Genomic DNA, 230686 nt, shown 5'->3' on the forward strand with positions numbered 1-230686 from the left:
CATGCACACTTATTCCTTCCTTTCCTCGCGGTTCTATCCGGTATATCTACATTTTCGCGAAACAACTTCCATTTCCTGCAAAAGAAGAAAAAATAAATCTGCCGGACCTTCAGCATAAAAAAATAAAAAACGACGCTTAGTCAACCCTCCAAAAGAGCGGACTAAACGCCGTTATAAAATCACTTGTTAATCGCTAGTTTTAATGAACTGATGGGAAAAGATTTATGATCTCATCCTTTTTCTCCACAGCTACAATCTGTTTGCCTGTAGAACGACGCTCGCCCAGCGGCGCTGATTCAGAGGAGAACGTATGGTGGGCATTCTCACGAGTAACAGCATTCAGTTCTAATGGCTCCTTGCAATAGAAAGCCCCTGCTAACCTGCTGCCATTTGGACGTATTCGTTTGCCTTCCTTGAATTCGAAGGTTGGCATTCCTTTGCCACCACGGCTTTGTGATGGATAATCCACAAGTAATGAACGTTTCGCATAACCAATATCAGAAATAGCAAGGATTTCGCCTTCATCTTCGCTGACCCAGAAGCAGGAAATCACCTCGTCGCCCTCGCGCAGCTGAATTCCTCTTACACCAGATGCAACGCGACCCATAGGGTTAACCTCATTCTCATGGAATCGGATACTCATTCCCTCACGGGTAACCAGCACAATGTCCTTGTCATTCGTACTGGAAGCCACTGTAATGATCTCATCACCCTCGGCTACCTTACAGGCCGCTACAGCTCCAGAACGGCTTGTAGAGTATTCCTTGAGCTCTGTACGCTTCACCTGACCCCGACGGGTGACGAACACAAGACTTTGCTGCGGATCATCTAGATTATTAACCGGAATCACACTAACGATTCCATCTCCTTTAGACAATCCAATGACATTCACAATCGCTGTACCAGGCTCTTTCCATTTAAACTCCGGAATCTGGTGCACAGGAAGCAAGAAGTATTGCCCCTTGCGGGTAAATACCAGCAGACTGTCACGGGTATTCACATCCAGCAGCCTGACGATATGGTCACCTTCTTTGACGCCTGAGGTATGACGCTCCCCACCTGAACGGGTGAAGGAAAGCATACCAGTCCGCTTAATATAACCATCTGCTGAAAGAGCAACTAGCACATCCTCCGCGTTGACCAGAGCTTCAAGGCTAACCTTGAGCTCCTCTACTTCGCCTTGGATCTGAGAACGGCGATCAATGCCGTATTTGTCGCGAATCTCCAGCAGTTCCTTACGGATTACAGAAACTAGCTTTTTGTCGCTTTCCAAAATGCCGCGCAGATGTGTAATCTTTGCCATCATTTCATCTAACTCTTTCTGGAGTGAAGTGATCTCCAGATTGGTCAGACGATACAATTGCAAAGTAAGGATCGAATCGGCTTGGCGTTCACTGAAGCCGAACATCCATACGAGATTGTTCTGAGCATCCTGACGGTTTTTCGACGCTTTGATCGCAGCGATAACCTCATCCAGAATGTTCAGTGCTTTAACTAAGCCCTCTAAGACATGAGCACGGTCTTCTGCGCGTTCCAGATCGAACTGGGTGCGATGAGTCACAACTTCACGCTGATGCGCGATATAAGCTTCCAGGATGGCTTTTAGACCAAGCTGCTGAGGCGCTTTGTTAACAATAGCAACCATATTGAAGTTATAGGTAATTTGAAGATCGGTTTTTTTGAGCAGATAGGCCAACACGCCTTGAGCATCAGCCTCTTTTTTGAGTTCGACTACAATCCGCAATCCCTCACGGCCGCTCTCATCACGAACCTCGGCAATGCCATCGATCTTTTTCTCCAGCCGAATATTCTCCATGGAAGTAACCAGCCGTGATTTTACAATCTGGAATGGAACTTCCGTAATCACGATTTGCTGCTTGCCGCCCCGCATATTCTCAATCTCTGTCTTGGAGCGCAGGTAAATACGGCCTTTACCTGTGCGGTAAGCATCCATGATGCCGTCTCCGCCCATGATCGTGCCGCCTGTAGGGAAATCCGGACCTTTCATAAAGGTCATAATTTCTTCCAGCTCGATATTTGGCTTCTGCATCACTGCGATACAAGCGTCAATTACTTCACGCAGATTATGTGGCGGAATTTCAGTAGCAAAACCCGCAGAAATCCCACTCGTGCCATTTACGAGCAGATTCGGATACCGGGAAGGAACCACAACAGGCTCTTTGGCGGTATTGTCAAAGTTATCTTTAAACAAGACGGTCCGCTTCTCGATATCACGCATCATCTCCATTGCAATGGGAGACAGCCGTGCTTCTGTATAACGCATTGCCGCAGCTGGGTCATCGTCCATGGAGCCCCAGTTGCCGTGACCGTCAACTAGCACATGCCCCATCTTCCAAGGCTGTGCCATACGTACCATACCATCGTAAATAGAGGAGTCACCATGTGGATGGTAATTACCCATTACATCTCCGACGGTTTTGGCTGACTTGCGGTATGGCTTGTCAGGTGTGTTGCCGGAGTCGTACATCGCGTAAAGAATCCGGCGCTGCACGGGTTTAAGTCCATCACGGACATCGGGGATTGCCCGGTCCTGAATAATATATTTGGAATACCGACCAAAGCGGTCACCGACGACCTCTTCCAGAAATGCCGGCAAAAATTGTTCTGATAAACTACTCACTTTGCTCACCTTCTGTTCCTCAAACTGCCCGTTTTAAAATAGTGTGGTGATTCTCGGGTACTTCAGGGATTTTTGGAATTCCGGGCACTATCGCTCCTACAGTTCCAAAAATCCCCTAGGTCCCATAAATCACCAAACTCTTAGAAAATCGGGATTATCGTCACTTGCAGCACTGACATTACTCTACAATTTCGGTGAAATCGACATTTTCAACAATCCAGCGTTTACGTGGATCGACTTTGTCACCCATAAGTGTTGAAACACGGCGCTCCGCCTTAGCGGCATCCTCAATCTGTACCTGAAGCAGCGTACGCGACTCTGGATTCATCGTTGTCTCCCACAGCTGATCAGGGTTCATCTCACCCAACCCTTTATAACGCTGAAGCTCGAAGTTTTTGCCGAATTCCTTTAAGTAATTTTGCAGCTCTTCATCACTCCATGCATACCTTACGGTCTCCAGCTTACCCGTTTTGCGGGTCAACTTATAAAGTGGAGGCTGAGCGATAAAGACCTTGCCTGCATCTAATAAAGGCTTCATATAACGATAGAAAAATGTCAGCAGCAACACCTGAATATGCGCTCCATCGGTATCGGCATCGGTCATAATGATAATTTTGGAATAATTGCTGTCTTCGACAGTGAAATCCGGACCAATTCCAGCACCTATCGTAGAAATAATTGCTTTATACTCGTCGTTCTTCAGGATGTCCAGCAGCTTAGCCTTCTCCGGATTCATCGGTTTACCTTTTAGCGGCAATATCGCTTGAATCTTAGAGTCACGGCCTTGCTTAGCCGAACCACCCGCGGAATCACCTTCCACGATGAACAGCTCCGTACGTGTAACGTCCTTTGATTGTGCAGGAGACAGCTTACCGCCAAGATTCGAGCTTTCGCTGCGTTTCTTGCCTGTGCGGATCTCATCGCGGGCTTTACGTGCCGCTTCCCGGGCTTTCGACGCTTGAATCGATTTCTTCAGCAGGCTCTGCGCAACTTGTGGATTTTCTTCCAAGAAACGCGCCATATTTTCAGAAACAATATAATCTACTGCACTACGGGCGGAAGCACTGCCAAGCTGATCCTTCGTCTGTCCAACAAATTCAACCTCGGACATTTTTACACTGATGACAGCCATCATGCCTTCCCGCAGATCATTACCTTCCAGGTTTTTATCCTTTTCTTTAAGCAATTGCGTGCGGCGGGCATATTCATTTAATACACGAGTGTACGCAGTTTTAAAGCCGGTCTCATGTGTGCCCCCGCTGCGAGTTGGAATGGAGTTTACGAAGGAAGCCAAGGTTTCTGTGTAGCCTCCGTTGTATTGAAGAGCTACTTCTACCTCGATATCATCCTTTTCTGCACTGAAATGAATAACATCATGGAGAACATCCTTACCTTCGTTGAGGAACTGCACAAATTGACTGGCTCCACCTTCATAAAAGAACTCATCCTGACGGTTGCTCCGCTCATCTTGCAGTGTAATACGCAGACCGGAATTCAGAAAAGCAATCTCCTGAACCCGCTCTGCCAGCGTGTCATAATTCAGAGCAATTCCATTTGGGAAGACACGAATATCTGGCTTGAAAGTAATTTTCGAACCAGTTTTATTGGTGTTACCCAAGATTTCAAGACCAGTTACAGGTTCGCCGACATGCTCTTTGCCCTTCTTGTCCACCCAGTACTCAAACCGCTGACGATGGATTTTGCCCTCACGATAAATTTCTACTTCGAGCCATTCAGACAAAGCGTTTGTGACAGAAGCCCCTACGCCATGCAAACCGCCTGATTTTTTATAACCCGATCCACCGAACTTACCGCCCGCATGCAAAATTGTAAATACAACTTGCGGTGTAGGTACCCCTGTCTTATGCATTCCAGTCGGGATCCCCCGTCCATTATCGCTAACGGTTACCGAGCCATCCTTGCGAAGCAGTATGTCAATCTTTGTACAATACTTGGCTAAATGCTCATCTACGGCATTATCTACGATTTCCCATACTAAATGATGTAGTCCTGAAGAACTCGTACTGCCGATATACATGCCAGGTCGTTTGCGTACTGCAACCAGACCCTCGAGCACTTGAATGTCGTCAGCATCGTATCCAGTACGGCCATTCTCGCCGTTATTAGAAACTTCAGCAAACATATCGATCTGTTCGAGCATTCATGCTCCTCCTTCTTTTCTCTATACTAAGAAGAAACGGCTTGGCCGTCCTTTTTGTTAAGAACGGTATCCGTTACTGCCAAAAACCTAAGGATAGAATATAACGTGAAATTATACTTTCCTATATTTCTAAGAAATGCAAACAAACGTTTTGGTCACTTTGTTCATTCTAATTCAAAATATCCCTTTTCGTAAAGACGGCGAATGAAATGATCACCGAAGCGGCTCCCCATACAGCCAGCACAGCCATGGAAAATGACAAGGACATCCCTTCAATGGGGGCGGGAGTACCAGACAAATAGCTGGTCAGTCCAAGATTTACCATAAATAAATATTTCGCTGTTGTCCAGGCAGAGGCCATATTGGTCAGTATACTACCTGCAATCAGCGCGGCCATCATAACTACTATACTCGCGGCAGTACTGCGAACAAGCACCGAGATCATGAATGCGAGCAGTGCAACCACTACGCTGACGAACCAAATCAAACCACCTTGCATAAGCATATATTTCCACTGAGGCACTGCATGTACAGTAGACATATCTAGCGAATCACCACTTATTTTAAAGCCTGTGAAAACAGGAATGTTAAAGCCTTTAAAACCAAAGGCGAGACCAGAGATAAAGTAGCTGATTGCAAATGTGGAAAGTACGATAAGCGAGACAAACATTAGCAGTGCTGTCATTTTGCTAAAAAGCACCTTCCAGCGCTTGACCGGCCTAGTCAACAGCATTTTGATAGTTCCAGTTGTCCTTTCGGCCGAGACCAAATCTGAGGCCACCGCCATAATAAGCAACGGAATAAATAATGTAACCGAATTATCCATAAATTCACGGGTAAAGGTAACCCCGCTAGGTTCATTCGGATTAACGTCATGGTGAAGATAATACTGAAGCTGTTGTACAAATATTCGCCGATAAGTCTTCCATTCCTCTGGAATCCGGTCACTTCCCAGTGAATTTTGATTATCGATAATCTGCTGCTGAATCTCAAGCCGCCAATCGGAATTAAACTTCTCCCGGCTCCGTTCGGCTGAACGCATCTGTGCATAGGTGAACATAGGCACCAGTACAATCAGAATCAGCAGTATAACATAAAACCGTTTCTTTTTTATAATCTTCAAGCACTCATTACGGATTAGCGGAAGCAAGTTACTCAACATTCTCACCCTCCGTTAGTTTCAAGAATAGCTGTTCCAGTGTCGGATTAATTTTATGCACAGCCCTCACCTCGATTTCAGCAGTAACCATTACGGCCACAATCTCGGGGATCAGATCCTGATCCATGATCGTTATTAAAGAATTGGGGCCCATCCCTGCAATAATTGAGTCATCTAATGTGACGTCTTCCAGTTTTTGAATCTGAATATCTGAACGATCAGCCAGCATTTCCCGAGCCTCAGCAAAAGGCTCCAGCTCCCAAAGTACATACGGCGAATTACGAGCGATCAGCTCATCTACCGCACCAACAGCCAATACACGCCCTTTACTAATTATCGCTACACGGTCGCAAAGAAGTTGAATTTCGCTTAGCAAATGGCTCGATACGAACACCGCCAGCCCTTCATCCGCCAGCTTGCGAATGAATTCTCGCAGCTCCTTAATACCTTTAGGGTCAAGTCCATTCGTCGGCTCGTCCAAAATAAGCAGCCGTGGACGTCCCAACAGTGCCTGCGCAATGCCTAATCGTTGTCTCATCCCAAGCGAGTATGTACTTACCTTATCATGTATCCGCTGATCTAATCGAACAATATCTACCACTTCGCTAATACGTTCATTGTCTACACCAGGCTGCATCCGGGCAAAATGCTGCAAATTCTCCCACCCGGTCAAATAGGTATATACCTCAGGATTCTCAACGATAGAGCCTACATATTGCAATGCTTTTTCCGGATTTCGGTTCACATTGTACCCACATACTGTAATCTTGCCCTCAGTAGGACGAATCAAATCCACAAGCATGCGGATCGTGGTCGTCTTCCCAGCGCCGTTAGGGCCGAGAAAGCCGAAAATCTCCCCTTTTCTCACATCGAAAGTAACATCATCTATTATCCATTTCCGTCCTATTTTTTTACGTACCCCGTCCACAGACAAGACGACTGTGCCGGAGTCTTCACTATTCGCTTTTGTCATATTTAATTTAGCTCCTTGTGACTGTCATTTTCTCGGTTTGTACTTGCTCAAAGGGCATTTACCTACATGATCTTACTGCAAAATTTAACACTCACCTATATACTACTGCACAGCCTGTATGAACCGTTCTCCGATTCGCTGATAGCCATCACCATTAGGATGAAAATGATCGGTGGATAGATACTTGTCCAAATGTCTGTTAAACAAGTCAAACGTAGGAACCAAGGTCATGTTGCTATGCTTATTAATAATATCCATTGCCGTATTATTCCACTTCGTTACCGCTTGATTGCCTGGTACCAGTAATTCTGGAATATCGCCAAAGGGATTATACAGCCCCATATAGTAAACTTGCGCATTCGGATTGATCTGTGAGATTTTATCGAGAATCTTCTCCAGTCTAGCTGCTGCTTCTGGCAGAGCGGCTAATAAAGACTCTGGAGTCAGCTCCTGCTCCGAGGTTGATGAAGTTGTGTTTCCTTGCTGCGCCCCATTATTCTCAAGAATATCCGAATCCTTAAACAGATCATTTCCTCCGACGGATAGCAAAACAACATTCGACATGCGCAAGGCATACTCCACACCATCTTCGTTCAGTTTGCTTAACAGCCCCGCAGTAGTCAACCCGTTAATCCCCATATTACCTAAAAAGTCTACGGTGACACCTTTTGCAGATAAACCAGTAACCGCACGCTTAACAAACCCTTCTCCGGTGTTATCACCAGTCCCCTTGGTAAGCGAATCCCCGAGCGCAACAATTTTGAGGAGCTTGACAGTCTCCGTCACAGGTGCGGCTGTTTGCTGAGGCAAGCTGCTCTCTGTAACCTCTCCGACCGGATAGATAATATCTTTAACCGCATAAACTAAACCAACCATCAAAACTATAGTTGTTACTATGGAAATCAAGCTGACGCTGCGCCATGTCCATTTCGAATCCTTCAAAGCTATCCCTCCGTATGCCGTTCTATTATGTATTGTTCCACAATTTACAAAGATCTTAACTATGTTACATAAACATAATTCTTCCATGCAAGTTTTGCAAATGTCTAGCAGAGAAAAAAATCCTGCTGTTACAGTGTTTTTGCCGAGTAACGAGTGTGGACTTTTTTGAAAATAAAAAAATACTGGCCTTTTAATTAATGCCATTATATAATATTTACCGTTGACTCTTTAGACATTACGGGTTATTAGCTTAGCTGGTAGAGCAGCCGACTCTTAATCGGCAGGTCGCAGGTTCGACCCCTGCATAACCCATAGAGCTAGACAGAAGAAGTAAGGACAAGTTCCTTGCTTCTTTTTTTGTTGCATTTTTGATCTTCACCACACAAAAAAAACCGCTCCCCGACTTACATCGGAGAACGATTTCTTCCTGAAGCATCTACTAGTATTATTTACCAATAAACTCTTGAACCCAGTAATTATTATCATAACCTACACCAATATAATTGAAGTTAGCATTCAAAATATTAGCGCGGTGACCTGGACTATTCATCCATGCCTTCATAACTTCTTCTGGTGTTTTTTGTCCCATTGCGATGTTCTCGCCTGCGGCTTTATAAGTGATGCCAAAGGATTTCATCATATCAAATGGTGAACCATACGTAGGTGAAGTATGTGAAAAATAGTTGTTCGAACGCATATCCGTAGCTTTTGTAGCGGCAACTTTGTGCAGGCTGTCCAATCCAGCTACAGGTGACAATCCAGCTGCTGCACGTTCTTTGTTTACCAGCGTTACGATTTGCTGAACATAGGTTCCTTTATTGCTCACAGCACCTGTTGTAGTTGTATTATCTGTCGGCTTAGTTACAGTAGTTGTGTCTGCTGGCTTTGTAACCGGTTTTGTAGTTGTAGTTGTGGTCGTGTTGTCTTTGTTTGGTACTGTTCCAGTTTGCGGCTTAGTCACCACGATTGTGCTATTCGAAAAAGGGAATCCCTCAAGATTAGCTTGTTTAAAATATTGTAATATTTGCTCATAACTTGTGCCTTTTATTGTTACTGTCGATTCATTCGATGCCGCATTTGCTTCCAATGGAAGAGAAATACTAAGTGCCATAACAGCTGCCACACTACCACCGATGATTGCTTTTAATGTCTTGTTCTTCAATCTGCCATCTCCTTTTTTCTTGCGTGTAATATATGCTTGTGCCTAGAGTGACCATCTACAAATGTTACAAAGTTGTAATTTGTTCCTCAGTCATTGTAGCATAAATCTCTCAAATGTGCGCTTCTAATTTTTTACATATAATAGTCTTGACTGTAAGATTTCTGATTCCTAGATACATTCGCTTTCTTTCGCTGTTTTCCTGCCTAAAAATACCAATTCATCTATTATTCGCGAAAGAAAGCACAAAAAAAGTCGCCCTCCCCGAAAGGACGGCAACTTCAGCAAACCTATGGATAGCTGTCAATTAATGAAACGACTGCCAGAACTCGCCCTCCGTAGAGATCAATCCCATGATCTCCGCATAAGGAATCCGGAAGGTTGGAAAACCTGCAGAATACGGAGCGATCTCATAAGGTGCGAAATACAGATACAACGCTTCATTATCCACAAAGAAGGGTTGATCCGAGGTAATTCCTTTATACGTATCCGGAAAAACATATGAATATTGTGGATCGTTCTCGATCTGTTTGCCCACAATTTTACTGAGCTTCTCCACATATCTGCTGCCCGGCTTGAACAAATCTCCCAGCTTATAGAACCTGCCGCTGCGCAAATTAATATGCGGATAGATTTTGGTAGGCATTCCATGTGCTGCTCCAAAAGGAAAACGATATCCGGTCAGCTCCAGCACCAGCAGGTTTTTACGGAAGAAAGAGACTGAAAAATCACCATTATAACTAAAGTCCTGGGAAACCCCTCCACTCCCAACGTCTTCAGCAAGGGATAGCTTGCGCAGCTTATCGTTAACCTCTCGCGAAACTTCCGCACTGGCAATCCCTTCAACGACCGGATAATACACCAGATAATCCCTGTTCGGTTTGTATTTCTTCTCCACTACGGAATAGGGAGGTCTCAGCGGAATGACTCCATTTTGGCGCCAAACCTGCTTTCCCTGCCGATCATAATAAGATGTGCGCTGATCTACAACTGCTCTTATCAAACGTCCGCTAAGGGTGAGTGTTCCTGCACCTGGAATAACTGGAGGCTGGGCTGCCTTTTTTCCACTTCTATCGATAAAATAGGTATCTTTAGCATCAAATACAGACGCCAATCCTTCCTGATAATTGTTCACGCCAAGCAGGGTGTGATTGCTCAGGACCGCTCCCGTTTCCGCATCTGCAATTACATAACGTGATCCGCGATAAGGCTGGCTGGGGAATACAGGCGTTCCTATGGCTACTCTGCCTTCACCTAGCTGCAATACTTCATAATATTTTGCCGGGATGATCATTTTCCCTTGTTTATCAATCAGCCCGTAGGCGTTGCCATAATTCTCAGCGGTATTCACCACCGCACGTCCCTCTGAAAAAGGTAAAGCAGAGGTGAATTGCGGCTGAATAGCTACAGAACCATCCGTATTTAAATAGCCATATTTACCGTTTTCAGTCGCTTGATAGGCGAGTAAACCTTCTCCCGGACTTCCTACAAAAGGATGGTTATAAGTATGCAGGATGTTCCCAGCCGGATCGATGAGCGCATACTCTCCTTCTTTGATTTTAACCAAAGCCACGCCGTTCATAAAATCATTGGCATCCACATAAATCGCGGGCAGCACCTCTTTACCTTGCGCGTCCACATATCCATATAGCGATTGGCCACCGGTTGTATTTTGTTTTGAAAATAGTGCACGCCCCTCATGTAATGAGTTCAGATAATCATACCGGGCGGACGTCACTTCTTTGCCTTTTTCATCAATAAAAGTGTACCCCTTGGCATCCGACACTACCGCGCGCTCTTCCGAAAAAGGCGCAATAAAAGAATAGATCGGCTTCACTCGTTCTCTTCCAGTGCTGTCAATGAGCCCGCTGCTATTTTTTCGCTGAACTACGGCAAGACCGTTCTTTTGAAAATCTTCAGCATATTCGTACCGAGGTTCAATCTGAACACGGCCTTCGTCATTAATATATCCCCAAAGTGTGCCCTCTTTGAGATTAAACGGCGCCGGATGCAGACCCGTGGTCCGCAGATCGTCCCCCACCCACTCCGGCAATAAGTATGGCGCCTCAAAAGGCTTATTAGAGTAATCTACACGATATAATCCCGCTTCTGCCGGAATCGTGACAAATAACTCCTCTTCCGTGCGTATGAAATCCTCATCCTGCTGAGTAATATATTCGTTCCAGCCAATGCCATCCCATTTCCATACATCCGCCTGTATCAGTCCATTGTCATTCCCTTTCCCCAGCTCATTCAACCTAATCCTTAACATCCAGTCGCTCCCCTTTAACAAAGGCATTTGCCTATAGAATATGGGAGAACGTTGGTTTATGTGCTTTTTGATCTTTGGGGCTGGGGAGAGAGGAGCTTTGGTGGGGAATCCGCAGAGGGGGTAGGCGTATTCTAGGACATTTTCGCCTCTCTTTCGTCCTCTGTATATCATTTCAGCTAATTCTGCGGGATTTTTACCTTTCATTCGCCTCACGTAGCTCGTTTCAGCCAATTCTACGGGATTTTTACCGTTCATTCGCCATACATAGCTCGTTTCAGCCAATTCTGCGGGATTTTTACCGTTCATTCGCCTCACATAGCTCGTTTCAGCCCATTCTGCGGGATTTTTACCGTTCATTCGCCTCACATAGCTCGTTTCAGCCAATTCTACGGGATTTTTACCGTTCATTCGCCACACGTAGCTCGTTTCAGCCAATTCTACGGGATTTATACCGTTCATTCGCCACACGTAGCTCGTTTCAGCCAATTCTACGGGATTTATACCGTTCATTCGCCTCACATAGCTCGTTTCAGTCAATTCTGCGGGATTTATACCGTTCTTTCGTCCCACATAGCTCGGTTCAGCCAATTCTACGGGATTTATACCGTTCTTTCGCCCCACGTAGCTCGTTTCAGCCAATTCTACGGGATTTTTACCGTTCTATCGTCCCACATAGCTCATTTCAGCCAATCCTACGGGATTTATACCGTTCTTTAGCCTCATGGTGCTTCTGTTCTGTTACTAATATTAGTTTGTTGATATTGTTGGGGAGCTATGATGAATATGATGTGTTTTCGTGGTGCTCCTGATGGCGATGGTCGTGTTATTGCTGCTGATATTGATTTGTGGGCGTGATTGCTGTGTTCATGCTGATAATATTGAGTGGAGTGTGATAGCCGTATTTGTGTTGATGACATTAATTGGTGATGGTAATGATGCTGTAGATGTTCCGTGGCGGTGAAGGTGCAACTATTGGGTCGAGTAAATCCTATTGGTGGAATATTAGATTTGATGGAGCAAGGGTGGCAATGTTGATTGAAGTTTGTGGTGGTAAATAATGTTGATGTTGATGTTGATGTTGATGTTAGTGTTGCTGGCGCTGTTTAGTTGTGGTTACATTTTCGCGGGTAGTTTTTGTGGTGTGTTTGTTTCATGTTGGTAGTAGCCATTGTTGATCTGTGTGTTGGTGGTGACGACGCTATTTGGTCGTGGTCGCATCTTAGTGGGTAGTTTTGGTGTTGTGTGTAGTTGGTAGTACTGTAGTTAGTGGTGTTTTGGTTGACAGTGCTGTGGTTGGCAGTACCGTAGTTAGTAGTACTTTAGTTAGCAGCGCTGTAGTTAGCAGTGCTGCTAGTGGCATTATTGGTGTAGTTGGCATTATTGGTGTAATTGATATTATTGGCGTAGTTGATGGTGGTGCCAATGGTACTAGTGGGAGCGGAAGTGGTTTATCCCCAACTAATTAAACCAGTTTTTGTGGGTAGTTTTTCATACATAGTTATGGTGGGTAGTTTTCGTGCTCGTGCGTAGTTTTTCTATGCGAGGAGCAAGGGGGCGACGTTAAGTACTTGTGAATTGGTACTTGTGAATTGGTACTTGTGAATTGGTACTTGTGAAATTGTACTTTTAAATTGCTTTTTATGAATCGGTACTTTTAAATTACATCTTATGAATTGGTACTTTAAATTGGTTCATATGAATTGCATCTTATGAATTGCTTCTTATGAATTGCTTCTTATGAATTGCTTAATCTCAGCAAGCGAAATGGACAAACCAAAAAGCGTTTGCCATAAATAGCAAACGCTATGATCACCATACATCCAACACGCAACTATTTCTTCGAAGAATACTTCCGCATATCAAACGCGACGGCGGCAATGATGATTAGACCTTTGATAATCAACTGATAGTAAGGGCTGATGCCAATGAAGGTCAGGCCGTAGTTGATTAAGGTAAAGATAATAACACCGACCAGGACACCTGGCACCGTTCCGATACCACCGGTTGTAGACACCCCGCCCACTACACAAGCAGCAATCGCATCAAGCTCATACATGTTCCCGTAGTTATTGGTTGCGCCACCTGTTCTTGCAGCCTCTAGCACACCCGCCAGACCATAAAGGGCTCCAGCAATGGCATAGATATAGATCAAGTTCTTGGAAACATCGATGCCAGATACTTTAGCTGCCTGTATGTTACCGCCGATAGCGTACATGTTCTTACCCAGCTTGGTTTTATTGAACACCACCCATACGATGGCGGCGACACCCAAGGCTATCAGCACAATATACGGGATTGAATATTGCCCCTTGCCAATAAACCCGGAACCGATTGTAGTGAAATCTGGACGCAGACCGCCAATCGGCTGCGATTGGTTCGGATCCATGTCAAAGTACAAGGAATTCAAGCCGTAGACGATAACCATCGTACCCAGTGTTGCGATAAACGGCGGGACATTCAGCTTGGAGACGACAATACCATTGACGAGTCCGCAGAGAAGACCAGCGATGATAGCTATAAGGATCGGAAGCCACACTTGCACCTGCGGCAGATCAGGAAAAAACCGCCGGGAATAATCCGGAATTTGCAGCATCGAAGCAGAGATTACCGCCGTAAAACCAACCACACGTCCAGCAGACAAGTCCGTCCCAGCTGTGATAAGGATGAAGGCAACACCAAGCGCGATGATAATCCGTGTTGACGATTGAATAAGAATGTCCCGTAAAGTATTTACAGAGATAAAGGCCGGCTCATATAAGGCAATACCCATAATCAGAATTACCAAGACAATATAAATGGCATTTTGAGTAATAAAAGATTGGGCTCTTTTAGCGTTCATTAGTAGTGTTCCTCCTTAAAGTTACGCGAAGAGTAATTCTCTTCGTAAACCAATCTAGTTTCGCCCAGCAAAACTATCATTGAAATCCTATCCTAATGCTGTGCAGCGAGCCGCATAACTTCGGTTTCCGTAGCTTGCCCGCCTTCTAGTATTCCGGTAAGCTTACCTTCCGACATGACCATTACACGGTCAGACATTCCGAGCAGCTCCGGCATTTCTGAGGAGATCATAATGATGCTTTTCCCTTGCTGCGCCAAGTCGGCAATAATCGAATAAATCTCGAATTTAGCCCCTACGTCGATACCGCGAGTCGGCTCGTCCAGAAGCAGGATTTCGGGCTCGGTTAGAAGCCATCTGGCGAGCAGCACCTTTTGCTGATTACCACCAGAAAGATTCATGATCAGCGTTTTGGTTGTTGGAGTTTTGGTCCGTAATTTTTCAATCATTTTATCGACTTCTTCTTTTTTCTTTTTTCCATCTAGTAAAAGTAGTAGTTTCTGGTATCGATGCAGATTAGCGATTGCGCCATTTTCATGAACAGACAAGACTGGAAAAATACCAGTGACACGCCGTTCCTCGGTAAGCAAGGCCATTCCGTGTTTCTTAGCATCCTTGGGAGATTGGATATGAATGCGCTTACCATCGATAGAAATCGTCCCCGATTTAATAGCCCGCAGGCCGAATAATGCTTCAATAACCTCTGTTCTCTGAGCGCCTACCAGACCACCAATCCCTAAAACCTCACCTCGTCTTAATTCAAAAGAAACATCTTTAAACGATCTTTCCTCAGGGGAGGTTAATCCTTCCACTTTCATATATACTTCGCCAGGCACGTTAAAGCGTTCTGGGAATCGATTGGTCAAGTCGCGGCCGACCATTTTGGAAATGATAAGATCTGTAGTCAATTCCGCCGCTGGCCAGGTTCCGATTTTTTTACCGTCCCGCATAATGGTAACCTCGTCAGAAATTTCGAGAATCTCTTCCATTTTGTGAGATATATAAATAATAGCTACGCCTCTACTCCTAAGATCCCGTATGATCCGAAATAAATGCTCCACCTCCACACTGGTCAGGGAGGAAGTAGGTTCATCCATTACAATAACGCGGGAGTGAAAAGAGACAGCCTTCGCAATTTCAATGGATTGGATTTTGGATACAGACAGCTTACCCACTAATGTCTCGGGATTCAGATCGATATCCAGATCTTTAAACAAATTCTCCGTGTCAGTGTACATTTTCTTATGGTCAATAAACTGAAAAGGTCCAATCCCTTTGGTTGGGAAACGTCCTAACCAGATATTCTCCATCACACTTCGGAACGGCACGGGATGCAGCTCCTGGTGAATCATGGATATCCCATTTTTCAAAGCGTCATTTGAGCTTCCGATAGAGGTCTTCTCACCCTCCAAAAAAATCTCACCGGCATCCGGTGAATAAATACCAAAGAGACATTTCATTAAAGTGGACTTACCCGCACCATTCTCGCCCATAAGGGCATGCACCGAACCTGGTCTGACCTTTAAACTAACTGCATCCAGCGCTTTGACGCCGGGGAATTCTTTAGTAATGTCATTCATTTCTAGCAAAAACTCAGCTTTTTCCATGTTGTTACGCCCCCTACGCTTTTTTCTTTTTTCATGAGAGGCACAGCGGTTTCATCCTGTTCCCTGCCTGAAAGAAATCCGAGGAGCGAATATCCGCTCCCCGTTGCTGCTATATGATCATGAATTCCATCTAGATTAGAGCGTTATTATTTGGCGTCATCGATATTATCTTTGGTGATCTTTTTATAGGAAATCCACACGTATTGGTTGTCTGTGATATCAAAGCCTACGTTATCTTTTGTAGGTGTTTCTCCTTTAGCAAGCAGAGCAGCAACTGTGATCGCAGCTTTACCTTGGTTGTTCGCATCATTCAGCACGGTACCAAGCATCGTTCCATCTTGCAGCGCTTGAATCGCAGGAGCAGTAGCATCTACACCTACTACCGGCATAAATTTATCACCCGTGAAGTAACCTGAAGCTTTCAGAGCTTCGATTGAACCGAGAGCCATATCGTCGTTGTTCGCAAGCACAGCTTCAATTTTGTCGCCATGGGAGCCAAGGAAGGCTGCCATTTTTTCTTGCCCTTTTACGCGGTCCCACATCGCAGTATCTTCAGCCAGCTTTTCTACCTTGATGCCGGCATCTTCAATTGCTTGGATGGAGTACGTAGTACGAAGCTCAGCGTCTTGGTGCCCCGGTTCGCCTTTTAGCATTACGTATTGGAGGACACCGTCGCCGTTTTTATCCGCTTCAGGATGTGCCTTCCAGTAGTCCACGATCAGTTGACCGGACATAGTTCCGGATTCTTCCGCTTTAGCGCCTACATAATAAACCTTATCCCATTTCTTCATATCTTCTGGCAGCGGCTCGCGGTTCAGGAAGACCACCGGAATATTTGCCGCTTTTGCTTTTTCGATAATAACGCCAGCCGCAGTACGGTCAACCGGATTGATCAGCATGCCTTTATATTTTTTGGTGATGAACAAGTCAACTTTGTCATTTTGTGTGGGTTGAGAATTTTGGCTATCTACGATATCTACAGTAGCAATGCCTTTGGCAGCAGTGTCGATTGCGTTACGAACACCCGTCATGAAGGTATCGTCAAATTTGTAAATGGCTACCCCTACTTTTGGCGTTTCAGTGGAAGAACCCGCATTTTCAGTTTTTGGAGCATTGGTAGCTTTACCACTGTCTGCATTATTGTTGCTATTGCCACAGCCTGCCAGAGCTGCACCCAGTATTGCGCTTGCTAAAAGAACGGAAGTGATTTTTTTCATTATTCATTGACCTCCTGTTTATACTTCTTTTTTTTGGTTTAACCCCGAATTCTCTCGGGCACATCCATATTATGCCTTAGGTGAAAACGGTTTCGAATATAAAATCCTACTCACTTTTATAAAAATTCTACTGAACCCAAAAAACGAATACCTCCCATTTTAAGGATGGCATTCGTCTTTTCAAAAATAACCCGTCCACTATCTGACGAAGGGAAATAACAATTTTTGATTCTCAGGCCACAGCATATTGTCCAAATCAATGAGTTTAGTGCCCGTATCGACACGTTCAGGAACATCCATTCCTTCGATTACCTCAACGGCATGTTTTACGGCTAAATACCCGTTACTAAAAGGATTTTGGATTACGGTCGCTTGAACCGTCCCCTCCTGCAGCAACTCCATCATTGACGGGGAGCTGTCGAACGCAACCATTTTAATATTATGCAGCCCTCGGCTCTGGATAGCTTTTGCCGCCCCTTGTGAAGCTGTCTCATTCAAGCTGGCGATCCCGCGAAGATTTGGATGTTTCAGCAGCATTAACCGTGTCAGCTCTTCAGCATCACTAATACTCGAAGTGGTATAAGAAATCTCTACTACCTGTATGTTCGGATATCGGGCAGCGTAATTTAAAAATCCCTTTTCCCGTTCCTCTGCATCTCTTGCACCATATTCAATGCCGTTTGAAGACTCCTGCTCCGCCCCCAAAGATGAATTTGTGAAGTTAATGATGCCGACCTCCCCGTATCCATTTAGCAGTTGAATGAGTCTTTCTGCAGACTTTTGTCCCGCTTCATAGCCGTTTGAACCCACATAGGCTCTTACTCTGGCCGAACCGACTTCTGCATCCACAGACAATACGGGAATCTTGGAATATGCCGCCCGATCGACCACTTGTGCAAGTCCCATGTAGCTGCTGGCAGCTAAAATAATAACGTCCGCTTTTTCTTTAATGGAGTCCTCAACCATTCTGACCTGTTCCGCAATATCACTCTCCGCATTCGGAGCTTTGAACGTTAATTTCACATTAAATTCCTGTGCCGCGGCTTCTGCACCCAATCTAACTGTATTCCAATAGTCGCCTTTGTTCATTTTCACAATAAGATGAATATTGCGGGTTTTGTTCGTATTGATATAATTAGGTGCCGAATTAAAACAAGACGTGATCGTGGTCCATAACACCACACATACCAGCAGGGTTAGCCAAAAACGAACGATTTTCATACCGATGTCTCATCCTCCTCATGTCCAGGATTGCCCTCGCCTGCTGCGAGTGCCGGGAAGATAAGAGTAACCGTAGTGCCTTCTTCAATTTCACTTTCAAAAGAAAGACCATAATCACGCCCATAATACAGCTCAATACGCTCGTTAACATTTCTAACGCCTACCCCGGAGCCATGCATACTCTTACTGCCGCCAGTTAAAAGAACCTTCATAGTCTCCTCGGACATACCCAGTCCATTATCACGAATGCGGATGATGACAAGATCATCCTTCAGCTCCGCTTGGATCGAAATAAAACCTTCATCAGGCATCATTTCAATCCCGTGATACAGGGCATTCTCCACAATAGGTTGTAAAATTAGCTTAATAGTCTGACACTGCAGCACTTCATCCTGAGCCTCGATCTCGTAGCGGAACTTATTTTTGAACCGAAAGCTCTGAATCACAAGGTAATGACGAACATGATCAAGCTCTTCCTGCACGGTAATCATATTATTCCCTTTACTAAGGCTAATCCGGAAAAACTTCGATAAGGACTGAATCATCGTGACTACCTCCTCAGTCTTGCCGCGTTCAGCGAGCCGGATCACAGAATTCAGGGTATTGTACAGAAAGTGCGGATTGATCTGGGATTGCAGCACTTCAAGCTCACCTTTACGTTTGGTTTCCTGTTCATAAATAATCTGATCCATCAGTTGGCGGATACGTTGCAGCATAAGGTTAAACCGTTTGGACAGCTGTTCCACCTCATACGCCCCGCTGACATCTATTCGAGTGTTGAGATCCCCTTCGCCCACCTGCTGAAGCGTCCGTTCCAGCTTGCGGATAGGGCGGGCAATACGTGCAGACAAAAAGACGGATACAATAATTACGCATAAAATGACTACCGCTAAAAACCAGGATAAAAAAGTGTTTAGATCACGTTTGGTGGTTACAATCTCATCGTAATAAGCCACGCCCACGATCTTCCAGCCTGTCTGTTCCAGTGTCCTTACGGTGATAAAACGTTTTTCACCCGTAGACTCATCCAAATAGCTACGAAAAGCATATTCCAGTACTGGCTCCACATTCTCATATTTTAAACCAGCGTAAATCAGCTGCTGCTGGGGATGGTACACAATATTTCCTAGCTGATCGAGGATGTAAGCGTATCCTCTTTTGCCAAGCTTAACCTGCTTGCTCAGCTCATCAATGGTTCGAAAGTTAAAATCCATCAGCAGGATGCCGGTTTTTAAGACTCCGTTCTCCTTATATTGAATTAATTTGCTGATAGACACGACCCAGATATATTGACCTTTGAATAAATTCTGAATATGAGGTGCGGAATAGGAGAGCTCTGATGTTCTTTGCGCCGTCGTAAACCAGCTCTGAGTCTCCAGCTGTGTGTTGCTGCGCAGCTTCTGACCGGGTGTACCCACGACATATTTCCCCTGTGGTGTAAAAACAGCCGCCGAGACCAGATCCTCTCTGCTCCCCATTAACATAGCCATTCTTTCCGTCAATAAAGCGGAATCCACGGAAGGGCTATTCGTAATCTGCTCCTCCGCTGTCTCAAAAATATTGCGCATTCCCTTAACATAAAGACCCAGATTGTAATTCACTTGCTCAATGATCTGCTGCATATTCATATTGGCATTCTCTTCTGCGGTCTTGGCAAACTTGTTGTACAGCATAAGGCTGACAACGACAGCTACCAGCACGGCAACAGATGTAAAAGTGAGTGTAATCGTAACTTGAATGCTTCGGAGCTTGGAGGACAACCGACGTTTTCCGCCTTTGGGATGCTGCGGTCTTAGATGAAAGGAATAAGGTTTATCCTTCAGCATCTTTACCCTCCTCTGGAGCTGTTTTTATACTCTTTAGGAGATTGGCCATATTTTTTGCGGAAACAAAAGCTGAAATAGTTAGGATCGGCAAAACCTATTTTTTCTGCGATTTCAAAAGCTTTCAGCTCCGTGGACCGCAAAAGTTCCTTGGCTGCTTCTAACCTAATTTGCAAAAGATAACTAACGAACGTCATTTTCATTTCCTTCTTAAAAATACTGCTAAAATAACCGGTACTTATATGTAAATGCTGACAAACCTTGCCGATGGAAATATCAGATTCAACATAGTGGCTGCGTATATATTCTTTAGCTTCATCAATAAGCAGCTTATAGGAAGATTGACGTTCTAATGCAATCGTATCCATTAAACCGCTACAGACTGCAATAATCCATTGCTTGGCTTCGGCCATACTATTAAATTTATTGATGGCAGTTAGCGACGAAATGCCAGAACCAATATACTTTGCAGCCTCACTGCCGGATTCTTTAGCCACTCGCAGGATAGATGTAAAAATCTCCAGCAAAAAAATCTGATAATCCTGTGTAGACACCTGCTCTGCGTCAAGACCAGCAAATAACTCCTCAACAACCTCTTTAAGTTCTTGCACCGTACCTAGTTTAATCGTCCGGATTAAGGATTGCTGGGTTAGTTCATCATAGGTTAGCAGTGTGCTGGAACGTGACTCAACGTCCTCAATCCAGATCACCCGGTTATTGCCGAGAATAAGCCGATAATCTAATGCCTGCATGGCATCCCCAAATGAATTAAATAACAAAGCAGGCGATGAACAGACCGTTCCGGAGCCTGCCGTTACCGTCAGCTTCAGAAAACGCTGTACGTTCTGGCGGATTTCTTCAAGAAGCTCAAAAGTCTTTCCAGTGATATCAGTTTCTTCCCCTTCTTCATGGATTGTGAGCAATACGACCTCATCACGATGAATAAACACCCTTCCAAAACCATGCTTCGAGCATATTTCTTCAGCAATATTCAGCACAGCGAATAGCTGCAAATTCTTTTCACCAGTGTCTCGTAAAGAAATTTGCCTGCCTGCTGCACCCCCAGCCGATTCCCGCTCAGGACGAATATAATCCACACTAATTACCGAAGCCTGAAACCACCGTCCCGTTAATTTTATGCCATATTCAGAGCTCTTCTCAGCAATTTCATCCGTACGCAGTCTACGCGAAATAAGGGACGATAAAAATTGCTCCCTTAACACAGGCAGACTTTTCCGGTAATGCTCACTGAGTACAAATACATTTTCCTTTTCTGCAATTTCAGCCTCAATAGTGACCCTAACCTTAAGCAGTACATCAATTAATTCCTGCGAAGAGAACGGTTTCAAAATATACTCGTCAATTTGCAATTTTATCGCCTTCTGAGCATATTCAAATTCATCATACCCAGTCAAAATGATAATCTTAGTGTTAGGATGATGACTACGAATCCATTCAGCCAGCTGAAGTCCATTCATAAAAGGCATTTGGATATCGGTAACTACCACATCCGGCAGCAAACGGTCTATGGCATCCGCAGCTTCCCGTCCATTCTCCGCCTGCTCAACAATCTCAAATCCGTAACGCTCCCAGTCAATCTGCCCGATAACGCCTTCCCTAACGTCTTCTTCATCTTCAGCAAGAACTAGCTTATACATGTCTCATCCCTCTTTGGAAACGTTTTAGATGTCATAAATTTTATTGTATATGATTCAAACCAATCCATCTATGGTTAAGTTATTTAAATAGTTTTAGGTATTAATATATTAAATACATATAAAAAAAGAGTTCCAGAGCAAAAAAAAACCATCCCGCCGTAGCTGGGATGGGGATGATCGGTAACCTATAAGTATTATAGCAACGCTTTGTTAAAGCGATAGCCTGCTGTCTTTTCGAAACCGATATGACGATAAAAAGCATGTGCCGGTGCGCGTTCTACGCGGTTGCCACTTCTAAGGAAAAGCTGACAGCAACCTTGCTCACGTGCCCATTCTTCTGCTGCGGCCACAAGTCTTTTACCGAGTCCGTTTCCTCTGAGTTCTTCTGATACGATAAGTGCAGTAATCTCAGTGATACAATCTGTCTGTTTGTAATACGAGCTTACCTGTCTAAGGCCGATCATACCCACAACTTCATTGTTCAGCTCTGCTACAAGTGTGCATTGGAGATTGCTGTTCTCCATGCTTTCCAGTCTCTCTTTCATCACGCTTAGCGTTGTTGGATAGCCGAATTCCCGCAGAAGCGCTGTAACTCTCTCCAGATCATTCAAGCCGCATTTGCGAATTTCCAGTACAGGTGCCATGGTACTACTGTTCATCCTCATATACCTCCACTTTTAGCATAGACGCCGCCTGCTTGGCTATCGTCCGCGCGATTTCCACATCTTCCGCCGCACTTAACGCTACTGCCATCCGCCGGCCAGGACGAACTTCCGGTTTACCAAATACGCGAACCTGAGTCCTGGGCAGTTCCAAAGCTCCTCCAATTCCGGTCACAGCAAAGGCTCGTCCTTCTCCATCAGCCTTCAGCGTAGCTGAGGCACCAGGTGTCAGCAATTGTACTGACTGGACAGGAAAACCAAGAATAGCTCTGACATGCACTGCAAATTGAGATAAATCCTGCGTCGCCATCGTGACCATCCCCGTATCATGGGGTCTAGGTGACACTTCACTGAACAATACGCCTCGATCTGTCAAAAAAAGTTCCACTCCAAAAATACCGAAACCTCCGAGCTGATCCGTTACTGCTTTTGCAATAGATTGCGCTTCTTCAAGCAGCTCTGGCTTCATAAAGTGAGGCTGCCAGGATTCCACGTAATCTCCATCCTTCTGAATATGTCCAATAGGCGGACAAAATACCGTTCCAGACACAGAACGCACCGTCAAAAGAGTAATCTCGCTCTCAAAAGTAACAAAAGCCTCCACGATAACCCGTGTTCCTTTAGCTCTCGCTCCATCCAAAGCAGTGTTCCAGCAGTTTTCTGCATCCTCAGGGCTTTTGCATACGCTCTGACCCTTGCCAGAAGAACTCATAATCGGCTTAATGACACAAGGAGTGCCTAGCTCGGCTATAGCTTGTTGCAGCTCTTCCAGACTATCCGCAAAACGGTAATCAGCGGTTGGCAGTCCAAGGTCTTCAGCCGCAAGACGACGAATCCCTTCTCTGTCCATGGTCAGCCGAGCCGCCCGCGCCGTCGGAACAACGAAAAAGCCTTCTTCTTCAAGCTCTTGAAGAGCATGAGTGGCAATTGCCTCAATCTCCGGAACAATGACATCCGGTTTCTCAGAGCGAATCAGCGCTTTCAGCGCCTCTGCATCCAGCATATCAATTACATGTGAACGATGAGCTACACCCATCGCCGGTGCATCGGTATAACGGTCTACAGCTACGGTCTCTACGCCAAGGCGTTGAGCTTCAATTATGACTTCCTTACCCAGTTCCCCGCTGCCCAGCAGCAACAGCTTGCGGCTTTGAGCTGAAAAAGGAGCTCCCCACATTGTCGATTCCAACCTCTTTCGGCAAATTGACTGTCTCGTTTTTATGAATTTCAGAAAACGTAACAGTTTCATTGTATATTTTCAGGCTTCTTTATTTTCATCCATCATACGCCAGATTGCAAGTGTTCTTCGACATTTTCCTACAAACTTCACAGAACTTTGTCGACTTTATCAACGAAAGTTTGTTCTAGACGTGATAATTGGTGGCTTATTTGGCCCCAATGATCTGCAGTCTCACCCCCTTTAAGGAGATCTAACATCGCTTTCTCTTGCTCCGCAAGCCCTTCTTGCAGGCTTTCGGCAGCAGATTTTAATTCTCTGCTGATATTCTCGACGTAATGAGCAATTAATTTTCCCTTCTGCACTGCCGCTGCAAGATTAACCGCTTCTTTCAAAAGCGGCTCTGCCGCACCTTTGACCAATTCCCGCCCAGTTCCCTCAAAGAAATAACGCGGGGATTTGAAATGGCCCCATAAAGCGGACCACTGCACAGGCTGAAGCTGGCATTCCAGATCCTTAGGAGATGGCCAAGCCTGCTCCTCATTCTCCATAAGATGAAATTCCTCCGTGGAAAAGAGTAGCTCTGTAGCTGCCGCTTCAGCAGCTTCATGAACAAGCCTGCGTCCCGTGCTCTCTAGCCGCAGCGTTGTTGCCCATAGCTCTTGCTCAAGCTCGCGCTGAGTAGTACGCATTAGTTCGGCACCACAGGCAGAGAAAATGGCTTTTAAATTCCCTGCATCCTCACGCAGTAAGGAGGGATGAAAAGATTCCTGAAAATTTCTATTGAAGGAGAAGCTAATCCGCTGGCACACATGATAGATCAGTTCTTCACTTTCGTGAATAAGATCTCTGCTAGGACGTTCCTCAGTCTCCAAAAGAGACAACCGCTTCATGGCGAACTGACGCCGTTCCTGCAGTTCTTTTAACCCGGCTTCACGCTCGCCCGCCGCCTTGGAAGCCAGATTCTGCCATTCCTCAGCCCGGCGCCGAACCGATGCGATACTCTCAGCAGCTGCGTTAAGTGAAAGCTGAGGAAGCTCATCACCAGCAAAGCTGGATAATGCTTGCTCAAATTCATTGAAGCGGGAGGTTCCATAAAGATCGTGATTATGTTGAGTTTTAGCTTCTAGAGCAAGCAAGCTGGACAAAGCATAGATTCTCGGAGACCGCAAACCTCCGGCACGCAGATTTTGAACGACATGTGCTTTAACCTCATCTAGTTCTTCTTCGCTTGAAGCGAGATCGGAGGCATTAATAATAAAGAACATTTTATCGAGAGCAAAGCTGTCTTTAATGCGGCCCAGCTGGGCCAAGAGGCCGCGATCCGACTTCGAAAAAGCGTGGTTATAATAGGTCACAAAACAGATCGCATCCGCATTTTTCATGTAACTAAAGGTTACGCCAGTGTGGCGTGCATGCAGTGAATCTGCTCCTGGTGTATCTACGAGCACAATCCCGCTCTCCGTCAAAGGACAGGCATAATAGAGGTCAATCCCCTGCACAAAGCAAGCTCGGGTCTCTTCCGCAACTAGGTTTCGATATTCTTCCAAATCAACGGTCCGCACCGTTCCTAGCAACGGCTCCGCTTCAGCCCAACCGGATGCTGCGGCTCTTAGAAATCCTGCATGCGGCAGCGCAGAGGGGTGGATTCCCCGTGTTGGCAGGCTCGCAAGTACTGCTGTCCACGTATCCTGTTGCGGCTCTCCAAGCTGCAGCACGCTAAAGGAATGGCAGATGTCATCCCAGAAATCGGCCATGCTCTTCATCGTTACAACCGCGCTGGCATGGCGGAAGTCTCCTTCCGGCGCCAATATGCGGTTAACTGCGGCCGTGGCAGGGTGTGGCGACACGGGCAGCACTTCTTCGCCGAGTAAAGCGTTGGCGAAGGAAGATTTGCCTGCGCTGAACGCACCGAACAGCGCAAGGGTAATGCGGCCGCCGGCGAGATCCTCCGCCCGTGCGGCCAGACTGCGCGCCGCCGATGCCATCGCTGGCTCGCGGCGCAGCAGCTCTGCCGCAGCCGCCAGCGCGTCAGCGGCTGCCGAGAGCCGGCGGCGTCCGCCCGCCGGCGAAGCCGTTCCCGCCGCCCAGCTTGCGGCAGCGGCACTTCCAGCCGCGGCGCGTTCGCGCGGCTGGATCTCCCGCGGTGCGGCGCTCTGCGCAGCCGCACGCAGGGTGACCTTCACCTCCGGCAGGATGCCGGGGGTGAGGGTCCGGCGCGGCGGCAGCAGCGCCGCTAGCTCGTGCGCGCGGGCGTCAGCCGCGCGGTCCAGGGCGGCTAGCGCGCGGGCAGCGCTCGCCTGCCGCGTAAGGGCCTGTTCGCGGCGCTGGAGTTCCGCGCGCTGCTCCTCAATAAGCGATGGCAGCTTCGCCAGCAGCTCATCGCCAACTAAAAGCGCAGCGCGGCGGAATTGACTCTTCAGATCTGCCGCAAGTGTGCGGCAGAAATTGAGCAGCGCCTCGCCGCTATTCCCCGTTCCCGGCTTAACTGCAGCCGCCAGCCATTCCTGGCTCACCGCCGGGAACCCTTGCTTCAGAGTCGTCTCTGCCTCCTCTGCCCACAGTCCGAGATTCTCCGCCCATTGACGTACCAGCTGAATCAGATGCCATTCCAGCTGAGCGGAAACCTCTCGGACCAGTAATCCTTGCCAGGCATCCAGTCGTTTGCCTTGTTCCTTCTCCCGCCGTCCGGCTGTAGAGAACAAACCTAAGCGGAAGCCTGGGCTGACACTCTCCACATAGCTCCCTGCCGCCTCTCTAACATCCGCAGGCATTAAGTTAGCATTATTGAGTAAGGCATCAAGATCACTTCGCAGGCTAGCTCGTGATTGCTGAGGCAGCTCCTCAAGCAGTGCCTTCTCTTCTTCCAGCGATTTCAGCTCTTCCATCACAACTGTAACCTCTGCACCCTCTAGCTCAGCTAAAAGAGTTTCCCGTTCCTCCTGCTGGTCTTCACGGAACGCGGTCAGCGAAGAATCTGCTGTATGATGAATGGAACGTGACAAGCTATATTGAAGCAATTGTTCCCTGTGCTCCAACAGCTCTGTTATAAGGTTCAGCAGATTATCCCAATGATTCAATGGGTGCTCTTTCATTTTGAGTGAGGTAAACAGAATCCCCGCACAATGAATCCCCCACTGCTCAAAAGCATTTTCAAGCTGGCGTTTATATTCTTCAATGGAAATTTCTTGTTCTCTGTGCTTGTCTATCTGATTAACAATAAGATAGAGCGGTTTGCCCCAGTCACTAAGATTTTTGGCAAATGCCAAATTATTCTCTGACTGTACATGGTTATAATCCATAACATAAAAGACGACATCAGCTAAATGCAGCGCGGAACGAGTGGCCGCCTGGTGGCCATCATCCGTCGAATCCACGCCAGGTGTATCCAATAGAACACCATGCTTCCCTAGAAGAGGAATCTCATTCCAGACTTCAATAGCGGAATATTCTCCGCCATTTCGACAATATTCCTGTAATCTTTCTGGTGTTGTCTCTACAGGGGCAGATTCATTTTCACTTCCCTCAACCCTTGGATAGATAAGCACTCGTGGAGCCCCGCTGCGGATTGAAACAATATTGGCACTAGTCGGCACAGGTCCGGAGGGCAACACTGAGCTGCCGCATAAAAGATTAATCATGCTGGATTTCCCTGCCGAAAAATGCCCACAAAAAGCAAGGGTCAGTTCATTCCCACCCTCTTTATTTTGTAAATCTTCATATATTCGTTCAGCACTCTCATCGCGCCAGTGGCGCATTAAATCTTTCAGTTGGGAAAGCAGCGATGCTGTTTCACTTAATGTCTCTCTCTGAATTCTAACCCGTTCCGCTCCCACAGACATTCCACCTCCACAGTTACCTTCTAATCATGCACTGATCTTAATCCATTCATGAATACTGATTTAAGCTCTTTTTTATGCAAAACTTATATAGGTGCAATTTCTGAACTTTAGCGCGGAACATTTTTATAAATAATAATTACAGTTTATCACCAGTTTGACACAAATTAAATACACACTACTTACAAAATAACCTATCATCTCCTACGAAATGATACCAAAAAAAGAAGCGACGTTGTCGTCCTGTAAAGCCAACAGTCGTTTCTCGTAGAAATATAAGGATATTCAATAAAAAAAGGAGCCAGCCCCAAGGGCTGACTCCATTTCAGGTCACTTCTCAATTATGCAGTTTCCAAAACAGGCAACAGAATTTCGAATACTTTTCCGTGCTGCAGAATAGTCAATCCACGAGATTTGTCTCTCATTACGACAACCTCTGGTTTTACAGACATACGCTCCAGATAGTGCTCAGGCACATCACCGGAATGACTGATCGTAATGCCCTCTACTTCTTGCTCTTCATTTTCTTCCAGCGGGCTTTCCACTACGCGGTCAAAAATATCCGAGAATACCTCAAAATTATCTGTGTATACAGAAATGCATTTCATCTCTATCCCATCCTCTTCTTCAACTCTAACTTTTAACTTTTTGGCGTATGATCTTTAGCTTTCCTGACGACAGCCGTTTTCATACGTTTTTTGCCCTCTCGACATACATCAAGGAGCGGACAAACCTGACATTTTGGATTCTGAGCCTTACAGTGATATCGTCCAAAAAAGATTAGCCGGTGATGCGTGAGCGTCCATTCATCACGTGGCACAGCCTTCATCAGCTTTTTCTCCACTTCCAGCACAGAATCTTTCCAGCCTGCCAATGCAAGTCGTTTAGCAACCCGCTCCACATGAGTGTCCACAGCAATGGCAGGAACTCCAAATGCGTTGGACACTACTACGTTAGCGGTTTTACGACCTACTCCTGGCAACGTTACAAGTAAGTCATGTGCCTCAGGCACTTCTCCGCCATACTGTTCTATGAGTATAGAGCACAGGCTTTGGATATGCTTAGCTTTGTTACGATATAAGCCGATGCGCCGGATATCCCCCTCCAATTCCTCCAGCGGCACAGAAATATAATCGATGGGGGCTTTGTACTTTTGGAACAGGTCCTCGGTCACTTTGTTCACCGTTGCATCCGTACATTGGGCTGACAGCAGCACCGCTATTGTTAATTCAAAAGCGTTACTGTGATTTAGCTCGCAATGTGCATCCGGAAACAAATCTCCAATCGTATCCAAAATGTGGCGGACGTCTGCAGCTTTCATAGTGTCCCCTCCACGGAGCAAAAACGCTCAGAAAATTCTAACGAGCGTCTCACCTCAAATGTTAGAAATATAAGCAAAGTACGTATTATAACGTATGGATTCATACATTTCAACACATACGATACTGGCATTATATTTCAAGTATTAACGCCTTGAATGTCCTTATAAGAACAGTAAGCGTTTAAGCGAGAAATATAAGACATACAGTATAGGAGCAATACTTATACTTTCTTATATTTCAAAAAAAACGTCTTGACGCAGGTAAAGCCCCCTGTGTCAAGACGGTGATTCACTCAGAAATCCACCATTGCAACTATTGTTTCACAATTTCAACCAAAATATCATTATTGAAATACATTATAATATTATCATTTTCTTTCAAAGATTGCACGGATAAAGTCGAATCTCCCTGATGAATATAAACATTAGCAGGAACAAAGAATTGATATTTATCGTTCAAATTAGGTCTCTTCGTCACCAATGAGTTTGTTGCACTCTCATAACGTGAGAATGTTCTACTGAGCTGAGACATAATACGAATCGTTGTAGATCCATCCGGATCCTTGCGAATCTCTACTCTGTCCCCTGCTGTCAAGTTGCTAAGAGCAGTCGTTGTCGAACCATCACGAATGATTTTGACTCCTCCACTTACCGCTAAGGTCTGTGCTGCTCCAGCATAATCCTTCACAACTACACTATTCCCCGCGGCATCTACAGAACTTACCTGACCTGTTGTAAGCTTAACTGCTTGAATAGCCAGCGGTGAGCTACCATCAAAAGTCACATTAAGATAATCTCCCGCTTTTAAATCCGTTAGCTTAATGCTCTCACCAGCTTCATTGGTCAACGGGATTGCCAAAGTATTAATATCACTGGTTCCCCCATTCCATTTGATGCCCAAACGGTTGGTTCCAGAATTCACGGTTGCCGCTTCAACTTGCAGCACAGTCTTCACTTTCAATACCGCTATCAGATCCTGACCTGTAGTCAGTGAAGCCGTTACATTGCTTCCAATAGGAATATCACTTAGGGAAGGACTAGTCTTACCAAAGAGATCAACAAGTTGCGGATAAGGCATCGTTAAACTTTGTCCATCATTAAGCTTCAAAACAAGAGTTTTCGACGTAGAATTAACAGCTGTTAAAGTTCCTTCGTACTTTGTGACAATTTCCAAAGACAAAGCCCGCTGTCCTATTGCCTTCAGATTAACTTTGCGGTTCTCGATAAGTTTCGCACCCATATTAGTTAAGTTAGGCAATGCACCTTCATAAATCAGCTTTGTTTTCTCATCCAACTGAACCACATGGGCTTTTTTGCTGCTATCCATAACTGTAAGGAGCTGTGTTTTGCTATTATAATCCACAATTGTTGCTCCACTATACTGCTCAATTTGGCGGCTTAACACTTCAATTTTGGTGACTTGATCGCTGCTGTTTAAGGTAACCTGAATCTTGTCCCCACCTACTGCATCAGCAATAAGATCATCAGCTACTGCTCCACTCATGTTCGGAATAACAATCGTCGGTTTAGTGCCAAGCAGTTTAACCTCACGATTTCCGTCTGCTTTTTTGTAAACAACTGTGGAACTAGTCAGCTCGGTAAGTACCCCGTCAACTGTCCGTTCAACACCTTCTGTCACTTCTACAGTGCGGATCACATTATCTTGAATCGTATATTTGACCGCATTACCTGTCTTCAAATCTGCAGGTTTCAGCACTGATGCTTGAGAGCTGAATAATGAAGTCCCATCTTCCCATTTAAAAGTTTCTACAGTACCCGCAGTATTTTTGAAAGTAATGCTTTTACCAGTAAGATCTACACTTTGAATAGTGCCTGTTGTTGTTTTGTTAACAACCCCTGAAGTCACTTGAACCTTTACTACTTTATGTGAACCACTATACGTTTCACGTTGCAGTGAAACTACACTATCTGTTACCAGCGAAGCAGGTTCAATTCCAGCTCCATTTACATCCACAAAGGAAGTAGTCTCATCGTAGTAGTATTCTGTGAACCCTGTTGGTGACTTTAACCAAAGCTTATTACCTGGAGCTACCATGGCGAAGTTTCCTGACAGAGTCTCTACTTGTTGTGTAGGGTCAGTCACTTCAACATAAGCCGCGTTATATGTCGCGCCAATTACAGTAACCTTAGTGTAGGGTTGGACATCACTTAGATTGATTCTGCTTTCAGAAGCACTTGTGTAATAAGCAGTGCTTGCTCCCAGGGTATATGTAGAAGTCTTTCCGTTGTTATAGACGGATAGTTTCCCATCTGCTAATTGACTGATCGTTCCTGATACCGTGTTGTCGTATTCAACCGTATTGTGAGCTTCAGCGCGACTGAAAAAAGTCGCCAATTGCGCACGTGTTACAGCGCCTTGCGGATCAAAACGATTGCCATCAAGTCCATTGGCTAGGCCTAAATCAACGGCAACGTTGATGTAACCACGTTTGTTGGCAGACACTTTGGTATCATCTGCAAAGCCAGTTGGCTCACTAGCAGCCCCTGCTGCATCTGCGCTTTTTCCAAGGGAGCGGATTAACAGCTCCGCAATCCATTCCCGGGATGCTTTACGCTCTCCCCAAGAAGTCTTCAGATTATCTGGAGCCATTTCGGTTGCTTTATCGAGTAATCCTTGTTGAAAAGCCAACACAACATAATCCTTGTAATAATTCGTAACCTTAAAATCGGTAGGCAATGCTACCGCAGAAGAAGCATCCACTTTATCCTGCAACTTCATAAACCGCAGGGCCATAAGCACTGCTTCCTGTTGAGTTACAGAATCTCCAGGACGGAACAATCCATTATTCCCAACCACAATTCCTTGTGAAGCGAGTTTGTAAATATGTTTTTCAGCCCAGAAGCCTGTCTTCACATCGCTAAAAATCCCTACAGATTGAGTAGTGGTTGATGTCGGTGTAGTGGCAGCTGTGTCTGCAAACACTGCACTTGCACCACCAAAAACCATAACACCAGCCATAACAGCCGACACTGCTTTATTAGAATAAGCCTTCAATGGACGTTTTGACCTTTTTTGCGCGGACAATAGATTATTCCCCTCTCTATGACTCAAATAAATAGTATGTTTAAAAATTCGTCAGCTAGATGCCTAATTCCTTTGTTGCATGACCAATTAAGAATTATCTCTAGTCATAGGATGCAATAGGTCCACATGGCCCATCAGACTTTCTACCTTTTCACCATCAACTAAAACTTCGATACTCTTTACTTCCGCAAATTGAAAATAAGTTTTGGCAAGTGAAGTAATGGCAAAGGATTCTCCACCCGCACCAAGCTGAGCTTCATCTGGTTTATGAATATCCATTACGATTTGACCCTCTACGAATTTCAATGATTTCAGCTCAATTTTACCCCATAAAGGTACAAGATCTGTATTCTCATTACTTTGCAGTGCTTTGAACGTCTCTGTATATTTCTCAACATCGTCAGAGTAGTTAATCGTAGTCTTAGCAGGCACTAAATCCATAATTTGCGAATCTGTGTAATAAACTTCAATACTCTGGCTTTGCTTTTGTGTCTCATTTTCTACCGGCTTCGATGACGGCTGTGTTTCTGCATTAGTATTATCTGCTGTCGGTTGCGGAGTGCTAGCCACTTCGCTTTCCTGATCATCAGACGGAGCTGGGGTACTTTCTCCCGCACCACTTACAACGTTTGTAGTATCTTGCTCCACTCCATTAGCAGGAGCTGCAGTAGGCTTATCTCCACAGCCAGCAATCACTAGTAGAAGCAGCGCAGCAACCCCAACCATAGTCCATTTTTGTTTAAACATTAATAAACGCCTCCTCTAGATGAATACGGGCAGACAGGTACCGCAAAACCACTTCTTGCCTTTTTATAGATAAAAGCAGAAAGCTGACTTTGCGGCGCTCGTCTGCCACTGGTCTGTTATTTTATACCCAAATATTCCTTGATTCCACTCACTATTGAAGCAGCAACTTTGTTTTGTAATGCTTCCGTAAATAGCAATGTCTCATCCTTCTTATTGCTAAGGTATCCTACTTCAAGTAGAACAGCAGGCATTTTCGTTTCACGAATGACATGGAAATTCCCGTATCGTACACCGCGATCACTAAGCCCTGTAGCCTCAACTAGATACTTATGCATCACTTTCGCTAAGGCCTTACTGGCTTCCCGCTGATAATACGTTTCTGTCCCGCTTGCCGCAGAAGATGCGGAACTGTTGGCATGTACAGAAATGAATAGATCTGCTTTTAAATTATTAGCCATAGCCGCCCTATCCTTGAGCTCCAAGAATGTATCGTCACTGCGTGTCAGTACGACGTCGATATTACTTTCTTTTTTCAGCAATGCTGCTGTCTTAAGTACTATAGCTAAATTAAAATTCTTTTCGTATTTTCCTGTTACTCCTACTGCACCAGAATCTTTAGCTCCGTGCCCTGCATCCAGTACTACGAGCTTCTTGCCATCATTACCTGGCTGTGTTGAAGTATCATCCGTACTTTCTGCATTCAGGTCAATGATGACCAACTTAGAATCAGTTCCAGATACGCTGATGTTATAATTCTTAGGATAATTCAAATCAATTACAAAACGTACAGTATAAGGGTTGGAGCTATAAAGCGAATACCGTACGCCTGATACATCAGGATAATCCTTCACTTCCAGTTTGCCATTCAGATCAGGATCAAGAACTTGTCCCGTACCAAACAGATCTGAGAAAGTGGCATTAGGAAAATCAATAACTAACCGATCCGGCCCTGTCATTACACTTACTTTTGGCGCTGAATTACCTTCCATCGCAATGCTCAAACGATTCTCACTAAAGCTCAAACCATTTATCATGGTTAAATTCTTAGTAGGATCTACCGGCGGAACAACCTCAGATCCACCATTTCCAGAGTTTCCATCTGAACTTCCGTTTTCATTTGAGGATCCTGGGGTAATAAGGTACACGATCTTCTTTGCATTATCCCAAGTGACGGTGAGACCAAACTGCTCACTTATGAACCGTATAGGTACAAGTGTCGTATCACTCCGCAGGACAGGTGCAGTGGTAAGCTGTACTGTTTTGTCATCAACCGAAGCTGTCTTTTGATTAACAATAAGTTTGATGACCTTACCTTGCTGTTCAATCGTCACCGTTTTGCTTTTTTGATCCCAGCCCACGGTATAACCAAGACTCTCGGAGATCAATCTCAACGGTACCATGATAGTATCATTCACATTTTCAACCGGTACTTTTTGCCCTGCAGTAATCTCTTTGCCGTCCAGATAAATCTTGCTATTCGCGGCAGCAGCATGTCCATGCTCAGGCAAAACCAACACAAAGAGCAACAAAAACAACATCAAACTGAATTTCTTCATTCTTCACCTCTAAGAATCTAGTATTCGCCTGTGAATGGCGATCGTGGTGCCCTGTCTCCGTCAACCTCAGACCTCTATTAGACGCTGGTAATCTATAAAGGTTGCGAATATATTCCATAAAAATTGAGAAATCTCACCAACCTCAAGTCTTAAAGCCCCAGATATTCCTTAATCCCGGCAACAATTTCTCTCGCTAATTTCTCTTGAAGCTGCTCACTATACATCGCCGACTCATTCCCTGAATTTGTAAGATATCCTACCTCCAGCAAGACTGCCGGCATAGTAGTTTCTCGTGTAACATGTAGGCTTTTCGTACGAATCCCGTTGTCTTTAAAACCAGTAGCGGCTAATAAATGCTTATGCATAATCTGAGCAAGAGGCAGACTATCACTGCGAGAATAATAGGTTTCACTGCCATTTATTTTATCTCTATTTGGATATCCAACATCTAGCGAATTCGCGTGCACTGAAATAAAGAGATTCGCTTTAGCAGCCTCCGCAATTTTCACGCGATCCTGAAGCCCCAAGGTAGCATCATCCGTTCGAGTAAAGACCACGTCAACTAATGCTTCCTGCGTTAATAGCGTTTGTACTTTGCGGATGACGGCCAGATTGAAGTCTTTTTCCAGCTTGCCTGTGAGACTGACAGCTCCAGATTGAGTTCCGCCATGCCCCGCATCTAGAACTACAATGGGTTTACCTAACGTTCCATTAGCCCCTGGGGTGTTGCCTCCGCTGCTAGTTACATTCAAATCAATCGTAACCAGCCCGGTGCTTTCATCCGTACTAAGCTGGTACGGTTGATTTCCAACCGTTTGAATTACGAATCTGACAGTGGACGGACTCACACTGAACAGTGCATAACGGATCTCAGAAACGAGCGGGTAGCCGGCAACGTCCAGCTTACCTTGTGGACCGCCAGTGGTGGTAACACCCGTAAGACTTCCAATGAAATCCGGATCGAACGCAGCACCCGGAAAATCTACGACGATTCGATCAGGGTTGCTCATTTTTGTAACGTTTGGCTTAGTAGCCCCCGACACAGCGATAATAAGCCGATTCTCAGTGAATACTGCCCCGTTTACTAGAGGGCCTGTTGGAATTCCTGCTGTGCTTCCTGGTGCCGTAGTTGTTTGTGGAACTGGTGTCGGGCTGGGTAAAGTTACTACACTGCCAGCAGTTGTCCCGTTATCACTTCCCGGCGTAGCACTTGGAGTTGGGACAGGTGTATTAGTTGCTGTTGGATTGGTAGTATTCCCCTCAGGTGTCATTGCAGAATTGCTAACTTGTCCACCTGTCAAGTAGACAGTTTTATCAACATTATCCCAGCCCACCTTTAAGCCGAACTGTTCGCTTACGAAACGAATTGGAACGAGTACTGTGCCGCCACTCTGCTTAGGAGCTGCATTTAAATCAAACGTCACCCCATCTGCATCAGCTGTTTTCCGTCCTACCGCCAGCTCAATGCTTTTACCATCCTGGTGAACGGTTACTTTCCGGGTCTGCTGCTCCCATAACACCTCGAATCCAAGATTCTCTACTACCACTCTGACCGGAATCATAACGCTACCATTTACGTTTTCGAGCTTAATTCCTTTTGGCAAAGCAAGTTCCTGATTGTCCATAATAATTCTGCCTGCGCTGCTACCAGCTGCGGCAGCTTCTTGTCCGGTGGATGATAATAATAATAATGGCAGTAACAAAAGCAGCAATATACGAAGCCCAGCTCTTCTCATTCTCATTTTCCGCTCCTTCTGCAAGTAATAGATCCTAGATAAGTATTTAGACGACAGAAATCACCAAATGTTTCCTTAATGACCAATGAATATATCGATTATAGCAAAAAAACTTCTATTTCCGACACCCGGAAATAGAAGTTTTGCGTATTTTTTGTAAAGTTTAAGAATCAGACCAGTTATATCCTCTTTTTAAGAGAATAGCTTGGCAGCATGACGCTCTTCATAAGCAGCAATTTCATCCGCATGTTGAAGGGTCAAACCGATATCATCCAAGCCTTGCAGCAGGAATTGACGACGGTGCTCATCCAGATCAAAGTTGATGCTCAGTCCGAATTCATCTTGTAAAGCGTTGTTCTCAAGATCAACTGTCAGCTTGTAGTCCTCATGCTCAGCTGTCCGTTTGAACAATTCATCCACTTGCTCTTCCGAAAGCTTAATCGGCAGAATGCCGTTCTTAAAGCAGTTATTGTAGAAGATATCCGCATAAGAAGGTGCAATTACAACTCTGAACCCGTAATCCATAATCGCCCATGGTGCATGCTCCCGAGAGGATCCACAACCAAAGTTAGCGCGTGAGATCAGAACAGAAGCCCCTTGATAACGTGGTTTATTCATTTCGAAGGCTGGATTATCGTTACCTTCTTCATCAAAACGCCATTCATAGAACAAAAACTGTCCAAATCCCGTCCGTTCAATCCGTTTCAAAAACTGTTTCGGAATAATCGCATCCGTATCTACATTCACCCGGTCAACTGGTGCAACAATTCCTGTTAATTTTTTAAAAGCATCCATAGTTTTATCCTCCCGTGTTCTCTCTAGTTCTATGAGCTGACGGCTTCCGTCTTATAATTCCAATCACGTACATCAGTGAAACGACCTTTGATCGCAGCTGCGGCTGCCATAGCTGGAGATACCAGATGTGTACGTCCTCCGCGTCCTTGGCGTCCTTCAAAGTTACGGTTCGAGGTAGATGCACAGCGTTGTCCAGGCTGCAGAACATCCGGGTTCATGGCCAAGCACATGCTGCATCCCGCTTCACGCCATTCAAAGCCAGCTTCAGTAAAGACTTTATCAAGTCCTTCTTTCTCAGCCTGCATCTTAACACGGCCCGATCCTGGAACAACAATGGCAGTAACCTTTTCAGACACCTTATGACCTTTAGCTACCACTGCTGCAGCTCTCAAATCTTCGATCCGTCCGTTAGTGCAGGAACCAATAAATACATAATCAATCGGAATTTCAGAAATAGGTGTTCCAGGAGTCAAATCCATATATTCAAGCGCTTTTTCAGCAGCTTTACGTTCATTTTCAGTGGTGAAGTCAGCGGGATTCGGTACGCTGGAGTTGATGTCAGTACCCATGCCCGGGCTAGTACCCCAGGTCACTTGTGGAATCAATGTTTCCACATCAAATTCAACAACCGTATCGTACTGAGCGCCCTCGTCGCTTACAAGACTCTTCCATGCTTCTACAGCAGCATCATAAGCCTCACCTTGCGGTACGTATTGACGTCCACGCAGATAATTAAAAGTAGTTTCATCAGGGGCGATCAAGCCAGCTCTTGCTCCGCCTTCGATCGACATATTGCAGACAGTCATACGTTCTTCCATCGACAATTCACGAATAGCTTCGCCTGTGTACTCAATTACATAACCTGTAGCAAAATCAGTACCGTACTTAGCAATAACACCTAGGATCATATCCTTTGCTGTTACGCCAGGGTTCCGTTTGCCTGTAAAGCGTACTTCCATAGTCTTAGCTTTGGATTGCTGCAAACATTGCGTAGCCATTACATGCTCAACTTCACTAGTTCCGATACCGAATGCCAGCGCGCCGAATGCACCATGCGTGGAGGTATGGCTGTCGCCGCAAACGATAGTTTTTCCAGGATGTGTCAAGCCGATTTCAGGACCCATTACGTGTACAACGCCTTGATCAATATCATTCAGATCGAACAGTCTTACACCAAAATCAGCACAGTTCTTAGAAAGGGTATCAATTTGTTGCTTGGAGATTGGATCTTTAATGTTAAAACGATCTTTAGTTGGTACGTTATGATCCATCGTTGCGAAGGTCAGCTCAGGACGGCGAACCTTCCGGTTGCTGAGACGAAGCCCTTCAAAAGCCTGTGGAGAAGTTACTTCATGAACCAAATGCAGATCAATATAAATAATGCTAGGTTTACCTTCCTCTTGATGAATAACGTGATTCTCCCAAATCTTCTCAAACATTGTCTTGTTGCTCATAATTTCACCTCATTAATAGAATCGTTCATTGGAAGAGAGCGTGGAGTCTCTCTTGAATGATCTAAATATAACACCCCTGTCTTTATAATTCCAAGATATGATATCTATAAAAGTGATAGCCTGAACCTATAAGCTAAGTTAGGGTATGTCGAGGCGCAATATGTAGGAGCGATGAGCAAGCGGGGTGTGTAGCAGCGTTGCACAAGCGGGATGTGTAGCAGCGTTGCGCAAGCGCAGTGTGTAGAAGCGTTGCGCAAGCGCAGTGTGTAGAAGCGATTCGCAAGTGTGATGTGTAGGTGCGATGCACAAACGGGATGTGTAGCAGCGTTGCGCAAGTGTGATGTGTAGGTGCGATGCACAAACGGGATGTGTAGCAGCGTTGCGCAAGTGTGATGTGTAGGTGCGATTCGCAAGCGTAGTGTGTAGAAGCGATGCGCAAGCGCTATATGTTGGAGAGATGTGCAAGTGTGATGTGTAGGTGCGATTCGCAAGCGCAGTGTGTAGAAGCGATGCGCAAGTGTGATGTGTAGGTGCGATGCACAAACGGGATGTGTAGCAGCGTTGCGCAAGTGTGATGTGTAGGTGCGATGCGCAAGCGTAGTGTGTAGGTGCGTTTAGTTGTATTTTGTACAGCTATATTCCTGTGAATCATTCGTTAATGAATATAGCTGCATTTTGTACAGCTATTTTCATGATTTATCGCCTTATAGCTGGGAACTCTAGTTTTTAGTTGTATAGAATACACTTAAAACCAAAATGATCCCTTTTGCATACGAAATAGCTGTACAAAATACAGTTATTTCATAGATACTCTCAAGATCCGGCGCTAAAAATATACTGTTAGAGGATATCGGATACTTCGGTCAGTGTTGGAGGGTTAATCTCTTGAAATCAGGCCCGCAAATCCTGAGGAGCGATGAAGTGAAAGCTCTTTCGGGTTGCCTATACAAAACTATAATCCAATAGGATATACTTATAAGTAAATCATTTTCCTAAGGAGTTCATACATGGAACTGAGACAACTGCAGTATGTGCTGCAAATCGCAGCCGAAAAAAACTTCTCACGTGCAGCGGACAAGCTGCATATTGCCCAGCCCTCGCTCAGCCAGCAGCTTTCCAAACTGGAAAAAGAGCTCGGCGTAATGCTGTTTCAGCGTAATACCAGCTCAGTTGAGCTGACCTACGCAGGTTCTAAATTCGTTGAACAAGCCCAGATTATCATTGACGCAGTGGAGCTGCTGCGGCAAGAAATGTCCGACATATCAGAACTGCGCACTGGACGTGTAGTTGTGGGCAGTATGCCAATTACAGGTGCACATCTTCTGCCGCATGTGCTTCCAGTTTTCAAACAAAATTATCCTGAGGTAGAAATTACGCTGCTCGAAGACTCGTCGATGAACCTAGAGAAACTCACGGCAAGTGGCCAGACCGATTTAAGCCTGCTCTCCTTACCCCTCGAAATTCCTGCTTTAGCTTATGAAGAGCTTGGAGAGGAAAGAATTGATCTTGCCGTCCCTCCTGAACATCCGCTGGCTAAACGAATCCTAGATGGAACACGGACCTCACTTAAAGAGCTTAAGGACGAACCTTTTATCGTACTTAAGGAAGGTCAGGGCTTCCGCAAAATGACTGTGGAACTATGCCGGAAAGCCGGATTCGAACCACGAATCGTTTTTGAGAGCAATAATATGGAAACCGTTCAATCCCTAGTGGCAACAGGCATGGGCGTGACTCTTGTTCCTCGTTTTATCGCTCGTGCACCGCGGAGTGAATTTGTTCCAGTCTACTTACCGCTCGCTGATCCAGTGCCTAGTCGTACGCTAGTTGTAGCATATCGACGCGGACGATATTTATCCAAGGCCGCAAAGGCTTTTGTAGAAACATTCAAATCAACAGTGTCTGAATTAACGGAAGAATAGAATATATACAAATAAAGTGCCCCAGTAACCATTCGCGTGGTTATCGGGGCACTTTTTCAGGTAAACCTCTTTTAACTGTACTAGATTATTTACGCAAATTACGCTGTGTAATCAGGCGGTTCTGATCATCCGACACATGTGCTTTACTTGAATCAGCCAATCCCTTATCAACTGGAGCCCCGGTGTGCTCTTCCACAAATTCACGAGTCACACTATTCTGAAGCTCTGCTACTTCGTTTGAATCTTGATTCTGTCCCTGCTCGGCATTGTTGTCTTTAGTCAATTTAATCCACCTCCTGGTAACAGATTATAAGTTCTTTACCCCTTCTCTTTGAGGTTAAACATAATATATAGAGCTTTCTGCATGAAGAAATATATCCTACGTTTTCCCTTTGCAATGCAACCAGCTCCATGGTATTCTATTGAAAATAAGTGAAACGTGCAGACGGGACCAGTAAGAATGAGTCTAACCGCGCCTAGAGAGTAGATTCCGACAGGCTGAAAGAATTTACCGCGGTTTTCGTTCCGAATCCTACCCCCGAGCGGCCTGTGTCTAACAGGACGGATCCTCCCGTTATGAGAATGAAGTCGGATGATCCCTCATCAATGAAGGTGGTACCGCGGAAGTTTATAAGCTTTCGTCCTTTGCTAAGTCTAAGGATGGGGGCTTTTTGTTGTTTTCAGGACTTAATAAACGAAGAGGATGTGGACAGAAATGACGACGCGAATCGTGGTCAAAATAGGCAGCAGCTCGCTGACCGGACCCGAGGGCGGTTTGAATCGTGAAGCAGTCTCCTTTTTTGCCTCAGAGATTGCCGATTTGAAGAGAAACGGCTGTGAGGTGTTGTTAGTAACCTCTGGTGCGGTAGCCGCCGGCTTCCGCAGTATCGGTTATCCAGCACGTCCGAAGCTGCTGCATGAGAAGCAGGCCGCTGCGGCTGTGGGTCAGGTACTGCTGATGCAAGCCTATCAGGAAGCTTTTGCCCAGCATGGAATTACTACCGCGCAAATATTGCTGACTCGCACCGATTTCTGCAGCCGCAGAGCCATGAATAACGCTATGATGACTGTAGAAGAGCTACTTCGCCAAGGAGCGGTGCCCGTATTTAACGAAAATGACACTGTCTCCGTAGATGAACTGAAATTTGGCGATAACGATACCCTCTCTGCGCTAGTAGCCAACCTGTTAAAAGCCTCTAGACTACTTGTCTTAACCGACATGGATGGTTTATACAGTGGAGATCCCCGCAAGCATCCGGATGCTGTCCGCTATCAGTTCGTAGATGACATTACACCGGAGATATATGCTATTGCTGGTGGAGCTGGCTCTAGTGTTGGAACAGGCGGTATGCGATCAAAAATCGATGCGGCCAAGATCGCTACTCGGGGTGGTGTTCCTGTCTTTGTCGGAAGAGCCACCGAACCTGGAGATTTACAGCTTGCTGCAACAGGAGAAGGCAGGGGCACTTATTTTGCAACGAAGCTATCCTCTCTCCCCGTCAAAAAGCAATGGCTTGGCTTTATGTCTACCCCTCTCGGCTCCCTATACGTGGACGAAGGGGCTGTAGAAGCTTTGCTTCATGGCGGTCACAGCCTGTTGCCTGTAGGCGTCAAACAGACAGAGGGTAGCTTTCACGCAGGAGATGTTGTAGAAGTACTTGGACCCGACTCCAAATTGCTTGGACGTGGGATTGTAAATTACGATGATGCTCAGCTGCGCAGCATTCAAGGTCTGCCAAGCCGTGAGATTGTACCAAAGCTGGGAGAAGTACACCGGCTTGAGGTCATTCACCGTGACGAATGGATTACACTGAGATAAACATTTTTTTCAATTCAAATATAGGGAGGAATCGTCATGAGTGAAGTAATTAATAAGAGTAAATTAGCCAAGGAGACTACAGGAGTTCTAGCAAGCTTAACAACTGGCCAGAAGAATGAAGCACTGCTGGTCATGGCCGATGCGCTTCGCCGCGAAGCTCCCGCCATTATCGCCGCCAACGCGGAGGATTTGGAACGAGGAAGACTTAATGGAACTCCGGAATCCATGCTCGACCGGTTGGCGTTAGATGTGGGCCGGATTAACAGCATTGCCGAAGGCCTGCAACAAATCGCTGTATTACCGGATCCTATCGGTGACACGCTAGAAAGCATTGAACGTCCTAACGGCCTCAACATCCAGAAGCTGCGTGTTCCGCTTGGTGTGATCGGCATCATCTACGAGGCACGTCCCAATGTAACTGTTGATGCTGCAGGTCTATGTCTCAAAACCGGCAACGCTGTTGTGTTGCGCGGGGGCTCCTCTGCCCTGTCCTCCAACCGTAAAATTGTCGAGGTTCTGCACAATGCTCTTGCTCAAACCTCAATGCCGCCTAACGCGCTTCAGCTGATTGAAGATCCTAATCGTTCTTCAGTAGATGAAATGCTAAAGCTGAACGGACTTTTAGATGTGATTATCCCGCGCGGAGGCAGCTCTCTTATTCAAAATGTAGTCCTTAACGCAACCGTTCCTGTAATTGAAACTGGAGCAGGCATCTGCCATACTTATCTCGACACAACTGCCTTGCCAGAAATGGCACGGGACATTAGTTTAAATGCCAAAGCTCAGCGCCCTTCGGTATGTAACTCTATGGAAACACTACTCGTTCATCAGGATTACGCGAGCAAATATCTGTTATCCTTAGCCGAAGCATTTCGTGAGGTTCATGTAGAACTTCGTGGCTGTCAACAAACCATCTCTCTTGTCCCATGGGTATTACCTGCAACCGTAGAAGACTATGCTACAGAATACAACGATTATATCCTTAATATTAGAATCGTCAGTGATTTGGAAGAAGCTATGCAGCATATCGCGCAGTATGGTACGAAACATTCGGAATGTATCGTAACAGAAGATCAGGAGAACGCCACACGCTTTTTACAAGAAGTGGATGCTGCCGCTGTTTATCACAATGCCTCAACCCGCTTCACGGATGGCTTTGAATTTGGATTCGGTGCAGAGATTGGTATCAGTACCCAGAAACTCCACGCTCGTGGCCCGATGGGTCTGCCTGCACTAACTTCAACCAAATATAAGATCTACGGAACGGGACAAATTCGGGGTTAGTATGCACGTTTAAGTATTCTATCACACAACTTTTAGGAGGATTTTAGCCATGTGTCAGCAACCTTCAGTTCCACTCATGAATCATAATATTGTTTTTTATGGCGCAGGCTCCATGGCAGAAGCCATCGTTCGCGGGATGATTAGCCGCAATATCGTGAAGTCCGATAATGTCATCATGCTCAATCGCAGCAGCAGTGAACGTCTGGCAGAACTAAAAAGCCGTTATGGTGTAATAGGCACAAATGATCCCGAACAAAAAATAGAATACTTACGGAACGCACCAGTAATAGTACTGGCAATGAAACCTAAAGATGCCGCAGAATCCTTACGCGGACTAGGTCCAATTCTTTCTCCGGATCAGATCGTAGTTTCTGTCATTGCAGGTCTATCTATTCGCACCATGCAAGGTCTACTTGGCAAAGCCCAGCCTATTGTTCGCACAATGCCTAACACTTCCAGTTCCATCGGTCTGGGTGCCACTGGTCTAGCCTTCTCCAAAGAAGTAGACGAAAGAGGCCGTCGCCTTGCTCTTAATATCTTTGAGGCTGTCGGGCTTACAACAGTCATTGATGAGGAACGTATGGAAACCTTGACCGGAATTTCAGGCAGCGGGCCTGCGTATATCTATTACATGATGGAAGCCATGATCGCCGCTGGTATCCGTGGTGGGCTGCCACTTGATCAAAGCACCGAATTAACTGTTCAAACAGTGCTGGGTGCTGCCCGAATGGTACAACAGACGGGAGAAGAACCCGCAGCACTCCGTAAGAAGGTTACTTCCCCTAACGGTTCAACACAAGCAGCTATAGAAGTGCTTGAACGAGGGGAATTCTTTGAAACTGTGATTGCTGCAGTTAACCGATGTGCCGAGCGCTCACGTGAAATGGGTGCTGCCCTAGAGAAAGAGCTTCGTTCTTAACCAAAAAAGATCGCAGCCCATCCCCTCATCGGGTGGGAAGCGATCTTTTTTTTATCTTGTTACAACATTTCCATAATTATCTCTTACGATTACCTTTAGATTTACAGGAGCCGCAATGGTCACGTTCAATGCATTCCTGGAGTTATCGAATACTAAATGTCTAGGTATGTCTCCTAAGATGACGTAAAATGTGTCTCCAACTTGTTTAGTTTGCAACAGCCGCTTCTCTTGCTCTTGCTTGAGTTGCCCTTCAGCCGTGGAATAACTCCCAAATACATTCAACTCGTTCCCAGCCGTTCGATCAACCATAATTCCATAAGGTTCGGCAGCCTGGATTATAAGTGTGCCTACACCCTGTGGAACATTCCCCTTCCATTCCGGCAAGGAATAATTCTCCTCCGTAGATGAGATCACATGTCTAAGTTCTTGTGTTAATCCTAAAGAGCTGACTCCTGCGAATACTAAACAGCACACTGCCAGAAATCCGACGAACAGAACACTTAGCACATCATAGTACATTTTCCCTTTACCACGGAACCATAAGGTGTAAATTACAATTTCTAAACCAAGTAAGATAAAAATGAGCGGCCACCAAGCAAGTGTTGTCTCGAACACATCCGCTCCTTTCCACTGAGAGACCATTATTAATGCCCCGAGAAATAAAAGGCTCAGTCCCATCGACAACGTACCTACACGCCAACTTCTAGATTTCCCTTCGTTCACTGGAAACTCGCTAGTTACCATGACTCCCGGCTCTACTTCTACTGGATTATTCAAGATTGACCCCCCGCCCCTTTTCTACTCTTATTATTCTTACTTCCAGTCATCAGCTTCACCCCACCACCAATCAATAACACGGAGACGACAATGGTCTTAAAATATTCATTTACGCGATATTCCAGCCGCCATTCTGGAAATCTGATATCGATGGCAGGAACTGCGACATTCACAACAATAAAGTATAATCCGAGACACATCAGGACTGCACCGAGCCAACCTTGATGATTTAAGAAACCTTCGATAACCGGCTTATCCTGCAAAGGTTCACGTCCATATCGGCTAACTAACTGTAAGCCATCGAATAAGCTATAGAACCAAATGACCGGGATGAGGAAAAACAGCAATGTTAACCGCAAAAGATCCATGACATAGATACTTCCTAAGAAAAGAAGCATGAGCTGGAGCCCTCTTTTTTGCAGTCCCAGATACATCTGTCCAGCACCAGGAAATGCGGATAGTAATGTCGCTAATACTTTGCTGCGTCGTCCTTCCTCACGTCCAGCCTCCATCTCTTCGAATAATGTGCGGTCAACAAGCATTTCTCCTGCTTGTTTACGATGGATCAACTGAACTGCATCAAACATGCAATACAGCCAAATTACTGGCAATACTCCAAACAGCAGCAAAAATGCATCACTCGAAGTAATTCCGGCCAAGAACAACATAACGGTCATGAATCCGAAAAAAGAAATCAGAAAGGATAGTCCACGCTGCATCAGCCCCATATGAAAATGACCCAATCCAGGAATGAAAGACAATAAGATGACATGCACACGTTCATTATCCTCCGTCTTTACGGGCATAGTAGAACTAAAATCCAGCATTGATCCATCAGGCGCTACAATTGGAGTGGGCATTTGCAGTAATTTAATTACCAGATGAATCATCGAAAGGATCCATAGAAGTAAGAATCCGATCACTCCCAATGCCAGAATTCCCTCATCCCCTTCAGCCATAGCGATTAAGAATGACATAAATAACACACCAAAGCTTAGCAAAAAATAAACAATCCCTTGTGGGCGTCTTCCCATATAATAATGACCTGCTCCAGGAATCATATTAAGAAAAAGACCCTTAATTTTATTACGCTGCTGTTGCATTGTTCATTTCTCCTCTCATTTCTGTCTTCCGTCCATAATCCGGCTCAACCATCCGCTGGTGGCTTGCATGAATTGTTCGCTATAAGATGGCGAATTATCTTTCTTAGGGACAATAAGCTCCATTTCACCCGTGAGTAACTTATCAAACATCCCGGAAGACATAATCAACAGCGTTAACGAAGCAGCAACGGCATAATGAAAGATTGTTTTTTCATACCAGCGATAACGCCGTGATCCTTCTTCTTTCCCCGCTACTTCTTCTATGACTACTGAAGATCTCACCGTAGCAACCCAATCTCCCATAACTCTCTCTGTAAAAGCAGACGAATTCTCCAATGAAGGCAGATCCTCCTTTAGCTCATCCAGCATCTCCATGTATGAAACAAATGTATCTTCATCCTTGAGCAGCATTAGTTCCCATTCTTCTCGCTCTATACTATCTTCTTGCCCTTCAAGATAAGCTTTTGCCTGCTCGCGGCGAATTAGGTTTTCTCCACTCTTCATCATAGCCATTCGTCCTCCTTCCAATGTTTTCGCATCCATTGTCTCGCCCTATATAGTCTGGACTCCACCGTCTTCAGAGTAATTTCATTTTCAGCAGCAATTTGCTCATATTTTTTATTTTCCAGATAATAAGCCACCATAATTTCCCGATGACCCTCCGGTAAATTGTTGATCTCACCCGACAGACGATTCATCCGGTCACGACGGACAACAGTGGCTAGTACATCCTCCTCATTAGAAGGTGTCTGGCTCAGCACAAGCTCATAGTCAACAGGTAACTCTCGTAGCCGATCACGTTTACGTTTGGCATCAATAGCCTTATTTAAGGCGATCCGCGTAATCCATGATTTTAAGCCTTGATAACGGTAGTCAGGGAGAGATTTATACATCTGGAGAAAAGCTTCCTGAGCAGCGTCTTCAGCCCCTTTGACTTCACGTAATACAGAATAGGTGATTTTGTATATATGCTGACTGTATGTATTTACAAACTGGCGAAACGCATCTTCGTCTCCTTGGCAAATCCGCTTGATTAATAGCTCTTCCTCAATGACTCTCCCCTCCTTCCCACAGCAATAGACGCTGAGTTCTTCGCCCACCCCTGCACTTATCTAAAAAAATAAAAAAAGAACCGTACAGACTCTAGCAATAGCTAAAGCAATACGGTTCTCTCCTAAACGATCTATCTTCCACCATTGCGGAATTTTTGTGTATACGTCTTTACATCCTGAGCGTTCTTGACCCGGTTACGGGCCCATTCCAGCAATATCCGGTCGATATAACGAAAATGAACCTTCCCCGCAAATACGGATTCCTTGAGCGCTAACAGAATCAGCTCCTCAGGATATCGGTCTTGATCCACCCAGCTGGAAATCGTCTCACATTCCATTGGAGACAGCGGGCGCCCGAATTCCTTCTCGAAAATACTGAATAGATTCCGGCTCTCCTCTTTATCTCCAAGTGAAGAAGGAGATGTGGGGGGAGTTCCGAATCCTCCACCTGACGCAGCAGCCCGGGGAGCTGATGTTCCATATGCTCCCTTGTCCTTATCTTGCTCATTTTCTTGTACAGCTGTCGCAAGATAAGCACCTAGCTTTCCATATAGCCCTGAGAAATTGTAGCGTTCATAATGGATATCTCTTAGCTCATCGTTGTCTCCATCGATGCTAATGAAACCTTCCTTCATGAGCTTCTGCAATTCTCCGGCGAGAACGGAAATGCTACGACCAGTTACAACCTGAAGCTCCTCCAGAGAAGGGAACTCAATCCCTTCTACTTGCCTGAAGGAGAGCAGATGAATCAGCAGCATGGCTTCACTTCCGCTTAAATTCAGCTTCCGGTAATACTTCAGTAAAGCGTAAGGTATGACGGCCATTCCGTTCTCCAGACCGAAGGAGACGCCTTCGCTCCAGGTACTCCATGTCTTGCCGTCCATGTGCTTCCCCCTTTGTTCAAATCCTAAGAACTTATGGGTAGAGGCGGTACAGTGTACGTGGGAATGGAATAGTCTCACGTACATGGTCAAGACCACAGATCCAAGCTACAGTACGCTCAAGCCCAAGTCCAAAACCGGAGTGAGGTACAGATCCGTAAGTACGCAGATCCATGTACCATTTATAAGAATCCATCGAAAGATTGTGCTCTTTATAACGCTCTTCAAGCAGCGCAGGATCATCGATCCGCTGTGAACCCCCAATAATCTCTCCATAACCTTCAGGAGCGATCATATCAGCACACAGTACGACTTCAGGACGATTTGGATCCGGCTTCATGTAGAACGCTTTGAATGAAGCAGGATAATGAGTAATAAATACAGGTTTATCGTATGCTTCAGCGATTGCTGTTTCATGAGGTGCACCGAAATCATCACCCCAAGCAATATCTTCAAAGCCTTTATCATTCAAGAACTTGATCGCATCGTCATAAGTAATGCGTGGGAATGGTGCTTTGATATTCTCCAGCTTGGAAATATCGCGGCCTACCGCTTCCAACTCCGCACGGCAATTCTTCAATACGGATTGCACTACGAAGCTAATAAACTCTTCCTGAACCTTCAAGCTTTCTTCATGATCTGTGAAGGCCATTTCCGGCTCGATCATCCAGAACTCGATCAAGTGGCGACGAGTCTTAGATTTCTCCGCACGGAAGGTTGGTCCAAAGGAATATACACGGCCCAGTGCCATAGCTGCAGCTTCCATGTATAACTGTCCGCTTTGGGTCAGGTAAGCATCCTCATCGAAGTATTTCGTGTGGAACAAGTTAGTAGTTCCCTCTGCTGACGTTGGCGTCAGAATCGGAGGATCCACCTTTGTAAATCCGCTCTCGTTGAAGAACTGTTGAATTGCCCGGATAATCTCCGCACGAATAACCAGAACAGCCCGCTGCTTCGAGGCACGGAGCCAGAGGTGACGGTGATCCATCAAGAAATCAACGCCATGCTCTTTCGGAGTAATTGGATAATTCTCTGTAAGGTGCAGAACTTCAATTCCGGTAACAGTCATTTCAAAACCGGATTGACTGCGAGGCTCCTCACGAATAATACCAGTCACATACAATGAGCTTTCCTGCGTGAGGCTCTTAGCTGCGTCCCATACCTCTTCAGGCACTTCTGATTTCACTACAACTCCCTGAATATAACCTGTACCATCGCGAAGCTGCAGGAACTGAATTTTACCACTGGAGCGCTTGTTGTTTACCCAACAACCGATAACAACACTTTCTCCAACATGTTCATTCACGTTCTTGATTACACTCTTGTTAGCCATGCCTTCAATCTCTCCTCTAATTTAGCCGTTAATTCCTTGCACAATACGGTTTGTATCACGTGCGATGACAAGTTCTTCGTTAGTCGGAACTACAAGCACTTGCACTTTGGAATCTACCGTAGAGATACGACGCGGGTCGCCGGAGCGAACTTTATTAGCTTCAACATCCAACTCAATACCCAGGAACGTAAGGTTATTTAGCAGTTTCTCACGTAGCAATGAAGCATTTTCACCAACACCAGCAGTGAATACGATAGCATCTACACCGTTCATAGCAGCCGCATAAGAACCGATATACTTGCGCAAGCGGTACTCATACATTTCAAAAGCTAGCGTGGAATTAGGCTCACCTTTTTCCATACCCTCAATAATATCACGCATATCACTGCTTACGCCCGAAATTGCTAGGAGTCCACTATGTTTGTTCAACATGGAGTTAACTTCTCCTACGGACAATTCTTCCTTGTTCATCACGTAAGGAACAATTGCTGGATCAAGATCACCACTGCGAGTACCCATCATCAAACCTTCCAGAGGAGTCATACCCATGGAAGTATCCACAGACACTCCATCTTGAACTGCAGTTACGCTACCTCCGTTACCGATATGACAAGTAATGATCTTCAGATCTTCCAACGGACGCTCCAAGTACTCCGCAGCAGCTTTGCTTACGAAGTCGTGTGATGTACCGTGTGCGCCATACCGACGAACTTTATATTTATTGTACAGTACTCTAGGAATCGCGTACATATAAGCTTTTTCAGGCATTGTTTGGTGGAATGCAGTATCGAATACAACAACCTGCGGTACACCCGGCATATTTACTTCAGAAGCCGTAATCCCCATCATTGCTGCTGGGTTATGCAGTGGTGCAAGGTCAAACAATTGACGAATTTTAGTCTTGGCATCAGCGTCCACAAGTGCGGAAGCTTTGAAGAATTCACCACCATGTACTACACGGTGACCCACAGCATTGATTTCTTTAATGGATTCAATAACGCCATGCTCTTTATCCGTTAGGCAAGCTAGAACTTTACGAATCGCTGTGTTATGCTCCAAAATTTCACTTACTTCTGTTACTTCAGCTTTACCAGTAGGTTTATGGTTCAGAATGGAGGAATCCATCCCGATACGTTCCACCAAACCTTTAGCCAAAACGGATTCATCAGCCATATTGTACAATTGATATTTTAAAGAAGAACTACCGGAGTTAATTACTAGAATATTCATATACGGTCACCATCCTTGTCGTACTGGAAGAAGCCTTCGCCTGATTTCATACCCAATTGTCCTGCACGCACCATCTTCTTAAGGATCGTGGAAGGACGATATTTCAGCTCACCATATTCACGGAACATATTTTCAAGTGCAGCAAGAACCGAATCCAGACCGAATCTGTCAGCCATTTCAAGCGGTCCATATTGGAATTGATAACCAATACGCATAGCATCGTCAATATCCTGTGCGGAGGCAACGCCTTCTTGCAGCACGTGCATAGCTTCATTGATAAACAAGCAAATGAGGCGTGATGTTACAAATCCTGGGGATTCATAAATCATTACACCTTTTTTCTCAACAATTTCATCAACAAAGGATTTTGTATCTTCAAAAGTAGCATCTGAAGTTTTCAGACCGCGTACAATTTCAACAAGATCCACTTTAGCTACAGGGTATATGAAATGCATTCCGATCACGCGTTCCGGATACATTGTAGAACTTGCAAGTTCAGTCAAGCTAAGTGTTGACGTATTGCTGGCAAGAATAATGTGGTTTGGACATACTTGATCCAGTTGATTTAATATTTTTTTCTTTTCTTCTAAATCCTCAACGATTGTTTCGATAACCATGTCACAAGAGCTCAGCTCTGCGAAATGTGTCACTTTTTGAATGCGGCTAAGAATCAGCTTCTTCTCAGCTTGAGTGATCGCCCATTTCTCCAGTTGCTTATCTAGACTTGTCTCGATCATTTCGTAGGAGTAGTCCAGTTTCTCAGGGGTTTTCTCCACCAGCAATACATCCAGGCCCTTGGCTGCCAGCATTTCGGCAATCCCTTGTCCCATTGTGCCACCGCCGATGACACCAATTTTCTTGAAATTCATAAAAAAGTCTCCATCCTTTCAGGTATCTATACTTTTGTATTGTACCTTGTCTGTCGCAAAAATTTATAAAGCCCGACATATAATGATATCTTAGCATGCCTGAAAAGTAAAAAAAAATAACCAGCATAAATATTTATGCTGGTAAACGCACGCTGTCACGAAATTGACATCGAAATTGCTCTCCAGAGAGCACTTCTTCCTTCATTAAAATGTCAAGGGAGTAATCAAATACATTTCGTTGCTTTTCAAGGTGGTCGTGAGTACGAACCATCAGTTCATCCAAAATTTTACTGTTTTCCTTCATAAGCTCTTCAGTGGTAACCATTTCCAGCTTGGCGATACCCAACGAAGTCAATCCGGATTTCATCATGGTTTCGACAATATTCAGGGCCTGATCAAAATCGCCACGCGAACCTGTGCTTCGTCCGCCATAATACATTTCTTCTGCAGCCGCTCCACCAAGTGCGATCATAATCTGATCTTCGAGATAATCTTTGGTGTACAAATACTGCTCTTGCTGAGGATTGTGACGTACATAACCAAGGGCTTGCCCCCGCGGAGTCAGCGTAACCTGACTAACACTTCCCGGACGCAGCAGCTCTGCCATAATGGCATGTCCCAATTCGTGGATCGCCACCCGTTTTTTCTCTTCGTGGTTAGTTTCTCTGTCCGTTTTTTCCCCCATCATAACCTTGTCAATCGCCATCGACAGATGCCGCTGCTCAACCTCTGTCAATTCCTCACGCATCATATAAATTGCTGCCTCATTCATAACACTTTCGAGCTGAGCACCGGAAAAACCATAGGCTTCTTCGGAAATTTTGTCGAGATTCACATTTACATGAAGCGGCTTATTTTTGGCATGCAATTCGAGAATCGATTTACGGCCTTTTTTATCAGGCATGTCGACTTGAATATGACGGTCAAACCGTCCAGGACGCAGCAATGCTGAATCAAGCATTTCTTTACGGTTAGTGGCTGCTACCAGCAGAATGCGCGGCGTTTCGTTGTTATAGATCCCGTCCATCTCGGTCAACAGCTGATTCAAGGTCTGATCATATTCTCGCTGCTGTCCGCCTTCACGCTTACCGCCAATTACATCAATTTCATCTATGAAAATAATAGCGCTTTGCTTGTTTTCCTTAAGGGCGCGGGTACGGGCATCCTTAAACAAATCGCGGATACGGCCGGCACCGACACCTACGTACATTTCTACAAACTCACTGCCTGATGCTGCCACAAATACAGAGTTCGTATAATGTGCTGCTGCTCTAGCCATAAGGGTCTTACCTGTTCCTGGAGGGCCTGTAAGCAGAATCCCTTTCAAAGGCCGAATCCCGAATTTGCTGATTTCCTCATGCCGGATCAGAAAATCCAACGCTTCACGAAGCTCCTGCTTTGCATTGTCTTGCCCGCCAATTTCTTCAAAAGTAAGCTTTGAAGGTCCATCCTTCTTCCGTTTCTTCCCGGCACCTGCATTCACCGCAAGTCCGCCTCTTAAATGAGCAATGATAAGTAAAGCCGTGAGCATCCCAGCAGCAATAACGATCGGGAATATATTAATGCCTAGAAAAGCCATAAAAATAAACAAGACAGGAACAAATCCGATTAGAATTTCTTTAAGGTATTTAGGCATTATTCCATACCCCCAATGTCGCAGGTTTGCGCGGCAAAATAATAAATTTGCTTTCTTTTCCATTACTCAAGCTTACATAGACATTATTGTCGTCAATTTCTGTTGAGGCTATCACATTTTTATATTGCGGATATTGCGCTTTGAGTCCATCAAGTTCTGTGGGTATAAGTGTATATTTACGGCTCTCCATGGCTTCAGCTACAGAGAACATCGCTTTATCCCAGTATTCATCCAGCAGTTCACTGGAGTTCTGTTCTACATCAAGTTTCAGTGTACGTCCATCAATCATCGATTTTCCTTCTTTGGAGACGTACTGAACCAGTTCACGTAATTTCGTGCCTGGCTGGAGATCAAGTTTCAAAGTGACCTCATTGCGGTTAATACTGATATGAGAATCATTGACGCCCTCATATTGAGATACAATCTTCTGAAGTGGTTCCTGCATTGCAAACTGACGATACAAAAAGAAGCCACCAAACAATAGAGTAGCCGACAGTAGAGACGTTATCAGCACAGGTACAAGACGTAATTTCAAGAAACGTCCTCCTCTCAAAGATGACAAAATATAAAGCTCAGTATAATAATTTATAGCTACTTGAGAGCTCATCAGAGAGACTGAAGTCTCTTATTGCTGTTCTAATTACAAGTAGTAGTATATCACAGGTGTATATACTAATTTCAAAATAAATGTGAATATATTTAAAATTTAATTTTTTAAATATTCCCATCAATACCAAATATATTCCTCGTTTTCGACAAAACCGGCCTTAATTTTTAATCAATCGGCCTATTTTCGTGTGTGAATTTAAGAGAATATCCGGTGATAACCACCCATTCAGTATATCACTTAGTATATCACTTTTGTACATCAAATAAATGTAAACAAGCGAACTTATAATAAGTTCGCTTGTTTACTATGCCACCCTTAATTTCCTTATGTTCGGCTTAACTTTTAGGTAAACTGTAACCTTCGCCCATTCGGGACCCATCCGAAAACCGATAAAATTGATAATAATACCGACCGCTCTGTTTATAAAAAAGCTGCCAAGCATACTCTCCGTTATATACTCCCGGCAGCAAGCGTTCAATCGTTATGTCCGGAAGATCAGCTTTGATAATGCCGCGTATTTGGGCTTCTGAGGTTCCTTTACTTAGTTCCTCAGCAAACACTGCGTCGTCGCCTTCAGCAAATTTTCCATCTACCGTAAAGCGGACCCAGACCATAAGAGCAGTCCCGGCTTCATTTTTTCCTGTTAAAACCCAGTACACTGCATTTTCATCCCAAACCGATTTTTGTGCTTTGGTTACCTCTGTTAGACCCGCTCTGGTTTTGGCAACATCCTTGGCGATATCCCGCTCGTTCCATTGATCTTTCATAATATAGGCATAGAACTGGATAAATCCAAACCCCAGGAGCAGAATCAGAACTGACCCCAGGAGGATCCATTTTTTCCTTTTCTTCAAGGTACAGCTCCCTTTCTAGTAATATATCTTTTTTGATTATATAACACACCCGCGTGTTTATCCAAAATTTCATAATTTTCTAGCTTTCCCAGCCTTTAAAATGTACAAAAGGCCGCAACTTTTGCTAAAAGCAAAAAGTCGCAGCCTATTATTTATTCGTTATTATCCAGACTTAACGCTTCAATAAACCTTCGAAGGCTTCTTGCGCTTTACGCCGGATAGCTTCCTCATCCAGGGTTAAGCATTGCCCATGCTTGATGACCTGTTTACCATTCACCCACACATGCTCAACATCCTTAGCGCTAGCAGAGTAAACTGCATGAGACAACAGATCTGTGTGTGGCAGCAAATGCGGCTGATCTATATCAATTGCAATGAAATCAGCTTTCATCCCAACAGCAAGTCTGCCTACATTATTTAAAAAGATGGACTGGGCGCCATATTCTGTAGCCATACGTAGAGCTTCTGGAGCTGGAACAGCCGTTGGATCACCGCTGACACCCTTATGAATGAGAGCTGCAAGCCGCATCTCTTCAAACATATCCAAGTTATTGTTGCTTGCCGCGCCATCCGTGCCAAGAGACACCTTCACACCAGCTTTTAGAAGATCAGTAACCCGAGCCACTCCGCTAGCCAGCTTCAAATTACTGCCCGGATTATGAGAGACACCCACATTATGGCGAGCCAAGATCTCAATCTCTTCATCATTTAAATGAACACCATGTGCAACTATCGAGGGACGTGTGAACATTCCAAGCTTCTCTAAGTGAGCTACAGGACGAAACCCGTAATCCGCCACATTTTGTTCCACTTCACGTTTCGTTTCGGACATATGCGTATGCATCGGTAAATCCAGATCATGCGCTGCCTGCACGAACTTAACCAGGAAGTCCGGAGGGCAAGTATAAGGGGCGTGCGGTGAGATCATAGTAGTAATTCTACCGTCAGCCTTTCCATGCCAGTTACGGGCAAAAGAAATCGCTTCCGCAAGCTTGTGATTCTGTACATCCTCTGGACATAACCCGATCACACCACGCATCAATACGGAACGGATACCTGATAACTCAGCTACCTCAGCTACTCGGTCCATGTGATCATACATATCGAGGAAGGTCGTAGTTCCACCCTTCAGCATTTCCAATACAGATAAGGAGGTTCCCCAATATACATCATCACCGGTGAACTTTTCCTCCATCGGCCACATTTTCTCCTGAAGCCACACTTGTAGCGCTAAATCATCTCCATATCCACGCAGCAAAGACATCGCCGCATGACCATGTGTGTTTACAAGTCCAGGCATGAACAGCAGACGACTGCCATCAACCACTTGCACTCCAGCTTCCATCTGAGGCTCTTCTTTTCCTATGTAAGTGATTAAATCATCTTCAATAGTCATATATCCACTCAGAACCGGCTCATCCGTTCCCGGAGTCAGAAAATACCCGTCCTTAATTATCGTTTTATTGCTGTTCATGTTCGCTTTCTTCCTTTCCATCCCGCAAGTAATAAGCAAGACTTTGCAGATCAGTTGTAAAATCAGCTGCATGCACCCGGATATTCGGTGGTGTCTTCAGAATCACAGGGGCAAAGTTCAAAATCGCTTCAATCCCAGAAGAAATGAGAATATCTGCTACATTTTGAGCTTCTGAATCAGGTACGGTAATAATGGCAATGCGAATACCTTGCTCACGAATCGTGCTGCCTAGTTCATCCATTGGTTGCACAGTAAGGGAGTTGATCTTACGTCCAACCTTAGGAGCGTACGAATCAAATATAGCGGTGATTTTCATTGTATCTTTAAGATATGCATTGTAATTAGACAAGGCATGTCCGAGATTACCTGCCCCTACTAAAGCTACATTAAGCTGTTGATCCAGCTTCAGAATATGACGGATTTTCTCAATAAGATACGTTACATCATAGCCGATACCTTTTCTGCCGAAGTCACCAAAATACGCTAAATCCTTACGAATCTGTGCGGGATTAAGATCAAGCTTTTGTCCAAGTTCCTGAGAGGAAACTGTTAATATTTCGCGATTCTGGAGATCATTCAAAAAACGCAAATACACAGGTAGTCTGCGAACAACGGCTTCTGATATTTTATCCGATTTCATATTTTTCCTCCTAAAAATAGTAATGTTCTTGTGAAAATCCATATTCAAACGTATACCTCTCCTTATTAAGGGCGGTACTGTAACTTACCGCCCTTAAGGATAAGGAGGAGCTAAACTGAAGACGAGCATTTTAAGAAGCGCCGCCATCCTCTAGCCATTCCGCTATGCGGGGGACCATTTGATCAGTCAGCATATGCTCCATTTTGGGACCAGGCAATGAATAAAGGAAATACTTCCCGTAATGAGATTCAATAACCCTTGTATCATAAACAATAACTATTCCGCGATCCTGCGCCGTGCGAACCAGTCTTCCGAATCCCTGCTTAAAACGAATAACCGCTTGAGGAACAGATAATTTCATGAACGGATTCTTCTTCTGGGCCTGCAATAACTCCGACTTCGCTTCCGCCAACGGGTGATTCGGCGGTTGAAACGGAAGTCTCACGATGGCCAGGCAAGTCAGTGCTTCACCTGGAATATCTACACCTTCCCAGAAGCTGCTCGTCCCCAGCAGAACGGATGCTGCACTGTCCTGAAAGCGGCGGATCAGCTTGCTCCGGCTGCCACCTTCCACGCCTTGACCAAGCACCGTAATCTCTTGTGAGGCCAAAGCCTCTTTAAGCGGATCATATACCTGACGCAGCATTTTATAAGAAGTAAACAGAACCAGCATCCGCCCACGTGTTGTTTTGGCAGCTTCTGCTAACGACTGTACGAGTGTATCGACAAATCGAGCATCGCCCACACTGCCCTTCACACTAGGAAAATCACGCGGTATAACTAGCAGCGCCTGCTCGCGATACTTAAAGGGAGATGGAAGGAGTGAGGTCATTAGACGTCCCTCTTCCGCAGCTTCGTTAAGTCCGAGATTATCAATCATAAACTGAAAAGATTTATCTACAGACAGCGTCGCCGAGGTAAGCACGATGCTCTTTTTCTTATCGAAGAACAACTCTTTAAGCTGGCTGCTAACATCCACAGGGACGGCATACATCTGCAGTGATTTGCTGCGGTAATTTCCATTTGCCTCCAGCCAATATACTACATTATCGTCATTCAGCCCCATAAAGAATCTTACTTGCTCACGTATGGAAGCCAAATCCTTAAATAAACCGCTAATATCAGTAACAAGACTGTCTGCTGAGGATTGGCTTTCCTGGTCACGCATCTCATTAAGCATTTTATCACCCTTACGGATGATGTCGCTTAACGTCAGATTCATAGTGTTCTCAAGCGCAACTAATTCATCCCAATCCTTCGGCTTACGGGCGGGAAGCAAACGCATAACCAGTTGTCCCGCTTCCCCTGCTGCTGCATCACTGCGTTCCGGCAAAAGGCTGAACAGCTTGTCGCTGAGTGCATCCCAGGTTTCTTTGACAGTAAGCAGATCCGGGTAGATCCGATCGATGACTCCGCTCCATTCTGAAGCCTCTTCACTGCCTGACGACTGTAAGATCTGGCGCAGAGCAGGAAGCTGTCCGTTTCGGCTATCTTTATACAGTCGCGATAACGTGTGTGCCACAGTGAAATGCTTCATATGCATGCCAAGATGTTTACCAGCCACATCTTCTAAATGATGTGCTTCATCAATTACAAGATGCTCGTAAGCCGGAAGCAGCTGGTGCCCAGCTTTAACATCTGCGAATAGCTTGGAATGGTTCGTAATAACCACGTCAGCAATCCCAGCTTCATGCTTGGCCCTATGATAATAGCATTTGCGGAACCACGGGCAGGAACGGCCCAGACAGGAATCGGTATCGCTTGCCACCGTCTCCCAGAAATCACCGCCCCGGCCGCTTAAATTCAGCTCTTCATCATCCCCTGATTCACTTTGAGTGAGCCATACGATCATCTGAGCTGCAGTAAGCGCATCTTCCCTTGGGCTTATAAAGTCCTTTTTATTAATTTTATGCTCAAACTTACGCAGACACAAATAATGTCCTCTTCCCTTAAAAATAGCAGCTTTAAACGGAAAAGGAACTACCTGCGTTAACAAAGGGATATCCCGCTCGCGCAATTGATCCTGCAGATTAATGGTATGAGTGCTGACCATGACTTTTTCATTGGTGCGAACGCTTTGATAAATGGCAGGCAACAAATAACCGAGCGATTTACCGGTTCCTGTGCCCGCTTCGATCAGTAGGTGTTTGTCTTCGGCAAGTGCCGTCATCACCTCATTGATCATAATATCCTGAGCTTCCCGGCTTTCATACTGCGGTAATGTGTCTTTAAGTCGTTTGGTTACTTCGTCCATATAATCAGTAAAAGATAAATTCGCTAGCGGATTCTCAGCATGCTCATCTCTAGGTGGCGCTAACTCCGTCCAGTCTCCTACTGCAAGCGCTAATTGACGATAGAAAGTCAGATCACCTTCGGGCTGTAACGTCTCCGCTTCCCGCTCTCGCAGCAGACCATCAAAGTACCAGCCCAGATCACTATCCTCTTCGGTAAACAGCTCACAGAGTCTCTGGATCGTAAGCAGCGGCAGCTCGTAGAGCTCCTCCAGACATTTCAACAGCACTAAAGCAGTCGCAAGTGCATCACTATCTGCCTGATGCGGACGATCATGTGTCACTCCAAAATGAGCACTGACAGAGCCTAGCTGATAAGATGTGAGCGAAGGAAAGCAAATTTTCAGAAAATCAATCGTATCCAAAATCCGCCCTTGAAATGGCAAATAACCACAACGATCTAAAGCATTTTGTAAAAAATGGAAGTCGAAAGCGACATTATGCCCTACAAGCACAACATCATCCAAGAGCGGAACAAGCTCCATCATCATCTCATCCAGCTCAGGCGCATCCTTCACATCATCATCGGTAATCCCCGTCAGACCTGTTATAAAAGGAGGAATCGGCGTTCCGGGCTTGACATAGGAACCATATACCCGGGAGATGGACCGGTCTTCTTCTATAATTGCAAGGCCAACCTGGATAATTTCACCCACGGATTGGGTTCCTGTTGTTTCAAAATCAAGCACGGCAAATTTCATTATAATTCTATTCCCTTTCAATTGAGACTCTTAATCAGCATAACAGAAGTTGCGAAAAAAGGCGATGCACACCACTGGTTCAGGGGATGCATCGCTTGAATAGAAATTTCCAAAACCGTTATTTTTTTACAAAAGGGAAACCAGCTGATTTCCAAAATGCAGCTTCCCTCCACGACGGCGGCATACCTCTAAGTTAACGTTTGGCTCCGGAAGCGCCGGGTCATGCTGCAAGGCAAGGTCAAACAATTCCTGCGCTTCATTAAAACGTTCCTGTGAGGCTCGTATGCAGCCTAAAGCATTATATACCATGGCTTTCAGCTTGGTCTCCCGTATCAAGCCCAGCATATGGTCCAGATGACTCCAAGCGGCTTCACCGTCACCTTCCTGCAGATAAGAGATGGCTAAATATAATCGAGCAGCCAAGCTATCCGGGTATTGCGCAATAACTTCTTTAAACTGATCAATACACTTTCCATACATCAGCAGCTTATAATATCCCTGACCTCTTACAAAGGAATCCATACACAGCTCTGGTGCTTCCTGTTCCGGCACTTCCTCTTCGACCACTGCTGTAAAATCCGCACTTTCGCGAAAGTGACTTAGCTTCTCAGCAAAAGCGAGCCATTCATCCATCACTTTATCGCTCAGTCTATGCAGCATATTATAATTGCATAAAAGCTCGTTCCGGCGGGCACCCTCCGCTGTAGGGTAATCTGTTACGATCTCCTGAAGCACCTTGTTCATTTCAGCAAACAAATGTTGAAACATGGGCTATCCCCCCTTACTGAAGATGAAATCAGTTCAGCTTGCCTGACTTCATTTTCTGCGAGATCGGGGTCTTTCATCCCTGCCATTCATTACATGGCGTAAGTCCATACATTAAGCGATTGTAGCATGCAATTCATGATCAGCCAGCTTCACTGGTTTGTTATTCTCATCCACGAATACCACCGTTGGCTTATGTGACTCCAGTTCTTCCGAGGACAACATCGCATACGAAATGATAATTACTGTATCGCCCGGCTGAACAAGACGAGCTGCGGCACCATTGAGACAGATCACTCCGCTTCCACGCGGTCCAGGAATTACATAGGTCTCCAGTCGCGAACCATTGTTGTTATCCACAATTTGAACTTTTTCATTCTCAAGAATGTCCGCGGCTTCCATCAAGCTCTCATCAATGGTAATACTGCCCACATAGTTCAAATTCGCTTCCGTTACTGTTGCGCGGTGAATTTTGGATTTCATCATATGTCTAAACAAGTGCAGCAACCTCCTTTGGAATAAATACATTATTATCAATCAAGCGTGTTCTGCCAAACTTCACGGCAAGCGCTATAATAATTTCCCCATCCACTTCTGATAAAAGAGCTTCATCCTCTAATCCTTCAAGATCAGGGAATGTTAGGATCTCCGCATAATCAATCACCGCTAGAGGTGAGCTGGAAATAACCGATGTCAACAATTCCCGCACTTCAGCAACGGTTGTTACTTTTCCTTCTTCAATAGACTGACGTGCTTCACGTAAGGAACGAGATAACACCAATGCCTGACTACGCTCCTCAGGAGACAAGAATACGTTACGTGAGCTGAGTGCAAGTCCATCCCCTTCACGAACGATCGGACAAGGAATAATTTCGACATTCATATTAAGATCGGACACCATTCGGCGAAGGACAGCAACTTGTTGAGCATCCTTCAGCCCAAAGAAAGCATAATCCGGCTGTACAATATTGAAGAATTTATTAACCACTGTGGTTACACCATCAAAATGCCCAGGGCGGGAAGCCCCACAAAGCCGGGTAGTAAGCTCCGATACCGAGACAGTAGTCCGAGTAGGCTGCGGATACATTTCTTCCACACTGGGGATAAATACAATATCTACTCCCTCACGTTCAGCGAGTTCCAAATCACGACGCTCGTCACGCGGATAGGAATCATAATCCTCGTTTGGCCCGAATTGCAAAGGATTCACAAAAATGCTCATTACCACTGTGTTGCTCATTTCTCCAGCCCGGCGAAGCAGACTGGCATGTCCGTCATGCAAGTATCCCATCGTAGGAACGAACCCAATCGGGGCGTGCCCGCCTTGTCTCATATACTCCAAAGCTTCGCGCAGCTGCTCAATGCTTCTGACGACTCTCATTTATTTCCCTTCCTTTCTGGCAGCGCCATATAAAGATTCCAAGACTGTTTCATCTGCATTAAAAACGTGGCCTTCATCTGGGAAGGAACGTTCCTTCACTTCCTTCACATACTGGCTGATGCCCTCACGGATCACATTACCCACATCCGCATAGGTTTTGACAAAACGTTTCTCACGATAAGGTGAGGCATAACGCAGCAAATCATGGAAAACCAATACCTGTCCATCACAGTAACGGCCTGCACCAATCCCAATGGTTGGGATGCTAAGCGCTTCAGAAATTGCCTGTGCTACTTCTTCCGTTACCAGCTCCAAAACGATTGCAAAAGCACCTGCTGCCTCAAGCGCCTTAGCTTCATCCATCAGGCGTTGGGCATCCTTGGCGTCTTTGCCTTGAATCCGGTAGCCACCAATCATATTCACGGATTGAGGAGTAAGCCCGATGTGTCCCAGCACAGGGACTCCCGCAGCCACAACCGTAGCTACAGTCTCACAAATCTCAAGTCCACCTTCCATTTTGACGGCATGAGCCCGCCCTTCCTGCATCAATCTGCGCACACCCCGCAGGGTTTCATCTATACTCCCGTGATACGTCATAAATGGCATATCAGCCACGATAAATGTACTTTGTGCTCCTCGAGTTACCGAGCGGGTATGGTACACCATATCTTCAATCGTTACCGGTAAAGTTGTATTGTATCCAAGGACTACATTCCCAAGAGAGTCACCAACCAAAATAAGGTCGATACCTGCTTCTTCTGCAAGAACTGCAGATGGATAATCATAAGCGGTCAGCATGCTCAGTGGCACACCTTCTGCTTTCATTTTTTTCATTTTTACAATATTTAGTGCTTGTTTGTTTGCCATTTCTCTTTTCGTCCTCCTTTTTTAAGTAACCTGCCCGTAAAAATCGCAACAAAAAAACCTTTTAGCAATCATTTGCTAAAAAGGTCCGAAGGGCAAAAAAGAGTCACTTGCGATCGTCCCTTCTGTCTCGGTCCTTACGGCTCAGAGCAGAATCCAACGTAACCGTCAAACGCAGTTATGAAGGTACTTTCAGTAATAAAAAATATAAAAAAGTTCTACAATTCAAGAGTACAGTTCGATAAACGATACCGCCTCCGACCCATAGTATATCAAAAAGAGCGCGGAATTACACGAAAAAAATATGACAAGGGATGATACCCCTGTCATATAAATAAATCTTATAAAAGTTCAATTTCACCTGAGCATACGTTAGAAATCTCTCCTGAGCTGTTTTTAAGCAGTAGACCACCTATTTCATCCAAACCCACTACCACACCTTCAGAACGCCCCTGAGGGCTGTTCAGTGCGATCTGGCGCCCCAAAGTCACAGACATGGACTCCCAAAGCTCCTTTATAGGTTTAAAACCTTGCTTCATGTACAGATTGTAGTGCATATCCAGTTCGTCCAAAACCGCCCTTACCAGCTCAGAACGGTCAACTGGAGCCCCCCCCCGCTCAATCCGAAGTGAAGTGGCGACCTCCTGCAGATGATCGGGATAATCTTCCTCTGTCATGTTCGCGGAAATGCCAATTCCAGCAATGCAATAATGAAGCTCCCCTTCTCTTAGAGAAGATTCGAGTAAAATCCCACAAATCTTACGACCGCCTGCGAGCAGATCATTCGGCCATTTGATGCCGGCATCTACACCGGTCACCCGTCGAATTGCCTTGCAGACGGCAACTCCAGCCAGCAATGTCAGCTGCGGAGTCTCCGACAAGGGTAATTGGGGCCGTAACACAATACTCATCCAAATGCCCTTGCCACGGGGAGAGAACCACTTTCTTCCCATTCGGCCTCGGGCACCCGTCTGTTCTTCTGCGATGACGGTTGTTCCTTCCGGCGCGCCGTTTTCCGCTAAAAACTTAGCTTCTTCTTGTGTGGACACCACAGATTCCAGCAACTGAACGTTGCCTATCCAATTCGAAGCGGAGGTCTCTCGCTTCAGCTCAGTTAGCGACAGCGCTTTATCATCGCTCATGTCCATCCATCCTTTTTGCTTCAAGCAGCAATAATTGTTTATCATTAGGTAAATCACCTGAAGCGACCGCTTGCAGAAGTCCATTTAACATTTTGCCGAGCCATGGTCCCGGACGTTTGTCCAAAGACTCCAGCAGCTCATTGCCTGTAATCTCAAGCTCCGAAAGGCTGGTTAGCGGCATTTGCGCGATCCATTCTCTTGCCGCTTGTACATTTACAGCGGCAGGTGAGGTTGCAGCCTCTGGCGATTCCACGATGGAAAAGGCAGAAGAGGCCGCAGTGGGAAGAGTAGGTGCGGCTGCTGGCAGTATCGCCAGCAGCGAGAGCCACCCTTCGGCGGCTTCCACGTCGAAGGCCAGCACGGCGGCGATCCATTGCCGCCGCAGACCTTCCATGCCGCCCATATCCGGCGGCATGCCCTCTAGCGCAGCGGTCCAAGCTTCGCGGACCCGCAGCACCTGGACGACGCCGCTCCGCGTCGTCCCCGAGAACGTCCATGCCCGCAGCAGCACATCGGCCTCTTGGGCCGACTGCTTCAGGGCATGGAGGAGAAGCGCCCACCGCAGGCGGGCGCTCTCCAGTTCCCCGATCCCGGCCGTTAAGGCGGCAGCAGCCGCCATATCGGTTCCGGTCCAGGGGAACGGGGCTTTGCCGCGCGCCAGCAGCTCGCAGCGCGCTAGCATGCCTAGGCCGCGCAGAGGATGCGGCCCCTCGACGATGCGGTCCAGCTCCGCGCGGACACGCTCCACAGCAATATGCGCCAGCTTATCCCGCTGGCGCATCAGGCCCCTCCACGTGTTCTTCGCGATGGAGAAATCCAGCACCGATGCAAAACGAATGCAGCGAAGCATGCGAAGCGCATCTTCGTCAAACCGCTCCTCCGCATCGCCTACACAGCGAATCACCTGTAGCTGTAGATCCTTCTCACCTGCGAATGGATCAATAAGTTCCCCATTTAATCCACAGCAAATCGCGTTGATCGTGAAATCACGACGACGAAGATCCTCCTTCACATCGTTCACGAAAAAAACATGTTCAGGACGACGATGGTCTACATAACCACTTTCTGTCCGGTATGTCGTCACTTCAAACCCGCAACCATCCTGTATCACGGTGACCGTACCATGAGCTAATCCTGTTGGCACACTGCGCGCAAAGATAGCTATCACTTCCTCCGGCAGTGCTGAGGTTGTAATATCCATATCATGCACTGGCCTACCTAATAGCTCATCGCGAATACATCCTCCAACCCAATAAGCCTCGTGGCCATTTTGGGTTAACTCGGAAATTACAATCTCCGCTGCAATTGCCATCGCAGAAGGTGCCATTGTCCATTCCATATGTGACTCCTTACCCCCGAACTGGGTCCAGTCCAAGTACCTTGCGCCCCAGCACCCGGTAATAAATATCTTCATATTGTTTCGTTATCGAATCCTTACAGAAATCTTTGCAGGCTGTTTGTAAACAAGCTTCTCTGAACTGTTGCACCATACGTTCATCCGACAGGAGCTTAACTGCATATTTAGCCATAGCCGTTGTATCGCCAATCGGTGCAAGGAATCCAGTCTTTCCATGCTCTATAAGCTCAGGAATGCCTCCGGTTTGCGAGCCAATCGTCGGTACGCCGCAAGCCATTGCTTCCAGAGCAACCAGACCAAAGCTTTCCTTCTCGGAAGGAAGCAGAAGCAGATCAGCTAAAGAGATCACCTGAGCGATTTCATCCTGCCTTCCCAGAAAACGAACTTTATCTTCCAGACCCATTTCGCTAATTTTGGCTTGAATTTTGGGAAGATCCGGACCTTCCCCTACAAGCAGCAGGCGGGAAGGCAGTTCACGATTCACTTTGGCAAAAACGTCAACAACATCGCTGACTCTTTTTACAGGACGGAAGTTACTGATGTGCATCAGAATCTTCTCATCAGGCGCTGCGAAATCTCCCCGCAGATCCGTTACATCACGCGGATAATAGACCCGGTGATCCACAAAGTTATAAGTGAGATCAATATCACGGGTAATATCGAGGACGTCCCTTGTTTCTCTAATAAGATCCTGAGAGACCGCCGTAACGGCATCACTTTCATTAATCCCCAGGCGAATCAAATCTTTAAGCGATTCATCCTGACCAAGCACCGTTATATCCGTGCCATGCAAAGTCGTTACAACCTTCATATCGTTCCCAAGCATTTGCTTTGCAAGGAAAGCACACACTGCGTGTGGCACTGCATAGTGAACATGGAGAAGATCCAGATTTTGCATTTTGGCAACCTGAGCCATCTTGGTAGCAAGCGCTAGATCGTACGGGGGATAGCGGAATACATAATAATCGTTTACTTCTACCTCATGGTAAAAAATATTTTTCTGAAACGTTCCCAACCGGAACGGGATACTATGTGTAATAAAATGAACTTCATGACCCTTCTCGGCCAAGAGTTTACCTAATTCAGTCGCAACTACGCCTGAACCGCCAAGAGACGGATAACAGGTAATTCCTATTTTCAGCATACGATCCATCTTCCTGTCTCCTTCTTCTCCAGTATTGATTCGTGTAATGAATCATCTATTGTTTGTCGGCCGCTTTCAAAAAAGCGAAGCGAACACCGTTTCTTTCAAAATCACAGGACTTCATTTCTCTAAGCTGTTCAAAAAAAGCTCTCAGGAGCGCAATGGCGTATTAATTCCAAGCACTCCTGGATCAATCATAATCAGCTTATTATATTATCATACAAACTTCGTTATATCCGTTCCTTAAGAAACAATTCCACCGTATGAGGTACCTTGGTTGCAAACCCTTCTGCATAAGGAATCAGCCTGCGCTGGCCAAGCAGCATATCTCTCGAACGGACTCGTTCAATGTAGCCTTCCGTTAACGGTGTGGATACAGCATCCTCACCCGGAGGTTTGGTGAACTGGGAGCGATAGCAGGACAACGCCTGCTCCTTCAAGCCATATTGCTCAGTAACATCAACAATAAGATCGGTACGTCCTAAATCATTGATAAAATAGAAGTACAGCTGTGGAGCAGGAATTGCCGGCTTGTCCGGCATATATTTACGTAGCTTGGCATTAAAAACAGCCTCTTCCACCAGCTTGCTACAGGCGATATGATCGGGATGACGATCCTCCCAATAAGGAGCAAAAACTATCGTAGGAGAAAAGCGGCGAATTTCAGCAGTCACAGCCGCAACATGCTCTGCTGTAATAAAAAGCCCTCTATCTGGCAGACCCAGGTTTGTCCGCACGGATGCTCCGAGAAGGTCTGCAGCTTGCTGCGCTTCTTGCTTGCGAAGTTCTACTGTACCGTTCGATGACATTTCCGCGGCTGTTAAATCGCAAAGTCCCACCTTAAGTCCCGCAGCGGTATGTTTTGCAATTGTTCCTGCCATACCGATCTCCGCATCATCTGCATGCGCACCAAATACAAGAATGTCCAGCTTCATTCATCAACACCTGGTTTGTATTTATGAACCAGTGCACGCCAAGCAAAATCACCACGATCAATCGCCTTCACAAGAACCTCCGCTGTGGCAATATTCGTAGCTACCGGTATCCCGTATACGTCACATAGACGAAGTAGAGCTGAAATATCAGGTTCATGTGGCTGCGCCATTAATGGATCACGCATGAAAATAATAAGATCCAGTTCATCCTGTGCTACCATTGCACCGATTTGCTGATCTCCACCTAATGGACCAGACATGTAACGATGAATTTTTAAGTTAGTTACATCCATAATCCGTTGGCCAGTAGTCCCTGTAGAAAAAAGTTCATGACCTTCAAATACATGTTCATAAGCTAATACAAAATTTACGATTTCATCTTTTTTACGATCGTGGGCAATAAATGCGATCTTTAACATGGTGTTCTCTCCTGTCTATTCTATAAAGTGCTCGAATCCATAGATCAAGCCTGTATATCCCATTACCTTTTCAATACCCATCTTAACGCCTGGCATATATCCCGCACGCTCATAAGAATCATGGCGGATCTTCAAGGATTGTCCGAATCCGCCAAAAATCACTTCTTCTTGAGCAAACACACCAGGAAGACGGACACTATGTATCCGGAATCCGTTATAGTAACCACCACGGGCACCTTCAATGGTTTCTTCCTCTTTAGGATTACCTTGACGAAGTTCCTCACGAACTTCCGAAATCATCTCTGCGGTTTTGACCGCAGTTCCAGATGGAGCATCCAGTTTCTGGTCACCATGATACTCTATAATTTCCAGATGCGGGAAGTACTTTGAAGCTTGCGCCGCAAATTTCATCAATAGAATAGCCCCAATGGAGAAATTCGGAGCAATAAGTCCGCCTATCCCCTGTTCTTGACACTGCTTGTCCAGTTCCACCATCTGCTCCGGTGTGAATCCGGTTGTACCGATAACCGGACGCACTCCGTACTTAATAGCTAGCGCTGTATTCGTATACGCTGACTGTGGTGTAGTGAAATCCACAAGGACATCTCCGTTGCTTCCCGCGAGGGCGGCCTCAAGATCAGAAGTTACAATAACGCCTGAGTCTTCCAGACCTACCAGACGCCCTGCATCAATATCGCCCGAAGAACGATCTACTGCTGCTGCTAACTCCAGCTCTTCGTCCTGCAATACAAGTTTAACAACCTCTTTACCCATTCTTCCGCCTGCGCCGGATACAACGACCCTGATCTTGTTATTCATATTTTTTCCATCCTCGCTCTCACTAGTTATATAGTTATTGCATATACGATTGTATGGATTTCTGAAGGTCTCTCATCAATTCCCGCAAGCCAGAATCATCCGGATGTAACGAAATCACTTCTTTTAAGGCAGTCATAGCCTGTAAATGTTCATTCACTCGACTATGCGCGATAGCAAGCCATACATAAGCATCCCCATATAATGGATCAAGGGTAATCGCCTCTTTGAGCAGTGTAATCGGATGATAAGGGTTGCGAGTTTTGTTGTCTTCATCTTCTATCAACCGTTTGGCTTCCTGTACATGCATCATAGCCTGCAAATGCTGCAGATGCAGACTATACTCAGGTTTGCTGGTGTCCAGCTTTACAGCAGCCTGAGCATGAACTAAAGCTTTATCTAGCATACCACTGCGGGCATACGTTATGGAACAACGATATCTAACCTCGGCATCAGCAGGGCTTGCCGCAATTGCAGACTCGAAGCAAACAATAGCTTCGGCAAAGTCACTGCGCAATATCGAGCGGTAGGCCTCTCTTACATAATCCTTATGATCCATATACACACCATCCTCACGGCTAAATCCCGTTCGTTTGGTACAGCATATGTTATAGAGGCCTAATCGGTGTCTTTCGGTGTCCAACGTCCCGCATCACGGGTATTAAATTTATGCATTACCTTATTATGCGCTTCCGTCAGGTCTATCCCGAGAGAATTTGCAAAACAAACGGTAATAAACAGAATATCTCCCAGTTCAAGTTCAATGGAATTCTCAGCTTCATCAGACTTCTTAGGCTTCTCACCGAACTCATGATTGACCTCTCTAGCCAGTTCTCCGACTTCCTCGGACATGCGGGCCAGCATAGAGAGTGGACTGAAGTACCCTTCCTTAAACTGCGATATATAAGCGTCTACTTCACGCTGTATGTCACCAAGACTTTTGTCCATAAAATGTAACTTCTCCCCCTCTGTATATCTTGCCTTCTGTTTGCCCCTATGTTATCGTAAAGACGTTTTGAAGACAATCTTTTTTGAATATTTTAACACACGCAAGAAAAGGTATACTTATTATAGGAAAAGAAAAACTGCCTACAAAAGGCCTAACGAGGGATTTCATGAATTCAAAAAAGGTAATTACAATCAGCAAGACAGTCGCTCCCATCTTGCTCGGAGCCGCAGTATATGCCTTCGGGCTACTGTATTTCATCATTCCAAATCAGTTGATGGAAGGCGGCGTAACCGGGATCACACTTCTCCTTAATTATGCCTTTAGTATTCCCATCTTTTTATCCACACTGCTGATCAACCTTCCTTTGTTTCTGCTGGGCTGGAAAGTCCTAGGCGGGCGGCAAATTGTGTATACAGGTGTAGGGATCGGGGCGTTGACCTTTTTCCTGTGGGTTTTCGAACGAATGATTACTGCGGGATGGATTATCCCCTTCAGTACCGAACACGACTTTATTCTTGCGGCACTTTACGCAGGAGTAACGCTTGGAACGGGGCTTGGGCTAGTATTCCGTTTTGGGGGTACAACAGGTGGTGTTGATATTGTCGCAAGAATTCTGGGACGGAATTTTGGCTGGAGCATGGGGCAGATTATTTTGGCCATCGACATTATTATTATTGGCTCTTCCATCCTCTACATTCCTAAAGAAAAAATACTTTACACACTTGTCGCAGTTTTCATCTCATCACGAGTTATAGATTTTATCCAAGAAGGTGCCTATGCTGCCAAGGCATTTACAATTATCAGTGATGATGCACCGCAAATTGCCGATCTGATTACAGCGGAAATGGATCGTGGTGTAACCCTCATCCCTGCCATTGGTGCTTATTCCAAGCAAGCTAAATATATGGTGTACTGTGTAGTCTCAAGGCAAGAAATTCGCCGGCTAAGTCTGCTGGTCAAATCCGTTGATCCACGCGCCTTCGTAATTATTAGCGATGTACACGACGTACATGGAGAAGGCTTTCGAGAAACCTAAATAAAAAGGAGTGTAGGCCATTTCAAGCCCACACTCCTTTTTGCTGTTTATAATTTCACCCTACGGAATCGGCTTCCAATTCTGATTCTGACCACGGTACTTGCGATAAGCTACATAGGCTAACGCAGCTATAATGAAGCTTGCTGCTAACCCTCCCCAAATCCCAAATTCTTGCGATGTCAGCGGCAAGGACAATGCGGGTTCATCCTTCTCTTTTCCGAACATCACTCTTACCGCATCCTGACCATAAGATACAATTTCAAGCAGGCGGGCACGTTCAACTTTTTGTGAGGACGAAGGAATGCCGGCCGCATATGAGAGCCAAGAATCAAAAGCACTCACAACTTCAGGCTGGCGGGAGACAATCACTGCCGGACGGATGTTATCATACCTGCCCTGCAGTCTTTCCAGAGCTGTTTTCCAGCCCGCCAAATCATTTGCAACCGCACTTTGCTCCATCGCATTTAGATCCTCACGAATCAGCTTGTAGTACTGAAGCCAGATAGGCTGACGCGGATGATTAAGACTGTTGGCAGCTAGACGTAGCTTGGCGGCTGCCGCTTCCCATTGCTGTGGATTTATTTTCGCGCCTGCCACTGTAGCCTTCAGGTCCATAATGGCCCCTGACAACGCATTAATCCCCTCCACAGAGGTCATTCCCTCAAAGGATGTGGACACAAAGATCTTGGAGATCGCTTCGGTCTCCTGTCGGACCTTCATTACATCCCCTTCCAAAACATACCCATACAACGCCTCAGCGGCTTGTTCCAGCTGCTGTGCTCCAGTCTTTCCGCTCATTACTGCCAAACCGTTACCCGAACTAACGTCGGCGCTTTGCTTCGAAGCATTGCCAGACCCTTCGCCAGCATCCCCTAGCGCTGCTGAAGCCTTTACAACATCCATACTGGTCAGTAGCCAGCAGAATACTAGCACAACCACTACATAATATCTCCCGCGGAGCATGAAACTCCCCTCCTACCCAAGAAGAAACGACGTTGTCGTCTTTTAAAGACGATATTCGTTTCTCGTAAAATTATAAGGATAAAGTATAGTATAAAACTTATACTTCTTATAATTCTAAATGTATGGCAGGGGGACAAGGGATAGAACTGCTTACTAACGTCTATTCTTGAACTGATAGATTGACTCTACCGGTCTTTGTCTTCTACTAAACAACCAAGCAGCTGCAACACTAAGCAGCGTAAGCGCCATAGTAAAGTACTGTACCTGAATTACATAATCGTTCAAAACAGAAGGTAACCACGGATAGATTCCGTAAGAATAATCCAGCATATCGTTGGCGAGTGTCCATAGTAAGGCTAATGGAATCATTTTGCGGAAAGAAAAAAACCTTGCATAAATCAACGCTTCAACTGCCATCCCCGTATGGGAGATTACCAGCATCCAATCTTTCCAAACCAAAACATCACCGTGATAACCCCCGGCAAAAATAATGCTCACTGCCCATATCCCGTACTTCACTGACGTAACGACCGCTAAAGCCTCAATAAGTTCCCTTACATTGTTTCCTGTGTAGCTTTTTGGAGGGAAGAGCATCAGCAACAGAGCTAAGGTAAAAAACAAACTTGCGGTTGGGCTATCCGGAACAAATGGAAGCAGCCAGTGTGGATAATTAGCCGCAGTGAACTCCAGTTGATTGCCATACCATATGTAGCCATAAATTGTGCCCAGGAAATTTACGATAAATAACAACCAAATAATTCCCCGGTTCTTAAACAGTTTGTTAAACCAATGAACTGGCATACAGATTATTAACCTCCCCAAGTAGTGGCACTTTACATTTAGACATACAAAAACCTGACCGCATGCACGATCAGGTTGCGTTATCATTATTTTACTGTTCGCTTTTTTGTTTGGCAAGCCAGCCGGCCAAGGTATCGATATCCGCTTCTGACAGACCTGCTCCCAACGCGGTATCGTACATTTTTGGCATCTGCCCTTGACCCTCTTTTATAATAGTAAGGATTGCTTCTTTGTCATGAGTGTCCCCAACTCCGCGAAGCGAAGGTCCGCCTGCCCCTTTCAAATCCGCTGCGTGACAGGTGATACAAGTGGCTTGTTTGTAGAGCCCCATAGCTGGATCATCCTTGTCCACAATCGCTACTTCTTTTGCCTTAACGGCGCTGGAGGTTGGAAGACCTTTTGCCCTGTTCTCCGCCGCCTTTTCTTCCCGTTGAACATCTTCAGGAATCTGACCCGTTTCAGCCATTTCATGTTTATATTCAGTCCAGGCTGTATTGGTCAAATAAACAATTGCTGCTAGGGACAAGAACATCAAAGATGAAGCAATCGGCCTACGGTAAAAGCGACGCTCTCTACCCGTATCCAAAAAAGGAGCCAACAGAAGTGAACCAAAAGCCACACCAGTAACTCCTAGTGTACCCAGAACGATATAATCGCCCGAAGCATAAGGGAGCTTCAAATACTGATAGAGAAACAAGAAATACCAGTCAGGAATCGGGATAACCGTAGCACTAGCATTTGCTGGAAACCCTAGCGGAGCTGGCTCTGAAATAGTAAGTACTAATATTCCTACAAGTACAACGACTCCGACCATCCATTCCTTCAATAGAAAGTTAGGGATAAAGGCTTCCGATTTGCCGGGGTAAGCCGTGTAGTCCGGAGGTGTGATAAATCCGTTCCCTTTGCGAACTCTGGAATCACCGACATATACAACCTTTTCCTTAGAATTGTTTCCATGCGCCATCCGTATTCCTCCTCTCTCAGATTAACTTACAACGGTCCGGAAATCCCTTGTCTGCGGATCATAATAAAGTGTCCTACGAGCAGACTAAGAAGCACCGCTGGGAGGAAGAATACATGTAGTGCGAAAAACCGAGTTAAGGTTTCGGCGCCAACAATCGTTCCGCCTTGCATCAGTTCCTTCAGCACCGGCCCCATTACTGGAACAGAATTGGCTATTTCGAGAGTTACTTTTGTTGCGAAATAAGCTTTATTATCCCAAGGCAACAAGTAACCTGTTAAACCAAGTCCCAACATTACGAAGAAAATCAGCATTCCAACTACCCAGTTCATCTCACGCGGCGCTTTGTAAGAGCCTGTAAAGAAGACGCGCATCGTATGAAGGAACATCATAACAATTACTAGACTTGCACCCCAGTGATGCATCCCGCGGACAATCTGTCCAAATGCAACACTTGTCTGTAAATACTCAACACTAGCATAAGCATTAATAATGTCCGGAACATAATACATCGTTAAGAACATACCTGATAAAATCTGAATGACTGTAATAAAAAAGGTCAGTCCGCCAAAGCAATACACGAACGCAGAGAAATGATGGGCCGGATTAACATGCTCAGGAACCTCGTGATCGGCCACGTCTCTCCAAATTGGCGTAACATCCAGACGTTCGTCAATCCAGTTATAGACATTTTTAAACATCAGAACTACGCCTCCTCACGAGCTACTGTATTTGGCACAATGTCTCCCAAAAGCACCCACCCGTTATCGAATTTCGTTTTATACTGATCAAGCGGCTTAGGAGCAACCTCGAGATTTTTGCCAAGCTTTGTATAACGTGCACCATGGCAAGGGCAGTGATATTCGTCCGGATGAGCTTTATTGTTGTTCCACCCGACCGTACATCCCAAATGTTTACAAATCGGTGAAAGCGCATAAATATCACCCTTCGCGTCTTTCCGGATCCACGCAGTAAGTGTCGCTGTACTGTCGTACCATCCGTCCTTCTGTTTCAATTCAAAAGTAAATTCCTGGGGCTCTTCGGTGATTTTGCTTATCTCAGCAACCTTGATAAAATCTCCAGCACCCTTCTTATGTAATATCGGATCTACGACAAAACGGACCATTGGAAGAATTGTACCCGCCCCCATAAAAGCAGTGGCGCCACCAAGCGTGTAGGTCAAAAATTGCCTGCGCGACATCTCTTTACGGCTGGGTGGTTGTTCAGGCCATGTCTCCTGTTGTTCATTATGGCTGCTCATACTGTTATATAACCCCCTTCTCAAGATATAAGAAAGTATCTGTGGTGTCCGATCAGAGATGTCTCAATATAAATAATCCGTTTTCAAATCTTTTCAATGAAATACATCACATACCATTTGGATTCAACCTAATAATAGCTTAGGCTCCAAAACCCGTCAAGAATATTGTCTAATTTGTGACAGGCTAAAAAGCGGTTTCAACCTGTAATTGTTGATTTTCTGTCACATTTATAAGGAGTTCATCTCCGCCACATCTCTTGAATTTTGATACTAATTCCACTGTTATTCTTCCCTTCTGGAGAAGCCTCAATGATAGGCAGAGAGAGAACTAAATCGCTTTCATAGATTTGGCTTTCTTGGAGAGGTACATCCGCTGTCAACACCACAACATGCTGGAAACCACTGGATTTGACTTTTTGGCAAATCTCATTAATTAAATTCACATAACCCTCTCCAGCATACTGAATGGCTGGGTAAGTCACGATCCGCCCCTTGAACGGTATTTCCACCATATCCATGAAATTACGTAATCTTTCGAGTGCCTGAACGGTCTCAGGAGGACTCTCAAGTCCAGTTAATCCTGTAAAAGGTATGAGACATGTATCATAGAATTTTCGATTTTCTTCCCAAGTGTCCACTTCAAAATCGCTGAATTTCATTTCCATTCATCTCCCTATGTATAATTGTTAATCTTTTTGATCTTTCGCAGATCTTCCTGAAGTTATAGAACCCATTATATTGAAGGAGGAGGATGAACGTCCAGATTTAGATTTTTTATTTTCGTTCGTTTAAGCAAAGTGAGTAGATTATAAGCAAAAAAAGAAATGCGCTAAGCGCATTTCTTTATGCCAAACTTTTAAGTTCCTCAGTAAGATTTCGGAAAGCCATCTCATCTCCGGTAGCCAGCGCCGTGTCAATCTCACGGTGCAAGATGTCGGAGCGACGCTTTCGCAGCGCTTCATCCCACACCATTTCTGCCGCAAGTCCTAGCATCACTTCATACGTAGCCTTCATTTTGTCCATTCGATACACCTCCGCTGTTTAAGAGATCCTTTTTTCTTGTTATTTGATATTTTGATATCCATCAAGATGATTATGTTTTCGGTTTCAAGAGAAGCGGCACCTACTAAAGCATATTCATCAATCCTGTCTTCGTTCTACATATTTGCCCATTACGCTCAATACTTCTTCTATTGTACCCATCAGCAGCATTAACGGATTCCTACATCTGCGTATGTAATCCCCATAAGCCTTTTCGCATGCGCACCTCTACCGAAGATACTTAGGTACGGCTGTCTCTATCCCCCATGGCGTCATCATCACAGCGAGTCCACCAGAAGTCTCGCCCAATTTAAGCATCCCTAGGTGCACCATCATCCGTATTATTCGTTGCTCTAGAATAGAAGCAGCACTGTCATAATAAAACGGTTTAATTAGCCACCCTACACCATCCACTAAAGAAGGTACTGTCACCCAATTACTGGCGCTGATGCTTATCCAATACACAAGTGAAGGTAGATTTGGCACAGCCCCTTTATATAGTCTTAACCAAAAAGAGAATATCTGCATCAACGAATCACATTTTCCATCGTTTAACACAGCCTCACCGGTCGCAGTAAGCCTTAGCCGGAAGCCTTCCTCAGAGATCCAGCGGCGGTGACGAATATAGTCATACAAAAGCGCAAATCTTGGAGGATAATGCTCACAAGCTCTCCCATAACCAAATCTCCAACCGCCTTTGCTAAGAAGCTCCTCCGGAATATGAAGCGCGTTCATCACACCTTGCTGGTACCGCCTATACATTGCCCCTTCCTGATTCAGTTCTGGCTCATTGTCCTTAATATATCTCAGCAGCATTACCAGATCACTGATCATTAATTCTCCTTCACTGCGATACATAACAGGTTCAGGGCTAGTTGCGATGCTCTCTTTGATATGTGCACTCATCGTCTCCCGAAAACGTTCTTTTAAATCCTTGGGTACCTGGTACAAATATCTGGTCTGCTGTGAGGAACCACTAAAAAGCCAGCCTCCACTTTTGAAACGAGAGACCATCTCCCGGAAACCTCCAGTTTTCCCTTCAGGTGCATCAAAGGACGCTTGCCTTGCCACAGCCAACAAATCCTCAAGACTAAAGTATGTGCGTTCATCAAAAAGCAATGTATTCAAAAACCGTAAATCCTCCGGAGCGCATTCCCGGATATGAGACTCCATAAAACTTCTGCTTCCAAGCATAATCAAAATACTTTGGATCAAGTCGTGTTTGGAATTCTGTTTGCATTCACACCGGTAGCGGCCCGCTATGGCGGTCAGCTGTCCAATATCTGCATAAGTAAGCATATCCGCCAGATTCATGTTTTATCGCCTCACCGTTTTACTACCATTATGGGGAATACTGCCTATTTTATTCCCTTTATTGCAAAAAAAATAACCCGAAGCCCGGGTTAATGCTGATTTTGCAGGATATGGCGAGTACAATTATATAAAATAGGATTCCATTCCCGCTCTTTCTTCTCCAGAATCGTCAAGGATAGATTGCCAATTCGTTCAGAATACTTATCCTTGTAAAGAGCAGTATACAGCTGAGCAAGAAATCCTCCATGGGATATGACGAGTATATTCCGATTGGGATGCAGTGCAGAAATATCTTCCATAAAAGCAAGAGCCCGAGCCTGAAGCTGTTCGTCGGTTTCTTGACCGAGGGAGAGCTGGCTCCATTCCTTACCCCACTTCTCTTCACGTTCTGCGGCAGTAAGCCCTTCTACCTGCCCATAAGCACGTTCCCGGATACGCTGATCAGGTTCTAATAGCGGAATTCCTAACTTGTCAGCAATAATCTTACCGGTCTCAGCAGCGCGGGAAAGATTACTAGTAACGCAGTAGTCCCAGCTGTACGGTTCCTGTAATAAGCGGTCAGCAAGCATTGCAGCTTGCATCCGTCCTTCATCATTAAGTGGAATATCACTTTGTCCCTGTATTTTCCCTATCGCGTTCCAGTCCGTCAATCCATGGCGTATCAAGCCGATTAGCATGTTGCCTCCCCCTTTTCAGCAAAGTATTTGTCTCTTAATGTAACATGGATGAAATAAAAAGTCTTCTTTTTATGAGTTTTACAATGCAAAAAGCCCCTCATTACATTAAGTAAAGGGACTCCTTCAATGTTCTGAATATTATAAACAACGGAAGCAAAGACATACGTCTAATAACCCTCTATGATCGGCGATAACGATTCAGCCTAGTTAATGAAAATACTGCAAAGCCTACACCTAACATCGATAACATCATCCAGTATTGAGGATGAGTGGGTCCCATACTTACAACAAGGGGTTCAATGATCCCACCTTCAGAGCCCAAGATTGGATACGTTGATTGCCATTCCATCGAGGATCCAGCGACACCTGTCTCCACAATTCCACTCTGAGCAACAACTGCATCACCTGGAGTTCTGAACATCGTAAAATAAAGAACGCTGGACAGAAATATTGCCAGAAAGCATGCGATCCATAAGCTAAGCCGATGGCGAACAATAGCAGAGGTCCCAGCAGATTTCCCGTCACCGGGCATCAACCATGGACTCTCTAAATAAATCCGCTCCATGACTTTAACATTTATGGCTTCAGCACGCTCTTCACTGATCTCTTCCCTCAAATCTTGCATAAGCAGGCTGCTCTCTTGCCATAGAGCCCATTCTGCAGCGCAGTAAGGACAAGTTTCAATATGTCTTTCAAGTAAAATCCGCCTAGGATGTGTGGGGGGAGCGTCCCACAAGAGCGGAATACATTCTTGCGCTTCCCTGCAATTCATTCGCCTTACACCCTCTCAACCTGCTCTTCAACTTCAGGCTCATTGAAATAGGATTCGAGTTGAAGCTTCACACTACTCCTGGCACGAAACAATAATGATTTCACTGAGCTTACACTCTGATCTAAAATTTCTGCGATTTCTTGATAGTCCATTTGATCATATTCACGTAGGATAAGTGCAGAGCGTTGTTTTTCGGGAAGATTATTTATCGCCTCACGGACCAAATTCATCCGTTCATTGCGCAATGCAGCCTGCTCGGGTGCAACTTCAAACGGTGCTACTGGTGTATATCCACTCTCTTCCAGAGATACATTACCGGCACGGTTCTTGCGAAGCTCACTTAGCACAGTGTTCCGGGCGATAGTGTACAGCCATGTTGAGAATGAAGCATCTACCTCTCGAAAGGAATGCAAGCTACGAAATGCCTTGTAGAAGGTCTCCGAACAAAGGTCCTCTGCGATAAGCTCCATATGTGAATTTCTAAGCATATGATATACAAATGCTAGTATTTTACGTTGATAACGACGCATTAATTCTGAATATAATTCTGTGTTTCCTTGTTTGATTTGCTGGATCAACTGGGAATCCGTCATGGTGAGATTGGCCCTCCTCGCCCTTGCACGTCTTTTCCCATCCGGTCCGTACTTATTATACCGGTTTGGGCTTTAAAAGTTGCGGTGTTACTGCAAATTTTTAGTTTTTTTATGAAATACACCTATGTATATTCAACTACCCGATAATTAAGGCATGATGTATATGAAGAAGACAAAAAGAAATAAGGCATACTTCTAATTTTACATAAATATAGAAACGAATCTAGAAACATACCTGCTCTATTGTACCACATATTCTCATAGGATGACATTAATAGACTTAAGATAGGTCCTCTCGCCAACAAGACCCGACATTGGATTTCTGACATAGATTCCGGCTTTAAAAATAACACATTTATCAATTTTTAAAAACTGTTGACAAAATGTAAACGTATACATATAATAAAAGTACAGTATGGTTTCTCTCCACTCCTATCCAATACTTAACGGTTCCAATTTATTGTGAACTGTAGCCGCTTACTTTGTAAGCGGTCTTTTTTTGTCCTGAAAGCGCTCTACCTTTTTTAGATGATCAATATCAGATTATTTTACTATAGCGAGCGAATTAGCTTCCACAAATCCCCACAATCATCTATTACCCCGTCTGCGTCCACTTGAAGAGGTATATGCTCATTACGTTTCCAAATGCCTTGCAGCCCTGCGTTACGGCTCGCTTGTACGTCATTCATTGGATGATCACCTACAAATATAGCCTCCTCTGCGCTCACCCCATTGGTATCCTTCCTTTTGCAAAAATAAAGGATTAAACCGGGGACGGTGATAAGCTTACGGGCAGGTTCGTTACAAAGACGTCAGATTTTGCATAGCTGCGTGTGTTATCCACCCTCTAATCCTAATCGTATGGAAAAGAGTCAAAATAAACAATATACTAGCTATAAAGTTATTTATTGAGGTGAATTTGAAATGGATGAAATCGATGAATCAAAACAACTGGTACTACAAATCGGCGGTGCCTTGAAAAAGTACAGAAAAGAAAAAAACATGAGCTTAGATGACTTAGCGGAATTAACAGGCGTAAGCAAACTTACTCTGGGGAATATCGAACGTGGCGAGACAAATCCAACTTTGGCGATAATATGGAAAATTTCAAAAGGCATATCTTTGCCCCTATTAGCTTTGTTCAAATCTGAAGACCCTGTTAGTCTGTATCGAGCAGGTGAAGGTCTCCGGTTTTCTAATGATCAAAAGAATTGGATCATTGAACCCGTCTTTAAAAACGTAAGCAACGATATTGAAATGTGTCGGGCTTACTTACAGCCAAATAGTTCGTATCACCCTGAAGGTCATCATGTGAATACAACTGAAATTGCGACAGTAATGACTGGTTCCATTGAAATTCGAGTCGATGGAGAAATGTACACATTGAATCAATATGATACGATCAGTTTTCGTGCAGACCGCCCTCACTCTTATACCAATCATACAAATAGGGAAACAGTGCTCCATATCTCCTTAAAATATGGTTTCTAAAAGTCGAAAATTTCACCTATAAAATGCAACTCAGTATTCCATTCTATATGGATACTCTGAGTTGTATTTTTTTTAACTAATATAAGCATTTCAAGTTATAGAACTACCTCAACAAAAGTAAACTTTGAAATACTTATTGTTAAATTAAATATATTATACTATACTTTCATTGTCCGCGCGGATATTAGTACGCATTAATTCTGGGAGGGAAAATGAAGAATGCCGAATAAAAAATTTGTACCATCATCTTTAGGGCTGCTACTACTCGGCATTATTATTATTGCCGCAAATTTACGTGCTCCCTTAACCTCGGTCGGTCCTTTAGTGGGTCTCATAAGGGGTGACGTTCATATTTCCAATACTTTAGCAGGCCTGATAACAACGGTACCTTTACTTACCTTTGCTTTAATATCGCCTCTAGTACCAAAACTAGGACGTAGGTATGGAGTAGAACTTTTAATTTTGTTTGCCCTGATCTTTTTGACTGTTGGTATTGTAATACGTTCTTTATCTGGGGCTGCAAATCTGTATATTGGAACTGCAATTCTTGGATTTGCAATTGCCGTTTGTAATGTATTAATGCCAAGTTTAATCAAACGCGATTTCCCTAATAAAATCGGTGCCATGACTGGTGTATTTGCAATTTCAATGAGTTTATCTGGAGCGATCGCCTCGGGAATCAGTGTACCGCTAGCTGCAAACGCAGGTTTAAAATGGCAGGGTGCATTGGGAATTTGGGGGATCCTAAGCTTTGTATCGATCCTTTGCTGGTTGCCTCAATTAAGGAAGCATACGAAGCAAACAGCCTCGACAAGTCAACAGATGGCCGGCAATGATGTGAATGTTTGGCGTTCCCCTCTTGCCTGGCAAGTAACCTTGTTTATGGGGATGCAGTCTATGATTTTCTATGTGCTGATCGCATGGTTGCCTGAAATTTTAAAACAGCAAGGCATTGACTCAAGCCAATCAGGATGGTACCTCTCAATAATGCAGTTAGCGCTGCTTCCATTTACCTTTATTGTCCCCGTTATTGCAGGGCGAATGTCAAATCAACGTTCGTTAGTGTTCATCACAACCATTTTGCTTTTGACGGGAACGCTCGGACTGCTTTACGGAAGCTCCAATATCATTCTGTTGTGGATTATCATACTCGGAATTGGTGGAGGCTGCGCCTTTAGCTTGTCCATGATGTTTTTCGGTTTACGTACTAAAAGTGCGCATCAAGCAGCGGAACTGTCTGGTATGGCGCAATCGATCGGATATCTGCTTGCCGCAATTGGTCCTGCCCTTATAGGATATTTGCATGACACGACAAATCGTTGGAACCTGCCACTTTTCATACTGCTTGGCGCTTCGGTTTTACTCTTTATTGTCGGTCTAGGAGCAGCAAGAAATCGTTTTGTAGGTAGCCAAGCTAGTTACGACGAAGAAAATTCAAGTACCAGAGAATTTCTTGGAAGAAATACTGATCGAAATGAAGAAAGCGAGTTTGGGAACAGTTGCAACAAACCAAACCTAAATTAGAGTCTGCGGGTATAAATCCGGAAGCATTTTGCGGCACTCCTTTCTTTTCTTCGTTGATCCAATAAACATTTAGCTTGTACGAAGACGCTATCGGACACAGATGACCTTAAATGCAGCATTAATCCACATTTGGGATGCTAACGGACCCCATAGCAGCTATTGTCACGAAAAACACACAATATAAGCCTCTTCATATGAAATAGTGTCAGTGGAGTCCGAAAGACTGCTTCAAAGGCAAAAAACGAGCAAATAACGTCATTAGGGTCCGTAAGTACTAGGTGGTACTTATACTGGTACTTATACTGGTACTTATAGTGATACCGATGGCGATGGCGATGGCGATACCGATGACGATACTGACGGCGGCATGTTGAAGTAAGCAACCAACAAACCAACAAACAAAAAAAATAGCGATTCTCTATTCACATGAGAATCGCTGTTTTGCTGTTTATTACGATTTGAAAATGAACCCGAGCGAACCTTAATACTACACGTATACCGTATAATCATGATGCTGCAACAGGATCTTCGCCCGCTCCATATCGTTCTCCTGACGGAAAGAGAGACGCATAATCCCCGGAACATCTTCACGGCTTTCGATAATTTGTACGTTGCTAAGGTTAATTCCTTGATCCCCCAGCTCTGTAGCAATACGACCGATAATCCCCGGATGATCCGGTACATCAATATGTAGGTCAAATAAAGGTGCTATCATACCTTTACGCCGTTCAGGCAATTGACTACGGAAGCCATTGGCTTCATGAAATGCCTCTTCAATCCCTACACCATCTTCACTTTCCAGCAAACGAACAAAAGAAGAAACTTCCTCGTTCCAATCCTTCAACAAACGAAGCATCACTGAACGATTGTTTAACAAGATATCACGCCAAATAATTGGATCACTGGACGCAATCCGTGTAATATCCCGAAAGCCCCCTGCAGCTAACGTACTATACAAGGAGTCAGTATCATCATAAGCTTTGATCTGATTTACCAGCGCAACCGCAATAATATGTGGCAAATGACTAATGGCGCCTACAATCTCATCATGACGTTCTGGATTAAGGCGTACAATCTGCGCTCTAGTAAGGTGGAGTAAGGACTCCAACGCATGATAAGCCTCGTCTGGCACTCCCGGTGGAGGCGTTAATACGTAATAGGCATTCTCAAACAACAGCGATGAAGCTGCCTCAACACCTGAACGCTCTGATCCTGCCATAGGGTGACCGCCGATAAAATGTACTCCAGGAATATCCAAAGAGACCGCGCATGCGGCAATACTAGCTTTCGTACTTCCAACATCTGTAATGATGCAGCCGGGCTTAAGCGGCAATTTGCTTAACTGCTGCAAATAATCCTCTAGCATACCCACCGGCACACATAAAAAAATGAAATCGGCATCGATTGCCGCTTCCTCCACAGACAATGTGGCACTATCGACCACACCTCTGCTAATATACTTACTCGCGGATTCAGGACGGTGGGCATGGCCAACGACGGTCAGGCCCTCCTTGCCTTTAAAGCAAAGGGCCAGTGAGCCTCCGATCAGACCGACACCGAATATTGCTATTTTTGTCGTCATGTTCTTTGAACTACCTGCCTTCTTTAGTCTTGACTTGCTGTTATTACTAGGCGCGTATTCCACTCTCTATAAGAGTTTGTTCCAGCGCGGTGATAAAAGCTGTATTCTGCTCAGCCGAGCCCACAGTAACCCGAATATAAGTCGGATAAACCTGATGACCCGCTCTTACGATGATTCCTTTACGCATCAAAGCATCAAAGACCTCTGTAGCAGGCTTACGAACATCTACCATGATGAAGTTCCCGTGTGCCGGGAAGGATTCTAGACCCAGACGTTTGAATTCACCTTGCAATTGGACAATACCCGCGCTATTAAGACGACGGCATTCCTGCACATAATCTTGGTCATTCAAAGCAGCAAGAGCTGCAGCTTGAGCAAGACGAGAGGTATTAAATGGCTCACGTACCTTGTTGATCAACGAAATGATCTCAGGACTCGCAACACCGTATCCAATACGCAATGCAGCTAAGCCATAAATTTTGGAGAATGTGCGAAGCACAACCAAATTCTTGTAACGAGTCAGTAACTGGATGCCATTGGAGTATGAAAGATCTGTTACATACTCACAGTATGCCTCATCAAGGACAACCATTACATTGGAAGGCACAGCATCCAGGAAAGAAACCAAAGCTTCCTCTGGTACAATCGTACCTGTTGGGTTATTTGGATTACAGATCCAGATAACCTTAGTACGGTCTGTTATACGGGCCAGCATTCCATCCAGATCATGTGTCCCTTTTACAAGTGGCACCTCAATAGATACCGCACTTTCGATGTCTGCGTTACTCTTATACACGGAGAAGGTCTGGTCCGCCATGATGGTCTCATCACCCGGTAAGAAAAAGGCACGGGCAATAAGTGCAATAATCTCATCTGAGCCACAGCCAAAAATAATATTGTCGTTATTCACGCCAAGACGGCTGGAAAGTGCTGAAGTCAATTCAACGGCTGAGCCGTCCGGATAAAGATAAAGATTCTCAAGTTCTGCTAGAATTGCCTCTTTTGCACTCGGTGAAGCTCCATACGGGTTCTCATTGGATGCAAGCTTAATAACCTCACTTAAGCCAAGCTCCTTCTTGACTTCGTCTATAGGTTTCCCTGGTTTGTAGACAGGGAGATTAACTATATTCGGTTTTGGATTCATTGAATAGTCCTCGCTCTCCATAGTTGATTACTCCACTATACACAGGTCAGAATGACACTGTTATGGTCTTTTTAATTGTGCCACAAATTCTCGAATTTGCAACAGCCCCTCATTCCGCGTAGCAGGATGACCGAGCAGCGGAATTACTTCTTCTATTTTGCGGACAATGGCACTCCCTACTACAACACCATCGCAAATCTGAGCAAAACGGGCAACCTGTTCGCCAGTAGAGATCCCAAATCCTACAGCCACTGGCAGATCCGTAGCTTGACGAACGGAAGCAATAAAGGCTTCTACATCCGCATGGAAAGAGGATCTTTCTCCAGTCACCCCTAATGAAGATACACAATAGATAAACCCGCTCGCACCGGATACAATCTTTGCAATACGTTCGCTTGAGGTTGGTGCAACTAAAGGAATGAGGTTGACTCCAACTTCATCACTACGGCGCCGCATCTCCGCTGATTCCTCAACGGGAAGATCCGGGATAATAAGTCCACTAATTTCATGCTTGTTCAGATCAGCAAAAAACGTATCAAGACCCATTTGCAGGATAGGATTGTAATAAGAAAACAAGATAAATGGCAAACTGCTGCCGGCTTGACGAGCCTTTAGCGCGGTCTCCATGCAAGTGCGCAGGTGAACTTCACCCCGCAGTGCCCGGGCAGATGCTCTCTGAATTACAGGGCCGTCTGCAAGCGGATCAGAGTAAGGTACTCCCAGCTCCAGAATATCTGCACCTGCTGTCTCCAGTTCAGTAATGATGGCAAGAGTAGTCTCCAAATCTGGATCTCCAACAGTCAGAAAAGGAATCAATGCGGTCCGGTTCTCAGCTTTAAGCTTCCGGAATACCAAATCCATCCGGTTTGTAGTTTGGGTTGTCATTCAGTTCCCTTCCCTTCTGTATACGCCATAATGGATTCTACATCTTTGTCTCCCCGGCCTGACAGGCAGATGACAACAATATCATCCTTGGTAAGGGTTGGACCCAATTTCACTACATGAGCTATCGCATGTGCTGATTCTAACGCTGGAATAATACCTTCCGTTACGCAAAGCAGCTTCAGTGCATCTAGCGCCTCTGCATCTGTAATCGGTACATATTTTGCGCGTTCGATATCTTTTAGATAGGAGTGTTCAGGACCCACACCAGGATAATCCAGGCCTGCGGAGATGGAATGTGCTTCTGTTACTTGTCCATGCTCATCCTGCAGGAGATAACTCATCGAACCCTGGAATACGCCATGAGTTCCTTTACTCATTGTTGCCGCATGAAAAGGGGTATCAATGCCTTTACCAGCCGCCTCTACACCAATCATACCGACACTTTCATCCTCAACGAATGGATAGAACATACCGATGGCATTACTGCCACCGCCTACAGCAGCTACGAGCAGATCCGGCAGCCTTCCTTCAGCCTCCAGAATCTGGCGCCGTGTTTCATCCCCAATAACCCGCTGAAAGTTACGGACCATCATCGGATAAGGATGCGGTCCTACAGCTGAACCCAATATATAGAAGGTATCGTCTACATTGCTAACCCAGTAGCGAAGCGCTTCGTTGCCGGCATCTTTTAAAGTGCGCGATCCGGAAGTAACGGGAATCACTTCTGCACCAAGCAGCTTCATCCGGAATACATTAAGGGCCTGGCGGCGCGTATCCTCTTCCCCCATAAACACCTTACATTCCATACCTAGCAGAGCTGCAACTGTAGCTGTGGCTACACCATGTTGACCCGCGCCAGTCTCAGCGATTACCTTCGTTTTTCCCATCATTTTGGCCAAAATCCCTTGACCAATCGCGTTGTTAATCTTATGGGCACCTGTATGATTCAAATCTTCACGCTTCAAATATATTTTAGCTTCTCCCAGATGTTTGCTCAGACGTTCCGCATAATACAGCGGGGTCTCCCGTCCGGAATACTGCTTTAATAGATAATCTATTTCTTCCTGAAAAGCTGGATCTGCCGAAAACTTACGGTAGGCCTCCTCCAACTCAATCAATGCATTCATCAAAGTCTCGGGCACGAAGCGGCCTCCGAATGAACCGAAACGTCCATGCTGGTCCGGTACTTGTATCATGATTGCTTCACCCTTTCCACAAAAGCTGTCATTTTTTGAATATCCTTAATGCCGTCAGTCTCTACTCCACTCGATACGTCTACCCCATACGGGACATAGGTATCAAGCAATTCACCAACATTATCTGAATGAAGCCCTCCAGCCACAAACAAGGGCAAGCCATGTCGTACTGCAATTTCTTGGTACTCAGGTAATTTGTTCCATGCGAAGGTTCGGCCAGAGCCGCCGCTCTGCAATGGATCATAAGTATCTAATAAAACCGCATCTACTGCAGCTGCGTAATCTTCCAAGGTATATTCATTTTCAGCTTTATCCCGCTCTTGATCAGCAACGGACAGTGCCTTCCATACCTGAACCTGTGGATAAGCTTGGCGAACCTGCTGGCAAAAAGCCGGGCTCTCCTGTCCATGGAGCTGAATTACATCTAAATGCACCACAGACAACAATTCGTTCAACTCATCCAGCTCCGGATTAACAAAAACTCCTGCAGCCTTAGGAATTTCACCAGTCTTCCAATTTGGAAGTTCTGCAATCAGTTCGGCAGCACGCTCTATGGATACCTTCCGGCGGCTAGGTGCAAAAACAAATCCGATATAATCTAGTGGTAAGTGTAACATAGATTTTAGCACTTCAACGTCCTGAAGTCCACAGATTTTTACTAATGTCTCAGCCATGCCGGACACGGTCCTTTCCGTTAGGAAGCTCACCGAGCAAACCGTTAACCGCATCCTCTACGTTAGCTTGACGCATTAGATACTCCCCAACGAGCACTCCGTGAGCACCAGTAGTTCTTAGGTAGCCGATGTCTTTTGACCCGGAAATTCCACTTTCGCTGATCACTGGAACACCTTGCGGCACAAGAGCTGCCAGCTCGGCTGTTGTCTCCAAAGAGGTCTCGAAGGTACGTAGATTACGGTTATTAATTCCTAGCAGGACGTTAGGTTGGGTTATCTTTTCTGTGCTCAGTACAGCCGCCAGTTCATTTCGGTCATGCACCTCAATCAAGATATCCAATCCAAGCCCTGAAGCTATATCTATAAAATGAGACAGTTGTGCCGGTGTCAAAATAGCGACGATCAACAACACGGCATCCGCTCCGAGAAGACGTGCTTCGTAGATTTGCTTCTCATCGATAATAAAATCTTTGCGAAGCAGCGGCAGATTTACAGCTTCCTTCACTTGCTGCAGATAAGCTGCGCTGCCCTGGAAATATTCTGTGTCCGTCAGAACAGATAAACAATCAGCGCCTCCAGCTTCATATCCTTTTGCAATGGAAACAGGATCAAAATCTTCACGGATCAACCCTTTGGAAGGAGAAGCCTTCTTCACCTCAGCGATCAAGCCCATATCTCTGTTCTTCCCTTGGGTCAGAGCCTTACGAAAGCCTCTTGTTGCCGAAAGAAGCGCAATATCACGCTCTGCTTGTGCCAACGAAAAGTTTTTACTGAGCAATTCAACCTCTTTAATCTTAGTCGCGACAATTTTATCAAGATACATAATTAAGTTCCTCCGTCATAGCTACAAGCTGATTAAGCTTGGATAGTGCCTTGCCTGAATCCACTACATCTTTTGCTCTCTCTACGCCTCCGGCCATGGTATCTGCCAGACCAGCAACATATATACAGGCTCCGGCGTTAGCAAGAACGATATCACGATAAGGATTAATCTGCCCTTGAAGGACCGAGGTAATAATCGCCGCATTTTCAGCTGCATCTCCACCCAGCACAGCTTCCAGTGGATGTCTGTTAAGACCTAATGCCTCTGGCGTTACCTCATACGTGGTTACGATGCCCTCTTTTAGCTCAGACACTAATGTAGGGGCCGAGATGCTGATTTCATCCAGACCATCCAAGCTGCTGACAACCATCGCACGCTTGGATCCCAGCTCCTTCAGTACATTAGCCACCGTCTCTGTCTTATTCCGATCATAAATCCCCAGCAGCTGACGGTCAGCACCCGCGGGATTCGTAAGCGGACCAAGCATATTAAAAATCGTCCGCACTCCAAGCTCTTTACGCGGTGCCGCCGCATGCCGCATCGAAGGATGATAGATTTGCGCGAATAAAAAACAAATGCCGATTCGATCCAAGCATTCCCGAGCCTGATCCGCATTCAGATGAATGTTGACGCCCAAAGCTTCAAGTACATCTGCACTTCCTGCTCTACCGGAAGCTGAGCGGTTGCCATGTTTGGCAACTCGTACAGAAGCCGCTGATGAAATAATCGCTGAGGCGGTAGAAATATTAAACTTATGGATGCCGGAACCGCCCGTACCACATGTATCTAGCAGACGCGCTTTTTCAGTAAGGACAGGTGTGCCGAAACCTCTCATGGCTTCCGCAAACCCCGTAATTTCCTCCACGGTCTCTCCCTTAATCCGTAAAGCGGTCAGCAGTGATCCGATTTGCGCCTGAGAAGCATCTCCCAGCATGATTGCACCCATTATATCGCGTGCTTCTCCACGTGTCAGACTTTTGCCTTCGATTAGTCCAGCGATTCCTGATTGTATCAATTTTGTTGCATCCATAATGTTCATCCTCCCAGCCTTAATGTAATCTTTTATATTAATCAAACCACCTGTTCAGGGGTATATGTGTACATGTAATCTTGATTGATGACTTGTTTCTCTTTTATCTCGGGTGGGAACATAGCCTCTGCCATACGAATAGCTTTTAGCATGCCCTTCGCTTTATTCACCGTCTCTTCATACTCTTTCTCCGGAACCGAGTCCCAAACGATACCCGCCCCAGCCTGCACATATGCTCTGCCCTTACGGAAGATGATTGTACGGATGGTGATACATGAATCCATATTTCCCGAGAATCCCAAATATCCAATCGCCCCCGCATAAGCACCACGGGCTTCTCGCTCCAATTCAGCAATAATCTCCATTGCCCGTAGCTTAGGTGCTCCTGAGACAGTACCGGCTGGCAGACAGGAGAGAAAGGCATCAAAGAAATCTTTATCCTCGCTAAGCGTGCCTGACACATTCGATACCATATGCATGACATGAGAGTATCTTTCAATTTCCATAAAGGAATCGCATTTTACAGAACCGAATTTGGACACTCTTCCTAAATCATTACGACCTAGATCAACTAGCATCAAATGCTCTGCACGTTCTTTTTCATCCTCCAGCAGCTCCGCGGCGTAAGCACGATCCGAAGCTTCACTTTCACCTCTTGGTCTTGTTCCGGCAATCGGCCGTGTCTCCACACGGTTTCCATCTACCTTTACGAGCGCTTCCGGTGAGGTTCCAACAATAATCTCTTCATCCATTTTCAAATAATACATATATGGAGATGGGTTAAGCGTCCTAAGCATCCGGTATACATGCAGTGGAGAAACCTCCGTTTCAATATGCAGGCGCTGCGACAACACCACTTGAAAAATATCGCCAGCCCGAATGTATTCCTTCGCTTGTTCTACGTTGTTGATATATTGTTCTTTAGTCAGGTTGGAATGAATCTCACCCAGCTCAATATCCTGCGGAATGCTGCGGCGGTTCACATTTTCCTTTGGCCCTTCCTTTTGCAGCTCTTCGGCCATATCCTCAAGCTTACGACTTAAGCTTTCGTAATTAGATTTGATATCTGAGTCCGTATCACCGTCTTTAACATGCAGGTTGCCAACTAGGAGAATTTGTTGTTTCACATGATCAAAAACAATGATGCGATCACAGAACATAAACCGGATATCATCCATTTGGAGATCATCTACTGGATGCTCAGGCAGCTTCTCATAATATTGCAGCAGATCATATCCAAAAAATCCGATAGCTCCTCCAGTAAATGGCGGCATCTCATCCAGCTTAGGGCTACGGTATGAACGAAGCAGCGCCTTAAGCTCCTCAATCGGCTTTCCATGCAGCTGTTTTTTCTTACCGTCGATCTCTACGTTAATTGCACCCTTTTTTCCCGATATCATTAAAAAGGGATCGCTGCCGATGAACGAGTACCGGGCCCATTGTTTGCCGCCCTCTACACTTTCTAGTAAGAACGCGCGGTCACGTTCAGCAAAACGTTGGAATAACCGGATAGGTGTTTCCATATCAGCCAGCAGCCGCTTCACAACAGGAATCAGATTATAATCCTGCGACAGCTTTACCACCTCTTGAACACTCGGATTCGTCATTTTTAGATGCCCCCTTAGTTATATAAATCTTTCCGAAACACAGAAAAACCCTCTACCAAAGTAGAGGGTTTGTGTAAGTAAGTATATGTTTTTGAGCAATGATCAGCATCGTTATGTTGTGCCTACAGACTTATCTCTAAATAAGATACATCACGGATGTGAAATAACACTCCAGTACATATCAAAATAAAGACTCTGCGTACACAAAAACTGCTAATCAGGCATAAACGTCTTCAGCGTCCTTATAAGGACGGTAAGCGTATATGCGTGAAATATAAGAATGTATAGAACAAAGCTTATACTTTCTTATATTCGCAAAAATTTCTTGCACTCTGCTCAACTATACTCATCTCAACTCAACTAAACTCTTCTATACTCGGCTAATTACACTATACATGATGACAAGGGTCATTGACAACCCACAACTCAAATTTAAGACTTACTCTGCGACAAATCCGGACGAAGCTTCTGAGCTTCATTCAGATATACATGGCGGATCTCACGCTGTGATTTATCCGTATTAAACTGCACCATTAACCGGATACACATCGGCAGACTGCCTTTAACAGGGATCTCCGTTGAACACATAAGTGGCACCATTTCCCAGCCCTCAATCTCACGAATGGCTCTTGCCGGAAAAGTAGCATCCAGATCATTGGTCATCGTAATCCATACATTGCTAATATCCTCAGCTATAACATCATTACGTTCTACGATCTCCCGCAGCAGCACAACGGTTTCACGCAAAATCTCTGTTTCTTCGTTATTAATCACGGTAGTTGCTCCGCGAATCCCTCGATTTACCACGGTTTCCCCTCCTTTTTAAGCTCTGCGAGAACCTCTCGCACAAGCGATTCCTGTACATCGTTTACAATGCTTACGGCTCCTATGGCATCAGGCACAATAAAAGTCATTCTGCCTTCTTTGAATTTCTTATCATGCATCATTGCTTCCATTAGCTCCTCTTCATCATATTCAGAAGGAAGCTGTATAGGCAATGAAAGTGCAGATAACATAGATACTGTATCCTCATAAATGGATCGATCATGTCCAAGCTTTACAGCCAGCAGCGCCGAACCCGCCATACCAATCGCAATCGCTTCACCGTGCAAAAATACGCCATATCCGCCAACCGCTTCAATAGCATGTCCGATCGTATGTCCTAAATTCAGAATCGCCCGAAGTCCATGCTCACGTTCATCGTTCGCTACGACATGAGCCTTGATTGCACAACCGCGCTCAAGGGCATAGCCGAGTGCTTCAGCATTCAGAGCAAGCAGCTCATCAGCATGTTCACGGCACCAATATGCGAATTCTTTGTCCATAATCAGACCATGCTTCACTACTTCAGCCAGGCCAGAAGAGACTTGGCGTGGCGGAAGCGTGCGAAGGGTATCCAAATCGTAAAGCACCAGCGAAGGTTGATAGAACGCACCAACCATATTTTTGGCTAGTGGATGATTGACAGCCACTTTGCCGCCTACGCTGCTGTCATGGGCTAGAATCGTCGTTGGAATTTGTAGAAATCCTATTCCGCGCATGTAGGTAGCTGCTACAAAACCAGCTAAATCACCAACAACCCCGCCACCTAAAGCCAACACAGCTGAGTTGCGATCCAGTCCCGCTTGAATCGCGGTCGTCATAACCTCTTCATACACGGTTAATGATTTGGATGCTTCCCCTGCCGGCATAATGTGGCTGACTACGGTATAGCCTTGCTGACGTAGAGCTTCTTCAAGCGACGGTAAATACAGTGGAGCTACTTCACTATCACTCACAACCAGTAGTGGGCTGCGAGTGGACAGTCCAGCCTCAGCACAGTACTGGCCAATGTTCTGCAGCAGACCACTACCGATGTGAATTGGATAAGAACGATCTCCTAAATCTACATTGATCGTACGCATGATTAATAACTCTCCAATTGTGCAAGATAGTTTTCATAGTTCGCTTTAATTTCTTCGAGAGAATCCCCGCCGAATTTATCAAGAAAAGCTTTGGCAACTTCCCATGCCACTACGCTTTCCAGAACCACACATGCCGCTGGAACTGCACATGCATCCGAACGTTCTACTTGAGCTGTAAAAGGTTCTTTCGTATCGATATCTACACTTTGAAGTGGCTTATACAAGGTAGGAATAGGCTTCATAACACCACGAACCACTATCGGCATACCATTCGTCATCCCGCCTTCAAAACCGCCTAAACGATTGCTTGCGCGATAGTATCCTTTAGAAGCTTCATACATAATTTCATCATGGACTTGCGATCCACGCAATTTACCTGCTTCAAACCCAATGCCGATTTCAACGCCTTTGAAGGCATTAATCGACATCACTGCCCCAGCGATCGCCCCGTCCAGCTTCCGGTCCGACTGTACATAGCTGCCAAGTCCGATGGGCAGTCCTTCGACGATACATTCAACGATTCCACCGATGGAGTCGCCCTCTTCCTTGATTTGATCTATGTAAGCCTCCATTTTCTGTTCCGTTTCTTTGTCGACAACTCTGACAGAGGACTGTTCTGTGCGTTCAATCAGCTCATCGATAGGCAGATCATTAGCAGGTGCCTCGATTTCACCAATACGAATGACTTGACCTGCTACTTTCACACCAAAAGCTGCCAGCAGCTGTCTGGCTACAGCGCCACATGCAACTCTGGCTGCTGTTTCGCGGGCACTGGAGCGCTCCAGAACATTGCGAAGATCCGTATGATTGTACTTCAATCCACCATTCAAATCTGCATGTCCAGGACGCGGCCGATTTACCCGGCGTTTTTCTTCATCACTGCCTGGAATAGGTTCAATATTCATTATGTTCTTCCAGTGAGTCCAATCCTTGTTCTCTACTACCAAGGCTACCGGAGCACCTGTAGTATAGCCGTGACGTACTCCACCGACTATTTGTGCCGTATCTTTCTCAATCTGCATGCGGCGTCCACGTCCGTATCCCTTTTGTCGACGATGCAATTGAAAGTTAAGCTCTTCAAAATCCAAAGTTAAATTACTTGGCAATCCCTCAATAATAGCCGTTAGCTGGGGGCCGTGCGTTTCCCCCGCTGTTAAATAGCGTAAACTCATGATGTCTTCCCCCTTTTATACTTTTAAACTGTAAACCGCTAAAATCCTATGATCTTTGCTCATTATAGTATAGGGAATCCGCTTTGACAAGAAAGGGCTCTCCCTAGAAACACTCTATGTATATCGAAATAAAAAGCGCCATCCATACCCTTAAGAGTATGAATGGCGCTCCTCGGCTGGGTCCTCAGCTTGTTAGCTGCCGAGCCGCTGACTTGGTGGAGGGAATGTAGACTTACGCTCTTCCAGCTGCAGAAGGCGCTCCAATTGCATTTCTTCCACACCGAGAATTTGCCCGCACTCACGAACGGTGATAAAGCCTCGTTTGTACGCGGCAATGACCTTGCTTTTGTCCATCGGTTTAACTTTCCTTTCACTTAGCGTACAGATTCTACTATCCAGTATCACTGAACTTTTGCGAAAGTATACCTTTGAAGTTAATGGCGAAGGAGCAAAAAATATTTATTTTTTACGATAGAAAAAAGTTTCCGTCGATTCAAAACCGTATTGAGCCGGTGTAAAGATTTGCTCTGTGCTGCCCACAAACAAATAACCACCCGGACGTAAGCTAGCCGAAAACTTATGATAGAGCTTGTTCTTCGCCTCTTCAGTAAAATAGATCATTACATTGCGACAAATAATAAGATCAAAACCTTCGTCGAACTTGTCCAAGAGCAGATTCTGTTTGCGGAAATCTATGTTTTTCTTAAGTGAATCGCTGACCTTGAAAACAGGGCCTTCCGGTGTAAAGTAACGTGCTGCCACGTCTTTCGGCACATCCTTTAAAGAACGTTCCAAATAAAGACCTTGCTTTGCTTTGGATAAAGCGCCATCATCAATGTCAGTGGCAAGAATGCCTGTCTGCGCCAATATATTCTTGTCCGACAAAATCATAGCCAGCGTGTAAGGCTCTTCGCCAGTGGAACACGCCGCGCTCCACAGCTTTAATTTGCGGCCCGACTGCTGGAGGTCAGGTAGGATAATATCCCGCAAAACTTCCCAGCGATTCGGATTCCGCCAGAACTCAGAGACATTGATCGTCATTCGATCTAAAAATTCATGAAATAAGTCCTTATTTTTCATCATCGCTGCAAAAAAATCACTGAAGGTATGATACCCATTCTTCATCCGAAGAGTCGTCAAACGCCGCTTCATCTGCGCTTCTTTATATTGAGCCAGATCAATTCCGGTGCTTTGTTTAACGTTGTGAATAAATCCGCTATAATCCGGATCTGTTGTTAATGCTGCAACATTACGATCAGACATGTTAATCCCCTGCCTCCCACCTGGACCTTACATCCAGACTGCGATGTCTTTGTTATACTGATTCAGTTCATCTGGAGCAAAGAAATTAGCAATTTCCCGTTCTGCACTTTCAGGCGAGTCTGATCCATGAATTAGATTAAGTGGTGTATGGCTGGCAAAGTCGCCACGAATCGTGCCTGGCAGAGCTTCTCCAACTTTTGTCTTGCCTATGAGTGTCCGGGATAACGTTACAACATCATCGCCTTCCCATACCATTGCAAACACTGGACCTGAAGTGATGAAAGAGACCAGCTCCGAAAAAAAGTCTTTGCCTGCATGCTCAGCATAATGTCTTTTCGCTTGATCCTCACTAACTGTAATCAGCTTAGCAGCGACCAATTTAAACCCCTTATCCTCAAAGCGGGTAACAATACGCCCTATTAATCCACGTTGAACTCCATCAGGCTTGACCATCAGATACGTCTTTTCCATAGAAGCACTCTCCATTTTCCCATTTGAAGGGTTGTTTTGACGCTATCTTAACAGAAACATTGCTTTCTGGAAACGTTTAATTTCAATCTCACCAGAAGATCAATAACTTCTTCCTGTTATAAAATAAGCAATATCACGCAGATTGCGCTTAGTCTTATTATTAGGCAATTGTTCCAGCGCCGCCAGCGCCTTGTCAATATAACGTGAAGCGAGCTCCTCAGAGCGGGCGATTCCGTCTCCGGAAAGTATAAGATCAATCGCACGTCCTACCGTGCTATGGCCCTCACGTATAGACTTCAGTTCCTCAAGCAATGACTCGCGCAGCCGCTCATCCTCAAGACTATAAATCACTGGAAGTGTAATGTTTCCTTGACGCATATCACTGCCCGGAGGTTTACCAATCTGTTTCTCTGTGCCTGAGAGATCCAGTAAATCATCACGAATCTGGAACGCCATACCCACGTTATATCCATAATTATAAAGCAGGCGAGCTACTTCTGGATCTGCCTCAGCAGCAAGTGCGCCGAGTTGGCAGCTAACTGCAATCAGCAGGGCTGTTTTGCGGCGGATACGCCGTAGATAATGACGTACACTTTGCTCACTGTTGAAAAAGTCACGAATCTGCTCCATCTCTCCGATCGACATTTCGATCATCGCCTTAGACAGAATTTGATGAATTCGTGGATTCTTCAGCTCCGTAGTCATTACCAGCGCTTTTGCATATATGTAGTCACCAGTGTACATGGCAATTTTATCGCCCCATTTTGCTTTTACGGTGAGTTCACCACGGCGCAATTCTGCATCGTCGATCACATCATCATGGACCAGTGAAGCGCTATGGATCAACTCTAACGGTATCGCCACCCGTTTCAGCTTTTCCAGATCATACTTACCGAATTTCCCGCCCATCAGGACAAATACGGGACGTAATCTTTTGCCGCCTGCCTTTAATAAATGCAGGGAGGTTTCTGTAAGCAGATCGTCATCCCCCTGTACACTACGGTACAGCTCTTTTTCAATCTGATCCATATCTCTGTTCAGTAATCCGAATATTTGCAGTCGTTTCATTCTTTCACCCGTGTCAACAGTTTATGGCTCCAAATCTCCATCTTCACTTCCTGCGGCAGCAGGCCCATCTCATAGGCATAGCGGAAATAGAGGTTCAAACCTTGCTGCTGCCTTTCTCCAAAATCATAACATAAATTGCGGAAGTACCCTTCCCAATAAGACTTTGTTCCTCCAATGTTAGAACAAGCTGCTTGTACAATAGGATCTAAATCTCTCAATCCCCGCATTTTACTCTCGGCAAAAGCCTCTGCAATCTCAGAAATAGCCTCCGGTTTGTCCTCAGCAGCCTTTCGGTTCACTGCCCAGACCGCAAAGGTCATCCCTAAGCCCGTCCATTCCTTCCAAACCTCAGCTAGATCAGTAACGATATAACCTTGATCCTGCCATGAGGCTTTAATAGCATTATCACCAATTAATAAGCAGGCATCCGCTTCATGCATCATGGCATCCAAATCAGGATTAGCGCTAATATATTCCGGTTTATTGCCAAAAGCTTTTTCCATTAAAATTTTCAGCAAATTTACCGAGGTTGCAGAAGTATTCGTAACAGCAATCTTACCGCTACCAATCTGAGCAAATGGCACCCTGGAAAAAAGGAATATTGATCTCACAGGACCGTCCGCGCTAACCGATAAATCAGGTAGTAGTAATAATTTGTCACTGGCCTCAGCATAAGCAAAAGAGGATAAAGCACCTACATGAATAGTTCCACGGCTCATCCCCTGATTAAGAATGGCAGGTACCTCACTCACCATCTCTGCAGGATATTTTAATGCAGAGGGATGAAAATTGTGAAATACCGGCCATGAGTTGGTATAGCTGATTTTGCCGATGATGGTGTGGCTGTTATTGTCCATCCTTTCAATCCCCCCATCTTCGAAATAAATTGTGTTCAATATTAAAGCTGTCAAGCACTTTGCCCACCATGAAATCAATCAGATCATCCATACTTTGCGGCCCGAAATAAAAAGCCGGCATTGCGGGAATCATCCGAACTCCCAGACGGGACAGCTTCAACATATTCTCTAGATGAATGGCATGCAGTGGAGTCTCACGAGGAACAAGCACCAGTGGGCGTCCTTCCTTGAGCATAACGTCAGCAGCACGTGTCATCAGATTATCAGAGGTCCCATTCGCTACCGCGGACAATGTTCCCATAGAGCAAGGCATAATAATCATCCCTTCCACACGAAACGAACCACTTGCAATGGATGCGCCGATATCCGCAACTGGATGATAAAGCAGAGAACCGGGATAGCCTTTGAACCTTTCGTTCAAAAAGCCCTCCCGGTCTGATGCGATATAGCCAAGTTCTTCTTTAAATACGCGCCAGCCCGCATTGCTAACCACCAAATGCACGGAGTAGCCTAGTGACAGCAAGGTTTCAGTTAGACGAACACCATATATCGCACCGCTTGCTCCTGTAATTCCAACCACGATGTTTTTCGGTTTAGTAAGCGTCATTAGTAGAACTGCACCACCAAGTCAATCAAAGTGAAAGAGAACACTACGATGCTCAATACGCCGTTCATAGTGAAAAAAGCAGTCTGCAGACGGCTCAGGTCACTCGGAGATACAATGTAATGCTCATAAAAGAGAATAATATATGCGATGATCATGCCTGCTACATACCACCAGCTTAAATCCGTCATAAACAGCAACGATACGAATCCAATCGCCGTGAGAATGTGAAATACGCGGGCAATAATGAGTGCACCTTGAACCCCGAACCGAACCGGAATGGACTTCAAGCCCTCTTTTAGATCAAACTCAACATCCTGACAAGAATAAATTACATCAAAACCTGCAGTCCAAAACACAATAGTGAAGTAAAATACCATTGAAGTCCAATTCACGCTACCGGTCACAGCTACCCAACCGCCTAAAGGTGCAAGCGCAATGGTCAGACCGAGGATAAGATGGCAAGCCCATGTAAAGCGCTTCGTAAATGAATAAATAACAAGAAGGAAAACTGCGATTGGCAAGAGCTTGGCCGACAAAGGATTCAGCTTAAAGGCTGCCCAAAAGAGTAAGAAAAACGAAATGCCAATAAAAATGACGACTTCACCGATCTTCAATAATCCTGCAGGAATAGCCCTTCCCGCTGTGCGAGGATTCTTAGCATCACTTATCCGGTCAATCAGTCGATTCAGCCCCATAGCAGCGCTCCGTGCCCCAAACATAGCCACTACGATCCAACCAATCTGGCTCCAGGAAGGTAGCGTGCCAGACATGACAACGGAACCAAGTAAAGCGCCCATAAAAGCAAAAGGTAAAGCAAATACCGTATGTTCAAACTTGATCATTTGTAAAAAGATACCGATTTTCTTAAACATTCCCGTTCTCCTTGAGCCCAATATGTAATGCCGCGATGCCTCCGGTCAAGGGGAAGGATTCCACTTTTTGCAGTCCGGTTTCACGGAAAATAGCAGCTAATTGCTCCCGGTCAGGGAACAGCGCCAGCGATTCTGGCAGCCATTTGTATTGCTCATACCTTTTAGCGAATAACTTGCCCAGCAATGGAAGTACACGCTGAAAATAAAAGAAATAGATACCTTTAAACGGTTGTTTCATCGGCTTGGAAAGCTCCAGGCAGACCACCATTCCTCCGGGTTTTACCACGCGTTTCATCTCGTTCAGCACTTGAACAAGATCCGGTACGTTGCGGAGTCCAAAACCAATCGTTGCATAATCGAATGCGTTGTCTTCAAAAGGCAACTCCATAGCATTGCCCTGTACGAGAGAGATCCGGTCCTGAAGCTTGCGCTCCTCCACCTTACGGCGCCCCACTTCAAGCATGCCAGCACTAAAGTCAAGTCCTATCACATTCCCTGTCTGTGTGGCTTCTGCCAAGGCAATGCTCCAATCGCAAGTGCCGCAGCATAAGTCTACAGCTGAATCCCCGCGCTTCATGCCCATCTTCTTCATCGTGAACTTGCGCCAAGCCTTATGGCGGCGAAAGCTTAAGATATCATTCATCAAATCATATTTACCTGCAATACTCTCAAACACCGAGTGCACAAACTGTTCCTTCGGCTTGCTGTTATCACCCACAGCAGTTGTAGTTTTGTCCATAGTCATCCACTAACCCTCCACGGCTGCTTGTCCTGAGACTTTCATCTGCAGGAGAATACGATCCAGCGCTATCTCAAGCTCTCTAAGCAGGCTTTCGTCTTTAACGCTTTGTAATAGTCCCTGAATCGACTGAATCGACTGATGGAGCTTGTCCGTCAGCAGAGAATCACATTTATATTTCATCTTCAGCATCTTCCAGTCCTTCTGATCAAGGTTCTGGTCTTGAAGCTGTTTGCGTTCTTCCTCTGTCGCTGACTCCAGCATCTTCCAGTAGCAATAACCATTGCTAGCATTCTCAAGGTTATCACAACGCTGAAGCTCTATGGCAACAGTTTCGCACTGACTGAATTCTGTCAATAACTTCTCCCACAACTCCACTAAGGAATTCTCGATCATGGGCGTAAAAGAAAGGAACAGCCGCATATTGAGCTGTACCATGTGCCGCAAGTATTGTTCAGCCGAAAGACGGATTCCTCTCATCTTCACATAGAGGTTCGCTTTCAAGACATTGAAATCAGCAATCGCCTTACTCAAGATTCCAACCATCTCAATTTGATCACTCTTTGCAAGCAGATGGTAAAACCAGCTACTGAAATAATCGCCAGCCAATACCTTTAATTGACGGGAACGCATAGGATCTCCACCGCGTCTATCATTCGAGCGGTCAATTACCTCATGTGTATCTAGTCCAAGTTGAATAAGTGCTGTTACGAGCGTATACAACTCACCAGCATTTCCTTTAACAGAAGATCCATGGTTTAGAAAAATATATAACAAATGACCCCGGCCATCAGAAAACGGCGGCAAATCCGTATGCTTCTGAATCATGTCGTAGTCGGTGTAGGGTTTTGCCAGTTGCGGTATGCAGTACGGTTTCATTTCAGCCTCCGAAGCCATTGACATTAATAATAATTCCTTTGTTCACAATCTTGTCTATTATATCACATGTTTTTTTGTCACGCACTGTGGTACGACTGAGTTTCTTTTATTCTTCTCAAGGATAAATGAACTGCTTCTTCCAGAGCTCAGTCTCACTAATACGGAAGCCCGTCTTGAGTCGCTCGGATATGGGGAGATTACCCGCAGACTGAAGTTCATTCTGGAGTTCAGCCGACCACTCCGTGCGTCTGATATCCCCTGCTAGCAGCAGCCGGCGGCTATCCAGCCATTTATCCATGACCACGATGCGCAGCAAAAGCTGATCCACATTCGAGGTTTCTTGAAAAGCAAAAGAAATAGCCTGCGCCATATTTCGATAAAGCTCCTGGGGTTCATGATCATTTCCGCTCACTTTTAAATCCAGTGACAGAACGTGATCCTCCCAGCCTACGCTATCAATGGATAAGGTCAATGGAAGTGCGCCAAGAACATCAACAAGATTATCGTTGTCTAGCACTGTGTTATGGCCGCCAGTAAAAGTCTCTACTGCACCATTGCGTTGCTGTAAGGTAGAATCCATATCTGCCACTTTGGGCAATATTACAGCAGAGGTTGCAGTCAAGAGTAATACGGCTCCGACCCACCAGGCCTTGTTCATGAACACGCCTCCTTATCCATAATTCCCACTCTTAGCTAATACGATCATTTATCTTTACTATATTTTGAAAAAAAGCAGGCTATGCCTGCTTTTCAGCTTTCACTTTCCAATTGTCCGTGCTTTGTCCATATTTCAGCCTTACCGCGAATCTTCATCGCTGAGGTATGATCAGTAAACTGGGCAATCAATACCTCGCCCTTATCCAGCTTCTCTGTATGATGAAAACGTGTATCTGTACCTCTGGTTAGCCCAATGACCTGAACGCCATTATCTTTAGCTTTAACCACAATATAGTCGCTGCCCGTTGGAAGCGGAGTAGTACCCGTATTTTTATCCATCATCACTCATCCTCCTCTAAACCTATTATACAGTTCATAGTATTTCAAAAAACAAATGCCGCCTTGGAGGGCGGCATAGTTGTTCTTAAAAGACTATGGGATAGGTATGTAGAAATCTTTATTTGATTCCGTCTTTCAGCGCCTTACCGGGTTTGAATGCCGGTACCTTGCTTGCAGGAATTTCGATTTCTTCACCAGTTTGCGGGTTACGGCCTTTACGTGCAGAACGCTCACGCACTTCAAAGTTTCCGAATCCAACCAGTTGTACTTTATCACCGCTTTGCAGTGCTTCTGTAATTGCTTCGAAAACCGCATCTACAGCTTTAGTAGCATCCTTCTTGGGAAGTTCAGTTGCTTCTGTAACTACATTGATCAAATCTGATTTATTCATGTTTTCTCACCTCCCTGAGTAAATTCTCCGGTATCATACACTGTTTCCGTTTCAACGTAAAATATACGTGATAATCCCGTTTAAAACTTAACTTTGGCGCCCTTAGACCTTGAAGCGCAACAAACTTATAGTAATACAGCCCATCCATAAATTCAAGCTGTTACTCAAAAAAGGAGCAGAAATTATCATCTATCCGTGCATATTTATCTAAATTCGATCTAATTTGTTAGACCTATAGGAGCAGTTTAGGTCTTTATTTCATCAGAATAATTGAGTCAGATTCACCGTTATTATAGGAACTAGGAATCAAGTTTTAGGATATATACAAATAAAAAGAGCAGGATTTCTCCCACTCTTTGAATTTATTTATATTCAGCTTAGAGAATAATTGCAATAAGTCCGCCGGAACCCTCGTTAATAATGCGGCCAAGCGTTTCTTGCAGCTTGTAGCGTGCATTATCCGGCATCATAGCTATCTTGCCTTGAATGCCTTCTCTAACAATGGAGTGCAGGGAGCGGCCAAAAATATCGGATTCCCAAATCTTAATAGGATCATTCTCAAAGTCCTGCATCAGATAACGAACCAGCTCTTCGCTTTGCTTTTCCGTTCCGATGATTGGCGAGAATTCAGACTCCACATCCACCCGAATCATATGAATGGACGGTGCAGTAGCCTTTAAGCGAACCCCGAAGCGAGAGCCCTGACGTATCAGTTCTGGCTCGTCGAGCGCCATTTCGGCTAAGGATGGAGCCGCGATACCATAACCTGTAGTCTTGACCATTTCCAATGCTTCTGAGAATCGGTCGTATTCTCGTTTCGCATGCGAGAACTCCTGCATAAGCTGGAGCAAATGATCTTTACCGCGGATCTCAACCCCGACCACTTCCATCAGAACTTGATCGTACAGCTCTTCTGGAGCATACAGGTCGATCTCTGCTACGCCCTGACCCATGTTCATACCACTTAGGCCAGCTTTATCAATAAAGTCATATTCGGTGAACTGAGATACGAGGCGGTCAACATCCCGCAAGCGGCGAATGTCTTTTACCGTATCGCGAACGGAGTTCTCATAACTACTACGCAGCCAGTGGTTTTCTCCAAGCACCATAACCCAGCTTGGCAGGTTTACATTTACTTCATGCACTGGGAATTCATAAAGCACTTCCCGCAGCACACCAGTTACGTCATCTTCGCTCATGTTTGCGGCGCTTAACGTCATAACTGGGATATCGTATTTGATGGCTAGCTCGTTACGGAGCTGCTGCGCTTCCTCACTGCGTGGCCGGGTGGAGTTAATGACAAGCACAAATGGCTTACCCACTTCCTTCAGCTCTGCAATGACGCGCTCTTCAGAGTCCACGTAAGAGTTCCGCGGAATTTCTGCAATCGTACCATCTGTTGTTACCACTACACCTAGCGTTGAATGCTCCTGAATAACCTTACGTGTCCCGATTTCTGCCGCTTCCTGAAAAGGAATAGGCTCTTCAAACCAAGGTGTAGAGATCATTCGTGGTCCATTTTCATCCTCGTAGCCTTTTGCACCTTCTACAGCGTAACCCACACAGTCTACCAGACGAACATTAACCTCAAGCCCTTCCGCAACCTTGATTTGGACTGCGTTGTTAGGCACAAACTTCGGTTCTGTCGTCATAATCGTTTTGCCTGCTGCGCTTTGCGGAAGCTCATCCACAGCTCTTACTCGATCAGCCTCATTCGTGATGTTTGGCAGGACAATTGTTTCCATGAAGCGCTTGATAAATGTCGATTTCCCCGTGCGAACCGCGCCGACGACGCCAAGATAAATGTCTCCGCCGGTACGCTCGGCAATGTCCTTGAAAATATCCACTTTTTCCAAAAGAGATCCCCTCCTCATATTACTCCGAAGAAAAAATGCCTGAAGAGCATCGACTTCGCGTTCCGCCGGTAATCTGACCCTTGCAGGACATCAACCGGACTTATCGTATGCCCGCCCGAAGCCTAGCTGCTTTCGACCGGGACGTACTTGCCCCGCGCTAAACTCCGAATGCTCGGACATGCATTTGGACTAGTATCATCATATGTATCCGGAACGAATTTATGACCCGTATTCGCGCATTTCCCAATGTAATTTCAAAAAAGTTAAGTCTGCGCGCCGCAAGGCGTCTGACGCCCGGAAGCTTACTCATCCATCTTATGAGCTAGGATTCTTTGATAGAACTATTTTTAGTGGATGCTGAGATTACAGGACTTGGTGTAAAAGGATATAAACAAAAAAACGCCTAATACCCCGGATAAAACCGAAGCTTAGACGCTCTTAAACTTTCACTCTAACTTGGAGGCTGCGGGATTGGCTGATTGTTAATCCATAGATACGGCAAAGACTTCACGGGAACGTAATATGAAGCTTCCTCCAGATCCAGTCGCAAGTCCTGATTCTTATCGTGCTCTCCACCCTTCTTATCGACGGCAGCCATGATATCAAAAACATAATCTACGTAGACAGTTCCATCCTTATCCAGGATAAAATCAAGAACTTGACCGGAATAGACACTAGTTAACGTTATAGAGCTTGTACCCGCCTGCTTATGATTAATGGTATACAATCCGGGATATAGCTCATCAAGCACAGGCAGGTTGCCGCCATGAGCTGATTTATAGCGGTTAACCTGTCGTTGCACGTCATTCACCTTTTGAACCGTAACAAGGTCCATCACCTTCACCACAGGATCAATTTCCTCATTCAAAATAAGAAAATAAGCACTTCCACCCTGCTCAAAGGCGGTAGCCGGTATATCATCCAAATATCCCTTATTATTCAGCTTCCCCAGGTCGATACGGAACTTCTCATACCTTGGAGTAGTTTCATCCGCATTAAGAATGGGCAGTACCCCTTCCTCCTGTTGATAATCATCAACGGCTGCTTGTATCCGTTTAACACTTTCCCGATAATTAACACTAGCCCGCTTCTCTTCACCTGGGTATAGACAGCCCGAAAGCGTAAGCGCGAGCGATACCATCCCTAGCAAAAGCTTGGCCCCTGCCTTCAGTTTCATTTTATATCCTATAAACTCCAACCGAGTCCCTCCCACGGTGACATTCTTACGCTACCACAGCTCATCTTCTTCCCCACGCCGCGCTGCTTCAAGCTTACGGCGCACCGCAGCCTTCAGTGGATCTTCCGGCACCTGAACGGTTACGTCGCTCCATACGGCAGCCTGACAGGCCAGACGCGTTCCTTCTTCTAAGGCCGATCCAAGCTTACGCCGCTCAATATCACCGGGAGGCCTTACTGCAGCAGCCTCTTCCTTCGCGACTGTAACCTTGCACATCAGACAGCCTGCTTTGCCTCCGCATCTAGTTGTTATTGGCACTCCTGCTTTACGAGCAGCCTCTAATAACGAAATGCCACGGTTCACAACAGCTTTACGGCCTTCTGGTTGAAATACAACGGTAACTCCTTTTTGAGATTTCATGATGTTACTTCCTTCCTGAACACTATGTAACTGCTTACATAATTGAAACAACTCCGCCCAATAGGCCCACTAACATGATGACAAAAGCAAGTATAGACAGTACAGCCTTAAGCAAGCCCTTGGTTTTGCTCCGAGCAAAAGTTATAAGAAATACTGATAATCCCATAATCAGCATCGCAATCAGGGATAACCACATTTTTGTCATCGGATCCATGGTCAAAGCCCCCATTCGCCTGTAATTTATTAGGGACTATTATATCATGACCTTATCCTTTTCTGTAAAAAAACATCATTTTTTATGTATTATTTTAAATAAAATGCGCTTTATGAGAATTATCATAAATATAAAAAAAAGCAAAAGACGACGGAATCATTCTTTGATCCGTTTTCTTTTGCTCACCCAACATAAAGCTATTTTTTAAGCATCATTTTCATTAAAGACTCCATTGTGCTGGAACCTGCGCCGCCTTTTTTAACGGCATTGATAATCTCCTGCACAGTAGCTTCACTGACCGGCACTTTCGCCATTGATGACACCTGCTTAATTAACTGGCGGAGCTGGGCTTCATTCTGCGTAGTTCCTGGCTTTACCGTACTGGCTAGCTTTTTGACGGCACTTTCCGTAATGTTCTTGCCCGCCTTTTTGTTAATGGCGTTCAATGCATCCTTGGAAAAATCTCTGCTCACTTTTCATCCCTCCTCCGTCAATCCCCATTACAACATATGAGAATTTGCGGAAAAAGGTGAACAGGATCAGGAATGCCACTGCTCCCAAGTTTCCTGGGAGATCGACTCAAGCTCAGGCTTACGATCACGCCCCATCAAGGCTTCAACCGCACTGCGTGGGCTTCTTCCTTGAAAGAGCACATGATAAATCTGATCCGTAATCGGCATCTGCACACCCAGCTTGAGCGAAATTGCATAAGCTGCTTCGGTAGTACGAATACCTTCGACTACCATCCCCATGGATTCCAGCACCTCGGCCAGCGGCTTGCCTTGACCAAGCATGGACCCAGCGCGCCAGTTACGGCTGTGCTGACTAGTAGCCGTCACAACAAGGTCGCCAATTCCGGCAAGGCCGGCAAAGGTCAAAGGATTGGCTCCAAGCTCAACTCCCACCCGAGAGATCTCGGCGAGTCCACGGGTCAAAAGCGCTGCTTTAGCATTGTCCCCATATCCAAGGCCATCGGATAGACCAGCACCAAGGGCAATAATATTCTTAAGAGCTCCGGCAAGCTCTACCCCTACCTGATCACGATTCGTATATACACGGAAATCGTTGTTGATGAACAATTCCTGCGCTTCGGCGCTACGTTTGTCATCAGGTGAAGCAACTACAACTGTTGTAGGACACCGGCGTACAACTTCCTCTGCATGACTTGGACCGGAGAGGACGACGATCTGCCCTTCGTCACAGCCCAGTTCCTCTGCAATTACGATGGACATCCGCTTATTGCTTTCCGACTCAAAGCCCTTCGTAGCATGAACACATAACATGTCATCCTTCCAGAATGGCTTCAGACTGCGAGCAACCTGCCGCATTCCTGAAGACGGAGCCACAATTACAACCGCCTTAGAACCGGACACTGCCGTTTCCATATCCGTAGTTGCAATAATGTTAGCTGGCAGAGCGATGCCAGGTAGATACTTATTATTCGTATGAGAGCCATTGATCTCGGCAGCTTGATCAGAGTTGCGTGTCCACAGATAAACTTCCGAGTGGTTTGCAGCCAGCACACTAGCCAGCGCAGTTCCCCAGCTCCCCGCTACAAGTACGGTAACTTTATCAGACAACACGATTCCCTCCTTTAACTTTTGAGCCTATCTTGTTCTCACGGCCTTCTACGATCTTTACAATATTCGTCCGGTGCCGCCAGAAGGCGAAGACCGCAATAATAATACTGGTCCAGAGCACAGGTTGTGTAAATCCTGTCAACAATAAAGCCACTGGTGTCAGTGCTACAAAAATTAATGAGCCAAGGGACACATAACGTGTGATAAAGATAGACAGGATGGCGATGATACCGGCGAGCAGCGCTGGCCATAAACAAAGCGTAGCCATAACACCGATCGTAGTAGCAATGCCTTTCCCCCCACGAAAACGAAAATAGAGCGGCCAATTATGTCCGATGATGGCAGCGATTCCGCAAAGAGCCGGAACCCAGGTTCCCCATCCGCCGACCCAGGTTCCTAACCATACAGCGGCAACCCCTTTCAGCACATCCAGCAACAGCACTAATATTGCAGGACCTTTACCCAATACACGCAGTGTATTGGTAGCCCCCGCATTTCCGCTTCCGTATTGACGGATATCAATTCCCTTTAGCAACTTTGCAAGCAGTACACTAAAGCTGACAGAACCAAGCAAATAGCTTACAACGATAACCAGAAGTTCAAGCGCCACACTTCTTCTCCCCTAACCTTCGTTTTCGGATTTGCGCCGTGTAAAGAGACGGATTGGTGTTCCTTCGAAATTAAACGCTGCGCGAATTTTATTCTCCAGATAACGTTCATAGGAGAAGTGCATCAGCGATGGATCATTCACGAACACCACAATCGTAGGCGGCTTCACCGCAACCTGCGTTACGTAGTTAATACGCAAGCGACGGCCTTTGTCAGTTGGTGGAGGGTTAATCGCGATTGCATCAGATACAACGTCGTTCACCAAATGTGTAGTAATGCGCAGTGCGTGCTGTTGAGATACATGCTGTACAACAGGCAGCAGTTTTTGCAAACGCTGTTTGGTTAAGGCCGACAAAAAGACAACCGGTGCGTAACTCATAAACAAGAAATGGTCACGAATCTTAGTCTCAAAGTTTTGCATAGTCTTATCGTCTTTCACAATGGCGTCCCATTTGTTCACAACAAAAATAGATGCTTTACCAGCTTCATGTGCATAACCAGCAATATGCTTGTCCTGATCGATGATGCCCTCTTCGCCGTTAATTACAACGAGGACCACATCAGCCCGTTCAATCGCACGCATTGCACGCATAACACTGTATTTCTCAATGTTCTCATATACCTTGCCTTTTTTACGCATACCTGCCGTATCGATAAGCACATAACGTTGCCCATCACGTTCAAAAGGAGTATCGATAGCATCTCTTGTTGTCCCTGCAATATCACTGACGATAACACGTTCTTCGCCCAAAATCGCGTTGACCAAAGAGGATTTCCCTACATTCGGACGGCCAATCAAAGCTACACGAATGACATCCTCATCGTATTCATCATCTATTTTCTCAGGTAGGCGCTCAACTACAGCATCTAGCAAATCGCCGAGTCCGGTTCCGTGACTACCAGAAATTCCGATTGGATCGCCAAAACCAAGGCTATAGAACTCATAAATATCATCCGCACGCTTCATATTATCCACTTTGTTGATGGCAAGAACGACCGGTTTACCTGAACGGAACAGAATCTGAGCTACCTCTTCATCTGAATTCGTCACACCACTCTTTGCCTCACACATAAATACAATAACATCCGCTTCTTCAATCGCCAGCTCCGCTTGAACGCGGATTGATTTCAGAATTGTGTCTTCTCCATCAATTTCAATACCTCCGGTATCAATCACACTGAACGACTTACCGTTCCAATCTGAAATACCATAAATCCGGTCACGTGTAATCCCCGGTTTATCTTCTACAATGGCTAATCTATCGCCAATCAGCCGATTAAATATCGTCGATTTCCCGACGTTAGGCCTCCCAACGATTGCCACAACGGGTCTTGCCATATTCATTCCTCCTGTCATCCTTACGTTACTCATCATAGCAAAAAACATTTAAATTGGCTAACAATCATGTTAACTCTCATCAATCCTGCCGGTTCCGAAAAAAAGACAATCGGCGAACCCCCGTATCGAGGGCTCGCCGATTACTTTACCCGTATATTCAAAAGCTCGTTTAGGGATTAGTTATTACCCTTAAATTTGTCCAGCTTATCACCAAAACGTTCAGCAAGCGTAAAGCTAAGGCCTTCGTTGCTAAGGGAAACGTTAGGGTTGTTCAGAACTTCTTTAGGAGCTCTGTCTCTGCTATTGCTGCGTTCAGGTCTAGCAGATGGAGCTGGAGCTTCTTCAGTTTCTTTGATGCTCAGACTAACACGTTTCTCGGATGGATTGAAGTCCAGAACTTTCACTTGAACTTCTTGTCCTTCTTTCAATACTTCGTGTGGAGTAGCGATGTGTTTGTGGGAGATTTGTGAGATGTGCACAAGACCTTCCACACCCGGAAGCAATTCTACGAACGCTCCGAAGTTCACAAGACGTTTTACAACGCCTGTTACAACATCACCGATGTTGATTTCGCCAGCAGCAGAGTCCCAAGGACCTGGAGCAGCAGCTTTGATGCTCAGGCTGATTTTGCCTTTTTCAGGATCAACCTTCAATACTTTAACACGTACTTTATCACCTTCGGATACTACATCAGAAGGTTTCTCTACGTGACTCCAAGCGATTTCAGATACGTGTACAAGACCGTCAACTCCGCCCACATCAACAAATGCGCCGAATTGAGTCAGACGTTGTACTGTACCTTCGATGATTTGGCCTTCAGATAGCTCAGCCATAATTTTCAGCTTGTTAGCTTCGAATTCTTCTTCAAGAACTTCTTTAGCAGACAAGATTACTTTGCTGTTCTCACGGTCAAGTTCTTTCACTTTAACGCGCAAGGTACGGCCTTTGTAATCGCTGAAATCTTCAACGAAGTGACGCTCTACCATGGAAGCTGGGATAAATCCACGAGCTCCAACATCAGCTACGAGGCCGCCTTTAACAACGTCAGCCACAGTAACTTCGAAAGCTTCTTGGGAAGCGAAGTATTTCTCAAGATCTTCCCATGATTTTTCACTATCAACAGCACGTTTGGAAAGTACAAGGCTTTCCTTGTTGTCGTTGATGCTGACAACTTTACATTCTACTTCCTGTCCAACTTCTACTGCTGCAGCAGCGTTGTCCAGTTGTACAGCGGACAATTCGCGAATTGGGATCACACCGTCGTATTTATATCCAATGCTTACATAAGCTTGGTTATCTTCGATTTTGACGATTGTTCCTTTCACGGTATCGCCTTTTTTCAGAGAAATGATTTCCAAGTCAGCTTGGTTAGTCACTTCTTCTTCGTTAACGGCAGCAACTTCTTCTACAGCTCCGTTATTTTCTGTCACAGCGGAATCCACCGCTTCTACGGATTCATTCTTTTCCGCAGCTTCCTGATTTTTAATTTCTTCAGACATGTGATTAGCCTCCTCGATTCAAAACCCCATTTATTTAAACCTGCGTATAGCAGAGTTCAAAACAAGCAATGCTTGATATTGCCACTTACACTTGATGATAGTATGTTCCAAAAAATAGCGGCTATGCCGTTATTTAATCAAAACATTGAGCAAAATTTATTGTTCTGCTCATCCCTTAACTAGCACTTGGTTTACCTGTCTCTTTCATCTCACGGATGCGATCCATAATGACATCGGTAACAGCCTCGAGAGATTCGCTCCCCGCACCGGCAAATTGACTAAGGTCTACAGGAGCACCGTAGACAACGACCATGCGTCGAAAGGGTTTATACTGGCCGATAATAGCCGCTGGAATAACTGCTGCGCCACTTCGAAGTGCAAAGCTAGCAGCACCCTTCTTGGCCACTCCGGCATCAGAGTTACGCGTACCCTCCGGGAAGATACCCATGACATTACCATTACGAAGTGTGTTAAGGGCCGTTTTTATGGATTCTTTGCTTACGCCGCCACGTTTCACCGGAAAAGCACCCAATTTATTAATGAGCCAGCCAAGCACCGGAACCTCAAACAGTTCAGCCTTAGCCATATACTTTACCTGACGGTCCAGCTTAATTCCAATAGTCATTGGATCAAGCAGACTAATGTGGTTAGCGCAGAGCAGTACCCCGCCCTCCTTTGGCACATTTTCTTTCCCCACAATCTTAAGCGGGAAAAGGATTGCGTAAATCAAGCGAAGCAATCCAACACAAATTGCATAAATCATAAATGATTTCTCTCCCCGTCAACATGAGATCTACAGTGGGATACAATGGCCTCCACAACTTGATCGATATTCATTAAGGTCGTATCCAGAAGAATAGCATCCTCTGCACGGCGCAGCGGTGAAATCTCCCGTCCTTCATCCAGACGGTCCCGCTTTGCAATATCGTGTTCAAGCTGCTGAAGCGTCACCGATTCCGCGTCTCTCAGTTCCTTATAACGACGGAGAGCTCGTTCTTCCACACTTGCCGTCATAAAAATCTTTACCTCGGCATCCGGCAGCACGGTTGTACCGATATCGCGGCCATCCATTACCACGCCTTTGCGAAGCGCCATCTGACGCTGCAATTGACTCAGTCTGGATCTTACATCCTCGATCTTCGCATACTGCGACACAAGGCCGCTAACCTGAAGGCTCCGAATATGTGGGGTCACGTCTTCCCCATTAATCAGCACCTTCTGAATGTCTCGTTCCGGAATAAGTTCAATCACCATGTCGCGAACCTTCTCGTTCACTCGCTGCTGATCTTCCGGTTCAATGCCTTCTTGGATCATATACCAGGTGATCGCCCGGTACATTGCACCAGTATCGACATAGATATAAGACAACTTCTGGGCTACCAATCGGGCTACAGTGCTCTTGCCTGCCCCGGCAGGTCCGTCGATGGCGACGTTTATTCTGTCATAAGTATGTGTACCCTGCCTATCCAACGGGGCATTCCTCCTCAAACACTCTTTCATAAAAAAACATCTAGCGTTACGAAAACTATTCCTGCAATATCAAGGAGCACACATAAATTGTTATGCTTGATGATATTATCAAGAAAAAAGCAGGCATTGCCTGCGACTTATAAAATTATACCACAGTTTATACTTCAGTGCAAAATCAGACAGCTTAATAGAGCTGTTAAAAATGCTTATCTGTTGCGGAAATCAAACTGACGTTCGAAGCAATAACGGATAATTTTCTGGCGTTCCAAATCTGAAATAGCGACAAATTTCAACATGGCTAAAAGACGTCCATTCTCAAGCTTTTTAATGCGCACTACTTCACCTTCAAAATTGACATGCTCCGTGCTTCCGTTTCGATAAGGAACCAGTACCCAGCAGGACAATTTATTACCAACCTCCAGCTTAACCTGGTTATCCACCAAAAAGGAGATTCCTCCACCACCAATATCATCTGTACGAACCAGGAACCGTTTGCCAAGGCTATCCTTCACAGCAAGCTCTAGATCAGCATTCACTCGAAAAAAGCTTCTTCTCTGGATCTTAAATATTGAATCTGTCTCTGGCTTTTGAATCCGGACCATACGAATTACATCTTCTTTAAAGCCCAGCACATAAGTATTAAAGTAATTTTTAATGCCACCCTCAGTTAAAAAATAGACCGAAAGCTCGTCCCCCATAAAGAGCCTTTTTAGACGACCATTGCTCTCCTGCATAGGAATTTCAATCAGAAATGCGTCTTCTTCCGTCTCTGCAATTCTTGATCTATATTCAACTTCTGCTTCAGCAGCGTCACTGGAAGCAACCTGTATGTATAGATATTCGTTAATTTTAGGATACAAAGATGTCACCGCCACATCAGTTTAGTAATTATCACTAAGCCTGATTATAGCATGGGAATATCAGCCAGTCAGATATATTTTATAGATATTGCAAAAAAAAGGGACGCACCCAACTGCTGGATGCGCCCTCCCTTTTATTTTGCCTCAGACCCCGAAGAAGGTCTGATTTCTTCCACAGACTCTTCAATTCCATCCTCAGCGTTAATATAAATACGATACTTTGAGCCATTGACCCCTCCACCGAACTCGTAAGTCAAGACCTCGACGGAATCATCATTTTTAATCCAGGACAAGCGATTGTATTGCTCCTTGAAATCAGAATTCAGAAATTTTCTCGCCTCAGCAAGAGTAAGCTTTGGTTTTGGAAGCTGACGGTTGTCCTTATGCTCTTTAACATATTCGCTGGCCTCAAAACCGATGGTATCACCTGTATCCAGCCCCATACGAATAGTCATTTTTTCAGGATAAATCAATACATCATTCTGTTTGGTCACAAAGGTCAAATTCCCGATATTATCATAACGATCAGCGCTGACTGCAGTCATATGGGGATATCCTTTTTTCTCAAGAAACTTCTCGGCTTTGGTAACTGCTTCTTTAATAGATACCTTGGCAGGTCCAATCTCACGGTTATCATAATAAGAGATCAGCAATCCGCCATTTTTTGTGAAATCCATACTGATGGTGTGCTTTTCATTCGAACCACTAACTGTTGCCGTATAGGATGGCCATTCGGTGTTCTTCCCATTTTCTTTAACATCGACTTTAGCGTTGGAGCCCGCATCCGCGAACTTCAATGCCTTACGTTTGATGTCTTCGGCAGTCACGGGGTTACCTCCGAGCATTTTGACGGAACGTTTATCGTAGATGCTTGCTACTGAAGGGCCCCAGTCTAGCTCAGGGTATGCGCCAACACGTTTATCCACCGTTTTGAAACCGTCAATAATCGTGTTGTCCTCCGCTTTATTTTCTGTTGCCAATGCCGTTTCAACATCCATCCAGCGCAGCCGGTTGCCAATGACTTTATTCTGTACCTCTTGCAAATCCTTAGAGATTTCTCCCGAGTTCTTATACAATGCTTTTAGATTACTCAATTCTCCATCTGTCAGAGGTTTTTTAGTGAAGTCACGAATCCCGGCTTTATAAGAAAAGTTGGAGATTTTGGACAGAAACTCCTCTGTTTTGCTAAATGGCAGCAAGGTCAGCGGCAGCTGATTAATCTCATTTTGGGCCTCACTGGTCATCCGCCACACATTGACGAGTCCTTTGCGGTGCATTCCGTTAGAAGCAGAATTAACCGCAAGCGTATTTCCAAGCTCACCATGAAGACGGTCCACATGATAGGACAAATCGTGAAAGGCGCGTTGATATTGGTTTTCCGCCTTAATTAGTATTGAATTCTTCTCCTGGTTCTCCTGATAACCCCACACAAGCGCACCAATCAGCAGCAGCGCGGTCAGCGGGAACATTACAGCACTTAATCTTTTGTACATAGGGCTACAAGACTCCTTTCGATAGCTTATTGGCGTTAGTTTGACAATAAACTAGGAGTCTTATGCACTGAAGTTGCTACACCATGTGACTATAACGTCCGCTCATGCTCTTTCTTCAATCTCAAAGCCACTGCTATTACTGCAAAGGCATTGTTTAAAGCCGGTTTGAATGATACCATGCTCTTTAATCCCTCTTAATATGTAGGTCTCACCGCACTGTTTGCAAACGATACGTACTTTTATACGCAAAAAAAGACACCTCTCTCCTCTCTGGAATTCCTTACTAGGAACTGCCCTTCGAATATAAGTGTGTCCATCTCGATTATAGGTTAACCTCTTCTTCACGTTTCAGAAAGCGGAAAGGAGAACGGCTGTTGGCCCTAGCTACCTTTCCCATACCTCCATACCATAGGATAGCCATCAGAGGCACAATAAACCATATCCAATAGTTAGCTGTCGTACTCAAAATAAAGTCATATATCCCATGCCACATCCATGGCAACAGTAGCGAAAAAACCAGAATTCTCCGGGTCTTAACACCTTTTGAGAACTTCGCCCTCCCCATATGGTAGCCCATGATCACACCAAACATAGCGTGTCCAGAAACCGGAAGAAGTGCTCTCAGAAACATTGATCCGATTGAAGCGTTGCTATACCAAGCGTACATTACATTTTCTATTGTTGCGAAGCCGAGCGAAATCGCCACAGCGTATAGTATCCCATCATATGGCTCGTCAAATTCGGTATGATTGTAAATCATATGGTAAAGCACAAACCACTTTAGACATTCTTCCACGCCAGCGGATATGAGAAACGACTCCACATACGGACCGCCATTTAGTCCCAGCATCAGCCCTCTCTGAATGATCATGACAGGAAACACAATCAGAAGGCCGAGCAAGAATACTTTAATGACTACATGAAGCGGTTCTTGATCATACTTGTCTTTCAGATAAAAAAAGGTCAACAGAGCAAGTCCCGGCGCCACTGCCGACGAAATAACCGATAACACGAGCACCGAATAACCTCCCTACACCCCTAAACCCTATTACTGCCGTTACACAGCAAGGTAGATGATAACTTTGATACAAGAATGACCGACATATCACCAACAACAAGACTAGGGCTGATCGGCCTAAACAATGGTCATCAGCCCCTAGATCTTGCTTAATTACTCCTGACGCTTAAAATGAGTGCACAATAACTGGACCGCATTCTCCGGCATCACTGTTTTCCCGTATTCATCGAGAACAGCTTCTGTGACCGGTGAGGAATCTCCAAACTCAGCAAGTACGCCAACAAGACCTGACAACGCCGTTTCTTCAAATTCCTTTGGATCGAAATACAGATACCATTTATTGTTATAAGAATACAGTTTCCCCTGGGAAGTAATATTACCGATGAGCACATGAGCCGCTTCAACCAGAACCTCGAAATCGCGGAATGCATATACAATGGAGTCGCTTTGTTCAAGAGTAACTTCCATTTCATAAATCTCTTCTGGCAATTCTTCTTCCCCGGACGCACCGTACTGATGGTGATCATATTTTCCTCGGGTCACTATAACGACCATGCCTTGCGCGGGCAATGCGAAAACTTCTACGGCAAGCGGACCCGTGGCATCAAAACCTAGTTCACTATATGCTTGATCCATCATCTCCGTAAACAGGTCATGAACCTTAGGAACTTCCTGCCACATGTCTTCCTTCTGGATGCCCCGCTCGCTCAGGTCGTCAAAAGTGAGGAAAATCCGTATCTTATCTTGACTTAATCGCTCTATTCTCATGACAGGATCCTCCTTTTGCAAGCTCATTTATTATAATGTATGATGAGTCCCGAGTAATGAGCCAAAAATGGTTACTATGTAAGTATGTTATCATTTTGCCGAGATAAATGCACGTAAATAAATATATAAAATCCTCTCTATTGAATAAACCATTTTCAAGGCCCTGAATAATAAAAAAGAATCATTCTGCGGAATATTTCATCCCCAAAATGATTCTGATGGAGTCCTTTACGGTTACAATCCCGGTATGGTTGTATGCGTTTCTTTAAGAATCTGCTCTACTTCGCTCTTTACTTCAGGATTGCTGCGAATGAATTCCTTTAACAATTTAAGATTGGATTCCTTCGACTTCACTGGTGATTCAGTCTTATGCTCAGAGGTTGCGCTGCTTGAACCGTTACTTTGAGCATTACTGCTTGAAACAGCAGTGTTACCAAAACCAGTCGTGGCCATACCGATTATTTTTTCTTTTGCTTTATCTGCAGCCCCACTCATGGAACCACCCGATTGCCCTAGCGAAGACATTAAAGAATTCCGCTTTTTGGACATAATCATACTGGCTGCGGCGCCCATCAGCACCCCGCATAAAAATGACGAAGTATTCATATTTCCAGCCTCCTTGTATGGTAAAATCATGTTTAGTGTTCGCGGAAAGATTCCGGCTCATACAACCTAATAACAAGAAAGCGAGTTGAAAAAAGTGGGTAAAATGACATCAGTGCTCCTATTGGCTACCTTGTTGCTTACTGCCTGTGGCAACAGCGGTGCAAATGGAAATACAGCTAAGGAAACAAATGCCTCAAACAATCCGCCCACGGCGGCAGCTACACAAAGCGCAGAAACTACGGCGCCATCACCTGAAGCAACAGCCAGTCCTACCCCTGAAGCAACAGCAGATGGAGGTACTACAGGAAATAGTACAGCCAGTAAGGGCGAAGCATCCGCTGAAATTCCACTGCTGTACCATATGAACAAAAATTACGATATCGTCCCTAATGAGGAAGCTACAAATAAAAAAGTGGTTTTGCTCACCTTTGACGACGGTCCTAAAGATGCGGCAATGATTAACCCTTTGATGGATGTTCTGGACAAACATCAAGCTAAAGCCATCTTTTTCGTGAATGGTTATCGTGTTAAGGAGCATCCTGAGCTTCTGGAGTTAATACATAACCGCGGTGGAATTATCGGCAACCACAGCTGGGATCATATTGTATTGAAAGACAAGTCCTATACTGAGGTTAAAAAGCAAATCGAAGATGTTCAAAATATTGTCAAAGAAACGCTGGGAGAAGCTCCTCACTTTTTCCGTCCGCCACATGGTGCTGGCGGGGATGTTGGCAAGAAGGTCGCTGCCGAGAATGGAATGTTATACATGACCTGGTCTGTAGGCTCTCTTGACTGGGAAATGAAAGAAAAAGAAACGGGTAAGACAGAAAAATTGATCAGCAATGTTACCGATCAGCTGCATTCTGGCAGTAATATCCTGATGCATGAGCTACCATGGACCGTTGAAGGTCTGGATACCCTGCTCACTACACTTGAGGGCAAAGGATATAGCTTTGTTGATCCGCGCAGCATTGAGCTAAAAATGCGTTGATCTCATCAAACGAAAAATAGAAGGGGGGTCCAAAGCCATTTGCATGGCTTTGGACCCCCCTTTTTTACGCTACCTATTTTTCTTACTGGAAAGAGTAAGCACTATTGGGTTGATTTACGCAGTGTCAGCACATGCATTTCAGCAGGACTGCCCCAGCGAATTGGCAGATGTGCTGTTCCAAACCCTCTGCTGATCAGCAGCAGCGCATTTTTTGCGGAACCGTCACCTCTTGGCCAACTAAACTTTCCAGCGTCATATTTATGATAGAAATGCTCAACATGTCTTTGACCCACAAACGGAAGGATCACCTGGCCCCCATGCGTATGACCTGCCAGAATCAGGTCCGCTGGCACACTTTGGCGCTTGGATAACCAAAGCGGATCATGTACAAGAATTATACGACAGGTATCTTCAGCAGAAGTGTTTGTGGTTAATTGCGGAAAAGGACGGTATGGAGTTTTGCCCCCATTTTTCGGAAAATCAATTCCGGTTAACCAAAGTTTAGCTCCCTCACGTTCAAAAGCCACATTTTCATCCATTAACAGTTTTGCACCACTGTCCTGAATAATCTCATCCACCCTTGTAATATTAGCCCGATAATCATGATTTCCATGCACTACATAGGTAGATGCAATAGAAGTAACTAGAGTCATATTATCGACAAGACGATTTAAAGGGCTATCTTTTTCCGTTAGATCTCCTCCCAGAAAGACAACATCTACTCCACCCTTTAATGGCATCAGAAGCGAGGACGGAAGGCGGCGGCGATGGATATCTGTTATAAACAAGATACGAAATCCATCGAACTCTTCAGGTAGCGAATCTAGCATTATTTCCTCGGTAATAATTCTGTTTCTAAACGCGTTGATCACCATGATTATAACAACAGCCGCAGCTATCAATAGAATGGCCAAGACCACTCCCCATGCCCATGTACTCACCATAATGTACTCAGCGGAGGCGCTCCTTCAATTCCCCACCAAAGCAGCCCTATTAGCAAAATAACAAAGATAAAAATCAAAGAGTTCACAAACATCTTGCTTAGACGAACTTTTTCTGAAGAATAAGTATCTGAACGAGAAGGAACAGATTCTTCGTCCTTCTCTTTACTTCCTGTGGAAGAGCGCTTTGCAGAACCTGCTGGGCGGCGAGCTTTTCTTGATAAAGTTGCCGTAGAGACCCGAGCGGTAGCATTTTTCTTTATAGGAGCAGACTTCTTTTCAGGAGTAGCCTTTTTTACAGCCTCCGAAGTCCGCTTCTCTTTTTTACTTTTGCCAGGATGTTTGCTTTCACTTTTGTGTTGTTTTTGTCGAGACTTTACCCGGCTTAATTCCTCACTCATGATTCCCTCCTATAGCGGATCACCAGACCTGAGATCAGGTCGATGAAGAAGTGACATAGTATAGGGGCCCAGAGGCTGCCCGATTGAATGTAAATATATCCAAGACCATAACTGCTTAAGAACACCCAGCCGGTAGGTACAAAGTGACGTAAATAACGGACATGAATAAGAGCAAATACTATACTCGTCCAATAAGGGCCAATGGAATATTGGATGGCTCCGCGGAATAAGAGCTCCTCACATACCGATACAATTGCTGCTATGACGATAATATGCCACACAGGGCGATTTCGAAATAAAAGGTCGTTTATTCCACCATCATCCATGCTCTCCTCAGGGACAATATGTGTCAATAAATAGTCAACAATTAGCATTGCAGCAGCAAGTCCGAGGCCCCATGCCACAAAATGTACTTTTTCTGGAATAATTAATAGCTGAAAAGGATTTCTTTTCTGAAATAATATCCATATCAAACCGATAATTAATGTGAGCCCCTGAGTGATATAGAGATTGAGCAGCAGAAGACGGTCTGTCAACTGGCCTGGTTCTACCTTTTTAACCTTAATCTCGCCAAATTTGAATTTTTTCATCGTGACCTGCCTGTTCTTTATTTTTTTCGGGCAGCTCCGAGAGAGAAACCGTCCATAGTGTTGCTATCAATACATAATACATAGGATAATCCCCCCAGAAAAAGGAGCATTTATTATGAGCAAACGTAAGTCCCGCAATCAAATGTTATACACGCTAGTTTTTTTGTTTTTCCTAGTTTGCGCCTTCGCCGCATTTTTTACTGGTGTCAAGGTTGGCGCAGACAAAACTGAAGCCAAATATGACAATCAATCAAGTATGAATGGTTTAGTAGAATTCACGGGCTCTTATCAACAGCAGGATCTGGTTACTTTCTATCATAACGTATTTTTGCCCTATCGGGAATTCAAGCGGAATTGGAACATTCAAGTAGATAAGTTAGCGCGCAGCACAGACGCTCGTATGAATGCGGCAGTAATGAAGAATCTAAGTATTCTAGCAGACCAGCAATATGAGAGAGTTAATCAAGATTCTATTTTCACTAACTCTCCTCTATTACATCAGTCACAGGTCAATGTGCTCAAAAGCTTAACTTTATTTTCTAAGGCCTCCGGCAAAGTCTCTACTAGTGCATCTGGTGCAGAGACCGCAAAGTTATTGAAAAATGATGAATTTACAACTGGCGCCGTGAAGTACGGTCTGTTAGCACAAAAGAACTTCTATGATTCTATGCTAAAATGGGGCTCTAAGACAAACCAGAAAATACCTTCTGCACCTGGCGAACTAAAAACGATGTCTTTCATTCAGTGGAAAAAAATGCCCCTTCTTTTGAAGAATGCTTCTATCGCTGACATGATGTTGAATCGCGGAATTTTTGCAGGTTATGATCCTCAGGACATCACTGCTAAAATAGACGATATGATTTACTCAGGCACTGCAAACTCATTAAATCTTTCGGATATCCAGTCCTCAGTAACCTTGTTGATTTCTACAGGTGCTGTGCAGGAACAGGATTTTGTAAAATGGCGGGAACAGTATTATAACAGGGAGACACTTCCACAGCTTCCGTTCTTTTTTGAATAGAACCAGTTATTGAATCATAACGAAAAATGAAGTTCACTTCAAGAAACGCTACTTGTAAAGCCTATTGACACAACTTGCATACCGTGTTACATTATGAAAAAATTAATCATTCAAAACCGATGATGGAACAAAGATCCTGGAAGTCTTCAGAGAGCCGGTGGTTGGTGCAAACCGGTGACGAACAGCTATCTTTAGCGCTCCTGAGATATTGTATCGAACCTTAAAGTAGGTACAATCGGATCAACTCCGTTAACAGTGTGGCCTATGCAGGCCAATGAGGCTGCTTCTTCCAAGTTGCAGTGAATTAGGGTGGTACCACGAAGATAACTCTCGTCCCTTACTACGGCAGTAGTATGGGGTTGGGAGTTTTTTTAATTCCCTAATCCCCCATAAATACTACCTTATGCCCAAAGTTACCGATTTCGCGGTACTCTTGCACGCTGTTTCTTTTGCGCGACACCGCGTTGATCTACTATTATTACATGTTTTTCTCTACTAGTTCGTGAACCTTCTGGTATTGTGGACAGTCCATCAGGGCGTCCTCGACATATAAAGCTTTTCAACTTTAAGGGGGATAAGAAACCATGTTTAAAGTATTAGTATCGGATCCAATCAGTGATTTGGGCATTCAGCAATTGATGGACGCAACAGATGTAGTTGTAGACAAAAAAACAGGTCTCAGTGAAGATGAGCTCGTTGCAATCATCGGTGAATATGATGGTCTACTCGTCCGCAGTCAAACTACAGTAACTGAAAAAATTATCGAAGCTGGAAAAAACTTAAAGGTCATTGGTCGTGCAGGTGTGGGTGTAGATAATATCAAGCTGGAAGCTGCTACTCAACGTGGGGTTGTTGTTATCAACGCTCCTGATGGAAATACCATTACAACTTGTGAGCATGCTTTTGCAATGATGATGGCACTGGCCCGTCACATTCCACAAGCTTATGCAAAAACAATTGGTGGAACCTGGGATAGAAAAACCTTCGTGGGTGTAGAGCTTCGCGGCAAAACTTTAGGTGTACTGGGAATGGGCAGAATCGGTAGCGAAGTGGCTAAACGTGCCAAAGCTTTCGGCATGGAAATCCTTGCTTTTGATCCTTTCTTAACTGCTGAGCGTGCTGAGAAACTGGAAGTAAAATTAGCTTCCGTTGACGATGTAGTCCGCGGAGCAGACTTCATTACTGTACACACTCCACTTACACCGGAAACACGCCATATGATTTCCCGCCCGCAATTTGAAGTGATGAAAAAGGGAATGCGCATCATCAACTGTGCCCGTGGTGGTGTAATTGATGAAATGGCGTTAGTAGAAGCTATTGATAGCGGTATTGTTGCTGGCGCTGCATTTGACGTATTCGAAAAAGAGCCGCCACAAGCAGATCACCCATTCTTGTCGCATCCAAAAATTATCGTGACTCCTCACTTGGGCGCTTCTACAATTGAAGCTCAGGAGAATGTAGCGATCGATGTATCGGAACAAGTACTGCATATTCTGCGTAATGAACCGTTCATCAATGCTGTAAATATTCCTCCAGTTGCTCCAAGCGTAATGAACAAACTCCAGCCTTACTTCACACTTGGTGAGAAGCTGGGCAGCTTTGTTACCCAAATTACAGATAGTGCTATTCGTGAAATCCATGTTGAGTATGCGGGTGATCTGTCAGATGTCGATACCCAACCACTTACTCGTTATATTGTGAAAGGCGTGCTCTCCCGCCACTTCGCTGAGGATGTTAACATCGTTAACTCCATGCACTTGGCAAAAACACGCGACGTTAATGTAGTAATAACTAAAGCTTCCAAAACTAAAGGGTTCACTAATCTGATTACCGTGACCCTTAAAACAGATCACGACCAAGAACGTCTCGTAGCCGGAACATTGCTGCAAGGTTATGGAGAAAGAATTGTTCAAGTGAACAAGTTCCCAGTTGATATCGCTCCTGAAGGACATCAAATCGTCGTATCCCATAACGACAAACCAGGGATTATCGGACTTGTGGGCACATTGCTGGGTGAAAATGATGTCAATATCGCCTCCATGCAAGTGGGACGTAAAATCGTTGGTGGCGAAGCAATCATGCTGCTGACCGTTGATAAAGCTGTACCTACTCATGTGCTTGTGAAGCTTGCTGGCCTGCCAGAAATCAACACTGCCGAAGAAATCATTCTTCTGTAAGCAATAAGATAGAAATCAAACAACAGAGCAGCGACTCTCCCCTTATAGGAGTTTCGCTGCTTTTGTTGTTGATCGTCGACCTATTTCGGCTTCATTTACAACACCGAATCGAGTTCCCCTGGAGACTTACGGACCCAGATGGCCTTATAAGCAATAACTTCACCTTTGAAGCAGTGTTTCGGACTCCAGTGCCGCTATTCCTCAAAAAGAGAGCTAAATCAGGTGTTTTGCCTATCAATAGCGTCTATGGGGACCGATAGCGTCCTAAATATACGAAAATGCTGCATTTAAGATCAGCTCTGTCCTTTACTGCTTCGTACACAGAAATGGGATCAAACAGATCAAGTTTGCTGTTTAGACTAAGAATGCGGGAACAGTCCGCCCATCGATGTCGGTAAATCCATACTTTTCAGCGAGCTTAGCAACCTGCTGCGGTTGACCGGTCATAGACATAACCTCAGGATCGGTTGCGAGAGCAGCGGCTGCCCTACCGATATAGGTTGTGGATTCAGTCATCTGCAATTCTTCAACCTCATGCCAATGCTCCTCATCCGTGTTCATGCTCTCCAACACCGCCTCTGTCCTCATCCAGCCCGGAGTAAGAGGAATAACTGCAATGTTGTCCTCTTTAAGCTCAATCGATAACCCGTAGGCCATGCGCACAAGTGTATTTTTAGAAAGATCATAATAGAAGTTTCCGAGATATTTGTAATGATCCCAAAAGGTTGTGTGGATGATTAGACCGCCAGCTTTTGCCTCGCGCATTAAAGGTATTGCGTAATAATTTGTTACCAACTGTGCCCTCACACCCGCATTAAACATATTGTCCCAATGCGCTGTTGGAAGCTCCCAGAAAGACTTCTGCTCAATAAGTAAATCGTTGCCGCCCCATACATTGTTGACTAAAATATCAAGCCGCCCTTGCTCTGAAGCAATCTGGCGAATGACCGTCTCTGTCTCCTGATCTTTTGTATGATCACATCGTATGGCGCTGCCGGACCCTCCCTCCGCTTTTATTTCCCTAAGCACGTTATCAATGCTCCGCTTGCTTTGCCCTGTGCCAGAGGCCTCTGTCGTTCTGCCCGTAATATAAACGAATGCACCTTTCCTTGCCAGCTCCAATGCAATTCCTCTACCAGCACCTCTGCTGCCTCCGGTGACCAATGCTACTTTTCCTTTTAAAGTCATGTTCTCAATCCTTTCTACATTTGTTTTTCTCTAAATGTTCTATATTTAATCCTTACCTTATATAAGTATAATTCTTTAATATGACATCAACTGACATATATAATATAATAATTAATTAAGAACTGACTAACATTTATTAGGAGGAGGAATGTTCCCTTAATGAGAGCCGATCGTTTGTTATCCATCTTACTTTTGCTGCAAAATCGTGGAAAGATGACGTCCCGTGAGCTAGCCCAGACCTTAGAAGTGTCTGAACGAACTGTGTTTAGAGATATGGAAGCCTTATGTACAGCAGGAATACCGATTCTTGCCGAACGGGGACGCGAAGGGGGCTGGATGCTCACGGAAGGATACCGAACCTCGTTAACGGGTATGAAGCCCTCAGAGATTGCTACTCTGCTGCTGTCCGCAGACTCCTCGATTTTAAAAGATCTGGGTATACAAAACGACTTTTCTTCTGCCGTACTCAAGCTGGAGGCTGCTTCGCCATCTAGGACGAATAATCCAGCCAGTTACCTAAGCCAGCGCATCCATATTGATGGTGCCAGCTGGCACCCTTCCGACGAGACCTATCCGTTCCTATCTATCCTGCAGGAAGCTGTTTGGGAAGATCGTAAAGTAAAGATCACTTACCCACGGAATGACGAGACGAAGGAACGTTTTATTGAACCTCTTGGGTTAGTCGCAAAACGTGGAGTTTGGTATGTAGTGGCACGAACCGAGGATGAAATGCGGACTTTTCGCGTGTCAAGATTAATACAAGCTGAAGCAACTAATGAATCATTTGTCAGACCTGAGACTTTTGATTTAAAAAGCTACTGGGAACAGTCGACTTTAGCTTTTAAAGCAGCTCTGCCAAAATATGTAGTGAAATTAAAGGTGAATGAGTCTATTCTTAAAGAATTACAACGTGAAAGATATGTAACTATAACTTTAGTAGAACCCTCTGCTAATACTGGGTGGATGAACGTAGAGGCCGAGTTTAATACTATAGAATCTGCCTGTCGTATCGTACTCTCTTTTTCTCCTTCAGTTATTGTTTTAGCTCCTACCGAACTAGTAGGGATGGTAAAGTCTGCTATTAAAACAATTTCCACAATATATGAGGAATTTTGACATGAATTCTAAATATCTACTACTTAAAGAAGATTTATGACACTTCTCTATAGACCAATGACCTATAAATCCCCTATAATAACACCATTACATAAAATTTAATAAGGGGGACATTTTACCAATGAGCTGGATGCACAAACTTCCGTTAAAACAAAGAATTGTTGCCGGATGTTACCTCGTTGCCGCACTGTTTGCTATTCCTGTCTTAGTTACGTTAATGATTCTAGGTCAATTTCTCGTAGGAATTATACTAGTAGTTGTTCTTGCAGGTCTGACTTTACCTGTTGCTCGCTTCGTGGAGAGAACGCTTACATCATCTTTTGATGATATTGCTAATGTATCTCACAGTATTTCGAAGGGGGATTTCACTAGCAGAGCGGACGAAAATGGTTCAATGGGTGACGTAAGCCGCTCCTTTAACACAATGATTGATAAGCTCAAGAAGATTCTGACCGATGCATCGCAGATCACCCGTCAAGTAATGGATGCAAGCCGCGGAATCGAAGATAAGAACCAGAACCTGAAAATTGTTATGGCACAAGTAGCCTCTTCTTCTACCGAGCTCGCTCTTGGTGCAAATGAAATATCTACGGATATCGCTGATATGACAGAATCCATTAAAGACATTGAGACCAAAGTATCCAATTATACGAACTCCACCAAAGAAATGAACAGACGTTCAATACATACCTTAGAACTTGTTGAGCAAGGGCGCCAATCCGTAGATACACAGGCTGAAGGCATGCGTAAAAACATAGAGGCTACACAAAAAGTGGCTGATACTATTGAAGCTCTCTCACAAAATGCCCGCGGGATTACGATGATCACCAAGACCATCACAGAGATCGCTGAGCAGACCAACCTGCTGTCACTCAATGCCTCCATCGAAGCTGCTCGTGCCGGAGAGCATGGTCGGGGTTTTGCCGTTGTCGCTCAAGAGGTTCGCAAGCTTGCTGAGGAATCTACGGCTTCCACAAAAGAAGTATTCGGTTTGGTCCGCAGCATTGAGTCAGATATTAAACAAGCCATCGATAATATCGCCATCAATGAAGAGGTTGTGCAGGTTCAGAATGAAATGATCACTCAATCTGCCCATATTTTCGCACAAATTGTACAAAGCGTGCAGTACATTACCGAGCAAATCTCTTCATTCTCTGCGGAGAGTGATCTTATGCTAGAAAGTGCCTTGAAAATTTCCAGTGCAATTGAGAATATCTCAGCAATCACCGAAGAAACCGCTGCAGGCACTGAAGAGGTATCGGCGGCTATGAATGAACAGATTAATGCCCTGCAGTCTGTTGCAGAAGAAACGGAAAAAATGACCCAGGCCGTATTTAATCTGCAAAAAACCATTCATATCTTTAAATTCTAGTTCAAAACTATCAACTGCCACCTAAGCTGAGTCTTAGGTGGCAGTTTTTTTCGCGAGGCAAAACTTCATCTCTTGGACAAGACTTTCGTCAAATTTCGAGTTTTTTTAGCGGATTATGTTGACAAAAATTAATGAGGAATATATTGTAAAGGAAAATTATTCTTATCAACTATAAATTAATATTGGCAAAATCCTCGAAAGAGGATGACGCAAAACCATGGATCTACAGCCTCATTTTTTCGTTTGAGGCCATGATTGCCAGGTTGCAGAGGAACCAGGACGGCTGAACTATTGTTCAGTCTTAGCGGCGCCTTATGCCACCAACCTGTGCTTACTATAGAGCACAGGTTTTTACTTTTTGAGTATATTGATCTATCGTATCTATTCGGTAGATTAATAACTAATATATATCAAAAAACTTGTGAGGTGTTTCTTTTGAAGACAGTCGCAGATTACATGGCGGAAGCACTACGTAACCTAGGAGTCACCCATTCTTTTGGGATCATTGGCAAATCGATTTGTCCAATAGTTCTAAAGATGGTCGATTACGGTATTGAATTTATTCCCGGCAGACATGAAGCAAGCTCCGGATTCGAAGCAGCAGGGTATGCGCTGAAAACGGGTAACCTAGGCGTAGCATTTGGTACTTCTGGTCCTGGTGGAACTAACCTGCTCACAGCAGCAGCTCATGCGAAAGCTAACAACCTACCTGTCCTGTTTATTACCGGCCACCAATCCATTACAGAGCTTGGAATTCCTCAATGTCAGGACTCCACCTCTTTTCTGGCTGATTTAGCTGATATGTTCAGACCTGCCACCTTGTTCAGTAAATTGGTTGAACGTGGGGATCACTTTGGTACTATTTTTAATCATGCGATTTCTGTGGCCCTGGCCAAACGGGGTCCTGTTCATCTTTGTATTCCTTTTGATGTACAAACTGAAGTATTGGAAGAATGCAATATTGTAATCCCTGAAAGAGAGTCTCTAATTAGTCAAGCAAATATCGATAGAGTCATCGATGCTATTCAAGCTGCTAAGAATCCTTTGATTATTGCGGGTAAAGGAATTAACCGCTCCGGAGCACATAAAGAGCTTGTTCAACTCGCAGAAACTTTTAATATTCCTGTAGTAACATCTCCTGGTGGAAAAGGGGCTATAGTCTGGGATCACCCGCTCTATCATGGTCCTATTGGCGTTGGCGGTTCGACCCACGGGGATGATTTATTGAATAAAAGCGATCTGTTTATAGTGCTTGGATCACGTTTAAGTGATATGACCATCTGTAATCTTAAACGGGAGAATCATCCAGCAACTTTAATTCAATTTGATATTGATCCAAGCTTTGTCGGAAAAATCCTATTGTCCAAAACGATACCGGTCACTGGGGACCTGCGCGATAATTTGGTGCACTGCCTAAATCATATTGACCCAAGCACAATCACCAAACGCGAGGCTTTGGCCGATGCTGATTATTCAGAAGAGCTTCCAACCCTCAAGAATCTTTCACTGGCTTCAGTAATGAGCACTTTAAGTGATTTGATCCCTTATAATAATTCAATTTTCGTTGATGATGGAAGCCATGGATTCCACGCTGCAAAATGGTACAAGGTTAAGAAACCGGGCAGCTTTGTTTTTGATGCTTATTTTGCTTGCATGGGTAATTCGATCGGCATGGCTATTGGTGCAAAAGTTGCAGCTCCTGAAGAAACTGTCCTCTGCATTACAGGTGATGGTTGTTTCATGATGCTCGGCGCTGAGATTAACACCGCTGTCTGCAAAGATATCCCTGTCATCTTTATCGTGGTCAATAATAAGCAACTAGATATGGCTCTTAAGGGTATGGAGAAAACCACAGGTCGTATCGATGGAACTCTATATGAAGTACCAATGGACGCCGTGAAATTCGCTGAATCTCTAGGTGCTAAAGGCTACAAATGTGAGACTGCGGATGAATTCACAGCTGCAATTAAAGATGCGGTAGCTCTAAACCATGTTGCCGTTATTGAACTACTAACAGACCGTGATGAAGTCCCTCCGACTGCACACCGTACTTTGAACCTAAACTAGGAGGCTAACCATGAAGGAAAATATCAACAGTGGTCTCAACCACTTCACGAATCTATCAGGAGACTATGGCGCAAAAGCACTAGCTCCAATTAAAGACCACTTCCCTGACTTGGCTGAATTTATTATGGGGAATGCCTATGGCGATATTTTTCAACGTAATACTATAGCCCCTGACTGGAAGGAAATCGCAGTCATTTCATCTTTAATTTCAATGGGTCAATTCGAACAGCTGGGTGTTCATTATGTTATGGCCCTTCGTGTTGGAGTCACCGTAGAACAGCTTAAAGGCATTCTATTACACTTAGTACCCGTTATAGGGGCACCTAGAATCATCACAGCTTTTAATATCCTGCTTGCAACCATAGAAGAAATCCAATAACCCAACAGTTCGACAACAATATACAAAATTCGACTTTATTATTGCATGCACTTGAAAAATATGCCTATAATAGAGTCGGAATATCCCAATACTTGCTGTATAGTGTCGAATTTTGACTTTTATAAAACAGCTAAGTGGATATATAAAGGGCTGGATATTGCAGTCGAACTGTTTTGGACAAATTCAATCTATGGGAGAGATTTAGGCATGGGAAGTTTCGTTTTGAAGACAGACACTGCAAACAAGGTTATTAACATTGAGTTGGATGGAACATTTTCTGAAGAAGATGGTCTAAAATCTATTCAAGCTTATCAACAAACTATCAATCCAATTACTCCAGCTGACTATGAACTAAAAATCGACTGCAGAAAGCTAAATGTAACTGCACCAGATGTTGTACCTCTTTTAGAAAGCTGCTTTGTAATGTTTAAGAATGATGGATTTGTAAAAGTAAATCTAACGCTTGAAAATAACCCGATCCTCAAAATGCAGCTTTCCCGTCTTGGCCGTAAAGCTGGACTCGATAACATCGAGATCATTTCTGCGGTTACAGTCTAGATCTTTTAATCTTAATATGTAGGCCACATTTTACTGCTTTCCTGGAGGCGTATTATGACCGGAATTCGTATTAAAGGCATTGATATCTATCATCCCAGCAATATAGTTGGTAACGACTTTTTCATTAAGCATTTTGACGAAAGAGGCATTGATATTCGAGGTCTATTATCCGCATTAGGTCGTAATGCACGGTATAGTATTAAGGATGCGGAGGAGAATTCCCTTACGATGGCTTTTGAGGCTGCCCTGAATGTTCTGGAGAAAAGTGGTCTCACAGGTGCCGATATCGACCTTATTGCCTATGCAAGTCAAACTCCTGAGTATATCTTTCCTACCAACTCATTAATGATTCACCGTTTGATCAAAGGCGCATCCCATACGATCTGCATTGACAGCAATGCTAATTGTGCGGGTATGACGGCTTCAGTGGAACAGGTTAGCCGTCAGATGCAAGCGAATCCTAGGATTAAACGAGCGTTGGTAATCGGCTCCGATTATGTTACCCCTCATGCCGATAAGAATGATCCAGTCTACTACGCTAACTTCGGTGATGCAGCGGCGGCAGTCATTCTTGAACAAGCTGAGGATGTAGTCGGTTTCATTGACTCTATCTACCAAACGGATCCTTGTGTTTGCGATAAATCCAAGTTCCCGTGCGCAGGCCTGGCTAAACTGGGTAAACAAGGTGTAGCGGCTGGAGAGTTTAATGTGAAGTTTATTCCTTTTGATGATTCCATTTGCATAGATGCTGCTTCTGAGTCTATTCGTACTCTACTATCTAACAACAATATCGCGCCTGAAGCCATTAAAGCAGCCTGCTTCTCACAGTTTTCATTGCCTAATATCTTAGAGATGTGTGAGAAAGTCGGTATTGATCGCAATGTAGCGGTATACATAGGGGATGAATTCGGATATACCTCTACCAGCAGCCCATTTATTGCTCTACATAAAGCTGTAACTACTGGAAAGATCGAACGTGGTGATAAAGTCCTGTTCTGGACAGTGGGCGCCGGTTGGCAAAATGTAGCATTTGTTATTGAATATTAGGAGCTATATAACAAAAAGCGGCAAGCTAGGGATTCACCTAAGCTTGTCGCTTTTTGTTATAAATATGAACGCAACATCAGGACTTACTTGCAAAGGTGAGCCCCTTTTCCGCAAGAGCACTCCGCAGTAGAACGATCGCCTTTGGCCCCAATCCATGTAGCTGCAGAAGCTCTGCCTCCGTAAGCTTGCTGAATTGTTGAAGCTGAACATATCCAGCCCCATGCAGGGCTCGAAGCGCCGGCTTAGATAGTCCGCCCGGCAGATCAGATTCGGTTCCGTTAATCATAGACATATACAGCCCCTTTATCACTGATATCCTTCATGCTTCTCCCAACCCATGGTACGCGCTACAGCGTCCTTCCAGGCGTTGTAACGACCTTCCCGCTCAGTTATACCCATCTCAGGCGAGAAGACCCACTCAGCCTTGTTGAAGCTCTCTAGCTGGGCACGTGTCCAGACTCCGGACGTTAATCCGGCCAGAAGCGCTGCACCTAGCGCTGTTGTCTCCGCATATGTGGTTCTAGTAACCTCACTGCCCAGGATATCAGACTGGAATTGCATCAGCAAATCGTTACGCACAGCTCCGCCATCCACACGAAGGCCGGTCAATGGCATGCCTGCGTCTTTTTCCATAGCTCCTATTACATCTCTAGATTGAAAGGCTAAGGACTCCAATGTAGCTCGTACCAGATGTCCTGAGGTAGTGCCTCTAGTAAGGCCAAATATGGCTCCACGGGCATACATATCCCAATAGGGTGCCCCCAGTCCGGTAAACGCAGGCACAACGATAACCCCTTCACTGTCCTCTACTTCCCGTGCTTTATCTTCTGAGCCTGATGGCTCCTCTATAAGACCAAGCCCCTCCTGCAGCCACTGAACGGCCGCTCCGGCCACGAACACACTGCCCTCGAGAGCATAATAGAGTTCATCTCCCATACCCCAAGCTACAGTGGTCAACAAGCCATGACTGGAGGCTACAGCTTCTGTGCCTGTGTTCATTAGAATAAAGCAGCCTGTACCATAGGTGTTTTTGGCACTGCCGGGTTCTAGACAAGTATGTCCAAACAATGCAGCCTGTTGATCTCCAAGTACAGAGCGAATTGGAATATCCGCCCCAAACCACTGTTTGTCTGCTATTCCAAATTCGCCGCCAGACATTCTTACTTCTGGCAGAATGGTACGCGGAATACGAAGCTCTTGCATTAGCTCTTCATCCCAGCACCGTTCATGAAGATTGAACAGCATCGTACGTGAGGCATTGGTAACATCAGTCGCATGTACAGCTCCGCAAGTAAGTCTCCAAATTAGCCAGCTGTCGATCGTACCTGCCAGAAGCTCCCCTCGATTCGCCCGCTCTCGGGCACCATCCACGTGATCCAGTATCCAGGAGATTTTGGTAGCTGAGAAATAAGCATCTACAACAAGGCCCGTCTTGCTCGCAATAACTTGCTCCAGCCCTTTACTTTTAAGTTCTTCACATTGCTCTGCAGTACGCCTGTCCTGCCACACGATCGCAGGGTATATCGGTTTGCCCGTTGTTTTATCCCAGATTAAAGCCGTTTCTCTCTGATTGGTTATTCCGATGGCAGAGATCTCCTCAACCGCTATGCCACCCCGCGCAATCGCGTCTCTTGCCGCTGCGAGCTGTGACTCCCAGATTTGCTCAGGGTCATGCTCTACCCAGCCTGGATGGGGGAAGGATTGCTTAACATCATATTGACCTTGTGAGACCCATTTAGCCTCCGTATCGAACAATATGGCTCGTGAGCTGGTAGTACCTTGGTCTAAAGATAAAATCATTCTATGCCCTCCCAAGCAAAACCTACAAGATATGTTCCACGATGAACAAGATTAATGTGTTTGTTTCAACAAAAAGCACCTCTGCTGTCAGAGGCGCTATCACACATTGTGTTTGGAATTACTGTTTTTCGACAGGAAGTCTTAGCGTAAAGGTTGTACTTTCGCCTAGTTTGCTTGAAGCGGAGATGGTCCCGTGATGCGACTCTACAATATTTTTAACAATCGCAAGCCCAAGTCCTGTTCCACCTGATTCTCCCCGTACACGCGCCTTATCAGCTTTGTAGAAGCGGTCGAATATATACGGCAGATCCTCTGGTGGAATTCCCACCCCTTCATCCTGAATTTTAATCTCAAGATAACGACGACCTTCTAATACACAAGTTCCTGTATGAACTGTGATTTTTTTGCCACCCTGTGTGTGGCGGAAAGCATTATCGAGTAAATTGGTTAGGACTTGTTCCAGTTTATCCTCATCCGCTGCCTTCAGAACAGCAATATCGCTCTGTTGCTGCAAGTGAAGATGGATATCGCGCTCTTTGGCACGTACAGAAAATTTACGGTAGACTCGTTCCAGCAGTTCATTCATGTCCACCTGAGCTTTCATCATATCCGTATGTCCGGCTTCCATTCGGGCAAGATCAAGCAAATCCTTAACCAGACGCCCCATACGCAGTGATTCGTCATGAATGACCTGGATCAGCTCACTGCTTTCTTCGGGGGATGAAGCCATCCCGTCCAATAAAGCCTCACTGTACCCTTGCATCATCGACAACGGAGTGCGTATTTCATGGGAGACGTTAGCAACGAAGTCTCTGCGCATCTTTTCCAGACGCACCTCTTCCGTCACATCCCGCAGTACAGCAACTACTCCCCGGATGCTGCCTTCAGAATATAATGGTGCCATATGAACAGACCAGACGCCCTGCCGCACATGTACATTGGAGCGGTCATCGCCACCTTGTTTCAGGGTGCTTAAAAATAAAGGACGCAGGGGAGGCGGAACACTGCTCTCAGACGTTTCGGGATGGAGCTCAGCATCACTCGCATGTTCCCACTGCAAATCGCTCCAGCTCTCTAGCAGAGCTTGGCCGTGCGGATTGGTCAAAATAATCTGCCCTTCAATATCAAAGGTGATCACAGCATCGCTCATACTGCGCAGTACGCTAGATAAATGCCCCTTCTCATGATGCAGACTGCGAATATTCTCTTCAAGCTCCTCAGCCATATGGTTAAAGGAAGTCGCCAACTGGCCAATTTCATCACTTGTGACAAGCGTAAGCCTTGTTCCGTATTCTCCCCGGCGAATGTTATTCGCAGCTTCAATGACACGCTGCATCGGCTGAGTGATTTTGGTAAACAAAAATAACGCAAAAAATGTAGTCAAAGAAAATCCGATCATACAAGTATACATAAATAAACGTTTGATATCTCCGGAATTGGCAAAGTTACTGTCTATGTAGGGAAGCAAAAATAACCCCAAGGTAATAAGTACGACAGCGACCAGGCAGATGATCGTAACCCACAGTTTGCCGACAAGACTTCTCCAGAAGTTCACTTATTTAGGTACCTCTAGTTTGTAGCCTACGCCCCATACGGTCGTAATCATCGCTGCGGATTCCGGTGATACTTTATTCAGTTTTTCACGAAGGCGTTTTACGTGAGTATCTACAGTACGCAAATCTCCGAAAAATTCATAATTCCAGACATCCTTAAGCAGTTCTTCACGAGAAAATACTTTATCCGGCGAAATAGCCAAATAATGCAGAAGTTCATATTCTTTAGGTGTCAAACTCACTTCTTCACCACCAGCAGTCACACGGTGAGCATCATGCTCAATAATAAGATGAGTAAATACAATGTTATTGCTGGAATTGCTCTCCTTGGACAAGAAAGCAGTTGCCGAAGAACGGCGCATAATAGCCTTCACCCGGTAAATGACTTCACGTGGACTGAAGGGCTTCACAACGTAATCGTCTGCGCCCATCTCAAAGCCCTGAACACGGTTGATCTCTTCGCCTTTAGCTGTAAGCATTAACACCGGTGTTGACTTCACTCCTCTGAGTCTTGTCAGCACTTCCATCCCATCGATGCCAGGCAGCATAACATCCAGCAATATTAGACCGTAGTCATTTGCTGTTGCTTTACGAAGAGCGATTTCTCCGTCTTCCGCTTCATCGATTTCATAACCTTCTTTTTCAAGATACATCTTTAGCAGGCGGCGAATACGTTCCTCATCATCCACTACCAGAATTCTGTTTAAATGATCTGCCATTTCACTACAACCCCTTCATCAATACAGTAGAACGTAATCTTTAAACCATTGTGCAACGTTAACAGGTAAACTATGCTCAGTCCGTCCCCGCGTAAGAATGAAGTCCGGCGATGACTAAATTAACGCCAACCAGAGTAAACATTACGACCAGGAAGCCAAGCACAGCCAGCCAGGCAGATTTTCTTCCTTGCCATCCACGAGCCAAACGTAAATGAAGATAAGCGCTATAGAAGAGCCAAGTGACAAGCGCCCAGACTTCCTTAGGATCCCATCCCCAGAATCTTCCCCAAGCGATTTGCGCCCATATCATTGCAAAGATCAAAGCGCCTAATGTGAAAATAGGAAAGCCAATGGCTATCGCCCTATACGTAATCTCATCTAGATCGCCCTCATCAATTCCGTCCATCACTGGGTGTAAAGCAGTGCCCAGCGGTTTACGTACGATCAAGCGAAGAACTCCGTAGAGGATTAATCCGGAAAGGAGTGACCAAATTACAGTATTAAACTTCCGTCCAGCATTTACACCATTCATCCAAGATGGTGCCTCAAAGAGTGGTTCTTTTATGCCAAGAAACGACTGGAAGCTCTCAATTTCGCTATTGTGAGGTGCCACAATCGGCGGCATTCGATAACTCACTTTCTCTATTGTACTATTTTCCTGCCCGGGGCTGTCAATCGTAACGTTCGGACGGACAAAAACAGTTTCGTAGCCTGCTCCGCGGAATGCAAAAACAGAACCCAGAAACCCAATTATAACAATGATTGAAAAGAGAGTAAATTCGACCAGCCTCTGTTGCTTGCGATCCGCCTTCTCTTTACTGGAAAAATTGACTGTTCGCAGCAGATACATCAGTCCCGCCGCAAACCCTACTGCGAAGAAGGATTCACCTAGTGCAGCCAGTGTTACGTGAATCTTTAAATAGTTCGATTGAAGAGATGGAATCAGCGGCTGTACTTCCTGTGGAAATACTGCGGCATAAGCCATCACAATAATACTGATTGGAACTGCAAAGAGACCCAAGATTACCTTACGATAAATAGCGTACATCACAGTAAAGGCAACCATGACCATCATCGATAAAAAAGTCATGAACTCGTACATGTTGCTGACCGGAATATGCCCTGAGCCCGCCCAACGTGTAAAGAAATAAATAAGATGAAAGATAAGACCTATTGAAGAGAAAATAAAAGCAATTTTGCCCCAACGTGCGGTATGTTCCTCCGGCTTGCGGCCTGACCACTTGCGACCCATGATGGCGATAGTGAATAACATAAACGAACCGCTGTATAATAAAAATGCGGCAATAAAGACAGCGCTGCTGATGTCGAGCAAGCTCATGAAAGGCCTCCTCCATTATCTAATGATTTTTCATCGACTACCAGATCTACTTTTTCTAAAATAGAAACGATCTCACGGCGGAAACCGAACCAGTTCTTGTTCGTATGTCCTCCGAGGATAAGCTCCCCGTTAGCAACGGTAAGCCAGATACGTCTATGCTGCCAGTAGAAGCCAAGCACTAAACCCAGCATCACGATTGCTGCACCTAGCCATACAAACGGCATTGCACGATCAATACGTATATTCAAGTAAGTAGTCGATTCCGAAAAATCAACGTCGCTCATGTTGTCCACTTCAAGCTCAAGAAATCTATTGCTCCCGCCAAGCTTATCGTTAATGGCAGCCTGTTGAAACTGCGTCTTATCCACCTGTTTAGGAAAATAGAAATACTGCTGCCCTTCCGCCGGGAGATCCGGACCTTGTATCAGGAACAAAAAAGCAGGTGCATTCGGATAAGGTGATTTGGAAATCGGCTGTCCATCCTCATTTAGACCAAAATCCATATACTTTTCTTTCAAAGTTAAAGTATAAGGACCCGCCTGAATTGCCCGCGGAGGATTCTTCATGTCCAGCTTAAATTTGCCGAACGCCTCGCCAGTGGTGGAATTCTTAAGCTCAGGCTGTACCGAACGCAGCACCGGGGTCAGATCATAATCAAACTGATACGCTTTCAATCCTTTATAATCCAAAGGTGAATTTACTTGGATATCATGTTTCGTCACCTCGGATAGCTGTGGTTCCTTCGATGGGTCTCCACAATCCGCGGTGCATTCATAAAGCACAGCTTGGGTCTGGAATAGCTTTGGAAGTATTTTTTTGCCACGAAATTCCTCAGGCATCTCTTCCTCCGTATAAAACTCCACGGTGAATTTCTCATTTTTCAAATAATAGGTGGTGTCCGGAATCTGTGTGATCTCCCCTTGCGGGAAAGCAAGATGCTGATCCATGTTCAGTCCCGGCAATCCTCTTGCTAATACAGCAAGTAAAAAAATAATTAAGCCAATATGTATTACATAAGGTCCCCAGCGGCTGAAGCGATGTTTCTCTGCCAGCAGAGCCCCTCCATCCGTCTTCACGCGATAGCCCTTTTTACGCATTGGCTGAATTACCCGGGCTACCCAAGCTTCTGGTTCCTCTTGTACTTCAGTCACTAACACAGCTTTTTGCCGAGTTAAGAACTGGCGATGTTTCCGAATCTTCTGCCTGGTTAAGGCCTTATAGAGCGGAAGTACTCGATCCAAGCTACAGATCACAAGTGAAGCGCCGATCATTACGAGTAGAGTTACAAACCACCAGGATTCGTATGTATGTGAAAGTCCAAGTTTGTGATAAATATATCCGGCTGTTCCGTACTCTTGCTTGTAATAAATTGAGGCATCAATATTAAGAAAAGTACTCTCCTGCGGGAAAATCGTCCCTAACATAGAGCCTATAAGTGTCAACACAATCAGATAGATCGCTATTTTGACGGAAGAGAAAAAGTTCCACACCCGATCAATAATCCCCGGGTTAACGCGCTGAGAACGGCGAGCTACGCCATCGTAACGCATTTCCAAATTCTCGCCCCAGTCTGATTCTTTACCCAACGGCTTCCCGCATGCTTCGCATAAAACAGTGCCTACAGGGTTCTGGTGACCACATTCACATTTGGTATTGGTTATAAATGCCTCGCGTTCACTCATCAATCCACCAGCTTCCCAATTTGATCATCAAGTGAATTCAAATCAAGCTGGCCGATATGAATGTTGTCAATTTTACCCTTGGAATTAATGAATAAGGTAGTTGGCAGCGGAGAAATACCATAACTTCGTACAGCATCACGTCCAGTGTCCATCAAAATCGGAAAATCGATGTTTACTTGCTTCACAAAATTCTCGACAGTCATCCGGTCTTCGCCCACATTAATGCCTAAGACCACTACGTCCTTGTCCTTCCATTTCTCCCATTGCGCTTGGAGAGCCGGCATTTCTTTGACACAAGGTGCACACCAAGAGCCCCAGAAATTAAGCACAATAGTCTTGCCCTTATATTCGTCTAGGGTATGAGCCAGACCGTCAAGCCCAAGCAAATCAAAGGAAGGTGCTTTGCTCCCTTCCTCTGGTTTGCCGCTTCCCCCAAATACAGAGGAACCGATGGCATAACCGCCCACTATAACAATTAGAAACAGAATCACGATTTGAATTGGTTTTCTTGCTTTACCCACACGTAAAGCCCCCTTCTGTGACGCAACTCATACTTATGTTGTAAGGTGTGAACATCCTATGAACATTATAGCGAATTTCGTCACAGCTTTAGGGGGTTTAATTGTGAATATTCTGTGTCTTTATGACTCTTTACGTGGAGTTCTTTCTTTAAGCAATCCTGCTTTGGCAATTTGCTGCAGATGGTTAATTTCATCCTTGGTCAAATGACGGTATGAGCCACGTTTGAGATTTTGCAGCATAATATCCCCGAATGAAATCCGTTTCAGACGGAGTACGGGGTGTGAAATCGCATCAAACATGCGTCGTACCTGACGATTACGTCCTTCGTGAATCGTGATGCTGATTACCGCTTCTTTATTTGCTTCATCAATATCCTTGTACTCTACTTCCGCAGGCGCTGTCATGCCATCTTCCAGCTTAATGCCAGCTTTCAGCTTGTCCAATGCAGTACCATGCGGTATACCCTTGACCGTAGCATGATACGTCTTAGGTACATGGTGCTTCGGATGGGTTAGCAAGTTAGCAAAGTCCCCATCATTTGTCAGCAGCAGCAAACCTTCCGTATCGTAATCGAGCCGGCCTACAGGGTAAACCCGTTCAGTAATTCCTTTTAGGTAGTCAGTTACAACCTTACGACCCTTTGGATCGGAAGCGCTTGTGATAACTCCCTTAGGTTTGTTGAACATAATATAGATTTTGTTCTCGCCCCGGATCAGTCTACCGGAAACTTTAATAATATCTGTTGCGGGGTCCACCTTCGTGCCAAGCGTAGTTACGAGTTCCCCGTTGACTTCCACTTTACCGGCCAAAATCATTTCTTCACACTTACGTCTGGACGCCACACCGGCCTGCGCCAAAATTTTCTGTAATCTTTCCATATTCGACTAGTCACCTCAGATCAATGATAACCATCAGAGGGATAAATCACAAGTTCATTCCAAGGAAAAAATGCTCCTGGGCAGGAATTATTGTGGGGTTCGATGATTAAAGGGGAGATTTGGTAGCGTTCTACTAATTCTAAAACGAGTTTAGCCGTTGCAAAAAGCTGCTCCTTCCTTCCGGATATTGGAGGATCGCCCACTTCCTTACCAAAATCACCTTCCAAACAAATATGAATATACTCCGGATCTGTCAGTAGCGGTGCTGCATAAATTGCGCCATCCACTCCTACCCAGAAGTCAAAACCTTTACCGTTAATGGATGTACAGCTAGAATGATGCAGAATAAAACCTTTATAGTTCATTGCGGAATGCCCCCCTCCACATTGCTGCAATAGCATATGTTCAGGGGGGCAATGGGGTGACTATCCAAATAATAGCAGACACACAGCGATCGCAGCGACAAAGCCGACAACATCGGAGAACAGACCAACCTTAAGCGCATAACGGCCATTCCGTACGCCTACAGCCCCAAAGTAAACGGTCAAAACATAAAGCGTTGTATCTGTGCTCCCCTGTATGGTGGAAGCAATCATACCAATTAAAGAATCCGGGCCATGCACACGGATCAGATCCGTAGTGTAGGCAAGCGACCCAGTCCCCGTAAGCGGCCGCAGAAGACCAAGCGGCAATACTTCGGCAGGAACACCAAGCCCACGCAGGGCAGGGGAAATGAAACCCATGAAAAAGTCCAGCGCACCAGAAGCGCGAAAAACACTGATCGCAACCAGCATCCCCACAAGATGGGGAATAATCGCAATGGCCGTGCCAAACCCATCTTTCGCGCCTTCAACAAAGGATTCGTAGACTGGCACTTTGCGCGTAAAAGCATAGAGCGGGATGAACGTGATCATGACCGGAATCGCCCATGCCGATATGAGACTGATGAACTGGTACAAATCACGTTCACCCTTTCAATGAGGAATTAGGGAGTGTTGTCTTCGTCAAAGGAGGAACCCCAGACTTTGCTGAAGGGGGCTTCGGCGGTTTGCGCAGTAAAGTCAGCCTTCGGAAAAACCGGTCTGCCGCAATCGCTGCAAGTGTCGCCACGGCCGTTGCTGCAAGTGTTGTACCTACTATGCCTGCGGGATCGGCTGAACCATAGTTTAACCGGATGGCAATCAGTGTGGCTGGGATAAGCGTAATGCTTGCTGTGTTAAGTGCTAGAAGAGTACACATGGCTGGTGTGGCGGTCTCTTTATCAGGGTTGAGCTTTTGCAGCTCCTGCATCGCCTTGATGCCCATTGGCGTTGCGGCATTGCCTAGTCCCAGCAGATTAGCACTCATATTGGAGAGAATATATCCAATGGCAGGATGCCCTTTCGGCACATCAGGAAATAAAAAAGCTACGACAGGGCCAAGCACCTTGGCAATCTTTTTAAGCAAACCTGCATCTTCTGCTATCTTCATGATTCCAAGCCAGAACACAAGCACACTGATTAAGCCAAAACTTACCGTTACCCCACTCTTGGCTCCGTCGAATACGGCGGCTGTAAACTCATCCATTCTGCCGTTAACGGCGGCGAACAGAAAACCGATGATGATCATTCCTAGCCAAATCCCGTTAATCATGGATACGCCTCCTTCTTCATTCATCAGCCCATTTTCTTATTTCGAACTCGCTCCCATTTCAAATAAAGCTTTCAGCGCACTACCCAGCGCCTGGAACCAATTATTTGCCGGATAAGCCTGTGCTAGAGTAGGACTGTACTTTTTCATATAAGCAGATTGCTCAGGAGGCAGGTTCTCAGGAGTATACACCGGCACGCGGCCTATTTCTTTCCCGCCCAGCTCCAGCACAAGCGCCCCTTGCAATCCAAAATTTGCTCGCGTAGCTTCGGCTGAAGCCGTTTCCTTCTGATTTAAAACAAGTTTCGTAATCACTCTATTTTGTTCACCTTGTCCAAGTGGATAGGCAAAGGTTTTGGAGGTTACAAAGTTATAGCCCGTCAAGGCATCCCCACGTTCGATCAATGTTTTGAGCGGATAGTGATTAAACCCGAAGTTTAGCAGGGAAGCATGATCATTCCAGTCATCGCCGTCATTTATAGTTACTGCGACAAGCTGCTGGCCGTTTCTGGTGGCAGAGCTGACAAGGCAGCGCAGTGCTTTTTTGGTATAACCTGTCTTAACACCGTCCGCTCCCTCGTATAAATACAGCATCTTATTTTTGTTTCTCCATTTGTAATCCCATTTCTCATTTGGATTGTCTGCAGTTTTCTCCTGCGTCTTCACAATTTCTTTAAATACAGGATTATGAAGAGCATAAGCGGTCAGAACAGCCAAGTCGTTAGCACTTGAATAATGCCCTTCAGCGTCAAGACCATGGGGATTAGCAAAATGAGTATGGGTTAGCCCTAGCTCCTCAGCCTTAGCGTTCATAAGGTATACAAAACCTTCCTCAGAACCACCGATATGCTCAGCGATCGCCGTTGCTGCATCATTCCCTGAGCGCAGCATCAGGCCATACAGCATATTTTCCAGCGTCATCTCTTCCCCCTGCTGCAAGTAAATAGAAGAGCCTTCTTTCGCATAGGCATTTTTTCCTACTTTGACTTTAGAGGCTAAATCACCATTCTCAATGGCGACGAGGGCGGTCATAATTTTGGTCAAGCTGGCAATAAGCATAGGCTCATCCCCACGGCTGCTGTACAAAATACGCCCGGATTCCACATCAATCAGTGCCGCTGCTCTTGCATGTGTAGAGATAGAGCTGTTCTCGGCCTGAATTGAAGATAGCGGCGCCAGAAGCAGCAGCGAAAGGCACAATATTAAGGCGAATGGCCATTTACGGGTTATTGTCTTCATGTTCATCCTCCGGCTTCTTATCGGATCTTAAGTAAAAGTGTTTATGTTGTACAAGTGTATGCGGACCAGCCTTAGGGTATGTCCACTCCTTGGGATGTTCCACACAAAATATCCCCACAATGTGAGGCCTTGCTTCGATATTTTTTCAGGTAATTTGCGGGGACCAAAATATACTTTCTGATACGTCAAAAAAGGGACACCGCCTGATGTATGGCGATATCCCCGAGGCTATTTGTAGAATTATGTGTACCTAATGAGTTGAAGATTGAGATGTACTTGGATCGGTTTTAACAGGTGCTGCTGCTGGTGTGGCAGGTGTTGGCGGCGTTTGAGCTGCAGCATTGCTGGTTTGGAACATGGTTTGAATTTTGTCGATGAGCCCTGGTGTTGCGTCGATGATTTTTTCGAATAGGTGAGTTTGATTGTCCAGAGGGACAATATTCACTCCATCCTTACCTACCACTAAAAAAGCGATCGGTCGAATGGAGACGCCTCCCCCGCTACCTCCACCAAATGGAAGCATTTTGACTCCACCTTGGGAGCTTGAACCACTTATAGAATCTTCTACTCGATAATCACTACCACCAGCAGCAAATCCAAAGGCAACTTTACTGATAGGCAGGATGATGCTGCCGTCAGGAGTTTGTACTGGATCTCCGACAATGGTATTCACATCTACCATGCCCTTGATATTTTCCATCGCTGTTTGCATTAGGCCTTGAATAGGATGGTCGCTCATATTGTTTCCTCCTTTAATTGAGTACGATTTCTCTTTCTTCTACAGCGTATATCATCCCCACTTCCGCCCATTTGTATGTAACTTTCATTTTAAACTTTCCCATGTGGCTCCTGACGCATCTGTTTCAGCAGATTTCTCCAATGGCCGATCCCACCTTTTTCACGCAAGACACGCCGAGATAGCCGCATTAAGGCATACAAAGTATAGCCGACTGAGATTTTCCCCTTACAGACAAACTCCATTGCAAAACAAAGCTCATCTTCAAAAACAGGCTTAACAAAAATTCGAGGGTGCTGCTGCAATTTCACCCACTGTGAAATAAAACCAACAATACTCCACTTCAGGCCCCAAACCGCTCCCGATGCGGTCGCAGTATCTGCTGCATCACCAAGAGAGAAATCGGTGGACCAATCGAGCTTTGATATTTTCACATGAGCTACAGTCTCTTTTAACCATTCCTTCAACCCGCGTGTAGATTTTACAGCTTGGTTAACATTGTCGCGCCAGTGCATTACTCTTTCTTTATCGAATATCTCTTCTTTTACGGTATCTACACCTGTCGTCGCAGTCCCTGTCTCTTTAAACTTTCCCCACACACCCTGCTCCAATCCCTTAAAGACCAATTGGGGAAGTTCATAGTGAAGCTTTATCAGACCAAAAAGAGAGGTAATATCTAATTCGAGCAGGTCATTTTTTCCATGTTTATAACACCGTATGCGGAAATCGATAGATGAAGACAGGACCAGGATCATTGCCAGTACAAGCAAAACGAGGGGAATTGCAAGCCATAACGTCACGTATTTACCTCCAAGAAACCTTAATAATGGGAACCTTTGGTTTAGTATGGCAATTTAAGCTGGAAAAAATTCGGGGTTTGTATAAAAAATATAAGCTTAAATAAAAATAGGGACTGTCCCAAACCACATAAATGGTTTAAGGGCAGTCCCTTCAATACAATTATTAGCGTTCTCGTACGAACTAAGGCAGCTCGACATCCTCAAAAGTCATTTGAGTATCCAGCTTATTGAACAATAGCTGTGTCTCTTCTTCCAAATTATCCGTGGACTCAAAGTTTGTTGGTTCCGGCAGATCCTTTAGACTGGCAAGACCAAAGCTCTCCAAGAAGGATTTAGTCGTCCCGTACAGAATTGGCCGGCCTACCGCTTCCGCACGACCAACCTCATGAATCAAATCCTTGTTATTCAGCGTATGAATTGCGCGTTCCGACTTCACACCCCGGATTTCTTCAATCTCCACCCGCGTAATCGGTTGGCGATAAGCCACGATTGCGAGAGTCTCTAAGGCAGCCTGAGACAAGGTTGATCTGGATGGTGAATAGGCCAGACGCTCAAAATAGTGGACATGATCAGGCAATGTAGCCAGCCGATAGTTCCCGGCAATTTGCACTACCTGTAAGCCCCGCTCCTGTGCTACATAATCTTCTTTCAGTTCCTCTAATGCTCCGGCCGCAAGCTCTGGGCGCTGTTCCGTAATTTCAGCCACTTGGCGTACAGAGATTCCTTCATCCCCTGATAGAAACAGCAGGCCCTCAATAATCGATTTCAGCGTTTTGTAATCCATTGAAGTGTTCTCCTCCTCTCCACTCCATTACGATGTCATCAAACAATTTCTCTTGGTAGCAAAAAATCGCCTTCATTTTCATCAGTTCCAGAATCGCAAGAAAAGTAACTACGATTTCGTGCCGTGCCATTTCATCGTGAAGCAGTGCGGAGAAATGCAGCTTACCGCCTGTTCCTCTGCGCTGCAGCGCATCTGATACATCACGTATACGATCTTTTACCGATATTTCATCCCGGGTGATCCGCTGGTAAGAAGACCTTCTGGCAGCCTTACTTAGCGCTTTACGAAAAGCGGCTATTAAGTCTGAGGTATGTAGTCCTTTTAGCGTTTGATCAATCTCTTCTGGCACGAATGGACCCAAATCCTCAGGCTCCTTCGTAAAAATCAAGCTCCGCTCGCTCTCCATATCCATTAGATGTACAGCAATACTCTTGAACTTACGATACTCAATCAGTCGCTGAACAAGTTCAGCTCGTGGATCAAATTCATCCTCTTCGTAATATTCAAAATCATCGATCTCAATGACCGGTGGTTTGGGCAGCAATAGCTTGCTCTTTATAGATAAAAGGGTAGCGGCCATCACGAGAAATTCACTCGTAATATCCAATTCAAGCTCCTGCATGCTACGCAGGTATTCCATATACTGTTCGGTGATCTCGGCGACCGGAATGTCCTGGATGTCGATTTCCGCCTTATCAATTAAATGCAAGAGCAGATCCAGCGGACCTTCAAACGTCTCCAGCTTGTACAATACAGTCACGAAGCATCCTCCCGCCAAAAAAAGTAAAGTGCAGCGCCCGTCTGGACGCTACACAAGTAGAAAGGGCTCTTATAATCCATGCTTTCTTCTTATACTATAAATAAGCACGAATTCGACTGATTCGTCAATAGCTGACTTACTTAAACAGTTTGTTAAGATTCGCCATTTCAATCGCAGCAGTCGCAGCATCCCAACCTTTATTGCCTGCTTTAGTTCCTGAACGCTCGATGGCCTGTTCAATATTTTCAGTAGTAACTACGCCAAAAATGGTCGGCACGCCGGTCTTAAGATTGATAGCGGCTACTCCTTTGGCAACTTCATTACATACATAATCATAGTGTGTAGTGGAACCACGGATAACCGTTCCTAAGGTAATTACAGCGTCGTATTTGCCGCTTTCAGCCATTTTTTGCGCGATCAATGGAATTTCAAATACCCCTGGAACCCAAGCAACATCCACTTCATCATCACCGACACCATGGCGTTTAAAGGCATCGAGTGCACCTGACAAAAGCTTGCTGGTAATAAATTCATTAAAACGTCCTACAACAACTCCGTATTTTAACCCCTCAGAAACTAAGTGTCCTTCTAAATATTTCGGCATATCCATCATCTACCCTTCGTTTTTTATAATGTATGGTTAAGCTTTCGAATCCTCATTTTGTTCAATATCGTCAAAAGACAGCATATGTCCAAGCTTCGCTTGCTTCGTGTGGAGATAGTTGGTGTTGTCCTTGTTCTCCGGCATTTGTATCGGCACGCGCTCAACGACTTCCAATCCATAACCCTCCAGCCCTTTGATCTTACGTGGGTTGTTCGTGAGCAGACGGATTTGGCGCACACCCAGATCCTTCAGAATCTGTGCTCCAATTCCATAGTCACGCAGATCTGCTGGAAAACCAAGCTTTAGATTCGCATCTACAGTGTCAAGACCTTCCTCTTGCAGCTTGTAAGCCCGAAGCTTATTGATAAGGCCAATGCCTCTGCCTTCTTGGCGCATATAGAGCAACACGCCCCTGCCGGCAGTTTCGATCTGCCGCAGTGCAGCTTCAAATTGCGGGCCGCAATCGCAACGATGGGAGTGGAATACATCACCAGTCAGGCATTCGGAATGTACACGTACAAGCACTGGCTCATCGCCGGAAATATCGCCTTTTACCAAAGCTACATGCTCTTTATCATCGACTTCATTTGTATAAGCAATGGTCTGGAAATCCCCAAAATCGGTAGGAAGACGTACTGAAACCTCGCGAGTAACGAGTTGTTCTTTTTCATTGCGATAATGAATAAGATCCTTGATACTGATCAGCTTAAGATCATGCTTGCGGGCAATTTCGATTAGATCAGGTAAGCGGGCCATTGAGCCATCTTCCTTGATAATCTCGCAAATGACACTGGCTGGATAAGCGCCACACATCCGCGCTAGATCAACAGCAGCCTCCGTATGTCCGGAGCGGCGCAGAACGCCACCTTTTTTCGCAATCAGCGGGAACATATGCCCCGGTCTGCGGAAATCAGCAGGTTTCGCTTTTGGATCGATCATGGCCTTAACGGTCAAAGATCTTTCCCCCGCAGAGATCCCAGTGGTTGTATCAATATGGTCAACAGATACGGTAAAAGCCGTACCGTGATTATCGGTATTGTGGGTTACCATGGCTTGCAGTTCAAGTTCTGCCGCACGCTCCTGGGTAATAGGCATACAAACCAATCCACGTCCCTCAGTAATCATAAAATTGATGACCTCTGGTGTCGCCCGTTCAGCAAGGGCTATAAAATCCCCTTCATTCTCACGATCTTCATCATCCACTACAATGATGACTTTACCGCGCATTAAGTCATATATAGCATCTTCAATCGGATCCAAGACACTTTCCTTTTTCGATTGCTCGCTCATGATCCTATCCTCCTAAAAGCTTTACGAAAGATTATTCCCTTCTTCGTAAGCAAACTCTTTATTTAAACAAACCCGTTCGCCGCCAAAAAATCATGACTAATCCCAGAGCGGCTCTCGCCTTCTTCATCTTGGGCGGCTGAGCCATAATGCAATAAATGATCTACATATTTGCCAAGTACGTCACACTCGATATTTACACTATCCCCGGCCCGTTTGTGCGTCAGAACTGTTTCCCCTAACGTATGCGGAATAATGGACACTGCCAGCGATGAGGCCGTAGTCTTCACTACAGTTAAACTAATGCCGTCGATCGTGATCGATCCCTTAGGGATAATATATTTAAATAGTGATTTACGATCCGGTGCAATCTCGAATACGACAGCATTTTGATCACGTTTTACACTCTTAATAATGCCAGTGCCATCAACATGTCCTTGAACAATATGTCCTCCAAAACGCCCGCCAGCTGCCATCGCTCGTTCCAGATTCATCCGGCTGCCGGGCTTCAGTTCCTTCAGGTTGCTATTCCGGTAGGTCTGTGGCATTACATCCACTGTAAAGGAATGATCGCCCAAAGTTGTCGCCGTAAGGCAAACCCCATTGACGGACACACTGTCACCGATTTTTAGATCATCCATGATGACCGAAGCGGCAATATTCAGCACCATCATTTCCCCACCGGCGGAGACACTGCGCAAAACACCAACCTCTTCAATTAATCCGGTGAACATGATATCCCTCCTAAAAAGCATTACTTCCTCAAATTCACTTCGCTTAAAACTTTTTTAGCGTACCGGAGTACCGCTGATACATACATTATCTCCTAGCACTTTTACTTCCAATCCTTCAAGTGAGATCGCATCCTTCATCAGCTCTACACCCGGGAATACGAAAGTCCCTTTCGCTTCTGTACCACCACCGACAATTTTTGGAGCGAAGAAGAGAATCACACGATCCACTAGCCCGCTTTCCAGCATCGCACCGTTCAGCGTTCCCCCGCCTTCAAGCAAAATAGAGCCAATTTCCATTTCGCCAAGGGATATCATGGCCGCCTTCAGATCCACTCTTGGACCTGCTCCGCACACAACGATTTGAACACCTGCTTTCAGCAGTGCAGCCTTCTTAGCAGGATCTGCAGCATCGGTTGTTACAATAAGAGTAGGCGCTAGGCCATCACATACAACTGCCGAATCCAGAGGAATACGTAGCCCGGAATCAATGATGATCCGCGTCGGGTTAATGCCGGGCACTTCTGTTCTTGTTGTCAGAGAGGGATTATCAGCAATCACTGTATTCACACCGACCATGATGCCCTGATGCCGATGCCGCAGCGTATGTACGATCTCCCGCGCTTCCCCATTCGAAATCCATTTACTGTCACCAGATTTGGTAGCCAGATTGCCATCAAGCGTGCTAGCACTCTTCAGCGTAACAAAAGGTTGTTTTGTCAAAATATATTTGATAAAACGCTCATTCAATCGAAACGCGCGATCACGCAGCAAACCAACTTCGACCTCAATCCCTTGGTCACGCAGCATTTGGATTCCTCTTCCTGCCACCTGAGGGTTCGGGTCTTCACAAGCAACTACAACCCTAGCTACCCCTTCATCGATCAGCCTTTGGCTGCAAGGTGGAGTTTTTCCATAATGGCTGCACGGTTCTAGTGTGACATATGCGGTACTGCCCTGTGCCTGCCCAGCTGCCATATTCAAAGCGTGCACCTCGGCATGCCCCGTACCGCGCTGCAAATGAGTTCCGAGTCCAATCATTGCTCCATTCTTCACCACAACGCAGCCAACAACAGGGTTAATTCCCGTTTGCCCTTGGGCACGTTCTGCCATATCCAATGCTAGCGACATATAAAACTCATCATTCATGTTCTCCATCTCTTCCTCCTATCCACTGCTGTCTATTCTTAAGCTAAAAAAAACAGAAAAACCCATCTCATTCTCCAGGAGGAGTTCAAGATGGGTTATGCGAGAGTTAATCGGCAGTCCAAATAAAAGTGTGCTTAAATAGCCGTCAATCGACGGGTATTGTGAAATATCGCACATAATTATATGAAAACACTGCGATCCGCCAGTCCATTGCAGACAAGCGGTCAACCTCTCCTTCTTCCATCCAGACTATACTGTCGGTCCCGGAATTTCACCAGGTCCACCGTTCGCGTCAACAACGCGAGCCGGGTAGCGGACTGAGCACTGTAGATGAACTTAATAAGTTACTTCTACAACAGCATCACCGCCGGTAGGGAATTACACCCTGCCCTGAAGGATTGATCCTTTATTTAATTGAGGTTCAAGTTTTCCTTACTAACAAAATTATCACTTACACCAGCGAAATGCAAGTGCGTTTATTATATTTACTTAAAATTTGTAACTAGATTATAGATTGTACTGAGTTTATAAAAGGAAACCAAGAAGCGCCAGGGCAAGGACTCCTGGCGCTTCTTGGTTATATTTCATGATTACAAACCACGTTCTTGTTGTTTCAAAAGATCACGAATTTCCGTAAGCAGCACGATATCCTCTGCAGGTGCTGGAGTCTCCACCACTTCAACTTTAACGGCTTCTTTACGCTGAAATTTATTGGCCAGCTTGATAACCAGAAAAATGGAAAATGAAATAATAAAGAAATCCACAACCGATTGTAAAAATAGTCCATAAGGTATTTTCAGGTCCGTACTGACTTCAAGCACCCGATCCTTCAAATCTATCCCACCAGTAAGCAAACCTGCAATTGGCATAATAATGTCATTTACTAATGAAGTTACAATCTTTCCGAATGCAGCTCCAATAATGACCGCAACCGCTAAATCAAGAACATTTCCTTTCAAGGCAAAAGCTTTAAATTCCTTCCACATATTCCAAATTACCCCCAACATATTTAATTTGAAATTATTATAGCATAGTAGCTTCCTAATTCTTAAGACTTGTTAAGAAACTATTAAGTTTCCCTTTACTTTTATCTGCCAGCGTTGTTAAGAAGTCTCCTGTTAAATAGGGTTTAAGCACTACAAGGAAGGAAGATTTCTATCATGACAACTCTTAAAAAAGATTCCAGAACTGCATGTTAGGGGCATGGCTGGGAATGTATTATCCACAGATCAAAACATGGATTGAGGCACAGCGATCAGAGCAAGCTAAAAAGAAAAAACAAACTGGCATAATGCTGTGGGCGATTTGGTCTTTATTCCACTAATTTATGAGCTGCTATACAGTTCCTTTGCCTTCACCGGTCTTCAAATGAGGCTTCCAAACAAGAAAATGTTGTATACTTCTTATAGCAAGATTGCTTTACAAGCAAGAAAGGACGCTGAGAAATGCACAACGCAACGCTGCTATTGGTGGACGACGAAGCCGAGATTATTAAACTAATGCAGATCTATCTGGAGAACGAGGGCTACCGGCTGTTAACTGCCAGAGACGGGCTGGAAGCACTCGAAATTATCAATAGAGAGACTATAGACCTAATGGTTCTTGATATCATGATGCCTAATATGGACGGCATTGAGGCTTGTATTAAAATTCGTGAAACGCAAAAATTTCCGATCATCATGTTATCTGCTAAAGGGCAGGAACTTGATAAAATCACCGGACTTAGCGTAGGTGCAGATGATTATGTTACGAAACCTTTTAGTCCGCTGGAGTTAGTTGCCCGTGTTAAATCCCAGCTGCGCAGAACTCGAAATTACATGGCAGATCTAAACGCCAAACAGGATGAAATCATCATTGATGGCTTGGTTATTAATTCGGTTACGCATGAAGTTAGTGTGGATGATCAGCCAGTTAAACTTACCCCGCGAGAATTTGCGATTCTAGAGCTGCTCGCCCGTAATAGAGGACAAGTCCTAAGCATGGAGCAGATCTACGCCAAAGTATGGAAAGAACAATTCCTGGAAAGCACCAATACACTCATGGTGCATATTCGTAAAATCAGAGAAAAAATAGAAGAAGATCCGCGTAAACCACAATACTTAAAAACGGTATGGGGCGTTGGCTACAAACTGGAAAAAGGAGGTCCTTCTAGTTGAACTTTAAACGATTCGATACCCTATCCTGGAAAATAGTTGGCTTCAGCTTAACAAGCCTAGCACTCACCGCTTTAATCTTAATGGGCAGCTATTATGGCACTTCACTATTGCTGTGGTTAAATCCTTCGCGCTCCTTTTGGGGAGTCAGACTCATTCTCTGGGTGATCAATACTATTGGATCGACGCCAGTTGTAATTCTTATAGGGATTCCTTTATTTATTTTTTTCATCCTAAAACTGTCCAGAAATACAACTAAGAATCTTCATAACATTACGAGCGGAGTTCAGGCCATTGCGGATGGCAATTTGTCTTTCAAGGTGCCGGTATCAGGTACGGATGAACTCGGAAAGCTCGCTGAAAATATGAACACAATGGCTAGCAAGCTAAAATCTGCTATAGAGGAAGAACGAGCCGCTGCAAAAGCCAAAAATGACCTAATCACAGGTGTGTCCCATGACCTCCGAACCCCACTAACCTCTGTTCTCGGATTCCTTGAATATGTGGAGAGGGATCGTTATAAAAACGAGGTTGAGCTGCGTTATTATGTGAATATTGCCTATGAGAAATCTCTGACTCTTAAAAAGCTAATCGACGATTTATTTGAATACACACGCGTCAGCAGCAGCGGATTACCGCTAAATATTGAGCCTGTAGATCTCGGCAAGCTGCTCGAACAGCTGATTGAGGAATTTGCACCCGTACTGGAACAAGCAGATATGATCTACCGCATTCATACGGATACAGCTCCTCTGATCATCAACGGAGATGCGGACGAGCTGGTGCGATTGTATGAGAACCTATTTACCAATGCCGTAAGATACGGAAAGGAAGGAAAAATTCTAGACATTTCTGTTGTTAGAAAAGACGGTAGAATAGTTGCTGTATGTACGAATTATGGTACTCCTATCCCTGCATCCGACCTCCCCCACTTATTTAAACGCTTTTATCGTGTCGATAAATCCCGCTCCCGAGAGACAGGCGGAAGTGGCTTAGGGCTCGCCATAGCCAAGAGTATTGCAGAGCTTCACGGCGGAACCATTACAGCCAAAAGCACACGCAAACAAACTGAATTTGAAACCTCTTTCCCTGTGAGCGAATGATGCTTGCAGGGATTTTTTGTACAATCTCATCCATTAAGAAAATGATAAGATTTCATAACATAAAGCCTTAAGATCTCTGACTTATAGTGATTTCATACCAACTCTGCTATAAGTGAGGAATTCCTCTAATATTATTATCCATCTTATTTAACTATGCTAGGGGCCATTTCATTCATACCGCGACAGCTAAGCATCGCCGACCACTACTGATCTTTAGCTTAAGCACGCCGAGAACACCGTTACTATGACTGTGGGCAGTGTCAAAGCACTCGTGAACGGGAAAGCTCTCACCATTGATGCTGCGCCGCTACTGCCAGGAGGAAAAGTTTTAGTCCCGGTACACTTAAGAATCAGCCATAAATTTTTCAAAAAAAGCACAAAAGCTTAAATCACACTAATCTCAATCACTCCGTCTTACCCCTACGTCTAAATACTCGGTTCAAAACAAAGCCTATCGTTATCAACCCAATTCCCGACAGATACAGTGGCATTGGACTATTCTCACCTGTCTTCGGCAGCTGAGGAGCAACCGAAGTGCTATTGTTCACCGTACCCTTTGGTACTTCTTCATCATCGATATCAACTTCTCCTAATGGAATTTCTTCTTCGGTAATCTCTTGCTCAGGAGTTCCCTCATCGGTTGATGTCGCGGATCCTAGATCGGCGGCAATTCCAGGACCAGCAGGAACAGCTGGATCATTAATAATTACCCCTGGTACGGGCGAACTTGTAGACGTGGGTACCACCGAACCTCCAGATGTGCTGCTTGTAGGGATTGGTGTAGGTGCAGCAGTCGCTTCTGGTGATGGAGAAACCGTCGGTTCTGGCGTTGTTGATGGTGCAGGTGTTACGGTTGGCTCTGGTGTTGTTGTTGGAGCATCGGTTGGTTCTGGTGTTGCCGTAGGCGTTGGCTCCACTGCTTTTTGATTCGTAATCACCAGTTGAATCGCTGACGAGGAACGAATCTCCACTGGATGCTCGGATGTATCGAGCACGTAACCATTTGGAGCTGCTGTCTCCACCAATACATAGCTACCCAGCCATATTTTATTGAATGTAGCTGTACCCTCTGCATCTGTAGTTAGACTGTTAATCAATACACGTTCCGCTCCATTTAGTCGATACAATGCAAAAGTCGCATCACCAAGCGCTTTTAAGTTATCTTCAGCATCTAGCTTCTTAATATTGAGGGTGCCTCTAACCCCGCTGCCTGTGCCAGAACCGCTGGAGACCCCGACAATAATTTCTTTGGAGGTCTCTTTACTTATTTCGCTGCCGTTAAAACCACTGAAATGTACAGTATTTATTACTTTGTCTCCAGTGTTAGCCACAATCAGGGATTGATATTCGAGAATGTAAGCCCTGCTGATTTCCTTGGCAAAGCTTAACTCAAAGGATTGTTTTCCATCGGCATCCGTTGTAATAACTACGCTATAATCAACACCCTGAATCAATTCAGGGCCGCTTTTCGTGATATCTCCGTTCACAGCTACAGCCGTAGGATATAGATGGAATGAATTCTGCAGCAAAATTTGATTAGCACTAGGAGTATCTTTGATTAAAGCATCCTTTACAGTAGACTGCCCCCGGTTAATTTGCAGGCTCCAGTCGATTTTATCCCCGTTTTGTGTGCCGTCCTTCAGCACATAATCCTCTCCAAAAGGAATTTTTACGGAGGCGGTCAAATCTTTGGAAACCACTTTTGTTCCATCATAGAGATTAGCTTTATTATCAATAGTAGTGCCTATTATTTGCCCTTCAAGACTTGTGTTAAATTCAATGTAGAAAGCGGAGTTAATCGTATCTGTAAAAATGACCTTTAATTCATTATCGCTATTTAAGCTATAGGTATATTTATTACGATTCACTTCTCCACCCTTGGTAGGATCACCATTCTTTGCAATATTCATAGTGTAAACTTTAAGTGAACCAGGAACCAAGGTCTGGCCTGATTTTAAAATATCTGCAAGCGCCGGAGCTTCGAGGGTTTTGCCGTTATAATTGGCGCCTATCGTCCAAGTAATTTCTTTAGTTGAAGCATCGTAGGCTCCCCCTTTAAATCCATTGTTTTTCGCTTCAGGTCTAGGAATGAATAACCCTTCTGCTTCTATCGTGCGTAAGGCTTCAGTAGAGTCCATCCAGTCTAAGCGAACTTTGTTGTTGAAACTTTCAGTTTTAGCCCAAATCCAATCCTTGTTAAATTCTGTAGAATAGCTAATCGTGTAAAGACCAGATATCGGTGAATTAAACACTACCTTGAAGCCTTTATTAGGCTCGACAGGTGAGTTGTATACTAGATTATAGTTATTCGGATTTAAAACATTTCCATTCAGATTTCTAATCACCAGTGATTCCGGAATAAACTTTAGGCCGCCAAATGGGAAGGATTCGGTAACTGCAACATGGCTCATCGGGTAATTGTCACTATTCAATGTGACCTTCCAGCCCAATGTTTTATTCTGATAATCTACGGTTGATAAAGTCTTATAAAGAATGGAAGACCGGATTAATCGGGTAGCCTGATTACTATACGTACTATCGGAGACTGTATTAGTTATGGTGACATCCTCAAACACGCGCTTTATCGCTTTTGTCTTATATTCGATTCGATATGGTGAAGTAACATCGTGTACAAATTGCAATACAAATCCAGCCTTATGAACGTCTGAGGTGGAAACAACCGTGTAGTCAACATCCTTTGTCAAAACATTGCCTAACGTTGCACCACCGGAAGAATCCAGCTGCACAGCATATACTTTTAATGAATCGGCTACCAGCTCTTGAGAATCATCGAACAAATCTGTTAACACAGCGTTTCCTTGCGGGATGTTCTTTTCACTGTAGTTATATTCAATTGCCCAGGAAATGATCTGCTTGCCCCCATCATAGCTTGTGGAATACTTTTTCAAGCTTCCTCCACGTTCTACATTCACTGTGGCAGAGGAGCTGGCAGGCTCTTGCCCATCTCCTGAAAAAGTTGCAGTATTGGTGAAGCTTAGCCGATGGTCATTAGTAATCCCTGTGGAATATACAATACGGTAAGCCTCTTTAATCACAGGCTCCGTAAAACGGACAATCAGTGACCCTCCGGAGAGCTCTGCAGAGTATTCGCTTGTGTCGAGCAATGCTCCTTCCGTTACTGAACCATCCAATTGAATGCTCAGTTGATACACGCTCACAGTGACTGGAGTATTTAATGATAAGCCTGAAGGGATGGGGTCCGTCACAATGGCATTCCCCACGGCTTCCAAAGACTTATTGACATCAACAGTCCATAATATTTGGTTCGCATTGAAGCCTCCGGGAATACCTCTCTTCTCTATAGTCGATCCAACACTTGGTTTAAAATTCACTGTCACTGTCTGAATACCGCCGCTCACGGGAAATAAAATATTCTGAATAGTACTGCCCGAGATTTTCTGTTTATCGAATTTAGTATTTAACCGCAGCGTTCCCTGCACGTCATCATGCGTTTCTATGTAGTCATTAAAAGTCATTATCACTTCATGTGAAATTTGCCTGACTTCAAAGCTCCCTACATCTCCATCCTCAGAGACCAACGGTCCGTTAAAATCATTAAATAGCTGGAACTGTTCTGGAAGCTGAAAAGTAAAAGTGTCACCTTGCTTGTAATTATGATTTTTAGGAAGAGACCAATTATAATCCAAGGTAACATTAGCATCTTGTTCGTATACGCTATTCGTGACTGTGATTCCATCCGGCCCGTAAACAGCCATCGAAACACTGGTGATGATATTTCTTTCGTCATCAATCGCAGCCGCTTTTACTTGCGGAGCAAATCCGATGCCATAGGCATATTGTGCCACAAGCATCAAAATAATGACCATTACACTTATTTTTTTCTTAAACATGTTCTTTTTGCCTCCATTTTCTTCTTCTAATTGTTTTCCACCCCTGTTTGTTCAAAAGCTTCATATGTAATTCCGCACCCAGCGCCCCATCTTATGTTAATATAATGAAAAGTCTTCCTTATGTGGTGGAGTTGACAGAACATATACATATATACCCAATTTATGGATATCTAGAATCAATATTATTAAAATTCTCAAACTTTATTTTTGATGGATGTTTTCACGTTCAAAGGAGGTTTGTCTATGCAGCTTTCATCTTTTTTTGATCGCCAGCACGCGGAGGATTTCATCATGTTCTCATCTTCGCATTGGGTTGCGCTGTCTATCATTACGTTAAGTTGTCTACTGCTCTATAGCTTACGGTTTGAAATTCGTGCAGATTCAAGACTTCGGCAAAGTGTGCGTTTGCTGCTAATCATTCTACTTGTAGTCTCAGAAGCCGGGCTGCAAATGTGGTACATCTCTCAGAACTTCTGGCGCTCCAGCTCCTCATTACCGTTCGAGCTCTGTGGAATCACTCTACTGCTGTCTATTATCATGTTAATTTCACGCAGTCGAACCCTTTATTCCTTTCTCTACTTTGCCGGGATCGGCGGAGCATTTATTGCGTTGCTTACCCCTAACCTAGTTTATCCGTTCCCTCATTTCCGCTTTCTCCTGTTTTTTATAGCTCATGGTTCTATTATTCTGGCGTCTCTTTATATGACCTGGATTGAGGGCTACAAGCCGACTTGGAGATCGTTACTCATCACCATGCTTGGCCTCAATATTGTGGCTGCCTGCATCTGGACTGCTAATTACTTCCTAGGCTCAAACTACATGTTCCTATCCCAGAAGCCTAGCACCTATTCCGTATTGGATTATTTTGGACCTTATCCTTATTACCTGCTTGTTGAAGAGCTGTTTGCCTTCACTGTGTTTCTTGCCATGTATTTGATATTCTTCTGGCTGCCAGAACGGCGCAATTCGCGGCGTACACAGGTTAGGCGGATTCTTTAACAACACAAAAAAGCCAGCCCCGATATTCGGAGACTGGCTTTTTAACTATTAAATCTTAAGCTTCGATGATTTCTACCGAAGTCATTTTGTCGCGTCCTTTGAAAGCATCAACAAGATCCATGCCTTCTACTACTTTACCAAACACAGTGTGTACTCCATCCAAGTGTGGTTGTGGAGCGTAGCAGATGTAGAACTGGCTTCCGCCTGTGTTCTTACCCGCATGTGCCATAGCAAGTGTTCCACGTTCGTGTTTGTTTGGGTTAATTTCGCAGTTGATTGTGTATCCTGGACCGCCAGATCCAGTTCCGTTAGGGCATCCGCCTTGAGCAACGAAACCAGGGATAACACGGTGGAATGTTAATCCGTTGTAGAAACCTTCTTTTGCCAGCTTTTCAAAGTTGGCTACAGTGTTAGGTGCATCTTGATCGAACAAGTCCAGCAGCACTACGCCGCCATTTTCTAGAGTGATTTTCGCTTGCTTTGCCATATGTAAATGACCCCTTTCAAAATTAACAAATTTAGAATACCTCAATTATATTACTATGAAACCACGCACAAAGCAAAGCAAGCAGGAGACTTTCCTGCTTGCTCTATATGCTGCTCAACCTTACCCACCTTACAGCAGCAGGCTATTACTTAGCAACAACTGTCTGTTTGGCGATACGCTCTGGAACAATATCGTTGGCAATAAGATCCGTATAGCTTTCACGACGCACTACAAGATCGCTTTGTCCGTTCTGTACGAATACTAAAGCCGGACGGCGAAGACGGTTATAGTTGCTGGCCATGGAGTAATTATACGCACCTGTGCAGGCTACAGCCAACAAATCGCCGCTTTCAGCCTTTGGCAGCTCTACATCCCAGATCAACATATCTCCGCTCTCGCAGCATTTACCAGCGATGGAAACAGTCTCAGTTGCGTCTTCGTTAGCACGGTTAGCAAGCAATGCCTCGTATTTAGACTGATACAAAGCAGGGCGTGGATTGTCGGTCATTCCACCATCAACAGCAACGTACTTACGCACGCCAGGAATGTCCTTGTTAGATCCTACAGTGTACAATGTAGTACCTGCATCTCCAACAATACTACGGCCCGGCTCCACCCAAATTTCCGGCAAAGCACTATAAATTCCCGCAAAATGAGTCTTCACTGCATCCGTAATCGCTGCAACATATTCAGAAACATGTAGTGGGGTATCTCCCTCAACATAACGAATGCCGAAACCTCCGCCAAGATTGACTACACGGAAGTCCACTTCCAAGCCTTCTTTAACACTGCGGGCAAAAGTTGCCACACGCTCAACAGCCAGCTGGAAACCATCGGTTTCAAAGATCTGCGAACCAATATGGGAATGCACACCAAGCAGCGTGATATTCTTTTTGCTGACTGCTGCTTTCACTGCTTCATAGGCCGATCCATTACCGATATCAAAACCGAATTTGGAATCCGTCTGGCCAGTTGCGGTATATTCATGAGTATGCGCTTCTACACCTGGTGTCACCCGCAATAAGATGTTCACATTAACTTCTTTACGTGCGGCAATGGACTGCAAAAGGTTAAGCTCTACCAGATTATCGACTACAAAGCAGCCGATTTTGGCATCAATCGCCATTTCGATCTCTTCAGATGTCTTATTGTTGCCATGAAAATGAATACGTTCTGCCGGGAAGCCAGCTTGCAAAGCTGTATATAGTTCGCCGTCAGATACAACATCCAGTGACAAACCTTCTTCATCAGCCAAACGAACCATTGCCATTACTGAAAACGCCTTGCTTGCGTAAGCTACTTGGAAACCAAGGCCGGAGGCTTTAAAAGCATCCATATATTCCCGGCAACGTTGTCTAACCAATTGCTCGTCCAATATATATAGCGGGGTTCCATATTCCGCTTTCAATTCAGTTACATCACATCCGCCGATCTCCAAATGCCCAGCATCGTTAATGCGGCTAGTACCGTGTAGAAACATTCTTTAGTCCTCCAATTTCTGTGGAATATCAAGGTTCCACCCTGTCTTAGTGTATTCAGTATAACAGACAGTGGGAACTCCATTGAATGGACTAATTTGCAGTAGTTTTGTATTTTCCTACGATTGTTACTCATTCTCTTGAGATGGCGGCATTCTGGTATTGTCTCTGGTTTTGTTAAAAGACGGTCTTTCCTTCGAACTTAGGACCGGTTTACGCAATAGAATTTCACTCATTGCCTTTGCATTAAAGGGTATAAACGGCCACATATATGAGGAGTTATAGGACCGATGAGTGGTTAAGAAGATAGTCAGCAACGTCGTGCCAATCATAAAGCCTGGTACCTGGAACGCCGCTACGGCAATTAATAACACAAGCCTGACTATACGATTCGCCAGACCCAGCTCATAACTCGGAGTCGCGAACATACCGATTGAGGCTACCGCCATATATAGTACTACTTCGTTTACAAACAGACCGCTCTGCACCGCTATATCACCAATCAATATGGCTGCAATCAAACCCATCGCTGAGCCTAAAGGTGTTGGGGTATGCACGGCGGCCATCCGCAGTAAATCAACCCCAAGCTCTACAATCAGAAACTGAGCGAGAATAGGAATTCTCGCTGTCTTTTGCGGCCCGATAAAATCCAGCATAGCAGGCTTTAACTCAGGATGGATAACAAGCAGCATCCATAACGGGAGCAGGAACATGGAGGCGAAGATGCCGATGAAACGGACCCACCGCAGATATGTCCCCATAAAAGGAGTCTGACGATTCTCCTCCGCATGCTGGCAAAGATCAAAAAAGGTGGTCGGAAGAACAATTACAATGGGTGAGGTATCCACGAATAATATGACCCGTCCCTCCAATAAATTGGAGGCAACAACGTCAGGGCGTTCAGAATAACGCACCATAGGATAAGGGTTCCACCCTCCGCCGATAATCGCTTCCTCCAATTGCTTATCCGCCAGTGGAATACCATCGATATCGATGCTGTTGATTTTATCGATGACAGACGTAACCTGTGTTTTATCAACGATATCATCGATGTAAGCCACACAGACATCTGTCCGTGTCCGCCGTCCCACTTGAAACATTTCAAGCTTCAGCCCCGGATCACGTATCCGTCTTCTTACAAGTGAAATATTACTAAGCAGGGTTTCTGTAAAACCATCACGCGCACCACGTACCACCCGATCAATCGAGGGTTCATCCGGACTTCGCATTGGGTAAGATCGAGTATCCATTAGGATAACTTTGTTCTCACCCTCAATAAATAGTGCGCTCATTCCTTTTAATACTTTATCGAAACATTCACTTAATACACTACCCTCTTCAACTTGAATATGAGGGATGTATTCGTTCATAAAGCTACCTAACACACCTGCGGACAAATTTTCTGAAGAAAGGTAGGTTAGTCGTTTCAGAATTTCATCCGTTACATCTTCGTTGGTGAATCCGCTTAAACAGAGTAAAGCTGTCTTATGTCCCCCAAAGGACATTTCTCTAAACGTCACATCAAAACTTGATCCCAGTCCCATCACTTCGGTCAGCGTGTTTTTTGTTTCTTGTAGAGAACCTGGGATATGATCATTGCCTTGCCAATAAATAACGGATTCCTTTAATGAGTTAGAATGCTCACTATCGCGTTTGTCTTGCAGCTTATTTTTCCCTTTGTTCTGAGTCTGCTGCTTCGCCTGCTTCTTCGAAGGCTTCGGTTGAGCTTGAGAACCCTCCCCGGTTCCGGTACCGTTATCTGTGCCTCCTGCTGCCTGAGCATTCTGATCCTGTGCCTCATCATCTGATTCCGAATCCTCTGAATCCATACCAAATAACCTGGCAAAAAAACCTTTACTCGGCTCATTGGGCTCCTGATTGCCGAGCTCATCCGATGCTTCTGCATTCTGCTGCCCTGTTCCCTGCTCCGCAGTCGCTTCCGCATCTTGCTGCCCTGTTCCCTGCTCCGCAGTGGCTTCCGCATCCTGCTGCCCTGTTCCCTGCTCCGCAGTGGCTTCCGCATCCTGCTGCCCTGTTCCCTGCTCCGCGGTGGCTTCCGCATCCTGCTGCCCTATTCCCTGCTCGGCAGTCGCTTCCGCATCCTGCTGCTCTGTTCCCTGCTCTGTAGTCGCTTCTGCATCCTGCTGCTCTGTTCCCTGCTCCGCAGTTGCATCTGCGTCTTGCAGCTCAGTGCCTAATTCGGCTGACGCCTCTGCATCCTCCTGGTCTTGGCTAGTTTCAGTTGTTGTAGAATTTTCCGCTGAATCTTCACTTTCCCCGATAGCTGAAGCTCCTACAGGTTCTGTGTGATCTGCAACTAGATCCGCTGCAGTTGTCTTCATTGCTGCAGCAGCTGCAGCATTATCTTCCAGATGGTCATCTTCCGGTGCAGAATCACCGCTGTGAATAAACTTGCTCATTTCATAACCCCCTGTTTACTGTCGGTATACAAACCAGTCGAACAAAGAACCCGCGACCTTCCCACTCACCATCGCCATTAACAGACCGAATAGATAATGTGTCATATTTAAGCGTTTAGCAAGTATCGGCAGCACATTTAATACCTCGGTCAATGCTGCAGCGAGCATCCCGACAAAAATCCCATCAAATAGTCCTACACCAAGTTCAACTAGAGGACCTGAGGTAATCTTCCAATTCCAAAAATCACTAACAGTACCTACTAAAGATCCACCTACCATCGCGCCTTCGTACCAATGAACTTTATCGTAAGAAGAGGTTAATTGCGCCAGACGCGGCACCATATCGAGCACAACAAATAGAGCGATCACTCCGCCGCCTACAGCAATACCACCCGCAATGCCCAGCAGCAAATTTAGTCCCAGTGCTATGGGTGCCGTCATCTTCAGTCCTCCGTATTCTCAGATTGGTTTTCACTTCGGCGCCTCATCTTGCTGTATTCCTCATTGATGACATATTGGTCGATGTTCTTCTGATACAGATACATTTCCACTTCCAGCGGAGTAGGCTCCTCGTTCCACTTCTTTTTAAATAAATGGTTGAAAAAAATGACCATCCCAAACCCGATGCCCAGAGAATAAGCAATCTGAAATATATAGGGATGCTCATCCCGATGACCCGTTAGCATCTCCACAATTCGAATTTGTACCTCCAGCATATTTACATCAGCATGAAAGTTCATAATTGTCAGAGCAGACCCAAAGAAAAGCAGCAGCCACACTAAAACAAACATCGCCACCGAAGGTTTCCGTCTCTCCACCTGACTCTCAATCTGCACAATCGTCCTCCCTTCACCGATCGGTTCAATGTCCGCATTCGGTATAAGTTCATATATCCGGGGGATAACCATCAACAGATCAATCAAAATCAGATTGCCGTCACTTTGCTCCGGCTTCATTAAGAGAATTGTCTCCAACGACTCTTTCAGCTCAGGCTCCGCTATCAAAAAAGCAATATCACCCAATGTGACACCTTTACCCTTGGGAACCATCACCCGATTTTTAAGCTGTATATAGATGGTGGGAGCAGAATGTTGTTTCATCCGCATTCCTCCTAAAGGTTATGGTGAAGCTCAGGTCCAAGATATCGGTAGTATGGGAGTAAAGCCTTATTTTTACTCTTGCTGCTCTGAATCAATTTCCTGAAATACTGAAATGTTGCTTGTTTATAGGTATCAGGAAAGGCCAATCCTTCTTCTGGAAATTTAAAAAAGACAGCTCAAGGTAATTAACCTTAAGCTATCTTCTTGTTTCTGCCAATTCATCAGTTAGATCGCAAGTAATCCAACATACCGTGCCTGTTCAATTTCATCCAGAAACGAGATATCCATTCCATTGATAAATGTGGTTGTCATCATTGCTACTCCTTTACAGAACCAAGTGTCATCCCTTTAACAAAATATTTTTGCAGGAAAGGATATACGATCAAAATTGGAGCGGCTCCGATAAATATTTGCGCGGCTCTCACCGTCGTCTGCGAGATCAGCTCCATTTCCTTTGGATTGATGCTCATGGAGCTCATATCCCGTTGAATGATAACCGTCTGCAGGAATGTCGCCAGTGGAAATTGCTTAGAATTATTCAAATACAATAGTCCATCAAACCAGGAGTTCCAATGAAATACCATGCTGAACAAGGCAATCGTAGCGATCGATGGTAAAGAAATCGGCAAGTAAATACTGAACAACGTACGGAAATGTCCGGCTCCGTCTATTAGCGAGGCCTCCTCCAGATCTTTTGGAATACCACGGAAGAAGTTCAGCATCAGAATCACCAAGAACGTATTTACCGCACCTGGCAGAACAAGTACCCAGAAGGAATCCATCAAACCAATCTTTTGAATCACAATGTAAAATGGAATCAATCCGCCGTTGAACACCATACTGAAAACGAACAACCAAGAGTAGACATTACGGCCCTTGAAGGCTGAGTTTTCTTTGGACAACGGGTAGGCTGCCAGAAAAGTAATTAATAGTGTAAGTCCAGTCCCGAGTATGGTTCTTTGTACAGATACCCAGATGGAGTGTAGGAAGATTGGATTGTTTACTGTCTTTTTATAAGCTTCCAGAGAGAATTGCTTTGGCCATAATCCTACCAAATTGGCGTCAGCTGCCGACTTCGCGCTAAAGGATACAGCCAGCACGTGAATCAAAGGTACAATACACATCAGTGCGAGCAGGATTAGAAAGCAAGTATTAAACACATTGAATATACGATAACCTCTTGTTTTGTAATACATAAGTTGTCTCCCTCTTCCTTTGGTAAATTAGAAAATGCGATATCCTGCCCACTTCTTAGCCAAACTGTACGAGACGAGAATTAGGATCATACTAATGGCCGACTTAAACAGTCCGATTGCCGTACCAAAGCCCATCTCACCATTCAGAATAGCCGTGCGGTACACGAAGGTATCAATAATATCGCCTTTCTGATAGACCAGTGGATTGTAGAGGTTAAAAATCTGGTCAAACCCTGCGTTCAATACATTTCCGAGAGCCAAGGTACCTACCACCACAACCATTGGCAATAGAGATGGCATTGTGATAAAACGTGTCTGCTTCCAGCGGTTAGCGCCGTCTATTTCAGCAGCCTCATATAATGAAGGATTGATTCCTGCTAGAGCAGCTAGGAAGACGATCGTATTATAACCAAATTCCTTCCACACATCTGTGAGAATAACTGTGAACCGGAACCAGTTGTTATCCCCTAAGAAAAAGATGGGTTTGAAGCCCATGCTGCCTAAGATCTGATTGACAAAACCATCTGTAGCAAGCAAATCCAGCAATATCCCGCCGAGAATAACCCAAGATAAAAAGTGAGGCAAGTAAACCAGCGTCTGAATAGTGCGCTGTATGTATACCTTGCGAATCTCATTTAACAAAATGGCGAACACAAACGGTACAGCCAGATTGAAAATCATTTTTAGAACAGCAATAATCAATGTATTCCAAATGACCTGCATACTGTCATTACGTTCAAACAGATAACGGAAATTGTCCAATCCAACCCATGCCGAGCCTGAAATTTTCAGCCATGGCTTATAATCCTGAAATGCCATCACAATTCCGCCCATTGGAATAAAGCTGAAGATGATCAGGAATATCATCGCCGGCAATAACATCAAGTGAAAAGGCCATGTTTTTTTTAGTGTTCTCATCCTTGGTCCCCCATATCGTGTCAAGTTCTTCTGTAACCATACTCAAATTATAGCAACGCCCGAATTCCTCAAATAGCGAGCAAAACCAATATATATGGTACAAAAGCAATCTCTTTATCACATAGAAAAAAGAGGACTCCAAACGCAAACAGGGACCCTCCCTAAAGCCTAATACTAAGGCTGAAGAGACGGTCCCGTTTGCTGCTTTTTACCTAGCCAAACTAAATCCAAACCTTATTTTACGCTGTCATACCATTCGTTAACTTCTTTAGTGATTTGATCGCCACCACCTGATTTCCAGGTCGCTACAAAGGAATCAAATGCATCCAGCGGTTTGTTGCCATAGATGATTTCATTAAACGTTTGGTTCTCAATTTTGTTCAGATAGTCCATCTTCGATTTCATAGTTTCGGTCGTAGGACCTGTGAACATATTCTTAAAGGATTTATCCTCTTGCGCCAGCAGAACTTTTGCAGCAGCTGGGGTATCTTTACCATAATTCACAGCTACGTCTTTCTCCAGGCGGGTTGTTGGCTCTGCGCCATCTGCCAGGTTAAGGAGTGCTTTCATTTGGGCATCCGGAATCCGGGCACCGTCACGAACCAGCATATAACGAACGCTATTCACATAACCGCCAGCAATTTTATCATTTTCGATCATCTTACCGTTCGCATCTAGCTCATAGTCGTATCCTGCAAAAAGGCCGTTATCCAGTTCACTGCCTGGCGTTGGATTAGCAAAGTTATCGAACAGGTAGTTTTGATAAGTAAAGAAGGCTTCAGGATTTTTCATTTTCGTGCTGATCAAAGTTACACCGTTAGTGAATTGTGTACCATGACGCATAACCTTTCCATCTGGACCCGCTGGAATTTCAATTGGAGCCCATACTGCATCTGGAGAGTTCTTCACGGTATCCTGAAGCGGCCAGCCGCTCATCCAGTAAGGACCCGGGAGAATACCTGCTGTACCCGCAACTGCTGGTTCGGCAGTTTTGTTCTCATCCCAAAGAGCCGCTTCCTGAGGTATATAACCTTTAGCCAACCATTCCTTCAGTTTTTCGAGCCCTTGCTTCATGCCAGCATTTACAGAGCCGTATTCTAATTTACCATCAGCATCTAGATTCCATTGCTGTGGCAAGGTTCCGTAAGCACCAAAGATCCAAGAAGGGTCGCCCATCCAAGTGTTCATCGTTGTTTTAAAGCCGATACTAAGTGGAGTTACCTTGTCTGGTGCTAAGCCATCAGGGTTCTGATTCTTGAACGCATCCATCACTTTTTCCAGCTCATCGATCGTCTTCGGTGCTTGCATATTCAGCTTATCCAGCCAATCTTGGCGGATCCACAGAATGTAATCATGGTTATATGCATAATCGAGAACAGGCAGACCCATTCTTTTTCCATCACGGCTGTATTGGTTCCAAACGTTAGGATCCTGTGCCATCGCTTCTTTCCAAGTATCTGAAGCATATTTATCAAACAAAGTTCCTACATCAGCATACATGCCGGAATCAATCAAATCCTGTGCAATCGTGTTGTCGGCTGTACCGATGGTTACGACATCAGGCATGTCCTGACCTGAAGACATGGATAAACGCAGCTTCGTACCAAATGCGCCGTTCGTATCTGTGATGGACCAAAGGGACTTAATGTTGATGCCGAATTTTTCTTTAGCCCATTTTGTAGCCACGTTATTCTCAATGCTTTCACCGTTTTTGAATTTAAGTTCAGGGTCCACGCCCCATGCGGTTGTAAATGTCACCTCAGGATCGTATTTATCCTTGTAGGCGTTTTCAGAATTGGAAGCTGTATTTGCAGTCGCTTCACCAGCTGTTTTATCTCCAGCAGTGTCTTTACTATTAGCAGCGTTATTGCCTGAACAGCCCGCAAGGCTACCCGCCAAAAGCATGCTCATACACAGGAGCGGCAGCCATCTTTTTCTCTTCATCGCGCTCATTTTGTTCCCCCTTGGATTCCATAAGTGTTGGTTACAATTTAATTATAGGGAACGATTCTAAGCCCGAATACGTCATTTAAACAAGGTTTCTGCACCTTTCTCAACCTCTATCCGTCCCGGAATTCATTTGGTGTCATATGGTAGTGTTTTTTGAACATCTTACTGAAATATTGCGGATTTTGATATCCAAGCTCAGAGGTGATTTCATAGATTTTTTTATTCGTATTTTTAAGCAGATAAAGTGCCCGTTCCATCCGCATCCGAATAATATAGTCCCCAAGCCCTTCCCCAGTCTCAGCCTTATAAATCTTGGACAAGTAGACAGGATGCAAATATACATGATCGGCAATGGTTTTGACGGACAGCTCATGACCCGAATGGTTTCCTACCAGCTCATGGACCTGCTTGATAATATAACTTTTCGTATTCTGATCGCTTTCGGATAGCTCCTTCTGAAGCTTATCGAGCATATCAAACGCCCATTCTTTAAGCTTATCAAAAGAAACAATAATACTCTGCGTCAACAACGGATCTAAAGCGTATTGATCAATCTTGGAGATGAACTGGCCACTCTTATGCGCTATATACATAAATGCATTCGTTATCGATAGAAAGACCTCGTACAGATGTTCACTAGAAAACCGTGCATTCTCCATATCCCGGAACACGTCAGCAATTTTTTGCCTTGCTGTATCCCATTGTTTGGATTCCAACAGATGAATGAGTGTAGGTGGACGATAAAGACATTCGAGCGATTTGATGCTCATCGTCTCCTGATGCTGGCGATCATCCAAAAACAGCACGGAACTGGATTCATCATGTGCTGCCAAATACATCGAGCTAAGACCGCTTCGATAGGCAGCCGTCATCCCCTCTGGAAAGGTGAACCACTCCGTTACAATCAGTGAAATCTCACCCTTGAGGTAATTGCTTACACTAATTTGGAAATTCGCGATCACCGCTTTTAGGACTTGCTGCCTTGCAGCTTCATAGTTAGCCATTTGCTCCAATCCCTGCTGAACTGCCGGCTTTAATTCAACAAGCAGAATCAAGCAATCATGCGGCGCTTTGCAGAACCAGACATGGAACTGCTCCTTAAAAAGCTCCTCGGCAATGTTACCGATCGCATATTCCATTAGAGAAACCGAATGGTGATCCATGGCGGCATAATGTTTACCAAGCTGAATCAGCAGCATCGCTGCTTCAGCGTCCGGCTGGAAGGAGATTTCATATTCCTTCAGCTTAATGGCCAGCGTCCGCTCGGACAGCACCCTGCCGAGAAGCAATTCGTGCATCAGATTAGCCCGCAAAACACTGTAATCGGCTTTGCGATTATACAGCAGCAAATGATATCTATCATGGGCTTCCCATTCATCTTTCAAAGATTCAATCGCACCGGATACGCTTTTGATAAACTCGTCATCACTTACCGGCTTCAAAATATAATCAAATGCCTGCAGTTGAATAGCTTTTTTCGCATATTGAAAATCGGAATAACCCGTCAATAAAATGGACCGAATATTTGGCCATTTCTCGCCTACGGCTTCTATTAATTGCAGGCCAGTCATTCCTGGCATTGAAATATCAGTAACCATAATATCTATAGCCTGCTGTTCCATAATTTGCAGAGCTTCAGCACCCGATGCCGCTTGATGCACCTGCTTCACCCCGATTTCAGCCCATGGAATAGTACGAGCTAAACTTTCCGTAACATAGGGCTCATCATCAACTAACAACAGCTCTATCATTCTTTCCCCTCCTAGATGTCATTCCATTTCATTGTCTGTGTTGGGCAGCAACCACTGCAGTGTCACCTGTAATCCTCCAAGCGGAGAAGGCGAGATGCGCAAGCCAGACGTCTCCCCAAAACGCAGCCGCATTCTCTGATGCACATTCCATAAACCGCAGCCCATTTCTTCATCCATCGCCCTGCTTAGTTTATTTTCCAATTCTATAATTCCCTCTGGCGTCATGCCCTGACCATCGTCCTCAACCGTAAGCGTCATTTCTCTGCCTACACATGAACCCGTAATCCGCACCAGTCCCTCTTTGGCGATGGGCTCAATTCCATGTATAACCGCATTCTCCACCAGAGGCTGCAGTACGAGCGGCGGAAGCTCTCTTTTGCGCATTTGCGGTGGGATATTGATCTCATAACGAAGTCTGCTCATCCTCATCTTCTGGATCTCCAGATAATGATTCACAAATTCCACCTCTTCAGACAGCGCAACCAAATCACGTTCCTGACGAGTGGTGTATCTGTAATATCGGGACAAATTATGCGACATCCCAACGACTGCCCCCATATTATCGAGCTTCGCCATACTTGTAATAAAGGAGAAGCAATTATAGAAAAAATGTGGATTTATCTGTGATTGAAGCTGCTTTAAGCGGGCTTCGCGAACATGGATTTTCTCCATCAGCACATTCTCGATCAGCATCTGAATCTGTTCTACCATACTGTTAAACCGGCCGGACAGGAAGCTGAATTCATTCTTCCCTTTAATCTCCACTCGCGCAGAATAATCCCCTTGCTTCAACCGTTGAAAGCCTCCAACCAATAACCTTATAGGCACCTGCACTTGAACATATAACAGATAGGCTACGAGACAGCTCATTAACAACAAAGCACTGATCGCAAAATAAAATAAACGATTAGAGGTCAGGATTGGATGTAGGATTTCAGTCAGCGGCATATAGTCGATCAAATACCAGCCCATTTTGTCCGAATAGACGATATTTACACTGTAGGATTCACCTTCTATTTTGACCGTGCGGTTCTCACTAGGCTTCAGCTGGGTCTCTTCCAGCCTGTCTACCAATTCTTTAGCTAACACCTTGTCGGCACTGCGGTTAAAAATAAGTCCTGTTCCCTGCTTATAATAAAAAGGGTCTCTTCTGCCATCACTTTTGAATTTATCCAGCATATCTTCTATGTTCCGGCTGTCGAACTCTACCTTCATAACCGTTTTGACTTTTTCCGGAGCGAATTCTGACATAAAAGGTGTAAAAGAAAACCACGAGAATACGAAGCGGTCACCCTCCTGCCCTTCAATCTTCTCCACATGCCAGCCCGACTTCACTTCCCGCTTCAGATCCTCATCTTCGTATAACTTCGCATCATTTTCAGATACCATACGATGAATGGACGGGGAGTATAAATACAGCTTACTCTTCCAATTGGAGGAGCTTTCTTGAATGCTGATTTTGGTCTGAATCCGTTTGATCAGGTTTATCGTATCCAGATTCAAACGCCCTTTTTCCAGATAAGTGTCCTTAAGGCTGAGGATATCAGGATCATGGATCAGCAGAATCGGCCACGAGGACAATAACTCCATATTACTTTCTACCTGATTCAGAAAAAAACTAAGCTGATTATTATTCGAAGTATTTAACTCCGTACGCAGCACATCCGTGGTCGTTTTATTGGAATAGAAGTAAAGGATGGTTATCGGGATCAGCATAATGACCATGATACACACGATTTTGGTAAATAAATTATATCTATACACGTTCTTTCACTCTCCGGCTCAAATGTCATAGCCCCTATTGTACAAACAATCCCTACTTGCGAAAAGATAAATATCTAAAAAATGTGGTAAAGACAGGCCCTAACTGCCTTTTCGAGCACAGTTATTGCCTGTCTGCCTATTATTGCTGCAAAAGATTGAGTATGATATAAGCCGCTTCAGCGCGTGTTGTATAGGCTTGCGGACGGAAATTGCCATCTTCGAATCCATTGATAATCCCAGCCTGCGCAAGCGCTGTGATCCCTTCACTGGCATACAACGAGATCAGGTCTTTATCTTTAAAAGAAATAACGTTCACATCCGTCTGACCGTTCACTTTCTCCGCCAACTTAAGCGCACGATACGAAATAGCTGCCATTTCTTCACGGGACAATTTATCATTCGGGCCAAAAGTGCCATCCGCATGTCCTTGTACAACACCCAATTTCCCAGCAGTAATCACAACAGAGCTATACCACGCATCAAGGTTCACATCTTTAAAACTGCCTGTTCCTCTTTCTGCTTTTAGCTCCAGCGCGGACAGCAGCATGCTGACAAATTCAGCGCGTGTAACCTCCCCTTGCGGATTAAAGATCCCGTTTCCTATTCCTTGCACGATCCCTTTAGCCGTCAAGGATTCAATCGCTAACGTGGCCCAATCTGCTGCTTTTAAATCTGTGTACCCCACCTCTGCGTACCCCGCAGCATAAATGCTGAAATGACTTGGATTAAACACAATCTGTTCCGCGGTTGGGTTGTACCGCACAGCTTTGATAACTTCAAGTTTTCCATCAGCAAGTATCGAATAAACAGCAATCCGCTGGCTCTGCTCCCCGAGCTTCAGCTTGTAGTGGAAGGCTACCGATATTGCTCCTTTTTTGAAAACATCGATAGAAGTCCCGTCTACTGACACATGGATGTTATAGGCCGGGTAGTCTTTTGCTCCAGTTACCAATGGTGAAGGCAAGGTTGGCGTAGCTACCTGAACCAGTGAGAGCGTTAGTTCCTTAGCTCCCGTCTTTATAATTCCTGCACTAGCTTCCGTAGAAACCGTAACAGATGCCGCACCATATACAATTACTATTTGGGGATGTTTGCCCTGCTCTAGTATAGAACTCAACGGAAGATGAACGACTGCTCCCTTAAGCTCTCCCGTCGATGGCAGAACAGAAATAATCAGTTTTTCATCCGCCGGAAGCGTCGACAGCGCCTTATTGATATCCTCTATACCTAGCGTGATATCAGCTATGCCGGAAATTCCTGCTTGTGCCTTCACCTGAAGTTGTCCTGCCGCTGTATGTTCGACCACTGCTTTATTTGCTGAATTTACAACGCTTGAATCTCTGACCGTGATGACAGGATCAGGATTAACTCCCGTTCCGGGTTCTTCACCAGTGCCAGGATTCCCTTCCGTTCCGGGTTCCTCACCAGTGCCGGGATTATTTCCTCCCGTTCCGGGTTCCTCGCCAGTGCCAGGATTTCCTCCCGTTCCGGGTTCCCCACCAGTGCCGGGATTTCCTCCCGTTCCCGGTTCCTCTTCGCCCCCCTCACCGGCCACCGGGGTTTTGAAGACATTTAATGAAGAGAGTGCATTCCCTGCAAAATCGAACATTGCCTGATTCTCCCAAGCATTTCCTTCGCCTACCTTCCAGCCTACACCTTGCACTGGAATCCAAGCTGGTTCCCAATAGAACAAGCCTGTTCCTTTACCATCGGGTACTTTGGACAATACATTCATTACTGTTTTGACCTCAGCCATTTGACCTGCAACCGTAGCTGGGAAGCCACTGCCGTCTAGCTGATCCTGACGAGCGATGTTATTCTCAAAGTTGTCGCCGTCCTGCAACGTGTAAGGATATGCGGTTTCCGTCACAATCACTTCTTTACCATATCGTTTAGAGATATCGTCCAAGTTAAACTGCAGGCTATCCATCGTTCCGCTCCAATACGGATAAAAGGACGCGCCGATCACGTCATAATCAAGATTCCGCTTCGTTAATTCGTCAAAGAACCAACGAAACATATCATTTTTGCCACCTTCAGCAAGATGGATCATAATTTTGATATCCTGATCTGCACTCTGGCTGTCTCTAACTCCCTTCACTCCACTCTCTAGAAGCGGAACAACCTTCTCAAAAGCATTCTCTTGATCATAGGATTTGCCGTCAGGCCATAACAAGCCCCCATTAATCTCATTTCCGATTTGGACCATATCGGGTGAAGCTCCCTTTTCCTTTAGCTCATCCATAACATCTTTGGTATAGTCATATACCGCTTGCTTCAATTCATCATAGGAGTAATCCGCCCATGCTCCCGGCTTGTTTTGCTTTCCGGGGTCAGCTCAGAAATCAGAATAATGGAAATCAAGCAACAGCTTAAACCCTTTGGCTTTGACGCGCTGCGCCATTTCCACAACATGCTCACGGTCATTATAGCCGCCAGCTTCCTGAGGATCATTCCATAAACGTAGCCGAATGTAATTTACACCCCGGCTTTTAAGAATATCCAGCAAATCCTTTTCTACTCCATTGTCGTAATACTTTCCACCGGCATCCTCAATCGCTTCCAGTGTGGAAATGTCCGCACCTTTTATGAACCCGGATTGCAGCACAAGCGGAGTAACCTGAATATCAGCTGTGGGTTGTAGGTCTGTCCCTGCAACTTTCCCCATTACGCTGTAAGTTCCTTCAACCGCGTACTCCGCCTCAGTAAGGTCATCCCAGGTTACAGGCAGCTGTTTGCTTGACCCATCTTCGTATATAGCCGTTACCACTGATGGCAATAAAGCAGGCACATCCGTAATTGTGCTGACATTTATGCTCTCAAATCCGACAATAGGCGTGCTGCTGTCACCTACTACTGTTACCTTCGCCACTGCCTTCTGCACAGTACCTGAGATAGAACCGCTTACTGTAAAGGTTCCGGGACGGGAATACTCTGCTGGCAGGATCACATCCCAAGTAACCTGAGCATCCTCCGTGTCAGAATTGCTATATACCACAGTTACAACACTTGGAAGCTCAGGGGCTTGCCCAATTTCCGTGTCCAACCGTACTGGCAGTACAGTTTGTATTTCACCCTGTGCCGGCTCATGCGGCGGGCCGGCTGCGGGAACACCCCAGACCTTCAGATCATTAATGGCTGCCCATTTTCCGCCGTTGATGCCGGTCAGGTTGACCCTTACATAAGAAACATTCCGCAGCTTGAAAGCATTGTACTGAGTTTGCTCTACACTGCTACTCTGACTTTTGTCCACAACTGTTGTCCATACCTTATGATCACGTGATACTTCAATCGTATATTGATTAATGTAACTCCATGCATTCCAGATGACGGTTGCACCTGACAAATCATATGCACCTTGCAAATCTACTTCCAGCCAATGAGGAAAGCTCCCGTCATTCGCCGTCCAATGTGTGTTCCATTCATCCGCATCCACTGCGTTACCCGCTTCATACCCTGCAAGCTCACTATCTGATATTGCAGGCTTACCTAGGGCAATATTCTCATCTCCTGCCGCTTGAGCAGACGGCCCAAACGTAAAAGGGGAAATAAGAAAGGTCAGAATCATAAATAATACAAATGATTTCTTCAATGTCTGTTTCCTCCTAAATAATTTAATAATGGATTATGTACTCAGTGGCACAGTCATTTTGTGCACCCCCTAATTGTAAACGCTTTATTAATTCTGCTATATGTTACATTAGAAACATTTCAGCAGTTTTTGCAGTCGATTTGATCTAAGCAAGGAGTAAAATCACATACAAAAAAAGATGATCCGAAAGCCATAAGGCTTCGAATCATCTTTATATAGGTAGAACCATTCCACTTCAATTTGCTCAGAGCGTTTGTGGTTTGGACTGTTGATTAGATAAAAAGAATAAAGCGACCCAGATCAAGGCAAATCCGAGAATCTGCGGGATAGTGACCAGCTGTTGGAACACGATCCAGTTGATGATTACTCCCGTCATAGGAAAGCTGAGTTCAGCTAATGTGGCGAAGGAAGCTTTGGTCGTGCTAAGCCCTTTGTAATACAACAACATACTAAGAAGTCCTGGCAGCAAAGCTTGCAGCAATAGATTAATCGCAATGGCTGCCGATGCACCAAACCCGCCATGAATCTGCCACGGTGCACCTTCTAGCGTAGTGATAACGAACAGTAAAGGAAGCGCAAGGATAAACCGCAGCGAAGTCACTGTCTCATATTTCATAGAACCGAGCAGATAACGTCCCATGACTGTCGATCCCCCCCACAGTGCAGCTGCTCCCAAGGCCATCAGACTGCTAACCCCAATAAAGTTATTCACATGTCCGAAAGGGATACTCCAGCCAAAGGTCAGCAGATAGGTTCCTACCAGCGCCAACACAATGAGTGGTCCGAAATTTTTAGGCAAACGTTCTTTAAGAATTAAAGCAGCTAGACCGATCGCGAATATTGGCTGAAGCTTTTGCAGTAACAGCACCGCATTCAAATCCCCACTGGAAAGTGCCATCGTAAATAGGATCGTCGCCCCGGCAGAACCTCCCCATGAAACAATCAATAAAGCACCAATCTGGCGAAATCCAATTCCTTTAAGCTCCGCCCGGTGACGCCAAAGAACAGGTGAAGCAGCCAAGAAAAGCACCACATGCTCCAGAAGAACAATTTGCGATGAGGTCAAAGATTTTAACAGGATGATACGAAAGAGCGGATCAACGCCCCATAATGCTGCACCAATCACAACGAGCCAAAATCCACTGCGTAGCGCTGATGTACTGCCAACCTTAGTTGATGATGAAGCTGTAACATTACTCATAATTTCATTCTCCTTGTCGATACAAACCCTCGATAAGAGACCAAAAACCCCCGAATTACCAAAAAGGTAAACTCGGGGGCATTATCAATAAAGACGTACAAGGATAGACTCCTAGCGTCTTTATCTTATGATCCTCTCCCATCCGGACTTTACCGTCGGCTCTGGATTTACACCAGATCAGTCACTTCTCTGCAAGCAGAACAAGTGAGTCGCGGGCTCAGTTCACTTTGAACATTACCGCCGGTCGGGAATTTCACCCTACCCCGAGAATCTTGTATTCCGTTGTTTTTTTCACAATCTCAGAATAAACCTCTTCTTGCCATTCGTCCAGTACTTTATGAAAATGTACACATTACTTTCATGTTTCGCAGCATTTTATTACATGTTTGTTCGTAATTGTTCTACTGCTTCATCCAAAAAACTTCTGTATAATGAAAATATGTTGATTTTTCCATAGTTTAGTAATCATGTCGAGGAGGTTGTTATGAAAGAAGCATTCTGGACGAAGTTATTGTTCTCCATCTTTGCCGTTGGAGGAATAGCTTTTTTAGGATTCATAGGTGCTATAATTACTGCGCTTTACGGAGGACTGCTGTTTTATACCCCACTTGTGGCAATCTTAGCGATCGTATTAGCCATCTATGTTGTACTTATCATATTTAATGTGTTGTCACGAAAAACAAGCAATATTGTATTGTTATCTATCCTCGGACTTAGTCTGCTCGCGACCGCAGGATATGAGATCAAGCAAGCGTACGTCAACAGAATTGCCATGGTCGATGATCGGGAGGTTAATCTGCTACAATATGAACCCTTTGCTGAGAAGACCAAAGCAGTGAATCTGGATGAACCTTCTTCCTATCATATCGCTAGCAATCTTCCAAGATTGGACGGCGCAACCGCACTTTATCCACTGTATTCAGCTTTCGTTCAAACTACTTATCCTGAGGGTTATTATAATCCGTATGATTTTCAAACAAGTCAAGTAATTTGCAGCAGCACACCTGAAGCTTACAAGAGATTAATTGAAGGAGAAACCGATATTATATTTGTAGCGGCTCCGTCAATCGCACAACAAAAAGAAGCTAAGCGCAAAGGTGTCGAACTGAAGCTTACGCCGATCGGCCGCGAGGCCTTCGTATTTTTTGTAAACAAACGAAACGACGTAACCGGACTTTCCACCGCTCAACTTAAAGATATTTACGCAGGCAAGATCACAAATTGGAAAGATTTAGGCGGAGCTAATAACCGAATCCGTGCTTTTCAACGGCCTGAAGATAGTGGAAGCCAGACGATGTTGCAAAAGTTTATGAAGGACACTCCACTCATGAAGCCGCCTCAAGAAGACGTAGCGGATATTATGAGCGGTATCATTCAACAAACCTCCAGCTATCGAAACTATAAAAATGCACTGGGCTACAGCTTCTTATTTTACGCCTCAGAAATGAATCGGAACGGGGAAATAGCCCTGCTGGCCATCGATGGTATCCAACCAGACAAGGAAAGTATTCGTAGTGGACAGTACCCATTGGCAACAGAATTTTATGCAGTGACCGCGGGAAGCGACAACCCTAATATTCAACCCTTTCTGGATTGGATTCAATCTTCTCAGGGTCAGAAATTGGTAGAGAAAACAGGTTATACATCGTTAAAATAACATATCTCTAGCGAATGAGAGCTATCCCAAATGTTTGGGAAGGCTCTTTTTCTATTTTTATACCGAAAATTTTCCTTTTTATCGCTTGTAGAGCGCAACTTTTGGAAACTATTGTCGTTTATACTTTATACGAGCCTTAAACGGCATCAAAGGAAGAAAAAGTAAGAATTGCTAGAGACCAATAAACGGGGATGGTAGGGATTGCAGATGAAAAAGTTTGGTTTTTTGGCGTTACTGCTGCTTTTGTTGGTGCTGGTTCATCCAGGAACTGGTTATGCCGGCTCTACGGAAACACACATCAACCTAGACGGCAACGATCTTAAGATTTCCAAAGAAGCACAGGTACAAATTGTAAATGGCAGTGTAATGGTTCCTCTTCGCGTTGTTGCGGAACAGCTTGGTTATACCGTGAAATGGGATAATGTGGCCAAGACAGCGATCATTGAGCAAAAGGGAACTACTTTAAAACTGATCGTGGATAATACGATGGCAGAAGCTTCAGGGAAACAAGTCAAACTGGACAACCCTCCGTTTCTCAGTGGCAGCACAACCCTTGTTCCTTTAAGATTTGTTGGGGAACAGACAGGAACTACTGTCGGTTGGGACAATGTAACCAAAACCGTATATTTAACCTCTCCAGTGCCTGAGGTTGGGGGAAGCGATCCGGAAGTTACGGTTCCAGAACCCACTCCAACAGCACCTTCGGAGAACGGATCAACCGGGAATACAGCAACTGAAGGGAATAGCTCAGTGGCTGCAGTCACCAATCTTAGCCTCATCAATAACCAGCTGGTTATTGCAGTGAACGGCAGTATAAAACCTACCGTGTTCACTATGACAGACAAAGACCGAATTGTCGTGGATTTACCGAATACTGGCTTTGGAACCGACTTCCATCAGAATCTTTCCGTAGGAAAGAACCAAAGCGGACAGTTAACGGTTACCGACTATCCTAATGTCTCTGCCGTTCGCTATTCATTGTTCAGCAGTTCCCCATCGACCATTCGGATCGTCATTGATCTAAACAGCGCTAATAGCTACAGTCTGATAAATGCTAATGATGGACTTATTATTGTGGATCTTAATGGGACTAGCGTTACGCTTCCTGAAACCACCTTACCAGAAGTACCGGTTATAACTCCTCCACCTTCTACCGGCAACACAGACAAGAAGATAATCGTCATTGATGCAGGACATGGAGGGAAAGATCCAGGGAGTTCAAGTGTTAACAAGCTTAAAGAGAAAGATTTCACCTTGCCGACAGCACTGAAAATTGCAGAATTACTAAAGAAAGAACCAAATATCGAGGTTATACTCACGCGCAGTGGCGATACATACCCAACTCTACAGGACAGATCTAACCTCGCCAACAATGTAAAAGCCGATCTATTTATCTCTGTTCATGCCAATAGTATTCCGGCGGGCAGTAAAAGTAATCCTAGTGGCACAGAGACCTATTACACACGTAATGATAGCTTATTATTCGCTCAAACCGTTCACAAATACCTCGCAGTTGCTACAGGACTGCAGGACCGAGGGGTTCGTCAAGCTAACTATCATGTAACAAGAGAAACCAAAATGCCTGCAATATTATTAGAATGTGGTTACTTAAGCAATACCAAGGATGAAGCATTACTCTTTACCCCGGACATCCAGAATAAAATAGCCGAAGCAGTAGTTTTAGGAATCAAAGAATATTTAGGTCGTTAAAAAAATGGGTGTCCCATTAGCCATGCAGGCTGATAGGACACCCATCTTTTATTCGGTAGTTGTGTTCCAAACACTCATTCGTTCCCGCAGATTCGAGGTATGCAGCTCTAGCTGTATACCATCCGGATCTAGAAAATTGACCGTCCAGCCTATTCCCCGTTTGATTGGCCCTCTAATTATGGGCACATTCTGGGTTTGCAATACTTGGACGGCTTCCTCAAAATGTTCCTCTGCAATACTAAAAGCGATATGGTCTACCCCAACTACTTTATCTGCAATCGCCATATAATCAGGCTTTTCAAGAAGACATATCCAGGCACTTCCCCATTCCAGATAAGCATCAGTTTTACCTCTATGAACTAGCTGAAGGCCCAGAACTCCTGTGTAGAAATTCAGGGAATTCGCTAAATTACTGACATTTACGGTCACATGGTTAAAGCCTTCTACCTGCATCTTTATTCAGCCTCTCAATCTTCTTAAGCCAGCATAGTGACAATTCTTTTGCGTTTCTCTGCCTCAGGATCATAAGCTACATGCGTATCTTCATCAAAGATCAAGGTAGCCCGTTCCTCCAGATTGTATTTCGGCCATAACCTCTCTGCTGTAGCCGGATTTCCTTGATGAGCGAAAGCAATCCAAGCATCATGCATAACTTCAGCCAACTTCTGCATCGTTGGATTAATTTCTGCCCTAAGATGGGTTAGATGAGATAGATTATTAAAGGCATAGACGATTTCTGCACTATGCACAGCTTTATTTAACAATGGATGACCTGGGATCGTGCCGTCAAAACGGTACATCCAGACAGGTGCATATTTCAGTTGGTTCTCTGCCAGGGACACCGAGGTTCCCCAGAAGTAAAGATCCGTTAGAATTTCGGCTTGTCCCTCCCATGAGGATGAATAATGGTTCGCAATCTCCTTCAGACTCCCAGTACCCATCATCTGCTCCAGCGCCTTGAGTGAATCGTCAAAGTCTGCCTCAGGCGATTCTTCTCTGAAGAACAAGTTGCCCTCATCACGATTGGTTCCGATCAATAGCGGAATACCCTGTGCCGATCCTTCTGCCACAGCCTGTGCAGGTTCTACAGGAAGTGTATCCCCATCAATGATAGGCTGAAATAACATGCCAATTGAGCCACCCGTTAACTTTTTAGTCATTCTTGCGGCTGCATCGATAATTTGTTCAGAAGAAAATGTTTGCAGAAGACTGGCATCTCCATCTGGAGCAATCCCTAATTCAGCTAGTAGTGCAGCTGCAATGTACTTCCCCTGCTCGGAAGGCAGCGTCTGAGCAGCCCCGCTTTGCATAATCGCACCAGCGAACAACCCCTTCGCTGCTGGCATGGCCAAAAGGGCTGCGATACTCATACTCCCTGCTGACTCCCCGAATACAGTTACCCGCTGCGGGTCCCCACCAAAAGCAGCAATATTCAGCTTTACCCATTCCAGTGCGGCGATTTGATCCAATAAACCTTGATTAGAAGCAAGCCCATGGCCAAATGGAGACAAATTCATGAATCCAAATGGACCCAGCCGATAGTTAATGGTCACTAAAATTACTTTACCGCGTTCAGCGAAGCTTGTGCCGTCAAACTGCGGCTGACTTCCAGCCCCGGTCACAAACGTCCCCCCGTGAATCCAGAACATAACAGGCAGGGGCTCATCATGAACTGCTGGCGCCCAAATATTTAAATACAGACAATCCTCGGAATGAAGCGGCGTCTTGCCACCGAACCGAGTACCTCTCGTATCCGCTGGCTGATGACTAACTGGACCAAATTCAGAAGCATCTCTAACCCCATCCCAGGCTTCTGGTGGCTGTGGTGCACGAAACCGAAGTTCTCCAACAGGTGGAGCTGCAAAAGGGATCCCGCGCCAAATGTTCACGTCCCCCTCCTGTATTCCTTGAAGCTTACCATAAGAGGTTACTGCTATTGGTGCTCCCATTACATTTCACCCTTCCACATTATTCCTTATTCTCTTCAATCTGTTTATATAAGCCGGATCGAAACCGGAACCATTCAAAAAGATGTGTAAATACCACCTTAAGTACCGCATAACCCGGAACTGCAAGGATAATCCCCAGAATTCCAAACATTTTACCTGCGAATATAATTACAAAAATAATGGTTATCGGATGAATCTTCAACGTCTTGCCCATGATCTGTGGTGAGATAAATTTCCCTTCAATCAGCTGAACAGCTGTCCACACGATAATCATCTTCAACAACATAAATGGAGAAGTGACCATCGCCACAATTAGGGCAGGTGTAATCGCGATTGCCGGGCCCAGATAAGGAACAACTGCTGTACAAGCAGCAGCAATAGCCAGAACGAGAGAGTATTCCAAACCAATGATTAAATAGCCAATATAGAGCAGCAGACCAATACAGCAGCTGACAATAATTTGCCCGCGTATGTAAGAGGATACCTGACTGTTCATCTCCGACATGACCATACGAGTCTGCGGCTGCAGAGAAGTAGGTACAAACTTCAGAATATAATCCGGCAATTTTTTTCCATCGCGAAGCAAGTAGAACAAAATAAATGGCGTCGTTACAACCGCCAAGACAATCTCTGTAAGGGCTCCTACAAAGCTGCCAACACCCGTCAAGGCATTATTCAGAAAAGAACTGCCCCACGCCGTAATCTTAGATGTTATCTCACTAAGGTTCGTTCCGATACTATCTTGAACTTGCCCAAAGAACTCCGTTCCGGTCAGATCCATAAACCGTTCTTGAATTAATTCACTATACCTTGGAAAATTGTCGATCAAACCTGATAGCTGAGTCCGTATAATTGGAATGACCATAAACAAAACCAGCGTGATGAGACCAGCAATCAACAAATATAGGATGATTATTGCATATACACGTTTTATTCGGGATCTTTTCTCCATCCGATCTACCAACGGATTCAGCAAATAATAAGCTATACCTGCCAGTAATAATGGTGCGGCCACGGTGTGCAGCAATACTGATATCGGCTTAAAAATAAACGGTATTTTGGAGAATACCAGAATATTAATTCCAACCAGCAGCATAATGAGCAGCACTACTACAAATTTATTATTCAGAAAAAATTTTTTGAACTTCTCTGGCCACACCTGCAGCCTCTCCATCGTACCCTCTCCCCTATAAACCATCATATATACTGTGTTATTTCATTCACTTTTTAATAGCATAGTCAACGTTAGCCCTGCAAGTCAAATTTGATGTCCTTAATTAAGCACACAGTCCTATTACGAGTCTGGTCATGATCCGATTCAATCATAATCCTCCCCTGTTTATAAATAAATAACCCTGCACGAGATATTCCTCTGTACAGGGTTAGAACCGCAACTAAAAGGTACTTACAAGCCTTGCTATTTTTTCTTTTTCCCTTTAGCGCCCTTTTCATTTGAAGCAATCAATTGTCCATCATAGGTGTATAACAAGTGATCTTCAAGCTTCTCCCCCTGCAAATGTTTCCGCACTAATGATTTCGCCAGCTTAGGTGTAATCTCTTTGTACCACACACCTTCGGGATAAGCGATCACCACACAAGCATCTGAACATCTTCCATTACAACGGGTCACAGTCGTATGTATAAGACTTTGTGCGCCCTGCTTCTCAATCTCGTCTTCTATCGCTTCAGCTACCTCTTCACCTTTGTGTTTCTTGCAGCTGCTACCGTTACATATTAATAAGTGACTTACAGTTCCTTGTAAATTCCAGGTCGTCATGGATGACTTCAACCCCTTCTTATCAGCTAACCCTATTCCGTTCGTGGATTATTTTAAACACTATCATAAGCATCATTATAGTCAATAGTAAGAAAGACTGTTATACTATAAATGAGAATGATTATCAATGAAAAGAAGGGGATTACTACATGCAGATCCAATCCGACGGGATGCCTTATCCATCCCATCCTTTTTATATGCCCCTTCGGGTCATCAGCTTATCGGGAATAACCAACTACTCAGCCTCAAACATTTCTTCTACTAATTCCAGCCTTATGATGATCTGGGATGGGAAAGGTTTTCTTGAAATAGACGGTAAGATACACAAGGTCATGGCCGGAAGCTTAATAGCCCTTAGTAGTTCTTCTTTATTGAAGATGGAACCTGAATTACAGTTAAAGGGGATATGGATTGAGTATTCCTGTATACCCCAGAGTAAAAATGAGGACATTTTTATAAATGACAACTCCCCTGTCCACCATGCCTCCACTCGTTTGATAGCCTTGGCAGGTGAGCTTTACAGTGCCTGGATAGACGCTGATAAACAAAAGCCGTTTAGGGTCCAGCAGCTATTCACCCAGTTCATCGTGGAGCTTCATGGTGAACTGACATCCCATAAAGAAAGATCAAGCAGTTGGATGGAACGGGTGACTGAGTATATAGAAGCTCATTACAATGAAGATATCACGCGGGATCAAATGGCTGCTTTAGCTGAAGTGAGCCCCGAGCACTTTTCGCGAACCTTTCGCAAATCAATAGGTCTATCCTTCAGTGCTTATATTACACTACTAAGAATCCGTAAAGCCCAGCAACGAATCCTCACCAGTTCTCCCAATCTGACAACATTGGCACATGAGGTTGGTTACGAAGAGGGAACTTATTTAAGCCGAAAATTCAAGCAGCTTGTTGGCGTTTCACCTACAGCCTACCAGAATAAGAATAAACGGGTCGTTGCCCTGAACTATAATCACACCGCTAGCCTGCGAGTACTGGAAATCATGCCTCAACTCGGGGTTTATTCCGAATGGCAACATAGCTTGGAACAAGTTCCCGCTTCCAAACAGCTTCAAATGAGCGAAGGTAAATTTTCATTACTCTATGACTCAGTAGCTGCGGTAAAACCAGATGTCATTATCGGCTACAGTCTACCCGACAATAAGATTCTGACTCCTGTTGCTCCGGTTATCGAGCTGCCCTTTATGCAAATGAGTTGGCGAGAGCAATTTGCTCTGATTGCCGAGGTTGTGAATCGACGACAGCGTGCTGAACAGTGGCTAAGTCATTATGACAGACTTTGTCTTACCGCCAACGGGTTATTAAACCATGCTATAGGAATGGAGAGAGGTACGGCTATCGTGTGGGAGGTTAGCTCCCGATCCGCCTACTGTTTCAGTAGCAGCTTCGGCAGAGGTTGCCAAATTCTATACGGTGATCTTGGCTTCAAGCCCCCCTCCGTAATTATTGAAAAAGGGATCACAGATTCCGGGTACTTAGAGGCATCTATTGAGGATATCGTATCGTTTCCTGCTGACCATATTATTATCACTAGCATCCCTTCATCATCTGAGGGAAGACAACGTTTTACTCGCCTACTACATTCTAAAGCTTGGAAGCAATTAGATGCAGTCCGAAACGGACGGGTATATATTCTGAACCAGGCTGATATGTTCTACGGATTTGACCCACTGTCCTCACAGGCACAGCTTCAAGAATTGCTACGGGTAATGACATCATAAATTTGCATAAGCTGAGATCATATCCGTCCATAGTAAATACCCGGTGAAGCTTGTAAAGTTCTTATTGAGAATGATAATCAATATACATAGGGGGAACAACAAATTGCATAATCCAGGAAAAAATAGCTCCAAACAAACCCATTGGCTTCTTTTTCCCTTCATGCTGGCATTAATTCTAGTCATATCAGCTTGCGGGAATTCCAATAATTCTGTGGGGAATACAGGCAGTAACACCAGCAACACATCATCGGCAACTGCAGTACCTACCGAAACTAGTCAACCAACAGAAACTACGGAAACAGCTGCTCTTAAAAAGGTCACTACTATAAATGGTGATATTGAAATCCCTGTTCAACCTAAAAGGATTGTCGCTGAGGAATATCTGGGCAGTCTGATTGCGCTAGATACCATTCCTGTTGGTGCTCCCGGATTAACACTGGAGAATATGTATTTTAAGGAGGCACTTACTGGAGTTGCAGACACTGGAACTTACGGCAAAATGTCACCTGAAAAAATCATCGCACTTAATCCTGATTTGATTATTTCTGGACAAGCTGAAAGCTATGAAGCACTAAGCAAAATTGCTCCAACCATCGTTGTGCCATATGGTGATCTGAAAGATGCTCATGCCGAATTAACCTATTTCGGAGAACTCCTTGGTAAGGAAGAGGCAGCCAAAAGCTGGCTTGCAGATTACGACAAACGGATAGCTGAAGCTAAAGCCAAAGTAGACAAAGTAATCCCTGCAGATGCAACATTTTCCATCATGGAAGACGGCGGAAAATCCATTTGGGCCTATGGCGATAACTTTGGCCGAGGCGGACAGCCTGTCTATCAGGCGCTGGGTCGTAAGCCCCCTACAGCTGTGGCCGCAGAAATTATGGAGAAGCAATGGGCGGAAATCTCTACAGAGGCACTCGCTAAATACGCAGGAGATTATATTATCTTAACTTCCAATAACCGTACAGAAGCTGATTACAAAGCTGATCCAATCTGGAGTAGCCTACCCGCTGTAAAAAAAGGCCATCTCTATGTATGGAAAGAAGAACGGTCCTGGTACTATGATCCAATTGCCGTGTTATCCCAGACCGAAGAACTGGCTGCTTGGCTTACACAATAAAATGCGCTTAAATTAGAATCCCCTACTGCTTCCAACAACGTTGGAGCAATAGGGGATTTGTTATTTTCTTTTGACTACAAACACACTCAAGAGGTAATAATACATTTAGCCTAAGGTTAATCTAGCAAATGGAGTTGATCAATATGAAATTACTATTACTATATTTCATGCTTGCTTTTATGGGGTTGCTGATGGCAGTAATCATCGACCTTTTATCAGGAGAAAACCTCACCGCTTCAATGCGGACGATCTATGACTCCTTTGCAGCTACAAGCATACAGGAATCAATAACTATGCTCGTTTTTATCTCCTTACCTTTTGTTATTACAATTACATCCTCTATCCGAAATAGAAGCAATAAATCCATCAAATAAAATATACTAACCTAAACTCCCTAATTTTCTGCGGATGTAATGAACGATGCACAAGAGAATAGGTACAGCGGCACAGAAATACGGCAAAATATATTTCAGAAATATCCTTCCTTCGTCCATATGTATCGGATAATTCGCTGAACTAATAAAAGCCCCGAACAAAACAACAATACCAACGGGAACGGCGAGCTTTCTGCTGTCTTGCACCTTGAATAGATCCGCGGTGACTACCATTGCAGCGTAGCAATATACTGACATTTTAAAAAAGACTCCAATGATTAAGGTTAAGAGCACAAGCGCGTCCAAACGTTGAATGAAATTGGCCAGGTTTACTAACGTTATCGTAGTGAACATCGGAAAATTGGCTCTACTGTAGATTTCTGTTCCTAGAACGGATATTTCGATGGCATGGGTAAAACTGAGTAATAATCCGCATAAAGTAATTGCGATGATTCCGGTTCTTTTTGCTACCTTGGTTTTTTTGATATGAGGTAAAATCGTAGTGAAACATACCATCTCCCCGAACGGAAATAGCCATATATTTAGATAGGCTGATTTCAATGCATTCTTCCAATCCGAGGCCTGTAACGGAAACAAGTTATCTAGTTTTACTAGTCCGGCGGCAATAACCAAAAAGCAACTGGTCAAGCCCAATAATATTATAATCAGCATATAAATCTCAGCCGCCCGCGCAAACACCTCAATCCCCTTATTTAAGATGTAAATTACCGCAACAACCATCATTGCATAAATGATGAACACGGGTGTTCTGTCGTAAGAAGCAGCTATTAACAACTCACCTGATTCATGCAGATTTCGAGAGCCATTGAAGAGAAGGATTGGAATGTATGTTAAGCTTAACGGCCAGCCTAATACATTGCCCAGTATCTTTCTTGTATACCCGCTAATAATCATGCCCGGATATTGCCGGTATAAATAAACATAAATCAAATACAAAAGAAGTCCACCGGGCAAAGCTAACAGAATAGCAATCCAGACAGCATGGCCACTTTCAAGTCCAATCGGTACCACAAGGGCCGTTCCCAATTCAAACAAAAAAATCAAAGCAAATAATTGACTCGCGCTGATGGTTTCTTTTTTCATAAAGTGGCCTTCTCCCACCTTTCTCACTGAACACTTTCATTTTTCCTTTAACAATTTCGGCTCTAATCTCATTCCAACACTGCGAATATAGGCCTCTACAGAAACATCCACTTCCGCTTCCGCGAACACTGACTCCCAATCGTCCTTAACAGTCTCCCATGCTTTTGGATTTGTGCGCTTCAGTTCATTCCCGAAATTGAAAATATCGCATTTCATAGTTTGAGCAGCCTGTAAGGCTTGGGTTATTTCCTGTTTAGTTTTAAGAGCCACTTGTTGTTCCAACTGAACGATTACCTCTCTATCACTTAGCTCAATATAACTCTGTGCCTCACTAAGCGTCCCCTCTTCCACAACATTTACATGAATGACGGGTACTTTATTGCGGAGTTCAATCTTAATTTTTGTTTTTGAATAATTAATGTTAACGGCTATCGAATCTTTAACCTCATTTGAATCTACATTAATACTGGTTTCATTAATCTCGTTCTGTACCCATAGTGCCCCCCGAGCAAGAGGGCCATCCAGCCACCCCTGAAAAACCCCTTTTTTCAATACGCTAAGCCCGCTCATTGTGACAAGTGCTTTTACTTTAGTTTGCTCCATCCCGGATTTTTTAGTTCCTTCTTCAGCGTCTCCAAGAATTCTGGCTCCGGATATCACCACTGACCCTTCTCCACTGAGACCATTAATTAGCTCAAAAACATTGATATCCCGGCTTTCTCCATATATTCTAGCGGTATTTTTACTCTTTTTAATAATCCCAATTGCAGGCAGGCTTTCTACGGGAAGCAATAGTTTCAGAATAGAGGATGCTTCCGTATCTCTGGCTACAATAACATTCGTGTTGAGCCGCAGCTCATGGGACCTTTCAAAGATGTCAAAAATCCCATCAATACCGCTCTTCACTGTAGATTCGCCTAAAACTAATAGCTGCGTGTGTGCAAAAAACATCTGTCTTGCCGCCTTTTTTGAAGTCTTGCGAAAAGCGCCAAAGATCGTACGGTCCGTAGAAGAATAAATAGTGACCGTGGGTTGTCCGGTGCTAGCTCCTGCACTTGTGGCTGTTGAGGATGGATTCACAATCTGAAAAGTAACATGATATTCCTCTTTATTCGGCACCTTATCCACACCTATACCAGTCACAATGCCTAAATTGTTTAATTCCCGACTGTTCCAGCAGCTTGTCAGCAACATTAAGCAGCATATACAAATAAATGAACGCATCATCCATCCGACCTTCATTTGCCACTCCCCGGCTTCCCATCATTCACCTTAAGTCGAGTATTATTTTTTTGGCTAACAAGACGCGGCCGAGTTTTCATATATTTCAAGGGCACACGCAAGATCGAGTCCTTCTGATTCTCAGCGATAAAAGGACCAAATGGAGACATATACGGAAAACCCAACGATTTCAAGCTACACATATGAGCAACCAAAATAAAAGTAAAGATCGTTATTCCATAAAGCCCCATAAAGGCTGCGATAAACATAATGATGAAACGCAAGATACGTATGGAAAGAGCCATATTAAAAGCGGGAGTAGCAAAGCTGGATATTCCTGTAAGTGAAACTACAATAACCATTGCAGGAGAGACAATACCGGCTTGTACGGCTGCCTGTCCTAACACTAAGCCCCCAATGATCGACACAGTTTGGCCTATAGGGGATGGCATACGAATTCCTGCTTCACGTATAATCTCAAAGGTAAATTCCATCAGCATAGCCTCAATAAAAGCCGGAAATGGAACCCCCTCCCTTTGTGAAGCAAAATTAATAAGTAAGGCCGTTGGGATCATTTCTTGATGAAAGTTTAGAATTGCAATAAATAACGCTGGGCCAAATAACGAAATAACAAGGCAAATAAATCTCAATAATCGGATCAAAGTCGTGATATCATAACGCTGGTAATAATCTTCTACGGCATGTAAAAACATAAAAAAGGTTGTAGGTGCAATCAGCACAAACGGGGTCCCGTCCACAAATATAGCAACTCGACCTTCTAAAAGATTTCCTGCAACACTGTCAGGACGTTCCGTATTATATAATGTTGGGAATGGAGAAAAGGGAGTATCTTCTAAAAATTGCTCAATGTATCCAGATTCCAGAATCCCGTCTATATCAATGCTTTGCAGCTTAGTTCTGAGCTCCTTTAAGGTATTATCATTGACGATTCCATGAATATACATAATAGATACATTCGTTTGCGTGACGTCACCTATCTTCATCGACTCCACCCAGAGATTAGGGCTTTTTATTTTCCTGCGCACCAGAGAGATATTCGTCCCAATAGATTCTGTGAAGCCTTCCTTGGAGCCACGAATGGCTACTTGAGTTGTAGCGTCCGATACCGCTCTAACCTCACCGCCGCTTGTATTCCCTCTGATAGCTGCCCTTATCCCGTTGACCCAAAGAATGGTATCCCCAGAGAATAAAGCCTCAAAAAGCACATCCCAATCTTCAAGTGTCTGTTCTTCTCCGATCCCTCTCGCCACTTCTTTCATATACAAAAAGATATCTTCAGCGGATGTTACCACCGGGTTTTCTTCACTTAGCTTATCGAACGACATCGCATGCTCCACAAACTCGTTGACCATTAATTTTTCTATTAATCCCTCAATATATACAGCAGCTACCTCAACCTGTGTGGTAGTGGATTTAATTCTACGAATAACAATATCAGGGCTATGGCCAAGCCTTTCTTGAAGCTCTTTAAGATTATCGTCCAAAATAGTAGAGTTAAAGGGGTCCATCATTAACACCTCCTGCTCATACTATTTGTTCTACACCGCTTTTTTATGCAACAAATGGAATCTATAACCTCCCTTAACTTGGAATATAAATACGCAAAAGGGATGTCCTTGAGCTACTATAGCTCAGCGAACATCCCCTTTTACTCTTTTGAAATTAACTTATTGAAGAGACTTCAGCAACGTAACTATCTCATCCAGCTGCTTGTCCAGCGCATAAGCATCGGATAGATAATAAGTTTTTAGATCGTAGGTGAATACATGACCCGACTTGACAGCAGGTAGGTTCTGCCAGAAGACACTGTCCAGAATGTCCAGCTTATCCTGCTCCACACCACGGCTGAAGCCTTGGAAGATATAATCAGCTTCACCTAAGTACTCGGGCAACGCTTCAAGTGAGAGGGAAGCCCAGCCTTCTTTAAAGGCTGCCTCTTGGACAAGATCAGGTGCATGCAGCCCCAATCCGTTATATATAATCTCTCCACCGCGCCCATATGACGAACCGTATAAATACAGCTCTTTACCGGCAATTTCAAAGATCGCCACCTTTTTGTCAGCTGCGATCAGATCAGCCAATTCCGCTTTTTTCGCTTCCAGCTTCTGATTGAAATCCGCCACCCACTTTACAGCCTGCTGCTCCTTGTTCAAGATTTTCCCGATCTCGATCAATCGTTCCTTATAGTCGTATTTGCCCCAAGGAATAAAGACAGTCGGAGCAATCTTAGAGATCTGCTCATAGGTATCTTCCTGATAAGTGATAATCAAGTCCGGTTCGAGGCTCGTTATTTTCTCCAGGGACACCGTCATGTCATCGCCTACTACTTCTACACCTGTCAGCGCCTCTTTGAAATATGGATGGTTCAAGATGTCATTCCCGGCAACGGCAATGGGCGTCACGCCAAGCGTCAGAAGATCACCAATAAAGTCTTGTACCGGAATCACAACTCTTTGTGGATTGCGTGGGATCTGCACCGGGCCTTTGTCGCTTTCGTACGTCCAATACTCTGCATCAGCAGCCGGCTCCGTGCTGGCAACTACAGAATCATTAGTGCTTTTAGCCACTTCAGCCGACGTGCTAGCTGGAGCATTCCCCTGATTAGCAGCTTGTCCGCATGCGCTCAACAGCAGCACCAGCGTAAGCATAACAGCTATCATGCTTATTTTTCCTAACGATATAATTCTGTACAATGTAAATCCCCCTTGAGACTTTATATTATTATGATATTGATAATCAATATCATTAAGATCTTTGTTTAATATACCGTCTCCGCGGGAAAACATATATACACGCTAATACATCAATTTAGCTATGGACGATTGTCAGCTTAATTTATGGCCGGTTAACAAATCTGTCTGTATTTCCAGCTGGCGTTCGAGCGCAAGCCCTTCGCTGCCCCAAAATTCCTCAAGCTTCAGGTAATATATGCATTCATTCCTGAATGCTGGAAGATTGCGCCAAACCGCGCTTTTACTAATGCGTTTACGTGTTCTCGACATCCAGTCCTCTTGTCCTGATACAACCACAAACATATGGTCAGCCGCGTATATTGGCAATTCCGACAGTGAGATGCATAAATGATCATTCCGCTCCAGAACATCTGACCTTACCTTGTCCGGTGGAGTTACCCCCAGCATTGGATACAGATTGTACACCCCTCGGGCTGTATAATTCCAGATATAAATACTGTTATCTTGCCTAATCTCATACACCGCTACCGTTTCACCAGATTCAATTAATGAGGACAAACGCTGCTTGGCCAAATCTATTTTCAAATGATAGTGCCTTATCCATGCCTCTGCCCGCTCCTCTTCTCCCAGCAGTCTGCCGAATAAACGAATCTGTTCCAGGCGGTCCATTTTATCACACTCCACAGTAACTAGTGGACCCAACTTTTCCATGCATTTAAGCTGACGAGGGCTCAGATAGGTCGGTGCAATAACTAGATCGGCTTCTAGCCCAGACCAGTCCGCTTCCGCCGGACATCCCTGCAACTCAAATGATCGCACACCCGCCAGTTCCGGCAGCAAAAGCAATGAGTAGTTCATCACATCTTCTTCAACCGCGACAGGCTTCACTCCCAGCGCAAGTAAATCCCCTAAAAATTGTAACGCTACTATCCGCTTCGGTTTGGGACGTAAACGGAATTCTGTTGGGGTCATCCCGGTGACTTGCTTGAATTTGCGGCTCAGATATAGTCCATCTGTATAGCCAACTTTTTGCGAAATTTCCTGTATTGTTGCTTTGCTGGACATCAAGTGTTTTTTCGCTTTATTTACTCTTAAATGAGTTACATATTCGGTGAAGCTCCAACCCGTCTGCTTGCGGAACCATACTGAGAAATAACGAGGATTGAAGCCCATCATTCGAGACATCATCTCCCGCGTAATCTCCTTTTGGAAATTCTGGTGGATATAAGCGAGCATTCTGAAATATGAACTATCCGTAATGTCTGCTTCAGCGTCAGCCTCTACGAGCAGTTGATGTAGCTGATGCAGCAAGGATTGAATTCTATCTGCCTGTACTTCTAAATTATTGGCAGCAACGTCTTCTAATTCGCTGAATAAGCGAGTTATTTTATTCGTCGTACGTATAGGTAAAATCCCATTGACCGGAAAAATTTCACGGCAAAGTCCATAGACCAATTCTTGCTCCGTGCTATTACTTAGCCCATATACCTCATAGGAGATTGCTAGAACAGAGATAACAGTCTCTAATGGAGCATCAATTTGATAAGTCACACCTGTGCTTAGAAAAAGAATTTCACCATTTTTAAGAGCTACTGTCTCTCCTTCTATGGTTATTTGAACGATAGCTTCTATTGGTGTCAGGAAGAGTGGGGACTGGGCAATCTGGGGTTTATTGATGTGACCGCCGCCGCATTGGCGTTTCCCTGCCTCTTTTAACAGATAAATTCTATGAACCGGGTTATTATTTGATAGCTTCATTCCTGCTCCCTTCCAGACTGCTAGACTTAATAACCCATAAAATAGAAAGCAAGCGTATAAGGGTTCTCTCCGCTCGAAATGGATAAGATCTCCTATACGCTTTATATAAAACTTCAGATTTTATGGTTTGAGAAGCCTCTATCCTTAGTGGTCGTCAACGACTCCAAGCGCTTTATTCTTCTCTTTGAACCGTTCATTGTGAGAAGATACGTAAGCGACTTTGGCCGCGGTCGGGTCAATGTACAGCTTTGCGCTATTAAGCGCCAGAGCCGCATCAGTGAAAGCGCCTGCGATCAAACGAACCTTGCTCGCATAATCCACAAAGTCACCTGCTGCGAATATACCCGGAAGATTGGTCTCCAGCTTATCAGTTACATTCGCACACCACTCGCCCATATCAAGGCCCCATTCTTTTAACGGACCAAAATCGCTCTTCAGACCATGATTCACAATGACAGCATCCACTTCAAACTGCTCTGTTTCACCTGTCTCTATATGGCTGATCGTAACCTGATCTATCGTTTCACCATTACTGCTGTGTAATTGGCTTACTGCATATGGCGCACGGACATTGACTGAGGATTCCTTCATCCGCACAATGTTTTTCTCATGTCCGCCAAACTGTTCGCGGCGATGCGCAATCGTCACACTTGCAGCGATGGGCTCCAATTCATTCGCCCAATCTACTGCGGAGTTGCCTCCACCGGAGATTAGCACTCTTTTACCGCGGAACGGCTCCAGCTCTTGAACGGTATAATGAAGATTCGTCACCTCATAACGATCTGCACCTTCAATTTCAAGCTTTGCCATCTGTAGAATTCCGTAACCAATTGCCAAAATGACTGTGCGGGTCCAATGTTGTTCCCCAGTAGAAGAGGTCAAGATGTACGTCCCATCTTCTTGTCTCTCTTGATTCATAATTTGCTGACCCAGCACAATAGTCGGATCGAAGGTTTGAGCCTGCTCCTTGAGCTGACCGATCAGTTGATGGCAAAGAGTTGGGGTTACGCCTCCTACATCCCAGATCATTTTTTCGGGATAAATAAGCATTCTTCCTCCGAGCTCATCCTTCGCTTCAATTAACTTTGTCTTCAAGTCTCTCATTCCACTATAAAAAGCTGTATACATCCCAGCAGGTCCGCCACCAATAATGGTTACATCGTATAATTCCAGTTGTTTATTCATCGTGTCCCTCCAAAATTATATTCTAGTGATCCCTTCAGCTACTTAAGCTCCAAACTGCGCTTCATGCAATCGGCTGTATATTCCGGCAGTCTGCAGCAGTTCCTCATGCTTACCTTGTTCTGCGATGCCGCCTTCCGCAACGACAACAATACGGTCCGCATTTCTGATCGTTGCAAGGCGATGAGCAATAACAAGTGTTGTGCGTCCTTCAGACAACTCGGCGAGGGCCTCTTGTATAGCGGACTCCGTTTCAGTATCCAATGCAGAGGTTGCTTCGTCCAAAATGAGAATCGTCGGATTCTTCAAGAACATCCGGGCGATGGACAACCTCTGCTTCTGGCCGCCAGAAAGCTTGACGCCTCTCTCACCGATCATTGTATCCAGCCCAGCAGGCTGAGATTTGATCAGTTCTTCCAGCTGAGCGCGTCCCGCAGCCTCCCAGATTTCTTCATCGGAAGCTCCCAATCTGCCGTAAACAATGTTCTCACGGATGGTTCCGTCAAACAGGAATACATCTTGTTGTACAATCCCGATATGGGAACGAAGTGATTCTAACGTCATGGAGCGAATATCTATTCCATCAATAGAGATGTTGCCTTCGCTTACATCGTAAAAGCGTGGCAGCAAGCTGCAAAGTGTTGTCTTACCAGCACCGGATGGACCCACAAGTGCAACCGTCTCTCCTGCCGAAATCGATAAGTTCACATTGGTTAGCACCTTTTCTTTATCACTATAAGCAAAAGCTACATCCTGGAAGGTTATATTCCCTGACAGATGAGACACTGGCTTAGCGTCTTTTGCGTCATCAACATCTGGCTCCGTCTCCAGCAGTTCAAGATAACGTTTGAAACCAGCGATCCCTTTAGGATAGGTCTCAATGACCGAGTTAATCTGTTGCAAAGGTCCTAAGAAGACATTAGACAACATCACAAAAGCAATAAATTCACCGTAAGTCATTTGCTTCTGGATTACAAAATAGGTTCCGCACACAAGAACGAATAACGAGACCAGCTTCATGAGCACAAAGCTAAAGGATGAATTCCAAGCCATAATTCGATAGGTCATAAGCTTCGTAATACGGAAGCGTTCGTTATTAACTGCAAAACGGGAAATTTCATGATTCTCATTAGCAAAAGCTTGCACAACACGGATCCCACTTACATTGTTTTCTACGCGTGCGTTATAGTCAGCAATGTCCGCGAACATGATGTGGAACGCTTTGGACATTTTGCGACTGAAGTACATGGATAAATAAATCATCAGCGGGACAATTACAAAGGTTAGAATAGCTAATTTCCAATTGATGCTAAGCATGATACCGAATACACCAAGCAGCGTCATCACTGCTATGAATAAATCTTCAGGACCATGGTGGGCAATCTCACCGATGTCCATCAGATCATTTGTCATCCGCGAGACCAAATGGCCTGTTTTGTTATTATCGAAGAAGTTGAAAGAGAGCTTCTGCACACGATCAAATAGCTTTTTTCTCATATCCGACTCGATATTGATCCCCAGCTTATGCCCCCAATAAGTAACGACAAAATGCATAAAGGCGCTGACGATATATATCCCCAGCAAACCGAGGCAAGAATAGAGAATCCATATCCAATTCCCACTTGGCAGCATATCATCCACTACCCGGTTAACCGCCAGTGGGAAGACTAGTTCCAGCAGTGCAGCAGCAATAGCACAGGAGAAATCAAGAATAAACAATCCCTTATAGGGTCTATAGTAAGCAAAAAAACGACGCAACATTGTAAAAATTCGCTCCTTCCGGTGATTGACCATCCTCTTTCATCAAGATTTAGTACGGGCTAGCAAATACAAGAAGTATGGCGCTCCAATTACAGCAACAACAATTCCAGTGGGGATCTCAGATGGCTGTAAGATCCAGCGCCCAATGGTATCCGCTATAATGACTAGCAGTGAGCCGAGCAGCGCTGAGGTTGGCAGCATGAGCTGATGTTTGGGTCCAACTAGTCGTCTCGCCAAATGGGGGCCGACAAGGCCGACAAAGCCAATCCCACCACTCACAGCAACACTTGCCGCAGCTAGACCAACCGCAGCCGCAAGAAGCCGGAATTGTTCTTTCGTTACAGCAGCCCCAAGTCCTACAGCTGTCTGTTCACCCAAATTAAGGACGTTCATTACCCTTGCTTTATAGATGACATACGGCACGAGAATTACGATCCACGGTAGTAAAGAAAGTACAAACTTCCAGCTTGTGCCCCAAATACTTCCCGCAAGCCAAGTAGCCACAAACTGATACTTCTCCGGATCCAGCCGAAGAGTCAGCACGATCATCGCTGCACTCATTCCAGCTGCAACCGCTACACCGGTCAGCAACAGTCGCATGGGTTTTATTCCTTCATGCCGTTTATAAGCTAAGACATAGATCAAGGCAGCAGTAATTCCCGCACCAACAAACGCCACCATAGGCAGCAGATACACCGGAGCCGCGGTTGCCGTCGGATAAAAAGATATTAACAGCATAACCATAATTCCTGCACCAGCGTTAATCCCTAAGATGCCGGGGTCGGCCAAAGCATTACGAAAGACGCCCTGCATCACAGCTCCGGATACAGCCAAACCTGCGCCTATCAGAACGGAGATCACAATACGCGGTAGCCGAAATTGAAACAAGATTAACTCTTGCTTATCCGTCCCTTTACCGAATAACGTATTAAGCAGCTCCATAGGTGTCAAACGTATGTATCCTGTATTCATACTAATAATAAAAGCAATAACAATCAGTACAGCTAAAATAATCATTATAACTAAGCCACGTTTATTTTTGGCGGCTTGGAAGGAATCGAATGAAGTTTTCTCTATCATTACAGTTCCCTCCTTTCTTTACGTGCAAGATAAAGGAAGAAAGGTACACCGATCAGTGCAATAATTGCTCCAAGCGGCGTTTCATTAGGGGGATTAATCATCCGTGCTGTTAAATCTGCAAATACTGCAAGCAGACTGCCAAGAATAGCTGAACATGGAATGATCCATCTGTAATCCACACCTACAAAAAAACGGGTCAAATGGGGAATAATTAGTCCAATGAACCCAACGGCTCCTACTACTGCAACTGATGATCCAGCCAGAATCAATACGATTAAAGTCCCTGCCAGCTTAACAAGCCCTGTGCGCTGGCCTAGCCCTTTAGCAACATCGTCACCTAGGCTGAGCATTGTAATCGATCGGGATATTACCATAGCCCCAATTAACGCTGCTCCTATCCAAGGGAACATGACTTTAAGCTGAATCCATTTCGTCCCAGCCACGCCTCCCGCATACCAGAAAGCCAAATCTTGCCCAATGTGAAAATATAAAGCTACCCCTTCACTCAGCGCTGACAGCAGTGCACTAAAAGCAGCACCTGCCAGCACCAGACGAGCAGGAGTCAGCCCTCCCTTGGCCAATGATCCGACCCCATACACAACCCCAGCCCCTACTCCGGCACCAATGAAGGAATATAGGATTAAATACATAAACGATAGATTCGGGAAAAATGCAAAACAAAGCGCCAGCGCAAATCCTGCGCCTGAGTTGATGCCCATCAAACCTGAATCTGCGAGTGGATTTCGGGTCATTCCCTGCATAATGGCACCCGCAACTGCAAAGCTGGCCCCTATCATTGCCCCGCCAAGTACACGGGGTAATCGTAATTCTCTAATAATCTGATGATCCATGATCTCCGGATCAAAGTGAAACACAGCTGCCCACACCACAGAAAGTTTAATATCAGCCGCTCCAAAGGAGACTGAAACAGCGATACCTAGTGCTAATAGTACCAGACCGCCAACCAAGATTAACGTGGCAGCCCAAGGACGTGAACGGAACTCTTGTATGGCTGACCCTTTATTAGGTCTAATCTTGGAAGATATCTGTTGATTCATGAATGCCACCCTATTTCTATGAAATTGATTCTCATTATCACTATGCTATTGTAAATGAGCCTTCCTAGGTTTGGCAATAGATAGATTTAATAGGAGGCATTTATTTTATTGCATTGACAGGAATTCTAGGATTTGATAAAGTTCAAATTGAAAATAATAATGATAATGATTCTCATTATTATTTGTTGGTACACATATATAGGGAGGTTTATCATGCTAAAAAGAAAGACCCTCTTCCCCATCCTGGCACTCATAATGTTATTGTCTGTATTTGTGACAGCTTGCGGGGGAACAAACAATGCTTCATCTAATAAACCAACAGAAACAACAGAAGCAACTACAGCACCGAGCACAAAGCCAACGACTGCTCCTGAGGCTTCAGCTGCTGAAATGCGTAGCTATGAAACCACTAAAGGTACTGTGCAAATACCTGTAAAACCACAGCGGATTATTACAGATTATTATGGTGGGGAGTTGCTCTCCGTAGGAGCAAATGTTGTAGGTGTCGAACCTAGTACCTTTGATAATCCCTTCTTGAAAGACCTGCTCACAAACACACAAGATGTCGGTGCTCCAGTTAACGCCGAGAAAGCTCTGGAACTTACACCTGATCTAATCGTCGTTATGTATGATGATAACTACGATGCTTTATCCAAAATTGCTCCAACCATTCATATTCCATACGGAACTGCTACAAATATCTATGAAACTGTTAAACTGTTCGGTGACATTGTAGGTGTGCCTGACAAAGCTGAACAATTTATTGCTGACTTTGAGAAAAAGGCTGCTGAAGGCCGCGAGAAGCTTAAAGGTGTCGTAAATGAAAATGATACTTTTGGAATCTATGAGCTGACTGATAAAGGTGAGCTATGGACCTTCGGAAATAATGCTGGCCGGGGTGGACAAGCCCTTTATAACGCACTTAAGCTAAAAATGCCTACTAAGAACAGCAATGACAACCAAACGTTGCAGCTGTCCATGGAGCTATTGCCAGAATATGCAGCTGACTACATGTTCCTCACCACTTATGATCCTGACAAAAAAGGAGATAAGCTGAAAGAACTGAAGGAATCTCCAGTTTGGAACGGACTTGATGCTGCGAAGAACGATCATCTATTCTACAATGATTTTGATACCTACTACCGCTATGATCCGATTGCGATTACCGCACAGATTGATCTGTTCGTAGATATGATTCTTGAACGCAACGGTAAGAAATAAACATAGGCACATACAAAAACACCCTACTTAAGGCACTGTCTAAAGTGGGGTGTTTGGCTATACATAATAAGCTTCTGTTAAATTTATATCATCTAGTATATTCATTATACTCATCGGTGTTATTTATTTTTTTGTACATATACTCATCATTTTTAAGCTTATAGAGCTGCCCCATCCCCGCAAATACGAAAAACAGCACCAAAATTAATCCATACGCATAGGTGAATTCACCAATATAAAAGCAAGTGACTATCGCAACAAGGGTCAAGATCATTAATGCGACTGCAATTCTGGAAAAAATCTTTTTCAAATGGAATCCCCCCACGTTTTGTGCACCAATATTATCATATTTGGGATTAAATTGAAATCTCATTTTTTTCTATTAAGGGAATATCGAGTAGCTTAATATGTGCCAGCATATTGTGAGTGTATATTTTGGTGTATATACGATAAAAAAGGACTTGAAATAAAAGATATGCTCCGCCCACCAACAAACAAAACCACATCGGCTCCAGAGCTGTAGACATTTCAACCCTGGAAGAACTGACAACATAAAAAGAAGACAATGCAATACCTAATGCATAAGGGAGAAAAAACAGCACTTTTAAAGGGCCGCCTATAATACGAGCCACGTCCTTAGTAGTAATTCCAATCTTGTTCAGCTTCCTGAATTTGATCCGCTCACGCTCTAAATCGGTCTGAATACTGAAATGCAGCACTATCCCGGAGGCGCCGAAAAATATTAAACCAACAAATGAAATTACGAAGATTCCAAATCGGCCAGACTCCTGTAACTGTAGATAGTCACTTATTCTAGACTTCGTAGAAAATACGAGGGCCTCTTGCCGCTCATTGCCATACCAGGACTCTGTATTGTCTTTGTTATATTTGGCTAAAGCGGCATTTAACTTAGCATCTATATCCGCAGTTTTTTTCCAATCCTTAAAATTCAGGAGCTGAAGGTTACCGATCGCTTTTTTATTTTCCGCTTTCAGCGCCATATAATCCTTTTCGTTTACAATGATATGAAGACCATTCATTAAATTCGGCACAGGGTTAAATACCATGTGAAATAGGATACCTTGTGAATACAGCGTATACTTCCCGGAAGCAAGCGTCAGGTCAAAGGTGGGCATTTCCGGTCTTTGATTCTTCCATTCTTCTCCTCGAGCAACTAAGGCAAGATTAAGAAAGTGATCTTTCTCCACATGATAATCAGTGCCGATTAATGCATTTATATTCTGGTCCAGAAATATTTTAAAATTAAACAAGTCGATATACTCCAGCTTTTGGTGTGAAAGCAGTGGCGTAGCGCCATGATCCGTGATCTCACTTAGTATTTTTGGTGAGATGCTATTTTTTCCGAATACTTCTGAATAGGCAATATCATATGGATTGTTTGCAACCGGAATTTCCTCAGCATTCCAGGTCAAATAAAAAATAATCCCGCTTAGAGAAATCGTGATGAAGACGAGAAAGGTGATGAGAGAAAGCACTACTTTGGAGCGACCAAGGGTATAGATCAAATTGGAACTAAACAGCAGGTGCTTGTGATATGCTCTGCTTGATCGCGATATAAAAAGTTTCATCCAGTCCCCAAGTCCTGACAGCAGCAAATAAACGCCCAACATACTAATTCCCAGATTTATTAACATCATGCGAGCATCGGAAGGGTTGTAATGAGTGAGCATATTATAAACGGAGATTCCCAACAGTAAAACTCCGATGACTCCGGTGATTTTCCCATGAATCAGGTTGCGTTCTGCGGTTCTGGATTCTTTTAAAAGACGTAAAATGCTGTATCTCAAAGTGAATAGCAAATTGATTGCAATCACAACTATGTAAATCACCGCGAAGAATTTAATGGTATACAGATAACTATCCAGCGTCAGTATAAAAGCACTGTCCCCAATATTAACTAACAGCGAAACAATGAAGAAAAAAATACCGGAGAAAACCGTCCCTGCACCTAAACCAGTGAGAATCGAGGCTAAAGCGATCATGCTATTCTCGAACAAAATGATTTTGCGGATATTGTGGCTTGTCATTCCAAGTACCATTAATAGCCCAAAGTCGCTTTTTCTGAATTTCAAAAAGGCCATCTGCGCATATACAATAAACAGAACAGCAAACACTCTTATCACCAAAAAAGGAGCATATAAATTACCTGACACCATCCCATTCACTTGATAAGGGTCATTAAAATCAGGATTACTGTACAGCGAATAAAATGTAAAAAAGATCATGACTGTAAAGCTGCTGCATAAGAAAAACAACAAATATCTTCTAAGATTCGCCTTAAATATCTGAAATGCCATTCTCCTAAAGGTCATCTTCTCCCCCTCCAATAAAGGCCAGGTTCTCCAGAATCAGATCAAAAAATGCTCTGCGCTCTTTATTCTCTCTAGCAATCTCTAGTAGAGCCTTCCCATCTTTGATAAAAAGCACGCGATTACAATAGCTGGCCGCAAAAGGATCATGCGTGACCATCACTATCGTTGCTCCTTTTAGAGTGTTGAGCTTGGCGAAGGTTGCCATCACCGTACTCGAGGATTTGGAATCCAAATTCCCCGTCGGCTCGTCCGCAAAAATCACATCTGGATGATTAATAATCGCCCTGCTGATCGCCGCACGCTGCTGTTGCCCCCCTGAAACCATATAAGGATATTTGTCCTTCACCTCATCCAGATCAAATAGCGATAACGTCTCATCTGTCTTGGCATTGATATCTTCTACCTCTTGATCATCCAGCACCATGGGCACCATGATATTTTCCCGTAGGGTCAGACTATCCAGCAGATTGTAATCCTGAAAAACGAATCCCATACGCTGCCGGCGAAAAAGCGCAAGCTCGTTCTTGGACATCTCATTTATACTAGTCTCTGCAATTCTTACAACCCCACTATACTCCGTGTCGATTCCGCTTAGTATATTTAAAAGTGTCGTTTTTCCGCTCCCCGAGGGTCCCATAATCGCCACAAACTCGCCGCTATCCACACTAAGACTAATCCCGTTCAGCGCTCGATACCGATTCGTTTTGCCTTTTCCTTTGTATTCTTTTGAGAGATTCTCTACTTGCAGTATGGACATCCTAGCACCTTCTCATTGATAGGTTTGGATTGAGTTACATTAAATGGAATTCAATCACTCGGTATTACTATAAAGCTAAGAAGGGCGTTCGTTTGTTAGATTGCTCACAGCGCAAAAAAAGCAGGATACCTCCTCTATAATTTCCGCTCCCGCAAAAAACAAAGGCAAAGAAAACCAGTAAAAGCAAGTCCTCCGATTGCTGCTAATGAGAAGGAAAACGCCCTTACATAATCCGCCAGATCTGCTTCCAAAAGAGAATGCTTTAGCGAAGCGGAGAATAAAATACCGATTAACGCCACTCCTAACGAATTCGCAAAATACATAAAGGTAGTGATCAAGCCTGAACCCGTGCCCGTGATCTTTGTGGGTACTGAACTAAGCGTGACGTTAACTAGGGGCGTAGTAGCCATTCCGAGACCGAAACCATATATCAATAATATTAGGATATTACGAGGGTCCAGCAGATGCGTAACGTCCACATTTAGCTCTAACATAAGCAGCAGGCTACAGCTACCCATCATCAGCGCTCCTATCTTAAGAACACTCATCCCCCATCTTTTGACCATTCGAGACGAGATTAAGGAAGTCAGAAAAAAGCCTATCCCTATAGGCAAGAAAACCATACTCGTATCTTGAACACTATAGTGCAAACCAAATTGCATATAATAGCTCAAAATAAAAAAGAAAGAGAACATACTTAGATAAAGGACAAGAACGGTTGCCAGACCAGCGCTAAATGTTCGATCTCTGAAAATAGACAGATCGACTAACGGTAACGCCCCCTGCTTTCCCTTTCGATTTTCAACCCAGATAAAAGTAAACAACACGAAAAGAGCTAAAATTAGACAGCCAAAAATCCACAACGGCCACCCTTGTTTTTGTCCCTCTGACAACGGATAGATCAGCAGGAACAAACCGATCAGCAGAAGGAAGCTTCCAGTCCAATCAATACTGTGCGCCTGCTCAGCCCGTGTTTCAGGTACAATCGGCATTAACAGCAGGACGAGAAGTCCAAATGGCACATTGAAAAAAAACACCGTCCGCCAACCGAGATCGAACGGATTCCAATTCACAATAGTGCCTCCGAGGATGAATCCGAATGCAAATCCAAAACCAATCATGGCGCCGTAAATGCCGAAAACAAGCCCTTTTTCCTTTGGCAGAAAGCTGACCTGCAGCGTAGATAGAACCTGAGGTTGAATAAGCGCCGCAGCCAATCCCTGCACAATCCGAATAACAATCAGAAGAGCCGGATCTGAGGTCACTCCGCCCAATACTGCCATGACCGTAAACCCGCTCACCCCGATCAGCAACATCCGTTTCCTGCCGTATATATCTCCAAGCTTTCCACTAATAATCAACGCCACAGCTAATCCTAGCGAAAATCCGGTAACGATAAGCTGTGCTTCCGAAAAGCTTGCGTTCAAGCTATATTGCATAGATGGAAGCGCAACTTGAATCATATAAGTATTTAATGAAATAAGTAATGTTGGCAGTAAAATAACCCCCAGCGCATACCACCGGCGCGAATCTACTTGTTGTTGTTCCATTGTATAACCACCTTTTTATCTGCAATCTATGTAATTATTATCATTTAGAGTGGTCTTTTTCTCTACCTGTTAAGGGAGGTGCACTCCTTGATAAGGGAGCAAACACAAAAAAACCTCAAGCAGACAGAATATAACGTTCGATTCCGAACCCTATGTTCTAACACTTGAAGCTTTAAGCTTTCTGCATTTACAAATCTTCCTACAGCCTGTTTCGTTCCAAACTCTGTTGTTCGATACGTTTTAAGTATTCGCTTGGATTGCAGCCATAATGCTTACGAAAGGTCGTCGTGAAATTGCTGACATTGCTATATCCGACCGAAACAGCTGTTTTCCCTATATTCAAACCTTCAACCTCCATATACCAGAGCGCTTTCTCCATCCTTTTTATACGTACTAGCTCGAAGATCGTCATGCCAAATAATTCGCGGAAGCCTTTTTTTAGCTTGAATTCGTTGATACCTACCCGCTTAGCCAACTCACGTATAGATAACGGTTGTTCGAAATGGATTTGCACCAATTCATGTACCCGCTTCAGATTGGTAATATCATCGTGCCGCAGCGTCATACTATCGCTAATAGAACCGTAACCATCAGACTCACCAAACAAAGCAATAAATTCAAGGGCTTTGCTCTCCATATATAAACGTCTCAATGTTCCATGATAGGTACAGTGGATCATTTCGGAGACACATTTTCGGATTGCCGCAGTATCTGGATAACGATCAATATTGCCACGATGATGTCTAAGCCAGGTTTCCATCTGCTGCTTCTCCGATAAATCTCCGGCGTAATTCAGCAGTTCACTAGGAGCAAACCGTATTTCCAGCAATTGATTGGGGACACCTGCTTTTTTCTCTTCATACACCTGAACATCCTCTAGAAAAAGGACATTGCCCATTTGTTTATCCGTGTAACTTTCCTTGCCGTTCCATTCGCAATAGATTTCTCCGCTTAGATTATAGCTTAGTTCAAACAACGGACAAGCTTCTTGAATGTGGAGCTTCATATCCTGTTCGTAAGTTATGTCCGTATACATAATCTCCATACCTGGACGAATCCGTGTACGGGTGACACTTCCCTTGCCAATATGTGAAGGGATAGTAAGCCGTTGTTCCCATTGGTTATGCTCAACATGCCCCTCTATCCGTTCTGTAAATTGATCAAAAAGATCATGAATTTCCATATTCAATATATTTAAAGTCATCGCAAACCTCTCCTTCTTCGCTCCTTGTATACGATGAGTTACATAATCTCTACTCTAGCTCCGTAAATGATAATTGTTATCACTTGAAAGTGTCAACCTGAAATACAAAAAAGCATTGGCGGATTTTATCCTGCCAACGCTTTTTCAGAAGTAAAATAAGACCGTTCAAACTGATGGAAATGTGTCCCTTCGGTATCTCAGCTCCCCCGTAACCTCCATAATCTTCGAGGCTAACAAATGCGAGGGCAGCTCGTAATCCACACAACCCAGCTTCGCCGCTGCTTCAGGCATTTCACTTTCAATAGAAGTTTCTTGCGATTCTACAAGCGTTGATTGGGCACCAGCATGTTTGGCAGCTAGCATCCCTTTAGCGCCATCATTTCCCATTCCGGTCATTAGGATTAAATGCTGCTGTAGACCAGTTAATGCAGATATAGACCCAAACAAGACATCGACCGAAGGACAGTGCCCATTCACTGCAGGCTTTTTCATAAGTTTTATTCTGAGATCTTGCCCCTCCTGAATGATGGTCATATGAAAATTACCTGGAGCGATATAGACGGTTCCCCCGAGCACCGATTGCTTGTCCTTGGCTTCCACCACCCGTACACTTGAGAACCGATTCAGTCGTTCCGCCAATGCTTTTGTGTACTTAGGCGGCATATGTTGCACAATTAGCAGGGGATACGGGAAGCTCGCTGGAAGTGAGGTAATTAAGATTTCTAATGCCTTCGGCCCTCCTACTCCACATCCAATTCCCACGATCTGCTCAATGACTTCTGTACATCCACTCTTATCGTTTTTTTGTTTCTCTTGTCGAGCTTTCACTTTGGAGATGTTTATATTGTTAAGAATAAGAGTTCTTAAAGGAATTTCAGCGGCTTTCTTAATTTTGAATAATAACTCATCTTTTATGCTGTATAGACCAGGTCCATAAGATTGAGCTGGCTTGGAGATGAAATCCACTGCACCATTTTGTAGAGCAGTAATGGTTGCAGTTATACCTTCCTTTGTAGCTGAGCTCAGGATAAGTATAGGTGTTGGCCGCTGTGACATTATGCTTGTGAGTGCTACCAAACCGTTCAATTCCGGCATTTCTATATCTATAGCCACGACATCGGGCCTGAGTTTTTGAACCATGCTGATCGCTTCGGATGCATTTCGAGCTACTCCAATGACCTCGAGGGTTGAGTCCTCCGAAATTAGGTTCGAGATCTGTTTACGCATGGTTACTGAAGCAGCTACAACGAGCACCTTTATTTTTTGCACTACTACTCCTCTCCTATCAATGATAATACCCCTGACACTGTTTATTTAACTTTAAAAATTGATACCAGACTATTTAACTCTTCTGCTAGCTGAGCCAAAGCATTGGCCGTCGTTGCCGTTTCACTGCTGCTTGCCGCCATTTCTTCAGTTGCGGCGGATATGCTCTCAATTGAGAACATCACCTCAGACGATTGTGCAGCCTGTTCTTCACTGGCAGCCGCAATTTCTGTTACTTTATGAGCGGTATCGTTCACCATCGTAAGGATATGTTCAAAGGCTTCTCCATTTTTTTGTGAAAAAGCTACTCCTTCTACTACGGCATTTACACTATGCTGCGTATTCTTCTGCATTTCTTTGATAATGCCCGTGATTTGTTTCGTAGCCCCACTGCTCCGCTCAGCTAACTTTCTTACTTCATTCGCAACAACGGCAAAACCTCGACCTTGTTCACCTGCGCGGGCCGCTTCTATCGCTGCGTTCAGGGCTAGCAGATTTGTCTGTTGGGCAATATCTTCAATCACCGCAATAATCTCACCAATCTTATCAGAATCTTCCGCAAGTCTAGACATTTGAGTATCCAGTACTGCCATTCCTTGTACGGAGTTCTTAACCACGATCCCTCCATCTTGAGCGATACGCATCGTTTGATCTGAAAGCTCAGAGGCCTGTTCAGCACTCTGGGCTACTGAATTAATCGCCGCAGATAATTCTCGGAACAACTCATTCATCGTTTGCGCTGCACTAGCTTGACTCATACTTCCACTAGCTACTTCCTCTGTACTTGCTGAGATTTGCTGTGCAGCAGCTGAGACACTTTCCGCAGAAGAAGAAATGCCGCTCACAGTTCGTCTTAGGTTCAGAACCATTTCATTAACAGAATAAGCTAGCATTCCAATCTCGTCCTTAGATTCCAGATTCGACGTTTCGCTTAAATCACCATTAGCCACTTTACCTAGCAGGCGCATTACTTGATTTAGAGGCCGTGCTATGATCTGCGATATTAGAAGACCCAGACCAATACTGATGAGCAGCGCAACAATAGTAACGCTAAACGTAATCAAACGAGAGGACTGATAAAGGTCATTGGCATTAACAATCGAACCTTGAGCCTGCTTCATATTGATGTCTATTAAATTTTGCAGAAAGTCAGTCAGCTCTGTTGTAGCTGTTTGCAAATCACTTACAAGCAAAAAATTTGTATATTTCTCATTACTAATATTTGTATTATTCAATTCAATAGCCTCATCCAGGCTTGTGATATACCGTTTCCAGATCTCAGGATAATCCTTCATTATGGCTAATTCTTCAGCTCTCAACGCAGTCTTGCTATATTTTCCCATGATCTCTTCAATACTTTGAACGTTTTTATGTATTTTATCTTCGTATTCTTTCTTTTCTGCCACTGTTTTAGCCATCGTGTTTATATCACGGATATTGATTCTATTTGTTAAAAATAGTTCATTCGCTTCTCCCAGATAAGCTATAGGTGTTAAGCGGTTTTCATACATGTCCACGATAGAGCGGTCCATCTTACTCAAATTCGTAATTCCATAGAATCCTACAAAGCACAATATTGCGGATACTAACAGAAATGCGGAGATTAACTTCACTGCTGTTCTTAAATTATAAAACCACTTCATTTTCCTCAGCCCCTCATTGGCGTTAGTCATTTTTTAGTAATTCTTAGGAACTATTTCATCATATACGGTAAGCAGATTAAGGTAACCGAAAAAAAATAGCGCGACCACGCAAAAATATTGCGTCATCCCGCAAAAAAAGCGCAGACCAAAAAATCCCGCCTCACAGAACCGTGAACGGGATTTTGATCTATTTGTTTGTTACGAATTTTCATAGTGAATTGTTGAAATCGGACTCCTTCAATATGCCCAGTCGTTTAGCTTTTATTGCCGCTTCAATTCTCGATTTCACATTTAGCTTCTGGAACAGACTCGTTAAACTGTATTCCAGCGATCGTTGACTCATAAGTACAATCTCTGCTATTTCTTTGTTGCTTTTTCCTTTTGCAATCTCTGTCAGCATTTCATGCTCTTTTTTACTGATCTTCGGATTTGCTTGGTCAACATTAATCTCCATTCCTTTAGGTGATACTTTTCTTAACTGTTTAACTAGGGCATGAGGCAAAATGACATCTCCCCTTAAAGCACAACGCACTGCTGCAACCAACTGCTCTCTATTGGTCGTTTTTGAAATAAATCCAAACAAACCCGATTCGATCATCAAGTTAAATTTGTTAGTAATTTCGTATCCGGTGTAGATTAATATAATCGCATCTGCGCTTATATTTAAGACTTCCTTCGCCAAATCAATCCCATTTCCATCAGCGATATGAAGATCAAATAACATTACGTCAAACGTATGGCTACCCACCATGTTAAGCGCCTCATGGGCTGAATTGGCTAGGGTAACCTCCATATCTCCCTCTTGTTCCAGTATCATCTTAGTCCCTTCCATGACAGAGGGATGGTCGTCCACTAACAAAATTTGAATCATGCCTAATACACCCCTATCCCCTTATTATGCCCCATGATTAATCTGCAGGTATGGATATAAAGACAGCTAATCCCTTATTCTCTGGCGAAAGAAATCGTATGGTCCCATCCATACTGCGAACCCTTTCTTTCATCCCATAAATCCCCATACTCTTAATAGAATCCTCTCCTAAAAGGCTCATTCCAATTCCGTTATCTTCATAATCCAAAAGCACCTGTTGCCCTTCACTAGCTAAGGAGATACGTACTTCTGTGGCACAGGAATGTTTAGCTGCATTAGCCAAAAGTTCCTGCACAATACGGTACAGACCTATTAGAATCTCGTCTTTTAACTTATGCCTGAAAGCGTTTGACTCAAAATATATCTGATAGTCGTTCCGCAACTGAGCAAATTCAAACAATGTCTCAAGTGAGGAAGCAAGCCCCTCATTGATTAATGCTGGTGGCCTAAGCTCATTGCAGATAATCCGCAGTTCATAGATAACATCGAGTAAACCTTCTGTGATCTGTTCTAACTGCTCCTTTAGTTCCCCCGTAACGGATTTATCACTTAAAAAATTATCAAGCTTACGATACCAGATGATCTGTTCTTGAAGTGCTGAATCATGTAAATCTTGAGCAAGCCGTTTGCGTTCATTCTCGGATAAATTAAACATAAAGCGTAGTAACCATGTCGGAGCTTGCTCGGAAGCCGCTAACTCAAGGTCCTTAGTTAGATCTTCTATGAGCAAAAAATTATCAAATAACACACTAACATAACGGGTAATCGTCTTCAGCCACACTCGAACAGAACTTATTTCTAATAAAATAGACTTCTCATTAATGGATAGAATATAGCTTTTTCTTCGGAACTCTCCGATCTTAAGTGAATAGCCCCGCTCGGTCTCAATAATCTCGCATATTTTATCATGGTTATCTTCAACTTCAACCATACAAATATTGGTAACCCGCAAGACTTCTCTAACTTCTTTTAGTAATCGTTGTTCCATGTGACTGATCTTCATCGCACCAAACAAATCTTGCGAGAATTGATCAAGACTCATCTGTAAGTTGAAATACCTTTCCTCGCTGTTCCGAATGATCTGCTCTGTAAGCTGTCTTTCCACCTCAATTTTTTTCCGATCACTGATATCCCTAAAGATAGAGATACATGCAACCTTACCCTTATATAGAATTGAGCTAGCTGTTACTTCTACATCGATAATAGATCCATCTGACCGCACGACCTTTTGTTCAATAGGAGCTAATATCCGATTGGGTCCATAATAGATTTCACGCATCCGATCTCTAGCCAGCGTTATATATTCTGGGTGGGCCCAATTAAAAATAGAGGTGCCAATCAATTGATCCTCACTGCAAACTCCAAACAATCCTAAACAGGAAAAATTCACATAAAGAAATTTATATTCACTATGGAGTACTACCGCTTCAGGTGACATATCAATAAGCAGCCGATTGAGTTCCTCGCTTTCTCTAAGTTCACTCTCCATCTGGACCCTTTTTGTAATGTCTCTCGCTACAATCACAATACTAACTACTTCTCCATCCTCACCAAGAACAGGTGTACCCAAGCATTCCAGATCTATAATGTGACCTTTGATGTGAATAAACCGATTGTAAAACATCTTACATACTTTTGTCCGAAAAATATCCAAGATCTGTTCCCGCAACACTTCTTGTTCATCAGGATGAATATACTCCAAAATGGTTGTGTTCTTTATTGAACCAACAGGAAGACCAATAATTTTCTCACAAGAGGACGAAGCAATAATGAAGTTCCCTTGCTGATCCAGAACCCCAATCATATCCTCCATATTCTCTGTAATAAGCCTGTACTCCGCCTCCCGCTGAGCCAGCCGCTTTTCCACCTCCACAGATGCAGTGATATCTCTTGCGATAACAAAGGTACCCACAATTTGATTGTTTTCATGTACAGGGATGTTTTTCATCGACCAATGGTTAACTAATCCATTCTCGCGGACAGAAGTAACCGTGTAATGCTGCAGAACTCCGCCAACCGTTTTCTCAAAATAATCAGACATCATATGCGAATTCTCTGCACCAAATAAATTCACAATGGATAAGTTTTCTCCGAATCTATTAAAAGCTTCTCCAGTAATTTGATCTGCCGCTGGATTGATAGCTACAATGCTGCCCTGCAGATCCAATTCACACACGATATCTGGGTTATGGTCAAACAGGGATTTGTAGCGCTGCTCGCTTTTTAATAGAACCTCTTGCATCTGCTTTTTTTCCGTATGGTCGATTAAGATCCCATTGAGCCGTACCACTGCCCCTGTCTCATCCATACTGGGAATGATCCTGACTTGGACCCATCGGAGTTCACCGCTGGCATGGATGATCCGATATTCACTAAGATTGCTTATTCCTTGCCCCACTGTAGTTATAATCTCTTGAATTAAAGGCCGCTCTTCTTTAGGAGCAATTCTTAGCCAAAAGTCATCTTCCTTCGCCTGTTCTGGTGAATATCCCGTGATATTGAAAATGGCATCCGATATGAATAACATTTTCCGTGATACGTAATCGTAAGACCAAATCGCCACATCGATCGTAGCAAACATCTGCTGATACAGAGAAAAGCTACTCTCTAACTGGGCTTGAGCATTTTTTTGTTCCGTGATATCTATGATTACGCCATCTATTCTACAAACCTTATGCTCTTGATTAAAAACGGGCGTGCCTATACTTTGAACCCACTTCAGCGCTTTTGCAGGTAACTGCATACGATACTCAAGATTACATAGGTGACCAGAGTATAATTTATCTATATACGCATCAAACCGTTCAAGATCCTCACCGTACACATATTCACGTAAAAAATTGGGGTTATGCGGTAAAGCATGATCTGAACAGTCCACCCAATTCTCCAAAACATTCGACATTGTCAGCAAATTTGCTTCCATGTCAATAGACCATGAGGTCATATCCTTGTCGCCAAGTGAATGCATATTGAGATTCCCTCCACATAAAAAGCCCCCCCTTTTCGGGGCGGCTTTTTCTTCCTATTCGCTATTTCGCAAGCGTCTTTACATTTTAGCCATTATCTACTGAGCAATCTGCTCGCGGATATTCTGCAATATTTTCTTCTCCAGCCGGGATACCTGCACTTGAGAAATCCCAAGGCGACTAGCAACCTCTGACTGCGTTTGGTCACGGTAATATCGAAGATAAACAATCAGCCGTTCACGCTCGCTGAGACCTCCGATAGCCTCATTCAGTGCCAGCTTATCAAACCAGCGTTCCTGTGATTCGTCAGCGATTTGATCAATCAGTGTGATCGGGTCGCCATCATTCTCGAACACAGTCTCATGAATCGAGGTCGGTGGCTTGTTAGCTTCCTGAGCAAATACCACTTCTTCAGGGGTAACTCCCAGTGCCTCAGCAACTTCACCGATGGTAGGCAGACGGTCCAGCGTCTTAGACATTTCATCCTTCATCTTGCGGACCTTATTAGCCATCTCCTTAAGAGAACGGCTAACTTTCAAGGTTCCATCGTCGCGAAGGAAACGCTGAATCTCGCCAATGATCATCGGCACGGCATAAGTGGAGAATTTGACCTCATAGCTGAGGTCGAACTTATCAACGGACTTCAAGAGCCCGATGCAACCGATCTGGAACAAATCGTCAGGTTCATACCCGCGGTTCATAAACCGCTGCACTACCGACCAGACCAACCGGATATTGCAGCTAACTAGTGTGTCACGGGCAAGATTATCTCCGGCCTGACTGAGCGCGATAAGACGTTTGACCTCCGCATCGTCCAAATAGGTCGGCGGAGCTTTTTTTGACTCTGCATCCATGGCTCCAACCCCTAATTGTATAAAGCTTTTTTCGAAACGATGGTTTTCTTCATTGAGATCGAAGTGCCGTGTCCCGGTTCACTAGTGACTTCAAATTCATCCATGAAATTCTCCATAATGGTAAAGCCCATGCCCGACCGCTCCAGCTCTGGCTTTGAGGTATATAGCGGCTGTTGTGCCAGCTCCAAATCCTCAATGCCCCGTCCCTGATCCTCAATGGTTAAATGTACCGTTTCGTTGTCCAGCGAAGCTGAAATAGTCACAATACCTTCCGGATCACTATCATACCCATGAATAATACAATTGGTGACCGCCTCCGACACGACTGTCTTCAGATCATTCAGCTCGTCCATTGTAGGATCAAGCCTAGAAACGAACGCCGCTACAACTACACGCGCGAATGATTCGTTCTCCGAGAGTGCAGCGAACTGCACGTTCATGAAGTTACCAGCCTTACCATTTGTCATAACGCAACCTCCAAATCCGAGAGTGCAGTGCTCTCGTCGTCATATAGGGGCATGATCTTGAACAGGCCTGACATTTCCAGAAGTCGCTTCACAGGTGCCGTTGCATCACACACCACCATTTTGCCGCCTTTACTATGGATCAGTTTATACCTTCCCAGAATTACGCCGAGACCCGAACTGTCCATAAACTGCAGATGCTTAAGACTAAGGATCAAATGCGATACCTGACCCCGCATAATCGCTTCATCCATATCCATTCTTACAAAATCGGCGGCATGATGATCGAGTTCCCCAGATAAACGGACAATCAGCACACCCCTGTGATGCTCCATTTCCACATTAGAATTCATGCTTGCCACTCTCCTCTTCGTTGCTTTGAAAACTTGGCCTTAAGAGACAGTACCCATTCTCTTCAAGGACAAGGTTTCTACGTGGCAAATCAGGAATCCTGCCTCACGACAAAACTAGAAGAAAACCCCTATGAATCTACAAAGCACATGGGCGCAATCTACAAAAAAGCTCTTTTTAATCCATGCCGAACATCGAGCCTGTTGTACGTTTAAAGAGCTTCCACCAGCCTGCTTTTGCCACAGCTTCCCCTGCTTTAAGTTCATACTCTTTAATCACTTGGGTTCCTTGGTAGACAACCAGCTTGCCTATGGACTGGCCTTCAGCCACTGGTGCCTTCACGCTTTCTGGAAGTACTAGTTCGTGACGAATGCCTTCTTGCGTCACACCTTTTTTCAAAAGAACACTATACGTCTCTTTCGCCGTAATCGGCAGCTCGGACTTCACACCCTTCTCAATCTTAAGGGTACCAATAGCGTCCCCTTCTTTGTGAATAGTGTGGATCTTATATTGCGAAAAGAGATAGTCAAACATGCCCGACACTTCACTGTTACGTGTCTTCGTGTTCGGCTCACCCAGCACAACAGCAACAGCACGCAGACCGTCTCTTGCAGCCGTAGCGGATAAGCAGAATTTTGCTTCAGCGGTATATCCTGTTTTCAGTCCATCAGCGCCTGTATAGAAACGTACAAGCTTGTTCGTGTTTACCAACCAGAATGGTTTGGTGGAATCCTTACGCAGATAATCCTGATAGGAACCGGTATATTTGATAATTCTATCATGCTTTAAAAGCTCCCGGCTAATTACCGCAATATCGTAGGCTGAGGAATAGTGATTAGCAGCTGGAAGACCGTTGCAATTGGCAAAGTGGGTATCTTTCAGACCCAGCTCTTCCGCTCTTTTATTCATCAGATCGACAAAAGCGCTCTCCGAACCCGCTATTTTCTCTGCCATCGCCACAGATGCATCATTACCGGAGGCCATAGCGATGCCTTTGAGCATCTCATCCACCGACATTTCTTCACCAGGCTCCAGGAAAATTTGCGATCCGCCCATCGATGCGGCATATTCACTCGTGCGCACCTTATCCGTCAGTTGCAGTCTTCCTTCATCCAGTGCTTCCACCGTAAGCAGCATCGTCATAATCTTCGTAATACTTGCGGGAGGCAGCTTATCATGGCTGTTCTTTTCATAAATAATAGTGCCGGTGCCTGCATCCATCAAAATCGCAGAACGCGCACCAGGCGCAAGATCTACAGCAGCAGCATTACTGCCAGAATCCTTGCTTTTTTCCTCAGCATAAGCACCTGACATCGGTCCTAGAACCGACACAACGATACAGAGCACAAGCACAGCAAAACGCATTTTTCTCACAATGGTTCCCCTCCTGAACGTTAACCTTCATATCACAGGTACTGTGTTCCAGTTTCGTCAGAAAGGGTGGAAATTATTCCATTTCTAAGTAAATAACTATAATAATTTATCCCAAGAAGTAATGTTGTTGTCAATTAAAAAAAGCCCAGCAGTAGTTGCAGAGCATTTTTATTATAGGGGAGATCAAAAATTATTTCAAATTTTAAGTATTTCCAATTTTTTCGTATTCATTTGATCCACTTTAAAGGAAAATGGAAGATTTTAACGAATGCTATTTAAGAACTTAACTGCTTATAGAGGAGTGAATATACAGATGAACCACCTTGCAGATTGTATTGAAGCAGAAGCTACACAGAACAATTTCTCTGGTGTAGTGCTGGTACAACAACATGATAAAGAAGTCAGCAGCAGCTGTTACGGTTATGCCAATAAGTCGGATAAGCGCGAAAACAATATTCATACCCGGTTCGGCATTGCTTCCGGATGTAAAATATTTACCGCGATTGCTGTCTGCCAGCTGGTCGATCAGGGATTGATTTCTTTTGAAAGTAGACTAATAGATTATCTTAAAAAGGTAGAGTTCCCTCTCTTTAGTCCTGACATCACCATTCATCAGCTACTTACGCATAGCTCTGGTATTCCGGATTATTTTGATGAAACAATTATGGATGATTTCGAGGACCTGTGGAAGGCACGGCCTATGTACACCTTGCGACAGCTTGAGGATTTTGTGCCGATGTTCCGAACCCTTCCCATGATGTGGACCCCTGGCGAACGTTTCCACTACAACAATGCCGGCTATATCTTGCTAGGCCTTCTGGTGGAGGAACTGAGTGAAATGTCTTTTTCCGATTATATAGAGCATCACATCTTTAAGCCTTGCGGAATGGAGCAATCCGGTTACTTTACGTTAGATGCCTTACCTGCCAACTGTGCACTAGGATACATAGAGGAAGAGAACGGGAACTGGAGAACCAACATCTATTCAATCCCGGTAAAAGGAGGCGCTGACGGTGGAGCTTTTGTCACTGCCCCCGACATGCAGCTATTCTGGAGCGGGTTAATGAACCATACATTATTGAGTCCAGTACTCACTTCATTATTGCTTACTCCCCATGTACATGTGGATGGCGAAGGCTATTATGGTTATGGTGTATGGATTACCCTCCGCGAAGAAAAAGTGTTCAAATTTCATATTATGGGCTATGATCCCGGTGTTTCCTTCCGGTCGGCTATCTATCCAGCTAGTGGCGAGACTGTGGTCGTATTATGTAATACAAGCAGCGGGGCTTCGCAGATTTTCAATAAGATCAATAACCAGTTATAAATATGTACCCATTGAACAAAACGCAAAGCAGCGATCTTCCCGTTATGGGAGGATCGCTGCTTACTGTCTATTTTCGGCCTTAGCCATGACAATAATTATATTACCTTGACTAGTACCGTGTTACCCCATCTTTAGTAACAAGTGCAAATACCAAAGGTTGGGCAGGAACAGGTTCAGAAGTGATACGGTAGGCTTCTAACACCTTACCTTCAGCTTCCTCAACTTTCTTCTCACTGGCATCGTTGATATGCAAGACTGCAAGCGTCTCGCCGATCTCTACAGCATCTCCAACCTTTTTGGAGAGTTGAATCCCCACAGCCAGATCGATTACAGATTCCTTAGTTTCACGTCCAGCTCCAAGCAGCATAGCCGCAACGCCAATTTCCTCGGCCTGAATACCTTCTATGAACCCCTTCGTTTTCGCTTTCACTTCAATGAATCGCTTAGCAGTAGGGAGCTTCTCCGGAGAATCAATTTGCGATACATCTCCACCTTGTGCCTTCACGATTTGTTTGAACTTCTCTAGCGCACTGCCATCTTCAATATGCGTCATAAGAATCGAACGTGCCTCCGCTTCATCCTTGGCTTTGCCGCCAAGAACAAGCATCTGGCTGCCCAGAATAAGACAGACCTCCTGTAGATCCTTCGGACCATGACCCTTCAAGGTCTCGATTCCTTCCTTAATTTCCAACGCATTTCCGATCCCGTAACCAAGCGGCTGGTCCATATCACTGATGATCGCAACGGTATTGCGACCCAGATGCGTTCCAATGTCAACCATCGCCTGAGCGAGTGCTATAGAATCATCCAGCGTCTTCATAAAAGCACCGCTGCCTGTTTTGACATCCAACACGATCGCATCCGCACCTGCTGCAATCTTCTTGCTCATCACAGAGCTTGCAATAAGGGGGATGGATTCAACTGTTGCAGTTACATCCCGAAGGGCATACAGCTTTTTGTCTGCGGGTGTAATGTTGCCCGACTGACCGATCACGGCAGCCCCGATCTCCCCTACTTGGTCAAAGAAACGCTCACGAGCCATCTCGATAGAGAAACCACTGATTGACTCCAGCTTATCGAGCGTGCCTCCAGTGTGCCCAAGTCCACGACCGGACATCTTCGCTACCGGTACTCCAGCAGAAGCTACCAAGGGTGCCAATACTACAGTTGTTTTATCGCCCACTCCACCTGTGGAGTGTTTATCGACTTTAATACCTGCGATTGGGCTAAGATCTACTTGATCGCCGGACATCGCCATTTCCATCGTTAGATCGCCGGTTTCCCGCGCGTTCATGCCTTGAAAATAAACAGCCATTGCCCAAGCAGAGAGCTGATAATCAGGCACTTCACCTTTACTGTAGCCCTGAATTAGAAAGGAAATTTCCTCACGACTCAGCTCTCCGCCATCTCTTTTTTTCTGAATAATATCGACAGCTCTCATATTACACCTGCACTTCACGGACAATTGCGCGAGCAAGTCCGATAAATTTTGGTCTAGTCAAATTAGTTACCTTCATTATCTGTTCAAACGTCAATGGCTCAAGTTCATTCACTTGTGTCATAGATTGGACCTCCCAAAAATTCAAAATGCAGTACCCGAAATTACATTTTCGGAATAAAGCCCAACACTAGCTTCAGGAAACGCTCACGCACACGGTCTGCAGTTTCCATAACCTCTTCATGGTTGAGAGGTTGATCCAGAATTCCCGCAGCCATGTTAGTAATACAGGAGATACCCAATACCTCGATACCTGCATGACGGGCAACAATGGTTTCCGACACAGTAGACATGCCCACAGCGTCAGCCCCTAGATGACGAAGCATTACGATTTCAGCAGGTGTTTCGTAGCAAGGTCCCAGCAGACCTGCATATACGCCTTCTTTGAATTCGAAATTCTGCTGCGCTGCCGTTTCCTTCGCTACCTTGATTAGGCGGCGACTATAAGCGGTTGACATATCCGGGAAGCGCACGCCCAGTGCAGGATCATTAGGTCCTATTAACGGGTTCCGCCCCGTCATATTAAGATGATCCGTAAGGAGCATAAGATCGCCTGGCGTGAAATCTGTGTTCACTCCACCAGCAGCATTAGTTACTAATAGGCTGGCTATACCAAGTTCTTTCATAACCCGAACAGGGAATGCCGTTACCTCCGGTCCATATCCCTCATACATATGAAAGCGGCCCTTCATCATCACGACACGGCGTCCTTCAATCATACCGATCAGCAGTTCTCCCTCATGCCCTTCTACAGTGGACACAGGGAAGTGAGGAATCTCATCATATGGAATGCTGATTCCATCGGTGATCAGGTCTGCCAGCACACCGAGTCCTGAACCAAGGATCAATCCAATTTCCGGAGCCACCGGACATTTGTCTTTTATATAAATGGCTGCTTCTTGAATTTCTTTTTGAGTTAACATGCTATGGATGATCCTCCTTAATGAATGTTGTGGCGCAACCCACATCCTTTTATTGCAGTTTCGCTAAAAAGCTTGTCCCATACTGCGGCGCCTTCGCACCGAAATTATCAGCAATGGTTGCGGCAACATCCGAGAAGGTCTCACGAATACCTAAGCTATCTGGATGCTTAAGGCGTGGGCTGTAAATAAGCAGTGGCACATATTCACGAGTATGATCTGTTCCGCTATGGATTGGATCATTCCCATGATCTGCTGAAATAATCAACAGGTCATCTTCACCAAGCGTGGATAGAATTTCAGGCAGCGCCTGATCGAATACTTCCAGTGCATGACCATATCCTTCCGGATCGCGACGGTGTCCATATAAAGAGTCAAAATCCACCAGATTCGTGAACAGCAAGCCATTGAACGGTTGGCGAAGTTGCTCAATGGTGACTTCGATACCATGTTCATTGCTCTTCGTAGGGTAAGAAGCTGTAACCCCTTCACCTGTGAAAATATCGTTGATCTTTCCTACCGCGATAACATCTTTTCCGATATCAGCTAGCGCGTTCATTACCGTTGGTTCCGGTGGTTTCACGGCATAATCATGGCGATTTGAGGTCCGTACGAACTTTCCTGGTTCGCCAACATATGGACGAGCAATAACACGCCCTACGGAGAATTCTGGAGCCATAGTTAGCTCACGGGCGATTTTACATGCGCTGTATAGCTCTTCCAGTGGAATGATATCTTCATGTGCCGCAAGCTGGAATACACTGTCCGCAGAGGTGTACACAATCCAAGCTCCGGTCTTCATCTGCTCTTCGCCATATTCAACTAGAATTTCCGTACCGGAAGCTGGTTTATTACCGATCACTTTCCGGCCAGTTGCTGCTTCGAATTTTTCAATCAATTCTGCCGGAAATCCATCCGGATACGTATTGAATGGAACCTCGATCTTCAGCCCCATCAGCTCCCAGTGCCCGGTCATCGTATCCTTACCGACAGATACTTCCTGCATCTTGCCATAATATCCTGTTGGTGAAGCTACAGGTTCAAGCGGCGGCAGCGGAGCAATATTAGCTAATCCTAACTGCTGTAGGTTAGGGAGTTTCAATCCGGGAACACGGTTCAAAATATGACCAAGCGTATGTGAACCCGCATCACCAAAATTCGCAGCATCTGGAGCTTCTCCGATACCTACACTATCCAGAACAATAAAACCAATTCGTTTAAATGAGGACATATTGTCTTCACTCCTTTTTTAATATAGATCGTTAGTTCATTCGTTTGCACCAACAAGAAGAAACGGCTGTACCTTCTCCCGGAAGTCAGATGCTTCCGTAGCTAGCGATACAATGTATCGCCTGTCAGGTATCCGTTTCTGCCAAAGGATAACCTGTGGAAAATTACCCATTCCCCAGTCTATCCTATAAGTATGATTCCATCATAACTATCTTACTCACAAAAAGCATCTTTGAAGCATGATCAGCGAGCTCTGGGATGATGGCTCTCATATACTTCCTTCATATTCTTACGGGCGATACCGTTATAAATCTGAGTCGTCGAAATATCAGCATGACCCAGCATTTGTTGTACGGAACGCAAATCTGCTCCACCTTCCAGTAAATGGGCGGCGAAGGAATGCCTAAGCGTATGCGGTGTAATATCCTGCTCAATGTTTGCTTCCCGTGCGTATTTTTTTATGATTTTCCAGAACCCCTGGCGGGTTAATCGCCCACCTAGGCTATTCAGGAACATGGCCGGCTCCTCCTGATGATCACGAAGCAGCTTGTCCCGCATAAGAGAAGTGTAAGCTGCTACACTCTCAGCAGCAATGGTTCCAATGGGAACCACTCGTTCCTTGCCCGAAGTCCCTGTACAGCGCGCAAACTTCATGTCCGTATGCACATCGTCTACGTTAAGAGAAATCAATTCAGAAACCTTTATTCCCGTTGCGTAGAGCAATTCCAGCATTGCCTTATCGCGCATCCCTTGTGCTGTACTCACATCTGGAGCAGCCAGCAGCCGCTCAACCTCCGAAACCGCAAGCACCATAGGCGGCTTCTTATCAGGCTTCATGGTTTCCATGTCCAGTGTTGGATCCTGCTCAATTAAACGTTCCTTCAACAAATAATGAAAAAAGGCCCGCAGGGACACCGCGTTTCTGTTGAGCGTTGCAGTGGCTCTTCCCGCTCCGCGTAAGGAGCCAAGATATAACATCACATGAGATCTTCGGATTTCTTCAGGCTGTTCAGCCCCCCGCTCTTCAGCAAACTCTAGAAACTGCGATACATCCCTACCGTAAGATTCCAGTGTATTCGGGGACAAGCCTTTATCTCCGGACAAATAATGTAAAAAAGGCTGCAAGTGTGACTTCATTATTTCACGCTCCTGTCCTGGCGCAGCTACTCTTAGTGTCTTCCTGCAGCACATTCAGCATGAGGCTTCAGCAGATGTGTACACAACTCTTACTCTGCATAAATCCACCCTAGCTTTCTTCGACATTCTTCTCGCTTGTTCCTGCTTCCTGCGGAGCTTTCATTCTCCGAACCAGTAATAGAAACGTAAGCGCTGCCTTGCATCCAGACCATCATCACCAACCTCGGCGTGATCAAATGCCCGAACAGCAGTGCCTTCAGGAATTCCATAGTTCTCTATCGGACTAAGCCATTCCCCTAGCCAGCTCATAGCATAGTAGAGTAAATAGCTTAGAGCCACAAACATGATCATAAAATACAGCTTGCGCACTGTTTTGGGCACAGAAACAATCATAAGGACGCCTCCTATTACATATAAATGAATTCTGCTCGTCCTTCATTTTATGCTCCAAAAAAGGCTGATATGTATGGCTCTAATAGACTAATCATTTAAAAAGCCCCCTCCGGTATAGGAACCGGGGAGGACTTGTGAAGTTAATTCTTAATATAAGATAACTTAGGATGGATTTCCGTCTGTATTGTTCTTATCAGTACAGCGGTAGCAAATCCCATGGAAATCAAGTCTATGATCAAGCACTGTGAAATTAAACTCTTTCTCCAGTCGCTCTTCCAGCGGACCGAGCCAATCCTCGCGAATCTCATCCATACTGCCGCATTGCACACAAATTAAGTGATGATGATGATGCTTCGCAGTATCTGTTCGCAAATCATACCGGGCTACACCGTCGCCGAAATTGATCTTTTCTACGACATGTAGCTCACTGAGAAGTTCGAGGGTACGATACACAGTCGCAAGACCGATCTCGGGAGCTTTCTCCTTCACGAGCATAAATACGTCTTCCGCGCTAAGATGATCTTCCTCATTCTCCAGCAGCACTCTTAAGGTCGCTTCCCGTTGGGGTGTAAGCTTGTATCCTTGGGATTGTAACTGTTGCTTAATCTTGTCTATCCGTGCTTCCACCTGTCTCCCTCCCCCTTGGATAATTACCGCACCGGTCTTCAAACCACTTCTTCCATTATAGGGGGTGTCGCTTTCAGAAGTCAAACGCTTTTACTGCACAGTCAAGGTCGTCACCGCTTGTACAAGTGAAGGCGTGACCCAACGCATCATGGTTGGTGTAACCCAGGTCTCAAAACATGAAATACCCAGGATCAAAAGCGCCATCACAAATGACAATATAGTGTACATGGTAAAAGGACGAGTCACTGGCGTCCGGCGTTGTCCCATCACCCGGCTGCGGATCATCTGCAAGGAAAAAGCTATCGCAGCTGCACTGCTAACCAGCAGCACAGGGATCAGCACCAGATTATGTGGAGCCACAGAAACTAACGCGAACAACATCCCATGCCAAGAATATTGACTGACCAAACAGCCAACCGTAAAACCGATCAGTACCCCTTTTAAAAAATCAAGAATCAAAATTCCCGGCAGCCCAATGACCGACAACCCAAGAATCCAGATCAGTCCGATCCATTTCAGATTCAAGGCTGCTATACTCCAGTACGAATCAGGTGCGGCTGGCAGACCTTGCTGATCAACCGTAACAAAGAAATTCCCCAGATAATCCCCCAGCTCCTGCTGCTGATCCATCGTAAGCGCACTAACGATAAGAGCTCCAAATACAACACCTACCAGAAATAATACGCCGACAAAAATATACAGAGGCGTCTGTTCCTTCATCATCAGCCGTAAATTACGCATTTGGGACGTTCCCCTTTCCGGTTACATGTTACACCATATGAGAAAACGTCCCGCGATATGACTTGTCCTTTAGGTAATGACTCTACTTTCTGGGCTGTACCACTTTACCGTACGTCCCGCCACCGCCTGCTGATAGCTCCAAAATGCCAGAGCGGGCCTGGACGATCATCGACGCCAGATCCGCACCTACAACGCTGGCAATTTCCGCTTCACCACAACCATGTAAAATGTTCATCTCAGTTCCAAATGCTTGCAGTAACGCGTTCATCTTCGCCTTCCCTAACCCCGGGATAAATTCAAGCGGAACCTGATAATGATAGGGTGGACGGTCAGCAGGCACTAACGGCGTCTTGCGGTCAGCAATATCTAGGATCCGGTCGAAGACACCTCTAACCAGCTTAAGACTGCCGCAATATTGGCAACGATCCGCGTTGACATAAGCCTCATCAATAATACTGCCGCAGCCCCCGCAATAGCTCCGGTGGTATTTGCCAAGCCGCGGATTAAGTCCGAAATTAGCACTTACCTTCCGCCCATTTTTACGTTCCAGTGCAAGCCGCAGTTCAGCGAACGAAGGCCGTGCCAGCTCCATCACATTATACTCACGCCCTAACTTACCCAGTGAATGCGCATCTGAGTTGGTTAGAAACGTGAAATCATCCAGTTCAGAGAGATATCCAGCCATTTCGGAATCTGCACTCAGCCCAAGTTCAACCGCAGCTATGCGTCCCAGATCAAAGATGTCCGCCATACGCTCGGCTGCACAGCCGTACAAGCCCTTGTGAGGCGTAAAAATATGTGCAGGGATAAGAATGCCTCCCCGCCCGTAAATCTCATCCTGAAGCTCCCTAGCCGGAGCATACAGGCGCTGGGAACTTAGATTCACATTCCGCATATAGCGGCTCATCCACGCACTAAAGTCGGTCATGCGTTCCACGTCCGGCATGTAAGCGAGCACATGGCACTCTTTTCGCCCAGGCTCGCGGATTTCAATCTCTGTCCCCAGAATGATCGTAGTCCCTCGGTAAGCAATCCCTCCACCTTCAGCTAACGTCATCTCTCCAGATTCCAAAGAGCGCTGAATATCCCGCAGTACGCCAGGTGAATGACTGTCTATAATACCGATCATTTCTAGTCCCTTGCGCTCTGCAGCTTCTTTGGCAATGCCCGCAAAGGTAAGCTCGCGGCTGCCGCTAATTTTGACAGCCTGACCTTCCGACGTTCGTCCAATATGAACATGCAAATCGCAATAGAAACTCTTCAGTTCAGTTGTTAATTCCATTGGCCTGTCAGCGTGTATAGATGCCAAGCGTACACTGCCATCATCGTTTTTGCATCCGCGATGCGCCCGTCAGCCATATATTGATACGCTTCCTCCAAGGTAAGCTCCGAAACCTCTAGGAATTCGTCCTCGTCCAGTGACATATCCCCTGGTTGAGCGTTAGTAGTCACATACAAATGAATAATCTCATCGGCGAAGCCGGGAGAAGTATAGAAGGATTTAAGCAATTTCAGATCTCCACTGTGAAATCCAGTCTCTTCCTGAAGTTCACGACCAGCCGCAACTAATGGATCTTCACCTTTATCCAGCTTCCCAGCCGGAATTTCTACCTCAGTGCGTTGCATGGGCTGACGGTATTGCTCTACAACAAGCATTTTGTTGTTGTTTAAAGCAAGCACCGCTACGGCGCCAGGATGCTTCACAACTTCACGTGTCGCAGTATTTCCATCAGGCAGTCTCACTGTGTCCACCTGCAAAGATATAATCTTCCCATCAAAAACAGGCTGTGTAGACAATGTCACTTCATCAAGCTCGGGTTTGCTGTGCAAATGTTGTTCTCCCATAAAGTTTCTGGTCTCCTTTTTCTCTATTGTGCATACGGTGTATTATAGCAAACTTAAAGGGAAAGAAGGAATTTCAGATGAACGAAATCTTCAGCCGTACAAGCTCATCCGCAGTTATGATGGTAGGTAAGCCGGAGGAAATAAAGGCCATCTTGGCTGGATGGATCCAGCAGTATGGGCGCGATATGCCCCTGGCATACATTCTTTCCCTGCACGATCAATCTACAATCCTTCCGTCCAAGGCAGGATGAATTCATCCTCTCCTTTGGGACTTAGCCATACATGTTCACACAACTATAGGGGTGTCTCAAAAGCCATGAAATGGCTGCTGGGGCACCCCAGTCTTTTTGCGTCCTCCCCGATTAGAGGGACTTTTGTGCTTACGATGCTGGTATTGGGCACAAGTTGTTTGATTAAGCGACTATCGCGCTTACGATGTTGATATCTAGCACAACTTGTTTGATTAGATCGCTATTGCGCCTATCTTTGTACGCTATCGGACTCAGTTGACCTTAAACACACGTTTTCCCCACTTGCTATGCTGTCGGACCCCATTGCCGCTATCAGCATGAAAAACACACTATATGTTCCTCTTCCTAAGGAATAGCTGCACTGGTGTCCGAAATTCTGCTCAAATGGCGATAATATTGCTTATAGCGTCATCTGGGTCCTTTAGTCTCAAGAGAGGGGGCGGACTTGACGCTATCTGTTGTGTCTCGGTGCTATCGAATGTGACTCGTTGCTGTGTGATGTGTCTCGGCACTATGTGATGTGACTCGTGCTATCGGACTCAGTTGACCTTAAACACACCTTTCTCGCCCTTTTGCGATGCTATCGGACCCCAGTGCAGCTATCAGCACAAAAAACACACTATATACTCCTCTTTATAAGGATTAGCTGCGCTGGTGTCCGAAACTCTGCTCAAATGGCGATAATATTACTTATAGCGTCATCTGGGTCCTTTAGCCTCAAGAGAGGGGACGGACTTGACGCTATCGGACACAGCTGCCCTTAAACACACCTTTTCCCCTTTTGCTATGCTATCGGACTCCATTGCCGCTATCAGCATGAAAAACACACTATATGCTCCTCTTCCTAAGGAATAGCTGCACTGGTGTCCGAAATTCTGCTCAAATGGCGATAATTTTGCTTATAGCGTCATCTGGGTCCTTTAGCCTCAAGAGAGGGTGGTGACTTGACGCTATCGCTCTCTGCACATGGATATGCCTATGGACCCCAGTGTCGCTACTGGCATGAAGACTTCATCGGAGCATTCCGAAAATTTCTACTTCGAGACTCGCCAAAAGCGGCGTTAGAGGTCGCATGACTTTTTTTGGATTTACCTTGATATTGCTACACTATACTCCCCATAAAAAAATGCAGAGCAGCAATCCTCCGTTACGGTAGGATCGCTGCTCTGCTGTTTTATAAGGCGATTAGCCCTTTGCGCTCTCTTTTACAATATTCACAACGAGTTCAGCCACTTTAACGATATCTTCGGCTTTAATCCGTTCCTTGGTAGTATGGATATGTTCATAACCCACTGCAAGGTTAACAGTCGGAACATCTAGACCGTTGAATACATTAGCGTCACTACCTCCACCAGAGTGGAACAGACGTGGAGTAAGCCCCATAGAAGTAATGGCCCGCTGTGCAAGCTGCACTACTGCATCATGCTCATTAAAGCTAAAAGCAGGGTAGATGATTTCACTGCGGAATTCGCATTCTGCGCCGTATTCCCGCACAGTTGTCTCGAGCGCTTCGCGCATCGAAGCGATTTGATCGCCAACCTTCTCCTGCACAATACTGCGTGCTTCTGCATCCAACTGAACGTGATCACACACTACATTCGTTGGGCCGCCGCCAGCGAACTTTCCAATATTCGCTGTGGTTTCATTATCAATACGACCCAGCTTCATGGCTGCAATCGCTTTGCTAGCGACTTGAATTGCGCTGATGCCGTCCTCAGGGTTCACGCCAGCATGAGCCGATTTCCCAAAGATTTGCATCGTGATTTTAGCCTGTGTCGGTGCTGCCACCGCAATCGCTCCAACTTCACCATTGGAATCAAGTGCAAAGCCGAAGTCAGCATCCAAGTTACTTGGATCCATCGAACGTGCGCCCAGCAATCCAGATTCTTCACCCGCTGTAATCACGAATTGAATCTGACCATGCGGAAGCTTTTGCTCTTGGATAACACGAATGGCTTCGAACAACGCAGCAAGCCCTGCTTTGTCATCAGCTCCAAGAATTGTAGTGCCATCACTTGTAATCCATCCATCTGAACCAAGTGTAGGCTTGATATTTTGTCCGGGAACAACCGTATCCATATGGCAAGTGAACAGAAGCTTTGGAGCAGCTCCTCCATTCTCAGCTGGCCAGGTAATGAATAGATTGCCTGCTCCATGTCCGGTTCTTTCCTGGGAATCGTCTTCGAGCACTTCTAAACCCAGTGCGTTAAACTTACTCTTAAGGACATCGGCGATCTGCCGTTCATTTCTTGTTTCACTATCAACTTGGACAAGTTCCATAAACTCCTGAATCAATCGGTCTTGTGAAATCACTGGACTTCCCTCTCTTTCGTGAATACGGTACAATGGTTGTACGGCATTACCATCTTCATGTTAATAACTTAAACTAAATCTAAAGGAGTTACCCATGCAACGTAATAAATGGTTCAAGATCTTCATCTACGTCATGTTGTTTGCCATGATTGCCTCTACGCTATTTATGGTTATCGAGCCGTTCCTTGCAGGTTAAACATTGCTCAGGAAGCATTAATAATAGCGGCTAGGAACACCTTGCCGCTATTTGGCCTGCACGTTTGTTCTTAATCAGCCTTTGCCATATCACAGAAAGTATCCATCAGCTCTTCATATGGAAAATGTTTCAAGAAATATGGGACCAGCTCTCTAGCCACCTCTTGAAGCTCAAATCGACGACCTGCACATTCCTCTAGAGAAGTTATTCCAAAATCGGTGATCCCGCATGGAATAATCCCTTGAAACCCGCGCGCCGCAATCCCCTCAGAAATGTTAAAAGCAAAACCATGACTGGTAATAAAACCTCTTCGAAATTTACTCTTATTAAACTTCACACCAATAGCACAGATCTTCTCATCGCCAACCCAGACTCCGGTATACTCCGGTTTACGATCTCCGACAATTCCGTAGGATGCCAAATAATCAATAATAACAGCCTCCAGACTGCGCAAGTACCCATGCAAATCCACTTTGCCATCCTCTCCGAGCTTAAGGATCGGATAACCTACAAGCTGACCTGGTCCGTGATATGTAATATCTCCTCCGCGATCGATTTCAAACAGCGCGATTCCTTTTTCTTCGAGCTGCTCTTGATCCAAGAGAAGATGTTCAGGATGATTTTGTGAACCGATAGTATAGGTAGGCGGATGCTGCAAAAGAATAAGTCGCTCCGGCTGCTCGCCAGAATCAATGGCATGCACACTTTCTTTTTGCAGCTCCCAGGCCGTCCCATACTCCATAATGGGGTCATATGAAATCTGCAGCTTACGAAAATCCGTATTTTTCATACCGTCAGGTCCCCTTTTCCAGTCTCCTGCCTGCACAGTTTGGCTAGTTATTCATTAATAGAGCTTAGTGTCCGGTGTATATCCTTCTATATTATCCTTGACGCGTTGCAAGAAACGGCCACAAATGACTCCGTCCAGAATCCGGTGATCCAGGGACAGACAAATATTAGCCATTGAGCGAACAGCAATCATATCATTGATGACCACAGGCTTTTTCACAATCGATTCAAAGGTCAGAATCGCTGCTTGTGGATAGTTAATGATTGGATAAGAAAGAATGGAGCCAAACGAGCCTGTATTATTTACAGTGAAAGTCCCTCCCTGCAAATCTTCCAGACTAAGTTTGCCTTCGCGTGTTTTTTGTGCCAATTCATCAATCTCACGAGCCAACCCAGCGACATTTTTCTGATCAGCCTTCTTAATCACAGGAGTGATAACCGAATCTTCTGTACCTACCGCTAACGAGATATTGATATCACGTTTGACAATAATTTTGTCTACAGCCCAGACAGAGTTCATAATCGGGTAATCCTTAATCGCACTCACAACAGCCTTCATCATGAAAGCCAGATAGGTTAGATTGATGCCTTCCTTGCGCTTGAATTCTTCCTTATGTTTATTGCGCAGCGCTACCAGATTAGTCACGTCCACCTCAATCATCGTCCAAGCATGTGGAATCTCCGAGACACTCTGGCGCATTCTTGTAGCAATTGTGTTTCGGATTGGTGTTACATCAATCAGATATTCCGAACTGCTTCCTCGTCCACCCTCAACCTCTATCGTTGGAATACGCGGAGATTCGCTCAAATGTAGCCCGGAATGGCGAAGAGGCTCTTCCGCTTTCTTCACTTCGGTTTGAACAAACTGTGGAGCTGGTGGTTGTGATACAGACGGGGCAGGCTGACTAGCAGGAGTTGACGCTGCGGATGTAGCTCCACCTTTTTCTAAGAAGGTCAGCACATCTTTACGGGTAATTCTGCCACCCATACCTGTACCAGTAACCAACGATAGATCAATGTTATGCTCAGCAGCCAGTGTCTGTACTGCAGGAGAATAACGAGCACGCATCGAATCGCCAGCATTTGCAGTGGACTTCTGCCCTGCAACATCATTAGAAGCATTCGATGCAATTGTCGTCTGATTCGTACTTGGAGCAGCAGCAGAGGCAGCCACAGGCACGGCTATACGACAAATGACTTCGCCGACATTGACAACCTGGCCTTCTTCCGCTAATAGTTCACCCATAACTCCATCGATCGTTGAAGGTAATTCAGCATTTACTTTATCTGTAATAAGCTCACATATTGGTTCGTATTGCTCTACCGGATCGCCCGGTTTCTTCAGCCATTTGCCGATCGTCGCCGATACTAGCGATTCCGCCAGCTGCGGCATGATCACGTCAGTCAACTTTTGGTTGTCAGACATCTTTTCACTCCTTAAAAGTTTTACGAAGCATTGACTCTTAGAAAGACTACATAGTAAAACTTGCTTCGTAAGCATATTCTTAAAGTTTTACGAAGCTTCGTAAGCATCACCTGAGTTTTACGAAGCTTCGCATTCACTCAGCTATTTTAATATTGCGCCAGTCGAAGCATTTCCGCCTTCACTTTTTCTTTGCTAAGCATGAAGAACTTCTCCATTGGCGGGCTGATTGGCATCGCCGGAACATCGGGACCACAGAGACGGAAGATCGGTGCATCCAGCTCGAACAGACAATGCTCAGCGATAATGGCCGCCACTTCGCCGCCAATTCCGCCTGTTTTATTATCTTCATGCACAATCAATACCTTACCGGTCTGACGGGCAGCAGCAATAATCGCATCACGATCCAGCGGTTGCAAGGTACGCAGATCAAGAATATGTGCTGTAATTCCTTCCTCGCGTTCCAATTCTTCCGCAGCCTGCATAGCAAAATGCAGCGGAAGACTGTAGCCAATCACCGTAATATCCGTTCCCTCACGCAACAGATTAGCTTCGCCAATTGGAACGGTGTAATCCCCTTCCGGCACTTCTTCCTTGATCAGCTTGTAACACTTTTTGTTCTCAAAGAAAAGAACCGGATCAGGATCACGTACGGCTGCCTTCAACAAACCTTTAGCATCATAAGCGGAGTAAGGCGCTACAATCTTCAATCCAGGTGTACCAAAGAAAATCGATTCTGGACACTGTGAATGATACAAACCGCCGAACACCCCGCCGCCAATAGGGGCACGAATGACAACCGGGCAACTCCAATCGTTATTTGAACGATAACGGATTTTAGCCGCTTCACTAATGATTTGATTCGTCGCTGGAAGCATAAAGTCGGAGTATTGCATTTCAGCAATTGGTTTCATTCCGTACATAGCTGCTCCGACGGCTACACCAGCAATCGCTGATTCAGCGAGGGGTGTATCCATAACCCGCTCTTCGCCAAACTGTTCCTGTAGACCTTTAGTTGTGGTAAATACGCCGCCTTTGAGACCAACGTCCTCACCAAGCACGAACACGGAATCATCGCGCTCCATTTCTTCCTTCATCGCGAGCCTGATGGCATCGATATATTCCATTATAGCCATGGTTTATGCCCCTCCTTTGAGGTCGGAATCACTGTATACATGCAGCAGTGTGTCTTCCGGTTTCGGGAACGGAGCATTATCGGCATATTCGATAGCCGCTTTAAGCTCAAGATTGCATTCAGCAGCAAGATCTTGTTCTTGCTCGTCACTCCACAATCCCAGACCGATCAAGTAATTACGGAATCCTGCTACGCCGTCCTTCTTCCAGTTCTCATCAACCTCTTCTTTGGTCCGGTAAGCCAGATCATTATCTGAGGTGGAGTGTGGAGACAAACGGTACATCATCGCTTCAATCAGCGTAGGACCTTCACCCGCGAGGGCTCTTTCCCGCGCTTCCTTAACGACACGATAAACCTCAAGCGGATCGTTTCCGTCTACACGCACACCAGGAAATCCATAACCCAGCGCACGGTCGCTAACCTTGCCGCCTAACTGTTTATGAACAGGAACAGAGATTGCGTACTGATTGTTCTGGCACATGATAATAACCGGCAGCTTATTCACTCCGGCAAAGTTACAAGCTTCATGAAAATCCCCCTGATTGCTGGAACCTTCACCGAAGGTTACAAATGAGACGAATTTCTTCTTCTGCATTTTGGCCGCCAGAGCAAAGCCAACCGCATGAGGGACCTGCGTGGTTACAGGGCTTGACCCTGTCACAATACGCAGACGTTTGCTGCCAAAGTGACCTGGCATTTGCCGCCCACCACTGTTTGGGTCTTCTGCCTTTGCGAATACGGACAACATAAGTTCGCGTGTAGTCATACCCACTGAGAGCACGAAAGCATAATCGCGGTAATACGGTAAAAAATAATCATTTTGCCGGTCCAGCGCGAACGCCGCCGCCACCTGACCCGCCTCCTGGCCTATGCCGGAGACATGAAAGTTGATCTTGCCAGCGCGCTGAAGCAGCAGACTGCGCTCATCGTATTTACGAGCGAGCGACATATATCTGTACATATCGATGACCTGGCCGTCACTAAGTCCAAGCTGCTTATGTCTGTTAATCGTTTCTACAGTACCTTGGGATTCCATAAAGAGATACCTCCTTATTCATAAAGCCTGAAGTCTTACAGGAATTAAGACCAATTG

At 44.9% G+C, this 230686-nt stretch carries 210 protein-coding genes, 1 tRNA gene, 2 pseudogenes, 3 riboswitches and 1 other annotated feature (1 of these 217 only partly in view); of the genes and pseudogenes, 31 read left to right on the top strand and 182 right to left on the bottom strand.

The genetic code is table 11. The features are described 5' to 3' along the window. The 6 genes from NYE72_RS20395 to NYE72_RS20420 all read right to left on the bottom strand — a co-directional run. Positions 1 to 7, bottom strand: partial view of a MarR family transcriptional regulator gene (locus NYE72_RS20395; RefSeq protein ID WP_036685713.1) — the start only. The gene continues 425 nt to the left of window position 1, outside the view; the window shows 7 of its 432 coding nt (coding positions 1–7); its start codon is at positions 5 to 7; the stop codon falls past the left edge of the window. A gap of 192 nt (positions 8 to 199) precedes the next feature. Next, a complete protein-coding gene (gene gyrA, locus NYE72_RS20400; RefSeq protein ID WP_339210358.1) occupies positions 200 to 2641 on the bottom strand; it encodes a DNA gyrase subunit A in 2442 nt (813 codons plus the stop codon). A 178-nt stretch (positions 2642 to 2819) separates the two neighbouring features. After that, complete coding sequence (gene parE, locus NYE72_RS20405; protein WP_036685709.1) at positions 2820 to 4802, bottom strand: DNA topoisomerase IV subunit B; 1983 nt, start codon at positions 4800 to 4802, stop codon at positions 2820 to 2822. A gap of 169 nt (positions 4803 to 4971) precedes the next feature. After that, positions 4972 to 5961 carry an ABC transporter permease gene (locus NYE72_RS20410; RefSeq protein ID WP_036685819.1) on the bottom strand — a complete coding sequence of 330 codons (990 nt, stop codon included), beginning with the start codon at positions 5959 to 5961 and terminating at the stop codon, positions 4972 to 4974. Then, positions 5954 to 6934, bottom strand: coding sequence for an ABC transporter ATP-binding protein (locus NYE72_RS20415; protein WP_036685707.1), 981 nt, complete (start codon positions 6932 to 6934; stop codon positions 5954 to 5956). The genes NYE72_RS20410 and NYE72_RS20415 overlap by 8 nt, the downstream gene beginning before the upstream one ends. A gap of 102 nt (positions 6935 to 7036) precedes the next feature. After that, positions 7037 to 7876 (bottom strand): GDSL-type esterase/lipase family protein, encoded by an 840-nt coding sequence (locus NYE72_RS20420; RefSeq protein ID WP_339210360.1) that lies wholly within the window; start codon positions 7874 to 7876, stop codon positions 7037 to 7039. 239 nt (positions 7877 to 8115) lie between these two features. On the opposite strand from NYE72_RS20420, the gene NYE72_RS20425 reads away from it, so the two are divergent. Beyond that, positions 8116 to 8188 (top strand) — tRNA-Lys (locus NYE72_RS20425). Between the two features lie 133 nt (positions 8189 to 8321). Here NYE72_RS20425 and NYE72_RS20430 read toward each other — a convergent pair. Both NYE72_RS20430 and NYE72_RS20435 read right to left on the bottom strand, forming a co-directional pair. After that, a complete protein-coding gene (locus NYE72_RS20430; RefSeq protein ID WP_036685704.1) occupies positions 8322 to 9038 on the bottom strand; it encodes a CAP domain-containing protein in 717 nt (238 codons plus the stop codon). 304 nt (positions 9039 to 9342) lie between these two features. Next, positions 9343 to 11817 carry a WG repeat-containing protein gene (locus NYE72_RS20435; protein WP_339210362.1) on the bottom strand — a complete coding sequence of 825 codons (2475 nt, stop codon included), beginning with the start codon at positions 11815 to 11817 and terminating at the stop codon, positions 9343 to 9345. 298 nt (positions 11818 to 12115) lie between these two features. Between NYE72_RS20435 and NYE72_RS20440 the strand changes: the two genes are divergently transcribed. Beyond that, on the top strand, positions 12116 to 12268 hold the full coding sequence (locus NYE72_RS20440) for a hypothetical protein (protein WP_155288159.1): 153 nt from the start codon (positions 12116 to 12118) through the stop codon (positions 12266 to 12268). A 277-nt stretch (positions 12269 to 12545) separates the two neighbouring features. Next, entirely contained in the window at positions 12546 to 12773 is a 228-nt protein-coding gene (locus NYE72_RS20445; RefSeq protein WP_143760468.1) for a hypothetical protein, read from the top strand. A 365-nt stretch (positions 12774 to 13138) separates the two neighbouring features. Here NYE72_RS20445 and mglC read toward each other — a convergent pair whose 3' ends face one another. The 17 genes from mglC to leuC form a co-directional block, all read right to left on the bottom strand. Beyond that, positions 13139 to 14146, bottom strand: a complete 1008-nt coding sequence (gene mglC / locus NYE72_RS20450) for a galactose/methyl galactoside ABC transporter permease MglC (protein WP_036685697.1) — start codon at positions 14144 to 14146, stop codon at positions 13139 to 13141. Positions 14147 to 14238: 92 nt separating this feature from the next. After that, positions 14239 to 15750 carry a sugar ABC transporter ATP-binding protein gene (locus tag NYE72_RS20455; RefSeq protein ID WP_076141297.1) on the bottom strand — a complete coding sequence of 504 codons (1512 nt, stop codon included), beginning with the start codon at positions 15748 to 15750 and terminating at the stop codon, positions 14239 to 14241. A gap of 146 nt (positions 15751 to 15896) precedes the next feature. Next, on the bottom strand, positions 15897 to 16967 hold the full coding sequence (locus tag NYE72_RS20460; RefSeq protein WP_143760467.1) for a galactose ABC transporter substrate-binding protein: 1071 nt from the start codon (positions 16965 to 16967) through the stop codon (positions 15897 to 15899). A 198-nt stretch (positions 16968 to 17165) separates the two neighbouring features. Continuing rightward, positions 17166 to 18188, bottom strand: coding sequence for a substrate-binding domain-containing protein (locus NYE72_RS20465; protein WP_038572394.1), 1023 nt, complete (start codon positions 18186 to 18188; stop codon positions 17166 to 17168). After that, on the bottom strand, positions 18185 to 20014 hold the full coding sequence (locus tag NYE72_RS20470; protein WP_080742537.1) for a sensor histidine kinase: 1830 nt from the start codon (positions 20012 to 20014) through the stop codon (positions 18185 to 18187). Before NYE72_RS20470 ends, NYE72_RS20465 begins: the two co-directional genes overlap by 4 nt. A 2-nt stretch (positions 20015 to 20016) precedes the next feature. Further along, complete coding sequence (locus NYE72_RS20475; protein ID WP_076297412.1) at positions 20017 to 21669, bottom strand: response regulator; 1653 nt, start codon at positions 21667 to 21669, stop codon at positions 20017 to 20019. A 194-nt stretch (positions 21670 to 21863) separates the two neighbouring features. Next, a complete protein-coding gene (locus NYE72_RS20480; RefSeq protein ID WP_232061416.1) occupies positions 21864 to 22328 on the bottom strand; it encodes a GNAT family N-acetyltransferase in 465 nt (154 codons plus the stop codon). Beyond that, positions 22318 to 23508 (bottom strand): formate-dependent phosphoribosylglycinamide formyltransferase, encoded by a 1191-nt coding sequence (gene purT / locus NYE72_RS20485; RefSeq protein ID WP_339212101.1) that lies wholly within the window; start codon positions 23506 to 23508, stop codon positions 22318 to 22320. Before purT ends, NYE72_RS20480 begins: the two co-directional genes overlap by 11 nt. 149 nt (positions 23509 to 23657) lie before the next feature. Beyond that, positions 23658 to 27350 carry a dynamin family protein gene (locus NYE72_RS20490; RefSeq protein ID WP_339210365.1) on the bottom strand — a complete coding sequence of 1231 codons (3693 nt, stop codon included), beginning with the start codon at positions 27348 to 27350 and terminating at the stop codon, positions 23658 to 23660. A gap of 338 nt (positions 27351 to 27688) precedes the next feature. Next, complete coding sequence (locus NYE72_RS20495; RefSeq protein ID WP_036676334.1) at positions 27689 to 27955, bottom strand: hypothetical protein; 267 nt, start codon at positions 27953 to 27955, stop codon at positions 27689 to 27691. Positions 27956 to 27987: 32 nt separating this feature from the next. Continuing rightward, complete coding sequence (nth, locus tag NYE72_RS20500) at positions 27988 to 28668, bottom strand: endonuclease III (RefSeq protein WP_036676333.1); 681 nt, start codon at positions 28666 to 28668, stop codon at positions 27988 to 27990. Positions 28669 to 28981: 313 nt separating this feature from the next. Continuing rightward, positions 28982 to 31714: an S-layer homology domain-containing protein gene (locus tag NYE72_RS20505; protein ID WP_081382623.1), complete on the bottom strand. Its 2733-nt coding sequence runs from the start codon at positions 31712 to 31714 to the stop codon at positions 28982 to 28984. Positions 31715 to 31801: 87 nt separating this feature from the next. After that, a complete protein-coding gene (locus NYE72_RS20510; protein WP_036676330.1) occupies positions 31802 to 32461 on the bottom strand; it encodes a GerMN domain-containing protein in 660 nt (219 codons plus the stop codon). 116 nt (positions 32462 to 32577) lie between these two features. Further along, entirely contained in the window at positions 32578 to 34017 is a 1440-nt protein-coding gene (locus tag NYE72_RS20515) for an N-acetylmuramoyl-L-alanine amidase (protein ID WP_038572397.1), read from the bottom strand. Between the two features lie 149 nt (positions 34018 to 34166). Continuing rightward, complete coding sequence (locus tag NYE72_RS20520) at positions 34167 to 35759, bottom strand: N-acetylmuramoyl-L-alanine amidase family protein (protein WP_339210368.1); 1593 nt, start codon at positions 35757 to 35759, stop codon at positions 34167 to 34169. Positions 35760 to 35945: 186 nt separating this feature from the next. Beyond that, positions 35946 to 36548, bottom strand: a complete 603-nt coding sequence (gene leuD, locus NYE72_RS20525; RefSeq protein ID WP_036676325.1) for a 3-isopropylmalate dehydratase small subunit — start codon at positions 36546 to 36548, stop codon at positions 35946 to 35948. A 29-nt stretch (positions 36549 to 36577) separates the two neighbouring features. After that, positions 36578 to 38002 (bottom strand): 3-isopropylmalate dehydratase large subunit, encoded by a 1425-nt coding sequence (gene leuC, locus NYE72_RS20530; RefSeq protein WP_036676324.1) that lies wholly within the window; start codon positions 38000 to 38002, stop codon positions 36578 to 36580. Positions 38003 to 39009: 1007 nt separating this feature from the next. On the opposite strand from leuC, the gene NYE72_RS20535 reads away from it, so the two are divergent. Further along, positions 39010 to 39921, top strand: a complete 912-nt coding sequence (locus tag NYE72_RS20535; RefSeq protein ID WP_036676323.1) for a LysR family transcriptional regulator — start codon at positions 39010 to 39012, stop codon at positions 39919 to 39921. Between the two features lie 85 nt (positions 39922 to 40006). Here the strand turns inward: NYE72_RS20535 and NYE72_RS20540 are convergent, their stop codons facing one another. Further along, complete coding sequence (locus tag NYE72_RS20540; protein ID WP_036676321.1) at positions 40007 to 40204, bottom strand: hypothetical protein; 198 nt, start codon at positions 40202 to 40204, stop codon at positions 40007 to 40009. A gap of 432 nt (positions 40205 to 40636) precedes the next feature. Here NYE72_RS20540 and proB point away from each other — a divergent pair, with 432 nt between their 5' ends. From proB to proC, 3 genes are read left to right on the top strand one after another with little or no spacing between them, the layout of a single operon-like run. Continuing rightward, positions 40637 to 41740 (top strand): glutamate 5-kinase, encoded by a 1104-nt coding sequence (gene proB / locus NYE72_RS20545; RefSeq protein WP_036676320.1) that lies wholly within the window; start codon positions 40637 to 40639, stop codon positions 41738 to 41740. Between the two features lie 36 nt (positions 41741 to 41776). Continuing rightward, positions 41777 to 43024 carry a glutamate-5-semialdehyde dehydrogenase gene (locus tag NYE72_RS20550; RefSeq protein WP_036676318.1) on the top strand — a complete coding sequence of 416 codons (1248 nt, stop codon included), beginning with the start codon at positions 41777 to 41779 and terminating at the stop codon, positions 43022 to 43024. A 49-nt stretch (positions 43025 to 43073) separates the two neighbouring features. Next, positions 43074 to 43943 (top strand): pyrroline-5-carboxylate reductase, encoded by an 870-nt coding sequence (proC, locus tag NYE72_RS20555; RefSeq protein WP_036676316.1) that lies wholly within the window; start codon positions 43074 to 43076, stop codon positions 43941 to 43943. A 51-nt stretch (positions 43944 to 43994) separates the two neighbouring features. Here the strand turns inward: proC and NYE72_RS20560 are convergent, their stop codons facing one another. From NYE72_RS20560 to NYE72_RS20685, 26 genes are all read right to left on the bottom strand, one after another. Beyond that, positions 43995 to 44720, bottom strand: coding sequence for a hypothetical protein (locus NYE72_RS20560; protein ID WP_051490914.1), 726 nt, complete (start codon positions 44718 to 44720; stop codon positions 43995 to 43997). After that, the gene (locus NYE72_RS20565; RefSeq protein ID WP_036676314.1) at positions 44717 to 45823 is read right to left on the bottom strand and encodes a hypothetical protein; all 1107 of its coding nucleotides are present in this window, start codon (positions 45821 to 45823) and stop codon (positions 44717 to 44719) included. Before NYE72_RS20565 ends, NYE72_RS20560 begins: the two co-directional genes overlap by 4 nt. Before the next feature lie 15 nt (positions 45824 to 45838). After that, entirely contained in the window at positions 45839 to 46336 is a 498-nt protein-coding gene (locus NYE72_RS20570) for a hypothetical protein (protein ID WP_141240287.1), read from the bottom strand. Then, positions 46327 to 46923 carry an RNA polymerase sigma factor gene (locus NYE72_RS20575; RefSeq protein WP_179089120.1) on the bottom strand — a complete coding sequence of 199 codons (597 nt, stop codon included), beginning with the start codon at positions 46921 to 46923 and terminating at the stop codon, positions 46327 to 46329. Before NYE72_RS20575 ends, NYE72_RS20570 begins: the two co-directional genes overlap by 10 nt. 83 nt (positions 46924 to 47006) lie before the next feature. Beyond that, positions 47007 to 47759, bottom strand: coding sequence for a DnaD domain-containing protein (locus tag NYE72_RS20580; RefSeq protein ID WP_038572407.1), 753 nt, complete (start codon positions 47757 to 47759; stop codon positions 47007 to 47009). A gap of 31 nt (positions 47760 to 47790) precedes the next feature. Beyond that, the gene (gene asnS, locus NYE72_RS20585) at positions 47791 to 49089 is read right to left on the bottom strand and encodes an asparagine--tRNA ligase (protein ID WP_036676308.1); all 1299 of its coding nucleotides are present in this window, start codon (positions 49087 to 49089) and stop codon (positions 47791 to 47793) included. Positions 49090 to 49110: 21 nt separating this feature from the next. Next, the gene (locus tag NYE72_RS20590; RefSeq protein WP_036676305.1) at positions 49111 to 50319 is read right to left on the bottom strand and encodes an acetate kinase; all 1209 of its coding nucleotides are present in this window, start codon (positions 50317 to 50319) and stop codon (positions 49111 to 49113) included. Next, positions 50316 to 51188 (bottom strand): 3-hydroxyacyl-CoA dehydrogenase NAD-binding domain-containing protein, encoded by an 873-nt coding sequence (locus NYE72_RS20595; RefSeq protein ID WP_036676304.1) that lies wholly within the window; start codon positions 51186 to 51188, stop codon positions 50316 to 50318. The genes NYE72_RS20590 and NYE72_RS20595 overlap by 4 nt, the downstream gene beginning before the upstream one ends. A 133-nt stretch (positions 51189 to 51321) precedes the next feature. Continuing rightward, positions 51322 to 52824, bottom strand: coding sequence for an AAA family ATPase (locus NYE72_RS20600; RefSeq protein ID WP_038572410.1), 1503 nt, complete (start codon positions 52822 to 52824; stop codon positions 51322 to 51324). Next, positions 52817 to 53359: a hypothetical protein gene (locus tag NYE72_RS20605; RefSeq protein ID WP_036676301.1), complete on the bottom strand. Its 543-nt coding sequence runs from the start codon at positions 53357 to 53359 to the stop codon at positions 52817 to 52819. The genes NYE72_RS20600 and NYE72_RS20605 overlap by 8 nt, the downstream gene beginning before the upstream one ends. A 410-nt stretch (positions 53360 to 53769) precedes the next feature. After that, the gene (locus NYE72_RS20610) at positions 53770 to 54288 is read right to left on the bottom strand and encodes a DUF5590 domain-containing protein (protein WP_076147254.1); all 519 of its coding nucleotides are present in this window, start codon (positions 54286 to 54288) and stop codon (positions 53770 to 53772) included. 172 nt (positions 54289 to 54460) lie between these two features. Next, positions 54461 to 55762, bottom strand: coding sequence for an amidohydrolase (locus NYE72_RS20615; protein ID WP_036676297.1), 1302 nt, complete (start codon positions 55760 to 55762; stop codon positions 54461 to 54463). Continuing rightward, positions 55749 to 56402 carry a redox-sensing transcriptional repressor Rex gene (locus NYE72_RS20620; RefSeq protein WP_036676294.1) on the bottom strand — a complete coding sequence of 218 codons (654 nt, stop codon included), beginning with the start codon at positions 56400 to 56402 and terminating at the stop codon, positions 55749 to 55751. Before NYE72_RS20620 ends, NYE72_RS20615 begins: the two co-directional genes overlap by 14 nt. Before the next feature lie 130 nt (positions 56403 to 56532). Beyond that, positions 56533 to 59394 carry an ATP-dependent DNA helicase DinG gene (gene dinG / locus NYE72_RS20625; RefSeq protein ID WP_036676291.1) on the bottom strand — a complete coding sequence of 954 codons (2862 nt, stop codon included), beginning with the start codon at positions 59392 to 59394 and terminating at the stop codon, positions 56533 to 56535. 126 nt (positions 59395 to 59520) lie between these two features. After that, a complete protein-coding gene (locus NYE72_RS20630) occupies positions 59521 to 60162 on the bottom strand; it encodes a hypothetical protein (RefSeq protein WP_036676289.1) in 642 nt (213 codons plus the stop codon). Between the two features lie 111 nt (positions 60163 to 60273). Continuing rightward, the gene (gene panD, locus NYE72_RS20635; RefSeq protein ID WP_036676288.1) at positions 60274 to 60657 is read right to left on the bottom strand and encodes an aspartate 1-decarboxylase; all 384 of its coding nucleotides are present in this window, start codon (positions 60655 to 60657) and stop codon (positions 60274 to 60276) included. Then, entirely contained in the window at positions 60650 to 61540 is an 891-nt protein-coding gene (panC, locus tag NYE72_RS20640; RefSeq protein WP_036676286.1) for a pantoate--beta-alanine ligase, read from the bottom strand. The genes panD and panC overlap by 8 nt, the downstream gene beginning before the upstream one ends. Beyond that, entirely contained in the window at positions 61541 to 62407 is an 867-nt protein-coding gene (gene panB, locus NYE72_RS20645) for a 3-methyl-2-oxobutanoate hydroxymethyltransferase (RefSeq protein WP_036676283.1), read from the bottom strand. It abuts the gene before it with no gap. Between the two features lie 338 nt (positions 62408 to 62745). Beyond that, complete coding sequence (locus tag NYE72_RS20650; RefSeq protein ID WP_051490911.1) at positions 62746 to 63546, bottom strand: biotin--[acetyl-CoA-carboxylase] ligase; 801 nt, start codon at positions 63544 to 63546, stop codon at positions 62746 to 62748. Next, on the bottom strand, positions 63536 to 64885 hold the full coding sequence (locus NYE72_RS20655; protein WP_076147257.1) for a CCA tRNA nucleotidyltransferase: 1350 nt from the start codon (positions 64883 to 64885) through the stop codon (positions 63536 to 63538). The genes NYE72_RS20650 and NYE72_RS20655 overlap by 11 nt, the downstream gene beginning before the upstream one ends. A 10-nt stretch (positions 64886 to 64895) precedes the next feature. After that, a complete protein-coding gene (gene bshA / locus NYE72_RS20660; protein WP_036676278.1) occupies positions 64896 to 66056 on the bottom strand; it encodes an N-acetyl-alpha-D-glucosaminyl L-malate synthase BshA in 1161 nt (386 codons plus the stop codon). A gap of 221 nt (positions 66057 to 66277) precedes the next feature. After that, positions 66278 to 66982: a bacillithiol biosynthesis deacetylase BshB1 gene (bshB1, locus tag NYE72_RS20665; RefSeq protein WP_036676277.1), complete on the bottom strand. Its 705-nt coding sequence runs from the start codon at positions 66980 to 66982 to the stop codon at positions 66278 to 66280. After that, positions 66979 to 67401 carry a methylglyoxal synthase gene (gene mgsA / locus NYE72_RS20670; protein WP_036676275.1) on the bottom strand — a complete coding sequence of 141 codons (423 nt, stop codon included), beginning with the start codon at positions 67399 to 67401 and terminating at the stop codon, positions 66979 to 66981. The genes bshB1 and mgsA overlap by 4 nt, the downstream gene beginning before the upstream one ends. Positions 67402 to 67416: 15 nt before the next feature. Continuing rightward, positions 67417 to 68220: a 4-hydroxy-tetrahydrodipicolinate reductase gene (gene dapB, locus NYE72_RS20675; protein WP_036676273.1), complete on the bottom strand. Its 804-nt coding sequence runs from the start codon at positions 68218 to 68220 to the stop codon at positions 67417 to 67419. Between the two features lie 34 nt (positions 68221 to 68254). Next, positions 68255 to 68776 carry a tetratricopeptide repeat protein gene (locus NYE72_RS20680; protein ID WP_036676272.1) on the bottom strand — a complete coding sequence of 174 codons (522 nt, stop codon included), beginning with the start codon at positions 68774 to 68776 and terminating at the stop codon, positions 68255 to 68257. 59 nt (positions 68777 to 68835) lie between these two features. Then, the gene (locus NYE72_RS20685) at positions 68836 to 69165 is read right to left on the bottom strand and encodes a nucleotide pyrophosphohydrolase (RefSeq protein WP_036676271.1); all 330 of its coding nucleotides are present in this window, start codon (positions 69163 to 69165) and stop codon (positions 68836 to 68838) included. 167 nt (positions 69166 to 69332) lie between these two features. On the opposite strand from NYE72_RS20685, the gene NYE72_RS20690 reads away from it, so the two are divergent. Further along, the gene (locus tag NYE72_RS20690) at positions 69333 to 70202 is read left to right on the top strand and encodes a YitT family protein (protein WP_036676270.1); all 870 of its coding nucleotides are present in this window, start codon (positions 69333 to 69335) and stop codon (positions 70200 to 70202) included. A 60-nt stretch (positions 70203 to 70262) separates the two neighbouring features. Here NYE72_RS20690 and NYE72_RS20695 read toward each other — a convergent pair whose 3' ends face one another. The 12 genes from NYE72_RS20695 to NYE72_RS20750 all read right to left on the bottom strand — a co-directional run bounded on the left by NYE72_RS20695 (position 70263) and on the right by NYE72_RS20750 (position 79313). Further along, positions 70263 to 71165, bottom strand: a complete 903-nt coding sequence (locus NYE72_RS20695) for a sporulation protein YpjB (RefSeq protein WP_036676269.1) — start codon at positions 71163 to 71165, stop codon at positions 70263 to 70265. A gap of 153 nt (positions 71166 to 71318) precedes the next feature. Then, on the bottom strand, positions 71319 to 71966 hold the full coding sequence (locus NYE72_RS20700; RefSeq protein WP_051490910.1) for a DUF1405 domain-containing protein: 648 nt from the start codon (positions 71964 to 71966) through the stop codon (positions 71319 to 71321). A gap of 91 nt (positions 71967 to 72057) precedes the next feature. After that, positions 72058 to 72930: a menaquinol-cytochrome c reductase cytochrome b/c subunit gene (locus NYE72_RS20705; protein ID WP_036676267.1), complete on the bottom strand. Its 873-nt coding sequence runs from the start codon at positions 72928 to 72930 to the stop codon at positions 72058 to 72060. Between the two features lie 26 nt (positions 72931 to 72956). Continuing rightward, positions 72957 to 73628 carry a cytochrome b6 gene (locus tag NYE72_RS20710; protein ID WP_036676266.1) on the bottom strand — a complete coding sequence of 224 codons (672 nt, stop codon included), beginning with the start codon at positions 73626 to 73628 and terminating at the stop codon, positions 72957 to 72959. Between the two features lie 5 nt (positions 73629 to 73633). Beyond that, the gene (locus tag NYE72_RS20715) at positions 73634 to 74188 is read right to left on the bottom strand and encodes a ubiquinol-cytochrome c reductase iron-sulfur subunit (RefSeq protein WP_036676264.1); all 555 of its coding nucleotides are present in this window, start codon (positions 74186 to 74188) and stop codon (positions 73634 to 73636) included. 239 nt (positions 74189 to 74427) lie between these two features. Next, a complete protein-coding gene (locus NYE72_RS20720) occupies positions 74428 to 74847 on the bottom strand; it encodes a DUF2487 family protein (RefSeq protein WP_036676262.1) in 420 nt (139 codons plus the stop codon). A 184-nt stretch (positions 74848 to 75031) separates the two neighbouring features. Then, positions 75032 to 75211 (bottom strand): IDEAL domain-containing protein, encoded by a 180-nt coding sequence (locus NYE72_RS20725; RefSeq protein ID WP_036676261.1) that lies wholly within the window; start codon positions 75209 to 75211, stop codon positions 75032 to 75034. 246 nt (positions 75212 to 75457) lie between these two features. Beyond that, positions 75458 to 76543 carry a hypothetical protein gene (locus tag NYE72_RS20730; RefSeq protein ID WP_036676259.1) on the bottom strand — a complete coding sequence of 362 codons (1086 nt, stop codon included), beginning with the start codon at positions 76541 to 76543 and terminating at the stop codon, positions 75458 to 75460. Between the two features lie 89 nt (positions 76544 to 76632). Beyond that, the gene (locus NYE72_RS20735; RefSeq protein ID WP_036676257.1) at positions 76633 to 77220 is read right to left on the bottom strand and encodes a histidine phosphatase family protein; all 588 of its coding nucleotides are present in this window, start codon (positions 77218 to 77220) and stop codon (positions 76633 to 76635) included. Positions 77221 to 77398: 178 nt separating this feature from the next. Then, complete coding sequence (locus tag NYE72_RS20740) at positions 77399 to 77845, bottom strand: hypothetical protein (protein ID WP_051490909.1); 447 nt, start codon at positions 77843 to 77845, stop codon at positions 77399 to 77401. Between the two features lie 152 nt (positions 77846 to 77997). Next, positions 77998 to 78585, bottom strand: a complete 588-nt coding sequence (locus tag NYE72_RS20745; RefSeq protein ID WP_036676255.1) for a sigma-70 family RNA polymerase sigma factor — start codon at positions 78583 to 78585, stop codon at positions 77998 to 78000. A 551-nt stretch (positions 78586 to 79136) separates the two neighbouring features. Continuing rightward, positions 79137 to 79313, bottom strand: coding sequence for a hypothetical protein (locus NYE72_RS20750; protein WP_143766109.1), 177 nt, complete (start codon positions 79311 to 79313; stop codon positions 79137 to 79139). A gap of 196 nt (positions 79314 to 79509) precedes the next feature. On the opposite strand from NYE72_RS20750, the gene NYE72_RS20755 reads away from it, so the two are divergent. Then, on the top strand, positions 79510 to 80076 hold the full coding sequence (locus tag NYE72_RS20755; protein WP_036676254.1) for an XRE family transcriptional regulator: 567 nt from the start codon (positions 79510 to 79512) through the stop codon (positions 80074 to 80076). 219 nt (positions 80077 to 80295) lie between these two features. Next, positions 80296 to 81600 carry an MFS transporter gene (locus tag NYE72_RS20760; RefSeq protein WP_081383744.1) on the top strand — a complete coding sequence of 435 codons (1305 nt, stop codon included), beginning with the start codon at positions 80296 to 80298 and terminating at the stop codon, positions 81598 to 81600. A 487-nt stretch (positions 81601 to 82087) separates the two neighbouring features. Here NYE72_RS20760 and NYE72_RS20765 read toward each other — a convergent pair whose 3' ends face one another. The 39 genes from NYE72_RS20765 to NYE72_RS20955 form a co-directional block, all read right to left on the bottom strand. Further along, positions 82088 to 83182 carry a prephenate dehydrogenase gene (locus NYE72_RS20765; RefSeq protein WP_036676253.1) on the bottom strand — a complete coding sequence of 365 codons (1095 nt, stop codon included), beginning with the start codon at positions 83180 to 83182 and terminating at the stop codon, positions 82088 to 82090. A gap of 46 nt (positions 83183 to 83228) precedes the next feature. Beyond that, on the bottom strand, positions 83229 to 84326 hold the full coding sequence (hisC, locus tag NYE72_RS20770) for a histidinol-phosphate transaminase (RefSeq protein WP_339210375.1): 1098 nt from the start codon (positions 84324 to 84326) through the stop codon (positions 83229 to 83231). A gap of 60 nt (positions 84327 to 84386) precedes the next feature. Next, positions 84387 to 85211: a tryptophan synthase subunit alpha gene (gene trpA, locus NYE72_RS20775; RefSeq protein ID WP_076141312.1), complete on the bottom strand. Its 825-nt coding sequence runs from the start codon at positions 85209 to 85211 to the stop codon at positions 84387 to 84389. Then, positions 85208 to 86407, bottom strand: a complete 1200-nt coding sequence (trpB, locus tag NYE72_RS20780) for a tryptophan synthase subunit beta (protein WP_076101466.1) — start codon at positions 86405 to 86407, stop codon at positions 85208 to 85210. The genes trpA and trpB overlap by 4 nt, the downstream gene beginning before the upstream one ends. Next, positions 86404 to 87081, bottom strand: a complete 678-nt coding sequence (locus NYE72_RS20785) for a phosphoribosylanthranilate isomerase (protein ID WP_036676248.1) — start codon at positions 87079 to 87081, stop codon at positions 86404 to 86406. Before NYE72_RS20785 ends, trpB begins: the two co-directional genes overlap by 4 nt. Beyond that, positions 87074 to 87904 (bottom strand): indole-3-glycerol phosphate synthase TrpC, encoded by an 831-nt coding sequence (gene trpC, locus NYE72_RS20790; RefSeq protein ID WP_339210377.1) that lies wholly within the window; start codon positions 87902 to 87904, stop codon positions 87074 to 87076. Before trpC ends, NYE72_RS20785 begins: the two co-directional genes overlap by 8 nt. Further along, the gene (gene trpD, locus NYE72_RS20795) at positions 87894 to 88934 is read right to left on the bottom strand and encodes an anthranilate phosphoribosyltransferase (RefSeq protein WP_178944283.1); all 1041 of its coding nucleotides are present in this window, start codon (positions 88932 to 88934) and stop codon (positions 87894 to 87896) included. The genes trpC and trpD overlap by 11 nt, the downstream gene beginning before the upstream one ends. 41 nt (positions 88935 to 88975) lie before the next feature. Continuing rightward, entirely contained in the window at positions 88976 to 90541 is a 1566-nt protein-coding gene (trpE, locus tag NYE72_RS20800) for an anthranilate synthase component I (protein WP_036676243.1), read from the bottom strand. A gap of 432 nt (positions 90542 to 90973) precedes the next feature. Then, complete coding sequence (gene aroH / locus NYE72_RS20805; RefSeq protein ID WP_036676241.1) at positions 90974 to 91348, bottom strand: chorismate mutase; 375 nt, start codon at positions 91346 to 91348, stop codon at positions 90974 to 90976. Next, the gene (gene aroB, locus NYE72_RS20810; protein ID WP_339210380.1) at positions 91342 to 92445 is read right to left on the bottom strand and encodes a 3-dehydroquinate synthase; all 1104 of its coding nucleotides are present in this window, start codon (positions 92443 to 92445) and stop codon (positions 91342 to 91344) included. Before aroB ends, aroH begins: the two co-directional genes overlap by 7 nt. A 2-nt stretch (positions 92446 to 92447) precedes the next feature. Further along, on the bottom strand, positions 92448 to 93617 hold the full coding sequence (gene aroC / locus NYE72_RS20815; RefSeq protein ID WP_036676238.1) for a chorismate synthase: 1170 nt from the start codon (positions 93615 to 93617) through the stop codon (positions 92448 to 92450). A gap of 192 nt (positions 93618 to 93809) precedes the next feature. Further along, positions 93810 to 93971, bottom strand: a complete 162-nt coding sequence (locus NYE72_RS20820) for a hypothetical protein (RefSeq protein WP_169744788.1) — start codon at positions 93969 to 93971, stop codon at positions 93810 to 93812. 105 nt (positions 93972 to 94076) lie between these two features. After that, the gene (locus tag NYE72_RS20825) at positions 94077 to 94880 is read right to left on the bottom strand and encodes a protein-glutamate O-methyltransferase CheR (RefSeq protein WP_339210382.1); all 804 of its coding nucleotides are present in this window, start codon (positions 94878 to 94880) and stop codon (positions 94077 to 94079) included. 27 nt (positions 94881 to 94907) lie between these two features. After that, complete coding sequence (gene ndk / locus NYE72_RS20830; RefSeq protein WP_036676234.1) at positions 94908 to 95351, bottom strand: nucleoside-diphosphate kinase; 444 nt, start codon at positions 95349 to 95351, stop codon at positions 94908 to 94910. A 99-nt stretch (positions 95352 to 95450) separates the two neighbouring features. Beyond that, complete coding sequence (locus tag NYE72_RS20835) at positions 95451 to 96419, bottom strand: polyprenyl synthetase family protein (RefSeq protein WP_036676233.1); 969 nt, start codon at positions 96417 to 96419, stop codon at positions 95451 to 95453. Beyond that, positions 96416 to 97276: a menaquinone biosynthesis protein gene (locus NYE72_RS20840; RefSeq protein ID WP_076101474.1), complete on the bottom strand. Its 861-nt coding sequence runs from the start codon at positions 97274 to 97276 to the stop codon at positions 96416 to 96418. The genes NYE72_RS20835 and NYE72_RS20840 overlap by 4 nt, the downstream gene beginning before the upstream one ends. Positions 97277 to 97280: 4 nt before the next feature. After that, positions 97281 to 97883 (bottom strand): flavin prenyltransferase UbiX, encoded by a 603-nt coding sequence (locus NYE72_RS20845; RefSeq protein WP_076223050.1) that lies wholly within the window; start codon positions 97881 to 97883, stop codon positions 97281 to 97283. Next, positions 97883 to 98755, bottom strand: coding sequence for a UbiA-like polyprenyltransferase (locus tag NYE72_RS20850; RefSeq protein ID WP_036676227.1), 873 nt, complete (start codon positions 98753 to 98755; stop codon positions 97883 to 97885). Before NYE72_RS20850 ends, NYE72_RS20845 begins: the two co-directional genes overlap by 1 nt. Further along, the gene (locus tag NYE72_RS20855; RefSeq protein WP_094901689.1) at positions 98748 to 99500 is read right to left on the bottom strand and encodes a demethylmenaquinone methyltransferase; all 753 of its coding nucleotides are present in this window, start codon (positions 99498 to 99500) and stop codon (positions 98748 to 98750) included. The genes NYE72_RS20850 and NYE72_RS20855 overlap by 8 nt, the downstream gene beginning before the upstream one ends. 3 nt (positions 99501 to 99503) lie before the next feature. Then, positions 99504 to 100397: a heptaprenyl diphosphate synthase component 1 gene (locus NYE72_RS20860; RefSeq protein WP_235219377.1), complete on the bottom strand. Its 894-nt coding sequence runs from the start codon at positions 100395 to 100397 to the stop codon at positions 99504 to 99506. A 91-nt stretch (positions 100398 to 100488) separates the two neighbouring features. Then, positions 100489 to 101031: a hypothetical protein gene (locus NYE72_RS20865; protein WP_038572433.1), complete on the bottom strand. Its 543-nt coding sequence runs from the start codon at positions 101029 to 101031 to the stop codon at positions 100489 to 100491. A gap of 92 nt (positions 101032 to 101123) precedes the next feature. Then, positions 101124 to 101372 carry a trp RNA-binding attenuation protein MtrB gene (mtrB, locus tag NYE72_RS20870; protein WP_051490908.1) on the bottom strand — a complete coding sequence of 83 codons (249 nt, stop codon included), beginning with the start codon at positions 101370 to 101372 and terminating at the stop codon, positions 101124 to 101126. Between the two features lie 115 nt (positions 101373 to 101487). Next, the gene (locus NYE72_RS20875) at positions 101488 to 101760 is read right to left on the bottom strand and encodes an HU family DNA-binding protein (RefSeq protein ID WP_036676223.1); all 273 of its coding nucleotides are present in this window, start codon (positions 101758 to 101760) and stop codon (positions 101488 to 101490) included. A gap of 377 nt (positions 101761 to 102137) precedes the next feature. Then, a complete protein-coding gene (gene spoIVA, locus NYE72_RS20880) occupies positions 102138 to 103616 on the bottom strand; it encodes a stage IV sporulation protein A (RefSeq protein ID WP_036676222.1) in 1479 nt (492 codons plus the stop codon). A 451-nt stretch (positions 103617 to 104067) separates the two neighbouring features. Next, the gene (locus NYE72_RS20885) at positions 104068 to 104814 is read right to left on the bottom strand and encodes a DUF3939 domain-containing protein (RefSeq protein WP_244886360.1); all 747 of its coding nucleotides are present in this window, start codon (positions 104812 to 104814) and stop codon (positions 104068 to 104070) included. Between the two features lie 30 nt (positions 104815 to 104844). Then, positions 104845 to 105213 (bottom strand): 2Fe-2S iron-sulfur cluster-binding protein, encoded by a 369-nt coding sequence (locus tag NYE72_RS20890; protein WP_036676220.1) that lies wholly within the window; start codon positions 105211 to 105213, stop codon positions 104845 to 104847. 34 nt (positions 105214 to 105247) lie between these two features. Next, on the bottom strand, positions 105248 to 105427 hold the full coding sequence (locus tag NYE72_RS20895; RefSeq protein ID WP_036676218.1) for a DUF2768 family protein: 180 nt from the start codon (positions 105425 to 105427) through the stop codon (positions 105248 to 105250). Between the two features lie 197 nt (positions 105428 to 105624). Then, a complete protein-coding gene (locus NYE72_RS20900; protein ID WP_038572437.1) occupies positions 105625 to 105900 on the bottom strand; it encodes a stage VI sporulation protein F in 276 nt (91 codons plus the stop codon). Between the two features lie 66 nt (positions 105901 to 105966). Next, positions 105967 to 107007 carry an NAD(P)H-dependent glycerol-3-phosphate dehydrogenase gene (locus NYE72_RS20905; protein WP_076127494.1) on the bottom strand — a complete coding sequence of 347 codons (1041 nt, stop codon included), beginning with the start codon at positions 107005 to 107007 and terminating at the stop codon, positions 105967 to 105969. Further along, a complete protein-coding gene (plsY, locus tag NYE72_RS20910; protein WP_036676213.1) occupies positions 107000 to 107617 on the bottom strand; it encodes a glycerol-3-phosphate 1-O-acyltransferase PlsY in 618 nt (205 codons plus the stop codon). The genes NYE72_RS20905 and plsY overlap by 8 nt, the downstream gene beginning before the upstream one ends. A gap of 12 nt (positions 107618 to 107629) precedes the next feature. Beyond that, positions 107630 to 108955, bottom strand: a complete 1326-nt coding sequence (gene der / locus NYE72_RS20915; RefSeq protein WP_036676212.1) for a ribosome biogenesis GTPase Der — start codon at positions 108953 to 108955, stop codon at positions 107630 to 107632. 176 nt (positions 108956 to 109131) lie between these two features. Then, positions 109132 to 110454 (bottom strand): 30S ribosomal protein S1, encoded by a 1323-nt coding sequence (gene rpsA / locus NYE72_RS20920; protein WP_170914203.1) that lies wholly within the window; start codon positions 110452 to 110454, stop codon positions 109132 to 109134. Between the two features lie 175 nt (positions 110455 to 110629). Continuing rightward, a complete protein-coding gene (locus NYE72_RS20925; protein ID WP_036676211.1) occupies positions 110630 to 111217 on the bottom strand; it encodes a lysophospholipid acyltransferase family protein in 588 nt (195 codons plus the stop codon). Then, on the bottom strand, positions 111214 to 111924 hold the full coding sequence (gene cmk, locus NYE72_RS20930) for a (d)CMP kinase (protein WP_254924541.1): 711 nt from the start codon (positions 111922 to 111924) through the stop codon (positions 111214 to 111216). The genes NYE72_RS20925 and cmk overlap by 4 nt, the downstream gene beginning before the upstream one ends. A gap of 206 nt (positions 111925 to 112130) precedes the next feature. Beyond that, complete coding sequence (locus NYE72_RS20935; RefSeq protein ID WP_036676209.1) at positions 112131 to 112784, bottom strand: flagellar brake domain-containing protein; 654 nt, start codon at positions 112782 to 112784, stop codon at positions 112131 to 112133. A 134-nt stretch (positions 112785 to 112918) separates the two neighbouring features. Continuing rightward, positions 112919 to 114277 carry a germination protein YpeB gene (gene ypeB / locus NYE72_RS20940; protein WP_036676206.1) on the bottom strand — a complete coding sequence of 453 codons (1359 nt, stop codon included), beginning with the start codon at positions 114275 to 114277 and terminating at the stop codon, positions 112919 to 112921. A gap of 322 nt (positions 114278 to 114599) precedes the next feature. Next, positions 114600 to 115295 (bottom strand): glutamic-type intramembrane protease PrsW, encoded by a 696-nt coding sequence (gene prsW, locus NYE72_RS20945; protein ID WP_038572438.1) that lies wholly within the window; start codon positions 115293 to 115295, stop codon positions 114600 to 114602. Between the two features lie 153 nt (positions 115296 to 115448). Further along, positions 115449 to 116063: a genetic competence negative regulator gene (locus tag NYE72_RS20950; protein WP_036676203.1), complete on the bottom strand. Its 615-nt coding sequence runs from the start codon at positions 116061 to 116063 to the stop codon at positions 115449 to 115451. 234 nt (positions 116064 to 116297) lie between these two features. Continuing rightward, positions 116298 to 116669, bottom strand: coding sequence for a hypothetical protein (locus NYE72_RS20955; protein WP_076141316.1), 372 nt, complete (start codon positions 116667 to 116669; stop codon positions 116298 to 116300). A 94-nt stretch (positions 116670 to 116763) separates the two neighbouring features. Here NYE72_RS20955 and NYE72_RS20960 point away from each other — a divergent pair, with 94 nt between their 5' ends. Continuing rightward, positions 116764 to 117660: a polysaccharide deacetylase family protein gene (locus tag NYE72_RS20960; RefSeq protein WP_076101548.1), complete on the top strand. Its 897-nt coding sequence runs from the start codon at positions 116764 to 116766 to the stop codon at positions 117658 to 117660. 101 nt (positions 117661 to 117761) lie between these two features. On the opposite strand, the gene NYE72_RS20965 is transcribed toward NYE72_RS20960, so the two are convergent. The 3 genes from NYE72_RS20965 to NYE72_RS20975 are packed head-to-tail and all read right to left on the bottom strand — an operon-like array spanning position 117762 to position 119592. After that, positions 117762 to 118574, bottom strand: coding sequence for a metallophosphoesterase (locus tag NYE72_RS20965; protein ID WP_179087408.1), 813 nt, complete (start codon positions 118572 to 118574; stop codon positions 117762 to 117764). Between the two features lie 23 nt (positions 118575 to 118597). Next, positions 118598 to 119002, bottom strand: coding sequence for a hypothetical protein (locus NYE72_RS20970; protein WP_076141318.1), 405 nt, complete (start codon positions 119000 to 119002; stop codon positions 118598 to 118600). Further along, positions 118999 to 119592 (bottom strand): CPBP family intramembrane glutamic endopeptidase, encoded by a 594-nt coding sequence (locus NYE72_RS20975; RefSeq protein WP_036676197.1) that lies wholly within the window; start codon positions 119590 to 119592, stop codon positions 118999 to 119001. Before NYE72_RS20975 ends, NYE72_RS20970 begins: the two co-directional genes overlap by 4 nt. A gap of 115 nt (positions 119593 to 119707) precedes the next feature. On the opposite strand from NYE72_RS20975, the gene NYE72_RS20980 reads away from it, so the two are divergent. Together NYE72_RS20980 and serA are read left to right on the top strand one after the other, a co-directional pair. After that, entirely contained in the window at positions 119708 to 120613 is a 906-nt protein-coding gene (locus tag NYE72_RS20980; RefSeq protein WP_076141319.1) for a hypothetical protein, read from the top strand. Between the two features lie 110 nt (positions 120614 to 120723). Beyond that, positions 120724 to 120954, top strand: a binding site (T-box leader). A gap of 243 nt (positions 120955 to 121197) precedes the next feature. Next, on the top strand, positions 121198 to 122790 hold the full coding sequence (gene serA / locus NYE72_RS20985; RefSeq protein WP_036676193.1) for a phosphoglycerate dehydrogenase: 1593 nt from the start codon (positions 121198 to 121200) through the stop codon (positions 122788 to 122790). A 354-nt stretch (positions 122791 to 123144) separates the two neighbouring features. Here serA and NYE72_RS20990 read toward each other — a convergent pair whose 3' ends face one another. Next, positions 123145 to 123978, bottom strand: a complete 834-nt coding sequence (locus tag NYE72_RS20990; RefSeq protein ID WP_036676191.1) for an SDR family NAD(P)-dependent oxidoreductase — start codon at positions 123976 to 123978, stop codon at positions 123145 to 123147. 159 nt (positions 123979 to 124137) lie between these two features. On the opposite strand from NYE72_RS20990, the gene NYE72_RS20995 reads away from it, so the two are divergent. From NYE72_RS20995 to NYE72_RS21020, 6 genes are all read left to right on the top strand, one after another. Beyond that, positions 124138 to 125094: a YafY family protein gene (locus NYE72_RS20995; protein ID WP_038572440.1), complete on the top strand. Its 957-nt coding sequence runs from the start codon at positions 124138 to 124140 to the stop codon at positions 125092 to 125094. A 121-nt stretch (positions 125095 to 125215) separates the two neighbouring features. Further along, positions 125216 to 126466: a HAMP domain-containing methyl-accepting chemotaxis protein gene (locus NYE72_RS21000; protein WP_036676188.1), complete on the top strand. Its 1251-nt coding sequence runs from the start codon at positions 125216 to 125218 to the stop codon at positions 126464 to 126466. Between the two features lie 174 nt (positions 126467 to 126640). Then, positions 126641 to 126737: riboswitch (cyclic di-GMP riboswitch) on the top strand. A gap of 155 nt (positions 126738 to 126892) precedes the next feature. Then, complete coding sequence (locus NYE72_RS21005) at positions 126893 to 128533, top strand: thiamine pyrophosphate-binding protein (protein ID WP_141118482.1); 1641 nt, start codon at positions 126893 to 126895, stop codon at positions 128531 to 128533. Between the two features lie 10 nt (positions 128534 to 128543). Next, the gene (locus NYE72_RS21010) at positions 128544 to 128912 is read left to right on the top strand and encodes a carboxymuconolactone decarboxylase family protein (protein ID WP_036676184.1); all 369 of its coding nucleotides are present in this window, start codon (positions 128544 to 128546) and stop codon (positions 128910 to 128912) included. A 207-nt stretch (positions 128913 to 129119) separates the two neighbouring features. Next, on the top strand, positions 129120 to 129470 hold the full coding sequence (locus NYE72_RS21015) for a hypothetical protein (RefSeq protein WP_051490905.1): 351 nt from the start codon (positions 129120 to 129122) through the stop codon (positions 129468 to 129470). Positions 129471 to 129524: 54 nt separating this feature from the next. Continuing rightward, positions 129525 to 130517, top strand: coding sequence for a ketoacyl-ACP synthase III (locus NYE72_RS21020; protein WP_339210387.1), 993 nt, complete (start codon positions 129525 to 129527; stop codon positions 130515 to 130517). A 76-nt stretch (positions 130518 to 130593) separates the two neighbouring features. On the opposite strand, the gene NYE72_RS21025 is transcribed toward NYE72_RS21020, so the two are convergent. The 21 genes from NYE72_RS21025 to mscL form a co-directional block, all read right to left on the bottom strand. After that, the gene (locus tag NYE72_RS21025; RefSeq protein ID WP_036676180.1) at positions 130594 to 130809 is read right to left on the bottom strand and encodes a DNA-binding protein; all 216 of its coding nucleotides are present in this window, start codon (positions 130807 to 130809) and stop codon (positions 130594 to 130596) included. A gap of 14 nt (positions 130810 to 130823) precedes the next feature. Further along, entirely contained in the window at positions 130824 to 132317 is a 1494-nt protein-coding gene (glpK, locus tag NYE72_RS21030; RefSeq protein WP_036676178.1) for a glycerol kinase GlpK, read from the bottom strand. A 118-nt stretch (positions 132318 to 132435) separates the two neighbouring features. Beyond that, positions 132436 to 133872, bottom strand: coding sequence for an ATP-binding protein (locus NYE72_RS21035; RefSeq protein WP_036676176.1), 1437 nt, complete (start codon positions 133870 to 133872; stop codon positions 132436 to 132438). Continuing rightward, entirely contained in the window at positions 133873 to 134589 is a 717-nt protein-coding gene (locus NYE72_RS21040; protein WP_036676174.1) for a response regulator transcription factor, read from the bottom strand. 76 nt (positions 134590 to 134665) lie between these two features. After that, entirely contained in the window at positions 134666 to 135928 is a 1263-nt protein-coding gene (ccsA, locus tag NYE72_RS21045; RefSeq protein WP_036676173.1) for a cytochrome c biogenesis protein CcsA, read from the bottom strand. Next, entirely contained in the window at positions 135925 to 137610 is a 1686-nt protein-coding gene (locus tag NYE72_RS21050) for a cytochrome c biogenesis protein ResB (RefSeq protein ID WP_076141320.1), read from the bottom strand. The genes ccsA and NYE72_RS21050 overlap by 4 nt, the downstream gene beginning before the upstream one ends. After that, a complete protein-coding gene (locus NYE72_RS21055; RefSeq protein WP_038572444.1) occupies positions 137610 to 138131 on the bottom strand; it encodes a redoxin domain-containing protein in 522 nt (173 codons plus the stop codon). Before NYE72_RS21055 ends, NYE72_RS21050 begins: the two co-directional genes overlap by 1 nt. Positions 138132 to 138251: 120 nt before the next feature. Further along, positions 138252 to 139010, bottom strand: coding sequence for a pseudouridine synthase (locus NYE72_RS21060; protein ID WP_036676166.1), 759 nt, complete (start codon positions 139008 to 139010; stop codon positions 138252 to 138254). A gap of 20 nt (positions 139011 to 139030) precedes the next feature. Next, the gene (locus tag NYE72_RS21065; RefSeq protein ID WP_036676164.1) at positions 139031 to 139375 is read right to left on the bottom strand and encodes an N-acetylmuramoyl-L-alanine amidase; all 345 of its coding nucleotides are present in this window, start codon (positions 139373 to 139375) and stop codon (positions 139031 to 139033) included. Between the two features lie 60 nt (positions 139376 to 139435). Continuing rightward, positions 139436 to 139969 (bottom strand): spore maturation protein, encoded by a 534-nt coding sequence (locus NYE72_RS21070; RefSeq protein ID WP_036676158.1) that lies wholly within the window; start codon positions 139967 to 139969, stop codon positions 139436 to 139438. A 7-nt stretch (positions 139970 to 139976) separates the two neighbouring features. After that, positions 139977 to 140642: a nucleoside recognition domain-containing protein gene (locus NYE72_RS21075; RefSeq protein ID WP_036676157.1), complete on the bottom strand. Its 666-nt coding sequence runs from the start codon at positions 140640 to 140642 to the stop codon at positions 139977 to 139979. A gap of 36 nt (positions 140643 to 140678) precedes the next feature. Further along, entirely contained in the window at positions 140679 to 141878 is a 1200-nt protein-coding gene (locus NYE72_RS21080) for a D-alanyl-D-alanine carboxypeptidase family protein (protein WP_170914204.1), read from the bottom strand. A gap of 250 nt (positions 141879 to 142128) precedes the next feature. Further along, entirely contained in the window at positions 142129 to 142617 is a 489-nt protein-coding gene (ytfJ, locus tag NYE72_RS21085; RefSeq protein ID WP_036676154.1) for a GerW family sporulation protein, read from the bottom strand. A gap of 89 nt (positions 142618 to 142706) precedes the next feature. Further along, positions 142707 to 143414, bottom strand: a complete 708-nt coding sequence (locus NYE72_RS21090; RefSeq protein WP_036676152.1) for a DUF2953 domain-containing protein — start codon at positions 143412 to 143414, stop codon at positions 142707 to 142709. Positions 143415 to 143595: 181 nt separating this feature from the next. Next, on the bottom strand, positions 143596 to 144198 hold the full coding sequence (gene scpB / locus NYE72_RS21095) for an SMC-Scp complex subunit ScpB (RefSeq protein WP_076141321.1): 603 nt from the start codon (positions 144196 to 144198) through the stop codon (positions 143596 to 143598). After that, positions 144167 to 144958, bottom strand: coding sequence for a segregation/condensation protein A (locus tag NYE72_RS21100; protein ID WP_036676147.1), 792 nt, complete (start codon positions 144956 to 144958; stop codon positions 144167 to 144169). Before NYE72_RS21100 ends, scpB begins: the two co-directional genes overlap by 32 nt. A gap of 136 nt (positions 144959 to 145094) precedes the next feature. After that, positions 145095 to 145562, bottom strand: a complete 468-nt coding sequence (ribE, locus tag NYE72_RS21105; RefSeq protein ID WP_036676377.1) for a 6,7-dimethyl-8-ribityllumazine synthase — start codon at positions 145560 to 145562, stop codon at positions 145095 to 145097. A gap of 36 nt (positions 145563 to 145598) precedes the next feature. Then, the gene (locus NYE72_RS21110; RefSeq protein WP_051490904.1) at positions 145599 to 146852 is read right to left on the bottom strand and encodes a bifunctional 3,4-dihydroxy-2-butanone-4-phosphate synthase/GTP cyclohydrolase II; all 1254 of its coding nucleotides are present in this window, start codon (positions 146850 to 146852) and stop codon (positions 145599 to 145601) included. Positions 146853 to 146914: 62 nt separating this feature from the next. Further along, positions 146915 to 147583, bottom strand: coding sequence for a riboflavin synthase (locus NYE72_RS21115; protein WP_036676145.1), 669 nt, complete (start codon positions 147581 to 147583; stop codon positions 146915 to 146917). A gap of 54 nt (positions 147584 to 147637) precedes the next feature. Then, positions 147638 to 148738: a bifunctional diaminohydroxyphosphoribosylaminopyrimidine deaminase/5-amino-6-(5-phosphoribosylamino)uracil reductase RibD gene (gene ribD / locus NYE72_RS21120; protein WP_076141322.1), complete on the bottom strand. Its 1101-nt coding sequence runs from the start codon at positions 148736 to 148738 to the stop codon at positions 147638 to 147640. A gap of 219 nt (positions 148739 to 148957) precedes the next feature. Then, positions 148958 to 149131, bottom strand: a riboswitch (FMN riboswitch). Positions 149132 to 149319: 188 nt separating this feature from the next. Further along, positions 149320 to 149715, bottom strand: coding sequence for a large-conductance mechanosensitive channel protein MscL (gene mscL, locus NYE72_RS21125; RefSeq protein ID WP_036676141.1), 396 nt, complete (start codon positions 149713 to 149715; stop codon positions 149320 to 149322). Between the two features lie 459 nt (positions 149716 to 150174). On the opposite strand from mscL, the gene NYE72_RS21130 reads away from it, so the two are divergent. Both NYE72_RS21130 and NYE72_RS21135 read left to right on the top strand, forming a co-directional pair. Then, positions 150175 to 150885, top strand: a complete 711-nt coding sequence (locus tag NYE72_RS21130) for a response regulator transcription factor (protein ID WP_036676140.1) — start codon at positions 150175 to 150177, stop codon at positions 150883 to 150885. Then, on the top strand, positions 150882 to 151985 hold the full coding sequence (locus NYE72_RS21135) for a HAMP domain-containing sensor histidine kinase (RefSeq protein WP_038572451.1): 1104 nt from the start codon (positions 150882 to 150884) through the stop codon (positions 151983 to 151985). The genes NYE72_RS21130 and NYE72_RS21135 overlap by 4 nt, the downstream gene beginning before the upstream one ends. Positions 151986 to 152389: 404 nt before the next feature. On the opposite strand, the gene NYE72_RS21140 is transcribed toward NYE72_RS21135, so the two are convergent. Next, positions 152390 to 155857: a collagen binding domain-containing protein gene (locus NYE72_RS21140; protein ID WP_076141323.1), complete on the bottom strand. Its 3468-nt coding sequence runs from the start codon at positions 155855 to 155857 to the stop codon at positions 152390 to 152392. Between the two features lie 243 nt (positions 155858 to 156100). Between NYE72_RS21140 and NYE72_RS21145 the strand changes: the two genes are divergently transcribed. Further along, on the top strand, positions 156101 to 156856 hold the full coding sequence (locus NYE72_RS21145) for a TIGR02206 family membrane protein (RefSeq protein ID WP_076141324.1): 756 nt from the start codon (positions 156101 to 156103) through the stop codon (positions 156854 to 156856). A gap of 55 nt (positions 156857 to 156911) precedes the next feature. On the opposite strand, the gene NYE72_RS21150 is transcribed toward NYE72_RS21145, so the two are convergent. The 13 genes and pseudogenes from NYE72_RS21150 to NYE72_RS21210 form a co-directional block, all read right to left on the bottom strand. Continuing rightward, positions 156912 to 157343, bottom strand: a complete 432-nt coding sequence (locus NYE72_RS21150) for a peptidylprolyl isomerase (RefSeq protein ID WP_036676135.1) — start codon at positions 157341 to 157343, stop codon at positions 156912 to 156914. A gap of 145 nt (positions 157344 to 157488) precedes the next feature. Then, the gene (gene lysA / locus NYE72_RS21155) at positions 157489 to 158823 is read right to left on the bottom strand and encodes a diaminopimelate decarboxylase (protein ID WP_036676133.1); all 1335 of its coding nucleotides are present in this window, start codon (positions 158821 to 158823) and stop codon (positions 157489 to 157491) included. Between the two features lie 126 nt (positions 158824 to 158949). Continuing rightward, positions 158950 to 160488: pseudogene (locus NYE72_RS21160) on the bottom strand (spore germination protein); the annotation flags it as partial. A gap of 768 nt (positions 160489 to 161256) precedes the next feature. Next, positions 161257 to 161682: a stage V sporulation protein AB gene (locus NYE72_RS21165; protein ID WP_036676132.1), complete on the bottom strand. Its 426-nt coding sequence runs from the start codon at positions 161680 to 161682 to the stop codon at positions 161257 to 161259. A gap of 2 nt (positions 161683 to 161684) precedes the next feature. Beyond that, entirely contained in the window at positions 161685 to 162341 is a 657-nt protein-coding gene (locus tag NYE72_RS21170; RefSeq protein WP_036676129.1) for a stage V sporulation protein AA, read from the bottom strand. A 317-nt stretch (positions 162342 to 162658) separates the two neighbouring features. Next, positions 162659 to 163537: a carbohydrate ABC transporter permease gene (locus NYE72_RS21175; RefSeq protein WP_076104427.1), complete on the bottom strand. Its 879-nt coding sequence runs from the start codon at positions 163535 to 163537 to the stop codon at positions 162659 to 162661. 27 nt (positions 163538 to 163564) lie between these two features. Next, positions 163565 to 164455: an ABC transporter permease subunit gene (locus NYE72_RS21180; RefSeq protein ID WP_036676126.1), complete on the bottom strand. Its 891-nt coding sequence runs from the start codon at positions 164453 to 164455 to the stop codon at positions 163565 to 163567. Between the two features lie 234 nt (positions 164456 to 164689). Further along, positions 164690 to 166408: an extracellular solute-binding protein gene (locus tag NYE72_RS21185; RefSeq protein ID WP_038572454.1), complete on the bottom strand. Its 1719-nt coding sequence runs from the start codon at positions 166406 to 166408 to the stop codon at positions 164690 to 164692. Positions 166409 to 166515: 107 nt separating this feature from the next. Then, complete coding sequence (locus NYE72_RS21190) at positions 166516 to 168156, bottom strand: response regulator (protein ID WP_036676122.1); 1641 nt, start codon at positions 168154 to 168156, stop codon at positions 166516 to 166518. Positions 168157 to 168174: 18 nt separating this feature from the next. After that, a complete protein-coding gene (locus tag NYE72_RS21195) occupies positions 168175 to 169920 on the bottom strand; it encodes a histidine kinase (protein WP_036676119.1) in 1746 nt (581 codons plus the stop codon). Positions 169921 to 170059: 139 nt separating this feature from the next. Next, positions 170060 to 170467 carry an S-layer homology domain-containing protein gene (locus NYE72_RS21200; RefSeq protein WP_339212103.1) on the bottom strand — a complete coding sequence of 136 codons (408 nt, stop codon included), beginning with the start codon at positions 170465 to 170467 and terminating at the stop codon, positions 170060 to 170062. 18 nt (positions 170468 to 170485) lie between these two features. Then, positions 170486 to 173488 (bottom strand): annotated as a pseudogene (locus NYE72_RS21205) (glycosyl hydrolase 53 family protein); the annotation flags it as partial. Between the two features lie 268 nt (positions 173489 to 173756). After that, positions 173757 to 174713 carry a DMT family transporter gene (locus tag NYE72_RS21210; protein WP_076101508.1) on the bottom strand — a complete coding sequence of 319 codons (957 nt, stop codon included), beginning with the start codon at positions 174711 to 174713 and terminating at the stop codon, positions 173757 to 173759. Between the two features lie 126 nt (positions 174714 to 174839). Further along, positions 174840 to 174988: riboswitch (FMN riboswitch) on the bottom strand. Positions 174989 to 175197: 209 nt separating this feature from the next. Between NYE72_RS21210 and NYE72_RS21215 the strand changes: the two genes are divergently transcribed. Further along, entirely contained in the window at positions 175198 to 176370 is a 1173-nt protein-coding gene (locus NYE72_RS21215; RefSeq protein ID WP_076101509.1) for a substrate-binding domain-containing protein, read from the top strand. Positions 176371 to 176577: 207 nt separating this feature from the next. Beyond that, positions 176578 to 178080 carry an N-acetylmuramoyl-L-alanine amidase family protein gene (locus NYE72_RS21220; RefSeq protein WP_076141352.1) on the top strand — a complete coding sequence of 501 codons (1503 nt, stop codon included), beginning with the start codon at positions 176578 to 176580 and terminating at the stop codon, positions 178078 to 178080. Positions 178081 to 178128: 48 nt separating this feature from the next. On the opposite strand, the gene NYE72_RS21225 is transcribed toward NYE72_RS21220, so the two are convergent. From NYE72_RS21225 to NYE72_RS21240, 4 genes are all read right to left on the bottom strand, one after another. Then, the gene (locus NYE72_RS21225) at positions 178129 to 178533 is read right to left on the bottom strand and encodes a VOC family protein (RefSeq protein ID WP_038572459.1); all 405 of its coding nucleotides are present in this window, start codon (positions 178531 to 178533) and stop codon (positions 178129 to 178131) included. 23 nt (positions 178534 to 178556) lie between these two features. Beyond that, entirely contained in the window at positions 178557 to 180029 is a 1473-nt protein-coding gene (locus NYE72_RS21230) for a carboxylesterase/lipase family protein (protein WP_076101511.1), read from the bottom strand. 19 nt (positions 180030 to 180048) lie between these two features. Beyond that, positions 180049 to 181203: an AI-2E family transporter gene (locus NYE72_RS21235; protein ID WP_036676105.1), complete on the bottom strand. Its 1155-nt coding sequence runs from the start codon at positions 181201 to 181203 to the stop codon at positions 180049 to 180051. 243 nt (positions 181204 to 181446) lie between these two features. Further along, complete coding sequence (locus NYE72_RS21240; protein ID WP_036676102.1) at positions 181447 to 181806, bottom strand: (2Fe-2S) ferredoxin domain-containing protein; 360 nt, start codon at positions 181804 to 181806, stop codon at positions 181447 to 181449. A 149-nt stretch (positions 181807 to 181955) separates the two neighbouring features. On the opposite strand from NYE72_RS21240, the gene NYE72_RS21245 reads away from it, so the two are divergent. The 3 genes from NYE72_RS21245 to NYE72_RS21255 all read left to right on the top strand — a co-directional run bounded on the left by NYE72_RS21245 (position 181956) and on the right by NYE72_RS21255 (position 185036). Then, positions 181956 to 183542, top strand: a complete 1587-nt coding sequence (locus NYE72_RS21245; RefSeq protein WP_051490902.1) for an AraC family transcriptional regulator — start codon at positions 181956 to 181958, stop codon at positions 183540 to 183542. A 103-nt stretch (positions 183543 to 183645) separates the two neighbouring features. Next, a complete protein-coding gene (locus NYE72_RS21250) occupies positions 183646 to 184662 on the top strand; it encodes an ABC transporter substrate-binding protein (protein ID WP_249267701.1) in 1017 nt (338 codons plus the stop codon). Positions 184663 to 184805: 143 nt separating this feature from the next. Further along, a complete protein-coding gene (locus NYE72_RS21255) occupies positions 184806 to 185036 on the top strand; it encodes a hypothetical protein (protein ID WP_036676096.1) in 231 nt (76 codons plus the stop codon). A 6-nt stretch (positions 185037 to 185042) separates the two neighbouring features. Here the strand turns inward: NYE72_RS21255 and NYE72_RS21260 are convergent, their stop codons facing one another. From NYE72_RS21260 to NYE72_RS21300, 9 genes are all read right to left on the bottom strand, one after another. Further along, positions 185043 to 186140: a GerAB/ArcD/ProY family transporter gene (locus NYE72_RS21260; RefSeq protein WP_036676094.1), complete on the bottom strand. Its 1098-nt coding sequence runs from the start codon at positions 186138 to 186140 to the stop codon at positions 185043 to 185045. Positions 186141 to 186176: 36 nt separating this feature from the next. Continuing rightward, entirely contained in the window at positions 186177 to 187382 is a 1206-nt protein-coding gene (locus NYE72_RS21265) for a Ger(x)C family spore germination protein (protein ID WP_038572463.1), read from the bottom strand. Further along, complete coding sequence (locus NYE72_RS21270) at positions 187379 to 188893, bottom strand: spore germination protein (RefSeq protein WP_094902289.1); 1515 nt, start codon at positions 188891 to 188893, stop codon at positions 187379 to 187381. The genes NYE72_RS21265 and NYE72_RS21270 overlap by 4 nt, the downstream gene beginning before the upstream one ends. 156 nt (positions 188894 to 189049) lie before the next feature. After that, positions 189050 to 190075 carry an iron-hydroxamate ABC transporter substrate-binding protein gene (locus tag NYE72_RS21275; RefSeq protein WP_235219375.1) on the bottom strand — a complete coding sequence of 342 codons (1026 nt, stop codon included), beginning with the start codon at positions 190073 to 190075 and terminating at the stop codon, positions 189050 to 189052. 132 nt (positions 190076 to 190207) lie between these two features. Continuing rightward, positions 190208 to 191833: a helix-turn-helix domain-containing protein gene (locus NYE72_RS21280; protein WP_076101514.1), complete on the bottom strand. Its 1626-nt coding sequence runs from the start codon at positions 191831 to 191833 to the stop codon at positions 190208 to 190210. Positions 191834 to 191977: 144 nt separating this feature from the next. After that, entirely contained in the window at positions 191978 to 193018 is a 1041-nt protein-coding gene (locus tag NYE72_RS21285) for an NAD(P)/FAD-dependent oxidoreductase (RefSeq protein ID WP_036676089.1), read from the bottom strand. Between the two features lie 42 nt (positions 193019 to 193060). Beyond that, a complete protein-coding gene (locus NYE72_RS21290) occupies positions 193061 to 194776 on the bottom strand; it encodes an ABC transporter ATP-binding protein (protein WP_076141326.1) in 1716 nt (571 codons plus the stop codon). Positions 194777 to 194818: 42 nt separating this feature from the next. Next, on the bottom strand, positions 194819 to 195856 hold the full coding sequence (locus NYE72_RS21295; protein ID WP_036676084.1) for an iron ABC transporter permease: 1038 nt from the start codon (positions 195854 to 195856) through the stop codon (positions 194819 to 194821). Continuing rightward, the gene (locus NYE72_RS21300) at positions 195856 to 196914 is read right to left on the bottom strand and encodes an iron ABC transporter permease (protein ID WP_036676077.1); all 1059 of its coding nucleotides are present in this window, start codon (positions 196912 to 196914) and stop codon (positions 195856 to 195858) included. The genes NYE72_RS21295 and NYE72_RS21300 overlap by 1 nt, the downstream gene beginning before the upstream one ends. Before the next feature lie 213 nt (positions 196915 to 197127). On the opposite strand from NYE72_RS21300, the gene NYE72_RS21305 reads away from it, so the two are divergent. Continuing rightward, the gene (locus NYE72_RS21305) at positions 197128 to 198135 is read left to right on the top strand and encodes an ABC transporter substrate-binding protein (protein WP_076141327.1); all 1008 of its coding nucleotides are present in this window, start codon (positions 197128 to 197130) and stop codon (positions 198133 to 198135) included. Positions 198136 to 198223: 88 nt separating this feature from the next. Here the strand turns inward: NYE72_RS21305 and NYE72_RS21310 are convergent, their stop codons facing one another. The 13 genes from NYE72_RS21310 to NYE72_RS21370 all read right to left on the bottom strand — a co-directional run bounded on the left by NYE72_RS21310 (position 198224) and on the right by NYE72_RS21370 (position 213708). Further along, positions 198224 to 198445 (bottom strand): hypothetical protein, encoded by a 222-nt coding sequence (locus NYE72_RS21310; protein WP_076104414.1) that lies wholly within the window; start codon positions 198443 to 198445, stop codon positions 198224 to 198226. A 46-nt stretch (positions 198446 to 198491) separates the two neighbouring features. Beyond that, positions 198492 to 200468, bottom strand: coding sequence for an ABC transporter permease (locus NYE72_RS21315; protein ID WP_076141328.1), 1977 nt, complete (start codon positions 200466 to 200468; stop codon positions 198492 to 198494). Beyond that, positions 200458 to 201225: an ABC transporter ATP-binding protein gene (locus tag NYE72_RS21320; RefSeq protein WP_076141329.1), complete on the bottom strand. Its 768-nt coding sequence runs from the start codon at positions 201223 to 201225 to the stop codon at positions 200458 to 200460. Before NYE72_RS21320 ends, NYE72_RS21315 begins: the two co-directional genes overlap by 11 nt. A 134-nt stretch (positions 201226 to 201359) precedes the next feature. Then, on the bottom strand, positions 201360 to 202775 hold the full coding sequence (locus tag NYE72_RS21325) for an MFS transporter (protein WP_076141330.1): 1416 nt from the start codon (positions 202773 to 202775) through the stop codon (positions 201360 to 201362). 199 nt (positions 202776 to 202974) lie between these two features. Further along, positions 202975 to 203979 carry a helix-turn-helix domain-containing protein gene (locus NYE72_RS21330; protein WP_076141331.1) on the bottom strand — a complete coding sequence of 335 codons (1005 nt, stop codon included), beginning with the start codon at positions 203977 to 203979 and terminating at the stop codon, positions 202975 to 202977. A gap of 165 nt (positions 203980 to 204144) precedes the next feature. After that, the gene (gene cheB, locus NYE72_RS21335) at positions 204145 to 205248 is read right to left on the bottom strand and encodes a chemotaxis-specific protein-glutamate methyltransferase CheB (RefSeq protein ID WP_038572469.1); all 1104 of its coding nucleotides are present in this window, start codon (positions 205246 to 205248) and stop codon (positions 204145 to 204147) included. A 41-nt stretch (positions 205249 to 205289) separates the two neighbouring features. Continuing rightward, a complete protein-coding gene (locus NYE72_RS21340; RefSeq protein ID WP_038572471.1) occupies positions 205290 to 206888 on the bottom strand; it encodes a methyl-accepting chemotaxis protein in 1599 nt (532 codons plus the stop codon). 208 nt (positions 206889 to 207096) lie between these two features. Further along, positions 207097 to 207759, bottom strand: a complete 663-nt coding sequence (locus NYE72_RS21345; RefSeq protein ID WP_076104408.1) for a response regulator transcription factor — start codon at positions 207757 to 207759, stop codon at positions 207097 to 207099. A 37-nt stretch (positions 207760 to 207796) separates the two neighbouring features. Beyond that, a complete protein-coding gene (locus tag NYE72_RS21350) occupies positions 207797 to 210727 on the bottom strand; it encodes a PAS domain S-box protein (protein ID WP_051490899.1) in 2931 nt (976 codons plus the stop codon). A gap of 96 nt (positions 210728 to 210823) precedes the next feature. Continuing rightward, positions 210824 to 211579 (bottom strand): RNA polymerase sporulation sigma factor SigF, encoded by a 756-nt coding sequence (gene sigF / locus NYE72_RS21355; RefSeq protein ID WP_036676059.1) that lies wholly within the window; start codon positions 211577 to 211579, stop codon positions 210824 to 210826. Between the two features lie 11 nt (positions 211580 to 211590). Next, a complete protein-coding gene (gene spoIIAB, locus NYE72_RS21360) occupies positions 211591 to 212046 on the bottom strand; it encodes an anti-sigma F factor (RefSeq protein WP_036676058.1) in 456 nt (151 codons plus the stop codon). Further along, complete coding sequence (spoIIAA, locus tag NYE72_RS21365) at positions 212043 to 212396, bottom strand: anti-sigma F factor antagonist (protein WP_036676057.1); 354 nt, start codon at positions 212394 to 212396, stop codon at positions 212043 to 212045. The genes spoIIAB and spoIIAA overlap by 4 nt, the downstream gene beginning before the upstream one ends. Before the next feature lie 175 nt (positions 212397 to 212571). Then, a complete protein-coding gene (locus tag NYE72_RS21370; protein WP_235219379.1) occupies positions 212572 to 213708 on the bottom strand; it encodes a D-alanyl-D-alanine carboxypeptidase family protein in 1137 nt (378 codons plus the stop codon). A 373-nt stretch (positions 213709 to 214081) separates the two neighbouring features. On the opposite strand from NYE72_RS21370, the gene NYE72_RS21375 reads away from it, so the two are divergent. Further along, positions 214082 to 215095, top strand: a complete 1014-nt coding sequence (locus NYE72_RS21375; protein WP_051490898.1) for a serine hydrolase — start codon at positions 214082 to 214084, stop codon at positions 215093 to 215095. A gap of 109 nt (positions 215096 to 215204) precedes the next feature. Here NYE72_RS21375 and NYE72_RS21380 read toward each other — a convergent pair whose 3' ends face one another. The 9 genes from NYE72_RS21380 to NYE72_RS21420 form a co-directional block, all read right to left on the bottom strand. Next, positions 215205 to 216536 carry a pyrimidine-nucleoside phosphorylase gene (locus NYE72_RS21380; RefSeq protein ID WP_036676056.1) on the bottom strand — a complete coding sequence of 444 codons (1332 nt, stop codon included), beginning with the start codon at positions 216534 to 216536 and terminating at the stop codon, positions 215205 to 215207. 161 nt (positions 216537 to 216697) lie between these two features. Then, positions 216698 to 217516, bottom strand: a complete 819-nt coding sequence (locus NYE72_RS21385) for a purine-nucleoside phosphorylase (protein ID WP_036676055.1) — start codon at positions 217514 to 217516, stop codon at positions 216698 to 216700. Between the two features lie 49 nt (positions 217517 to 217565). Then, positions 217566 to 218744: a phosphopentomutase gene (gene deoB / locus NYE72_RS21390; protein ID WP_036676054.1), complete on the bottom strand. Its 1179-nt coding sequence runs from the start codon at positions 218742 to 218744 to the stop codon at positions 217566 to 217568. Positions 218745 to 218986: 242 nt separating this feature from the next. Further along, a complete protein-coding gene (xerD, locus tag NYE72_RS21395) occupies positions 218987 to 219880 on the bottom strand; it encodes a site-specific tyrosine recombinase XerD (protein ID WP_036676053.1) in 894 nt (297 codons plus the stop codon). 159 nt (positions 219881 to 220039) lie between these two features. Next, positions 220040 to 220273: a DUF4227 family protein gene (locus NYE72_RS21400; RefSeq protein ID WP_036676052.1), complete on the bottom strand. Its 234-nt coding sequence runs from the start codon at positions 220271 to 220273 to the stop codon at positions 220040 to 220042. A 162-nt stretch (positions 220274 to 220435) separates the two neighbouring features. Beyond that, on the bottom strand, positions 220436 to 220900 hold the full coding sequence (locus NYE72_RS21405; RefSeq protein ID WP_036676051.1) for a Fur family transcriptional regulator: 465 nt from the start codon (positions 220898 to 220900) through the stop codon (positions 220436 to 220438). 90 nt (positions 220901 to 220990) lie between these two features. Next, the gene (gene spoIIM, locus NYE72_RS21410; RefSeq protein WP_036676050.1) at positions 220991 to 221641 is read right to left on the bottom strand and encodes a stage II sporulation protein M; all 651 of its coding nucleotides are present in this window, start codon (positions 221639 to 221641) and stop codon (positions 220991 to 220993) included. An 82-nt stretch (positions 221642 to 221723) separates the two neighbouring features. Further along, positions 221724 to 222923: an endonuclease Q family protein gene (locus tag NYE72_RS21415; RefSeq protein WP_036676049.1), complete on the bottom strand. Its 1200-nt coding sequence runs from the start codon at positions 222921 to 222923 to the stop codon at positions 221724 to 221726. After that, the gene (locus NYE72_RS21420) at positions 222914 to 223486 is read right to left on the bottom strand and encodes an NUDIX hydrolase (protein ID WP_036676048.1); all 573 of its coding nucleotides are present in this window, start codon (positions 223484 to 223486) and stop codon (positions 222914 to 222916) included. The genes NYE72_RS21415 and NYE72_RS21420 overlap by 10 nt, the downstream gene beginning before the upstream one ends. A 77-nt stretch (positions 223487 to 223563) precedes the next feature. On the opposite strand from NYE72_RS21420, the gene NYE72_RS21425 reads away from it, so the two are divergent. Continuing rightward, entirely contained in the window at positions 223564 to 223737 is a 174-nt protein-coding gene (locus NYE72_RS21425; protein ID WP_155288161.1) for a hypothetical protein, read from the top strand. 1185 nt (positions 223738 to 224922) lie between these two features. On the opposite strand, the gene NYE72_RS21430 is transcribed toward NYE72_RS21425, so the two are convergent. Then, a complete protein-coding gene (locus NYE72_RS21430) occupies positions 224923 to 226050 on the bottom strand; it encodes a tripeptidase T (RefSeq protein ID WP_036676047.1) in 1128 nt (375 codons plus the stop codon). Between the two features lie 94 nt (positions 226051 to 226144). Between NYE72_RS21430 and prli42 the strand changes: the two genes are divergently transcribed. Further along, positions 226145 to 226246, top strand: coding sequence for a stressosome-associated protein Prli42 (gene prli42, locus NYE72_RS21435; protein ID WP_094872112.1), 102 nt, complete (start codon positions 226145 to 226147; stop codon positions 226244 to 226246). Between the two features lie 70 nt (positions 226247 to 226316). Here prli42 and lipB read toward each other — a convergent pair whose 3' ends face one another. The 4 genes from lipB to NYE72_RS21455 form a co-directional block, all read right to left on the bottom strand. Continuing rightward, positions 226317 to 227036: a lipoyl(octanoyl) transferase LipB gene (gene lipB / locus NYE72_RS21440; protein WP_036676046.1), complete on the bottom strand. Its 720-nt coding sequence runs from the start codon at positions 227034 to 227036 to the stop codon at positions 226317 to 226319. A 54-nt stretch (positions 227037 to 227090) separates the two neighbouring features. Next, on the bottom strand, positions 227091 to 228461 hold the full coding sequence (locus NYE72_RS21445) for a dihydrolipoamide acetyltransferase family protein (RefSeq protein ID WP_036676042.1): 1371 nt from the start codon (positions 228459 to 228461) through the stop codon (positions 227091 to 227093). A gap of 146 nt (positions 228462 to 228607) precedes the next feature. Beyond that, positions 228608 to 229594 carry an alpha-ketoacid dehydrogenase subunit beta gene (locus NYE72_RS21450; protein WP_038572483.1) on the bottom strand — a complete coding sequence of 329 codons (987 nt, stop codon included), beginning with the start codon at positions 229592 to 229594 and terminating at the stop codon, positions 228608 to 228610. Between the two features lie 3 nt (positions 229595 to 229597). Continuing rightward, the gene (locus NYE72_RS21455) at positions 229598 to 230629 is read right to left on the bottom strand and encodes a thiamine pyrophosphate-dependent dehydrogenase E1 component subunit alpha (RefSeq protein WP_036676031.1); all 1032 of its coding nucleotides are present in this window, start codon (positions 230627 to 230629) and stop codon (positions 229598 to 229600) included. Positions 230630 to 230686: the final 57 nt, after the last annotated feature.

The sequence above is a fragment of the Paenibacillus sp. FSL L8-0333 genome (assembly GCF_037965665.1).
Taxonomy (GTDB): Bacteria; Bacillota; Bacilli; order Paenibacillales; family Paenibacillaceae; genus Paenibacillus_AQ; species Paenibacillus_AQ odorifer.

Bases quoted from the DNA above. Each gene is read 5' to 3' on its own strand.
- glpK (WP_036676178.1), bottom strand. From the start codon at position 132,317: ATGATTTTATCTTTAGACCAAGGTACTACCAGCTCACGAGCCATATTG.
- NYE72_RS21020 (WP_339210387.1), top strand. From the start codon at position 129,525: ATGACCGGAATTCGTATTAAAGGCATTGATATCTATCATCCCAGCAAT.
- NYE72_RS21180 (WP_036676126.1), bottom strand. From the start codon at position 164,455: ATGAGAACACTAAAAAAAACATGGCCTTTTCACTTGATGTTATTGCCG.
- NYE72_RS21255 (WP_036676096.1), top strand. From the start codon at position 184,806: ATGAAATTACTATTACTATATTTCATGCTTGCTTTTATGGGGTTGCTG.
- ccsA (WP_036676173.1), bottom strand. From the start codon at position 135,928: ATGAGCTTGCTCGACATCAGCAGCGCTGTCTTTATTGCCGCATTTTTA.
- NYE72_RS20850 (WP_036676227.1), bottom strand. From the start codon at position 98,755: ATGTTTAAGAAAATCGGTATCTTTTTACAAATGATCAAGTTTGAACAT.
- NYE72_RS20650 (WP_051490911.1), bottom strand. From the start codon at position 63,546: ATGAGCGATGATAAAGCGCTGTCGCTAACTGAGCTGAAGCGAGAGACC.
- NYE72_RS21345 (WP_076104408.1), bottom strand. From the start codon at position 207,759: ATGATTCAAATTTTGTTAGTGGACGACCATCCCTCTGTCATGGAAGGG.
- nth (WP_036676333.1), bottom strand. From the start codon at position 28,668: ATGAAAGCTGCAGACGTCCGCCACATTTTGGATACGATTGGAGATTTG.
- NYE72_RS21075 (WP_036676157.1), bottom strand. From the start codon at position 140,642: ATGATTAACGGGATTTGGCTAGGAATGATCATCATCGGTTTTCTGTTC.
- NYE72_RS21400 (WP_036676052.1), bottom strand. From the start codon at position 220,273: ATGATTGTTTCTGTGCCCAAAACAGTGCGCAAGCTGTATTTTATGATC.
- NYE72_RS20630 (WP_036676289.1), bottom strand. From the start codon at position 60,162: ATGTTTCAACATTTGTTTGCTGAAATGAACAAGGTGCTTCAGGAGATC.
- leuC (WP_036676324.1), bottom strand. From the start codon at position 38,002: ATGAGCAACAAGACAATGTTTGAGAAGATTTGGGAGAATCACGTTATT.
- sigF (WP_036676059.1), bottom strand. From the start codon at position 211,579: ATGGATGCAGAGTCAAAAAAAGCTCCGCCGACCTATTTGGACGATGCG.
- NYE72_RS20600 (WP_038572410.1), bottom strand. From the start codon at position 52,824: ATGCCTAAATACCTTAAAGAAATTCTAATCGGATTTGTTCCTGTCTTG.
- NYE72_RS21300 (WP_036676077.1), bottom strand. From the start codon at position 196,914: ATGAATCAACAGATATCTTCCAAGATTAGACCTAATAAAGGGTCAGCC.
- NYE72_RS20475 (WP_076297412.1), bottom strand. From the start codon at position 21,669: ATGTATAAGCTAGTTCTTGCTGAAGATGAAGAAGACGTTAGGGAAGGC.
- NYE72_RS20755 (WP_036676254.1), top strand. From the start codon at position 79,510: ATGGATGAAATCGATGAATCAAAACAACTGGTACTACAAATCGGCGGT.
- NYE72_RS20615 (WP_036676297.1), bottom strand. From the start codon at position 55,762: ATGAACAGCAATAAAACGATAATTAAGGACGGGTATTTTCTGACTCCG.
- ribD (WP_076141322.1), bottom strand. From the start codon at position 148,738: ATGGAGAACATGAATGATGAGTTTTATATGTCGCTAGCATTGGATATG.
- NYE72_RS20590 (WP_036676305.1), bottom strand. From the start codon at position 50,319: ATGAATATTCTAGTAATTAACTCCGGTAGTTCTTCTTTAAAATATCAA.
- NYE72_RS21215 (WP_076101509.1), top strand. From the start codon at position 175,198: ATGAAAGAAGCATTCTGGACGAAGTTATTGTTCTCCATCTTTGCCGTT.
- NYE72_RS20480 (WP_232061416.1), bottom strand. From the start codon at position 22,328: ATGAACAGTAGTACCATGGCACCTGTACTGGAAATTCGCAAATGCGGC.
- NYE72_RS20970 (WP_076141318.1), bottom strand. From the start codon at position 119,002: ATGAGTGAGGAATTAAGCCGGGTAAAGTCTCGACAAAAACAACACAAA.
- NYE72_RS21450 (WP_038572483.1), bottom strand. From the start codon at position 229,594: ATGGCTATAATGGAATATATCGATGCCATCAGGCTCGCGATGAAGGAA.
- NYE72_RS21415 (WP_036676049.1), bottom strand. From the start codon at position 222,923: ATGGAATTAACAACTGAACTGAAGAGTTTCTATTGCGATTTGCATGTT.
- NYE72_RS20890 (WP_036676220.1), bottom strand. From the start codon at position 105,213: ATGAAATCTCAAAAAGGAGTTACCGTTGTATTTCAACCAGAAGGCCGT.
- proB (WP_036676320.1), top strand. From the start codon at position 40,637: ATGACGACGCGAATCGTGGTCAAAATAGGCAGCAGCTCGCTGACCGGA.
- NYE72_RS21260 (WP_036676094.1), bottom strand. From the start codon at position 186,140: ATGAAAAAAGAAACCATCAGCGCGAGTCAATTATTTGCTTTGATTTTT.
- rpsA (WP_170914203.1), bottom strand. From the start codon at position 110,454: ATGTCTGAAGAAATTAAAAATCAGGAAGCTGCGGAAAAGAATGAATCC.
- spoIIAB (WP_036676058.1), bottom strand. From the start codon at position 212,046: ATGACAAATGGTAAGGCTGGTAACTTCATGAACGTGCAGTTCGCTGCA.
- NYE72_RS20695 (WP_036676269.1), bottom strand. From the start codon at position 71,165: ATGCTCCGCGGGAGATATTATGTAGTGGTTGTGCTAGTATTCTGCTGG.
- NYE72_RS21295 (WP_036676084.1), bottom strand. From the start codon at position 195,856: ATGATAGAGAAAACTTCATTCGATTCCTTCCAAGCCGCCAAAAATAAA.
- NYE72_RS20765 (WP_036676253.1), bottom strand. From the start codon at position 83,182: ATGACGACAAAAATAGCAATATTCGGTGTCGGTCTGATCGGAGGCTCA.
- NYE72_RS21315 (WP_076141328.1), bottom strand. From the start codon at position 200,468: ATGACCTTTAGGAGAATGGCATTTCAGATATTTAAGGCGAATCTTAGA.
- NYE72_RS21150 (WP_036676135.1), bottom strand. From the start codon at position 157,343: ATGGCAAAGCAAGCGAAAATCACTCTAGAAAATGGCGGCGTAGTGCTG.
- NYE72_RS20740 (WP_051490909.1), bottom strand. From the start codon at position 77,845: ATGCAAGATTTGAGGGAAGAGATCAGTGAAGAGCGTGCTGAAGCCATA.
- dapB (WP_036676273.1), bottom strand. From the start codon at position 68,220: ATGAATAACAAGATCAGGGTCGTTGTATCCGGCGCAGGCGGAAGAATG.
- ytfJ (WP_036676154.1), bottom strand. From the start codon at position 142,617: ATGAGCGACCATCCTATTCAAGGCCTAATGCAAACAGCGATGGAAAAT.
- NYE72_RS20510 (WP_036676330.1), bottom strand. From the start codon at position 32,461: ATGTTTAAACAAAAATGGACTATGGTTGGGGTTGCTGCGCTGCTTCTA.
- NYE72_RS20980 (WP_076141319.1), top strand. From the start codon at position 119,708: ATGAGCAAACGTAAGTCCCGCAATCAAATGTTATACACGCTAGTTTTT.
- NYE72_RS21370 (WP_235219379.1), bottom strand. From the start codon at position 213,708: ATGTCAGGTGCTTATGCTGAGGAAAAAAGCAAGGATTCTGGCAGTAAT.
- NYE72_RS21455 (WP_036676031.1), bottom strand. From the start codon at position 230,629: ATGGAATCCCAAGGTACTGTAGAAACGATTAACAGACATAAGCAGCTT.
- NYE72_RS20515 (WP_038572397.1), bottom strand. From the start codon at position 34,017: ATGAAGAAATTCAGTTTGATGTTGTTTTTGTTGCTCTTTGTGTTGGTT.
- NYE72_RS21080 (WP_170914204.1), bottom strand. From the start codon at position 141,878: ATGAAGACAATAACCCGTAAATGGCCATTCGCCTTAATATTGTGCCTT.
- NYE72_RS20875 (WP_036676223.1), bottom strand. From the start codon at position 101,760: ATGAATAAATCAGATTTGATCAATGTAGTTACAGAAGCAACTGAACTT.
- NYE72_RS21270 (WP_094902289.1), bottom strand. From the start codon at position 188,893: ATGATGGACCCCTTTAACTCTACTATTTTGGACGATAATCTTAAAGAG.
- NYE72_RS20415 (WP_036685707.1), bottom strand. From the start codon at position 6,934: ATGACAAAAGCGAATAGTGAAGACTCCGGCACAGTCGTCTTGTCTGTG.
- scpB (WP_076141321.1), bottom strand. From the start codon at position 144,198: ATGGATTACAAAACGCTGAAATCGATTATTGAGGGCCTGCTGTTTCTA.
- der (WP_036676212.1), bottom strand. From the start codon at position 108,955: ATGGCAAGACCCGTTGTGGCAATCGTTGGGAGGCCTAACGTCGGGAAA.
- NYE72_RS21220 (WP_076141352.1), top strand. From the start codon at position 176,578: ATGAAAAAGTTTGGTTTTTTGGCGTTACTGCTGCTTTTGTTGGTGCTG.
- proC (WP_036676316.1), top strand. From the start codon at position 43,074: ATGTGTCAGCAACCTTCAGTTCCACTCATGAATCATAATATTGTTTTT.
- NYE72_RS21230 (WP_076101511.1), bottom strand. From the start codon at position 180,029: ATGGGAGCACCAATAGCAGTAACCTCTTATGGTAAGCTTCAAGGAATA.
- NYE72_RS21060 (WP_036676166.1), bottom strand. From the start codon at position 139,010: ATGGAAAGATTACAGAAAATTTTGGCGCAGGCCGGTGTGGCGTCCAGA.
- NYE72_RS20820 (WP_169744788.1), bottom strand. From the start codon at position 93,971: ATGGACAAAAGCAAGGTCATTGCCGCGTACAAACGAGGCTTTATCACC.
- ypeB (WP_036676206.1), bottom strand. From the start codon at position 114,277: ATGTACAAAAGATTAAGTGCTGTAATGTTCCCGCTGACCGCGCTGCTG.
- spoIIAA (WP_036676057.1), bottom strand. From the start codon at position 212,396: ATGAATTCTAATGTGGAAATGGAGCATCACAGGGGTGTGCTGATTGTC.
- mglC (WP_036685697.1), bottom strand. From the start codon at position 14,146: ATGAACGCTAAAAGAGCCCAATCTTTTATTACTCAAAATGCCATTTAT.
- NYE72_RS20835 (WP_036676233.1), bottom strand. From the start codon at position 96,419: ATGAAACGACTGCAAATATTCGGATTACTGAACAGAGATATGGATCAG.
- NYE72_RS20595 (WP_036676304.1), bottom strand. From the start codon at position 51,188: ATGAATTTCAAGAAAATTGGTGTCATCGGCGGTGGCACAATGGGACAA.
- NYE72_RS20620 (WP_036676294.1), bottom strand. From the start codon at position 56,402: ATGAAATCGGATAAAATATCAGAAGCCGTTGTTCGCAGACTACCTGTG.
- NYE72_RS20955 (WP_076141316.1), bottom strand. From the start codon at position 116,669: ATGAATACTTCGTCATTTTTATGCGGGGTGCTGATGGGCGCCGCAGCC.
- NYE72_RS20895 (WP_036676218.1), bottom strand. From the start codon at position 105,427: ATGGATCCGATGACAAAAATGTGGTTATCCCTGATTGCGATGCTGATT.
- trpE (WP_036676243.1), bottom strand. From the start codon at position 90,541: ATGACGAATCCGAGTGTTCAAGAGGTGGTAAAGCTGTCGCAGGATTAT.
- NYE72_RS20760 (WP_081383744.1), top strand. From the start codon at position 80,296: ATGCCGAATAAAAAATTTGTACCATCATCTTTAGGGCTGCTACTACTC.
- bshB1 (WP_036676277.1), bottom strand. From the start codon at position 66,982: ATGAAGCTGGACATTCTTGTATTTGGTGCGCATGCAGATGATGCGGAG.
- NYE72_RS21145 (WP_076141324.1), top strand. From the start codon at position 156,101: ATGCAGCTTTCATCTTTTTTTGATCGCCAGCACGCGGAGGATTTCATC.
- trpC (WP_339210377.1), bottom strand. From the start codon at position 87,904: ATGTATCTTGATAAAATTGTCGCGACTAAGATTAAAGAGGTTGAATTG.
- NYE72_RS20925 (WP_036676211.1), bottom strand. From the start codon at position 111,217: ATGATTTATGCAATTTGTGTTGGATTGCTTCGCTTGATTTACGCAATC.
- NYE72_RS20495 (WP_036676334.1), bottom strand. From the start codon at position 27,955: ATGAAATGCATTTCTGTATACACAGATAATTTTGAGGTATTCTCGGAT.
- NYE72_RS20860 (WP_235219377.1), bottom strand. From the start codon at position 100,397: ATGTCAATGGCTTCGGAGGCTGAAATGAAACCGTACTGCATACCGCAA.
- NYE72_RS21375 (WP_051490898.1), top strand. From the start codon at position 214,082: ATGAACCACCTTGCAGATTGTATTGAAGCAGAAGCTACACAGAACAAT.
- panC (WP_036676286.1), bottom strand. From the start codon at position 61,540: ATGAGAGTCGTCAGAAGCATTGAGCAGCTGCGCGAAGCTTTGGAGTAT.
- NYE72_RS20705 (WP_036676267.1), bottom strand. From the start codon at position 72,930: ATGGCGCATGGAAACAATTCTAAGGAAAAGGTTGTATATGTCGGTGAT.
- lipB (WP_036676046.1), bottom strand. From the start codon at position 227,036: ATGAAAAATACGGATTTTCGTAAGCTGCAGATTTCATATGACCCCATT.
- trpD (WP_178944283.1), bottom strand. From the start codon at position 88,934: ATGGATGCAACAAAATTGATACAATCAGGAATCGCTGGACTAATCGAA.
- NYE72_RS20710 (WP_036676266.1), bottom strand. From the start codon at position 73,628: ATGTTTAAAAATGTCTATAACTGGATTGACGAACGTCTGGATGTTACG.
- NYE72_RS21185 (WP_038572454.1), bottom strand. From the start codon at position 166,408: ATGAGCGCGATGAAGAGAAAAAGATGGCTGCCGCTCCTGTGTATGAGC.
- NYE72_RS20700 (WP_051490910.1), bottom strand. From the start codon at position 71,966: ATGCCAGTTCATTGGTTTAACAAACTGTTTAAGAACCGGGGAATTATT.
- NYE72_RS21425 (WP_155288161.1), top strand. From the start codon at position 223,564: ATGAACGAAATCTTCAGCCGTACAAGCTCATCCGCAGTTATGATGGTA.
- NYE72_RS20715 (WP_036676264.1), bottom strand. From the start codon at position 74,188: ATGAGCAGCCATAATGAACAACAGGAGACATGGCCTGAACAACCACCC.
- NYE72_RS21210 (WP_076101508.1), bottom strand. From the start codon at position 174,713: ATGAGTAATGTTACAGCTTCATCATCAACTAAGGTTGGCAGTACATCA.
- NYE72_RS21025 (WP_036676180.1), bottom strand. From the start codon at position 130,809: ATGTCTATGATTAACGGAACCGAATCTGATCTGCCGGGCGGACTATCT.
- trpA (WP_076141312.1), bottom strand. From the start codon at position 85,211: ATGACAACCCAAACTACAAACCGGATGGATTTGGTATTCCGGAAGCTT.
- NYE72_RS21265 (WP_038572463.1), bottom strand. From the start codon at position 187,382: ATGAAGGTCGGATGGATGATGCGTTCATTTATTTGTATATGCTGCTTA.
- NYE72_RS21245 (WP_051490902.1), top strand. From the start codon at position 181,956: ATGCAGATCCAATCCGACGGGATGCCTTATCCATCCCATCCTTTTTAT.
- parE (WP_036685709.1), bottom strand. From the start codon at position 4,802: ATGCTCGAACAGATCGATATGTTTGCTGAAGTTTCTAATAACGGCGAG.
- NYE72_RS20950 (WP_036676203.1), bottom strand. From the start codon at position 116,063: ATGAGAATAGAGCGATTAAGTCAAGATAAGATACGGATTTTCCTCACT.
- NYE72_RS21290 (WP_076141326.1), bottom strand. From the start codon at position 194,776: ATGTTGCGTCGTTTTTTTGCTTACTATAGACCCTATAAGGGATTGTTT.
- NYE72_RS21040 (WP_036676174.1), bottom strand. From the start codon at position 134,589: ATGGCAGATCATTTAAACAGAATTCTGGTAGTGGATGATGAGGAACGT.
- NYE72_RS21420 (WP_036676048.1), bottom strand. From the start codon at position 223,486: ATGGGAGAACAACATTTGCACAGCAAACCCGAGCTTGATGAAGTGACA.
- NYE72_RS20680 (WP_036676272.1), bottom strand. From the start codon at position 68,776: ATGGATCATAAGGATTATGTAAGAGAGGCCTACCGCTCGATATTGCGC.
- NYE72_RS21240 (WP_036676102.1), bottom strand. From the start codon at position 181,806: ATGACGACCTGGAATTTACAAGGAACTGTAAGTCACTTATTAATATGT.
- NYE72_RS20840 (WP_076101474.1), bottom strand. From the start codon at position 97,276: ATGGACAATAACAGCCACACCATCATCGGCAAAATCAGCTATACCAAC.
- NYE72_RS20825 (WP_339210382.1), bottom strand. From the start codon at position 94,880: ATGTCTGATCGTAATGTTGCAGCATTAACAACAGATCCGGATTATAGC.
- NYE72_RS20730 (WP_036676259.1), bottom strand. From the start codon at position 76,543: ATGAATCTGGCGGATATGCTTACTTATGCAGATATTGGACAGCTGACC.
- NYE72_RS20440 (WP_155288159.1), top strand. From the start codon at position 12,116: ATGGCGATGGTCGTGTTATTGCTGCTGATATTGATTTGTGGGCGTGAT.
- NYE72_RS21280 (WP_076101514.1), bottom strand. From the start codon at position 191,833: ATGAAGCTATCAAATAATAACCCGGTTCATAGAATTTATCTGTTAAAA.
- ndk (WP_036676234.1), bottom strand. From the start codon at position 95,351: ATGGAAAAGACGTATCTGATGGTCAAGCCTGATGGAGTTCAACGTGGA.
- NYE72_RS21065 (WP_036676164.1), bottom strand. From the start codon at position 139,375: ATGAACTATAAAGGTTTTATTCTGCATCATTCTAGCTGTACATCCATT.
- purT (WP_339212101.1), bottom strand. From the start codon at position 23,508: ATGTGGGGAGCTCCTTTTTCAGCTCAAAGCCGCAAGCTGTTGCTGCTG.
- mtrB (WP_051490908.1), bottom strand. From the start codon at position 101,372: ATGATGGATAAAAATACGGGTACTACTCCGCTTCCAACGGGCAGCGAC.
- NYE72_RS21130 (WP_036676140.1), top strand. From the start codon at position 150,175: ATGCACAACGCAACGCTGCTATTGGTGGACGACGAAGCCGAGATTATT.
- bshA (WP_036676278.1), bottom strand. From the start codon at position 66,056: ATGGATCGTATGCTGAAAATAGGAATTACCTGTTATCCGTCTCTTGGC.
- NYE72_RS20550 (WP_036676318.1), top strand. From the start codon at position 41,777: ATGAGTGAAGTAATTAATAAGAGTAAATTAGCCAAGGAGACTACAGGA.
- dinG (WP_036676291.1), bottom strand. From the start codon at position 59,394: ATGAAATTTGCCGTGCTTGATTTTGAAACAACAGGAACCCAATCCGTG.
- xerD (WP_036676053.1), bottom strand. From the start codon at position 219,880: ATGAAGTCACACTTGCAGCCTTTTTTACATTATTTGTCCGGAGATAAA.
- NYE72_RS21140 (WP_076141323.1), bottom strand. From the start codon at position 155,857: ATGTTTAAGAAAAAAATAAGTGTAATGGTCATTATTTTGATGCTTGTG.
- NYE72_RS21115 (WP_036676145.1), bottom strand. From the start codon at position 147,583: ATGTTCACCGGATTAATTGAAGAGGTTGGTGTTTTGCGCAGTGTCTCC.
- spoIIM (WP_036676050.1), bottom strand. From the start codon at position 221,641: ATGCGTAATTTACGGCTGATGATGAAGGAACAGACGCCTCTGTATATT.
- NYE72_RS20995 (WP_038572440.1), top strand. From the start codon at position 124,138: ATGAGAGCCGATCGTTTGTTATCCATCTTACTTTTGCTGCAAAATCGT.
- NYE72_RS20565 (WP_036676314.1), bottom strand. From the start codon at position 45,823: ATGCAACAGCAGCGTAATAAAATTAAGGGTCTTTTTCTTAATATGATT.
- trpB (WP_076101466.1), bottom strand. From the start codon at position 86,407: ATGATACAAGTACCGGACCAGCATGGACGTTTCGGTTCATTCGGAGGC.
- NYE72_RS21325 (WP_076141330.1), bottom strand. From the start codon at position 202,775: ATGGAACAACAACAAGTAGATTCGCGCCGGTGGTATGCGCTGGGGGTT.
- NYE72_RS20725 (WP_036676261.1), bottom strand. From the start codon at position 75,211: ATGGACAAAATGAAGGCTACGTATGAAGTGATGCTAGGACTTGCGGCA.
- NYE72_RS20535 (WP_036676323.1), top strand. From the start codon at position 39,010: ATGGAACTGAGACAACTGCAGTATGTGCTGCAAATCGCAGCCGAAAAA.
- NYE72_RS20720 (WP_036676262.1), bottom strand. From the start codon at position 74,847: ATGAAATTCAGCGATTTTGAAGTGGACACTTGGGAAGAAAATCGAAAA.
- NYE72_RS21285 (WP_036676089.1), bottom strand. From the start codon at position 193,018: ATGAATAAACAACTGGAATTATACGATGTAACCATTATTGGTGGCGGA.
- NYE72_RS20455 (WP_076141297.1), bottom strand. From the start codon at position 15,750: ATGGAAAAAGCTGAGTTTTTGCTAGAAATGAATGACATTACTAAAGAA.
- NYE72_RS21350 (WP_051490899.1), bottom strand. From the start codon at position 210,727: ATGCATTCACTTGGCGACAAGGATATGACCTCATGGTCTATTGACATG.
- mscL (WP_036676141.1), bottom strand. From the start codon at position 149,715: ATGTGGAAGGAATTTAAAGCTTTTGCCTTGAAAGGAAATGTTCTTGAT.
- NYE72_RS20470 (WP_080742537.1), bottom strand. From the start codon at position 20,014: ATGCTGAAGGATAAACCTTATTCCTTTCATCTAAGACCGCAGCATCCC.
- NYE72_RS21050 (WP_076141320.1), bottom strand. From the start codon at position 137,610: ATGAGTGAACGCGAGGCATTTATAACCAATACCAAATGTGAATGTGGT.
- asnS (WP_036676308.1), bottom strand. From the start codon at position 49,089: ATGGCTAACAAGAGTGTAATCAAGAACGTGAATGAACATGTTGGAGAA.
- NYE72_RS21235 (WP_036676105.1), bottom strand. From the start codon at position 181,203: ATGGAGAGGCTGCAGGTGTGGCCAGAGAAGTTCAAAAAATTTTTTCTG.
- NYE72_RS20685 (WP_036676271.1), bottom strand. From the start codon at position 69,165: ATGGACAAAAGTCTTGGTGACATACAGCGTGAAGTAGACGCTTATATA.
- NYE72_RS21000 (WP_036676188.1), top strand. From the start codon at position 125,216: ATGAGCTGGATGCACAAACTTCCGTTAAAACAAAGAATTGTTGCCGGA.
- NYE72_RS20570 (WP_141240287.1), bottom strand. From the start codon at position 46,336: ATGGCTATGATGAAGAGTGGAGAAAACCTAATTCGCCGCGAGCAGGCA.
- NYE72_RS20785 (WP_036676248.1), bottom strand. From the start codon at position 87,081: ATGGCTGAGACATTAGTAAAAATCTGTGGACTTCAGGACGTTGAAGTG.
- NYE72_RS21175 (WP_076104427.1), bottom strand. From the start codon at position 163,537: ATGTATTACAAAACAAGAGGTTATCGTATATTCAATGTGTTTAATACT.
- deoB (WP_036676054.1), bottom strand. From the start codon at position 218,744: ATGTCCTCATTTAAACGAATTGGTTTTATTGTTCTGGATAGTGTAGGT.
- hisC (WP_339210375.1), bottom strand. From the start codon at position 84,326: ATGAATCCAAAACCGAATATAGTTAATCTCCCTGTCTACAAACCAGGG.
- NYE72_RS20465 (WP_038572394.1), bottom strand. From the start codon at position 18,188: ATGAAAATCGTTCGTTTTTGGCTAACCCTGCTGGTATGTGTGGTGTTA.
- NYE72_RS21015 (WP_051490905.1), top strand. From the start codon at position 129,120: ATGGGAAGTTTCGTTTTGAAGACAGACACTGCAAACAAGGTTATTAAC.
- NYE72_RS20990 (WP_036676191.1), bottom strand. From the start codon at position 123,978: ATGACTTTAAAAGGAAAAGTAGCATTGGTCACCGGAGGCAGCAGAGGT.
- NYE72_RS20655 (WP_076147257.1), bottom strand. From the start codon at position 64,885: ATGGAATGGACAATGGCACCTTCTGCGATGGCAATTGCAGCGGAGATT.
- NYE72_RS21320 (WP_076141329.1), bottom strand. From the start codon at position 201,225: ATGTCCATACTGCAAGTAGAGAATCTCTCAAAAGAATACAAAGGAAAA.
- aroC (WP_036676238.1), bottom strand. From the start codon at position 93,617: ATGAGTTTACGCTATTTAACAGCGGGGGAAACGCACGGCCCCCAGCTA.
- NYE72_RS21010 (WP_036676184.1), top strand. From the start codon at position 128,544: ATGAAGGAAAATATCAACAGTGGTCTCAACCACTTCACGAATCTATCA.
- NYE72_RS21330 (WP_076141331.1), bottom strand. From the start codon at position 203,979: ATGACTTTAAATATATTGAATATGGAAATTCATGATCTTTTTGATCAA.
- NYE72_RS20735 (WP_036676257.1), bottom strand. From the start codon at position 77,220: ATGCTAATCGGCTTGATACGCCATGGATTGACGGACTGGAACGCGATA.
- NYE72_RS20865 (WP_038572433.1), bottom strand. From the start codon at position 101,031: ATGAACAAGGCCTGGTGGGTCGGAGCCGTATTACTCTTGACTGCAACC.
- NYE72_RS20855 (WP_094901689.1), bottom strand. From the start codon at position 99,500: ATGACTATGGACAAAACTACAACTGCTGTGGGTGATAACAGCAAGCCG.
- NYE72_RS21445 (WP_036676042.1), bottom strand. From the start codon at position 228,461: ATGTCTGACAACCAAAAGTTGACTGACGTGATCATGCCGCAGCTGGCG.
- prli42 (WP_094872112.1), top strand. From the start codon at position 226,145: ATGCAACGTAATAAATGGTTCAAGATCTTCATCTACGTCATGTTGTTT.
- NYE72_RS21305 (WP_076141327.1), top strand. From the start codon at position 197,128: ATGCTAAAAAGAAAGACCCTCTTCCCCATCCTGGCACTCATAATGTTA.
- panB (WP_036676283.1), bottom strand. From the start codon at position 62,407: ATGGCAAACAAACAAGCACTAAATATTGTAAAAATGAAAAAAATGAAA.
- NYE72_RS20580 (WP_038572407.1), bottom strand. From the start codon at position 47,759: ATGGACGGCAAGACATGGAGTACCTGGAGCGAAGGCGTCTCCTTCGGT.
- NYE72_RS21225 (WP_038572459.1), bottom strand. From the start codon at position 178,533: ATGCAGGTAGAAGGCTTTAACCATGTGACCGTAAATGTCAGTAATTTA.
- leuD (WP_036676325.1), bottom strand. From the start codon at position 36,548: ATGGATGCTTTTAAAAAATTAACAGGAATTGTTGCACCAGTTGACCGG.
- NYE72_RS21200 (WP_339212103.1), bottom strand. From the start codon at position 170,467: ATGCTGCTGTCCGCGCTGGAGCTAAAAGCAGAAAGAGGAACAGGCAGT.
- NYE72_RS21165 (WP_036676132.1), bottom strand. From the start codon at position 161,682: ATGACGGCACCCATAGCACTGGGACTAAATTTGCTGCTGGGCATTGCG.
- NYE72_RS20520 (WP_339210368.1), bottom strand. From the start codon at position 35,759: ATGAGAATGAGAAGAGCTGGGCTTCGTATATTGCTGCTTTTGTTACTG.
- NYE72_RS21170 (WP_036676129.1), bottom strand. From the start codon at position 162,341: ATGAAACAACATTCTGCTCCCACCATCTATATACAGCTTAAAAATCGG.
- serA (WP_036676193.1), top strand. From the start codon at position 121,198: ATGTTTAAAGTATTAGTATCGGATCCAATCAGTGATTTGGGCATTCAG.
- ribE (WP_036676377.1), bottom strand. From the start codon at position 145,562: ATGCCGAAATATTTAGAAGGACACTTAGTTTCTGAGGGGTTAAAATAC.
- NYE72_RS20690 (WP_036676270.1), top strand. From the start codon at position 69,333: ATGAATTCAAAAAAGGTAATTACAATCAGCAAGACAGTCGCTCCCATC.
- NYE72_RS20975 (WP_036676197.1), bottom strand. From the start codon at position 119,592: ATGAAAAAATTCAAATTTGGCGAGATTAAGGTTAAAAAGGTAGAACCA.
- NYE72_RS20845 (WP_076223050.1), bottom strand. From the start codon at position 97,883: ATGACGCTTACTAAACCGAAAAACATCGTGGTTGGAATTACAGGAGCA.
- NYE72_RS20460 (WP_143760467.1), bottom strand. From the start codon at position 16,967: ATGAAAAAAATCACTTCCGTTCTTTTAGCAAGCGCAATACTGGGTGCA.
- NYE72_RS21110 (WP_051490904.1), bottom strand. From the start codon at position 146,852: ATGAGCGAGCAATCGAAAAAGGAAAGTGTCTTGGATCCGATTGAAGAT.
- mgsA (WP_036676275.1), bottom strand. From the start codon at position 67,401: ATGTTAAAGATCGCATTTATTGCCCACGATCGTAAAAAAGATGAAATC.
- NYE72_RS20435 (WP_339210362.1), bottom strand. From the start codon at position 11,817: ATGAACGGTATAAATCCCGTAGAATTGGCTGAAACGAGCTACGTGTGG.
- lysA (WP_036676133.1), bottom strand. From the start codon at position 158,823: ATGTTTCTACACGGTACTAGCCGCATTAACGATGCTGGGCATTTGGAG.
- NYE72_RS21190 (WP_036676122.1), bottom strand. From the start codon at position 168,156: ATGATAGAGCTGTTGTTAGTTGATGATGAGCCCTATGTTACGGAAAGT.
- NYE72_RS21340 (WP_038572471.1), bottom strand. From the start codon at position 206,888: ATGAAGTGGTTTTATAATTTAAGAACAGCAGTGAAGTTAATCTCCGCA.
- NYE72_RS20745 (WP_036676255.1), bottom strand. From the start codon at position 78,585: ATGACGGATTCCCAGTTGATCCAGCAAATCAAACAAGGAAACACAGAA.
- NYE72_RS21385 (WP_036676055.1), bottom strand. From the start codon at position 217,516: ATGTTAACTCAAAAAGAAATTCAAGAAGCAGCCATTTATATAAAAGAC.
- aroB (WP_339210380.1), bottom strand. From the start codon at position 92,445: ATGCGTACGATCAATGTAGATTTAGGAGATCGTTCTTATCCAATTCAC.
- NYE72_RS21380 (WP_036676056.1), bottom strand. From the start codon at position 216,536: ATGAGAGCTGTCGATATTATTCAGAAAAAAAGAGATGGCGGAGAGCTG.
- NYE72_RS20490 (WP_339210365.1), bottom strand. From the start codon at position 27,350: ATGTCTGTGGGAGCGGAACGGGTTAGAATTCAGAGAGAGACATTAAGT.